Annotated in this window: 124 protein-coding genes, 2 tRNA genes, 1 pseudogene and 1 riboswitch; of the genes and pseudogenes, 60 read left to right on the top strand and 67 right to left on the bottom strand. The window is 42.5% G+C overall.

Annotation, left to right across the window (positions count from 1 at the left end):
* Positions 1-441: 441 nt before the first annotated feature.
* Positions 442-1803, bottom strand: a complete 1362-nt coding sequence (gene tftA, locus VB836_RS03810; RefSeq protein ID WP_323218077.1) for a hormogonium tapered terminus morphoprotein TftA — start codon at positions 1801-1803, stop codon at positions 442-444.
* A gap of 39 nt (positions 1804-1842) precedes the next feature.
* Between tftA and VB836_RS03805 the strand changes: the two genes are divergently transcribed.
* Both VB836_RS03805 and VB836_RS03800 read left to right on the top strand, forming a co-directional pair.
* A complete protein-coding gene (locus VB836_RS03805) occupies positions 1843-2229 on the top strand; it encodes a VOC family protein (protein WP_323218075.1) in 387 nt (128 codons plus the stop codon).
* Positions 2230-2328: 99 nt separating this feature from the next.
* The gene (locus VB836_RS03800; protein ID WP_323218074.1) at positions 2329-3408 is read left to right on the top strand and encodes an RNA-guided endonuclease InsQ/TnpB family protein; all 1080 of its coding nucleotides are present in this window, start codon (positions 2329-2331) and stop codon (positions 3406-3408) included.
* A gap of 70 nt (positions 3409-3478) precedes the next feature.
* Here the strand turns inward: VB836_RS03800 and VB836_RS03795 are convergent, their stop codons facing one another.
* Positions 3479-3781, bottom strand: a complete 303-nt coding sequence (locus VB836_RS03795; RefSeq protein ID WP_323218073.1) for a hypothetical protein — start codon at positions 3779-3781, stop codon at positions 3479-3481.
* Positions 3782-3987: 206 nt separating this feature from the next.
* On the opposite strand from VB836_RS03795, the gene VB836_RS03790 reads away from it, so the two are divergent.
* The 3 genes from VB836_RS03790 (at position 3988) to VB836_RS03780 (ending at position 7434) form a co-directional block, all read left to right on the top strand.
* Positions 3988-5073, top strand: a complete 1086-nt coding sequence (locus VB836_RS03790; protein WP_046276607.1) for a PIN/TRAM domain-containing protein — start codon at positions 3988-3990, stop codon at positions 5071-5073.
* Positions 5074-5326: 253 nt separating this feature from the next.
* A complete protein-coding gene (locus tag VB836_RS03785; RefSeq protein ID WP_323218071.1) occupies positions 5327-6733 on the top strand; it encodes an HD domain-containing phosphohydrolase in 1407 nt (468 codons plus the stop codon).
* 98 nt (positions 6734-6831) lie between these two features.
* The gene (locus VB836_RS03780; protein WP_323218069.1) at positions 6832-7434 is read left to right on the top strand and encodes a pentapeptide repeat-containing protein; all 603 of its coding nucleotides are present in this window, start codon (positions 6832-6834) and stop codon (positions 7432-7434) included.
* 15 nt (positions 7435-7449) lie between these two features.
* On the opposite strand, the gene VB836_RS03775 is transcribed toward VB836_RS03780, so the two are convergent.
* Positions 7450-7572 carry a hypothetical protein gene (locus VB836_RS03775; protein ID WP_323218068.1) on the bottom strand — a complete coding sequence of 41 codons (123 nt, stop codon included), beginning with the start codon at positions 7570-7572 and terminating at the stop codon, positions 7450-7452.
* Between the two features lie 61 nt (positions 7573-7633).
* Between VB836_RS03775 and VB836_RS03770 the strand changes: the two genes are divergently transcribed.
* Entirely contained in the window at positions 7634-7972 is a 339-nt protein-coding gene (locus VB836_RS03770; protein WP_323218067.1) for a polyphosphate kinase 2 family protein, read from the top strand.
* 164 nt (positions 7973-8136) lie between these two features.
* Positions 8137-10890, top strand: coding sequence for a DNA methyltransferase (locus tag VB836_RS03765; RefSeq protein WP_323218065.1), 2754 nt, complete (start codon positions 8137-8139; stop codon positions 10888-10890).
* A 264-nt stretch (positions 10891-11154) separates the two neighbouring features.
* On the opposite strand, the gene VB836_RS03760 is transcribed toward VB836_RS03765, so the two are convergent.
* Positions 11155-11295: a hypothetical protein gene (locus VB836_RS03760; RefSeq protein WP_323218064.1), complete on the bottom strand. Its 141-nt coding sequence runs from the start codon at positions 11293-11295 to the stop codon at positions 11155-11157.
* A complete protein-coding gene (locus tag VB836_RS03755) occupies positions 11267-11542 on the bottom strand; it encodes a P-loop NTPase family protein (protein ID WP_323218063.1) in 276 nt (91 codons plus the stop codon). Before VB836_RS03755 ends, VB836_RS03760 begins: the two co-directional genes overlap by 29 nt.
* A 608-nt stretch (positions 11543-12150) precedes the next feature.
* Between VB836_RS03755 and VB836_RS03750 the strand changes: the two genes are divergently transcribed.
* From VB836_RS03750 to VB836_RS03740, 3 genes are all read left to right on the top strand, one after another.
* Positions 12151-14073 (top strand): S8 family serine peptidase, encoded by a 1923-nt coding sequence (locus VB836_RS03750; protein ID WP_323218062.1) that lies wholly within the window; start codon positions 12151-12153, stop codon positions 14071-14073.
* 139 nt (positions 14074-14212) lie between these two features.
* Positions 14213-15919: an alpha/beta hydrolase gene (locus VB836_RS03745; RefSeq protein WP_323218061.1), complete on the top strand. Its 1707-nt coding sequence runs from the start codon at positions 14213-14215 to the stop codon at positions 15917-15919.
* Positions 15920-16157: 238 nt separating this feature from the next.
* Positions 16158-16916, top strand: coding sequence for an LmeA family phospholipid-binding protein (locus tag VB836_RS03740; protein ID WP_046281918.1), 759 nt, complete (start codon positions 16158-16160; stop codon positions 16914-16916).
* Positions 16917-16944: 28 nt separating this feature from the next.
* Here the strand turns inward: VB836_RS03740 and VB836_RS03735 are convergent, their stop codons facing one another.
* Genes VB836_RS03735 through arsS form a run of 3 tightly spaced genes read right to left on the bottom strand, consistent with a single transcriptional unit; the run spans position 16945 to position 19416 of the window.
* Positions 16945-17637 carry a TVP38/TMEM64 family protein gene (locus VB836_RS03735; protein ID WP_323218060.1) on the bottom strand — a complete coding sequence of 231 codons (693 nt, stop codon included), beginning with the start codon at positions 17635-17637 and terminating at the stop codon, positions 16945-16947.
* 6 nt (positions 17638-17643) lie between these two features.
* Positions 17644-18405: a TVP38/TMEM64 family protein gene (locus VB836_RS03730; RefSeq protein WP_323218059.1), complete on the bottom strand. Its 762-nt coding sequence runs from the start codon at positions 18403-18405 to the stop codon at positions 17644-17646.
* 24 nt (positions 18406-18429) lie between these two features.
* Entirely contained in the window at positions 18430-19416 is a 987-nt protein-coding gene (gene arsS / locus VB836_RS03725) for an arsenosugar biosynthesis radical SAM (seleno)protein ArsS (protein ID WP_323218058.1), read from the bottom strand.
* A gap of 376 nt (positions 19417-19792) precedes the next feature.
* Between arsS and VB836_RS03720 the strand changes: the two genes are divergently transcribed.
* A complete protein-coding gene (locus tag VB836_RS03720; protein ID WP_323218057.1) occupies positions 19793-21139 on the top strand; it encodes an ion transporter in 1347 nt (448 codons plus the stop codon).
* Between the two features lie 13 nt (positions 21140-21152).
* Here VB836_RS03720 and VB836_RS03715 read toward each other — a convergent pair whose 3' ends face one another.
* The gene (locus VB836_RS03715) at positions 21153-21437 is read right to left on the bottom strand and encodes a hypothetical protein (RefSeq protein WP_323218056.1); all 285 of its coding nucleotides are present in this window, start codon (positions 21435-21437) and stop codon (positions 21153-21155) included.
* 90 nt (positions 21438-21527) lie between these two features.
* Positions 21528-22808, bottom strand: a complete 1281-nt coding sequence (locus VB836_RS03710; protein WP_323218054.1) for an RNA-guided endonuclease InsQ/TnpB family protein — start codon at positions 22806-22808, stop codon at positions 21528-21530.
* A 31-nt stretch (positions 22809-22839) separates the two neighbouring features.
* On the opposite strand from VB836_RS03710, the pseudogene tnpA reads away from it, so the two are divergent.
* A pseudogene (gene tnpA, locus VB836_RS03705) lies at positions 22840-23260 on the top strand (IS200/IS605 family transposase).
* A gap of 193 nt (positions 23261-23453) precedes the next feature.
* Here tnpA and VB836_RS03700 read toward each other — a convergent pair.
* Positions 23454-24914 carry a slr1306 family protein gene (locus VB836_RS03700; protein WP_323218052.1) on the bottom strand — a complete coding sequence of 487 codons (1461 nt, stop codon included), beginning with the start codon at positions 24912-24914 and terminating at the stop codon, positions 23454-23456.
* Between the two features lie 109 nt (positions 24915-25023).
* Between VB836_RS03700 and VB836_RS03695 the strand changes: the two genes are divergently transcribed.
* Both VB836_RS03695 and VB836_RS03690 read left to right on the top strand, forming a co-directional pair.
* Complete coding sequence (locus VB836_RS03695) at positions 25024-26109, top strand: metallophosphoesterase family protein (RefSeq protein ID WP_323218050.1); 1086 nt, start codon at positions 25024-25026, stop codon at positions 26107-26109.
* 297 nt (positions 26110-26406) lie between these two features.
* Positions 26407-27306: an all3515 family Zur-repressed PEP-CTERM protein gene (locus VB836_RS03690; protein ID WP_323218049.1), complete on the top strand. Its 900-nt coding sequence runs from the start codon at positions 26407-26409 to the stop codon at positions 27304-27306.
* Between the two features lie 187 nt (positions 27307-27493).
* Here the strand turns inward: VB836_RS03690 and VB836_RS03685 are convergent, their stop codons facing one another.
* On the bottom strand, positions 27494-28093 hold the full coding sequence (locus VB836_RS03685) for a hypothetical protein (protein ID WP_049557796.1): 600 nt from the start codon (positions 28091-28093) through the stop codon (positions 27494-27496).
* 238 nt (positions 28094-28331) lie between these two features.
* Positions 28332-29576: an FIST signal transduction protein gene (locus VB836_RS03680; RefSeq protein ID WP_323218086.1), complete on the bottom strand. Its 1245-nt coding sequence runs from the start codon at positions 29574-29576 to the stop codon at positions 28332-28334.
* Positions 29577-29979: 403 nt separating this feature from the next.
* Here VB836_RS03680 and VB836_RS03675 point away from each other — a divergent pair, with 403 nt between their 5' ends.
* Both VB836_RS03675 and VB836_RS03670 read left to right on the top strand, forming a co-directional pair.
* Complete coding sequence (locus VB836_RS03675; RefSeq protein WP_046281928.1) at positions 29980-30204, top strand: Calvin cycle protein CP12; 225 nt, start codon at positions 29980-29982, stop codon at positions 30202-30204.
* A 122-nt stretch (positions 30205-30326) separates the two neighbouring features.
* On the top strand, positions 30327-30947 hold the full coding sequence (locus VB836_RS03670) for a DUF3177 family protein (RefSeq protein WP_323218048.1): 621 nt from the start codon (positions 30327-30329) through the stop codon (positions 30945-30947).
* A gap of 186 nt (positions 30948-31133) precedes the next feature.
* Here VB836_RS03670 and VB836_RS03665 read toward each other — a convergent pair whose 3' ends face one another.
* Positions 31134-32033, bottom strand: a complete 900-nt coding sequence (locus VB836_RS03665; RefSeq protein ID WP_046281930.1) for a type II secretion system F family protein — start codon at positions 32031-32033, stop codon at positions 31134-31136.
* A gap of 76 nt (positions 32034-32109) precedes the next feature.
* Positions 32110-33810 (bottom strand): tetratricopeptide repeat protein, encoded by a 1701-nt coding sequence (locus VB836_RS03660; protein ID WP_323218047.1) that lies wholly within the window; start codon positions 33808-33810, stop codon positions 32110-32112.
* 687 nt (positions 33811-34497) lie between these two features.
* Between VB836_RS03660 and VB836_RS03655 the strand changes: the two genes are divergently transcribed.
* The 3 genes from VB836_RS03655 to VB836_RS03645 all read left to right on the top strand — a co-directional run bounded on the left by VB836_RS03655 (position 34498) and on the right by VB836_RS03645 (position 35703).
* Complete coding sequence (locus VB836_RS03655) at positions 34498-34884, top strand: Mo-dependent nitrogenase C-terminal domain-containing protein (RefSeq protein ID WP_046281932.1); 387 nt, start codon at positions 34498-34500, stop codon at positions 34882-34884.
* A 397-nt stretch (positions 34885-35281) separates the two neighbouring features.
* Positions 35282-35386, top strand: coding sequence for a helix-turn-helix domain-containing protein (locus tag VB836_RS03650; protein ID WP_323218046.1), 105 nt, complete (start codon positions 35282-35284; stop codon positions 35384-35386).
* A 41-nt stretch (positions 35387-35427) separates the two neighbouring features.
* A complete protein-coding gene (locus VB836_RS03645; RefSeq protein ID WP_323218045.1) occupies positions 35428-35703 on the top strand; it encodes a transposase in 276 nt (91 codons plus the stop codon).
* A 591-nt stretch (positions 35704-36294) separates the two neighbouring features.
* Here VB836_RS03645 and VB836_RS03640 read toward each other — a convergent pair.
* The 9 genes from VB836_RS03640 to VB836_RS03600 form a co-directional block, all read right to left on the bottom strand.
* A complete protein-coding gene (locus tag VB836_RS03640; RefSeq protein ID WP_046281933.1) occupies positions 36295-36639 on the bottom strand; it encodes a hypothetical protein in 345 nt (114 codons plus the stop codon).
* Between the two features lie 516 nt (positions 36640-37155).
* On the bottom strand, positions 37156-38775 hold the full coding sequence (gene guaA, locus VB836_RS03635) for a glutamine-hydrolyzing GMP synthase (RefSeq protein WP_046281934.1): 1620 nt from the start codon (positions 38773-38775) through the stop codon (positions 37156-37158).
* A 252-nt stretch (positions 38776-39027) separates the two neighbouring features.
* Positions 39028-40224: a cobalt-precorrin-5B (C(1))-methyltransferase CbiD gene (gene cbiD, locus VB836_RS03630; RefSeq protein WP_323218044.1), complete on the bottom strand. Its 1197-nt coding sequence runs from the start codon at positions 40222-40224 to the stop codon at positions 39028-39030.
* A gap of 118 nt (positions 40225-40342) precedes the next feature.
* The gene (surE, locus tag VB836_RS03625; protein WP_323218043.1) at positions 40343-44233 is read right to left on the bottom strand and encodes a 5'/3'-nucleotidase SurE; all 3891 of its coding nucleotides are present in this window, start codon (positions 44231-44233) and stop codon (positions 40343-40345) included.
* 265 nt (positions 44234-44498) lie between these two features.
* Positions 44499-48521, bottom strand: a complete 4023-nt coding sequence (locus tag VB836_RS03620) for a glycerophosphodiester phosphodiesterase family protein (RefSeq protein WP_323218042.1) — start codon at positions 48519-48521, stop codon at positions 44499-44501.
* Positions 48522-49198: 677 nt separating this feature from the next.
* Positions 49199-51505 carry an alkaline phosphatase gene (locus VB836_RS03615; RefSeq protein ID WP_323218041.1) on the bottom strand — a complete coding sequence of 769 codons (2307 nt, stop codon included), beginning with the start codon at positions 51503-51505 and terminating at the stop codon, positions 49199-49201.
* Between the two features lie 542 nt (positions 51506-52047).
* A complete protein-coding gene (locus VB836_RS03610; protein ID WP_323218040.1) occupies positions 52048-54858 on the bottom strand; it encodes a phytase in 2811 nt (936 codons plus the stop codon).
* 408 nt (positions 54859-55266) lie between these two features.
* Entirely contained in the window at positions 55267-58575 is a 3309-nt protein-coding gene (locus VB836_RS03605) for a choice-of-anchor I family protein (protein ID WP_323218039.1), read from the bottom strand.
* A gap of 858 nt (positions 58576-59433) precedes the next feature.
* On the bottom strand, positions 59434-60732 hold the full coding sequence (locus VB836_RS03600; protein ID WP_323218038.1) for a D-alanyl-D-alanine carboxypeptidase: 1299 nt from the start codon (positions 60730-60732) through the stop codon (positions 59434-59436).
* Between the two features lie 198 nt (positions 60733-60930).
* Between VB836_RS03600 and plsX the strand changes: the two genes are divergently transcribed.
* The 3 genes from plsX (at position 60931) to fabD (ending at position 64209) form a co-directional block, all read left to right on the top strand.
* Complete coding sequence (gene plsX, locus VB836_RS03595; protein WP_323218037.1) at positions 60931-61968, top strand: phosphate acyltransferase PlsX; 1038 nt, start codon at positions 60931-60933, stop codon at positions 61966-61968.
* 309 nt (positions 61969-62277) lie between these two features.
* Positions 62278-63270: a beta-ketoacyl-ACP synthase III gene (locus tag VB836_RS03590; protein ID WP_323218036.1), complete on the top strand. Its 993-nt coding sequence runs from the start codon at positions 62278-62280 to the stop codon at positions 63268-63270.
* 57 nt (positions 63271-63327) lie between these two features.
* Positions 63328-64209, top strand: a complete 882-nt coding sequence (gene fabD, locus VB836_RS03585; RefSeq protein ID WP_323218035.1) for an ACP S-malonyltransferase — start codon at positions 63328-63330, stop codon at positions 64207-64209.
* A 782-nt stretch (positions 64210-64991) separates the two neighbouring features.
* Here fabD and VB836_RS03580 read toward each other — a convergent pair.
* Positions 64992-66236, bottom strand: a complete 1245-nt coding sequence (locus VB836_RS03580; protein ID WP_323218034.1) for an RNA-guided endonuclease InsQ/TnpB family protein — start codon at positions 66234-66236, stop codon at positions 64992-64994.
* A gap of 90 nt (positions 66237-66326) precedes the next feature.
* Here VB836_RS03580 and VB836_RS03575 point away from each other — a divergent pair, with 90 nt between their 5' ends.
* From VB836_RS03575 to VB836_RS03545, 7 genes are all read left to right on the top strand, one after another.
* Positions 66327-67037, top strand: a complete 711-nt coding sequence (locus VB836_RS03575) for a PspA/IM30 family protein (protein ID WP_323218033.1) — start codon at positions 66327-66329, stop codon at positions 67035-67037.
* Positions 67038-67071: 34 nt separating this feature from the next.
* Complete coding sequence (locus tag VB836_RS03570; RefSeq protein WP_323218032.1) at positions 67072-67977, top strand: phosphate ABC transporter substrate-binding protein; 906 nt, start codon at positions 67072-67074, stop codon at positions 67975-67977.
* Between the two features lie 140 nt (positions 67978-68117).
* Positions 68118-69020, top strand: a complete 903-nt coding sequence (locus VB836_RS03565; protein WP_323218030.1) for an amino acid ABC transporter substrate-binding protein — start codon at positions 68118-68120, stop codon at positions 69018-69020.
* A 138-nt stretch (positions 69021-69158) separates the two neighbouring features.
* Positions 69159-72071 carry a glycerol-3-phosphate acyltransferase gene (locus tag VB836_RS03560; protein WP_323218029.1) on the top strand — a complete coding sequence of 971 codons (2913 nt, stop codon included), beginning with the start codon at positions 69159-69161 and terminating at the stop codon, positions 72069-72071.
* Between the two features lie 105 nt (positions 72072-72176).
* Positions 72177-72998 carry an SGNH/GDSL hydrolase family protein gene (locus VB836_RS03555; RefSeq protein ID WP_323218028.1) on the top strand — a complete coding sequence of 274 codons (822 nt, stop codon included), beginning with the start codon at positions 72177-72179 and terminating at the stop codon, positions 72996-72998.
* Between the two features lie 127 nt (positions 72999-73125).
* A complete protein-coding gene (locus VB836_RS03550) occupies positions 73126-74139 on the top strand; it encodes a succinate dehydrogenase/fumarate reductase iron-sulfur subunit (RefSeq protein WP_323218026.1) in 1014 nt (337 codons plus the stop codon).
* Entirely contained in the window at positions 74136-74327 is a 192-nt protein-coding gene (locus VB836_RS03545) for a chlorophyll a/b-binding protein (RefSeq protein ID WP_046278464.1), read from the top strand. The genes VB836_RS03550 and VB836_RS03545 overlap by 4 nt, the downstream gene beginning before the upstream one ends.
* A gap of 66 nt (positions 74328-74393) precedes the next feature.
* On the opposite strand, the gene VB836_RS03540 is transcribed toward VB836_RS03545, so the two are convergent.
* From VB836_RS03540 to psbX, 6 genes are all read right to left on the bottom strand, one after another.
* On the bottom strand, positions 74394-75062 hold the full coding sequence (locus VB836_RS03540; protein WP_323218025.1) for a PPC domain-containing protein: 669 nt from the start codon (positions 75060-75062) through the stop codon (positions 74394-74396).
* 106 nt (positions 75063-75168) lie between these two features.
* The gene (locus VB836_RS03535) at positions 75169-76665 is read right to left on the bottom strand and encodes a DVUA0089 family protein (RefSeq protein WP_323218024.1); all 1497 of its coding nucleotides are present in this window, start codon (positions 76663-76665) and stop codon (positions 75169-75171) included.
* 277 nt (positions 76666-76942) lie between these two features.
* Positions 76943-77473 carry a TolB family protein gene (locus VB836_RS03530; RefSeq protein ID WP_323218022.1) on the bottom strand — a complete coding sequence of 177 codons (531 nt, stop codon included), beginning with the start codon at positions 77471-77473 and terminating at the stop codon, positions 76943-76945.
* A 25-nt stretch (positions 77474-77498) separates the two neighbouring features.
* Positions 77499-77990 carry a TolB family protein gene (locus VB836_RS03525; protein WP_323218020.1) on the bottom strand — a complete coding sequence of 164 codons (492 nt, stop codon included), beginning with the start codon at positions 77988-77990 and terminating at the stop codon, positions 77499-77501.
* Positions 77991-78130: 140 nt separating this feature from the next.
* Positions 78131-78982 (bottom strand): Ycf66 family protein, encoded by an 852-nt coding sequence (locus tag VB836_RS03520; protein WP_323218019.1) that lies wholly within the window; start codon positions 78980-78982, stop codon positions 78131-78133.
* 543 nt (positions 78983-79525) lie between these two features.
* Positions 79526-79645, bottom strand: a complete 120-nt coding sequence (psbX, locus tag VB836_RS03515) for a photosystem II reaction center X protein (RefSeq protein ID WP_072075544.1) — start codon at positions 79643-79645, stop codon at positions 79526-79528.
* A gap of 162 nt (positions 79646-79807) precedes the next feature.
* Here psbX and VB836_RS03510 point away from each other — a divergent pair, with 162 nt between their 5' ends.
* Complete coding sequence (locus tag VB836_RS03510; RefSeq protein ID WP_323218018.1) at positions 79808-80092, top strand: YggT family protein; 285 nt, start codon at positions 79808-79810, stop codon at positions 80090-80092.
* A gap of 15 nt (positions 80093-80107) precedes the next feature.
* Here the strand turns inward: VB836_RS03510 and accC are convergent, their stop codons facing one another.
* Positions 80108-81463 (bottom strand): acetyl-CoA carboxylase biotin carboxylase subunit, encoded by a 1356-nt coding sequence (gene accC / locus VB836_RS03505; RefSeq protein ID WP_323218017.1) that lies wholly within the window; start codon positions 81461-81463, stop codon positions 80108-80110.
* 193 nt (positions 81464-81656) lie between these two features.
* On the opposite strand from accC, the gene VB836_RS03500 reads away from it, so the two are divergent.
* The 3 genes from VB836_RS03500 to VB836_RS03490 all read left to right on the top strand — a co-directional run bounded on the left by VB836_RS03500 (position 81657) and on the right by VB836_RS03490 (position 83389).
* Positions 81657-81737: transfer RNA gene (locus tag VB836_RS03500), tRNA-Leu, on the top strand.
* A gap of 252 nt (positions 81738-81989) precedes the next feature.
* Positions 81990-82916 carry a geranylgeranyl diphosphate synthase CrtE gene (crtE, locus tag VB836_RS03495; protein ID WP_323218016.1) on the top strand — a complete coding sequence of 309 codons (927 nt, stop codon included), beginning with the start codon at positions 81990-81992 and terminating at the stop codon, positions 82914-82916.
* A 14-nt stretch (positions 82917-82930) separates the two neighbouring features.
* A complete protein-coding gene (locus VB836_RS03490) occupies positions 82931-83389 on the top strand; it encodes a divergent PAP2 family protein (RefSeq protein ID WP_046280614.1) in 459 nt (152 codons plus the stop codon).
* A 98-nt stretch (positions 83390-83487) separates the two neighbouring features.
* On the opposite strand, the gene VB836_RS03485 is transcribed toward VB836_RS03490, so the two are convergent.
* From VB836_RS03485 to VB836_RS03435, 11 genes are all read right to left on the bottom strand, one after another.
* Positions 83488-84246, bottom strand: a complete 759-nt coding sequence (locus VB836_RS03485; RefSeq protein ID WP_323218015.1) for a hypothetical protein — start codon at positions 84244-84246, stop codon at positions 83488-83490.
* A 48-nt stretch (positions 84247-84294) separates the two neighbouring features.
* The gene (locus VB836_RS03480) at positions 84295-84621 is read right to left on the bottom strand and encodes an MgPME-cyclase complex family protein (protein WP_046280612.1); all 327 of its coding nucleotides are present in this window, start codon (positions 84619-84621) and stop codon (positions 84295-84297) included.
* A gap of 63 nt (positions 84622-84684) precedes the next feature.
* The gene (locus VB836_RS03475; RefSeq protein WP_323218014.1) at positions 84685-85401 is read right to left on the bottom strand and encodes a pyridoxine 5'-phosphate synthase; all 717 of its coding nucleotides are present in this window, start codon (positions 85399-85401) and stop codon (positions 84685-84687) included.
* 132 nt (positions 85402-85533) lie between these two features.
* Entirely contained in the window at positions 85534-87615 is a 2082-nt protein-coding gene (locus VB836_RS03470) for a cation:proton antiporter (RefSeq protein ID WP_323218013.1), read from the bottom strand.
* Between the two features lie 75 nt (positions 87616-87690).
* Entirely contained in the window at positions 87691-89052 is a 1362-nt protein-coding gene (locus VB836_RS03465) for an ArsB/NhaD family transporter (RefSeq protein ID WP_323218011.1), read from the bottom strand.
* A 308-nt stretch (positions 89053-89360) separates the two neighbouring features.
* A riboswitch (cyclic di-AMP (ydaO/yuaA leader) is annotated at positions 89361-89496 on the bottom strand.
* A 172-nt stretch (positions 89497-89668) separates the two neighbouring features.
* On the bottom strand, positions 89669-90034 hold the full coding sequence (locus tag VB836_RS30300) for a hypothetical protein (RefSeq protein WP_407659556.1): 366 nt from the start codon (positions 90032-90034) through the stop codon (positions 89669-89671).
* 185 nt (positions 90035-90219) lie between these two features.
* A complete protein-coding gene (locus tag VB836_RS03455; protein WP_323218010.1) occupies positions 90220-92016 on the bottom strand; it encodes an SLC13 family permease in 1797 nt (598 codons plus the stop codon).
* 29 nt (positions 92017-92045) lie between these two features.
* The gene (locus tag VB836_RS03450) at positions 92046-92492 is read right to left on the bottom strand and encodes a hypothetical protein (protein WP_046280609.1); all 447 of its coding nucleotides are present in this window, start codon (positions 92490-92492) and stop codon (positions 92046-92048) included.
* A 145-nt stretch (positions 92493-92637) separates the two neighbouring features.
* Positions 92638-93108, bottom strand: a complete 471-nt coding sequence (locus VB836_RS03445; protein WP_323218009.1) for a hypothetical protein — start codon at positions 93106-93108, stop codon at positions 92638-92640.
* 566 nt (positions 93109-93674) lie between these two features.
* Positions 93675-96515 carry a cation-translocating P-type ATPase gene (locus tag VB836_RS03440; protein WP_323218008.1) on the bottom strand — a complete coding sequence of 947 codons (2841 nt, stop codon included), beginning with the start codon at positions 96513-96515 and terminating at the stop codon, positions 93675-93677.
* Positions 96516-96666: 151 nt separating this feature from the next.
* Complete coding sequence (locus tag VB836_RS03435; protein WP_323218006.1) at positions 96667-97668, bottom strand: DUF389 domain-containing protein; 1002 nt, start codon at positions 97666-97668, stop codon at positions 96667-96669.
* Between the two features lie 455 nt (positions 97669-98123).
* On the opposite strand from VB836_RS03435, the gene VB836_RS03430 reads away from it, so the two are divergent.
* Positions 98124-98819 carry a manganese catalase family protein gene (locus VB836_RS03430; RefSeq protein ID WP_323218004.1) on the top strand — a complete coding sequence of 232 codons (696 nt, stop codon included), beginning with the start codon at positions 98124-98126 and terminating at the stop codon, positions 98817-98819.
* Positions 98820-98860: 41 nt separating this feature from the next.
* On the opposite strand, the gene VB836_RS03425 is transcribed toward VB836_RS03430, so the two are convergent.
* Positions 98861-99706 carry a cyanophycinase gene (locus VB836_RS03425; RefSeq protein WP_323218003.1) on the bottom strand — a complete coding sequence of 282 codons (846 nt, stop codon included), beginning with the start codon at positions 99704-99706 and terminating at the stop codon, positions 98861-98863.
* A gap of 361 nt (positions 99707-100067) precedes the next feature.
* Between VB836_RS03425 and VB836_RS03420 the strand changes: the two genes are divergently transcribed.
* Positions 100068-101504, top strand: coding sequence for an MATE family efflux transporter (locus VB836_RS03420; protein ID WP_323218002.1), 1437 nt, complete (start codon positions 100068-100070; stop codon positions 101502-101504).
* Between the two features lie 201 nt (positions 101505-101705).
* Here VB836_RS03420 and VB836_RS03415 read toward each other — a convergent pair whose 3' ends face one another.
* Entirely contained in the window at positions 101706-103148 is a 1443-nt protein-coding gene (locus VB836_RS03415) for a CHASE3 domain-containing protein (protein ID WP_323218001.1), read from the bottom strand.
* A 329-nt stretch (positions 103149-103477) separates the two neighbouring features.
* Between VB836_RS03415 and VB836_RS03410 the strand changes: the two genes are divergently transcribed.
* Complete coding sequence (locus VB836_RS03410) at positions 103478-103798, top strand: hypothetical protein (RefSeq protein WP_323218000.1); 321 nt, start codon at positions 103478-103480, stop codon at positions 103796-103798.
* 115 nt (positions 103799-103913) lie between these two features.
* Positions 103914-105620: an NAD+ synthase gene (locus VB836_RS03405; protein ID WP_323218082.1), complete on the top strand. Its 1707-nt coding sequence runs from the start codon at positions 103914-103916 to the stop codon at positions 105618-105620.
* Between the two features lie 2 nt (positions 105621-105622).
* On the opposite strand, the gene VB836_RS03400 is transcribed toward VB836_RS03405, so the two are convergent.
* From VB836_RS03400 to rppA, 4 genes are all read right to left on the bottom strand, one after another.
* Positions 105623-106069 carry an SRPBCC family protein gene (locus tag VB836_RS03400; RefSeq protein ID WP_046280484.1) on the bottom strand — a complete coding sequence of 149 codons (447 nt, stop codon included), beginning with the start codon at positions 106067-106069 and terminating at the stop codon, positions 105623-105625.
* Between the two features lie 83 nt (positions 106070-106152).
* Positions 106153-107622, bottom strand: coding sequence for a 9,9'-di-cis-zeta-carotene desaturase (gene zds, locus VB836_RS03395; protein WP_046280483.1), 1470 nt, complete (start codon positions 107620-107622; stop codon positions 106153-106155).
* Positions 107623-107926: 304 nt separating this feature from the next.
* Entirely contained in the window at positions 107927-109207 is a 1281-nt protein-coding gene (locus VB836_RS03390) for a sensor histidine kinase (protein WP_323217999.1), read from the bottom strand.
* The gene (rppA, locus tag VB836_RS03385; RefSeq protein WP_323217997.1) at positions 109200-109877 is read right to left on the bottom strand and encodes a two-component system response regulator RppA; all 678 of its coding nucleotides are present in this window, start codon (positions 109875-109877) and stop codon (positions 109200-109202) included. The genes VB836_RS03390 and rppA overlap by 8 nt, the downstream gene beginning before the upstream one ends.
* Before the next feature lie 184 nt (positions 109878-110061).
* On the opposite strand from rppA, the gene VB836_RS03380 reads away from it, so the two are divergent.
* The 3 genes from VB836_RS03380 to wecB all read left to right on the top strand — a co-directional run bounded on the left by VB836_RS03380 (position 110062) and on the right by wecB (position 113528).
* On the top strand, positions 110062-110457 hold the full coding sequence (locus VB836_RS03380) for a hypothetical protein (protein WP_046278871.1): 396 nt from the start codon (positions 110062-110064) through the stop codon (positions 110455-110457).
* A gap of 139 nt (positions 110458-110596) precedes the next feature.
* Entirely contained in the window at positions 110597-111808 is a 1212-nt protein-coding gene (locus VB836_RS03375; protein WP_323217996.1) for a hypothetical protein, read from the top strand.
* A gap of 598 nt (positions 111809-112406) precedes the next feature.
* Positions 112407-113528 (top strand): non-hydrolyzing UDP-N-acetylglucosamine 2-epimerase, encoded by a 1122-nt coding sequence (wecB, locus tag VB836_RS03370; RefSeq protein ID WP_323217994.1) that lies wholly within the window; start codon positions 112407-112409, stop codon positions 113526-113528.
* A 162-nt stretch (positions 113529-113690) separates the two neighbouring features.
* Here wecB and VB836_RS03365 read toward each other — a convergent pair whose 3' ends face one another.
* The 5 genes from VB836_RS03365 to pflB form a co-directional block, all read right to left on the bottom strand.
* A complete protein-coding gene (locus tag VB836_RS03365; RefSeq protein WP_323217993.1) occupies positions 113691-113966 on the bottom strand; it encodes a MoaD/ThiS family protein in 276 nt (91 codons plus the stop codon).
* Positions 113967-114062: 96 nt separating this feature from the next.
* The gene (gene thrC, locus VB836_RS03360; RefSeq protein WP_046277999.1) at positions 114063-115364 is read right to left on the bottom strand and encodes a threonine synthase; all 1302 of its coding nucleotides are present in this window, start codon (positions 115362-115364) and stop codon (positions 114063-114065) included.
* A gap of 280 nt (positions 115365-115644) precedes the next feature.
* Positions 115645-118305, bottom strand: a complete 2661-nt coding sequence (gene adhE / locus VB836_RS03355) for a bifunctional acetaldehyde-CoA/alcohol dehydrogenase (RefSeq protein ID WP_323217992.1) — start codon at positions 118303-118305, stop codon at positions 115645-115647.
* Positions 118306-119070: 765 nt separating this feature from the next.
* Positions 119071-119835: a pyruvate formate-lyase-activating protein gene (gene pflA, locus VB836_RS03350; protein ID WP_323217991.1), complete on the bottom strand. Its 765-nt coding sequence runs from the start codon at positions 119833-119835 to the stop codon at positions 119071-119073.
* Between the two features lie 116 nt (positions 119836-119951).
* Positions 119952-122180, bottom strand: a complete 2229-nt coding sequence (pflB, locus tag VB836_RS03345; protein ID WP_323217990.1) for a formate C-acetyltransferase — start codon at positions 122178-122180, stop codon at positions 119952-119954.
* Between the two features lie 382 nt (positions 122181-122562).
* Between pflB and VB836_RS03340 the strand changes: the two genes are divergently transcribed.
* The 4 genes from VB836_RS03340 (at position 122563) to VB836_RS03325 (ending at position 132610) form a co-directional block, all read left to right on the top strand.
* Positions 122563-125301 carry a bifunctional acetate--CoA ligase family protein/GNAT family N-acetyltransferase gene (locus VB836_RS03340; RefSeq protein ID WP_323217989.1) on the top strand — a complete coding sequence of 913 codons (2739 nt, stop codon included), beginning with the start codon at positions 122563-122565 and terminating at the stop codon, positions 125299-125301.
* 381 nt (positions 125302-125682) lie between these two features.
* Positions 125683-126888, top strand: a complete 1206-nt coding sequence (locus VB836_RS03335) for a sensor histidine kinase (RefSeq protein ID WP_323217988.1) — start codon at positions 125683-125685, stop codon at positions 126886-126888.
* 11 nt (positions 126889-126899) lie between these two features.
* Positions 126900-130619 carry a response regulator gene (locus tag VB836_RS03330; protein WP_323217987.1) on the top strand — a complete coding sequence of 1240 codons (3720 nt, stop codon included), beginning with the start codon at positions 126900-126902 and terminating at the stop codon, positions 130617-130619.
* The gene (locus tag VB836_RS03325; RefSeq protein WP_323217986.1) at positions 130619-132610 is read left to right on the top strand and encodes an adenylate/guanylate cyclase domain-containing protein; all 1992 of its coding nucleotides are present in this window, start codon (positions 130619-130621) and stop codon (positions 132608-132610) included. Before VB836_RS03330 ends, VB836_RS03325 begins: the two co-directional genes overlap by 1 nt.
* Here the strand turns inward: VB836_RS03325 and VB836_RS03320 are convergent.
* Positions 132607-132897, bottom strand: a complete 291-nt coding sequence (locus VB836_RS03320; protein WP_046278007.1) for a hypothetical protein — start codon at positions 132895-132897, stop codon at positions 132607-132609. The two genes, VB836_RS03325 and VB836_RS03320, sit on opposite strands and share 4 nt — an antisense overlap.
* Before the next feature lie 300 nt (positions 132898-133197).
* On the opposite strand from VB836_RS03320, the gene VB836_RS03315 reads away from it, so the two are divergent.
* From VB836_RS03315 to VB836_RS03295, 5 genes are all read left to right on the top strand, one after another.
* Positions 133198-133533, top strand: coding sequence for a hypothetical protein (locus VB836_RS03315; protein ID WP_200906345.1), 336 nt, complete (start codon positions 133198-133200; stop codon positions 133531-133533).
* A gap of 188 nt (positions 133534-133721) precedes the next feature.
* A complete protein-coding gene (locus VB836_RS03310) occupies positions 133722-136112 on the top strand; it encodes an ATP-binding cassette domain-containing protein (protein WP_323217985.1) in 2391 nt (796 codons plus the stop codon).
* A gap of 223 nt (positions 136113-136335) precedes the next feature.
* The gene (locus VB836_RS03305) at positions 136336-136794 is read left to right on the top strand and encodes an EVE domain-containing protein (protein WP_323218081.1); all 459 of its coding nucleotides are present in this window, start codon (positions 136336-136338) and stop codon (positions 136792-136794) included.
* A 185-nt stretch (positions 136795-136979) separates the two neighbouring features.
* Entirely contained in the window at positions 136980-137192 is a 213-nt protein-coding gene (locus VB836_RS03300; RefSeq protein ID WP_323218080.1) for a ribbon-helix-helix domain-containing protein, read from the top strand.
* Between the two features lie 209 nt (positions 137193-137401).
* Complete coding sequence (locus VB836_RS03295; RefSeq protein WP_323217984.1) at positions 137402-139978, top strand: endonuclease MutS2; 2577 nt, start codon at positions 137402-137404, stop codon at positions 139976-139978.
* 30 nt (positions 139979-140008) lie between these two features.
* Here VB836_RS03295 and VB836_RS03290 read toward each other — a convergent pair whose 3' ends face one another.
* From VB836_RS03290 to VB836_RS03260, 7 genes are all read right to left on the bottom strand, one after another.
* Positions 140009-140296 (bottom strand): hypothetical protein, encoded by a 288-nt coding sequence (locus VB836_RS03290; RefSeq protein WP_323217983.1) that lies wholly within the window; start codon positions 140294-140296, stop codon positions 140009-140011.
* Positions 140297-140543: 247 nt separating this feature from the next.
* Positions 140544-143438: a hybrid sensor histidine kinase/response regulator gene (locus tag VB836_RS03285; protein ID WP_323217982.1), complete on the bottom strand. Its 2895-nt coding sequence runs from the start codon at positions 143436-143438 to the stop codon at positions 140544-140546.
* Between the two features lie 83 nt (positions 143439-143521).
* Positions 143522-147472 carry a GAF domain-containing protein gene (locus VB836_RS03280; protein ID WP_323217981.1) on the bottom strand — a complete coding sequence of 1317 codons (3951 nt, stop codon included), beginning with the start codon at positions 147470-147472 and terminating at the stop codon, positions 143522-143524.
* A gap of 82 nt (positions 147473-147554) precedes the next feature.
* A complete protein-coding gene (locus tag VB836_RS03275; RefSeq protein ID WP_323217980.1) occupies positions 147555-148085 on the bottom strand; it encodes a chemotaxis protein CheW in 531 nt (176 codons plus the stop codon).
* A 329-nt stretch (positions 148086-148414) separates the two neighbouring features.
* Entirely contained in the window at positions 148415-149662 is a 1248-nt protein-coding gene (locus VB836_RS03270) for a response regulator (RefSeq protein WP_323217979.1), read from the bottom strand.
* A 394-nt stretch (positions 149663-150056) separates the two neighbouring features.
* Positions 150057-150443, bottom strand: coding sequence for a response regulator transcription factor (locus VB836_RS03265; protein WP_323217978.1), 387 nt, complete (start codon positions 150441-150443; stop codon positions 150057-150059).
* Between the two features lie 80 nt (positions 150444-150523).
* Positions 150524-151690: a response regulator gene (locus VB836_RS03260; protein WP_046279615.1), complete on the bottom strand. Its 1167-nt coding sequence runs from the start codon at positions 151688-151690 to the stop codon at positions 150524-150526.
* A gap of 1065 nt (positions 151691-152755) precedes the next feature.
* On the opposite strand from VB836_RS03260, the gene VB836_RS03255 reads away from it, so the two are divergent.
* The 7 genes from VB836_RS03255 to fba all read left to right on the top strand — a co-directional run bounded on the left by VB836_RS03255 (position 152756) and on the right by fba (position 161484).
* Positions 152756-154561 carry a putative bifunctional diguanylate cyclase/phosphodiesterase gene (locus VB836_RS03255; RefSeq protein WP_323217977.1) on the top strand — a complete coding sequence of 602 codons (1806 nt, stop codon included), beginning with the start codon at positions 152756-152758 and terminating at the stop codon, positions 154559-154561.
* Between the two features lie 63 nt (positions 154562-154624).
* Complete coding sequence (locus VB836_RS03250; RefSeq protein ID WP_323217976.1) at positions 154625-155926, top strand: hybrid sensor histidine kinase/response regulator; 1302 nt, start codon at positions 154625-154627, stop codon at positions 155924-155926.
* Between the two features lie 70 nt (positions 155927-155996).
* Positions 155997-156878 (top strand): YihY/virulence factor BrkB family protein, encoded by an 882-nt coding sequence (locus VB836_RS03245; RefSeq protein ID WP_323217975.1) that lies wholly within the window; start codon positions 155997-155999, stop codon positions 156876-156878.
* A gap of 105 nt (positions 156879-156983) precedes the next feature.
* The gene (locus tag VB836_RS03240) at positions 156984-157460 is read left to right on the top strand and encodes a DUF4079 domain-containing protein (protein ID WP_323217974.1); all 477 of its coding nucleotides are present in this window, start codon (positions 156984-156986) and stop codon (positions 157458-157460) included.
* A gap of 25 nt (positions 157461-157485) precedes the next feature.
* A complete protein-coding gene (locus VB836_RS03235; protein ID WP_323217973.1) occupies positions 157486-159993 on the top strand; it encodes a ComEC/Rec2 family competence protein in 2508 nt (835 codons plus the stop codon).
* Positions 159994-160041: 48 nt separating this feature from the next.
* Positions 160042-160132 (top strand) — tRNA-Ser (locus VB836_RS03230).
* Between the two features lie 272 nt (positions 160133-160404).
* Positions 160405-161484, top strand: a complete 1080-nt coding sequence (gene fba / locus VB836_RS03225) for a class II fructose-bisphosphate aldolase (RefSeq protein WP_323217972.1) — start codon at positions 160405-160407, stop codon at positions 161482-161484.
* 78 nt (positions 161485-161562) lie between these two features.
* Here fba and VB836_RS03220 read toward each other — a convergent pair whose 3' ends face one another.
* Complete coding sequence (locus VB836_RS03220; protein ID WP_323217971.1) at positions 161563-163332, bottom strand: right-handed parallel beta-helix repeat-containing protein; 1770 nt, start codon at positions 163330-163332, stop codon at positions 161563-161565.
* Between the two features lie 269 nt (positions 163333-163601).
* Between VB836_RS03220 and VB836_RS03215 the strand changes: the two genes are divergently transcribed.
* Both VB836_RS03215 and VB836_RS03210 read left to right on the top strand, forming a co-directional pair.
* Complete coding sequence (locus VB836_RS03215; RefSeq protein ID WP_323217970.1) at positions 163602-164030, top strand: hypothetical protein; 429 nt, start codon at positions 163602-163604, stop codon at positions 164028-164030.
* Positions 164031-164837: 807 nt separating this feature from the next.
* Positions 164838-167243: a carbohydrate-binding protein gene (locus tag VB836_RS03210; RefSeq protein ID WP_323217969.1), complete on the top strand. Its 2406-nt coding sequence runs from the start codon at positions 164838-164840 to the stop codon at positions 167241-167243.
* 95 nt (positions 167244-167338) lie between these two features.
* Here VB836_RS03210 and VB836_RS03205 read toward each other — a convergent pair whose 3' ends face one another.
* The 3 genes from VB836_RS03205 to VB836_RS03195 form a co-directional block, all read right to left on the bottom strand.
* Positions 167339-168559, bottom strand: a complete 1221-nt coding sequence (locus VB836_RS03205) for an RNA-guided endonuclease InsQ/TnpB family protein (protein ID WP_323218078.1) — start codon at positions 168557-168559, stop codon at positions 167339-167341.
* Positions 168560-168720: 161 nt separating this feature from the next.
* Entirely contained in the window at positions 168721-169803 is a 1083-nt protein-coding gene (gene psbA / locus VB836_RS03200; protein ID WP_323217968.1) for a photosystem II q(b) protein, read from the bottom strand.
* Between the two features lie 294 nt (positions 169804-170097).
* Positions 170098-170445, bottom strand: coding sequence for a histidine triad nucleotide-binding protein (locus tag VB836_RS03195; RefSeq protein ID WP_046279299.1), 348 nt, complete (start codon positions 170443-170445; stop codon positions 170098-170100).
* A gap of 124 nt (positions 170446-170569) precedes the next feature.
* On the opposite strand from VB836_RS03195, the gene VB836_RS03190 reads away from it, so the two are divergent.
* Complete coding sequence (locus VB836_RS03190) at positions 170570-172099, top strand: YifB family Mg chelatase-like AAA ATPase (RefSeq protein WP_323217967.1); 1530 nt, start codon at positions 170570-170572, stop codon at positions 172097-172099.
* 179 nt (positions 172100-172278) lie between these two features.
* Positions 172279-173583, top strand: coding sequence for a hypothetical protein (locus VB836_RS03185; protein ID WP_323217966.1), 1305 nt, complete (start codon positions 172279-172281; stop codon positions 173581-173583).
* A gap of 146 nt (positions 173584-173729) precedes the next feature.
* Here VB836_RS03185 and VB836_RS03180 read toward each other — a convergent pair whose 3' ends face one another.
* Positions 173730-173858 carry a hypothetical protein gene (locus tag VB836_RS03180; protein WP_323217965.1) on the bottom strand — a complete coding sequence of 43 codons (129 nt, stop codon included), beginning with the start codon at positions 173856-173858 and terminating at the stop codon, positions 173730-173732.
* Positions 173859-174010: the final 152 nt, after the last annotated feature.

Genomic DNA, 174010 nt, shown 5'->3' with positions numbered 1-174010 from the left:
GGAGAGGATTTTTTTCCGATGAAAAATAGCTTTTTGTTAATAAAAATTCCCCCCATCTCCCCACCTCCCTACCTCCCCACCTCCCCACAAATCAAGTTTTCGGGTTAGAACGAAACGGCCCTGCCCTTAAAAAGGGGGGTGGGGGGGTGAGGCGAGGGGGAATTAATTCTTAATCTAAAATTACTCCCATCTCCTCGTAGGAGAGGGGCTGGGGGAGAGGTTTTCTAATTTACTTGAAAAGGCGAGGGGGAATTAATTCTTAATCTAAAATTACTCCCCTTTTCTCGTAGGAGAGGGGCTGGGGGAGAGGTTTTCTCATCTCTTCGTAGGAGAGGGGCTGATGGTTTGACGTAACGTTTGATTCACTTCGATTTCCTGGGGAATACAATAGGTGTTTTTAGATATTATTTTCTCATTGTTAATGGTTAAAAGTACCCTTCGCTACAACACACCAGAGACTTCATAAAGGCGTTGCATCAGGGCTAAAATCCGATTTCCATATTGCAAATCCTCTGACCAACGTCCACTTAATTGCAGTACAGAAGGAGCAATTCCTCGGGTAACAAAATTAAATCTCGGGTCGATAACTTCTTGTACCAAAGGTTCGGTACTGGCATAAGCTTTTAAGTGTTGAATATGCGCCCTGACGCCCAATCTTGGCGTCGCAAAACAAGCCGTTTCTGCCGCCCCCGCAAGCGTTCCCAGTCCAGCAAAATTATTTTGAGCCGCTTTCACCTCACCGCCAAATCGCAAAAATTCCGTTTCTAAACACATCTGACAAAAGGCAATATCATAATTAACCCCTTCGATATTGGCTTCTTCTTGATACAAATGAACCAACTCAGGAAATGGATACAGAGCTAGAGGATTTGACGCTTTCAAAAAATAAATTAATTGCACTTCTGTGGCGATTCCATTACCCATAATTAGGTCAATTTTCTCAGCATACACACGGGAAAAAGACCGTAAAACAACTGTCCGATTCGGATTATCCCAAGTCACAGAAATTCCCAAACCTCTCAAGTCAATCGTTCGCAAATAAACAATATTTCGATATCGCACCCGACGCGCCCGAGCCAGTTGAGCTAAATTAATTCCCAGGCGATCCACTAAATCAATAGGAATATAAGAATTTCCCTGAATTAAAATTCCCCCTTCTCCATAAGATTGACCGTTAATTTTAATCCCAATCGAACCATAAACTGTAACATTTGACGGAACGGGAGGAGCCGGAGTAATCTGTTCTTTTTGAATCCAGATGAGTATTCCCTCAGCAATTCCTTTAGCAATATCTCGCCGTCGGGATTGAATTAAAGCTCGATCTTGAGGATTAGTTAAAAAACCAATTTCAATGTATAAAGAAGGAATAGTAATCCACCGACAAAAAATTAAACGCCCTAACCCCGTTTCAGTATCCGGTTTCGTTCCGCGACTGGGAAATTGAGGAACTCGCCGCAATAACGCCATCAAAAGCTGTTGTGCATCCTTTTGACGTTCGACATTGTGAGCAATATAAAAAACCGTGACACCTCGTATACTGGGATTAGATGAGCCACCTGTCTGCAACTCTAACGCCACATCACCCGAACGAGAATAAGAGTTAATCCAGTCAATCGTCTCGGCTTGAGACAAATCATCAGGAACCACGTACACTTGAAAATTAAGCGCTCGCAGTTCAGCCCCCACCAAGTCACGAATTGAAATCATTTCTTGGGCTTCAGTGGTTCCCCCCGCAACGACGCCCGGATCTCGAACACCGTTTTCAAACCCACCATGACCTGCGGATAAAAAGATTCGTCCCATCTTTACAATTTAAGCGTTAGATTTAGCGATTTTGCCATTATGGTTGTACACTGCTTTAATGCCTTTGTCACGCTAGCAGCGACAGATATCCAGGTTTTGGTTGAGTTTTATAGTCAATTATTAGGCATTCAACCTCAGTCTTCTATTCCAGAGATTTATACAGAATTTCAGCTTCCCGGTTTGAAACTCGGGATTTTTCAACCCAAATCTACCCAGGTGAGTGAGTTTATACATCAGGCGAATACAGGAATCAGCCTGTGTTTGGAAGTGATGAATTTAGAAGAGGCGATCGCTATGTTGTCTCACCTGGGATATCCACCACCGGGAGACATTTTAACCGCTTCTCATGGTCGGGAAATATACGCTTATGATCCGATGGGGAATCGTTTAATTTTACATCAGTCTTTTGGCAATCAAAATCGTTGAGCCACAGAAAGCATCAGATCGATCAAGGTGTAGAGCAGTAACTTAGTTGACGATTTATGGTACAACACGGTACTATCTGTAAGATCACATAATAGATCTATGCAACGAGCCTATCATACCAAGTTAAAACTGAACAACAAACAGAAGACTTTAATGGCTCAACACGCTGGATTTTCTAGGTGGGTTTGGAATTGGGCTTTAAATCTCTGGAATGAAGCTTATAAAGAAGGGCTGAAGCCTTCTGCCAACAAGCTGAAAAAGTTCTATACAAATCATGTAAAACCTCACTATCCCTGGATGAAAACTTTGTCTTCTCGAGTTTATCAATTTGCCTTCATGCACTTGGGAGAAGCATTTAGTCGATTTTTTCAGGGCATCGCCGAACATCCTAAGTTCAAGAAAAAAGGTAAAAATGATAGCTTTACTTTAGATAATTGTGGCAAGGTAATGAGGTTTTCGGGTACAAGGCTAAAGCTCCCCTTCATTGGATGGGTATTCACTTATGAACCCCTACCTGAAATCAACACAAAGCGAGTCACAATTAGTCGAGTAGCTGATTCTTGGTATATTTCAGTAGCTTATGAGTTTGAACCAGAACAGACTGTTAAATCAAGAGTTTATCTGGGTGTTGATGTTGGGGTTAAGATCTTAGCTACCTGTTCAGACGGTACGGTTTTTGCAAACCCTAGAGCATACAAAAAGGCTAAGAAAAAATTAGCGCGACTTCAAAGAGAACTCTCGAGAAAACAGAAGGGTTCTAACAACAGGAATAAAGCTAGACTGAAACTCGCAAAAGCATATCAAAGAGTCACAAACATCCGAAAAGATGCAATTCACAAGTTAACCTCATGGCTATGCAAAAACCACGCCGTCATCGGGTTAGAAGACTTGAATGTTTCTGGGATGTTAAAGAATCATAAGTTAGCGGGTGCTATTACTGATTCTGCTCTTTATGAAATTCGCCGCCAAGTTGAGTATAAATCCTCGTGGTACGGCTCAGTTGTAGTTTTTGCTGATAGATTCTATCCGTCAACTAAAACCTGTTCAAGTTGCGGTCACGTTCAAGAAATGCCACTCAAAGAACGGGTTTTCAACTGTCAGGCTTGCGGTGAAGTCAAAGAGCGTGACTATAATGCGAGTCTCAACTTAGAACGTCTCGCCGAAGGCTATTCGGTTTGAGCCTGTGAACCGTGAGAAGTGCCGACACCTCACGCAATCCCAGTTACTGGAAGGAAGCAGGAACGGAACTTTAATACGGGTTGTACCGTGTTATGTCAGTTTTCGATAGCAGGCTGATTAATATTAACACGACGGCGATCACTTGCGTAACGTGAAAACGAGTTTGGGGAGCTATAGCGACTCGCACTAACATCGAGGTAGAAGAACCGACGACATAACTCAGACACAGCACTAAATAAGGCAAATCTCCCGTTAGACTCCAAAATCCCAGCAAAATGATCGCCAGCATTAACATCACCACCTCTACAAATTGAGGCGGATTGTATTGAGTAGACAGTACAAGGGTTTGCCACCAAAATCGCCAAAGTCTCATCGCCAGTCCGCTACGCAAGCTCGTTAAGAATATGATACAAAACTGTGAAGCTTTACTGTTTAGGGTGTAGGGTGTTCGGTGTTGAGTGTTGGGTTTACCCCACACAATCAGGAAAACAGTCCGATTCAATAGAACGATATAATAGAACGAAAACTTACACAAAATTCCCATAGGGGAATCCCTATCCATTTTATTAGCTTACAGTAATGCTAGATGCAATCATTATCATTCTATTCATACTAGCGGGCGCAGGAATGGGCTTCTATGGTATTGAACTGCTTCCTTACAATGTATTGGAGCAAGTCACCAATATCGAGGGACTGCGCTCAGTCACGGCTGCATTCACCGCCCTGATCGGAGGAGTGCTAGGCTTAGTGGTTCAAACCACCTACCGCCGACTCGAAGAGCAAGTCCGACAGATGCCTCTTGACGTACTGCTGACTCGTGCCATTGGCTTAGTCGTGGGGCTGTTGGTGGCTAACCTACTGCTAGCACCCTTATTTCTGTTTCCAATTCCGAGAGAATTTGGTTTTATCAAGCCGTTAGTGGCGGTGTTATTCAGTGTGATGTTAGGGTTTACCGGAGTGAACCTGGCAGATACACATGGACGTGCCTTTTTGCGACTGATCAATCCCAACAGTTTAGAGAGTATGTTGCTGGCTGAAGGAACACTCAAACCAGCTTCCAGCAAAATTCTCGATACAAGTTGTATTATTGACGGTCGAGTAGAAAAGTTATTAGAAACAGGTTTTCTGGAAGGACAAATCTTAGTCCCTGGCTTCATTTTGCAAGAGTTACAACTGGTTGCAGATGCAGCCAACGACCAAAAACGAGCGCGTGGACGCCGAGGATTAGAGATTTTAAATCAAATTCGAGACAACTATCCCGATCGCATTCAAATTCATCCGGCGGACTATGAAGATGTACAAACCGTTGATGCTAAGTTAGTGCGATTAGCTCTAGAAATCAATGCCACATTGCTGACTAACGATTACAACCTCTCTCAAGTGGCAACCGTGCAGCAAATCCCGGTATTAAACATTAACGATTTGACTCAAGCGGTACGCCCTAACTACTTACCCGGAGATAGCATCGACTTAAAAATTCGTAAAGAAGGCAAGGAACCCTCTCAAGGAATTGGCTATCTAGAGGATGGAACGATGGTTGTCGTAGAAGCGGGTAGTGACTATGTTGGCGATCAAGTCAGAGTCATCGTTACCAGTTCTTTACAAACTTCTGCGGGACGGATGATTTTTGCTCGGCCCGAACAATCTGTTATGGCCCAGGGTTGACCGATAGAACCCTATTATGAGCAGAACTCAACGACAAACGACTCAATACACGGCGATCTCGTCTGATCGTCGTTTTTTTTTATGAGATCAAAAATCGCCCAAGCCAGCTTAATATTGTTTTTTGAGCTACACTGTTGCTGAATCAACTCAGCCCAGTCTGAACTTGATCAGATTGCAAATTTTCCAAACCCGATCTTCCAAGGGATCAATTCTCGCTAAGATTTAAAGAAAAGTCGGGATCGCCTGTCGAATAATGAATCCAGAATCCACCTTAAACCAGCTCAAAACGACATTGCCCAACGGTCAACTACCTTCAAGCTTTGGAGTTTACTATAAAAACACCTTAGTGGCACTGTGCCATGCTTTAGAAGACCATATTTTACAAACTTCCAGTCCTGAACCGAACCAACAACCCCTTGTTTTAGTCACCTTTCAAGAGGGAAAGTGGTATCTACAAGAAGCTGAACGCTACTTTGATATTGGTCAATGTTGCCGTCATGTAGCGATCGCCGCTTTACCCGATAGCGGATTTATCAATCATCGTACAGGTCAACTCGACAATGTATCGCTGATTAACTTAGATCCTACCGATGACTTGGTTTGGGAATGGAATCTGATTATTTTAGCTCCGGGCTACACGGCTATGGTTCTGTGTTATGAACTTTCAGACGAAGAATATCTCCCGCACGGGATACCGACGACTGACACCGAACGCAAATTTTACGGATTATGGACGTTTGACAGCAACTCAGTTCGTCAGGCGGCGGAAATTTTAATTCAACGCATCCATCCCTATAACCCAGATTTAGCCAACCGACTCCAACAGCAGCACCAAGAAATTATCGCGACTCCGAGTACAAGCGTTTCTGACTTGAGCGGTGTTGTTTCCCGTATCGTTACTTATCTACAAACCTCTCAACAAGAACTGATCGCCGTCAATCGACAAACCCGAGAACTCCGAGAACTCGAAGATAAAGCCAAACGAGTCAGCCGTAATATTAATGCCAATAAATTACAAGCTTTCCTCAGAATGGTACAACGAGTTGATCAACGAGACAAAGATAACCCCTGTGCTTCCTTACAAGTGTCGGCTTTGTGCGAAACTTTAGGTCAACTCTTAGATTTACCCACTCTTAAGTTACGACGTCTACGCCTAGCGGGATTACTGTATCGCATTGGTTTAGCTTCCGCACCCCCAGAGGTATTTACCCAAACGCCAGAAGAAATGGATGATTCAACCCGTGCTTTTTGGCAAGAACGGGGGGTGATTGGAGCTAGACTGTTAGAAGCGATGCCTGAACTTGCGATCGTTAAAGATATTGTCGCTCATCATTTGGAACATTGGGATGGTAGCGGGAAACCCGATGGTCAGAAAGGTGAAGAAATTAATATCAAAGCGCGAATTTTAGGATTAGTGTCTTATTTTCAAGAATTAACTCAACCTCGGGGAAATCGTCCGGCGTTGAGTTTGTCAGAAGCATTGGAAAAATGTCAACAACTGAGCGGGACTCGCTTTGATCCTGAGTTAGTCGAGTCGCTAACGACAGTGGTTCGGCTGTCAGAAATTGGCTTGATGCAGTTACCTCAACTCCCCACCCAACTCCCGAATGTTTGGTTAGAGGACAACTCACCCTCACATCAGATTAGATCAAATAGTTGAGGTTTGATCTATAAACAAGTTCAGGACTAACCGGAATTTAGAAATTCTCAACTTCTGCGACTTCTGAACTCCTGATTGAACGTTGATTTGAAAAAATTATGAATCTTGATTTAACGGCTATTAGACGGGGAAAACTCAAAGAACTGACTTATGCGTACCTAGCGGGTGCGGACTTATCAGGCGCAGACTTAAGCGATGCAGATTTGTCTCAAGCTAACTTAACGGGTGCGAGTTTAAGCGGTGCCAATTTACAAGGAGCAAACCTTCGGGCTAATTTACGCGGAGCAGACTTAACGGGCGCTAATCTAGTCGGGGCTGATTTGCGAAATGCTGATTTACGGGGTGCAATTTTATTAGATGCCGATGTCCGAGAAGCCAGTTTTGCCGGAGCATTTTTAACCGGGGCCAGTTGTGGGGCGTTGGATCTAACGGGGGTCGATTTGCGAGGGGCTGATTTACGCGGTGTTAGCCTATCTCAAGCTATTTTACAACAAGCAGACCTGAGAAATACCAATCTCTCGGGAGCCGATTTATCACAAGCTGATTTAGAAGAAGCGAACCTGAGTGGTGCAGTTTTACGGGGAACTAACCTAGAACGAGCCAACTTACTTTGTGCCATTGTCGAACAAACTCAATGGTTAGGAACCAATCTCAACGGTGCTTGTTTGGAGGGAACACCCCTAGCCCTGAAACAGAATTAGAGGTGTTTTTAATTGTTATTGAACGGGGCGATAACAAGCAAACTCCATCGTAAATGAAGCCATTCCCGAAGTTAGCGATCGCAGTTGGTTGGAATAACCAAACATTCTGACTAACGGCACTTCGGCTTGAATAATCAAATCACCGAATAAATCGCCCTGAAGCAGTTCGGCATCAACTCAACCCTCAGCTTGGGGAAGATTGTTATTCAATAATGTATCCAAAGAGGAGCAGAAAGAACGTTTTTTAGAACGGATTAATCGCCCTGAAAAGAATTGGAAGTTCTCTGAAAATGATGCGAAAGAGCGCAGATTTTGGGATGACTATATGAGTGTCTATGAGGATATGTTCAATCACACCAGTACAAAATATGCTCCTTGGTACATTATCCCCGCCGATCACAAATGGTTTACTCGTCTAGTTGTGGCGGGCATCATTTACACTCAGTTAAAGGAACTGAATCTCAAATATCCTAAGCTCAGTAAAGAGCAATATCAGGAACTTTTAAATGCGAAGGAAATTCTGGAGAGTCAGAAATAAGGATGAGAATTGGTTGATTTTAGCGATCGCCATATTCCTGTTTTTTCCTCTCCTCAAGTTCTAACCGATTCGTTTCAAGATAAGGCTATCTCAATTATAAGTAATTTTAGGAACTGAATGATAGTATAAAGGTTGCCTAACATTATGTCTTAACATTTGCCGATATGCCTCTAAGTTGGAATGAGATTAAGCAAAGGGCGATCGCCTTTTCTCAGGAATGGGAAAGTGAAACTTCAGAGAGGTCAGAGTCGCAATCATTCTGGAATGACTTTTTTAATGTGTTTGGCATTTCACGGCGGCGGGTGGGGAGTTTTGAGCTACCAATTAAAAAGGCAGACAATAAGCAAGGGTTTATTGATTTGCTGTGGAAGGGGACGATTTTGGTGGAGCATAAGTCTAGGGGTAAGGACTTAGATAAGGCTACACAACAAGCAAAAGATTATTTTCCAAATTTAAAGGAGCATGAATTACCGAAATATATTTTGGTTTCGGATTTTCAGAAATTCAGGCTTTATGATTTAGATACGAACGAAACCAAAGAGTTTGAGCTAAAGGATTTTGTAAATCATGTGCATCTATTCGGCTTTATGGCGGGATATGAAAAACGGGTTTATAAGGATGAAGATCCTGTCAATATTGTGGCGGCGGAATTGATGGGAAAACTGCATGATCGCCTCAAAGAAATTGGCTATATAGGGCATGATCTAGAAGTGTATCTGGTGCGGCTATTGTTCTGTATGTTTGCTGATGATACGGGCATTTTTAATAAGGGGATTTTCTGGGAATATATCGATTTGCATACGAAGGAAGATGGCAGTGATTTGGCGATGCACATTGCTTCAATTTTCCATGTTTTGAATACGCCGAATGAGCGACGCTTAAGGAATTTAGATGAGAATTTGGTGCAGTTTCCCTATGTGAATGGGAAGTTATTTGAGGAGACTGTACAACCTGCGGCGTTTGATAAACAGATGCGTGAAATATTGTTAAAGGCTTGTGCATTTGATTGGGGTAAGATTTCTCCTGCAATTTTTGGGTCGATGTTTCAGGCAGTAATGAATGAGACGGAACGGCGAAATTTAGGGGCGCATTATACTTCTGAGAAGAATATCCAAAAGTTGATTAAGCCGCTTTTCTTAGATGATTTGTATGCTGATTTTGAGAAGGCTAAGGGTACTAAGGGCAAATTAAAAGAGTTACACAAAAAGATTGCAACTTTATATTTCCTTGATCCTGCTTGTGGTTGTGGTAATTTCTTGATTATTACCTATCGGGAATTGCGAGATTTAGAGATTTTGATTTTGTTGGAGTTGAATAAAAATGGGCAATTAGTGACGGATATTAGCTCGATTATTCAAGTCGATGTGGATCAGTTTGCAGGGATTGAATATAATGAGTTTGCGGTGCGGGTGGCTGAGGTGGCGATGTGGTTGATTGATCATCAGATGAATGTGAAGGTGAGTAATGAGTTTGGGCAGTATTTTGTGCGTTTGCCTTTGAAGAAATCCGCGAAGATTGTGCATGGTAATTCGTTGCGAATTGATTGGGGGGCTTTTGTTGCAAAAGAGAAGTTAAATTTTATTTTGGGTAATCCTCCATTTGTCGGTTCTAAAAAGATGAATGAAACACAAAGGAATGATCTTCTTGGTGTATTTAACAATGTCAAAGGTGCTGGGATTATGGATTATGTCTCAGCTTGGTATGTCAAAGCAGTAGAATTCATTCAAAATTCAAATATACAAGTAGCTTTTGTTAGCACAAACTCAATTTCTCAAGGGGAACAGGTTGGAGTTTTATGGGATATTCTTTTTAATCAGTACAAAATAAAAATTCATTTTGCTCATAGAACTTTTAGATGGACAAATGAGGCTAGAGGTAAAAAAGCGGCGGTTTATTGCGTAATTATTGGATTTGCAAACTTTGATATTTTAGAGAAACGTATTTTTGAGTATGAGGATATCAAGGGCGAGCCTCTGGAAATACAGGTAAAAAATATTAACCCTTACTTAGTCAATGGAACAGACACGACAATTCAAAGAAGACGAAAGCCATTATCTAATATCCCATCAATAGGTATTGGCAATAAACCAATTGACGGTGGCAACTATCTATTTACAACGCCAGAAAAAGAAGAATTTATCAAGATAGAACCAAAATCTGCCAAATGGTTTAGAAAATGGGTAGGATCTGATGAATTTATTAATAATCGTGAGAGATGGTGCTTATGGCTTGGAGATTGCCCACCTAATGAATTAAAACAGATGCCAGAAGCCTTAAAGAGGGTTGAAGCAGTTAAAAAAGTAAGATTGAAAAGTAAAAGTATTCCTACTCAGAAACTAGCACAAACTCCAACTCGTTTTCATGTAGAAAATATGCCTTCAACAGACTATTTACTTGTACCAAGTGTCTCATCTGAAAACCGAAAATATATCCCTCTTGGGTTTATGCCGCAAGAAGTTATTACAAGTAATCTATGTTTAATTATTTCTGAAGCCACGCTTTACCATTTTGGCATTCTCACATCTGAAATGCACATGACATGGGTTAGGTATGTCTGTGGACGATTAAAAAGCGATTATCGCTATTCCAAAGACATTGTTTACAACAACTATCCATTCCCGGAAACTGCAACTGACAAACAAAAGCAAAAAGTCGAAACCGCCGCGCAAGCAGTATTAGACACAAGGGCAAAATATTCCGATAGTAGCCTCGCCGAACTTTACGATCCTCTCACCATGCCGCCCGACTTGGTAAAAGCCCATCAAGCCCTAGACAAAGCTGTAGACCTTTGCTATCGTCCCCAGCCCTTCGTTAGCGAACTAAATCGCATTGAGTATTTATTTAGCCTCTATGAAGCACTAAGTGCGCCATTACTCAAAGTCGAGAAAAAAAAGCGAAGTAAGAAAAAAGATAGTTAATAAATTGGATGATGTTCAGAAATAGGAACAACAATCCTTTAGCTGAGACTAACTCATGCTTCTTTCTGATGTCTCTTTCTGCTGGATCAGCATCATTTTTAGTGCTTAACGGAGAGTAACGCACAAACAATTAGCATTCAGTAACGTTTGGGTGCGTTACATTGTATTAACAAACTCTACAACATCGGCGACTTAGGGGAGTAATGTATTGCGATCGCTATTATTGTGAGTCGTGATTTTTAGGCGATCGCCTCAATTATCCATCTATAGCGCTTCGCGGTATGCGATCGCAATATCAATATCCTCCTGTTTGTTGGCGTGCATTCGTTTGAGCGTTCCCGAATCAATGCGAATATAGGTTAATTGACCGATGGGTTCAACCGTCAATTTGAACGCCAAAGCCATATCGGGATCGTCGGGGTTCGCCGCCACAGAAACCGCCGAAGCCGGTTTTCACCTCAACTCCCCCAATGGCTTCGCGATCGACGGGAGAAGGAAGATAGTCCGCGATCGCATCTAAAAGAGTCTGAACGCCATTGAGCTTTGATACTACAAAAATACTACTAATTTGAGATCCCGATTCCAGACTGTCCCCGAAAATGGCCTTTTTGGGGTCTGGTGGCGGGTGAATTGGGGTAAGTGTTTTTTTCAATCAAATCTGCGTAGAAATACTGAGTCTCAACAGCAGTATTCATAGGCTTTTGCTTTACAGTGCTGATCAATTGTTCAACTTGTCCGAGAAATTACTGAGTAATTGCAGCTTAAGGATGTAGCAGTTCACTGGAGAACCTATCAGTAATTCCACTGAAATTTAATTAAGCCATGAGTCAACCCTGAAATAATCAGGGTTTTTTCGTAGATATTATTTTTATTTTTATTCCGTTAAAATACGGAGATTTTGTGTGAAAACTTGTAAAAAATATATCCATATATCCCTCAGTATTTTAACTTTTGGGCTATTTTTTGTACTTTGAGTTTGTCTAAAAGTTCAGTGATATAACCGATGACATAGCCCCAGGCTAACTGCAATAATTTAATTATCAAAGGTAAAAAACAATACTCAAACAAAACCACCCCTTATTTTCAATAAACTTTCAGATCTCCGGACAATCATCAGAACAAAAGTAGAAATAAAAAATCAATTTTGTTTCTTCCGTATCAAGACCTTTAAGGCTAAAAATAAAAATCTAGTTTTCTCAATTTCAACCAATAAAATCCTCAAAATTATCAGAGATTTACGAACCCCAGGAGGTCATCATTATGTTAGCTGCTCAACCCATTACCCGCTCTAATTCAGTAATCAGTCAAGGCGATGTTGCTTTAAATACCGACGAGATTCGTAATACTTTTAACCTCGATGGGAGTGGAATTAAAATAGGGGTAATCTCCGATAGCTACAACTTCTTACAAGACGGAGTAACCGCAGCAGATGATATTAGAAGTGGCGACCTTCCGGGTATGGGAAATCCTGATGGTTATACAACCCCTGTACAAGTTTTAAAAGAAGGGTCTAAAGGTGAAGACGAAGGCCGAGCGATGCTGCAAATCGTTCACGATATCGCGCCTGCATCTGAACTGATGTTTTATGGGGTGTCCAATGAAGTTGAAATGGCACAGGCTATTGATGCCTTAGTCGCAGCCGGAGCTGATATTATTGTTGATGATATGGGCTTTACCAATCAGCCTTTTTTCCAAGATGGAATTGCAGCACAAGCGGTTAATCGAGTTGTAGAACAAGGTGTTGTTTATTTCTCAGCCGCCGGAAACGATGGTCAACGCTCCTATGAGTCCGAATTCAGTAACTCCGGTAACAGCTTCACCCTTGATGGAGTCACTTACAAAGCCCATGATTTCAATGCGGGAGCGGGTGTTGATGTGTTTAACCAGTTTAGTCTGGATGCGGGAGAAAAACTCGGGCCATTAACACTACAATGGGATGAACCCTTCGCCTCTGTCGGTAACGGTAGAGGTGCAACCAGCGATTTAGATATCTTTATCGTCAAAAAAGACTCTCTTAACCTGAGTGCAAATGATGTCGTTGCTTCCAGTACGGATAACAACCTGGGTGCAGACCCCCTCGAAACCATTTCTTTCACCAACAATACCGATAGCAACCAGTTCTATATTTTGATGGGTAAACGGGTAGATTCCACCGAACCGAATCTCATCAAATACATCAACTTTTCCAACGGCGCAGATAACTTCGAGTACGGCCATAATAGTTCTACCGTTTTCGGACATCCCAACGCAGAAGGCGCGATTGCCATTGGGGCGACAAGCTACAACGACACGCCAGAATTTGGCACCAGTATTCCCAAAGCTAAGTCTACCTCTTCTGTCGGTGGAACTCCAATCTTCATCGCAGCAGATGGAACTCCTTTAGACAGTCCTCTGGTTCGCCAAAAACCGAACTTACTGGCTACAGATGGCGTGAATACTACCTTTTTCGGTTCAGACAATTCCTCGGATAGCGATGCGTTCCCCAACTTTAGCGGAACTTCCGCCGCCGCCCCTCACGCTGCTGGAGTTGCTGCTTTGATGCTACAAGCCGCCGGAGGTAAAGATTCTTTAACCCCTGCTGAAGTTCGTAGTATTCTCGAAGAAACAGCCCTGGATGCGGATTTTCCCGGAGTAGATTTCAAAAGCGGTTCTGGTTTAATTCAAGCTTCCGAAGCCGTAGAATTAATTGCGCCTCAGTCTGCGGGAGTCGCGGAAAACGATACTGCCATCACTCGGGTATCTCGCGATGGGAACAATGATTTTCTTGGTACGCTAGAAAATGATATTCTCACAGGCAGCGCCACTTCCGATGTTCTGCTCGGCGCTCAAGGTGATGACCAACTGTTAGGAGAAGCGGGAGATGATGCCCTCTACGGGGGTCAAGGAAATGATATCCTACTCGGACGACAAGGAAACGATCTCTTAAGTGGAAATTTAGGCGATGATGTTCTGATAGGAGGAGAAGGAAATGATCGCTTTGATTTAAGCTTACAAGCAGGTGTCGATGTGATTAAAGACTTTACACCTGGAGAGGATATCATCGGTTTGACGGATGGCTTGACCTTCGCAGATTTAACCCTTGGTTTTGAAAATGGTTCAACGAAAATCGTAGCGCATAACCAAACCCTAGCGATGCTTGATGGGTTGCATTCTCTAACTCACCAAAATTTTGTCTCTATCTAACTGCTCGTGATCATACGGATCTATAATTTCAATCTTGAAAAGGAAATATCTAATCTATTTTTGGGGTGCAGGGAACTGCGCCCTAAATATTGTTTTTCAAGGATAGAATTAATTGTTAGACAAAAGTCGTCTTTAACTTATGATGCAGAAATATTTTAAAAAATCCACTGGGAAGTGGTGTGGATATTCTTGGAGTGTTACTTTGTTTCTGGGTTTGTTTTCAAGCGTCGTTACGGCTTTTCCCTTGAAAGCAGCCGAGAGAATTGATTTTGTCTTTTCAACGGCTCGTGTGTCGGTTCCGGTGAGTTCTTTAGAAACATTTGCTCAAACGGGAGAAATTGATCAGAATCTCAGAACTTATTTTAATTTAGCCAGTGCAACACCCGAAGAAAAAGCCGAGTTTCAGAACGCTTTACTCAGACGAGTAGATGTTAATTCTATCCAGTTATCTCGCGTTTTAGATACAGCGATGGGTGAAGATATTCTCACTCGTCTTGGGCGGTATATTACCCTTCAAGGTGGAGAACATGAACAATCTGCTTTAAAGACAGCCCTGATTAAATCTGCATCTGAGCCGCAAGGATTAACATTATTGAATTTTCTTGATCATCTACCCGCCAATCTACAGATTAATCTTGATCAAATTTTACGGTTAAGAAATACAGTCCAACAAGTCATTGATGCAACTCGTATTTTGAATCAAGAAGTGGCGCGTTTATCGACTGAAGCCCTAACTTTAAATCCCATTGATTTTTCGTCTTTACTTGATCTGCGGAAACCCGGTATCTATGGTGTCAAGGAACCTCAACGGCTGTTTCTTAATGATACTCAACGCAACCGTAAATTTTATGTTGATCTTTATCAACCCCAAATTTGGCGCTCAGGTAAAACGCCTGTTGTTATTATCTCTCATGGCTTGGCTTCTCGACCGGAAGATTTTGCTAAACGGGCTAGACATTTGGCTTCTTATGGTTATGTGGTTGCGGTTCCTCAACATCCGGGTAGCGATTTCCGCCACGCCGAAGACTTATTAGCGGGTCGCCGTCAGGAAGTTTTTGAGTTACAAGAATTTATTGATCGACCTCTAGATATCAGTTATGTTTTGGATGAGTTAGAGCGACTTAATACCAAGGATTTTGAAGGACGACTTCAACTCGATAAAGTTGGAGTTCATGGTCACTCTTTTGGCGGTTATACGGCTTTAGCAGTTGGGGGTGCAACAATAGATTTACAGAATTTGCAGCAAGAATGTCAGAGGGAATTTGGCTTTTTGAATCTCTCTTTATTATTGCAATGTCGCGCTCTTGCTTTACCGAATTTACCGACTCAATTTCGGGATACGAGAGTTCAAGCTGTGATTGGTGCTAATCCGGTGAATCGCAGTATTTTTGGTCAAAAAGGTTTGGCTGCTGTAGAGATTCCTGTTTTATTGGGGTCGGGTCTTTATGATCCAGCGACTCCTGCTATTTTTGAACAGGCTGGTTCTTTTATTTGGTTAAAATCTCCTGAAAAATATTTGGTGATTATTGAAGGACAAGCTCACGTTGATTTTTCACAACTGGATGCGGGAATAACGGATGCGATTAATTCTTTTGAACGGTTAATGCTTCCGACTCCCGAGTTAATTGATAGCTATGCCAATAGTGGAATTGTTGCCTTTTTTGAGGTTTATATTGCTGATAATCCCGATTTTAAAGTTTATCTATCTTCAGCTTATTTTGACTATCTCAGTGGAGAGGAGCCATTTAGAAGCTATTTAATTGATGGTTCTGCGGCTGAATCTTTAGAACAAAAATTGCTCCCTTTAAAACAACAATGGCTCCAACACAGATCCACACAGGAGTGATCCCAGGGCTTAAGCCCACAGGAGCAGGTTTCGGGCAATGGCCTTTTTTTGAACCAGGAGACAGATTTTGTAAATTAGTGTAAAATACTCTAAAGCTCTGTAAAGTCCTTGCTGGTCTACAATAGAGGTAAATCCAGAGTTGCTTAAATTTAGGCTTAATCATTCCTATCAAGACAACTTATGTAACATTTCTTAATATTGCCGCTATAATGATTCGTGTGAGTAAGCGAGCAAAGGAATGGTACAAGCTTTGTTTGGAAGCACTCCTTTTCAGACCCAAGGTGGCGATCGCGTCGTCAGCAAAGTTGTTGGTGCGGCGATCGCAGCCCTATTCAAACGTTCTGAAAAAATTGAAGCCAACGTCCGGGCTGAACCCGTAGCCAAGTTGTTACAGGGTAGTGTAGATGGCTTTGACTTCATCGGCCAAGGAATGCTGATGTACAACGGGCTTCGTATTGCCGTAATGGAACTCTACCTGCAAGCCGTATCAATTGACTTTGGTGCAATCTTTGCAGGTCAGGTGAAGTTGCGACAACCTACTCAGGCGACGATGCGAGTTGTATTGACCGAGGAAGATTTAACGTCTTCGTTCAATACTCCCTTTATCATCGAAAAATTGCAACGACTGCAATATCAGGGCCAACCGTTGAAGTTTAGCAACACGCAGATGCGAATCACTCCAGACAAAAAGTTTAATCTGCAATCTCAGGTTCGATTGGGTGATTCTGATCAGCCGATTATGGTGGACTTTACCAGCCTTGTCGAGGTTCAAGATCGTCGTCAGATCCGATTTGTCGATGTGTCTTATCAAGGCAATGAAGAGGCGGTAAGTCTAGGTCAGGCATTAATTGATCACGTGAATAACTTGCTAGACTTAGACAAATTTGCTCTGGATGGTACGTCATTGCGGATTGATCGATTCCGAATTCAAAATCAATCTCTAATCTTTTATGGAGCGGCTCAAATTAACCAATTTCCGCAGATGAAAAAACGTTAGAGGTTAACAGAATTGAAAGGTGTCGCTATTACTCGGTTTCCTCGTGGTACTGTAATCTTTGACGGGTTACACGAGGCAATAAACACAATCCTACCGCTATTGCCAAAGCGAGGAATATCGAGAGGCGATTGCTTCCTTCAATTGCCTGTTTTCCGCTAATCCCTAACCAAGTGTAGGTAAACGTTCCTGGAATAATTCCCAAGAATGTTCCTAAAACATAGGGTTTCCATTGAATTACAGTCAGTCCAAATAAAAAATTGGCAAGATTAAAAGGGAAAATGGGAGCTAACCGCACAAATAGCACAAACTTCAAGGGATTTTTCAGGCTAGCTCGATGGAATTTTCTCAATGCACGATGATGGCTAAACGTTTTTTGCGCCCAATTTTGTAACAAGTATCGAGTCACCCCAAATGCTGCAATCGCTCCCATTGTTGCAGCAATCACTGACCAAAACGTTCCCCAAACTAGACCCCAAAAGATTCCCCCAGCCATTGTTAACGGAATCGCAGGAATTCCGACGATAGTTAAGAGGATATAGAGCAGAATATATCCCAAAACTGCCCAATTTCCTAATTTTTCTATCGAATTTGTCAACGAAACGGGATCAAGACTCTCAAATTTCCAAGGGCTAAAATAAGCAATCCACAAGAGGCTAGTTAGGCTGAGAGTTAACCAAAACCGTTGACTTTTGATCCGTTTTTTTAATGTGAGGAGGGGCATTGTTTGTTAGCTTTGCTCTTCTGAAATTTTTTCATTCAATGCTTGGCGAGCAATTTTCGTAACGTAAACCGTAACGGCAACTGTCGCCATTAAACCCACTCCATAAAGAATCCATTCTCCTGTAGTTTTAGAGCGTCCTTCTACTCCTAAAGTTGCTAATTCTCCCGCTAAAGAACCGATATAAACATACATCAGGGTTCCGGGAATCATGCCTATCCAAGAAGCAATTACATAGTCACGTAGAGAAACTTTTGTTAACCCAAAAGAATAATTGAGTAAGTTAAAAGGGAAAATCGGGGAGAGTCGAGTTAACCCCACGATTTTCCAACCTTCTCGGGCGACTGCTTCATCAATGGCTTTAAATTTATCATTTTCGGCGATTTTTTCAGCAACCCAACCGCGTGCTAAATATCGACCCACTAAAAAGGCACAAGTTGCACCGACGACTGAACCAATAGAGACACAAATTGAGCCTGTAATCACCCCAAATATTGCACCTGCTCCCAAAGTTAAAATCGAACCAGGAAGAAATAATACAGTTGCCAGAATATAGACGAAAATCAGTGCAACTGGCCCCCAATACCCGAGATTAGCAATCCAGTCTAGAGTCTGTTTGAGATAATCTTGGATTAATGAGAAAGAATCAGAGAGATTGAAGAAGTTTTCCGCCAAAATAATCAAGATTGTCACTCCAATACCTAACCCTATTAATTTTAAAGGTTTGGAGATTTTTTGGGGTCTTTTTAGAGGGTTTTCTGAATCATTCATCTGAGAAGTTTTAACTCCATAATATTAAACTAAGGCACCGCCACAGCTTGAACCACATCCTGCGGTACACCCATAACAAAAGGGTGCGGTTTTGATCTCTCGAATCACATCTAAGCTGTCAAACTCTAGTAGTTTTTTGACGGTTAGGAGTTCATCGGTTGAGGTACGAGCCGGAATATTTTCCATTTGATTGAAGTCACAATCATAAATATTTCCCTGGTAGTCAATAGAAAGTTGATTTCTACACATTAAATGTTCAACGGTATTTGAGTTGTAATGTTCTTTTAAAAAAGCGAGATAAGGTTGATGAATATTTTGATGTTTGAGATATTCTTTCGTGCGGCCAATCGGTAAATTAGTAATGGTAAAGAGTTGATTAAAATCGAGATCAAAGTGTTGTTTGAGATAGCGTTTATAAGCTGCTTCGAGTTGATGCTGTTCTGGAGGTAAAGAAAAAGATTGGGTTTGAGGCAAGGCGGGATTATACACTAAATCTAGCACCAGATTTTGTTGTCTACCATACCCGAGCTGATTCAAGCATTGAATGGCGGCAATTGAATCTTGGTAAACTCCCTTACCTCTCATTTTGTCTACGTTATCTTCCAAATAGCAGGGCAAAGATGCTATAATCCTGAGCTGATACTGAGCGCAATACTCGGGAAGATCTTGAAATCCATCAACAAAATAAATTGTTAGATTAGAGCGAACAATGACTTCTTTTTCCTGAGATCGTGCGGCTTCCACTAAAGGTTTAAAGCCGTAATTCATCTCAGGCGCTCCCCCAGTCAAATCAACGGTTTGAATCTGAGGAAAACGATGAATCAGTTCGATCAATTGATCGCAGATTTCTGGAGAGAGTTCTTCTGTTCGTTTGGGGCTAGCTTCGACATGACAGTGACGACAAGCAAGATTACATCGCTTACCCAAGTTAATTTGTAAAACCGAAATCGGTTGTTTGAGGAGGGGAGAACCTAATTTATGATGAAATGGTGTAGAAGTTGTTTGTAGCATAATTTAATCCGGTTTGGAGTAACACATTATGAATGATGGTAGCAGTAGACTTGGATAAACTTCAATCTAAACACTCTAATATTGAGTGCTTTTGAGCTGTGGATCGAGTATGTTGGTATTTCCAGTTGTTTTTGATCCTATTTGAGTGAATTCTGTTCCTATTCAAAACCAGTCAACTTAATTTACCCTGAGAAAAATCTGAGGATTCGATAATATATCGTGAGGTAAGATGCAAATATTTCCAGACGAACTAGATTGTTAGTTTTTGGTTTTCTCCCTATCCCTGCCGTTACTAGCTTTAGATCTCTTCCTAAGCTATTGGTTTTAAGACTTGAAGACTCTCTCCTTTGAGTGCCATCTGTTGTTAACCTCAAATATGCAAACTATCCATCCTGAATCAAAAGTCATTATCGCCTGGGAATCTATAATTGTTTTAGTTAGCCTCTACAATTATCTTTCGATTCCATTTAGAATTGCCTTTAAAACTGAAGCTGATGGCATCTGGTTAATCTTGGATTTATTAAGTGACACTGTATTAATTGCTGATATATTTCTGCGATTTAAGATTGGATATATCGATCAGGGAGAGTTCATTACAGACAGACAAAAGATTCGTAAAAATTACCGTTCAACCGATCTTAAAATTAATTTAATTGCCAGCTTACCCATCGATTTTATTGTCAGAATTTTTATTTCGCCTGTTCCGGGCTATGTCATCGGAATTATTAGATTTCCTCGACTTTTACGGGGATTTCAATGTTTGGGAATTTTTAGACGATGGGAAAACAATGTGAATGTTAATCCAGTGGTTATCCGCATGATTAACTTAGTTGTTACTATTTTTCTCATCGATCATTGGGTTGCTTGCTTGTGGTTTTTTATTGGAGAGGTTGCTCAGATTTCGGGTGAATCTTGGTTAACCAATGCTTCTTTAGAATCCGCTCGTACCAGTACCCAATATCTCAATTCACTCTATTGGTCAATTACCACTTTAACCACAGTTGGCTATGGAGATATTACCCCAACGAACGACCTAGAAATTGTATTTACTTTAGTGATTATGTTTTTGGGAGTGTCAATGTATGCGTTTATTATTGGTAATGTTGCCTCTCTCATTGCAAATTTAGACGCAAATCAAGGGCGATTTCGGGAAAAACTCGATCAAATTCAAGCGTATATGCGTGAGCGCCGAATCCCCGCTATATTGCAGCAACAGGTGAGAGATTATTATCAATATATGTGGGAATATAGCCATGATGCTTCGATGGAATTAGACTTTTTAGATGAACTCCCTCACTCGATCAAAACTCGAATTTATCTTCATCTCCATCAAGAACTCTTAGAAAAAGTTCCTCTGTTTCAAGACGCAGATAAAGGTTTTATAGAAGACTTGGTAATTAAATTAAAACCTCGAATCTTACCCCCAAATGATTATATCATCCGAGAAGAACAACTAGGCCATGAAATGTATTTTATCAAGCGAGGAGAAGTCATTGCTTTTTCTGAAAAAACAGGTCGAGTTTATCGCACGATGACAGCAGGGATGTTCTTTGGTGAAATTGCGCTTTTGTACTCCAGTCGCCGAACCGCTTCAGTGAAAACTCAAACCTATTGCGAACTTTTTGTTTTATACAAAGAAGACTTTGATCAAGTATTAGAAAACTATCCTCGATTTTGGGAAAAAATCAAAGAAATTGCTGAACAACGCTTTCAAACGAAGTAATGAATTTTCAGTTTTATTTAACTTGTTCAAGGGAAGGCTGAGGCGGTTGTCCGGTAATATCAAATCGATTGAGAATATAAATAATTCCAGTTGCAACAATCGCCCCAATTAACAAACCAATAACCACCAAAAAAATGAATGATCGGCGAATCACTTTAATCGTTTCTGGATGGGGTTCTTGAACTTCTACATCTTCGATAGGTGGTAAATTTGGATGATGATTATTCAGTGTATTTAAATGCTCACCTGAACCCTGACCATTATCGGGATTGGGATTTGGATTTGAAAATAAATTCATTGTAACTTCCTGTTTGAGATTTCAGTTGAAAAGGTTGAGATAAAATAGATCATCAAACAATCGATTAATTTAATGTGACGGCTCGACACCCTAAGCTAACGCTATAGGGGTCGCTTCTCTTGGATATTTCCTAGAGCGTTTTATAGTGAGTTTCGCGCCCAGACCCACTTTTTTAATCAAGATGGCACTGTTTAAATCCCGGTCAAGTTCGGTCAAACAATAAGGACAACTATGCCATCTTTCCGATAATCCTTTGGGTACAATGTTGAGGCAGGTTGAACAGAATTGAGATGTATTTCTAGGGTTGACTTTGACAACTTTCACTCCAGCATTTTCGGCTTTGAATGAGAGTATTTCGATAAATTGACCTAGACCCGCATCCGCAAAACTTTTATTCAATCCAGATTTAGCGGCTTGACCATTGGGCAAATATTTCCCAGTTTCATCCTGTTTAGGTTTGCATCGCTTTGTCATATTGTGAATCTTTAAGTCTTCAATAAAGATCACATCAGACTTAGCGGTTAATTGATTAGCCTGTTCAAAATGAAACTGCTTTCTCTGCCTTTGAATTCGTTGGTGAAGCTTTGCAACCTTCCGGTACAGGAGTTTTCTAGCTCTACTTCCCTTTTTTCTTGTAGATGCTTTCTGTTGTAACTTTTCTAATTTATCTTCAGCTTTTCGGAAGTATTGAGGTATAGAAATTACTTCTCCAGTCGATAAACTCCCAAACTTTTCTAAACCTAAATCAATTCCGATACTATTGTCTTCGGTCGCTTCGATATGATCAGGGTTGAAGTCAGGAACAGTATGATCAACTAACGAAAGCGTTACATAAAAACCATCTGCTTTTTTCGTAACCAGAGCCGTTTTTATTGTAAAACCTTCCGGTATAGGTCTGTGATCAATGAGTTTAATCTTACCCAGTTTAGGAAGTTGAATGTACCCATTTTGAATACAGTCAGTTTTAACTCTGGGATAGGAAAAAGTACGGTATCGACCCTTACCTTTAAAGCGAGGTTTGCCGCTTCTATTCCCGTTGCAATCACCTTTAATATATCGGTCAAATGCCAACTTAACTCGCTTCACCATCTCCTGTAATACATCAGCATGAATATCTTTGTATTCAGGAAATAGTTGCTTAAGTCTAACTAAGTCTCGCTTTTGCCCGTAATACTCCGGCTGTTCTCGAAGCGACCGAAGATGAGAAACCAGTACCGAGCAAGCATTAACTGGGCATCTGTTCCGCTCCCACCAATCAAATCTATCCCCTAAGAGGTAGTTGTAATGGCGACGTAACAGATCAAGCCAGTGATTGATTCTGGCTTTCTGCTCAGTTGTTAGTCTTAGTCGGTACTGGTAAGCTAATCTCATGCTAGAATTGTAGCACATATCGTTTAGTGTTGTGACTGCAAAATCGCGACATACAACCGGACGTGCTGTTTCAAGCGATGCTTGCTCACTTAGTGCTTACCACTAAGTACAGAAGAAAGGTTTTAACTCAGTCCATGCTTGAACGACTTAAACAGCACATACACAATCTCTGTTCAAAGTGGAATGTCTTAGTCGTTGAATTAGAAGGCGAAGACAATCACATTCACTTGCTTTTTTCATACTACCCGCAGCTAGATTTATGCAAGTTTATCAACAACTTGAAAACTGTTACGAGTCGATTAATTCGTAAAGAATTTGAGCATGAATTAAACAAGACTTACCGAGGAAAACCTGTATTTTGGAATGGGTCTTATTTTATCGCTTCATGTGGCGGAGTTACTGTCGATGTGTTGAGAAAATACATCGAAGGACAAGAGGTTCCGGTGCATTGATCGAGATCCCGTCTGCCATTCCTCGTCACGGCAAATCGAAGATTATGCCGGACGGCTCCTGGCAGTTGAGCTGAAATCTAAAAAAGCAAGAAGGCAGGTTTAGATCAGTTGTTTGTGAGAAACATAGATTTTTGCGGAACCCGCCCTTCCAGTTTACAGTTGTGCAGTGATCAGTGCCTTCTGAATTCCCCTTCTAAGAAACAGAAGATGGACTAACTTGTTTTTGTTGAATTAGAGGAGAAAGACGGTTGAGGGCTTGTTTCACAAAAGATTGTAAAAGTGACAGTTGTTGATTTTGCTGAAATACGGTTTTCAAGGTTTGATTGAGGGCGTTAAGATTGAGAGAAAACTGACCCGTCTCCTGACTTTCTTCTAAGCTTTGGAAATATTCAACTAAACTCAAACCCGCAATCTGAGTTAAATAAGCAGCGCTCACACCTTGAACGACTCCACCCGCTACAAACGTCACCGTATTACTTTTGAGAAGCGACGTTAACGTTTGCGTGGTGAGTTCTACCAAGCCTAATTTTAACATCTGAGTGCCGATAGTTTTTGCCACTTCTTGGGCTTGTTCAAGGGAAAACTTCTGCTGATAAATTGCCCCTAAATCGATCACCAATTGAGCATTAATTGCCGCAGTTGCTAACACATCTAATACCGGAACCGGGTTCGCAAACGCTGTCGCTGCGGCGATCCATTGGTATTGTTCAATAATCGGTAAAGCCCGCTCGCGTCTGACTTGATTTAAGCCAGTTTTGACTTGGGCTTGCAAGGCTTTTGCTTGTCGGTATGTTGTCGCCCAAACTAAAGATTGCTGCTCTTGTTGTAAAATATTACTCAGGCGTTGAGTCAAAGGTAAAATTTCCGCTTGTTGGGCTTCCATCCACTCTTGAACTGAACCATCTGCTTGATGTTGACGCACTTTTACAGGACTCGGAGAAGCCGCGATCGCAATTACATCTTCGGGCTGTAATAGCCCCTGCATCGTCTCTCGCAGACGTTGTAAAATCACAGGTTGTTCTTCAACAGAAGATTGATCTTGCTTGTTCCAAACAAGTACAACCCGTTGACTTTGCAGCAACAATTGAGAAATACTTTGATATTCAGGATCAGTTACATCCCCATTGGTGAGGAAAATCACCAGATCTGCATTCGTTAATAGGTTTTGCTGTCCTTCGGGAATTTCAACCAGGGTTAACGGTTGGTTGTATTGGGGGATACCCTGTTGAGCAACCACCTGCATTAATGCTGTTTTTCCGGCGGCTTTTCCCCCCATCACCCCAATGGACAATTTTTGACGTTCCAGTTGAGCCGTTAGTTCACTCACCTGCTGCTGGAATTGAGTAATACTAGCGGTAAAATTCTCACGAGAGCGGTTTTCTTGGGCTTCTGTGGCTAATTTTTCGATCATCGTTCCCGTTTGGGCGATCGCCTGATCGACAGTTTGGCGATCAACAATTTTCGGAGTCAGGGCGGGGGTTGTTGTGGAAAACTGTTTCTGTAGCCACCAGAGTCCCGCTCCCATCGCCATTGTCCCGACTAACGCCGTTTCGCCCAACTCAGCGGCTGAGTGAGCCATACTGTTCGCTAACCAGAGTAAAAAAGAGAGTCCTATTCCACCGACTAAAATCGGGCGTTGCAATTTAACCGTCATAATAAAAAGTTGTGATAACGAATTGGAATAACTGCCTCTACCAGCTTAAATCAAAACTGGGGCTATGCTTGATGTTGTACAGGGATCAACGTAATACGCTGATAAAACTATGAGCTTAAATTTTCGATTTGCCATTGCTAGCGATCTCCATATTGCCCTATCTCATACGATTTGGGATCATCCCCATCGGTTTCATCTTGTCGAAGCCAGCATTCCGGCTTTAGAAGGGGTTCTCGAACATTTAGCAGAATGTGAGATCGACTTTTTGCTGTTACCGGGTGATTTAACCCAAGATGGAGAAATCGATAATCACGTTTGGCTGAGTGAGCGTTTAGCTAAACTTCCCTATCCGGTTTATGTCGTTCCGGGAAACCATGATGTACCCCTATCAGTCGGGAATGAACAGGTAACAGGTTTGAGTGATTTTTCCCGCTATTATCATCAGTTTGGCTATGACAATATTAACCAGTTGTACTATACCCATGAAATTTTACCGGGAGTGCGGTTAATTGGGTTAAATTCTAACATTTTTGATGAAACTGGGAAACAAATCGGTTGTCTTGATCAACCTCAGTTAGACTGGTTGCAAAAGGTGTTAGCCACGACAACCGATGAGTTAGTTCTGGTGATGTTACATCATAATGTGATCGAACATCTTCCCGGTCAAGCGACAAATCCTTTAGGCCGTCGGTATATGCTGCAAAATGCACCGCAATTGTTAGAAATACTCGCTGAAGCTAATGTACAGCTTTTGTTTACGGGTCATTTGCACGTTCAAGATATTGCTCAATGGCAAAATATCTATGAGATTACGACCGGTTCTTTGGTGAGTTATCCTCATCCTTATCGCATCTTAAACTGGCGAACAGAACCAAACGGAAAACAAGTGTTACACATTGAATCTCATCGTATCACTTCTGTCGGCGGATGGCCGGATTTACCCGAACAATCACGGGAGCGGATTGCCGATCACTCCTTTCCGTTTATGACCAAATTACTAACTAGCCCTCCTTTAAGTTTACCACAGGAACAAGCGGTTCTGTTGGCGCCGGATTTGCGTTATTTTTGGGCCGATGTTGCGGAAGGAGATGCTGAGTTACATTTTCCTAAATTCCCGACTCCAGTTCGTCGTTATTTTGAGGCGTTTAGTCGGGAACGGGCGATTGATAATAATACGTCGTTACGGCTCAGTTAAACTCGTTTAAAATGAGTTAATTCGTCTGATGTTTTGGGTTTAGTTTAAACGGTTTAAAAGGCTTGATTAACTTCTCAGAGATTCAATTGATTATTTTTCATCAAACTTTCAATATTTTAACTCAGACGGCATCAGCCGTTTTTTTCTTTTATAAAGTCTTTAGGTTTAAGAATTTGTTCAGATTTTCTGACTGATTTTTTGATGTCAAGATTTGTAAAAGTTTGACAATCTGTCTTTTTACAAAAACGGGTTGACTCTGTTAAATTGGGTCGTCATTCATTATCAGGGAAACAGTTAATGTTTATCGGGAAATATAACTGGACTACTCGCCTAATTTTAGGGTCTTCTGTAGCGGTTTTTACCGTTATTACTTCCGGTCAAGTCACCCAAGCACAAATGTCGGGTGGACACGCCGATCATCATCACTTAATGGTGGGAGTCGATGGCTTAGAAACTTTGGATAGAGATCCATTTATTGGCTTACCCAACCCCAATTATAACCGTCTTTCGATCCTATTTCCCCATCAACATGAACCCGTAGAAATCAGTCATTTTCATGCCATTGGGGTTTATAGTTATACCAGTCCTGAAGATCTAACTATTCTTCCCACCAGTACCAATAATAACCTACCTGAAGCAAGGTTTGATCTACCTCCTATTCCTCTTTTCCCCGGAACAGGGGTTTTTTCTGGTCAATATATTTCCATGAAAACCGATGAACATATGTATTCCGATCTCAAAACCCGACCTATTGCTCATCTTACAGACGATCTTGGTGATCCTTATGTTAATGCTATCTATAATACAGGAAATGGTCGCTGGCAAGGTTTACTCGGAGAGGAAACAACCATTGCTTTAGAATTAATTGAGATTACACCGGGTTTAAGGATTTCCAACTCAAAAGGTGAAGATTTGTTTGATGGTGTAGGGTATAATTATATCATTGGAACCGGAGATTATTTTTCATTTACACCGACGTTTTCTGTTGCCGAAGATGCGCCTAGTGATATTTATTCAGCAAAGTTTCGTCTATTAGACGTTACCAGTGATAGCAATCATACTGCCTTTTTACCCTCTGGAACTTTTACGCTCAATTTCAAACCTGTTCCTGAACCTTCAACCTTATTGGGTTTTGCGGGATTGGGTTTAATGATGTTAGCGAGTAAATTCACAACTAAACCCAATAAATTAGACTAAAGTTGAATCTTTTTTGAGTTGTAGCTTTTGCAGCTTGTCTTCTCTAAAGAAGAGAATATTGACTGTTTTTGAAGGCTAGCTGTAAATCTTAATTCCCCCGAACAACATGGGGGATTATTTCTGAAAAATGAGTCATTGACAAATGTGTTAATTTTGTTCATTGTTTTAGGGACTAGTTGGGAATGAGTTAAACCTCAAAATAATCTGATAGTTTTTGACTATGTTGTAACAAAGGATCTAAAGTATTGAACTGAAACCAAAACCACAGTTCTCTTTGACGAGATAATTCAATACTACCCATTAGAGCTGACGAGTAATTTTTAGACCAACTTGATAACAAGAGTTGTCCAATATTTCCGACTTTATATTTAGGAATCATATAAGTAATTCCATATTCACTCAAAGTGCTGATCACACCCATCACCCCATTAAAAAAAATATGACCAACCTCACTTAAAATTCCTTTTTCAAGTTCATCTTGATCAAGTTTACGTCGCTCTTCTGTTTCAATCATATCAATCAATAATTTAGCAGTATCCACCGGAAAAACCAGTTGAGTCATGCCGTTATAATCTCCCGAAAAAACCAGTTCCATTGCACTCATTTCAGTCAACCCGAGATGAGACTTCAGTTGAGACAATAATTCTTGTGGAGGGATAATCTCTAGTCTTTTTAATTCTAACTGAATTGGAGACTTGGCAATCGTTTCTAACATCATTTCTGTTCGTTCCAAACCGACTTTAAAAATTGGATTGAGGCGATCTAGAGATTGGGCGTTTTGGTTCATAAAATTTTCAGTAAGTTGAATAAGAGTAGCGTTTGAGTTGGGCGAGTCAGTTGATTAAACAGGTTAACCGTGTGATTTTTGAGCAAGGCTAAGAGGTAGAATTTGCCTCACTTGCGACGGAAATCACCAGAAATTCTCTAGGAAATTCATCAACAAATGAGGCGATGGAAGTCATGGCTTTAATAGCATCAACAATCAATGGGAAACGGAAGCCAAGAATAGAAAGAACCCAAAAGATTTAAGGTTGACGAACAATTCCAAACACAGAAGTATAACCATGCAAGAAAGTTTCATCTCCCACCGGGCCGATTTCTCCATTACAGAATAAACCACTCAGAGGAATATTCAGATAGCGTTGAAATAGACTACAATCGAAGTTCGGTGAGCCATAAAGCCCTTCTCCCCGTCCTAAACAAGAAAACATCAAAGCACCTGCATTTGCAGCAAGCTGAGATGAATTTGGATGTTGTTGTTGATAACGGGTGAGCAACATTTGCAAATCTTCTTTCGAGGTTTGAGCATCGCGAAGGTGAAATTGAATTCGTTGTCCAGGCCTAACGCGATCGCCAATCGCAATTGCTCCGACACGGGGATCAACACCTAACAAATTCCGAATCAGAAAATCTCCCGGTTCTAATCTTTGTTTAAATTCATCTCGAACAACCCCAATAAACAGTGAATTTTGAGCCAATTGTCGATCCGCTTCGCTTAAATCCTGGACCAATTTCTGCAAGGCTTCTAGGGGTGAGATCGGTTCACCGGAGGCGACGAAGGATAAATCATCAACATTGGACTCTTGCTCGAGTTCGAGAATAATATTCCGTTCCCCTTTTGAGACTCGATAGGGCTGACCAATCGGGCGACACCCTTGAGCAACGATAGTTTCTAAGACAATATTGCCACACAAGGCTACACCAACCGCCTGGGCTTGATAATGTTCAGAACCGTGAAAAACAGCCGTAATATTGGTTAAACGACCACTTGCCAACCCACCCACTTTGACTGAACCCGGATAAGCATAGTCGAGTCCCTGGAGTAAGTCGTTAATGCGGTTGTAAAAGGGGTCAACCAGCAAGATAAACTGAGGCTTGTCACTGGGATTGACTCCAATCAAATCAATCCAGTTTTGGGGAGGACTATCGAGATCGGGTAGTCCTTCAGAAGACAGATGAAAGGGGTGAACGTTCACACCGGGTAAATGAGCCAAACAGAGGCTTAAGGCAGGTTCCCCTTCAATTTCTTCGGCTTGGCTATGGGGATTCATACCGACAATACCGCCGCCACAACAGCCGATAATGGCCGGGATCTTCAGTCGTTCTTGTAGGAGGGGCATCAATCGAGAATATTCACTGGCAAAGGCAGAGGAGATAAACACTAAGCCCAAGTCAGGGGAAGCTTGTAATGATTGTTGAGCCTGTTCGACGACCTCCTCAATTGCGGCTTCTAAAGAAGGGCGTTTTGATAGGGCGTTGACCCATTGCATTTGTCCTGTTGTTGGTTCTACCATCTTGACTCTCCCATATCGATCTGTTGCTCACGATTGCCTCATCTTATCTAGAAATTAAGCCTCGTCCTGATCGCGCTCTCGTTCTCGTTCTGCCCAGGGTGGTTACTTTTCTGTTGTAGAGTGACCTTTACTCCATATAGAAATATAGACGATCCGTAGGTTGGGCTGCATCTGTCGTTGATCTCAATCAGCAAACCTTAAAAAATCAAGAGGAATACCGAATAGACACTTGGGCTTGAGTTATCACTGAGCAATAGTCGTTAGAATTATTAAGTGTATTCAGCAAGGTAGTCTAGTGCAATAGCCGAACTTGATAGCGTCAGAGTTTTCAGTTAGGCTTAACCCTTGTACAGAAAAATGTAATCGAGGCTAACAAACAATGAACAATAATATTGACGAATTGATTGAACAGGAGCGCGAACAAGCTCGTGCTGCTTGCGATATTCAAGGTGCGACTTCGGCAGAATGTGCAGCCGCTTGGGATGTTGTCGAGGAGCTACAAGCAGAAGCGGCTCATCAGAAACAGAAGAAACCCAAGTCTTCTTTTGAAGTCTACTGTGATGATAATCCAGATGCTGCTGAATGTCGCGTTTATGAAGATTAGACGCTGCTAAGGCTGACATTCCTTGAGTAGAATACAGGCTGTAGCACAAGCGAGCAACTGGAACTTGACGAGTGTCGAGCCAGTTGCTTACCTTTTGAGTTGATTAATATAAGTGTTAGGAAATGTTTAATATTTTACTATTGGCTGATATTCCGGTGTGGGAATCCTTAGTTTGGATGGATTATCGATTAGCGGTTCTGTTGACAGTCATTGCTCCTTTGATTTTGCTGATTTGGGCTTTTATTCAAAAGATAGATGCCATCCTGCGTTTGATGATTATCTATTGGCGTGTGTCGAGTTTACTGGGAATTACGGTTTACTTAATGATTGCCGCTTTGCCTGTGAGCTTTATCAGCTCGATTATAGCGCGAATTTTGATTCCAGTGAGTCTGTGGTTCTGGGTTGATCTCAACGAAGAACTAGAGGATATGCAATCTTCTGTTCTCAAGTTAACCTTTAAGTCCTGGCGTTGGGCGGTATCGGTTTACAATATTTTGGGTGTTTTAGCGTTTATTCCCTTTTTACGGTGTGCGTTTTTAGATACAAAAGGGTTAATTGCCGATCAAGCTTGTCGGGTTTGGTTAGATCCACCTTGGATGTACAAAGAAATTTTTCATCCGAATTTGACACCCGGATTTTTAGGATTTCTCGGACTGATGGGTTTGGTGGCGTATCTAATTTGTTTTGGCTATTTTGTTGTCGTTAAACTGGGAAGACAAGGACGTTCGGCCACAGGACATTAAACAGTTTACAGTGACCAGTAACCAGTGACCAGTGAACAGTAACCAGTGAACAGTAACCAGTGAACAGTGAACAGATAATATTGAGAACTGTGTAACTGTAAACTGTAAAAGCTGGTCACTGATAACTGATAACTGTAAACTGTAAAAGCTGGTCACTGGTCACTGTTCACTGTCTCTCCATCCTGACTAATTGGGGAGTAAAATCAATAAAGATGTCAGTGCTTCCATTACTAACAATGCAACTAAACCGCCAGCCGCTAATAAACTAATGGGAATTAAAATGGCTTGCAATAAATGCAGCGTTTGCTCAAGTTGTCGATTGTAATAATCTGCTAATTTCTGCAATGCCACATTCAGATGACCTGTTTCCTCTCCGGTGCGAATAATTTGAATGGCGATCGTAGGTAAACGCCCTTCTAGAGTTTGGCTAAAGCTATAACCTGCTGGAATTTGACCCAAGGCGATGGTGAGTGATCCTGACATTTTTGAAGACTTGGGAATGCGATCGCGAACCAGTTCAATCGCTGTTAAAACCGGAATACCACAATTGAGAGGAAGTTCAAGTTCTGCTAACTCAAGCATTGAATGGGCGGTAAAAATTCGACGAATTAAAGGGAAGCGGGGTGCCATTTTCGGGGCGACAAAGCCCAAACCCGCCAGAAGCAGCGCCACTAAAACCCAAACCAAAATCGGACTTTCGGAAGTATAAAGTAGAGTAATAATTAACCCTAAAACACTCACTAAAGTGGTAATCGCCGCTATTTTCACCGAACGGTAGAGACAGGAACGGTAATGTTGCTGTTGAGCCATTTGAGATAGACGGTAGAACATTTCTGGTAATGCACCGCTATAGTCAGCAATTTGAATCAGGCTAATTGTCCAGCGATCAAAGTAGCGAGGCGCATGAGCCAGGGCTGAAGCCAGATCTTCTCCCAAAGCAACGGCTGCACTGACTTTATTGAGATAACGAGCCAATCGAGCATCACTTTGTTGAACCAATAAGTCGATGATCTCTTGGATGCTGAAGCCACAGTTAAGCAAAGTCGCGAACTTTGAGAAGAATTGAGCCTTCTGTTGCGGGGTCATGCGTTCAAAATACTAACCCCATATTGTTGCACAGAGGGGCATCACCAGAAGATGATCGCCCATTCTTCTCAATCTCCTAAGCACCGTTACCCGCTTTGAGTTTAACCATCAACCCATTTCGTCTGGCGATCGCTTCGGGATGATTGGGTTGAAGTTCCAAAGCCACTCCGTAAGAAGCAAAGGCTTCCGAGTAGCGCTGTAAGGCTTCAAAGGTTTGTCCCCGTCTGATCCAAGCTTCACAAAAGTCAGGCTGACGTTGGATAATCCGATCATAGGTGGTAATCGCTTGTTGATATTGGTGGGTTGCTTCTAACACTCTCCCCAGCATCAAGTGTACAGAATAGTTATCCGGCCAAATTTGAATCGCTTGGCTGTAGGCTTCAAAGGCGTTAGTATACTGCTCGACTTTCTCGCTGGTTTGTCCGAGTTTGACCCAGGCTTCAAAATTATCGGGTCGCAGTTGAACGACTTTTCGATAAGCAACAATCGCTTCTGAATATCGTTCTAGCTTTTCTAAGGCTTCACCCCGTTGTAATCCTGCTTTGGTGGCTAATGTCTGATTAGCAGAGGTGAAGATCAATACTTTATCGTAAGCGATCACCGCTTCTTCGTACCGATCTAACTGTTCTAAGGCTTCACCGCGACAGTTCCAGGCTTCGAGAAAATCGGGTTCAATCTGCACGGCGTTATCATAGGCAATAATCGCCTCTTGATATTGTCCCAACTCACACAACGCCATCCCTCGTCCCAGCCAAGCTTCTGGAAACTGGGTATTGATTTGAGTGGCTTTATCAAAAGCAGCGATCGCCGAATGATATTGTCCGAGATCGAGGAGAATTTGACCCCGACTGATCCAAACCGCCGGAGAGTTGGGATTCATTTGTAACGCTTGATCTATACTACTCAAAGCAGCTTCCGGCCAGTGAAACTTCAACGCCATCCCTTTATAAAACCAGGCTTCATAATCTTGGGGTTGTAACTCAATCACTTTTTCGTAGGAGGCGACAGCTTCCGCGTATTTATGTTGTTTTTGCAAGGCGATCCCGCGATTAAACCAGGCTTGATAACTGTTGGATCTCAGCTTTAAGGCGCGATCATAAGAACCAACGGCTTCGGAATACTTGTATTGGTTCATCAGCATTTCGCCGCGATTAAACCAAGCCTCAAAGTTATCGGGTTGTAACTGTACGGCGCGATCATAGGAAGCTACAGCATCGGCGTAACGTTCTTCATTCATCAACGCATTGCCCTGATGGTACCAAATCGCGGACATATCTGGTTTGATCTCAATGGCTCTTTTATAAGAGGCTGCTGCGGCTGGAAATTTAAAAGTTGCTTCTAGGGACAGTCCTCGTTCGTACCAGGCTTCAAAGTTTTCCGGTTCGATTTTAATTGCTTTGTCAAAGGAGGCGATCGCTTCAGAATGGCGTTCTAATTTTGATAAGGTGATCCCGCGAAATGTCCATCCCCAATAATCTTTGGGTTTGATTTTGATGGCATGATCATAGGAAGCCAATGCTTCTTTGTAGCGTTGCATCTTTCTCAGAGCGTTTCCGCGTCTCAGCCAACCTGCATACCAGTCTGACTTGTATTGAATGGCTTGGTCATAGTGGAAAAATGCCGCTTCAAAGCGTTCGAGGGCGTATAAGCGATTTCCCCGCCTAAATTCGGGATATGCTCTAAAGATGGCGAATAGTCCGAACTGAGATTTGGCTGGGGGTTTTGGGCGAGATGTTGATTCTAAAGGGAAGGCTAGGGAGGTTGATTCTTCTGGCATTTGCCACCTGCTGACTTCTGAGTGCTGACTTTTGATTTTTCTATTTTAATTGCCTAGAGAACAAGGATTCACAATATCAGCAAACAGTGAACAGTGAACAGTGAACAGTGACCAGTGACCAGTGACCAGCGCAAACTTGGGACCCGGCGGAATAGTCGGTAGCGCAAAGTCCGATCTTGGCGGTTTCCGTCAAGAAGCGCAAACTCCGTTGCGCGGGTTCCCCGCGTTGTAGGAAGTTTGCAAGAGAGGAACTTTGCAATCTTAGCAAAGTTTGTAAGAGAGTGAACAGTAACCAGTGACCGCCGCAAGGAACGCGCTGTCCCCTGTAACCTATTTTGGGTTTGACGATCAAGATAATTTATGTTATTTTAGATACAGAAAAAACAAAATAATTTTTGTCAACCCCTAAAAGATATAAATAGTTTATCTAATATATAGATTTTATTTATAGTTTTGATTCAAATAACGACATAAATCTCTCCTAATAGGGCAAGATGGTTCATGGGAGTTGTCATGCTGTTGCTTCACCACCTAAGTTTTTCCTCTGATGGACTTCAGCATCTCCAAGATTTAGCGGGTTCACTCCTCACCCAATCTCACATTGCTATTCGGATCTGATCGATAAAGTGCTGTAGACCCTAATAGCAGGAGTCACTTGCATTTTGTCGGCATAGGATGAGTTAACTAATGAATATCGCATATTATACAATGCCCCATCTAGCTCTAGCTAGTCGGGTGAAATCTCACGGACAAAATGCCTCTGAAGGCATCTCAAACAGCTTAAAGCGGTTCCTGAGTTCAAAGCCTCAATTAGCCCCTCTCAAACCCCTCCGACAGTGGCTAGAGAATATTGAGATTAAAGATCCTAAACTCGCCAAGCTTTTATGTCAACTGATTCCGTCTCAATGCCCTTTTGAGCGTAAAATTCAGTTCAGAGGTCGAGTTCTGGTTCATATTCCCCCCTTATGCAAACTCAACCCCGTTTATGAGGAAGTTGTTGGCTTACGGTTTCGAGCGTTGTGTTACCTAGCTGATGAATGTGGGGAAGATATTACACCCTACTGTACCAACTGAAAGCGAGGAATGAGAACCAGTTACCAGTGGTAGGAGCGGGTTCTCTCAAAAATCTATCTTAAATGTCACGTGAGGACTCCCGCTATAGCCGACAGGGCCGTTTCATTCTAAAATTTTGCGATCGCTAAACCTTTGATGGGGGGCAAGTTTTAGGCTCTATTTAAACAGAAAATATCAAAACTGTTGAAATAATCCTCCTTTTCTTTACAGAGAAAGGCTTTTAAGATTTGGCGATCGCATTTTTGAACCGAGAATGAAACAGCCCTGCGCTATAGCCGAAGGTTTAGCGGTGAGATGAATCGTGACCAACAAAAAACGTCCGCACCGAAATCCTTACATAAGCAGCAATTTTGTGTAGAGTTTGCTAAAATTAGCTCCGGCGACTTACACAAAGCCAATGCTTACTCTGACCTACGAGTACAAATTAGAACCAAGCCAACAGCAGACAGAGATGATTGAACAGACTCTCGATGTTTGCCGTTGTGTGATGGCGCAGGAATGATCTTTGTAGAAGATATTAACTTCCGGTCTTGGCAAAGGGGAATGCTGTCTAAACCCGCGGCTGATGCCGGATTTGGACAATTCATTGAAATCCTGCAATGGGTATGTTGGAAGCGGGATGTCTACTTTGCGAAGGTGAATAAGGATGGAACTTCCCAACAATGTTCTCAATGTGGAGCGCACACTGGGAAAAAGACTTTGGATGTTAGGGTTCATCATTGTCCTGAATGCGGATACATTGGGTCGAGAGATGTATTGACATACTCCCCATTTCTAAAGAAAGGGGATTCTCCAAGCCTCACGGCTTTGGATTACTGATTCATTGACAACCCTTACAGCAAGCTAGTTTCCTAACCTACTCCAGAGGGGTGAGTCTCCCCAGTCGTTCATCTCATTTCAGAGATAGTTTCGGTATGCCCTACCGTACTTGAGAAAAAAATGCTTGATTCTCTGTACTTGGTGCTTTAAGGTTTTATATGGCCAAAGCATTCCTGGCAAGAACCCCATACCTTAAGTTTTCAAGGTTCATTGCATCGATTAGATGCTGGGTTTTTCAACTGGTTGAATACCCTGCCAGTAGAGTTATTATAGCATTAGAAAGAGCCTTATATCCCCATACCTAAAAGGCAGAGGCGTGTGCGGCAATTTTTGGTAAGTGCTGAAGTTGTCAGAAATCGAGGTGTTGCTGGGCTTGCCGAAGCACTGTCTGCGGTCGGGCAGATCGTGGACATTAAAGAAAATGCCTGTGGAGACGGGCTGACGGGGGCGAAGGAAACTTTGTCTAGTCAAGTGTCTAGAAAGCAGGAAATCTTGACTGTGAAGTTAGGAATCTCCAGTCATAGCGCGTAGCGTTTGACGGGGGAGGATGTCAAGTCTCTAAACAAATAGCCTAAATCAACCACCCGTTTTTTAAAGCCACTGGCTTGAAAAAATACTCCCTACCGCCAAACGCACTCGTTTGATATCTTCTTTCAACAACGGCGGCCATTCGATGCCCCGACTACGACCTTCTTCAAACAGGAGGTGGCTTTCTAGAGCCAACTGATACAAAGCAGAAACCAATTCTCGTTCTAGGGTAGAACTGTCTTTAGCCCCATCAAAGACTATTTTCAACGCTAACAAAATAGACGTGAGTTGACCGGGTATTGGTGGCAAGCCCTGCTTGAGGCGGAGCAGAAAAGCATCGGGGTTTTTTTGGGTTTCTAGGGCTTTTCCTTGAGTAATCAGGAAGTTACGGGCTGTTTTATAATCCATAGAATTTTCAATGCTTGATCACGAATTAGTCAGTCATTTAGTCATTGATTCTCCTGACTCGACTTAAGTTTTCCACAAAACTTTTCCACTTTTCCACAAACTTTTTGAGATTTTCCACAAAGTATAACCTGTTCTTAAGCTCTCTCTGAATTTTTCTTAACGTTTTGCGGAAAGCGGATATTAGTCTAAAAATTAGAGGGAAAAGGCAACAGACAATCATCCAAAAGGGAAAAAACAGTTCATTGTTAACGGGTGACTGAAAGGCTGTTGCCTAGAGGGGGCAGGTTTTTACAGTTTACAGTTATCAGTTATACAGTGACCAGCTTTTACAGTTTACAGTTATCAGTTATCTGTTACCAGCTTTTACAGTTTACAGTTACACAGTTCTCAATATTATCTGTTCACTGGTTACTGGTCACTGTTCACTGTTCACTGTTCACTGGTCACTGGTCACTGGTCACTGTTCACTGTTCACTGTAAAAACCCGCCCCTACAGCGTCTATTTCGTCTGGGTTTTTATTCCCATTCGATGGTTCCAGGCGGCTTAGAGGTAATATCATAAACGACCCGGTTAACCCCTTCTACCTCATTTACCATGCGGTTTGAGATGATTTCTAATAAATCATAGGGAACCCGTGACCAGTCGGCTGTCATCCCATCTTCACTGGAGACAAACCGTAGAACCACTGGATGAGCGTAGGTGCGTTGATCTCCCATGACGCCAACACTGCGAACCGGAAGTAACACAGCAAAAGCTTGCCAAAAATCGTGGTAAATTCCTTGCTTATTGATTTCATCTCGAACGACAAAATCAGCATCTCGCAAAATTCGCAGACGTTCAGGCGTGACTTCACCGATAATCCGAATGGCCAATCCGGGGCCAGGGAAAGGATGACGGCGCACAATTTCTTCGGGTAAACCAATGGAACGTCCGACTTTGCGAACTTCATCTTTAAACAGTTTCCGCAGGGGTTCAATCAGTTTAAAGCGTAAATCTTTGGGTAAACCGCCAACGTTATGATGACTCTTGATCTTAACGGCGACTCGTTCCCCGGTTTGCGGATCAACATTTGTATCGGCGGACTCGATCACATCGGGATAAAGGGTTCCTTGAGCAAGATAATCAAATGGCCCGAGTCGGCTTGATTCTTCTTCAAAGACTTCGATAAATTCGTGACCGATAATTTTACGTTTTTCTTCGGGGTCTGTCACGCCTTGAAGTTTGGTGAGAAACCGTTCGCGGGCGTTAACGTATTGTACGGGAATGTGGAACTGTTCTTCAAAGAGTTTAACCAGGCGTTCGGGTTCGTATTTCCGCATGAACCCTTGATCAATAAACATACAGGTGAGATTATCACCAATAGCACGGTGCATCAAAAACGCTAAAGTTGAGGAGTCAACCCCACCAGAAAGCGCTAGTAATACCCGTTTATCGCCGACTTTGGCGCGAACTTCCCGAATGGCTTCTTCGACAAAGGCTTCGGTTGTCCAAGTGGGTTGACAGTGGCAAATGTGATAGACGAAATTCCGAATGAGGGCTAAACCGCCAACGGAGTGAACAACTTCGGGATGAAACTGGACTCCGTAGAGTTTCCGTTCGTGTTCTGCGATCGCCGCACAGGGTGTATTCTCTGTATGGGCGAGAATTTCAAAGCTAGTGGGTAACTGAGTACAGGAGTCGGCGTGACTCATCCACATGGTTGAGCCATTTTCGACGTTGGTGAGTAAATCAGTAGGATCGTCAATAAACAGAGAGGCTTTCCCGTATTCGGCGCGTTGAGCGCGTTCGACTTGGCCGCCAAGCTGTTGTACCATCAATTGCATCCCATAACAGACGCCCAAAATGGGAATACCCAGGTTCCAGATCTCGGGATCGCAATGGGGCGCACCTTGATCGTAGACCGAATTAGGGCCGCCAGATAGTATAATACCTTGGGGGTTTAAGGTAGCGAGTTGTTCGGCGGTGGTGCGATAGGAGATGACTTCGGAATAGACTTCTGTTTCTCGAATGCGGCGAGCAATTAGCTCTGAATATTGAGAACCGAAATCAAGGATTACGATCATTTGTCGGTTTACTTCCCCAACAGTAGGGTTGTTCGATTGGGGTTGAGTTAGTGTCTCGGTCTGGGGAGCCATATCGACGTTGAGAGTGGTGAATAAATAAGAACTTGGATAACTATAACCAGACCCTCTCTATGTCCGCCTATTTCAGCAAATAGAGAGGGTGCTTTCTGTTACCTACTGAGCGAGGAACAGATCAAAACCGTTGTCTGGGAAGTCCCAGAAGCTAAGTTACGAGTTGCTGTTTCATCGGGGTTTGGAGAACCGAACCCCAGAATCTTTTCGGCTGTGATTCCAGCTTAAGCAAAAACTCGGTTTTCCGACTGATTAGAGCGAGTGATTATTTTGACTAGAATAGCAAATTTTCGCTAAAAGTGTATCGCCTGCTGCACTTTTTATGACTATTTTGCGCTTGCGATCAAAGAGTACGGAACCCACCATCACCTGACGCTGTATGCGATCGCGGATATATGCTTCTGATTTTTGGTCTATGGTCGATGCGATCGATCCATAAACTTGCTCTACCCAGCTAAAATTTTGTAAGGCGGAACTCTGATCAAGGCTTTGCAGGAAGTTTAATGCCGCTTCGGCGGTTTCACAGTGGAAAATAGTCTGTAATTTTTCGGTTGGTAAGCCTAAGTTAGCACAGTGAGCGGTTAAGATTTCTAGGCGTCCATCGGCGAGATGATGATGGGTGTGAAAGATTCCCCCAGCTAACTTGATTAATTTTCCATGATAGCCAAATAATAGAATAGATTCGATTCCAGCGAGTCCGGCTGCGGCTAACATTGGCCCTAACCAATTAGCGGTTTTAATGGTTTGTTCGGGTGGAACTCCGAGTTGTTGGGCGAGATCTAAACCATTTTCTCCAATACAAAAAACGAGGGATTTATACTGAGTAGCAAGTTGTTCTAACTCCTGGCAATAGGCTTCTAATTGTCCCGGTGAACTGAGGGGCTGGGAGATGCCTGTTGTGCCTAATAGGGATAAGCCTTCTACAATTCCAAAGGCTTCGTTTGAGGTTCGTTTTGCCAGTTGACGACCAACGGGTAAGATGATGGTAATTTGTATTCTGTCTGTGGGTTTGAGTTGTCGTTCTAAGTTTTCTTTAAATAACCGTTTAGCATAGCTATAAATTGCGGCATTCCCACTGTTTTTATCATAACCAATTCCTTCACCTCCGATTAAAGTAATTTGTTCGTCGGTTGGTGAGATAATATTAGAGGATTCTGAGGGAGTTTTAACAGCATTTTCGATAAATTCAACCATCGCCCAAATCGGAGTATTGCGGGTTAAATCTAAATTATCTCCCGGATCAGAACGAGTGATGGCTAAGGCGGTATTAGGTTTGAGAGTTGCAACTTGTTCAATCGGAATTTCAACCGTTTGGGGCGGTTCAATTAAATCAAGTTCAACAGTATTTAGAGATTGATTGCTTTCATGTATATGTTTTAATGCGGCAAGAGCGGCAGCACAAGCAAACACAGGTAAAGTATATCCAGATCGCGGTTGAGAAGAGGTCATTAATTCAAGTTTGGTGTTCATTCATATTGTATATTTTAACAGTTTAAAGGAGAGATAAAAATATGACATCAAAAAACCCGGCCTCTTTGAGAAACCGGGGTTTTATTTATTCCGGGTATTAAACGATTGAGAATGCCGATTCAGAAAGCACCTCAACCCCCTCTAGAATGGCTAACGTTTCATCGCCAAAAGTGATTAAAGTATTGCCATTTTCGGACGTTAAACTGAGGTCAGTAAACGTTAAATTGGCTAAAGCAATGACATCAATTCCGACTTCAAAATCAACAATGGTATCAGTTCCTTCACCCACAGCTAAAACGAAGGTGTCTGTTCCTTCACCACCAGAGAAATCATCCCCTGTTAAGGTGTCATTTCCTAAACCACCGCTCATCAAATCATCGCCATCATCGCCCCAAATTAAATCATCACCATCCGAACCAAACAGTTGATCATTTCCGGATTTTCCACCAATTTGATCATTTCCTAAACCGCCAGAAATCGTATCATTTCCACCAATAGAAGCACCGGTCGAACGACTGTTTAAATCACCTCTAAGAATATCATCGCCGTCACCGCCATAAATCAAATCGTTACCGATAAGACCTGCAATAATATCATTTTCTGGAGAACCAATTAAAACATCATCCCCATCAGTCGGTTCAACACTTGAAAGGAGAGGAGAAATTAATTCTCGAACGTCTTGACTAATTGATTCCGGTGCATTCCAGTCCCCATTAAGCGGGGTAACGGTGATAAATCCTGATAGGAATTGTCCGCCTTCAGATAAGGGATCAATTTCCACATCTGAGGGTAATTCTGTCGGGAAAAATTGCAACCCTGCACCGCCTTCTGGAAGTTCGCCGAAGCGAATATCAAAAGGTGAAATATCATCGGATGCGGTGAATTTTACGCCTTGAATTTCTTCAACTCCTGCGGGGAAACGAACCGGAATATTGATATTTAAACCAATATCTTCGGGTAAAATAGTTGTATCTTCCCCTTGGGTTGCTTGCAGTTGGGCGATCAAATCTACAACGTAATCCGCCCCAATTTCATAGGCTTCGCTGGTCTTGGTTTCATCAACAAAATCAATCCCCGCACTAATTGCAATTGCAGGAACATCCCGCAATAAACCCGTTACGGCTGCACTCACCGTTCCCGAAGAAACTGCACCGCCAGGGCCGATATTTTCCCCTTCATTAATCCCTGAAATAACTAAATCAGGTTTTTCATCCAAAATGTAATCTAATCCCGCCCAAGTTGTGACTCGGGGACTGCCATCAACATACCATTGATTGGGTGCAAAATTAACAATTTCAGCAGGTTGGAAAATTTTGTCAACGTTAATTAATGTTCCGGTTCCGCTTTGTTGTTCTTTGGGTGCAACTAAGGTGACATTATGACCTGCTGCGGTTAAATTTTCATAGAGAACTGTTATTCCTTCTGCATCAAAACCGTCATCATTGGTAATCAGAATATCGAGAGGAGTTGCAGTTGCATCTTCCGGTGCATTTTCCAAGCGTTCAGACAAATTTTGACGCACCAATTCGCCAGCCGTCCAATCTCCATCAATGGGAGTAACGGTAATAAATCCCGAAAGAAACCGTTCGCCTTCTGACTGAGAATTAGTAATCTCATCAGGTGTAATTTTATCGGCAAAATCGACTTTAAACCCAACACCTCCGCCAAAATTTTCGGGAAGTTCACCGAAGCTAAAATCAATGGTTCCAACTTCATCTAACTGGGTAAAAGCCACTCCTTGAATTCCCTCAACGCCCTCGGCAAAATTTGCGGGAATATTCACATTTAATCCTGCACCTTCGGGAAGAAGATCGGGAGAAGAATTCTCAAGCTGTTTAACTAAATCAACGATAAATTCTGCCCCAATATTGTAAGCTTGATTTAATTCTGTTTCATCGGAACCCACACCCGCACTAACCGCAATGGCAGGAATTCCCCGTTGAATTGCAGCCGAAGCCGCACTGACTGTTCCCGAAGAAATCGCCACATTCGACCCAACGTTTTCTCCTTCGTTGATACCAGAAATGACTAAATCTGGTTCATTTTCAGCGAGAATATAATCTAAACCTGCCCAAGTTGTAACAGTGGGACTTGCATCAACATACCATTTATTGGGTTCAAAATTAACAACTTCTGTGGGTTGGAAAATTTGGTCAACGTTAATAAATGTTCCGGTTCCGCTTTGTTGTTCTTTCGGTGCAACTAACGTCACATTATATCCGGCTGCGGTGAGTTGATCATACAGAATATTAATCCCTTCTGCTTGATACCCATCATCATTAACGAGTAAAATATCTAAGGGTTTAGGAAGTTCAGGATTAACAACAAACTGGCTAACAATTTGAGGTTCGCGGCTGAGAATTGTCTCTGTATTGGCTAAGAGTTCATCTTCGCTGTAAGCTTCAATTCCGTAGGTTGTAACGGTTAATTGTTGGGTTTCAGGGTTAATATCAAACTGCGTCCAACCATAGGTATGTCCGACAAAATAATCCCCTTGGATTAATTCCGCATCAATTAATCCTTCTGCTTGGGGTAAATTATTATCCAAACCTAACGGATCAAACCCTAACGGGGTTAACAGTTGATTGTTTACTGCTTGCTTGACAAAATCATCTTTATCATTGATTTCATCATCCGTATCGGGTGCAATGGGAAGGGAATTGTAAAAGGCTTCTAACTCAGGATTTCCACCAACAAATAGATTGCCTAAGAATTCCCCGGTTGGTGCATCAAACGCTACTGCACCTGTGGTAATTTCAAAGACATTTGTGGGAATTTGTTCGCCAAAGGGAACTTCTTGATAGGTCACATTATTAACAAACGTTGTGTGAACGTCCGCCGCCACAAAAACAACATTATCAATGTCATTTTCGGTGATAAATTTTAAAATCTCAGTCCGTTCTTTTCCGTAGCCTTCAAACGCATCGGTATTGATACCCGGAAAAATATTTTGAATGGGTTCGGGAACCATGACAAACTTCCAGGTCATTCCCGCTTCATCTGCGGCGAGTAAATCCTGTTTTAAATCCGATAATTGTACCTCACCTAATAGTGTGATATCCTGAGTTAAAGTTTCTGCGAGAACCCGTGCGACTTCTTCAGGATTGGTAAAATCAGCAGGTGGTTCTATTGCTTCATCCCGAAAAGATCGCGTATCTAAAACCATCACCGCCGCATCATTTCCATAGGTGTTATAACGGTAAAGTTTGCGTTCTCCGTCGGTGCGTTCATCGCTACTTTGCGGGTAGAAATCATCACGCAGGGGGTTATATTCTTGAAAGGTTTGTAAGCCATTCTCGAACAGTTGGGTATCGTTAATTAAGCCTACAGTTTCAGGAAAACGTTCATCGGAACTCGCCGGCGCACCTCCCGCAAAATCATTCGTAACTTCGTGATCATCAATAGTTGCTAAAATTGGGGTAGCCGCGCGTAAATCAGCCCAAGTATTCAACCCAAAACGTTCAGAATAAACCTCATTATGTTTAGCGCGATATTCGTCTAAGGTTTCAACTTGTTCTTTGCGACTTCCATCAGGGTTCAACACGGCGGGAGAACCAATATCTGCGTAAATTGTATCCCCATGTTCAACGAAGAAATCTAAGTCTTGTTCGGCGACATTATTAATAGCGGGATAAGGTGCTAATTCGCCTCGCCAATCTCCTGAAACCCCAAAGTTTAAACCTGCATAAACTCCCGCTTCTGCTGAGGTTGGAAAATCGCCTTCTAGGGTTTCTCCAACGCTATTTGTAACGCGATAATAGTATTGAGTTCCTGGCGTTAAGTCTGTCAGTTCTACTTTAACCGGAATTGTGGAATCAGTGACGGTTGTTGTTAAAGTTCCAGCGATCGCATTAAAATTTGGATCGGTTGAATACTCAAAGGTAACATCTCCTGAAATTGCACTTCTTGTCCATAAAACCGCAGAATTCTGCGTTACATCCCCACTTGCAACGCCGTTGGGAAAAGAAGAATTATAAGTTGTAGTCATTTTTGAATTAACGTCCTTTAAACTAGAAAAAATCGCCGCAAAAGTTTTGACCTCTCCCCCTAGCCCCCTCTCCTAGAAGGCGAGGGGGAATTAGTTATTAATTGGGAGAATTAATTAAGGCGAGGGTTTGACCTCTCCCTCTAACCCCCTCTCCAATCCCCCCTGCTGCCCTTAATCCCCCCTTAAAAAGGGAGGGTTTGACCTCTCCCCCTAGCCCCCTCTCCTAGAAAGCGAGGGGGAATTAATTGTTAATGGGGAGAATTAATTAAACGGAAGTGAATGAATCTTGGGTGAAACTGCTAACGTCAACACCTCCAACCCGGGCTAAAACTTCATCGCCAAATGTGATTAAAGTATTGCCATTTTCGGAGGTTAAATTAAGGTCAGTAAACGTTAAATTGGCTAAAGCAATGACATCTATTCCCAGTTCAAAATCAACAATGGTATCGGTTCCTTCACCCACAGCTAAAATGAATGTATCGGAACCTTGACCACCAGAGAAATCATCCCCTGTTAAGGTGTCATTTCCTAGACCTCCACGAATGATATCATCGCCATCATCGCCCCAAATTAAATCATCTCCTTCATCACCAAATAGCAGATCATTTCCGCCTTTTCCGCCAATTTGATCGTTACCCAAACCGCCAGAAATGGTATCATTTCCACCAATAGAACCACCGGGAGAACGACTGTTTAAATCCCCTCGCAGAATATCATCACCGTCACCTCCGTTAATGACATCATTACCGAGAAGACCTGCAATAATATCACTATTCGCTGAACCTGCTAAAATATCGTCTCCATCAGTGGGTTCAACCGTAGTAGAAGGAACTCCTAAACGCGGATCAAGATTAAGCGGTTCATCAAGTTCGAGTTGGATGATTTCATTGTTGTCAATATCTGGCCCACGACCCACAGAAAAGGGATAGTTATTGTCGTTAGCAACCAGAATTGTTTTCTCATCAAGAACTAACACATCTTCAATGGTGACAAACGGGAAACTAAAGGTCGTTTCACCATCACCATTGAGGTCATCTGGGTCAGCAATATTCAACAGATCAACGAGTTCTTCTTTTTCAACAAAGCCGTTGTCATCGACTTGAGAAATATCTATCTTGAAGATCTTCTTGAATGCTGCGGCTTCTCCTTGATTATTATCCCGTTCAATCACGAGAAACTCAGTTTCATTAATGGGGGTAAAATCACCAATCGCATGACCCGGAACATCGGTAGGATAGAAACCCACTAAACCCGTATAAGATGAAGATTCAACATCGAATTCATAGATGCGTAAAGCGTTCTCTGGATCGCCTGTTACAGAGCCTTCTAACAGAGGATATAATGTGGTTAAATCAGGACTATACGCCATCCCTTCAAAGCCGCGAGAGGTGCTTAAATTGGGCAGTTCAATCTCTTGATCCACCACAATTCGTCCGACAACGGGGTTGTCAATAAAGAACCCATCCACACCAATTTCAGTTAGTTGACGAACTTCATCTTCTAAGGTTTGAGGAGTACCATCTGGGTTCAACGTTAAGAAGTTTTCTTCAATTCGCAAGGTGTAGGGATGAACCTGCATTCCCGCATCATGCGCCCAGTCTACTAACGGGAGAATTTCTCCAGTTAATTGAGAGGTAATTTGTGCATTTCCATCACCATTTCCATCAACAGGTTCAGCAATACTTTCGCGCAAAATGAAGCTATTTTTCCAGGGTCCCAAACCTTCCGCGTAAGCCGAACCAATGTAGTCAATTACTTCGGGATTAGCTAACTTTCCGTAGTCGGTTTCTGCGGAAAATTCTATGGGGAAATCGGCATAAACTTCGGGAGTCGCATTAACGTTTCCTTCGCCAAAGTTGTAGACAACATCGTAGGGGAAAGAGAAGCTTCCTTCGGATAAGGTAAAGTCACCTAAAAGCTGAACTAAGGGAATATCAATTCCCGCTTCCGGTAAAAATTCGGTTTGGAGTTCGAGTAGGTTTTCAATCTCAAAAGATTGAATAAAAATCCGACTCGGATCGGTAAATTCGTTCTCAACTAACGTGTCTACCAGAATTTCAGAGGTATCAATATTGATGGGAGTTCCATCTAAGAACGTTCCCTCTTTTTCAAAGAACGTTGGGTGTTTTGTTTCGGGATAAATGCCAATCGTTTTCCCGGTTTCGGCTTCAACTTGTTTTACCAAGTCGATCACTTCTGACAGCGTGGGAACTTCAAATTGATCGTTAAATTCGGTATTCTCAGGACGAACACCTGGAATGCGTTCTCGTGCTTTTAATTGCTTAATTTCGGCTAACGTAAAGTCTTCGGAGAACCAACCGCCATAGAGATCTCCATCAATTTCTTTAACCGTTAAACGATCAGCAAACTGTTCTAATTCGGCAACATTTGTTGTTTCTGAAGTAATAATGGGATTGCCATTTTCATCGAGAACAATGTTACCATTTTCATCGAGTTGAACCGTTGCTAAAGCATTCTCGTGACGGGCAATTAACACGCCGTCTTTCGTCGGAACTAAATCCGGTTCAATAAAATCTGCGCCTTGTGCGATCGCCCGTTTGTAGGCTTCTAAAGTGTGTTCGGGACGATCTCCACTCGCGCCTCGGTGGGCGATAACTAAAGGTGCTTCACCCGATAAACTATTAAATTGTAAATCAGCATTTTGCGGCGCCCGCACATTTTCCCCAACAATTTGATCGCGAACTTGATCACCTGTTAATGGGAAATCTGTAAAGAAACCATCGGCACCTAATTGAATGAATTGTTCGTATTCAACCTCGGGATTTCCGTTATAATCAGAGGCTAAAAAGACGCTTTCATTGCGTAAAGTATAGGGATGAACTAACAAACCCGCATCATGGGCTTCATCAATTAAAGAAGTGGCTTCACCGAGTACGCGATCGGCATCGGTAATTTGTCCATCTCCATCGAGATCATCGGGTTCACCATTGGCGTCATTATCAACAGTTACCGCCGGAATAATGCGCCGTTTAGAAGGTCCAATTCCATCAGCATAAGTGGCAATTTCCGCCAAACCTTCGGGGGTAATTAAATCAGAATAAGTGCGCCCGTCGCCATTTTCAATGAAGTCATAGGGCGCACCACCGCCACCAATTAACTGGACTAAGGGAATATCAACTCCCGCTTCTGGCATAATGGTATTGTGCAGGTCTTGAAGATTACCGACTTCAAAAGACTGAATAAAAATCCGGTTTGGATCGGTAAATTCGTTCTCAACTAATGTGTTGATTAACGGTTCTTCGAGGGAAAGATCAATACTGTCGAAATAAGTCGGATGTTTGGTTTCAGGATAAATGCCAATTTGCTTCCCGGTTTCGGCTTCAACTTGTTTAACTAAGTCGATCACTTCCGCCAATGTGGGAACTTTTAACCCATCATTATCAAAGTCAGTTCCGCGTAGTTCAGGAATGCGTTCTTTAGCGTTGAGGGTTTTGAGTTCTTCGAGGGTAAAATCTTCAGTAAACCAACCGCTAATTTCCTGACCATCGATGATTTTAGTGGCAAAACGATCGGCAAATTCTGGACGTTCGGAAACATCAGTTGTACCGGAAATTTCGTTTTCGTGACGCGCAACTAATACACCATCTTTAGTTGAAACTAAGTCCGGTTCGATAAAATCAGCACCCTGTTCAATGGCTAATTTATAAGCTTCTAATGTGTGTTCAGGACGCTCTCCACTGGCACCCCGATGTCCGATAACGATGGGTTCTTGTCCGTTTAAGGTGTTGAGGGTGGGAATATTGGGAGTCGCAATGGGTGCTTGTTGGAGTTCTCCATCTAAGTTAAATTCTAACAGATAGGGGCCGAATTCATCGCCTATCCAAATGCTATCTCCTTCGACAACAATGGACTCAATATCAAAGTCTGTTCCGGTTAAGAAACGGTCTTCTGTTCCTGCGTTGATAATTTCAAAGGGAACTAAATTGTTAGGGTCAGATAGTTGTACAAAACCCTGAACCTCTACACTCGCATCGCCGTTTTCTGTTCCCACAAAATTCGGATCAACTTGATAGAGACGCAGTAAATAATCGGAACTATTTGCTATATTCCCAAAACCGTTATCTGAGAGAAACCAGAAGGTATTTCCGTCGCTTCCTGGGGCAAATTGTACCCCACTAAATCCTTGAACGGGTTGCCCATCAAAAGGGCCTGTTCTGCCATTTCCAGAAACAGGTTCACCGTTGCCATTATTTCCACCCGCAGGCGGCCCTTCTGCAAAGGTATCAGCCGGAAGTGATGCAAAACCAACGAGTTTGATGTTTTCCATAATTTTGGGTAGATGAATCGCGTCGTATGAATTGAGTAAAGGCGTTAACGAAACAGATACCTACAAGGAAGAACATGAGAAACAAATATCTCTGCTTCTTCGTATAAATATCATCCGATATTTTCGACTGAGATCCGTTTTAAGGTTGTTGGTCATTGCACCCAGACTTATCAATTTTTTTTTACTTTAATCATTGAAACGGACACTTTTTACAGTCTCTTTTCTGTTGAACATGATCGCAGTAAAAAAACTAGCCTGTAATTTGATTGAGAACAAATATTTTGATCAGACTCAAAGCCTTAAGGTACCATTTGAAGTTTAAGATAGAATTATGAAACCATTAAATTGGGTTAAAGTTTTTGAAAAAAAACTGATGAATTTACTCTCCTCAAAAAAACTAAAATTAATGATTTTTATCTTGAATTTATTTGGAGAAGCATGATATAATCTAAATCTGATTTGATTTATAAAATTAAACAGCTCAAATCCCCCGCTTCTAGACGAAACCGGGAAAATTGAGTATACGAATTATGAGTTAATACAGTTAGACAAAGGATTGCACAAGTTTAAGTTTTGGATGAGTCAGAGCGAAAAATTAATGAATTAGATCATTAACTTAACTATCTGACCCATCCGACAAACTACGAACTAACAATCCTCGGCTAAACTAAAACCCATTAAATCTGAGCAAATGTTGCAGCCGAATTCTCAATCAAACCCACTGCTTCAACGCCGTTTAAAATCGCGAGCCTTTCATCTCCGACAGAAATTAAAGCGTTACTGCCCGAAGCCGTTATTGACAACTGTTCAAAAGTCAAACCTGCGGTTAAAGCCAACTTATCTATTCCTAACTCGAAGTCCGTAATGGTGTCTGTTCCTTCTCCCAAAGCCAAAACAAACGTATCAGCGCCTTGACCTCCAGAGAAATCATCGCCTGTTAGGGTATCATTCCCGAAGCCGCCATGCAAGAGGTCATCACCATCATCGCCCCAAATTTGATCATCGCCATCATCGCCGTAAAGTTTGTCATTACCGCCTTTACCGCCAATCCGGTCGTCACCTGCACCGCCATAGATCATGTCATCGCCGCCTTCTGAACCACCCGGAGAACGTTCGTTCTCGTCACCGCGTAGAACATCGTTACCGTAGCCGCCGTATATTAAATCATCTCCACCCAAACCTGCAACCGTATCATTATCACCCAGAGCGATGATCAAGTCATTGCCAGCTTCACCCACGAAGGTCTCAGCATTTTGAGAACCGTTGATGTAATTATCGGTTCCTGTGACCGCAGCAGCCATCGTCTGGAAGATGTGAGTCTGATCAACGTGATTAGGCAAACCAGGAATCTCGAAGCCATAACTGTTGTAGCCTTCACCCACCAAACTATCAAGTACCTCAGAACCCTCGCCTTGATAATAAACAGGTACGGGACGGTTCGTGTGACTACCCCAGCCATACTTAACCTCTGGGTCAGAACCCCAATATTGACCGGATTCCTCTGGAGTATGCAACTCATAGGTTAAAGCTTCAGCACCTTCAGTTGCCAACAGTTCAGGGAAATCGGGGCTTAAGGTAAGATAATGGTCGTGGTCAGCAGTGACAACCAGCAGGTTCTCTTCCCATCCCCCATTCTCCTCAATCCAATCCATGACACTCTGAACTGATTTATCAAAGTCCAGCATTGTACCGATCAAATTATCCATGTTGTCATCATGGGCAGACCAGTCAATATCTCCCGCTTCAACCATTAACCAGAAACCATCTTTGTCTTTGCCTAGAACCTCTAAAGCGGCTTCCGTTAAATCTTGTAGCGTGGGGTTTTCGTTGATTTCCCGAGCAATAAAGGATTCATCGGTTTCTCCAGGGAGAAGGGGGCGCTCGGTGTCTGGGTTGGGAACACCAGGGGTAATATTGTTAGGACTACCAGCCTGGGCTGAACTAAACAGGGAGAACATATCCAACCCGGTTGTGCTGTAGTCACCATCAGCCGAACTAACGGGTAAGTTACCATTTTGTCCTCGGGCGCCGTACAGACCCAGTAACCGTTCTCCCTGGTTGGGATCAATTTCTGCGGCAGTCTCCGCTAAAACGGCTGCGGCATCCTCTCCACGCTCTAAGAACGTGTAGCCGTAAACGTTATCTGTGGGGTTTTCACTCAGTTCTTTGTAAGTTGACTCCAAGATAAAGGTATTGTCCGAAGGTGGTTCAACTTCTCCAGGGAGAGGATCTTCTGGGGTGGAGAGGGGATGACCACCGCCTAAAAGTACAGTGGGTTTGTAAATGCGGAGTTCTTGCTGAAGGATGCTATCAAGCGTGGGGAACTCGCTGTCATATTTATTACGACGGTTGACGTTAGCCGCCGCCGCACCTGGGGTCGCGTGATCAATGGGAACAGAAGCAACTAAACCTGTAGATTTGTCTGAATCAGCAGCAATTTGCAGAATCGATTCTAAGGGTTCCTCGTAGATATCAACGCCAATCGCGCTATTGTAGCTTTTAACTCCGGTATAAATTGTAGTTGCGGTGTTGGCAGAGTCAGGATAGCTGTACTTAATATATTCAGGATCGTTACCGGGAGTCCAAGGGTTAATTCCGCCCCGCTCAGGATCATAACCGACTAAGTTACCAATGGCTGTAGTACCGGGGTTTACAGCGCCGCCACTCGCATCAATTCCTGGATTGAAATCTGGCTCAAATACGAAGTCAGGGCGAAGGGGGTTTGTTCCTGTTAGGTTGGAACCTGAACCATAAAGAGCGCTATTACTTGTGTTGAAAACTCGATTAGCCGGAACGGGTTCTTCGCTACCCGGGGCAATCGTTGTCCCGTAAGTCGTAACAAATGAGTAGCCATCGAGTTCTTGAAAGCTTAAACCTTCTCCGACTCCAGAAGTGTAAGATTCTCCGGTCTTCGCAATCGCGCCAGCACGGGCCATTTCCCAACCCATACCGTCGCCGATCATAATAATAACGTTCTTAGCCATGTTAGAAATATTCTCCTCTCTATTAACTCGAACAACAAGATTTTTTGTAGAAAACTTGTGGTTCTCTATTAGGATTTCACGCCAAGATTAAGTAAAGTTTATTGATTGTTTAAACTTGTTTTTTTGATATGAAAGCATCAAAAACTAATGTGTTTAAGTCAATTAAACACAGTTAAAAGCCTATCAATAAAAATTGATATTTTAAATTCCAGAAGATTTAGTTTTTAGCTTTGATCTATTTCCTCATCGATTCAAAACAGAAAGAAAGCACTTGCGCCCTGATTTTATCCTGTTATTCAAGAATCTCTAGACGCAAATGCTGAAGCTAGATAAGCGTTTTAGAAGTTTGTAGGATGCGTCATATCATGTCCGGTTGAACAGTTATAAATAAACGACAGAGGAGTCAGGAGTCAGGAGTCAGGAGTCAGGAGGAAATCAAGAAGAAGAAAGAGAGGAGTCAGGAGTCAGGAGTCAGGAGTCAGGAGGAAATCAAGAAAATGAAATAATTAACTGAACTGTCTGACCACTCCTATAAACAAAGGCTAAACCAAACTAAAATCAGCAGAAGTTAAACTTTCAACGTCTACTTTTTGCAGAATAGCTAACGTTTCATCGCCGAAATTAATCAAGGTATTTTGTGCTTGAGTTTCTAACGATAACTGGTCAAAACTTAAGCCTTGAGTTAAACCAATGACATCAATACCAACTTCAAAATCAGTAATAGTATCGGTTCCTTCTCCAACGGCTAAAACAAAGGTATCAGAACCCGCACCACCCGAGAAGTTATCCCCCGTTAGGGTATCATTCCCGAAGCCTCCACGCAAGAGGTCATCGCCATCATCCCCCCAGATGTTATCATTATCGGCGCCGCCAAACAGTTGGTCGTTACCGCCTTTACCACCAATGCGGTCATTTCCCAAACCGCCAAAAATGGTATCATTTCCGCCATCGGAACCGCCGGTCGAACGAGTATTTGCGTCACCCCGCAGGACATCATCCCCAAAACTTCCGTAAATTTGGTCATCTCCCAGTCCACCCGCAACGGTATCATTTCCGTCACCCGCGTTAAAGAGGTCATTTTCTGCGGTTCCTAACAGAGTTTCTGCTTCTAAAGTTCCGCCAATTAAACTAGAGTTGGGGTGGCGGGGGTCGAAACTATTGGTATCAATAATTAAAGGTTCGGGGAACGCATTCGCCACACTTTCCCAGGGAACAAACTTAAAGTTGGTACTATTATTTTCTAGTTCTTCTTCATCTTGAACAACTGATTGGGGGTCGTTGGCGCCATCGTGAACGACAAATAATCCATTGGGAAAAGCCTCACCCAACGCAACATTTGTTAAATCAAAACCATCGGTTTCATTAATTTGATCGATGTCACCATTTCCCGCAATAATAAACTGACCGAGGAATTCGTTATTTCCCGAACGTTCAAACAAACCGTAACTGGAATCGCCCTGACTCGAAGCAATTAAATAACCATTCCCGTTGTCGCCGTAGTAGAGAATTAAGCCTTCTAAATCGGGTACGAGAATGTCATCTTCGACGCTATAAATTACCTCAAAATTATCCCCTGCATCGGGTTCGGCTTGGAACTTGAGAATTCCAACTTCATTTTCCATCGCCAGATAAACAAAACCCAATTCTTGATCGACAACAATCGCCTCGGATTGAGAGTCGCTTGGGTCGCCTGTGGGTGTGGGTAATTCAATTGTTCGGACGAGATTAGCATCGACTTTACCCGAACCGTTATCAACTAATTCTAACTGGGCAAATTGATTGCTGTCAGCTTGTGTTACAAAGGCGTAAGATTTGTCAGAAACAGGACTTTTATAAGTTGCTAAACCATAGGCGGTTTGTTCACCATCATCAACCCCAAAAATGGTTTCGAGAATATTATCCGCAGTTACATCAATTAACTGTAAAGTTTCGGGATCAATTTTCCAGATGGCTAGGGTATCGTTTTCGCGATCGCTGGCGACGGCTAAATCAACGGTTTCTTCGCCGAGTTCAAAATCATAAATCAGGTCAACATTGTTATAGCGAATTTCGCCAAAAGGTGCGGGTAAAATTTCTTCAACTATTTCCCCGTTTAAATCTAAGGTCGCCAAACCGCCATCTTTTAAGGTGACAATAACTAGGCTTTGTTCGGGATTTTCGGGATTAATCCAAATCGCCGGATCGTCAGAATCTCCGGTTAAAGCAGCTTCTGAATTGCCTTCTTCATCGACAGTGTAAGGCGTTTCTAGAACAGGTTGGGCGGCGGGTAAACTGTCAAAATCTACGGCTAAACCGATAAACTGGGTAACTTGAGTATCGTTAAAATTGTTATCGCTAACCACAATTAAACTTTGGCGTCCGTCGGGAAGTTTGGGGCCGAATGCCATGCCTTCAATGTTATCGGGAGTTATGCCAAAATCGGCTTCAAAATCAATCAGTAATTCTTTGGTAACTGCGGGGTCAATTTCAAGGGGAACTCCAACTTCATCCCAAAATAAATCCTCAACACTGCTAACATCTAACGCCCCTTGAGTTTTGACTTCGTACAAGCGAATATTGTTGCCTTTTCCAACTGCAAAAGATCGTTCAAGGGCGAGAAGCGAACCGTTATTATCAATGGCAAGTAGTTCAACTAAACCATTATCTGCAAAAGCATCGGCTGGTTCAGGAATTTCTGGAATTGCATCAACTTCATAGACAAATTCTTGAACGGGTTGACCTGTTTCGAGGTCATATTTAATAATCCGAGACAAACTTTCGGTGTCAATATCTGCGGCTGGACTATCTTGAAATAAAGCGTTTTCTGTGGCAGTGTAAAGGTAGCGATTGTTTGGGGAAAGGGTTAAACTTTCAAAGGCTAAGTTGTTTCTAATTCCGCTTGTTTGGTCAGAGGTGGGGAGAAATTTTTCGGGGACGGGGAGTGTATCTAAAAGTTCGCCGTCGAGGGAAAATTCGTTAACAAACGGGTTAATGAGTCGGTTGGCGTCGCCTTCGGAAGAAATAAATAAGCTGTTGTTTTCGGTGAGGGTAATTCCTTCAGGGTCTAAACTAAATTCGGGGAAGGGTTCGCCGTTTTCATTGAGTAGGGTTGTAACGTCTTGAAAGCTGATATCGCCTTCGTCTAAACTGCCATCATTTAAGTTGATTTCCAGCGTATAAAATCGGGCGGGATTCCTTTGGGAACGGTCATCAGAAATACTGTAATATACTTGACTTTCTGCGTCGTAAACAATACCCGAAAGTCCGCCAACTTCTGTATCTTCAAAAGTTAACCCAGTGGGAAAGGTAACTTCGCCCAAAAATTCGACAGAGGAAACCGTGTTGCGGCTTAATGTTGTTTGGTTGGATAGCATAAAGAAACCCTAGTAGATAGTTTGTAGTTCGTTTTGTTGTTGGTAGAATTTGACCTCTCCCCCAACCCCTCTCTATCCCCCCTTGATCCCCCCTTTGAAAGGCAGGGCTGTTTCATTCTAAAATTTTGCGATCGCTAAACCTTTGATGGGGGGCAAGTTTTAGGCTCTATTTAAACAGAAAATATCAAAACTGTTGAAATAATCCTCCTTTTCTTTACAGAGAAAGGCTTCTAAGATTTGCCGATCGCATTTTTGAACCGAGAATGAAACGGCCCTGCCTTTGAAAGGGGGGTAAGGAGAGGGGAGTAATAAGGGTAAGTTGGTGGGAGTTAAAGCTTTTTCCATCCCCCCCTTTCTAAGGGGGGCTAGGGGGGATGAACGAAGGTTGGTGAGGGTTAGAAATGTTAGTTAAACCAAACTAAAATCAGCAGAAGTTAAACTTTCAACGTCTACTTTTTGCAGAATAGCTAACGTTTCATCGCCGAAATTAATCAAGGTATTTTGTCCTTTAGTTTCTAAGGATAACTGTTCAAAACTTAAGCCTTGAGTTAAACCAATCACATCAATACCGACTTCAAAATCAGTAATCGTATCGGTTCCTTCTCCAATGGCTAAAATAAAGGTATCGGCGCCTTGACCACCCGAGAAATTATCGCCCGTTAACAAATCATTTCCTAAACCACCTCGTAGCAAATCATCACCATCATCACCGAAAATTTCATCATCGCCATCATCCCCAAATAAGGCGTCATTTCCAGCTTTTCCTCCAATTCGGTCATCGCCCAAACCGCCATTAATGGTGTCATTTCCGCCAATATTTCCGCCGGTCGAACGACGGTTTAAATCCCCTCGCAGGACATCATCACCTGAGCCACCATTAATAATGTCATCACCCAACAAACCCGCAATTAAATCATTTCCAGCTTCACCAAAAATTAGGTCATTATTATCAGTTCCGAGTAAAGTTTCATTGTCGGAACTTCCCATAATTGCATCTGACCCAAAATCATAAACGGTGGTACTTCCGCTAACTTCATTCGCCACCACTAAAAGTGGGCGTCCGGTGGGGCTATCTTCTGCGGAAATAAACGTTAATCCTTCTGGGCCTAAATCTCCTGCGGTTCCCGCTTCCGGGTCGCCGCTAAAGTCACGGTTATTGATATATTGAACAAATTCGGGAGTTGTTGGGTCGGTAATATCATAAACCATGATACCGCCAATTCGTTCTAATCCGGTGAAAGAATAAAGGCGTCCGTTGACTTCTCCGATGGCGTTTCCTTCCGGTTCTGGGCCTCGGTTATCGCTGCGGTTATCGAAGTTATTTTCGGTGTTATCTGAGTTGAAAAATTCGGGGAATTGTTCGGCTGTAATTTGTTCAAATTCACCGCCTGTATCTGAAACAATATTACCTTTGCTATCAAAAATTGTGAATGAACGTCCGCCAAACGAGATTAATTGGTCAAAATCTCCATCGCCATCAATATCCCCATCAATTCCAGAAATACTCAAACGACCTAGATTTTCATCTTGTTGCAATTCTTCCGCATTCGGAAACGCAACGGGGTCGAGAATAACATCACTCACCCGAACATTTTCTTCTCGTTCATCACCTTCATTGGCGGTAATATAATAGGTCTGACCGTCAACTTCAAAGGCTTTGATTTCATCGGGTTGATAAATTCCCAACGTCGGCCAGTTTTGAATATTTATTTCCCCATCTTCATCATTGGCATCGAGTTGATTAAACCCCGTGAAATCAACAATTCCTAAGACCGTTTGTGTGGGACTGGGATTAAACGGAACGGAACCATCAACAGCAATTTGTTCAGGTAATAAACCAAAGTCGTTATCATTGATAACCGCTAAAGAACCATTCGGTAAAAGTGCCAATCCTTCGGTTTTATCTCCGGCAACATAACCCAAAGAAGGCAAATTCAAGACTTTAGTTTTTGTAACTGCTTGTACACCCAGTTCAACTAAATCATCGGCGGTTTTCCCTTCTAAGGCATTCTCATCTGTGGCTTCAGACAGTTCAGTTCCTAATATATTTGTCGCCCCTGTTAGGTCAACTTCATACACAAACTTTTCAGCCGTTGCATCGATGCCGTCATCCCGTTCAACTACCAGAAATTTGCCATTTCCTTTGTAAACAGCATCGCCAATTTTATCGACTCCCGGAGAACCTTCTAGGAAGTAAATATATTCTCCCGTTGACTCTCCAGAAGTGGGGTCAAATTCTAAAATTCTCAGCACTTGCGAACTTCGAGAATTGGCATCGTTACCAACATCGGGATTATCAATCGGACTTTGAATCCAAGCATAAAGTTTACCCTTGTCGGTATCTAATGCCATCCCTTCAAAACCGCGATTTGTGCGACGTTGGGCATAAACAGGGGGTAAACTTTCAGTTCCAAATGTTCCTTCTTCAACCCCATCTGCTTCTGCGGTTCCTTCAGGAATAAACCGATCAATTAATTCCCCATTTTGATCGAAATGATAAATCGCTGGACGGTATTCATCAGACATCCAAAACGTGCCGTCTGGGGCGACAACTATCGATTCCATATCGGCCCCAAAGGGATCATTTTCTAAGGGGTTCCCGAGCAAATCAACGGGTTCTTCGTCAGTATATGCGGTGTTACGTTCTCCCGCTTGAATATTAGGAAGTCCGGTTAAAGGAACTTGTTCGCCATCGACTTCCCGCGTCAAGAAAATTTGTTCGTTGAGGTTGATTTCCCCTGTAGATTGATCTAAACTAAAACGAACTAAACGGGGTTGATAGTCGGGTAATGCAAAGGGACGTTCCGGTGAACCATCGCCATCAACATCGGTGGGTTCTCCGTTAGGACCGCGATCAGGAGTTGCGATAAAATGTAGGGTGTCACCTTCTTGTTTCTCAAAAAATAAACCCGACATTCCCCCTAATAAAATCTCTTGTCCGGCGGGTGTGGTTCCCAGGACTTCTTCACTTAAATTCCATCGATATTGAGTAACTTCGGGTAAGCCTTGACTCCAATCTTTTAAACCCAAAGGTTGCAATTCTGTAACAGTCGCAGTATTAAGATCAACAACTGCAACGGTGTTGTTTTCTTGCAGGGTAATAAAAGCGGTTTGGCTATCAGGAGAAACTGCAATTGCTTCCGGTTCCAAATCTTCCGATGCCGTTTTTCCGGCTAAAATACGAACACCCCGACCGCGCAATTCTTCTTCTTTGCCATTAAAAGCAGTAAAATCTGCGGTAGAAAGCGTTAAATTTTCGACACCATTGGAAATATCAATTACACTAATTGTTCCTTCGGCGTCGCCCTCTTCGCTAAGTTCCCCTTCGTTAGCCGTAATGACTTTTGTACCATCAGGAGTAAAGGCGATAGAGTCAGGTAAAACCCCAACTTCAACAGCGTTTAAAAAGCTTCCTTCGGTGTCAAAAAAAACAGCTTGACCCGGTTCAATATCACTCTCAGATCGAACGGATACCGCAACAATACCATTGTTAACCGCTACACCCGTCGGACTGCTACCAAAATTTGAAATATCGAGTTCACCAATTTTATTGGGGTTTGTTGGGTTAGAAAGATCGAGAATATCGATAACGTTGCTGGCATTATTAACCACAAACAAACGGTTTGTATCAGAGTCAAAGGCGGTAATTGTTGCCCCACCTTCATCAAAAGTATTAGTTTCGTAAGTTCCTAAAACAGTGAGTTGATTTGTAGTCATAGGTTAAGATATTTGATAATATTCAGGAGTTCAGGAGGAAAGAAGTTCAGAAGTTCAGAAATGATTGATTTAGGAGCGTGTTTACAACTTCTTGGTGTTCTTTGTGTCTTTGTGGTTAAATAAGGCTTGATTCTTGTAAAGATACCAGCGCGAACTGCTATAAATTTTCACGAGCAGGACAAGTATATTAAGGTCATTTATGCCGTCCTCAATCTCCGTATAACCCGCCCTACACAGTTCACTATTTACTGTAAATAATGCACCTGCAATACATCACAAGCCAATGAAATACTTTCTGATAGACAATCAAATCTTACTCCAAGTTATAGCTTCCAAAGCCGATCTAGTTTTGGCAAACCTGACTGTGCTAGAAATTAGGAGTATATAGCGCTACGCGCTAGGCAAAAGGCAAAAGGCAAAAGGCAAAAGGCAAAAGGCAAAAGGCAAAAGGCAAGACCCCACTGCCTCACCGCACTGCCTCAACTTTTCGCTTTTGCCAATGTCAAATACCGTGTCGGCGTAGTGCTATAGAAATAAATAGAAAGCATTCTTTGAAACCACACGAAGACTTTAAAGGTTCAAGGTTAAGATGGGGTTATGTTTGCGGATCAAGCTCAATTTTTTTACAGAAGCTTTACATGAGTTTTACAGAATAGGGGTATTCTTAAAAGGCCAATTGAGTTAAATTGGAGAATTATCAAAAGTCCGGGGCGAGGAGCCGAAGGTCAGCGATTAAACCTGAAGAAAAGTTTAAGAACTTCTATAAAAACCCGGCTGCTCAAAGAAACCGGGGTTTTTTTACTAATAATATTTGCTGCGGTCAACTCAACAGCAACCTAGAAAATCCTAGAGATAAAGTCAAAGAATTTCGTTGCGACTCATATCTCCGAGGAAAGGTTTTCGGCCATCAATATGAGGAGAAATAGCGGGTGGTAACGTTGCAGGCGTTCCCCACTGACTAACTAATTGTTGCAGTAACCAATCTTGCTGATCCCGTAAATCATCTAATCCCGTTCCTCGGTTAATAATCGCAAACCAAACCACACCTCTATCCCTTGTCGGTATAGCCCCAGCCAAAGCACTAACATCAAATAAACTGCCTGTTTTCACCGCAGAATGACGAGGAACATTGCGAAATTCCAGCGTTCCAATATCACGTCCAGAAACCGGAAATAGATCAGCAACGTTTAAATTTGTACCGTCTAATTTTTGTTGTAGTGCCATAAACATCGCCACAGCAGCTCTTGCCGAAATTTGATTTTCATGGCCTAATCCTGACCCATTAATTAGTTTAATTTCATCAACAGAAACCCCCGCAGCCATTGCCGCTCTTTCTCGAACAACCGCCGCTCCCCCCACACTTTGAGCCAACATTTCCGACATCAAATTATTGCTGTAAATATTCATTTGTTTGATGATTTCCGCCAGGGGTAAGGATTTATGCCGAACTAGGGGACTGGCTTGTACCGTTGTATACTGAGGTTGAACCGTACCTGCGATCGCCACAATCGGTCTAGGGGTTCCGGGAGGCATTCGTGAGTCATATTGAGCGGCAGCTTCGGCCGGCCAAAGTCGAGAATCTAAAGCCTGTTTGAGAAATTCACCCGCTTTCATGGGGTTAGACTCATAATTCATCGAGAAATTGCCGGAAATAATTAAATTTCCCGTGACTTGAGTAATCCCCATTTGGTTGAGGGTATTTCCCAAAGCAAAACCTTCTTCCCAAACAAAAAACGGATCACCACTCCCGACAACCACTAAATCACCCTGAACCACGCCATTTTCCACAGGGCCAGTCGCCGCAATCAAGGTTTCAAATTGATAATCAGGTGTCCACTGTTGTAAAGCCGCTAAAGAAGTCGCCACTTTTGTAATCGAAGCCGCCGGAAGCGGTGTTGTGCCGACATTACTGGCCATTGAAATCGGGCCTGCTTGAATCCAAACCCCTTGAACTTGATCTGATAATCCTCGTTCGGCCAGTCGGTTGAGATACTGCTCCACCAGACTGGCGGCAATCGGGTCAGGTTGATCGAGTAAGATTAACTTAGAGAGTCCACCTTCCCAAACTTGCCGAGTGGCAGCATTTAACTCAATTTTGTTGACACCTGCCATCTCTAGCCACACCGATAGGACTCCCGAGCTAAACACATCTAACATTCTTAACTCCTTTATTTCTGTTCTTCAGTGGCAGTCAACAGGTTACAGGTTATAGGTTACAGCTTATAGCTGATAACTGGTACGGGTAATTGATTAATTACCTCTACAACACTGGTGAGTGATCACTGAAAAAATCGTTCACTGATAAAGAGATATAACTCTTTGGTAAGATCTTTAAGGTTTCTCTAACACTGGTCAATGGGTTCAACTCGCGCACGGATTGCAATTGACGCTATGGGTGGGGATTTTGCTCCCGCAGAAATTGTTGCAGGAGCATTAATGGCACAAGAGAAATTGGGTGTTGAGGTTTTGCTGGTTGGAGATCCACCGCAACTCGAAGCTTGTCTGAAGCATCACCCCTCTGTCTCTCCTCCACCGGAAATCGTACCCTCCGAAGGAACGATTGAAATGCACGAAGAGCCATTGAGCGCTCTCAAACGTAAGCCCAAGGCTTCCATTAATGTAGCAATGAATTTGCTCAAAGAAAAAAGAGCGGATGCAGTTGTCTCTGCTGGCCACTCCGGGGCGGCGATGGCGGCCGCTTTGCTACGAGTCGGTCGGCTACCGGGAATTGATCGGCCGGCAATTGGGGCTGTGATGCCCACTTTAAATCCGACTTCTCCGGTTCTCGTTCTCGATGTTGGGGCGAATGTCGATTGTCGTCCCAAATTTTTAGAGCAATTTGCCGTGATGGGAACGATTTATAGCAAGTACGTCTTAGGGGTTGATGAACCTCGGGTGGGCTTGCTGAATATCGGTGAGGAAGCCTGTAAAGGCAACGATCTCGCCGTTCGTACCTATGAAATGCTCCAAGAAAACACGCAAATTACTTTTGCTGGAAATGCAGAAGGCCGTGATGTCTTATCCGGTCAATATGATGTGATCGTTTGTGATGGCTTCGTCGGTAATGTTCTGCTGAAATTTGCCGAAGGGGTCGGTGAGATTGTATTACATCTACTCAAAGAGGAGCTATCAACCGGGTTACGCTCTCAAATCGGAGCTGCAATGTTGAAACCCAGTTTAAAACGATTCAAACAACGGGTTGATCACGTCGAACATGGGGGTGGATTGCTTTTAGGAGTAGCCGGAATTTGCATCATCAGTCACGGTTCATCCAAAGCGCCGACAATTTGCAATGCGGTTCGTTCCGCTAAGGATGCGATTAACAATCGTGTTCTAGAACGGATTCAATCTCAGTACCAAAAAGATCATCAAAAGGCAGTAAGCGGTCAGTAGTTGGCATGGGAGCATTGAGGGGAGTTTGACTGAACTTCCCGCTCATTTTATGCTCAATGAGTCCTCGATTAATCATCAGCCTCTCTAGAATTTGCGTGCCGAACATTGATAAGATGCGATCATTGACAGCAGAACAGACTTCTTGACCGTCTGTGACTTGGTTTAAGTGAACCAGATGGAAAATGTATGAAAAACAATAGCCCGAGGTAAAGCTGAATTGATAAACCCATTTACCCATTAATATTTATTGTTCGAGCAATCGGGACTCTCATCGGGTTCTAACTTCTGATTACTTCTAAGCAAGCAGACATGACGAATACAGGTATTGCGATTATAGGCAGTGGCTCGGCTACACCGCCTGTTTCTTTGGATAATCACGGACTCTCAAAAATTGTTGAGACTTCCGACGAATGGATTGCTTCTCGTACTGGAATTCGCTCTCGACGGTTGGCCGATCCTCAAACCAGTTTGTGTTCCATTGCAACAATAGCCTCAAAACAGGCTCTCGCGATGGCACAAATTGACCCTTCTGAGATTGACTTGATTCTCTTGGCGACTTCGACACCGGATGACTTATTTGGTACGGCGAGTCAAATTCAAGGACAACTCGCAGCCACTCAAGCGGTGGCTTTTGATTTAACGGCGGCTTGTTCGGGTTTTGTTTTTGGTTTAGTCACCGCCGCTCAGTTCATTCGGACAGGTGTTTACAAAACGGTTCTCCTGGTTGGCGGCGATATTCTCTCCCGTTGGGTCGATTGGTCTGATCGTAGCACTTGTGTTTTATTCGGTGATGGCGCTGGGGCGGTGGTTTTGCAAGCCTCTGAATCTGATCACCTTTTGGGCTTTGAATTACGCAGTGATGGTACTCAGAATAAATGTCTGAACTTGGCGTTTCAAGGGCAACCTCAACCGTTAATCGACGGAGTAACGGTCACTCAAGGCACTTATCAACCTGTGACGATGAATGGTCAAGAAGTTTATCGCTTTGCCGTGAAAAAGGTGCCGGAAGTGATCGAAAAAGCTCTATTTCGAGCCAACTTAACGGTTGATCAGATTGACTGGTTGATTCTCCATCAAGCCAATCAACGAATTATGGATGCTGTGGCGCAACGCCTGAATATTCCCTCGGAAAAAGTGATTAGCAATCTCGCCAATTATGGCAATACTTCGGCCGCTTCTATTCCCATTGCGCTTGATGAAGCAGTGCGTTCCGCTAAAATTCAACCGGGTGATGTGATTGCGACTTCTGGGTTTGGGGCTGGATTGTCTTGGGGGGCTGCTATTTTCCAATGGAGATTTTAAAGTTGCTGATTTTCTGGTTATACTACTTTTCTCGCTAAAAATTGAATCACATAACAAATGACAAAAATAGCATGGGTTTTTCCGGGTCAGGGTTCTCAAGTCGTTGGCATGGGTGCAGATTTATTTGATTTACCGGAAGCACAACCCCAGTTAGAAATTGCTCAAAATATACTCGGTTGGTCTGTTCGAGATTTATGTCAATCTGATGAAGATAAACTTTCTTGTACACTTTACACTCAACCTTGTTTGTATGTCCTGGAAAGTATCCTCGCCGAACAGATGAAAAAACAAGCACTTTCTCCTGATATTGTAGCAGGTCACAGTTTGGGTGAATATGTGGCGTTGTCGGTCGCGGAAGTGTTTGATTTTGCCACAGGATTAACTTTGGTTAAACGTCGCTCAGAATTGATGAATGCAGCCGCAGGTGGGCAAATGGCGGCGTTTATGGGCTTTGATAGCCAACAACTTGAACAGCAACTCCAACACACTGAAAATGTAGTTCTGGCTAATGATAACAGTTCGGCGCAAGTCGTGATTTCAGGAACACCGGAAGCGGTTGATCAGATTATTGCTAATGTCAAAGCTAAACGAGTGGTTAAACTCAATGTTTCGGGTGCTTTTCACTCTCCGATGATGGCAGATGCGGCGAGTGAATTTCAAGAAATTTTGGCGACGGTTAATTTTTCGGATGCTAAATTTCCAGTATTATCTAATGTTGATCCGACTCCGACAACCGACTCAGAACTGTTGAAAGATCGCCTCGTTCAACAAATGACGGGTTCTGTTCGGTGGCGGGAAACTTGTTTACAGTTTTCAAAACAGGGAATTGAACAGGTGATTGAAATAGGCCCTGGTAAAGTTTTAACGGGTTTAGTGAAGCGGACTTGTGCAGATATTACCTTAGAAAATATTAGCGCTATTGCTCAAATTTTGAAATAAATCTGACTCTTTCTCGTTTGGGTCATTTTTCCTTCTCAATTCTCTCAGTCCAAAGGTTAGAATTGAGGAGGCTTGTTTGTTTGGGGCGGTTCATCCCTGAAAATTTAGGGTACAAACCCCAGCACCCCTAAAAAACAACAGGATAATAACAGTCAGTTTGGATGATAAACTATGAATAATAAATGGAGTAAAATAAGTTTATTTTTTCTGATTGCTAGCTTCATTTTACCCGTTATCACCGCCTCTTTTTTACTGGGATTATCACAAACTCTAGGTTGTGCTTTAGTCGGAGAACAATCTTCTCAGTGTTTGGTTTTAGGGTTAAATATTGGCATTTTAATTAAAAATTTAATTCGACTGACTTGGCATTTTCCGTTAATGATGTCACCGCAGGGAATAGTTCCCGCTTTTATTGCGATTGCGATTATTGTTATTTTAATTCATCTCATCTTTCGCGGACGTCAACAATTTTTTTGGTCTTTATTTTGTATTTGGTATATTCCCATTTCTCCCAGTGTACTGGGTATTATTTTAGTGAGTTTTTTAGCCCGCCAGGGAAATTGTCTGCTGAATGAAGGCAATGCTAATCCCTGTTATATTTTAGGGGTAAATATGGGAGAAGCTTTTTATGGTGCGAGTGTCGTTCCTTGGTTAATCTTGATACTGCTGCCGATTTGTCTGTTTATTTCGCTCTTTTATATGATTATTTATGCTTTAATATTAGCATTGACCTCCGACCGCACGCCAACGTTTTACTTTTGGCGCGGGATTCCCAAACATCACTATTTGGGTTTCTGCTTCTTTCTCTTCAAAGAAGAGCTTTTCGCACCTGGCTTAACAGATTTACTCTGTTCGGCTCTTACGGTCGCTCCACAGACTGACACGGCAAGCCCTGCCGCCAAAATGTTTATACTAGCGTTGATATCTCGATCATGGTGAGAGTTGCATTTAGAACAATTCCACTCCCGGATATTCAACGGCATTCCTCTTGGTGCGCGTTCCCTAGCGTCGTGAGACGACGCGGGGTCGCACCGCTTTTCTGCGATGTATCCACAATTAGAACAACGCTTTGAACTGGGAAACCATCGATCTATTTTGATCAATTCTCGTCCATACCACGAGGCTTTATAGTCAAGTTGTCGGACAAGTTCTCCCCAGTTCGCATCACTAATTGCTCTAGCTAGCTTATGGTTTTTGACCATGTTCTTTACCGCTAAATCCTCAACTACTATCGTTTGATTTTTACTCATTAGTTGAGTTGTTAGCTTGTGAGTTTGGTCGCGCCTGCAATCAGCAATTTTGGCTTGAATTCGAGCAACCTTAATTCTTGCTTTCTCTCTGTTCAGAGAACCTTTAGTTTTTCGGCTTAAAGATTTTTGAGCGCGTCTGAGTTTTTTGTATAGCTTGTCAAAATGCTTGGGATTGGAAACTTTAACGCCATCGGACGTGGTAAGGAGGCTGGTAATTCCCAGATCAATTCCCACTTTTTTATCGATGGGCTTGAGTTTGTGGTCTACTGCATCGTCAATTCTCAAAGAAACAAACCATCTTCCACTCGGGTCTAATTTGACCGTTATTGTTGAGGGTGTACAACCAGTAGGAAGTTGACGACTCCATCGAATTGGCAAGGGTTCAAAGCACTTGGCAATATAAACCCGACCCTCTTTAAACTTAAAGGCTGACTTTGTGAATTCGGCACTACCACCGTTGCGTTTTTTCTTGAAGTTTGGGTATTTTGCCCGACCCGCAAAGAAGTTACTGAAAGCGGTTTGCAAGTGCCTTAAACTCTGTTGAAGGGGAACACAACTGACCTCATTTAAGAAGTCTAATTCCTCCTCTTTCTTCCAGTTTGTCAACATCGAAGAAGTTTGAGAATAGCCAACTCGTTTTTTCTGCTCATACCACGCCTCGGTGCGTGCAGCTAGTGCTTTATTGTACACCAATCTTACGCATCCTAGTGTTCTCCTCAACAGGTTTTCCTGTTCAAGAGTAGGGTAAAAACGGTAGCGATAGGCTTTCTCAGTCATGCCTCATACTTTAACATATGTCTTGTGAAGACGTTAAACTTATTGAATAAAGCCGTCAATCACGGACGGGGTTTCAGACCCAAAATTTCGATGAAAAAGTTTATCTATTGGTTAATGGGAGAAAAAGGTGGACAAGCCACTATGGGCGTTTGGAACTGGTTATGGGGAATTGCCCCAGAGTCCCCGCAACCCCAAGTTTCCTTAGAAGCTGCGGAACAGTCCTTACAGTTAATGCAAGAGTCAGTTAAAAAACTCGAAGAAGCGGTTTCAACTCAGACCTCTGCTTATCAACGTGCCAAACAAAAATATCAGGCGAAAGTCAAAGAAATTGAAAAATTAGAACAAGAAGCATTACTGGCCGAACAGAATCGAAATGAACACCAGGCCCGTTTAGCACTGTCTAAAGCCATTCAAATTGAGAAAATTTTACCCCAACTCGCCGAACAAGTCAAACGCGCCGAAAACTATGTTAATCTCTCTCAAGAACGGTTGTATCAAGAGCGAATGAAACTCGAAGCTTATCAAACTGATTTGGCAAACCTCAAAGATATGCAAGAGATTAATCAAGCCTTAGAATTAGTGGCAAAAGTCAATAACGAATTAAATATCAATTCAGCGCGATCGCAATTTGAGGAAATCAAAAATAACATTGAACAGCGTAATCTCGAACAGCAAGCACTCGCAGAACTCACTATGAACGCTGAGGAAAAGCTTGGTGCAGATATCGAACGTCTGGCGACAGAAGAGGAAATTTCACGTCGTTTGGAAACTTTCAGAAAATCTCATCAACCGTTTGATTAGATCATGAATAACATTAATCAAGGAGACATTGGTTATGGCAAAATCTAGTGGCCCGCCTCCCATTGTATATATTTTAATTTTTTTAATTCTACTCGGTACGGGGTATTGGTTTTTCCTCAAGAAACCTGCCGATGATCCGGGTAATATCAATTCAAATACTCAACTCACAGATCCCCCTCCCCCCCCGGATGCAGAAATTTTTCCTTCCCCTGCATCAGTTCCTCCTAATACTCAGGTGAGAATTGACGGTTCCACCAGTATGGTGATGATTAACCAAAACCTCAAACAAGGGTTTGAACGTCAATTTCCTGGTGTTCAGGTGGAAACAGCCGCCAATGGGACGAATAATGGCATTCAAGCGGTTCTGAATGGAGAAGTCGATATTGCAGGGGTATCGCGATCGCTGACTCCTCAAGAAGAAAAACAGGGTTTAAAAGCTTTACCGATCGCTTCTGATCAAATTGCCATTGTTGTCGGTGTGAATAACCCCTACCAAGGCGGACTTACAGATAGTCAAGTTTACGGTATTTTCACCGGACAAATCACCAACTGGTCAGAAGTTGGAGGGCCAAATGCAACCATTCAAGTGATTAACCGTCCTGCGGTTAGCGGGACTCATCAAGCATTTCAGGAGATGATTTTACAGGGTCGGACTTTTGGCACTACACCCAATATTACCACTTTACCCCGAGATGAAACGACGGGAATGCTGCGACAATTGGGCGAAGATGGCATTGGATACGCGACATTTACTCAAGTTGTTAATCAACAAACGGTAAGAACGGTTCCTGTTGAGGGTGTACAACCGGGATCTGTTAGTTATCCTTATCAACGACAGTTGTATTATGTTTATAAACAACCTGCGACTCCGGCTGTACAAGCGATTTTAGGCTATGCGACTTCGCCGGAAGGACAACAGGTGATTTTTCGGGAAAATTAGCCTTGATAGTGTTAGTCTAGCGTCAGTCGGGCGGGTTTAGGAATCTTATTTGTGAGTAACAGATATCAATGACCTCACCCGCCCCTACTGAAAAAACTGTTTACGGTAAACTGACTGTTGTATTGTGAATTTTAAACGAGATGAACACTAAAATTACAATTTCTTTATTTAGCCTTCTGTTGACTGTTGGTTTTCAGGTTCCCAGCCTGGCTGAAACGGTGTTAGAAAAAGTGAACCGGACTGGTGTTTTAACGGTGGGTGTGCGTGAAGATGCGATTCCGTTTAGCTATTCTAACGACAGTAATAACTTTGAGGGTTATTCTGTGGAGTTAATGCAGCTCATTCATCGTCGCCTGGAACAAGAATTAAATAAGCCGATTAAACTAGAGTTTAAACCTGTGACTCTGCAAAATCGCTTTAGTTCGGTAGAAAGTGGTAATATTGATTTGGTGTGTGGAGCGGATAGTATTACAGCTAAACGAGAACAGACGGTTGAATTTTCCATCCCGTTTTTTACAACCGGAATACAGTTGTTAGTTCAACAAGAAGATGCGGAACGTCTAGATCCGACTCAAACCACAGAGGAAGTGTTGGAAGGGTTGACACCAGATGAAGTTTCTATCGCTTTTATTCAAGGAACAACAACAGAGATTGACCTAAAACCGATGTATCCTGAAGCCAGTTGGCAAATCATCGGAAGCCGAACAGAAGGTTTACGACGTCTGAGAAATAATGAGATTGATGCGATCGCCAGTGATGGTATTTTGTTGATTGGAGAAATCTTAAAGCAAGGGGAAGATCTTAAAATGTATCGTTTGATTCCCCAACAACCTCTGAGCTTTGAAAATTACGGTTGTATTTTTCCCCAGAATAACTTAGATTGGAGTAATATTATCAACTCTACGATTACCAGTTCAGAAAATACCGATCTTTGGAATCAATGGTTTAATGCGGAGACGGGACGTTTTCCCTATGAACGTTTTTCGGATACGGCGAATCGTTCTAGTCTAGAGCCGACACAGCTAAGACGAGCGCTTTGGTAAAATCTAGAAAGAGAAAAATGCCAGAAGAAATGAAGTTGCGTTTAGCTACGAATCACACAGACTACAGTTATAGCGGGTCAATATTATAATCTCACCAGAAAACATGAGAATATCATCCTATCTATAAACTCAAATCAGATGTTCCTTTGGAAACTTGTCTTTTTGATTCTCGGCAGTTTTAGTTTGGGCGCTCTCCCTCTGACTCACTTCAGCGTTAGAATACTGACAGGTCTCGACTTAACCGAAGTCGGCACAGGGAATGTGAGTGTGGCGGCAGCCTTCACCCACGCCGGAAAAAAAGCAGGAATTACCGCCGTTTTGGCAGAAATAGCCAAGGGAATTTTACCTGTACTGCTGGCAAAATTCTGGTTTCCTGAGATTCCTGCTTTAGAATTAGTTGGGTTAATTGCCGTCGTCTGGGGTCGATATCTGATCGCCCGAGGCGGAGGTGTGACAAACGCAACCTGGGGAATTCTCGTTTACTCTCCAATTGTGGCATTGAGTTCAGGAATAACAGGGGTGCTGATTTGGCAAATCGGACGTTTAGCTTCTGACTCGACTTCAGCTAGACTCCGGGGCGTGCGTTGGGGCTGTCTGAGTGGGCCGTTTTGGGTGGGATTGTGGCGATTTTCGGGATACCAGTTCGCTGAGTTTTTTCTAGAAGTGTTGACGGCTATTAGCTTGTCTGTCACTTTAGTTCTAATTAATTTGCGTCAAGGAGATGATTTAGATTTGTATCAACCACAGCGTTTATTCTCTCTATCAGAACCTTTGGATGACCAAGTTTATGGTGAAAAAGCGGCTCGATTGAGTCAACTGAAACGGGCCGGATTTAAAGTGCCTTTGGGTTGGGTTTTACCCGCTTTCAAAGCGAAAGCACAAGCCTCACAACAGCTTTCTAATTTTAGTCTTCCGATTCCGGGTTCTCAACTTCCTTTAATTGTTCGTTCTTCAGCCATTGGAGAAGATAGCGATAACAGTTCAGCCGCCGGACAATATGACACGATAGGGCCAGTTACAACCGAAGCTGAATTAATCAATGCCATTGATAGATGTTGTCAGTCTTATTGGAGTTCAGAAGCCATTTCCTATCGTCGTCAACGGCGACTTCACGATGAGGGAATTGCCATTTTAATTCAACCTTATATTAGTAGCAAAGTCGCCGGGGTGATGTTTAGCCGTCATCCCCTCGATGGTTCATCAAAAGTGATCATTGAAGCTTTGCCAGGAGGGGGAGAAGCTGTGGTCGGCGGCAAATTTACACCCCTTCATTTAGAAATTAATTTTAGTACGTTAGATCCAAAAAAAGAAATCTTAAATCTTGTCAAAAATACCTCTCTCCTTCCTGGTAGTATTATAGCAGAATTGGTGGGATTAGCACAAGAGATTGAAACCTTTTATCACGGTTTACCGCAAGATATTGAATGGAGTTGGGATGGTGAACATATTTGGATTTTACAAAGTCGTCCGATTACTAATCTTAGGCCTATTTGGACGCGAACCATTGCGGCAGAAGTGATTCCGGGGGCAATTCCTCCTTTAACTTGGTCAATTAATCGTCCTTTAACTTGTGGCGTTTGGGGCGAAATCTTTAAGTTGGTTTTGGGTAAAAAAGCGGCAGAATTAGATTTTAATGAAACAGCAACGTTGTTAGGATCTCATGCTTATTTTAATGCGACACTCCTCGGAACAATATTCCGAATGATGGGATTACCAGAACAGGGGTTAGAGTTCTTATTAAGAGGTCAAAAAATGGGAAAACCTCCCCTCAGTAAACTTTTACCCTCTTTACCCGGATTGTGGCGTTTGGTTCGGCGAGAGTCGCGAATTGTGAAATCATTTAATCGAGATTATCATCAACAGTTTTTACCTGAACTCAAGCAACTAGAAACGGATTTTTATGGCGATTTTGCCTTAAGTTCTCAGTCTCTCAGCCAACTCCTTGATCGTTCAGAACGAATTCAAAACTTGCTCAAACGAGTAACTTACTATAATATTTTAGCCCCGATTGGGTTAGCAATTAGAATCAAAATATTTAAAGTTTCAGATGAATGGTTGCCCACCGAAAACAACCCCGAAGTTATGGCGATGTATTCGCTACAACAGTTAGCCCATAAATTTAGAGAAGAAACAACAATTGAGGAAATACTTTCCTTATCCGAGTTGGAAAAACAGTTCAATACAATGTCAAGCTTGCAGCAAGAATTTACCGCTTGGTTAGATACTTACGGTTATTTGAGTGAGGTGGGTACTGATATTGCCGTCTCGACTTGGAAAGAACAGCCAGAAATGTTTCGTAAAACTTTTTTATCAATGGTTCAAAATCCATCGGTAAAAGCTGAAAAATTTAATCTTAAAATCCTCAATCCCTGGCAAAGTTTGCGACTTTCTCAATGTCGGGAACGGGCGATTATAAAAGGTAAAATTGCCGAAGTTTATGGCAAACTTTTAGCACATTTACGATGGACGTTTTTAGCCATTGCGAACCAAGGGATTGCTGCTAATTTATTAGAAAATCAAAGTGATATTTTCTTTTTAGAGTTTGTTGAAATCCAGAATTGGATTCGTCATGGAAAGTCTGATTTTATCAAAGAGAAAATTAAAAATAGACGAGAACAGTTTGAACGGGATAAAAATTGCCAAGTTCCGGCTTTGGTTTATGGCAATAAGCTTCCGAAAACGACAACTTCTACAAATATTGAACAACAAAATTTATCAATTCTGACTGGAATTCCCGCGAGTGTGGGTTGTGTAGAAGGAAGGATTCGAGTCTGTCGTAGTATTGGAGATAGTCTCACAAACGGTCGAGAAAAATCGATTTTAGTTGTTCCTTATACAGATGCAGGTTGGGCGCCTTTGCTAATAAATGCTCAAGCGATTATTTCGGAAGTGGGTGGACAACTTTCTCATGGTGCAATTATCGCTCGGGAGTATGGAATTCCAGCCGTGATGAATATTCCGAATGCGATTTCTCGGTTTAAAAATGGTCAACGTGTACGAGTGGATGGTTATCAGGGAACCGTGGAAATTTTAAGCGAGGATGGAGTTTGAAAAGACAAGAGTAAGCAAGCACAATAAATGTTATCAATGACTGATTTTAACTTAGAATGATCAAAGATAAATTTAGACTAGAGGAGTGTAAGAAAAACGCCTGTTATGAATCAAAAAAATGTTAAAATGACTTCGTTTGATTTTAAAATATTACCCCATAAAAATTTTATTCGGGCAATTTCTGGATTATTTACAGTGGGATTAATTCTCAGTATCCCCTCAACTCCTATTGCGGTTGAACTCACTCCCGCACAACAAGTAACTCCCCTAGAAGGAAAACAAAAAATTATTTTATTGGGAGATAGTATTACCCAAGCAGGCGGAAATTATGGCGGCTATGTATGGCTGATGCAACAATATCTGAATACCCTCTATCCTCAATCAAAAATTCAACTGATTCAAGCGGGAGTTTCCGGTCAAACTTCAGGAGATTTACAGGTAAGATTTCAACAAGATGTTTTAGAAAAACAGCCGGATTTGGTGACGATTAATGTTGGTGTCAATGATATTATTAAAAGTCTCAAAAATTCAAGTACAGAACAGCAAAATACGCAAAATATAGAAGTTTATCGTCAGAATTTAACGGCAATGGTGCAAGCAGCACAATCGCGAAATATATCCGTTTTGTTATTGTCACCCACTATTATTACTGAAGATTTAAACAGTCGAGAAAATATCCGCTTGCGTGAATATATAGCGGTGATGCGAGAGGTTTCTGCTCAAAATCGATGCAAATTTCTTGACCTAAATCTTCCCTTTAGAGATGTTATTTTAACCTATCAACGTTATGGGGGACAAGCCCAAAATATCTTAACTCGAGATGGGATTCATCCAAATTTAGCAGGTCATCAGATTTTGGCTTATACCATCTTACGCAGTTGGGGAATTCCTGAACAACAAATTCAAAAATTACAAGTGATCGAGTAATTCACTTTGATGATATTCTGTCGAGCATTTTCTAAAGAAATCCTAGATTTTTAATCAGAATTATCACGGCAATTGCCAATCCCTCAGACAGTCCTTATACTGAAAAATAAAGCCTCACTCAAAAAACATGGAAGTTCAGTTTAAAATTATTCGCCAAACTCAAGACAATAGCCCTCGTATTCAAACTTACAAGCTGGAAGTCGATCCCGGAAATACAATTCTTGACTGTCTCAACCGCATTAAATGGGAAATAGACGGAACATTAGCCTTTCGCAAAAATTGCCGCAATACCATTTGTGGAAGTTGTGGAATGCGAATTAATGGCCGTTCAGCATTAGCTTGTAAAGAAAATATTGGTAGCGAATTGGCTCGTTTAGAAAAAATTGCCGCTTCCAGTTCCGTTGAGAATGCTGCGAACAAAATTCCTGAAATTACCATTGCTCCGATGGGAAATATGCCCGTGATCAAAGATCTTGTGGTGGATATGAAAGGATTTTGGGGAAATCTAGAAAAAGTTGAACCCTATGTTAGCACCCAGAGTCGAGCCATTCCCGAACGAGAATTTTTGCAGACTCCCGAAGAACGAGCCAAACTCAATCAAATGGGGAATTGTATTCTCTGTGGGGCTTGTTATTCTGAATGTAATGCCTTAGAAGTCAATCCCCAATTTGCAGGCCCCCACGCCCTCGCAAAAGCCCAACGGATGCTTGCCGATAACCGTGACGATCGCACTCTGGAGCGCATAGAACAGTACAATCAAGGAACAGAAGGCGTTTGGGGCTGTACTCGCTGCTACAACTGCAATACCGTCTGTCCGATGGAAGTCGCCCCACTAGATCAAATTACCAAAATTAAACACGAAATTCTCGAACGGAAAAATGCAAACGATAGCACCCCCATTCGTCATCGTAAAGTGTTAGTGGATTTGGTGAAACAAGGGGGTTGGGTAGATGAACGCAAGTTTGGTATTTTAGTGATTGGCAACTATCTGCGTGATGTTAAAGCATTGCTCGGTTTAGGACCGTTAGGGTTACGAATGCTCAGTCGAGGTAAGTTTCCCTTGAGCTTTGAACCGTCTGAAGGGACAAAAACCGTGCGATCGCTAATTGAATCTGTTCAACGCTTGGAGCAGCAAAAATGAGTTCTTCCACCCCTCCGACTACAGACTCGAATCCTCCCCCAAACTCAACTCCCTGGGAACCCGCTTTTGGTTGGACTCGCTATGCCGAGCAGATTAATGGTCGCTTTGCTATGCTGGGTTTTGTGATTCTTTTGGGACTGGAGTTTTTCACTGGCCAAGATTTATTCACCTGGTTAGGTTTGCGTTAAGATGCAAGGAAGCAGGAATGAGACGATTGATTACCACTCAATTTCTCATTCCTCATTTTCGATGTTCTACTTGATTGTCAGGTTATACTTGCCCCGTCCTTTATCATCGTAGGAATTAACAATCACCCGATAAGTTCCATCACTGGGCAAAGTTACTGTGATTTGAGAATTGGAATTGCTCTGACTAATATCATCATGTTCTTCGAGCAACTTATTATCCGGTGTGAAGATGGCTAAATAAGTATCAAATTCACTACTATCTAGCGAAATCGTCACTTCTTGTCCCTGTTTCCCCTCGAAGCTGTACTCATCATACAAACTGCTATCAGAGGCTAATACAGAGTCACCCTCTCCCAGCTCGCCTTGCTCGTTTAAAATGAAATTAGATGATTCTGGAGCCTCAGTCGGAGCTGGGGTTGGTGTTGGTGAGGGCGTTGGTGAGGGCGTTGGTGAGGGCGTTGGTGAGGGCGTTGGTGAGGGCGTTGGTGAGGGCTTTGGTGAGGGCGTTTCAGGAGCCGGTTCAGGAGCCGGTTCAGGAGCCGGTTCAGGAGCCGGTTCAGGTGAGGGTGTTTCCTGAGCCAAGATATTATCAACCTGAACCCCTTTGATCTCATCAGAATTTGCGTCTGTTGATCCGGCCAGACGAGACTGAACGCTTAAATCAGGACTGAGAGCATGAGCGGGAAAAACGGTCAGTAAACTAGCAATCACTGCCCAAAATTGAATTTGATGCATAAATAACCTCTATGGGACGGAAAATGGAAAGTCAGCCCAACTCAGTTGACGAGTTTGGACATTCACTCAGATCGGAGTGCCGTCTTGATCTCGAACAAGTAGATGTTTATCGAACGGTTAGCAGGTACTGACCTTGACCTGTACTATCATAGGCGTTGACGACGACTCGATAGCGACCTGTCATCGGTAAAGTGAGGGTCAAGACCGCATTTTTCTCGGACTGGTTGGCATCGTCATTTTCTCCCACAAGTTGACCGTTCGGGCTAAACAAAGCTACATAGGGATCAAAATCTGAACTTTCGAGTCGAATGGTCACAGCCTGACCTGCCTCTGCTTCAAAGCTATACTCGTCATACCGACTGCCATCGGAAGGAAGGACGGTATCCGTCCCATCTAAGGTTCCCTGTTCCTCTAAAATTAACCGATTTGAGCGATCAGAGGGATTGACGTTTTCTGCCGCAATTCGTAGTTTTAATTTATAGTCCCCCGACTCTCCCGCTTCATAGGAATTTGCTAACAAAATATATTCGCCAGTGGCAGGTAGAGTAACAATAATTTTGGCATTCTTACCGCCACCACTATCATCATCTTGTGCCAATTCACTACCATCGGAATTTAGCAAAATTAAGTAAGAATCTAAATCCTGGCTGCTCATTTCGATCGCAATTTGCTGACCTGCTTTTCCCTCAAAAGAATACATATCATAGTAGCTTTTATCAATCGGCAAAATACTATTATTCTGATCGAGGCGACCTCTAACTTCGGGGCCATTCAGGATAATTTTTTTAGCCGATTGACCCGAAAATGCCAACGGTCTTTGAGATTGAGCCTCTCGAGGCGCACGTCCTTCTTTGACCGCCTGCAAAAATGAGGGGATTTTATCAACCGAAATGGCAAAACCAATCCCAATATTACCGCCACTACTACCCCGTGTAAAAATTGCCGTATTGACGCCAATTAATTCGCCTTTGCTATTGAGTAACGGCCCGCCTGAATTTCCCGGATTAATCGCCGCATCGGTTTGAATAAGATTGCGTTCTCCATCAATTCGACTAACAATTCCAATCGTAAATGTTCCTTGAAACTGACCAAAGGGATTGCCAATGGCAAAGGCGCGTTGACCCACTTTTACCGAAGCCGGACTGGCAATCGGAATCGTCGGTAAATTCTGAGCATTGCGAATTTTCAGAACCGCTAAATCTAGCCCATCTTCTCCATAGGCGATGACATCAGCTATCATTTCTCGACCATCAGCTAAGGTAACTTTGACCTCTCCACCGTGAGAAACCACATGAGCATTGGTTAAAACCGTACCATCTGGACTGATAATCGTACCACTACCATTGGCTTTTTCCGTGTCTATCGAAACAACAGCCGGACTCGCTTGTTCATAAACCCGAATATTCGTTTCTTCATCCTCACCTTGAGCCAGTAGTCGGTTAGACTTATAATTTACAGAGTTGGAGTTGAAATTGAGTTCATCGGCCGAGGAGCCTAAGTTGATTAGGGTTTTAGAGGAACTGCCATGAGCGACATTTACACTCAATGTTGTTCCCACAGCGAAGATGCCAGATGTTGCTAAACTCAAAAATTTTAGATTCATTGATCACTCCCGCTGAATTGACCACCGATATTAAGTTAGGGGGTGGGTTGGAAAACGGGGCGGGTCTACCGCTTTCCTCTGGACAAAATCAGAAGCTCTATCAGTTTGTGAACTGCATTCCCTCTTAAAATCCTAACTTCTGCCTCATTGAGTGCGTCAGTCTCCGGTGAGTTAAATAGATTAAGATTAAATAGACTAATTATAAATCCTCTTCGATTGGCTTACCCATCAGGAAATGTTGCAGAAAACTTTCGGGGTTGCCTTGCTTGTAGATCAGCTAGCGAGGAACTAAAGGTAAATTTAAAGGTTGCCCATAGCGATTATAGACGAGGATATCCCACTGACCGTTCACACTGGATTCAAAAGCCACAATTCCCCCCTCTCCGCTAATTGTGGGATGTCGCACTTGAGCCTGAAGGTTTTGAGTCAAATTCCGCAGTTGACGGGTTTCCCGATTATACAAATAGACGTCTGACTGTTTTCCTCGGGTTCCCAGAAAAGCAATATATTGACCATCTGCGGAAATGGCTGGATCTGAGGCGATCGCATCCAAGCTATTTAACCCCGGTAAATCAATTAACGTCTGATCTTGCCAATCATACAAATAAATATCCTGTCGTCCCCGTCTATCTGAGGCGAACACAATGTAGCGATCCGTAATTTGGGGGTCAAACTCAGCCGCCGGACTATTCAGACTCATTCCGCTTGTCTCAACGGGATATGTGACTAAGTGAGGAGAACCGATACAACCTGTTAGCAAGAATCCAGCTAGCAGTACAATAACAACACAATGCAGGCAACGTTTCACAGACTCGGCTTACCGTCGATTTGATTTAAAACAGGTCAAGTTCTATCTTAGAACCTCGGTCAAGCACTTCGAGATCCCATTGACCCCGACGCCCACTTTCAAAGATAATGTAACGACCATCCGGGCTAATTCGAGGATGACGAACCCAACCCCGATAACCTTGTGAAACAATCTGCACAAGATTGGTTTTGCGATCATACAGTTCAATTTCTGGCCGACCTGAATCACTAGCCATATAAACCAGATAACGGGCTGTATTGCTAATACTCGGATGTTCAGCGATCGCCGAACCGTGATTTAAACCCGGTAAATCGACCAACGCTTGTCGTTGTAAGTCATACAAGACGATCTGACGTTGACCATTGCGGTTGGAGACATAAGCCAAAAACTGACCATTGCCACTCAAAGCAGGTTGTTGATCACTGGCTGGACTGTTGAGGGCGATCGCCACTTCTGCTGGCATCACCAGAGTTAATCCTATGACCATTAGCAGGGCAATGACAGCCCCGATTTTCATCAGTTTATTCAATGTGACATACCCAAAGCAGAACATTGAATCTATCAGCCAGAGGAGAGGGAAACCCAAAGATGAATACTCAGCTTTCTTCCCCTCCCCGGTTCAATCTAGCAGTACCCAATTGACTGTAACAAGCCAGGTTAACTGTCAAAATCGTCGTCTGAGTAGTCAACGGGTCTATAGTCTACATAATCTGTCGAACTTGTATCTGTATTTGGGCGATCGCTACTGCGACTTCTAGATCGGGAGTCTTCTGAAGGACGAGTTTTTCTCGGTCTCGATGAGGAGCGGGTCGGGTTGACATCATCCCATCGGTTCTCATCTTGCTCTGAGGAACTGTCTATTGAAGAATTTGCAGGACGGCGACTGCGACTGCGTTCGGGTTTTTCTGGTGTTGGATCAATCGAAGCTTCCCACTGATCAGAATAGGAGCGAGAGGGACTATCCGGACGGGGACGGCGCTTACGAGTTGTCGGTCGTTCGTTCGGCGGGGTGGGTGCGTCCATGCTGGTTCGGCGACTGGGAGCGCGACGACGAGTTCCCTCATCCTCGTAGGCTTCAGATCGGCTCAAACGACTACTATCGCGGCTACCGCGAATTTGACGCGCCATCGGTTGATATTCTTCGGTGGGTTCGAGTTCATCAAGTTCAGCATCGACTCGATAAACATCACTGACATAGCGATCTTCATCTACAATCGGCGATGAACGCTCTTTCGCCTTCGATGTTGCTAGACCCCGCAGACGAATACTTTCAACGGCGAAGAATATGGCACTTCCCGTCAACAGAAATTGACCAAATGCCAAGATGGGATCAAGTCTCCATCCCTGAAACAGCAAAATCCCGCCACAGAGTAAGCCTACTGCCGCAAAGAAAATATCATGATCACGGGCTAGCTTGGGACGCCATGACCGGAGAAAATACAGTGCTGCTCCCGCAACTGCCAGCATTATTCCTAGCAGACTGCTCCAGTTCAATCCTAAATTAACCATAGCGTGATTTCTCCTATGCCAGTCTTATCAAGCGTGAGTTGTCTGTCTATTCTCTACTTTAGCCTGAGTCTACAGTCTGGCTGTGTTCTTGAGCTAGCCCTTAACGTTTTATTGATAGAGCGTAAAACCCCGTCCCAAGAGTGGGCGGGGATGTAAGCGAGCCAGAGTCTCTGGTACAATACGAATACCTATCACCAGACTAGACATTTCTTGACTGCAACTTGGTATGTTGGAGAACAGGAAAAAGTGGTTTGTCCGTGACGATAGAAGTGGTCAAAGACCAGCCCCGATGAGTGTGAGGGATGCCCCAGGAGTGGGAAGAACAAAAACTTCTTCTCTCTACTGCTAGTCAGACGGAGAGACTTTCTTACGGTCAATTACCCCTATGCGACAGATCCGAAGTGGTCTAGTTGCAAGCCACATTCCCTTGTGGGTGGGGCATTTGACATATCTCTAGAAATATTTCAGTCAGCCGTTGTTCGGGTCAGGGGTTGAAAGTTGACTCAGACTCCTTACCCGAACTTTGAGCCATCCCTGATGGGATTAAGAACGGATGATCTTATCTTTCTGACTGAGAACGAACAGAGCAACAATTGCCGGAATGACAACGATCAAAGTGCCTGCTAGTAAGCTGTAAAGGAAGTTTGCTAACGAAGGGGTCATAGTAACCTGATCCTTAAAATTTACAAAGATTGCTTTAACTTTATCATTTTAACAATAGGTTAGACCGTTGAGTCATTGACTTCCACTCTGTCTTTGGGTAGCTCATAACCCGCTAAAATGAGGATCAGTTGCAGTTACAAAACTTCAAGTTTCGAGAAGAACATGACCACCGTTACCGCAGTCAGTTGGATTTTAGGCATTGTCCTAGCCGTGATGACCTTTTTCTTTATTTTCCGTATTGTCCTCACTTGGTATCCCCAAGTGGATCAGAGTCGCTTCCCGTTTAACGTGATTGTCTGGCCGACTGAACCGTTTCTGGCTGTCACCCGCAAAATTGTTCCCCCTTTAGGGGGAGTCGATATTACACCGATTATCTGGGTAGGAATTTTCAGTCTTTTACGGGAAATCCTACTCGGTCAACAAGGTCTGTTGAGAATGATCACGTAAGTCTGGAATATCCTGTTATTGCTGTTGACGACTCATCCACTGTTCAACAAAATTGGTGTAAACTTCACCTTGTATGAATTCTGGAGTTTCCAAAATCTTTTGATGAAAGCCAATCGTTGTGGGAATTCCAGTAATCGCAAACTCTCGTAAAGCCCGTTTCATCCGAGCGATCGCACTAGATCGATCAGGCCCCCAAACAATCAATTTCCCAATCAAAGAATCATAGTAAGGCGGGATTTCATAGTCGGTGTAGACATGAGAATCAATTCGCACGCCATTTCCGCCGGGGGGAAGATAAGCGCTAATTCGTCCCGGACAAGGCCTAAAATTGTGATCGGGATCTTCTGCATTAATCCGACATTCAATGGCATGACCCCGGAGTTGCACCTGTTTTTGAGTGAATTCTAGTTTTTCCCCTTGAGCAATGCGAATTTGTTCGGCGATTAAATCTAAGCCTGTTACCATCTCTGTAACGGGATGTTCAACTTGGATGCGGGTGTTCATCTCCATAAAATAGAAATTCCCCGCCTTATCGAGCAAAAATTCAACCGTTCCCGCTCCAGTATAGTGAATGGACTGAGCCGCAGTCACGGCTGCTTTTCCCATTTTTTCGCGCAGATCTGAACTTAACGCCGGACTCGGGGATTCTTCCAGGAGTTTTTGATGACGTCGTTGAATCGAACAGTCCCGTTCTCCTAAGTGAATCACATTGCCGTGACTATCGGCCAAGATTTGAAACTCAATGTGACGGGGAAGTTCGATAAATTTTTCCAGATAGACACCGGGATTTCCAAAGGCGGCTTCTGCTTCTCCTTGGGCGGCGGCAAATAGTTTCGGGAGTTCAGCCGGATCACGAACTAGACGCATTCCTCGCCCTCCTCCGCCTGCGGTTGCTTTGATGATAACCGGATAGCCGATTTGTGAGGCTATTTTCGCGGCTTCTTTTTCGCTCGTGACTAGGCCATCACTGCCGGGAATAGTGGGAACCCCTACTTTTTGCATGGTTTCCTTGGCGGTTGATTTGTCGCCCATTGAACGGATCGCCTCGGGAGTCGGGCCAATAAAGGCGATATCGTGATCGGCGCAAATTTCCGCAAAACGGGCATTTTCCGCGAGGAAGCCGTAGCCTGGATGAATGGCGGTGGCGTTGCGGGTGAGGGCGGCTGAGATTATATTGGGAATGTTTAGATAGCTTTTAGCGCTACTCGGTTCACCAATGCAAACGGCTTCGTCCGCCAACTGAACATGAAGGGCGTGGTGATCAATGGTAGAATGAACGGCGACTGTGGCAATACCCAGTTCCTCACAAGTGCGGAGGATGCGTAGGGCAATTTCCCCCCGGTTGGCAATTAGGATCTTTGAAAACCGCATCTTCTGTGCTGCTCGGTCAATAATCAGTTTAGGATAAACTGTTTTGGTCAACAGGGAAAGAGATAAAACGCAACAATGTTGTTACAGGCGATCGCTGACTTTTGGAAACTCTGTTGATATTGCTGAAAGTTTATGATATGATAGAAGACGCGCTGTGAAACGTTCAGTTTGACTGAGATTTCATTGAGCCTAAGCGGATGTGGCGGAATTGGTATACGCGCACGTTTGAGGGGCGTGTGGCTTTGCCTTGCGAGTTCGAGTCTCGCCATCCGCATACCAAAAATCACAAGCAAAGTCGTAAGAGGTTGACTGAAAGCATAACTTTTATGTAGTAGAAGGGTTATGTTTTCAATCCCAAGTCGATGCAGCAACCCTCAATCTTTGGGTAGTTCACTAAAACCGTAGATGCCAACTTTGGTATCCCCTAAACTTTTCTGAGTCGGATTGAGAGATAATCGACTTTGGGTGTCACAAGACCCGTACAATGGGATTGACGAAATATGACTCAGTACGGACAAACAGCGTTATGGTATTGACTGGAGAAAACCCATCACCCCCGACAAGCTCGACGTTTGACCTATCGACTTATTTGGCGGAACGCAAGGCTGAGGTCGAAATAGCACTTGATGACTCAGTTCAAGTCACCTATCCCGAGAAAATTTATGAGGCGATGCGGTATTCACTGCTAGCGGGAGGAAAGCGTCTGCGTCCGATCTTGTGTCTGGCGACTTGTGAGTTGTTAGGGGGAACGGCGGAGATGGCGATGCCAACGGCTTGCGCCCTAGAGATGATCCACACCATGTCCTTGATCCATGATGACCTGCCTGCGATGGATAATGATGATTATCGTCGGGGACAACTCACTAACCACAAGGTTTATGGTGAAGATATTGCGATTTTAGCCGGGGATGGGTTGTTAAGCTATGCGTTTGAATTTGTAGCAACTCAAACCACAAATGTACCCCCTCAACAGGTTTTACAGGTGATAGGCCGTTTAGGTCAAGCGGTGGGTGCTACCGGACTGGTGGGCGGTCAAGTGGTAGATTTAGAATCAGAAGGTAAAACAGACATTACAGAAGAACGCCTAACATTCATTCATACCCATAAAACCGGAGCTTTGTTAGAAGCTTGTGTCGTTTGCGGCGCTATTTTAGCCGGAGCATCAGTAGAGAACTTAGAACGGCTATCAAGCTATGCTCAGAAAATCGGTTTGGCGTTTCAGATCGTTGATGATATTCTCGATATTACTGCAACTCAAGAAGAACTAGGAAAAACAGCCGGAAAAGATCTCAAAGCTCAAAAAGCGACTTATCCTAGTCTTTGGGGACTCGAAGAATCAAAACGTCGAGCGACTGAACTGATCCAACAGGCTCAAGCGGAACTCGCTCCGTTTGGAGAAGCGGCGACTCCCTTAATTGCGATCGCTCAATTTATTACCAGTCGCAGTCATTAGAGGTGTCTAACTCCATGCAAGACTTTGGCAATATTCTGGATAACCAAGTCCTGATGGTCTCCCTTTTTGCTTGTCTGTTTGCTCAAATGGCGAAGTTGACGATTGAGTTAATCAGACATGGAAAAATCAATTTTCGGGCGTTAGTCACAACAGGCGGGATGCCGAGTTCTCACTCTGCTTTTGTCTCCGCATTAGCTACAGGTGTCGGACAAACAATTGGCTGGGAAAGTCCTGAATTTGCGATCTCCGTTGTCTTTGCTTTTATTGTTATGTACGATGCGACGGGAGTTCGTCAAGCGGCGGGTCAACAAGCTCGTATTTTGAATCAGATTATTGATGAGTTATTTCAGGAGCATCCCCAGTTTAACGAAGATCGCCTCAAGGAGTTACTTGGTCATACCCCTTTTCAGGTGATTGTGGGTTTGGCTTTGGGAGTGGTTATTTCTTGGATCGCAAAATTGGCTTATCCGTAAATGGGCGCAGGGAAACAGTGAACAGTTTTTGCAGTAATCAGTAATCCGTTTTTTTTCCTGTTCCCTGTAACCTGTCCCCTATTCTTTATCTTCTGAGACTAGGGGTTAACGTTCGGGCTGATCAGCGTTACCCGGCGACTATCAACCATCAGAGATAAGAAACCGCGATTACTTAAGGTTTGTAACGTAGAGGTGGCGGTTTCGAGGTTATTTGTCTGTGTGACAAGTAAATAGGGACGCTGACCATAAGAAGCTAAACCGACTGCTGTTCCAGTGATTTCTTCGATTTCTGCGGCTAAATCGGGTTGATTAAGGTAGTCTACTAACACCGCATACCCTGAACCGAGCCTCCGGGGATTAAAGCGAGCTTGTTCGCTAGAAGGTTGAGGTTGAGGCTGAGGTTGAGGCTGAGGTTGAGAACGAGGTTGAGAACGAGGTCGAGCTTGAGAACGGGGTTCTGTTTGCAACTCAGATGCAGGTGAACGGTTCACGACAGGGCGAGACGGAGGACGTTGTGAAACGGTTTCGGGTTTGACGACATAGGTTTGCAAACCGGAACTCTCTTTAAGATAAGCCGCCCAATCTTCTGCAATCAGTTGATCTTTAAAACCACCGACTCGCGTAACCAGATCCTCAACATAGCGACAAACTTCACTTTTGATATCACTGGGTAACGTCTTACGGGCTAAGTCCTGTTCAGCAGTGGTTTCGCTCACAATCAATACAAGATACTCTCCAGAAGCTGGCGGTTCACAAGAGGCAGCAGCACTCGCAACGTTTGGACTCACGCTATAACTGGTGAGCAGAACTGCGATCGCCGTGAACCTAAACCATTTCTTGACACCAATTTGAACCATAGCTCAGATCTCAACTGACTGTGAGCAGACCTATTTTAGCAGTCTTGATTACGCAACAGCCAAAGACGCTAACGGATCAGCAATACTGGATGAGGGGGCTTGAAAATTCCCTGTCGCGACGAATTCTAAACGGAGTTTCAACCAAATAATAAACTGCTCATTGGTGGAAATGACAGCCACCGCAGGTTGAGGACATTTTGCTTTAACGTCCGCCAGTTCCGGCGCTTCGAGAAAAGCAGGTTGGGGAACTAACCAGAAGTCAATTTCTTTTTCCTGTTCTTGGTAGTAGCGAGTTCGTTCTTTGAGAACTTCTTCAAAGGGTTCTTCTTCGAGAAGAAAGTGTTGACTGGCTAAAAGATAGTAGTAAGTTTTCATGGTTCGTTGTGAATCAATAATTCGTTGTTTGTTCTGAAAAAAAGGTGAGTGATCACGAACAGTTTACAGAGCGATCAGGGCTTGTTTCATTTCCCGAACGGCTCGATCTAAGCCCACCAGAACCGCTCGACTGATAATGCTATGACCAATATTGAGTTCTTCCATTCCCTCAATACAAGCGACGGGGTAAACGTTCCAGTAGGTCAAACCATGACCCGCATTCACCCGCAGTCCCGCATTTTGAGCCAGTTGACTCCCTTCGATCAATAGCTTGAGTTCTTGGTATTGCTGATCCCCTTTGGCGTCAGCATAACAACCTGTGTGTAACTCCACAAAAACAGCTTTTGTGCGGGCTGAAGCTTCAATTTGAGCAGGGTTTGCATCAATAAACAAACTGACGGGAATTCCTGCATCTTGCAGTTTACCAACAACTGCACTCATTCGCTCCTGTTGACCAACGATATCGAGTCCGCCTTCGGTGGTGACTTCTTCTCGTCGTTCTGGAACTAGAGTAATATAGTCCGGTCGAATGTCCAATGCGATCGCCACCATTTCATCGGTAGGTGCCATTTCTAGATTAAGATGAGTCCGCACCGTTTCTCGCAACAGCCGCACATCTCGTTCTTGAATATGACGGCGATCTTCGCGTAAATGTACGGTAATCCCATCTGCACCTGCCAATTCTGCAATCACTGCCCCCGCCACCGGATCGGGTTCGATGGTTCGACGAGCTTGACGCAGTGTGGCGATATGGTCAATATTGACTCCCAAAGTCGGCAACTTAGCCTGTCCTCGTGTTGAATGTTCCCGTTTTATCAGTTTACAGTCACCCGTCACCCGTGACCAGTTTTTTCAGTTATTAATGTTGTTTTCAGTGACATAGATTTTGATCTCACCCGCCCCTACAGCCTGCTATACTTGGGGTTCACCGAACATCACCACTGAACAGCGTAGGTTTTGCATGACTTCATGGGTGACGCTACTGACAGCTAAACCGCCTGCTGTGCGGCGACGTTGCGATCGCAATACCACGAGATCAAATCCTTTGGCTTGTTCTAAAATAGTTCCAACGACATCATTAGTCGCCCTAACAACAATGTTGGAGTTGATCGAAGAGCCTTCTACACTGAGGATTTCTGTTAATTGTGTTTCCATGATGGCAATTTGCTGAGGAGAAGTTTGAGCCGGACAAATATGTAATAGAGTGACAGCCGCTTTGTTGGTAGAGGCTAAAAGTTGAGCAAAACGAATGGTTCTAATCGTTCGTGGTGCTATAGTTTTAACTAAGACTAAAATCTGACGAATTTCTACAGGTTCTTGTAATAATCGCATCACCGCTACTGGACAATGAGACGACCAAAATACGCTATCAATCACCGTTCCAAACAGTCGCGCTCGTAAACTGGTATTTTCGCTCCAACCCATGACGATTAAACTCGCATCTTTTTCGCAAGCGGTGCGAGTAATTCCTGTAGCAACATCGCCATCAATTCTGAGAACGGGTTCGGTTTTTACGTTGAACTCTTGACCGACTTCTTCGGAGCGTTTTAATAATAATCGACTCTGTTTTAATGCTTTTTGAAATTCGGGTTCATCCATGTGAACTTGGGCGTGAGTTGCGATCGCTAAAGGAACAATTGATCCCTCTTCGTGACGAGCAACTAAAGCCGCCATTTCCATCAAATAGCGTTGAGTATCGGGGTTATATATCGGAACAACAACGGTAAAAGGTAGAGTTTTTTCGGCTTCTTGGCTATTTTCCCCGTCCTTGATCGTGGGGTTAATATTAAAGGATGATTTGGCTGCTTTCAGGGGAAGCAAGCGAGGTGCATATTTTTGGGTCAGTAACGGGCCTAAAATCGAGGTCGCTAACATTAAGACAATCACACTATTAAAGACTTCTTCACTCAGTAAACCGACATTAAAACCGACTAAAGCTGCTGCTAGAGTTGTTGCGACTTGAGGGATGGAAAGTGACCAAATTAACAGGGTTTCGTCTCGGCTGTAACCGTAGAGTAATTTAACAGCCCAGGCTGCAATGAATTTACTAATTATTAACCCTAAAACAATAGCGAGAGGTAAGGTAAAATTTGTGGTTAAGGTAGAGAGAAAAACCGGAACATTCAGAAAAAGCCCCATCGCAATGAAGAAAAAGGGAATAAACAATACACTGCCTACAAATTCCACTTTGTCTTTAACGAGGCTATTTCCCACCGCATCGTTAACGGCTAAACCTGCTAAAAATGCCCCAACAATTTGATCGATCTGAATAATTTGAGCGCCAACAGAAGCGAGAAATACTGATAATAAAACAAATAAGAACTGATTGCCTTCTTCACTGCCATTTCTTTTAAAATAGGCTTTTCCAGCCCAATCAAAGCCAAATAAAACGACAGCCGAATAAATCGCTAGGCTTCCGAGTTGCCAACTCAAACTATAGAGTGAAAATTCTCCGGCTTGAACGGACACACAAATTGCCAAGACTAATAAAGCGCTAATACTGGTAAAAATCGTAGCACCAACACTAATAATAATTGGTTCTGTATCAATCAGTCCTAAGCGTTGAACAATGGGATAAGCCAACAGCGTATGAGAAGCCAGTAAGGAACCAATTAAAATAGCCGCATTCCAACCAAAGCCGAACCAAAGCCCAATAGCAATTCCCGCCAGCATGGGAAAAATAAAGGTAGAAATTCCAAAGCCTATCGCCCGATCTTTTTTGCTTTTAAACTGGGCGAGATCAATTTCTAAACCCGCTACAAACATCAGGTAAATTTTCCCGATGTCTGACAGCAGTTTCATGGTTTCAGATTGAGAATCTAATACGCCTAAACCATGTTCACCTAAAACTACACCTGCTAATAATAATCCCACGAGTCCAGGAAGACGGAGACGTTCAAACCAGGGCGGTAACGTCAGAGAAACGAGTAGTAATATGGTAAAGATGACAATGGGGCTGTCTGGTAGCCAATTGAGTAGTTGCATGGTTGGCATTCACGAGTCAAAACCAATACCAACGATAACCCATTTCAAAGAAATCAACAACTGAAGTCAATTTCAAAAAAAGGATTATGACTGTTTGAGAAACATAACTCCAACATATATTGCGGCTGCTACCAGTTGAACTCCCATGACTGGTAATCCGTATTTGAGGAATCTTTGAAATGAAATTGTGCGTCCATGTTGTTCAGAAATCCCTGCTGCCACAATGTTAGCAGAAGCCCCTAATAAAGTGCCGTTGCCGCCCAAAGTCGCACCATACATCATCGCATAAAATAAAGGTAAGACTTCAACCGGAAACTGTCCTTGAAAATCTACGGCTAATACTTCAGGCCCGGCTAAACCGACATTCACTAAATATTGTTTGAGAAGGGGAACCATCGCCACGACGAGGGGAATATTCGGAACAACACTCGAAAGAATACCGACAAAAAACAGTAAAAGGATTGAACCAAAAGCAATATTTGTACCCACGACAACGGCTAAAACGCCAGACAAATTATTAATGACCCCGGTTTTTTGGAGTCCTCCCACTAACACAAAGACAGCCATAAAGAAGAGTAAGGTACTCCAGTCAATATCCCGGAGAATATGGTTGATCGAATCAATATGACTATGATGGGATAATAGCAGGGCTAAAGCTGCCCCTAATAACGCTACAGCCCCCGGTGAAACAGGAATCGGTAAGGATTCTCCGATGATAAAAAAGGTGATCACAAAAGCTGCAATTAGACCTCCTATAGCTAAGGTTCGGGGATGATTAATTTTAGGGAGAGAAAGTTTATCAATATTTTTTAATTTGGCTCTCCAGATTTTTGGGAATAAAATAGGCAGTAACAGAATTACACTTAAAACCGCTACCGCACCGCCTAAGCTGAGGCGAAATAAGTAATCTGTAAAACTCATGTTAATCGCATCTCCGACGATATAGGTTGCCGGATCACCGACTAAGGTTAATAATCCTGCACTATTGGCGATAAAAACCATTAAAATCAACAATGGCACAAAGTCAATTCCGATTTGTGTCGCCATTGGTGGAATGAGAGGTGCGAGTAACATGACCGTTGTCGCGTTGGGAAGAACGGCACAAATCGGGGCGGTAATTGCTACAATTCCCAGAAGTAATCGCTTTCCTTCTCCTTTAGAAATCATCACCATTTTTGTCGCTAGATAGGCAAAAACATTAGTCGGTTCAAAGGCACGAACTAACACCATAACCCCAAAGAATAAAGCAATAGTTGCATGACTTTGACTAATATAATCGACGGCTTCTGTCAAGGTCATTACATGAAGAAAAACCAAAATTAAGGCACCTAAAAGTGCAGCAATGGTTAAGTGTAGAAAATCTGTCGTAATGAAAAACATTACGGCGATAAATGTTGTAGCTGCAATGAAAGGCTGAAAATTACCCATAGATAGAAAATGATCCATAGCAGTAAACCTGATAATTAGTGGTGTTGGAGGGTTCAACTTGGCTGTGACGATTTAGGTAAGTCTAAAAAAATACCTAACATTCGATGGATAGCCTAAAACTTGCAGTTAGGTTTGAGGAAAATTAAACCTAACTAACTGACTAGAATTATTAAGTTTGAGTAGGGTTGGAAAAAAGTTAAATCCAACCCCTAAAAAATTTATTTTTCACAATGCCTCAATCAAACAAACAGGTACACAGAAGCGAGCAGTACCAATGGTTGCAACTGAGAGAATCAAGACATTGTAATAGTATACGTGTCGATTCTTCAGTCTCCCCTCAATGCCTACGGAGTTAGCTGACGGGCTAGGATTGAGAGATATCCTTCTTGACTCATCGGGAGTCAAAGATAAGCCCCAAAAAGTGGTTCCTCCGCTCCCCATTGTTCTAAGCAGGAATGCTGAGAAGATAATGAGAGATTAGGCTGACTTGCTCTTGATGAACGTAGCGTAACATATTTTTTTTCAGAAGGGAAGATCTGTATAGAATTAATTAAGATTAGTTAATCAAATCCCCAGCTTCATCAAGAAACGGGGGACTTGTATTACTGATTAAACAAGATTACAGGGATTGAGTTTACCACCATTTGCGATTCCCTTCTTCATCAACACGGGCTTGACGAATGACATCAGAAATCTCTTCAGCATCTCGGACATGGTGTAATGCTTCTTTATTCCCATCTTCATCTTCTACGATAAAATAAGTGGGAACAACAACATGATCTCCAGTCACATCGGGCGCATCAACAGCCACTTGTTTAGCCTTTTCTTCGACAGACATCGACTCATCAATGCGATCGCCAGGGTTTGCTGTTAAGCGATTTCCCTTTTCTTTTAATTCTGCTTTTTGTTGACGTTTTTGTTGAGGATCAACTTCCTCGGGGTTCATCGGTTGTTGAATATCGGAATTTTTTTGATCTTCGTTTCTGGTATCACTAGGCATTACTTTAATCTCCTTTTATCAGGATCTTCAAAAATTGACTTTTTTTTACTGTAGTCAATTTATGCCTAGACTTTCATCTTGCTTTAGGAGTAATCTTTCAAAATTCCTAAAAATTATCCTCCTTCTTCAGAGAGAAAGAAGCGATAAAATATCTCTTCTCTCTCTATTAAAATCTACCTATTACTTCAGGGTTCTAAACCATACAGCCAGACAATTAATAGGGGTGTAACAATTGCCATCAATAAATTCAGAGGTCCACCGACGCGCAAAAAGTCAACAAACTTGTATCCTCCAGGCCCATAAACCATTGTATTAGTTTGATAGCCAATGGGTGTCATAAAGCTATTAGAAGCAGCAAATGTCACCGCAAACATAAAAGCCAAAGGGTTGAGATTTAACGTTTCTGCAACTTGTACAGCAATGGGAATCATTAAAACAACTGAAGCATTATTAGAGAGAATTTCGGTTAATACAGAGGTTGCAGCAAAGAAAAAGGTTAAAATCCAATAGCCAGAAAGATTACCGCCTAATCCAGCAATGAAATTCCCTAGTAATTCTGTAGCGCCAGATTTATCCATTGCTGTTCCTAAAGGAATCAAACCTGCTAACAGAAAAATCACATCCCAACGTACCGCCCCGTAAATTTCCCCGGGTTTCAGACAACCTGTAACAATCATTAAAATTACGCCTGTTAAACCAGTGATTAAAATTGGCAGCCAGTCAAAGGCTGCAACCCCAATCACAGCCAGGGTAATTAATACCGCAATCAGGGCTTTATCGGTGCGAAGGGTTTCGACATCTTGTTGTTCTAAAACCAGGAGTTCTCGGGTTGTTTGTAAACCAATAAAACTCTGTTTCGGCCCTTGAACCAATAACAAATCACCAAATCGTAAGGGAATTCGACCTAAACGACCTCGCAATAATTCAGCCCCTCTACGAATGGCTAAAACCGTCGCATTATAGCGTTGTCGAAAGCGTAATTCTTTCAGTGTTGTGCCAATTAAACGGGAATTTGAGAGAATTAATACTTCCCCAATTTTCTCTTCTTCAGTGGTTAAAATTGATTCAATTTCTTGGGTTTGAAACTGTACATCGGGTAACAGACTTAACCCTCGTTCTTCGCGGATTTTGAGTAAATCATCTTTCCCACTACGAACGATCAAAATATCTCCAACCCCTAAAACTTTATCCCCCAAGGGTTGAGAAAAACGCATACCATTTTGAACAATTTCTAGAACATCCAAATCAAACTTACGTTGAATTTCACTGCCACTGAGAGTTTGTCCAACTAGACTGGAACGGGGTTTGATAATTAATTCACTGAGGTAGTCTTTAATGTCATAATCTTCACCAATAAATTCAGTCGCAAGCGGTTTGCGATTCGGTAAAAGTTTAGGGGCGATGAAGGCTAGATAAACTAAACCGATCAGAAAGGTAAGAATTCCCAGTTTGGTAAATTGAAAGATACTAAATTCACCATATCCTAGTTTTTTAGAAACCCCACTGGCTAAAATATTGGTGGAAGTTCCAATTAAGGTAATCATCCCGCCTAAAATGGTGACAAAAGAAAGCGGCATTAACAGCTTAGAAACTGATATTCGTTGTTTTTTGCACCAATCTTCGATAATCGGTAAAAAAATCGCGACAACAGCAGTATTATTGATCAAACCACTAATCGGGCCAACAATAACTCCCATCGCAATAATTTGCTGAGTGAGGTTATTTCCGCCCCATTTGGTTAACCCATCTCGGGCAATTTGTACGACTCCAGTGCGAGTAATTCCAGCACTGAGAATAAACATTGCCATGACGGTAATTGTTGCCGAGTTGCCAAATCCTGCAATGCCTTCTTCGGGTGTTACTAACCCGAATATCATTAAAACAACAGCGACACAAATTGCTGTAGTATCGACTGGAAGCAATTCAAAAATAAAACAAGTTAATGCAATGACTAAGATCCCGAGGGTTAAAACGATTTCCATACAATTTGCAATCAATCTCGATAAAATGACTAGGGAAAAAGTAGACCAAGAGCAATCGTTAAACTCGCAATTATTATTCCTTTTTGGCGACCAAAACTAATAAATAGTCTTCTTTGAGTCAACCAAAACATCACGCTTCCGCTCGTTCCCCCTACGAGCAGAGTAATCAAAGCAATGGAGAGAATTTTGAGCCAAGTTACAGGCAGAATAATGGCAGCAAAAGCCAAAGTTAAAACACTCAGTATCGTTAAAAAACTGCACCCAATTAAAATTGTTTCTAGGGAATAAAAACCCATGCTAATTCCCGCAGCCATCATTCCCAGTCCGATCATTATCGGTGTTGTTGGGAGTTGAATGACATCAAGATACCAACTAATTCCCTGGGAGATGGAAAATAATAAGATAACTTCTACCCATTCTGCTATTTTGATTGTGTGATCAACTTCAAGAGCAGATTCGGATTTTACTTTACTCATTCTATTCGATAGATATCGGATTGTCTATAGAGAATCCCCCGCCAAAAGCAGGGGACTCTGAAGAGATATGTTTCGATGTCAGAAGTTTATTGAGACTGGGGAAATTTCCCCAGGGGATGTTATCTGATTGAAATTCTACTTAGAATTACTGTGCAGGCTGTTCTACAGTGGGTTCAATCTCTTCAGTAGCTTCAATCTCTTCAGTAGCTTCAATCTCTTCAGTCGATAAGGACTCTTGGCTGGTGCTAGACTCCACTTCAGTCATATCGGTAGAACTCTCTTCAATGACAGTATTTTCTTCTTCAATAACACTGGGTTGAGAAGCGTCTGAATTTTCAACTTCAGGAGAAACAACCGGAGTGGCTGAATAGCCTGCATCGGATGAATTTTCAACCGCTTGAGTTTCAGGAGTATCAACAGAAGACTGAGGAGAAGTGGTTGCTTCAGGAGAAGGAGAAGCGGGTGCTTCCGGTGCGGGAGAAGTTTCGGGTGCGGGAGAGGTTTCGGTTGCGGGAGGAGTTTCGGTTTCAGGAGTAGTAGAAGTTTGTTGACAAGCGGTGAGGGTGCCGAAAGAAACAGTGGCGAGGATAGCCAATACCAAGGAAACTCGTTTCATTTTTTCTCCTTTAAGAGTCATTAATCTAGCAGTTTAACAGTTGAGTTCTGTCCCTTTGGACAAATTAAGCTCGCCCTAGAATAAGGCTTGTTTGAAGGAATGTCAACCTATCGTGAGGAGTAAGTTGAACATTTTAAAAACCATGAGAAAATAGAGCCGATGTTAAAGCCCTAGCATCGTCATAATTCAAAGGTTAATTCTATCACGGTTAATCACCTTTGTTGTCTGGTATTTATTCCCGAATTGATTAACACCCTAACCTGAGAGTTGTAAAGACCGACTTGCGATTAACTTGGTTTAAAATCACAGACGTTTCGTTACTCAAGCTGACATTTTCTGAGTAAACGATGAGTGAAGACGATGCCAAGTTATTGCGTTTACGTGTCGTGCTGTACCGAACCGATTACAGAAGTTTGGCTTCTGTGATTTAGTCTATCATCTGCGCTGTCATCGTCTCCTAAAAAGGGATATTGATCTAGGCATTTAACCTTAGAACGAGATTATACATCAGTTAAAAATTTTGGTCAATTTTTTTGACTCACTTTCGGGGAACCTGGGGTCAGCAGTTATTTTCGAGTTTTCCACCAACGTTTAACCAATTTTTCCATTTCTACCCAGACAAACATCAAGCTACTAAACCCAATACAAATCGCAAGTTCTGTCCCATTTAACCAATGCGTCCCAAAAAATCCCCGTAACGGTGGGACATAAATCAGTAACAACTGTAAAATGGTCGTCAGGCTAACGGCTGCCAATAGATAGGGATTGGAAAACGGATTAAGTTGTACCGTTAAACGAGTATCGGAACGCACGGCCAAAGCATGACCCATCTGAGCAAGACATAAGGTGGTAAAGACCATTGTTTTCCACCGTCCCGCATCACCGCTAGTTTGCGCTTCTCCATGCGCCCAGACCATTAAGACAATCGTTAAAATCGAGAAAACGATGCCAATTCGCACCATATAAGCCCCCAACCCTCGGGCAAAAATACTCTCACGGGGACTGTAGGGGGGACGCTTCATCACGCCCGCTTCAGCCGGTTCAAGGGCTAAGGCTAAAGCGGGTAAACCATCTGTGACGAGGTTCATCCACAAAATTTGCAAGGGAGTCAACGGAACTTCTCCCAAACCCAGTAACGGAGCGGCAGCAATCGTTAACACTTCCCCAATGTTACTGCCCAAAATATACTTCACAAAGCGCCGAATATTGCTATAAACCACCCGCCCTTCTTCGGTTGCCGCTACAATCGTCGCAAAGTTATCATCCAGCAAAATCATATCACTGGCTTCTTTGCTGACATCGGTTCCCGTGATGCCCATCGCAATGCCAATATCAGCCTGTTTGAGGGCGGGTGCATCATTAACGCCATCGCCTGTCATCGCCACAAATTCCCCACGTTTTTGTAAGGCTTGGACAATTCGCAGTTTGTGTTCAGGGGCTACCCTCGCATAAACACTCACCTGTTTGACTTGTTGTTCGAGTTCGGCTTGGCTGAGTTGCTGTAACTGTTGACCTGTCAAAACGGTTTCACCAGACTGAGAAATGCCCAATTGTTGAGCCACAGAAGTCGCGGTTAACTGATGATCTCCTGTAATCATCACCGGACGAATTCCGGCTTCTCGACAGCGTTTAACGGCTTCTCTGACTTCCGGGCGAGGTGCGTCGAGCATTCCGACCAAACCCAGCCAAATTAATTCTTGTTCGCTGCTGTCTTCATCGGGACTGGCGGGTAAATCGTTTAAAGGTTTGTAAGCAAAGCCAATGACTCGCAGTCCTTCGGCGGCTAATTGGTCATTTTGTTCTAAGATTTGCTGACGGTGTTCAGGTTCAAGGGGAATGCTTTGGTCTGCGGTTTGAACGTGATCGCAACGTTCTAGAATCAGTTCGGGTGAGCCTTTCGTAAACATTTGAAAGTGAGCGTTTTTCTTTCGGATAGCTGCATCTGCATCTTGACAAATGACGCTCATGCGTTTGCGTTCGGAAGAAAAGGGAATTTCCGCTCGACGAGGCATTTGTGCATCCCAAGTGGATTTTGAGATGCCGGCTTTTCCTGCGAGGGCGAGTAAGGCGCCTTCTGTGGGATCGCCTAAAATCGTCCAAATATCGTTGTGGTGTTTGAGTTGAGCATCATTACACAACACACTCGCCACGCATAACGGTTGAAGTTCTTGCTGGTGTTGGGGGGTTAATCGGGGTTTGTCTTCTGGGTTCAATTCCTCATCGCGGGAAATCCGATGCAGAGGTTGGAACTCACCCCAGGGCGCATAACCTTCACCTGTTACGAGAAACGCATGATTGAGGGTTCTCACCCACTGCACAACCATTTTATTTTGGGTGAGGGTTCCGGTTTTATCGGAACAAATGGTGGTGACTGAACCCAAGGTTTCCACGGCGGGAAGTTTGCGAATTAACGCATTGCGGCGTACCATGCGTTGAGTTCCAATGGCCAGGGTGACGGTGACAACGGCGGGTAAACCTTCGGGAACAACGGCTACCGCCATACTCAGGGACACTTCGAGTAAATGTTCAAAATATTCAAACCCAGCACGAATCATCCCACCGATGACGACAATTGCCACTAAAAGTAGTGAACCTGTAACCAGCACGTTTCCCAGTTGCGACATTCGCTGTTGTAGGGGGGTGGGTTCGGTTTCGACAGACTGAAGCATAGCAGCAATTTGCCCCAGTTGGGTCTTCATTGCGGTGTCTGTCACTAGAACTTTTCCCCGTCCACCGACGACTTCGGTACCTTGGAAAACCATGTTAATCTGATCGCCCAGGCTGGCATCTGCGGCTAATTCTGTCTCTGCGCGTTTGCTGACGGCTTCGGCTTCTCCGGTGAGGGTGGCTTCTCGCACTTGCAGGTTTTGGGCTTCTAGGAGGCGACCATCGGCCGCGACTTGGACTCCGGCTTCGAGAAACATGATGTCGCCCGGAACTAACTGTTGAGAGTCGATTTCTATTATTTCGCCGTCTCGCAGGACTCGCACTTTAGGGGAGGACAGGTTTTTGAGGGCGGCTAGGGCTTTTTCGGCGCGACTTTCTTGAAAATAACCCAGTAAACCGTTGAGAATGACGATTGCAAAAATGGCGATCGCATCTTTGGGAAAGTTGTCATTTCTCAGATCAAGGACGGCGGAAACCACGGCTACGGCGATCAGCATCACCAGCATGATGTTGGTGAACTGATCCCATAATATTTCTAAAGGTTGGCGTCCAGAGGTGGTTTGAATTTCATTGAGACCATATTGCTGTTGTTTTTGCCTAACTTGCTGCGGGTTTAAGCCCTCTGTGGGGTTAATGTTCATCAACTGCAAGGCCGACTCAATGGACTGAGTATGCCAAGTCATTGGGGAGTTGAGTGAGGAGCGATCGCCAGATGGAGAGGAAGATTGAGTCGATGCCATGAGGAGTTAAAAGCTACCAAATCACTATAGGAAGTTTACAAACCTGCCCGTACCCAAGTCCGAATCAAGGGATAAATGTCTTTGCTTATTCTTGATTTTAGCGAAGAACTTAATCTTAGAGTTAAAACATCATTTTTTTTTAAGTAAAAACCTATTGTTGCTGAGTAGATTCTACCAGTCGAGCCGGGGTAACATCAAATATGACTTTTAAAGATAATGTTAATTCTTGCTTAAGAAGTTCTTCAACCAGGGCGACTTCTTCGGGAGTTATGGCATCGATTGATCGAGCCGTGACCAAAACAGTTGGGGGTTTTCTACGCCAGCTAATAGTGACACGCTCCACTTCAACATCGGGTCGATCTACGAGGGAACGAGTCACTAATATTTCTCGGATTGAGTTATTAATTTGGGCATGATTCACCAGTTGAAAAAAACGAATTCCTAGCGGAATGACTAGCATCATTATTAGGAATAAAGAAACACCCCAAGACAGGGTTCTGGCTAACTCGCTACTTCTGGCGTATCCGGCTACAACATAGACGACTAAACAAGCGAGATTAATCCCGATTAAGTTCGTGATATACAACAAACTCGCTCCTAAAGCAGCATCCCATGTTCCCTGAGAAATTGCAATTCCAACTACACAAATCGGCGGCATTAATGCCACTGCAATTGCGGTTCCGGGAAGGGCATCTCCCACTTTGGGACGAATTTTTGCATAGCCGCTAACCCCTCCGGCGACAATCGCAATCAACAGATCTATTAAGGTCGGTTGTGTTCGGGATAAAATTTCTGAACCAAATTCAGGAATCCGAATAATTAGACCAGCAAAACCAGAAAATAAGAGGGAAATTAGAGTTCCAACAATAATCGATTTACCACTCAAACGGAGTAGTTTTAAATCTCCCTCTAAAGTGGCAAAAGACATTCCTCTTAAGGGTAACATTAGCGGTGCGATAATCATCGCACCAATGATAACTGCTGCACTATTAATGAGTAAACCTAGTGTGGCAATCAAGCAAGAACTAATGGTTAAAACCAAATAGTTTTGAGTTAATTTTGCATCAGTTAATAGAGATTCTCTTAGTTTCAGAAATGGGACAGATTCTAAGGAAAAATCTACATCTTTAATCAGTTTATGATTTTTTCGCATCAAAGATTATTTAGCACTAGGTTTTCCAATTCATACCCCAAAAATCCTATTTATTCTAAACGGTATTTTATAGATTGACAAGACTGACGGAGGTTGGATCTCTAGTTCAAAGGAGAAGCCGAAAAAACAATACAGGGTTATAGAGACGGTTATTAAAACTTGTCTATTTTTCATCTATCTAAAGATATAAATTTAACAGTTAAACCCTGAAAGAGATTTTCCTAAACCCTAAAAACTCTCTAGATTTTAATCGGCTCAATCAAATGAGTAAATTATCATATTTATGGCAAGCGGAATAGTTCGATAGATTTGAAATTTAATCAGAGTCTCTCTTTAGATCAAGGTCATTTGATCGGGAAGTTTCTAAGATACGGAAAGAGCAAAAATAAAAACTTAATTTTTGCATTCCCGAACTAATTTTCTGTTAGAGATTACCAAAGCAGGAGCAACACTGAATGTTTTTTCATAAAAAAGAAGTAATTGCCAAAGATGTCAAGATTGATGAGCCGAACCCTCGTTATGCTCAACTTCTTTTAGAACAATTTGGCGGCGCGACAGGTGAACTTTCGGCAGCATTACAATATTGGGTACAGTCTTTTCATACCGATCATCCTGGAATTCGGGATATGTTGCAAGATATCGCCATTGAGGAATTTAGCCATCTAGAAATGGTTGGCCGACTGATTGAAAATCATACTCGAAATGTTGATCAAACTGAAGCTTTTCAGAGTACATTATTTGCAGTACGCGGTAAAGGGCCTCATTTTCTAGACTCTCAAGGACAAGCTTGGACAGCCGCTTATTTAAACGAAGGGGGCGATGTTGTCCGAGATTTAAGAGCGGATATTGCAGCCGAAGCAGGTGCGCGTCAAACCTATGAAGCGTTAATTCTAGTTGCACCCGATCAGCAAACGAAAGAAACTTTAGTTCATTTATTGACTCGAGAGATTTCCCATACGAAAATGTTTATGAAAGCATTAGATTCGCTGGGTAAACTCACCGAACCCTTCTTCGGAAATGTTCAACCCGATGAAACGGTTGATATTTACTATAACTTATCAACCAACGGAGAAGATCATCGCGGTCCCTGGAATTCTGATGAGAATTTCCGCTACATTGCTGATCCGATGCCACAAAAAACTCAACGATAATAGACAAGGAGTAGGGGCGCTGCGGTTGGCGCCCTTATGGTTTAACTCACCGTCGCCATTTCGGGAGTGTTAACAGGTTCGTTTCCGGTTACAGTTTGTCGGTTGTGAAGATCAAACTTGTATCCTTCCGGTAGAATATGAAGCTTAACGCCAGACAAAGCCAAACCTTCATCTCTTAACAGTTGTCCGATGTTATTATGGGTGATTTCACTTAAATCTACAATGGTACAACTGCCATCCCCAACCACATAAAATTGATGATCTCGCACCACAATAGCGGTATTTTCATCAATCCCTATGCCAATTAAATCAGGATGACGCGCCACCGCAGTTAATAAGCGTCCTAAACGTCCGCGTTGAGCAAAATGTTGGTCAATAACGGCTTCGGGAAAAAAGCTCATTCCTTGTTCCATTTCTACAATTTCAATACGAGGATGAGTCTGTCCTTCTCCTTCTAAAATCATGTTCGTAGACATCATACTTGCACCCGCACTGGTACCCCCAACGACTAAGCCTTCGGTGTATCTTTTTAATAAGGCTTGATGCAAAGCGCTATCTTTGAGAATCTCGGTAATTCGCGCTTGATCACCGCCTGTAAAAAAGACTCCTGTCGCATTGTTAATCGCTTCTAATACTGTCGAAGTTTCTGCATCTTCTCGTTGAATGGTATCAATAATCCGAATATTTTTGATTCCCAAGCGTTCAAAAACTCGAATGTAGTCCTCACCCACTTCTCGGGGTAATTCAGTGGCTACCGTCATCACGACAATTTTGGCTTCCATTCCACCTGCACAACGCACAAATTCTCGTAAAATTTTGCATTCGCCGTCTCGATCTTCAGCTCCGCCAATAATTACCAATTGTCCCTGATGTTGATTCGATGTCATACAAAACTCCTATTCGGCCCAGATGAGGCATAATCTATAATTGAAACACGAATGATGCCCTTGAATTCACTTTCTTAAGATAGAAATTAAAGCCGTCGTTTGACCGAAAGATAGATAACAGTTAAGGGCTTTAAATCGAACAGGTCTGCTCAAAAATAGATCTATTTTAATGTCAATGCTAAGGCGATAACTGGCTTTTAAAATATACACAAACTTCTACTTTTGTCATCTATCTTAGGAAAAAAATTTAGAGATTCTCAGGGGTGTTCACTGAGTATGAATGCCAAATAACTGCGATCGCAGTTATATTAACTGATGACGGCGCATTTCTAAGCCTCTCCCACTCTCTCAAATCAGATTCATGTCCCCATCAACCCCCACTCGCAAATACAACTTAACAGAAGGTTCTGTCGGACTCAAACTCATCGCCCTCACTTTACCAATGGTTTGGGGCGTTTTTTCGGTCATTGCGTTTGACCTGGCTGATACTTATTTCGTGGGTAAACTGGGAACCCCCCAACTCGCGGCGATGAGTTTTGCTTTTCCTGTTTTCATGGTCATGGGAAGCTTGGCGATCGGACTGGGAACCGGGGCGGCTTCGGTGATTTCTCGCGCCATTGGTGAAGGCGATCGCGATCGAGTTCAACGATTAACTACAAATAGTCTAACATTATCTCTGTTTATTGTTGGTATTGTTATTCTGATTGGACTGGCAACAATTGACCCTTTATTTAAACTTTTAGGGGCGAGTCCTGAAGTCATTCCCTACATTCGGGAATATATGAAAATTTGGTATCCCGGCATGATTTTTCTCGTGGTTCCAATGGTGGGAAATAGTGCGCTTCGTGCAGCCGGAGATACCACCATTCCCAGTCTAATTATGACCTTTGCCGCCTTGATGAACGTTGGTTTAGATCCTTTGTTTATTTTTGGTTGGGGGTTCATTCCTGCGATGGGTTTAAAAGGGGCAGCGATCGCGACAGTCATTGGTCGTTCTCTGACGTTCATTACGTCTTTAACGGTTCTTCATTTTCGAGAACGGATGATTCTCTGGAGTTTAAGCTGTCTGAGAAATTTTTGGGACTGTTGGAAAGAGATTTTATATGTGGGTTTACCTGCGGCTTCGACCAATATGATCACACCGATTTCGATTGGGATTATCACCAGTTTATTAGCCAGTTATAGTCCTGAAACCGTTGCAGGATTTGGGATTTCTTCTCGGATTGAATCATTTGCGATGATTGTGTTTATGGCACTTTCTAGCACGATAGGGCCGTTTGTCGGTCAAAATTGGGGTGCAAAACTCTATGGACGAGTCCATCGTTCTTTACATTTATCCTATTTATTTTGTATCGGTTTCGGGGTTTTTGTTGCGGTGATTCTTTTCGCCACTTCATCACAAGTTATCAGAATATTTGACACGAACCCGGAAGTTGTTAATACTGCTACTCGTTATCTAACGATTGTACCCATCAGTTATGGAACTCTAGGGATTTTCTTAGCGGCTTGTGCTGCATTTAACGCCCTCGGAAAACCGTTTCCGGCTGTGGTATTAACCCTCTCTCGAATGGTGGTATTATATGTACCGTTAGCCTATTTAGGCAATTGGTTATTTGGCTTGAATGGGATTTTCGCGGCGGCTTGTGTGTCTAATTTAATTGTTGGTTTAACCGCAATTATTTGGACTCGTCGATCTTGCAGTTTGAAGGCTGTTCATCCCTTAGAACATCCGGTGATTTTACCCTCAACCCAACCCCCGATTCATCTTCCAGATGTTCAAGATAAAACGCCTCGATAAAAATTAAGTAGCTAGGGATAATTATTGCTCAATAAAAAACCCTCGTTGTTGGGATGAGCGCCCCCAAGCACAACGACCAACTGGTTATATCATACCCGACTAATCAATAATAATTCGTAGGGGCGGGTTCAGTCAAGATCTTTACTACTACTCCGAGATTGATCTAAACCCGCCCCACTTGTCTATTGATGAGTGAGTGACTTAAACAATCATTTTGAGTTGCTCGGCGACCTGCTTTAAATTTTGAGTTCCGATTCGAGCTTGAGTAATACCTAGTACAGTTTCTTTTGCACCTTGATTAATATTATCCATCGCTTCTACGACTTGTTTAATTGCTATAGCTTGCTGTTGAACATTCAGAGAAATTTGTTTATTGTACGTTACCATAGTATTAATAGTATCACGAATACCATTGAAAGCTTGAGTTGTTTTGTGGATCATTTTCATACCCATATCTACTGTTTTTTGCCCTTCATTTGCTACAATTTTAGTAGATCGAATATAATTTTGAATCTCATCCACTAATATATTAATTTGTTCAGTTGATTTTTTACTTTTATCAGCTAATTTTTGAATTTCTGAAGCAACAACAGAAAAGCCTCTGCCTTGTTCTCCAGCTCTCACTGCTTCTACGGCAGCATTCAGTGCTAACATATTTGTTTGACTGGCAAAATCGCTAACAATCAAAGAAATATTACCAATTTGATTAGTTTGTTGACTCAATTTAATAATTTTATCCGCAATTTCCTCGACTTTTTGCTTTAATTGGTTCATACTTTTTAACGTTTCTTTAACGGCATAATTTCCTTGGTCTGCTGCTTGGAATGCAAGCTGTGCTTTGTGTGATGCAGCATTTGCTTGTTCGGCAGATTGACGTGATGATGCCTCCAATTCATCCATTGTTGTCGTAGTTGTGTTGACAGAAGCAGCTTGTCCTGAAGCAGTGCGTTCTTGTTGTTCAATCGTTATAGCAATTTCATTAGCAGAAATCGTAATTGTATTTGCAATTTCATTAATGGGTTTAATTGCTAATTTATCAATAAAAAATAATATGATAATGCCGACTATAAAAACTGTTAAAACTCCAATCCATGATAAAACAATAATCAATTTATAATCAAGTTGAGTGCGTTTTTTTCCTTGATCTAGAAGTTGATTTTCAACTACAATCATCTCCTCTATTTTAATCTGAATTTTATCCATAATTTGTTTGCCTTCACCTGATAGCACTATATCCACAACTGTTTGATTATTTCCAGCTTTCTTTAAACTAATCGTTTGTTGCAGTTCTTTGAGTTTGTCGTTAGCTAATTCTTCAACTGTAGCAAGTCTTTCAAGTTGTTCAGGATTATCTGAAATTGTATCATTTAACCGAGCAAAATTATCACCTAAAGTCTGTATAGTCTTGTTATAGGGTTCGAGAAAGTTATCCTGTCCTGTAATAATAAAACCTCGTTGTCCGGTTTCAGCATCCACTAAACTTTTTTCTAGACTTCTTAACATAGATTGCACTTTATAGGTATGAGAAACCCAGTCTGAAGACTCTTTTAAATTTGTGGAATTATTAAGCGTAATTAAGCTAACAATACTAACTATAACAATCAGAATTCCAAAACCTAAAGGTAAAATGCGTTTGATATTCATCGTTTTTTTCGATTTTTAGTTCCCTCTTACCTTATTTTAAATTTTAAGTAGATCTTTGACAACTTGATTTAATAGAACTACTAAAAAATTAATCCTTCTTCAACTCTTAGACAGTTTGGAAGAATAGGTTTTAGTCAATACTCAATATCAATATCAGCCCGTAGAAATAGCTCTATCGGCTCTTTTGGATGAGACTTCTTTGAATAAAAAGGAGCAAATTTAGCAAGTTAAGAAGATAAGTTTATGTCGGAAGAAGGATTAAGATTAGGTTTAATTTCTCTAACATTTATAACAATAGAAGCACAAAGTTTAAATTCAAGGAGACTATTATGAATAAGCTTTTAAGTGGTATTACAGTTAGTTTTCTAGCGTTGGGTCTAACCTCCCCAGCATTCGCACAGGATAGACCCTCTCCTCAACAACCGACTACACCCAGTAGCGCTCAGACTACTAAAAACGATTTTGTTTGTAACTATCAATATAAGATAGGAGATGAGACGAAAGAAGCGAGTGTCAGTGGAACAACTCGTTTAGCAGCTAAAGAGCAACGTTCTCAGCAAATCGAGCGTTTAGAAGATGAAGCGGATCAGCGAGGTGAGAATTTTGAAGTCACATATCAACTTTGTCGTGATCCGTTTGGTCCTAATTAATCGGTAGTCGTGAAGAGTCGCAATTCATCGAAGGTGCTTTGCCCTACGGGTAAAGCGTCAGCCTTCTTGCAACATCAAGGTAAACTTGAGTTAAAATCTACCTCAGAGATGAATGATGAAAATTGCGATCGCACAACTCAATCCCACTGTCGGCGATATTACCGGAAATGCTCAACGTATTCTCGATGTCGCCGAACAGGCTACAGAAGCAGGTTGTCAACTGCTATTAACCACAGAATTGGCTTTGCTAGGTTATCCGCCTAGAGATCTGTTGATTCGCCCCAGTTTTATCGAGGCTGCGATCGCTCAACTACACATTTTAGCTGAAAAATTACCGCCTGAACTTGCAGTTTTAGTCGGAACTGTCCAACCGAATCCTGAGTTTAAAAAACAGGGTAAGCCCTTATTTAATAGTGCCGCGTTAATTCACAATCGTGAAATTCAGAAGTTTTTTCAGAAGCGGTTACTCCCGACTTATGATGTATTTGATGAGGATCGCTATTTTCAAGCCGGAAAACAAAGTGAGTATTTTACTTTATCTAATTCTACCACATCTTTAAAAATTGGGGTAACAATTTGCGAAGATTTATGGAACGATGAGGAATTTTGGGGAAGACAAAACTATGCTTGTAATCCCATGAAAGCTTTAGCGGAACAAAATGTTGATTTAGTGGTGAATTTATCGGCTTCTCCCTACCAAACCCGTAAACAAAAACTCCGTCAAGCGATGCTGGGACATAGTGCAGAACGTTATCAAACTCCGATTATTTATGCCAATCAAGTTGGGGGAAATGATGATTTAATTTTTGATGGGTTTAGTTTTGCTTTTAATAAAAACGGTGAATTAGTTCAGTGTTTAGCGGGATTTCAAACTGATTTTGCTATTGTTGAGTTTGATTTTGAAAAACAAGATTTAATGGCAGCAACAACGGTTAAATCTCTAGAAAAGTCTTCAAATGATCATCCGGGAAGTGAAGATGAAGAAATTTTGTTAGCGTTGGTTTTGGGTGTGCGGGATTATGTGCGGAAATGTGGTTTTTCTAAGGTTGTTTTGGGGTTAAGTGGGGGAATTGATTCGGCGTTAGTTGCGGCTATTGCAGCAGAAGCGGTGGGAGAAGAGAATGTTTTAGGGGTATTAATGCCTTCTCCTTACAGTTCCGATCATTCAGTCAATGATGCGTTAAAATTGGCTGAAAATATTGGGATTAAAACCGAACTTTTACCGATTTCTGAGGGAATGAAAGCCTTTGATAACACCCTTGAACCCTTGTTTACAGGGACAGAATTTGGCATTGCCGAAGAAAATATTCAATCTCGAATTCGGGGAACCTTATTAATGGCAATTTCTAATAAATTTGGTCATTTGTTACTCTCAACTGGAAATAAATCAGAAATGGCGGTGGGATATTGTACCCTTTATGGTGATATGAATGGGGGATTAGCGGTGATTGCAGATGTTCCTAAAACGCGAGTTTATTCAATTTGTCATTGGTTAAATAAACATCATCAAAAAGAAATTATCCCCAATAATATTTTAACAAAGCCTGCCAGCGCTGAACTCAAACCCGGTCAAGTTGATCAAGATTCACTCCCCCCTTATGAGATTTTAGATGATATTTTATATCGCTTAGTTGAAAAACATGAATCGGTTCAACAAATTATTGAGGCCGGACATGATTCTGAGATTGTTCAAAAGGTGGTAAAATTAGTCATGCGGGCAGAATTTAAACGCCGTCAAGCCCCTCCCGGATTAAAAATTAGCGATCGCGCTTTTGGGACAGGTTGGCGGATGCCAATTGCGAAAGCAACAAGTGGAATTTAAGCTTAAGATTTTGCATGAACGGCTAGGGCGTAATCTCGAAACCGTTCTAAATCTGCTTGAATGGTTGATTCTACCAGTCGTCCTAAAAAGAGATTATCCATCAGTTTACCTAAAATCCCAGGAATGGCATAGGAAAACGTCAGTTTAACAATACTACTCCCATGACGATCATAAAATCGAATGGCGCCTTGATTCGGTAAACCATCAACAGATTCCCATTGAATAATTTGATGGGGAACCTGTTTCAAAATCCGAGACAGCCAAGTAAACTCAAACCGACCTGCTGCTAATTTCCAACGGGATAATTCGGGATTATCTTCTAAGATTTTAACCGAATCAATCCATTTCATCCATCGGGGCATTTGTTCCAAATCTGACCAAAGACTCCAAGCTAATTCTATCGGAATTGGAACTTCAACTTGAACGCTATGTTCTAACCAGTCTGACATCGGATTTTAGAGTTGATAGAGTATATTTTTAGAGGGAAATTTAAAGCATTTAACTCTCAAAAATTCCCTCTATATTGTCAGTTTTAACCTGTTGTTACCGCCGAGGGTTTCATCAAGTTAGCTGTATTATTTAAAAGGGCTTTTGCGGCTTGATGACCCGAAAGTGTCGCGCCTTCCATGCTATCAATATAATCCTGTTGGGTATAACTTCCAGCTAGGAAAAAGTTAGCTACAGGGGTTTTTTGTGCAGGACGATAGGGGTCCATTCCCGGCGCTTCTCGATAGAGAGATTGAGCTAATTTAACCACACTATACCAGGTCATCTTGAGTTCTCTTGAAGACGGGAATAAATCCTGTACTTGTTTGAGAACGTGTTGGGCAATTTCTTCGTTACTTTGTTTGATAAACGGATCTCCAGGGGTTAATACTAATTGTAGCAGTGAACCCTCGCCTTGACGATAATAATCTCCCGGACTGGTTAAGGCTAAATCCGCAAAACAGGAGAAATCAGCATCACAAGTATACAACAAGTTATCAATGCCAACGGCTCGTTCTAACTGTTTGCGTTGTTGCGGATCATTGAGTTCTGTTACCCAACCATCAAAGCGTAATTGTACCGTTGCCACAGGCACCGTATCGAGTTTATAAATATTATCAAATTCCGACCATTTCCGCCAATCTTGGGGTAATATTTTCTGAACTCCGGGAACATCACAAGCACAAACATAAGCATCGGCTGTGATGGTTTCTTCGGTGTCTCCAGAAGCTACAACCATAGCTGTTATGTATGTTTTGCCGTCTATTTGTTCGTATTGAATCTCTTTAACCCGGCGTCGGGTGTAGATTTTCGCGCCTCGTTCTTCGAGATAATTAATAATCGGTTTATGGAGATATTCATGGGGGGAACCTTCCAACATTCGCAACACAGAAGCCTCAGTTTTTGCAGCAAAAAATTGGAAAATTGTTAGCATACACCGAGCGGAAATATTTTCCGTATCGATAAAACCCAGTGCATAGGCGATCGGGTTCCACATCCGCTTTAAACTGCCTTCTGAACCGCCATGACTGCGGAACCATTCGGCGAAACTAATTCGATCTAAATCTCGAATGGTTTTCATCGCTCCTTCAAAGTCTACCAGTCCGCGAACGAGAGGACTTGTACCTAAAGCGATCGCATTTTTCAACTTATCATAGGAAGAGAGTTGAGAGGTGGTAAAAAAGGCTTTGAGTCCGTTAAACGGGGCGCCTGTAATGAAGCGAAAATCTAAACTTCCTGTTTTTCCGCCTCGGTTAATAAAGGTGTGAGAATGTTCTTTTAAACGCAGATGTTCAAACGCTCCCACCTTTTTCATTAAATCAAACAGATGGTAATAACAACCAAAAAAGACGTGTAAACCCATCTCAATATGATTACCATCGGGATCAACCCAACTGCCGACTTTTCCGCCAACAAAAGGACGAGATTCAAAAATTTCAACTTGGTGTCCAGCCTCGACGAGATCGACGGCTGTTGCCATACCCGCTAAACCTGCTCCAGCGATCGCAACCCGCATTTTGCCTATTTATAACCTATTGTCTTCACAGATTGTAACAAAAAACGGCAATCTAAACACTGTAGGGGCGGGTTCTGTCGATATGTCTGTTTCTCATCAATAACCTCTGTAAACCCGCCCCGTTGTATGGGCAATAGCCACCAGAAGTTTTGTTGGGGCGGGTTCTGTCGATATGTCTGTCTGGTGACAAATAACCTCTGTAAACCCGCCCCCTTCCTCGATCAGCCTCAAAAACCCGGTTTCGTAGGAGTTACCGGGTTTTTCTGTGGGTAAACCCACCCCGTTGTATAGGCGCGAACTAGCCTCAAAAACCCGGTTTCTTTGAGAAACCGGGTTTTTCTCTGGGAAGTTCGAGGGTAAAGGTAGAACCCACTCCAAGGGTACTATTGACTTGTATAGAACCTTGATGGGCTTCGACAATTTGTTTAACGATCGCTAACCCCAAGCCAAAGCCCCCTGTTTTGCGGGTTCGGGCTTGATCGACTCGATAAAAGCGATCGAAAATGTGGGGTAGATCTTGGGGCGGAATACCCATTCCGGTGTCTGTTACCGAAATCATTACCCAACGGGATTCATAGATTAATTTTAGGCTGATTGTTCCTCCCGAATTTGTATATTTAAAAGCATTATTGAGGAGATTTTCAATCGCTTGACGGAGTAACTCGGGTTCGGCGCGAATAAAAATAGGCTGTTGGGGAAAATCAGTATAAAAGGAGATGTCTTTGTCTGGGGATAAGGATTTATAAACTTGTGCTAAATCGGTCAATAATTGAGTTAAATCTAGAGTTTGGAAGAGTTGCGGATTGAGTTTGCCTTCGTGACGGGCTAACAGCAATAAATGACCGATCAAAACTGTCATTGATTTCGTTAATGTGACAATTTTTTCCAGGCGTTGACGCGGAATTTCATCACAGCTAGGGGCGAGTAACCCCACTTGAGCGTTACTCAAAATAGCGGCTAAAGGGGCGCGTAATTCGTGGGAAGCATCGGCAGTAAATCGACTTTGGGCTTCGTAAGATTGACGAATGGGTTGCATTGCCATTCCCCCCAGTAACCACCCGGTTAAACCAATAATTCCCCAAGTTATAGGCACGCCCACTGTTAAAAATAAACGCAGTTTTTGGGTTGTATCTTGAAAGGGTTTTAGGGAGGTAGCGACTTGCAAATAGCCGATTAAAATTTCATTCTCAACAACAGGAATGGTTAATTGTCTGACTTGAATATTAGCGGATTTAAGCGTTTTAAATCCGAGTTTTATTCTATTTTTTTCGGTGGGAGATTGACCTATAAACTGCACAATTTTTCTTTCTTGATTGTACCACCGAACATAGATTAATTCACTCCCCAAGCCGGAATTACTCCGGAGCATGAGCAGGTTTTCAAATGCGATTTTTGATTGACCTTTGCGAGTGTTCAACTCAACGGTTGACGCCAGCGCACTGGTTCGATCATATAAGGCATTATCGAGCGCCCACAATTGATCTCGAGCTTCGATATAATAAATTAATTGGGCAAATACGATTAATATTCCTCCCATTGACCAAGTAAACCAACGGGCTAAATTTCGACGACTTTGACTAAACATTGGGTTGACTCATTCGGTATCCTAAACCGTAGACTGTTTCGATCCAGTTGGCTGCATCCACTTGTCCTAAACGTTGTCTTAAACGTCTAACTAAGGTACTCACTGCATTACTTTCTGGTGGGTTATCCCATTCCCACAAAGATTGTTCAATTTGATCTCGGCTTAACACTTGGTTAGGATGACGCAGAAAATATTCTAACAGTTGGGACTCCCGCACTGAAAGTTGAACTTCTTTGTCTCCTCGTTGTATGATTAAGCGCGTTAAATCTAGTTCTAAATCACCCATTTTTAAAGTATCTCCAAGCCAATGGGGAGAACGTCTTCCTAAAGCCCGAATACGCGCCAACAGTTCGAGTAAATCTATCGGTTTCACGAGGTAATCATCCGCCCCGCTATCTAATCCGATTACTTTGTCAGCAGTCGTATCTTTTGCAGTTAGTAGCAAAACTGGTGATGTTTTTCCCCGACTTCGATACTGGCGACAAAGTTCTACTCCTGAAATCACAGGTAACATCCAATCCAAAATCAATAAATCATAATCGGTTTCACTCATTAACCATTGGGCGGTGTCTCCCGTTTCAACTCCATCAACAATATGTCCGGCTTGGGAAAGGGCGGTGCGGATGGGTTCTAATTGTTCAATGTCGTCTTCAACTAATAAAATTCTCATCAGTTGTTGATCTCATAAATTTCATTTACCGAAAAATTTATCCAGAAAAGATATCAATTTATCTTGTTCTTTCTTTATAGAAACACCTCTTGAGGATTGCCAGAGTTTTTGTCAAAACCCGACCTAAAAATTGCCAAATTAGTCCATAATCATTTAAAATAGCATAAAAGTTTCAGAGCTGCTTATGAAATTTAAAAATTGGCAAATCATTGATTCTTGGGGTTTAGAGTTTGGGTTGCCTTTACCCTTAATTGGTTTATTGTTTTGGATCGCAACGGGTTGGACAACAGAAGTTGTGTTGGGTGAAGCCCCCCAAATTGAACGGGTGTCTGTAGAAGGGGGAAGATTACCTGAAGTTGAACTGCTGCTGAAAGTCCAACTGATTTCTATTGAAGCAAAGATTTACGAAAAACGAGGTTATACCAAAGTCGATATTGATACCGATAGTTCCACCTTAAAAGAGTTAGAATTTGAATTTCCGGTGACAGATGTGGCTGATGTCGAAGCCGAGATGTCCCGGATGCTTAATTTATCTCCCGCACAGCTTCGGACTTTGGTTCGTTATCAAATTTACGACTAATTTTTGTGAAAATATTGGTACAGGTCATTCATAAATTACCCCTACACGGGTGACTGAAGTCACATCAACCCCCTGTCATCTTCTTGTCATTTTTAATTTTTAAAGTAACATCATCGAGTTCAGAAAGGCAGGACAAGAGATGATTGAACCCAATCCCTTAGCAGGTTTATTTCCCGGAGCAACTGTTACCGGAGTTGTGGGCGGTTTTGTAGACAATGGAGACGATTTTACTTTAAATTGGTCGGGGGGTACTACCATTGTCGATCCTACGCCTTTAGATGCCGATCAATTGGGTTTAATGATCGGTGAAACGGTTAACGTTTTTGTGGGGGAATTTGACGGTTTAGAAATCGATAGCCCCTCCATTACTCGCCCCGATGGTTCTGTCGTTTTGGGCGGAAATAAACCCGTACTTCCCCCAGAAATTCCCGCCGATCCTTTGATTGGAAATCCTCCCGATCCTCCTGTCGGTATTCCTCCAATGGTGGGTACAACTGTTACCGGAACGGTAATTAATTTAGTTGATAATGATGCGTTTCTGCTAGATATTAATGGCAGTCCGTTATTAGTGGATGCCGACTTACCCGACTCACAATTTTTACCCTTAGTTCCGGGTGAAGTGGTGAATGTTTCCGGTATACTCGATGATGAAGATTTCGATACCTTTTCAGTAACTCGGGTTGATGGTTCGCCTGTAATTCCGACTGGGGTTGTTCCTCCGGTTGTTCCTCCGGTTGTTCCTCCCATTGTTCCCGGTTCAACTGTTACCGGAACGGTGATTAATTTAGTTGATAATGATGAATTTCTGCTCGATATTAACGGCAGTCCGTTATTAGTGGATGCCGATTTACCCGACTCACAATTTTTACAATTAGTTCCGGGTGAAGTTGTCAATGTTTCGGGTATACTCGATGATGAAGATTTAGATGCGTTTTCAATTACTCGGGTAGACGGTTCACCTGTAATTCCGACTGGGGTTGTTCCTCCGGTTGTTCCTCCCATTGTTCCCGGTTCAACTGTTACCGGAACGGTGATTAATTTAGTTGATAATGATGAATTTCTGCTTGATATTAACGGCAGTCCGTTATTAGTTGATGCCGATTTACCCGACTCACAATTTTTACAATTAGTTCCGGGTGAAGTTGTCAATGTTTCCGGTATACTGGATGATGAAGATTTCGATGCGTTTTCGATTACTCGGACAGATGGTTCGCCGGTCATTCCGACTGGGGTAGCTCGACCCGGTGTAAATTACGATTGGGATGATGATGATCGTTGGGATGACGACTCGGATGATGATGATCGTTGGGATGACGACTGGGATGATGATGATCGTTGGGATGACGACTAAAACTTTTAACTTGATTTGATGGATTAGCAAAAAACCCGGTTTTTCGGTTATCATAACCTTGAGAAAACCGGGTTAATCTGTTGATCAATCTGGAATCAAAAACCACTCTACATTTGTTATTAATCCCCCCTCTCGATTAATAAGAGGTCAAAAACTCCTAAAACGAGACAGCTCCCAAAGCAAATGGCTCTGGAAGCTGTCTTATAACTGACCCGTCGATTATTAAGTGTTTGACGGGATTTATCGGCTAGCCTTTTTATCAACTGCGACTAGCGGGATTTATCTGGGTTTTTATCTGTATTTGTAAGATAACGAAAGATTGTGAGGATTTTGTGAGGCGGGGATGTAACGGATAGATTAACTTGGGGGGTTTTAGCTTAATGGCTTTGGAAACGGATATTGTAAGGGATAACGGTTGTAACGGATGGGTTTGAGGCGGGAGGATAAGGATATAATCGTTAACGTCTGGATTGAGGGGTTTGATTTGGTGACTCTGTTTGAATTATAAATAAGTCTTCTGGGTATAAAACTGTATCAACTCTAACATCTGTCTCGATTTTCTGATTGCTGAGTTTGCTCTGTATCTCTATTTAGTGCAATGATCAATTCTCGTATTCGAGTGGCTGTTGTCCTTGGGACTCGTCCTGAAGCGATTAAACTGGCTCCCGTCATCCAACAGTTACAACTGGCTTCTGAGTTTGAGACTCAGGTTATTTTAACAGGTCAGCATCGAGAAATGGTTAAACAAGTCATGGAACTGTTTAACCTCAATGCTGATTATAATTTGGAAATTATGCAGACTTCGCAAACGTTGACGGATATTACTTGGCGGAGTTTGCAGGGGTTAGAAGGTTTATTTCAACAGCTTCGTCCTGATATTATTATCGTTCAGGGAGACACGACAACGGCGTTTGCTGCGGCGTTAGCAGCATTTTATCAGAAAATCCCTGTAGGTCATGTTGAAGCGGGGTTACGCACGAATGATATTTTTAATCCTTATCCTGAAGAAGCCAACCGACGTTTAATTTCTCAACTGACTCAGTTTCATTTTGCACCCACAACGCAAGCGGTAGAAAATTTAATAAATTCGGGGGTTTTGGGAGAAGTTCATCATACCGGAAATACGGTGATTGATGCGTTATTATCGGTGGTGAAACGTCAACCTGAGTTAAACGTTGCTCATTTGAACAAGAGTCAATATCGGCTGATTTTAGCAACGGTTCATCGTCGGGAAAATTGGGGAACTCCTCTGACTCAAATTGCTGAAAGTTTTCTGAATATTTTAGATAAATTTACCGATACGGCGTTACTTTTACCGTTGCATCGAAATCCAACTGTACGAGAACCGTTGCAAAAAATATTAGGAAATCATCCGAGAATCTTTTTAACTGAACCGCTTGATTATTGTGAATTAGTTGCGGCAATTGATCGCTGTTATTTTGTTTTAACCGATTCTGGAGGATTACAAGAAGAAGCTCCCAGTTTAGGAAAACCTGTCTTGGTTTTACGAAAAACGACGGAACGACCTGAAGCCATTACTGCGGGAACTGCCAAACTTGTCGGAACAGAAACCACAGAAATTGTAGAAGCGGCAACCGAATTATTAACCAATTTAGAAGCTTATAAAAAAATGGCAACAGCCATTAATCCGTTTGGAGATGGTCATGCTGCCGAATACATCGTTCAAATTTTGAGAAAACGGATGATAGAACTTCGGTAGGGGCGGGTTCATTACAGTTTACAGTTTACAGTTATCAGTGACCAGTGAAGACAGTTTACAGTTTACAGTTTACAGTTGTCCTAACCCCTGTAACAATTCCCCTATTACCTGTAACCTGATAACTGGTCACTGGTCACTGGTCACTGGTCACTGTAAGATGAGTTAACCGCCCGCAACCGCCGGAACAATACTCACTTCATCCCCATCTTTGAGTTCCGTTTTTGTTCCTTCGAGAAAGCGGATATCTTCGCTATTCACGTAAAAATTGAGGAAGCGGCGAGGTTCACCTTTTTCATCACAAAGACTACTTTTAATCCCCGGACAATGGGCTTCTAAAGAATCAATCAATTCAAGAATATTGCTGCCTTCACATTCAAGCTTTGCTTGGTTGTCGGTGAATTTTTGCAAAGGAGTTGGAATTAATACTTTAACCGTCATGTCGATTTTGAAAGGTAACGTTTGAGTAGATTTACAGTCAGGAACTCTGCAAGTTTTAGGGACAGGTTCATTCACCCATCCCTAACTTTTTTTAGATTACACTAAAACTTCTTGCCATTCTAAACGGCCTAAAGTGTGGGCGCGTTCTAAGGCTTGTTCAAAGCTTTCTAATTTAGCGTCAATGGTTAGCGGTTCGCCGACATAACCTTGAACGGCTTCTTGAGTCTTTAAGCCATTGCCCGTGATGTAAACAACAGTGGTTTCATCGGGATCAATTTTACCAGCTTCGACTAATTTTTTCAAGACGGCGATTGTGGTTCCGCCTGCGGTTTCGGTGAAAATGCCTTCAGTTTCCGCTAACAGTTTGATGCCTTCAATCACTTCTGCATCATTGACAGACTCAATATGACCGTTGGTTTTCCGGGCGACTTCTAGGGCATAAACGCCATCTGCCGGGTTGCCAATGGCAATTGATTTAGCAATGGTATTCGGCTTAACGGGGGTGATAAAATCACGGTCTTCGGTGAAGGCTTGGGCAACAGGTGAACAGCCTTCTGCTTGGGCGCCACTAAAGCGAACGGCTTTATCTTCAACTAAGCCGACTTTGATAAATTCTTGGAATCCTTTATAGATTTTAGTATACAAAGAACCCGAGGCAATTGGCGCGACAATATGATCAGGAAGTTTCCAGCCTAATTGTTCGGCGACTTCATAACCGAGGGTTTTTGAACCTTCTGAATAATAGGGACGTAGGTTAATATTAACAAATCCCCAACCGTGAGTATTTGCCACTTCTGAACAGAGGCGGTTTACTTGGTCATAATTGCCTCGAACTGCCATCAAAATCGGGTTATAAATTAAAGTCCCGAGGATTTTTCCGGCTTCTAAGTCAGAAGGAATAAATACACAACAGTCGAGTCCCGCTTTAGCAGCGATGGCGGCGGTGGAGTTGGCTAAATTTCCGGTACTGGCACAGGATACTGTTGAGAAGCCCAATTCTCTAGCGCGGCTGAGGGCGACGGAAACCACTCTATCTTTGAAGCTGAGAGTGGGCATATTGACAGCATCGTTCTTAATATAGAGGTTTTTCAGACCGAGGCGACGGGCTAACCGTTCCGACTTCACTAGGGGCGTCATTCCGGTACCGACATCAATCACATTATCAGTGGCGACAGGAAGGAAGCTGCGATAACGCCAGATGGATTTCGGGCCAGCTTCAATGGTTGCGCGAGTCACGGTTTGGCGGAGTAAGTCGTAGTTGTATTGAACTTCTAACGGGCCAAAGCAGACTTCACAAACGTGTTTGGCTTCGAGGGCGTATTCAGCGCCGCACTCTTTACACTTGAGTTTCTCGAAAGTTGCACCTGTAGTCTGAGTGTGAGTTGTTAGTGCCGTCATGGATTGAACCTCTAGTTGAACGATGTCTTTTGAATTCCTGATTTCAAAACAATATCACAGTGAATTTACGAGGTCAACCATACCCGAGTTTTTTTGTCGGGATTGATTTAGGGCTTGAAAATCAATATCCCCCCTCCCTGGGGTTGGGAAGGGGGAGTCCTATTAACAGTGATCAGTGACCAGTGAACAGTGACCAGTGTTTTCAGTGACCAGTAAACAGTGAATTGATAACTGGTAGGGGTAATTCATCAATGACCCCTACAATAGAAGAATCTAACGGTTAGGTTGTCGCCACAACTTGCGGTTCTTCTGGAATCACTATTTTACCATTTTGTTGGGCTTCGACTAACGGATGACCATAATAAGCATCGAGATACAATTGCTTCAGGTCTTTAATTAGAGGATAACGGGGATTTGCACCTGTACATTGATCATCAAAAGCGCGATCGGCTAATTCGTCAATTTTCGCTAAAAATTCCGCTTCACTTTCTTTGATCACATCTTTAATCGCGTGAGGAATTCCCACTTGTTGTTTCAAGTCTTCTATCGCTAAAATCAAGCGATCAACCTTCTCCATTTCCGTTTCACCGCCCAAATTCAAATAGTCCGCAATCCGAGAATAACGCCATTTTGCATTGGGATATTTGTACTGAGAAAAAGTCGCCTGTTTAAACGGGGCATCGGTGGCATTGTAGCGAATAACATGACAAATCATCAACGCATTAGCCAACCCGTGCGGCACATGGAACATCGCTCCTAATTGGTGTGCCATTGAGTGACAAATGCCTAAGAAACCATTAGCAAATGCCATCCCCGCCATTGTAGACGCATAGTGCATTTTTTCGCGGGCTTTGGGATCTTCTGCCCCATTGTGATAGGAACTCGGCAAATATTTAAAGATTAACCGAATGGCTTCTAAAGCTAAACCATTGGTGTATTCAGAAGCCAACACCGAGACATAAGATTCTAGGGCGTGAGTTAAAGCATCGACCCCCCCAAATGCGGTTAATCCCTTGGGCATATTTAACACCAATTCCGGGTCAATAATTGCCATATTTGGAGTTAAAGCATAGTCCGCCAAAGGATATTTAATATCATTTCGACGGTCTGTTACAACGGCAAATGGCGTCACTTCTGAACCCGTTCCCGATGTTGTAGGAATGGCAACCATGATCGCTTTTTCCCCTAAAGGCGGCAAGTCATAAACCCGTTTACGGATATCCATAAACCGCATTGCCAAGCCATCAAATTCGATTTCAGGATGTTCATACATCAACCACATAATTTTCGCCGCATCCATCGGAGAACCGCCACCAATGGCAATAATTACATCGGGTTGAAACGTATTCATCAACACTAATCCCCGTTCCACTGTATCGAGAGAGGGATCAGGTTCAACATCATAAAAGACATCGTATTTGAGTCCGATTTCTTCCAAAACCTCCTCTAATATCGCCGTTACTCCTAACTCATAAAGGGGTTTGTCGGTAACAATAAATGCCCGTTTTTTTCCGGCTAACTCGCGAATAGCTGTGGTTAACGCCCCGTATTTGAAGTAAATTTTAGGAGGAATACGGAACCATAACATATTTTCCCGACGTTCGGCGACGGTTTTGATGTTTAAAAGGTGATGAGGTTCGACGTTTTCACTGACTGAATTACCGCCCCAACTGCCACAACCTAAGGTTAAAGAAGGGTCAAGACGGAAGTTGTAAATATCTCCAATTGCCCCTTGAGAAGACGGCGTATTAATCAAAACTCGGGCGGTTTCAACGGCATCTTCAAAGCGTTTAATATGGTCAATATTGGAGGGCGCTGTGTAGAGGGCGGCTGTATGTCCGCGTCCTCCAAACTGCACTAATTTTTCCGATTTTTCCACCGCATCTTCAAAGTCTTTCGCCCGATACATGGCTAATACAGGCGAGAGTTTTTCATAGGCGAAGGGTTCATTAGTATCAATATTTTCAACTTCACCAATAATCACTCGGGTATTTTCAGGGAGGGTAATGTCAGCCAGTGCGGCAATTTTATCAACAGGTTGACCAACAATTTCCGCATTTAAACGCCCATTGATGATGATTTTCTCCCCTAAACGTTCCCGTTCTTCTGCGGTTAAGAAATAGGCACCTCTGGCTTGAAATTCGGCTTTAACGGCATCATAAACCTGATCATCAACAACAACTGATTGTTCACTGGCACAAATCATGCCATTGTCAAAGGTTTTACTGAGAATAATTGAAGAAACTGCCATTTTAATATGAGCAGAAGAATCAATTAAAGCAGGGGTATTTCCCGCACCAACTCCCAAAGAAGGATTACCGGAAGAATAAGCCGCTTTCACCATTCCCGGCCCGCCTGTCGCTAAAATCAGCTTAATATCAGGATGCTGCATTAAGGCTTGAGACAGGGGAACGGTGGGTTGATCAATCCAACCAATAATATCATTGGGCGCCCCGGCTGCGATCGCTGCTTCTAAGACAATTCGGGCAGCTTCATTGGTACAATTTCGGGCGCGAGGGTGAGGTGAAAAGATAATTGCGTTGCGAGTTTTCAGGGCAATTAAGGCTTTAAAAATTGCCGTAGAAGTTGGGTTAGTGGTGGGGACAATTCCGGCGAGAATTCCCACAGGTTCAGCAATGCGTTGAAAACCGAAAGATTTGTCTTCTTCAATTACACCGCAGGTTTTTTCGCCTTTGTATTTGTTGTAGATAATTTCTGAGGCAAAATGGTTTTTAATCACTTTGTCTTCAACGATCCCCATTCCCGTTTCTTCGACTGCCATTTTTGCGAGCGGAATTCGGGCTGCATTCGCTGCTAAGGCTGCTTTTTTGAAGATATAGTCTACCTGTTCTTGCGTGTAGGAAGCATATTTTTGTTGGGCTGCTTTTACCCGTGTGATTAGGTTTTCTAGTTCTTCGATGTTGGTCACTGAATTAACCATATCTTTCCCTTAGATAAAATTTCGGTTGAAGAGTTGATGAACGCCAGATTCAAAATCTGGGACTGTTTACAAGCTTTAGGTTTTGGATTGTTTACTTATTGGCCTACGGAAAAAAACAACTGAGCTGTTTCGCTCTTTAGTGTAACGCATTACCGACCGGGTAGAGTCATCTTTGTTTTCTCTACTTGCCTCTATGTTTTATCTTATTTCATCTCGGACAATTTGTTCAAAGATGGGCAAAATTCTTAACATTCTTTTTAAGATTTCATTTTGACTTGCATCCGATATTTTTTTCCGGTAGGATATAAAGTTTCGCTGTATTCATATTTTTTGGGAAAGTTAGCGAAAAAAGTGCTAAAATTAGAAGTTATACTTTTCAAGTACAGAATATTTATTTTTGTTGAGTCGCTTTCATCTGTTTTGTTAAATTCTTAAAAATAGAAAGAATAAAAAACCACGCTCGACACAAAGAACACCAAGAATAAACCTTCGTGTCTTTGTGGTGAAAAAATTTACTCCCTCATTAAGAATAAAAAACCACGCTCGACACAAAGAACACCAAGAATAAACCTTCCTGTCTTTGTGGTGAAAAAATTTACTCCCTCATTAAGAATAAAAAACCACGCTCGACACAAAGAACACCAAGAATAAACCTTCCTGTCTTTGTGGTGAAAAAATTTCCTCATTAAGAATAAAAAACCACGCTCGACACAAAGAACACCAAGAATAAACCTTCGTGTCTTCGTGTCTTTGTGGTGAAAAAATTTACTCAACCTTCACCCCAAACCGCTTAAAAATTTCCATCACCTGTTGAACTTGTTCAACCGTCGCCGCAGGAGTATCTTTCAATTTGTACTCATAACCCATTTCCTCCCATTTATACTCGCCCATTTTATGAAAGGGTAAAACTTCTACCTTCTCCACATTCGATAATGTTGAGACAAATTGGGCGAGTTCAGTAATTTCTTCGAGATTGTCTGTTAAATGGGGAACCAAAACAAATCTCACCCAAGTCGGTTTTTTAATCTCGTTTAAATAATGGGTAAATCTCAAAACAGGTTCGAGGGAAACGGCCGTTACTTCCTGATAGGTTTCAGGATAAAACGCCTTTAAATCCAACAATACTAAATCCACAAATTCTAATACTTTTTTCGCATCTTCAAACTTGGGAAAACCCGATGTATCCAACGCTGTATGAATCCCCGCTTGCTTACAAAGCCGAAAAACTTCGCCAATAAACTCCGGTTGTAACAACGGTTCACCGCCCGAAATAGTCACCCCACCCCCGGAAGCCTTCATATAAGACCGATATTTTTTAATCTGTTCAAAAATCTCTTTTGGGGTGACAACTTTTCCCGCTTGTAAATTGCGAGTATCGGGATTATGACAATATTGACACCGTAATAAACAGCCTTGAGTAAAGATAACAAACCGAATCCCTGGCCCGTCAACGGTTCCACAGGTTTCGATTGAATGAATATATCCAATAATTTCCGTTTTAGGATGCAAATTTAAACCTTCTAAATTCATTTTAATTGATGATTTTTTTAAGGGTAAACTCACCACAAAGGCACAAAGTCACCAAGATTTTATCTCTTTGTGTCTCTGTGTCTTGGTGGTTTTCCTTCTAACAAACCCGCAAAATTCTACATCTGTTTATGGAACGTGCGGTTAATTACATCTAACTGTTGTTCGCGATTTAACTTAATAAAATTCACCGCATATCCCGAGACTCGAATCGTTAACTGTGGATAATTTTCGGGATGTTCCATCGCATCAAGCAACGTCTCTAAATTGAGGACATTCACATTAATATGATGACCGCCATTGCTAAAATATCCCCCCAACAAACCCGCCAAATTATTCACTTTATTTTCCTCGGTTTTCCCTAACGCTTCCGGTACAATAGAGAAGGTGTAGGAAATGCCATCTTGCGCCTGTTCATAGGGTAATTTTGCCACCGATTCTAACACCGCAACCGCCCCATTACTATCGCGTCCGTGCATCGGATTGGCGCCCGGTGCAAAGGGTTCTCCGGCTTGACGACCATCGGGGGTACTTCCGGTCTTTTTACCATAGACAACATTAGAAGTAATCGTCAAAATGGACTGGGTTAAAACGGCGTTGCGATAGGTGGGATGTTTCCGCAATTTATCCATAAATAATTTAACCACATTCACCGCAATTTGATCGACTTGTTCATCATTATTGCCAAATTTAGGATAGTCTCCTTCAACTTGATAATCAATGGCTAAACCCTTGTCATCCCGAATCACTTTCACTTGAGAATATTTAATCGCCGATAACGCATCTGCAACGACGGATAACCCCGCAATTCCGCAAGCCATTGTCCGATAAATTTCTGCATCATGCAACGCCATTTCTAAGCGTTCGTAGCAGTATTTATCGTGCATATAATGGATGACATTTAACGTATTGACATACAGTTTTGCCAACCATTCTAACATCTGATCAAACTTAGCGATCACCTGATCATAATCGAGGTATTCGGAAGTAATTGGCGCGTAAGTCGGCCCGATTTGTTCGCCTGTTTTTTCATCTTTCCCGCCATTAATAGAATACAGTAATACTTTGGCTAAGTTCGCCCGTGCGCCAAAAAACTGCATTTGTTTGCCAATTCGCATCGCCGAAACACAGCAAGCAATGCCGTAATCATCCCCGTAGTCAGGGCGCATCAAATCATCACTTTCATACTGAATCGAACTGGTCTCAATGGATATTTTTGCACAGAATTTCTTGAAGTTTTCAGGCAAATATTCCGACCATAAAACGGTTAAATTCGGTTCAGGTGCAGGGCCGAGATTATACAAGGTATGCAGGAACCGAAAACTGTTTTTTGTTACTAAAGGTCGTCCATCTAACCCCATCCCGCCAATGGCTTCTGTCACCCAGGTGGGATCACCGGAAAACAGTTGATTATAGGCTGGGGCGCGAAGAAAACGCACCATTCGCAACTTCATTACCAAGTGATCAATTAACTCTTGGACGGCACTTTCTGTGATTAATCCTTGCTGTAAATCTCGTTCGATATAAATATCTAAAAACGTGGAAATTCGCCCCAAAGACATCGCGGCGCCATCTTGTTCTTTAACAGCACCTAAATAACCAAAATACGTCCATTGCACCGCTTCTTGGGCATTGGTCGCAGGTTGGCTAATATCATACCCATAACTCGCCGCCATTTGTTGTAATTCTTTCAGGGCTTTTATTTGTTCAGAAATTTCTTCTCGTTGACGGATGACATCATCTAAAATCACATCAACTTCGAGTAATTGTTTCTGATGTTGTTTATCGGCAATTAACCGTTCAATGCCGTATAATGCAACTCGTCGATAATCGCCAATAATCCGACCTCGCCCGTAAGAATCGGGTAAACCTGTTATAATACCAGAGTGACGCGCCGATCGCATTTCGGGAGTATAAGCATCAAAAACCCCATCATTATGAGTCTTACGATACTGGGTAAAAATTTCATTCGTTGTGGTATCAAGCTGATACCCATAAGCCTCTACCGCACTGCGAACGACTCGAATTCCCCCACAGGGCATTATTCCCCGTTTTAGGGGTTTATCGGTTTGCAATCCGACAATTTTTTCTAAGTCTTGAACAATATAACCGGGAGCATGAGAGGTAATACTAGAAGGGGTTTTTGTTTCTAATTCTAATATCCCTTGTTCCCGTTCTTGTGCCATTAAAACTTTAACTTTTTCCCAGAGAAATTTAGTATTTTCAGTGGGTTGAGCTAAAAAATCATCATTGCCCTCATAAGGCGTATAATTTTTTTGAATAAAATCTCGTACATTCACCTCAGTTGTCCATTGACCCAGCACAAAACCTTTCCATTGCTCGTACATAAAAATAAGCCTCCAAAATGCAAGCGGGTTCATTGCAGCTCTCACGCTTGATACTTTTATCTTAACGAGAATTTTGAATAGACTCCTGCGATTTTTACATTTCTTTACGATCAAAAAAACTTTAAAATTTCATCAATACTAGAGATTGCTAGCCTTCCCCCAATTCTTAACCTAAAGATTACCTTTTTCTACCGAGGGAGAGATGACAAATCTCATTAAAAGTGTAATAATAAAGTTAATCTCAATTTTAGTAGCAATCTCAACTGGGATTGGACTTAGATTTTTGGCAACAACTTCAACTCGAATTAAAAACAGTAATCAAGTATACAAACTTCACCCCAACTCTATTTTAAATTAGTGAATTAAAGGGAAGCAGTTGTCCATGTCAGCAACAAGCCCCACCCCCGACATTTTCCGCTCGGAACACCAACCCCTTAACGCTATTTTTGCCCCCCGTAGCGTTGCTGTTATTGGTGCGACCGAAACCCCCCACAGCGTTGGACGAACCCTGCTTTGGAACCTGATCAGCAGTCCCTTTGGCGGTACCGTCTTCCCTGTGAACCCCAAACAGCCCAGCATTCTGGGGATCAAAGCCTATGGGAGTCTTGCAGAAGTTCCTGACCCTGTTGATCTGGCTGTTATCGCTACACCTGCTGACACCGTGCCGAACCTGATTCAAGATTGTGTCCATAGCGGGGTAAAAGGTGCTATTATTCTCTCACCGGGCTTTCGAGAAATCGGCCCTTCTGGGATCGCCCTTGAACAGCAGATTCTAGACATCGCCCGTCGGGGAAACCTCCGCATTATTGGCCCCAACTGCTTAGGCGTGATCAACCCCCGGACTGGACTCAACGCCACCTTTGCGAGTGCGATCGCCAAACCTGGAAACGTGGGTTTTATTAGTCAAAGCGGGGCTTTGTGTAGCTCAATTTTAGATTGGAGTTTTCAAGAAAACGTCGGGTTTAGTGCGTTTATCTCCATCGGTTCGATGCTGGATGTAGGTTGGGGAGATTTAATTTATTATCTGGGCGATGATCCCCACACCCAAAGCATCGTCATCTACATGGAGTCTATTGGCGACGCCCGATCCTTCCTCTCAGCGGCCCGTGAAGTCGCCCTCACCAAACCCATTATCGTGATCAAAGCCGGACGCACTGCCCAAGCTGCCCAAGCTGCGGCTTCCCATACGGGGGCGTTAACGGGAAGTGATGAGGTTCTCGATGCGGCATTTCGTCGCTGTGGGGTGTTGCGGGTTTATAACCTGACTCATTTATTCTCAATGGCGGAAGTTCTCGCCAAACAACCTCGCCCCAAGGGTTCACGGCTGACCATTCTCACCAACGCAGGCGGGCCGGGAGTGTTAACCACCGATACCCTAATTTTAGAAGGCGGCACCCTTGCCCAACTTTCTGGGGAAACCCTCGAAACCCTCAATCAAATTTTACCCCCTCAGTGGAGTCAGAGCAACCCCATCGATATTTTAGGCGATGCTGACCCCGAACGCTACGCCAAAGCCCTAGAAATTGCCGCTAAAGACCCCAATAGTGATGGGTTGCTGGTGATCCTCACCCCGCAAGCGACAACAAACCCCACACAAACCGCAGAAAAACTGAAAGCCTTTGTGTCTCAACATCAGCCTAAAAAACCAATATTGGCGAGTTGGATGGGTGGGGCAGAAGTGAAGGCTGGGGCGGAAATTCTCAACCAAGCGGGTATTGCGACATTTCCCTATCCCGATATTGCCGTGAGAATGTTCAATTATATGGGGCAGTATCATTATAATTTGCAGGGTTTATATGAGACACCCAGTTTACCTGCTACCCTTGTCACCGATGAAAGTTTAGTTTGCGATCGCGCTCAATATATTATAGAATCTGTTCGTCAACAAGGGCGGACGTTGTTAACAGAATTTGAGTCCAAGCAACTCTTAGCGACTTACAATATTCCTGTCGTTGAAACTCATATTGCGACCACCGTTGAAGCAGCAATACAAGCAGCAGAAACGATTGGTTATCCAGTGGTTTTGAAGCTGCATTCTCAAACGATTACCCATAAAACCGATGGGGGAGGCGTTCAACTCAACCTACAAAATCGTGAGGCTGTTAATACGGCTTATCATACCATTAAAACGAACAGTTGTAAAGCGTTTGGGGCTGAACATTTTCTAGGCGTAACCGTTCAACCGATGGTTAAATTAGACGGCTATGAACTGATTTTAGGCAGTAGTTTAGATCCGCAATTTGGGCCTGTGTTACTATTTGGAACCGGGGGTCAATTGGTGGAAGTGTTTAAAGATAGAAGCCTCGCTTTGCCGCCGCTTAATACCACCCTCGCCCGTCGGATGATGGAACAAACCAAAATCTATAAAGCCTTGTTGGGGGTGAGAGGACGGACGGCAGTTGATATCGAGGCGTTAGAGAAAATATTAGTCCAGTTTTCTCATTTAGTCGTTGAACATCCAAGAATCAAAGAAATTGAAATTAACCCGTTATTCGCCTCAGAAAAAGGGTTCATCGCTTTAGATGCGCGAGTAGTTTTACATCACCCCAAAACCCCCGAAGAACAGCTTCCTAAACCAGCCATTCGTCCCTATCCTCATCAATATATTACCCACTGGATATCTAAAACAGGTCTTGATATTATTATCCGTCCAATACGTCCCGAAGATGAACCAATGGCGGTAAAATTCCATGAAAGTTTATCCGAAGAAAGTGTTTATTTGCGGTATGCACATCTGTTAAAATTGAGTCGCCGTATTGCTCACGATCGCCTGTCTCGATTGTGCTTTATCGACTATAATTGTGAAATGGCATTAGTGGCGATTTATACTGACCCGAAAACCGCAGAAGATCAAATTGTAGGAGTCGGGCGGTTGAGTCAAGTACATGGTGTTAATGAAGCAGAATTTTCCCTACTGATTTGCGATCGCTTTCAACATCAAGGCTTAGGAAGTGAGTTATTAAGACAACTATTATTGATCGGGCGTCAGGAAAAAATTGATCACATTACTGCTGAAATTTTAGCTGATAATTTCCCCATGCAAAAAATTTGTGAACGGCTGGGGTTTACCCTGCATCGGGTGATGGGTGAACCGATGTTTCGGGCTGAAATTCAACTGTAAAGACTGATTTGTTCTTACACCTCTAATTTGACTATCCGGTACTGCAATGTACCTTTTTTTGCGAATTCACGTTACCATTATTGCAGATCTAGCGATTGTATAGCAGAACTCAGGAGACACCGAGACTGGAGACAGAATTGAAACCTTTATCATAAAAGGATTTGACAGAAAAACAGTGTCCTAATCAACTCTTTCTCTGCTATATGAGGTACAGATCGTCTAAATCTATAGAGAATGATTGAGTATACCTGATCAGAGTGAAAACGACTCTGTAGCATCAAAAAGCGATACAATTCTCTAAAAAATCTGAACTCAGGGTGTATTTTATATCAATTATAATATCAATTTAAAACCTCAAAAAAGTCATAAATTTAGGATGGAATGAACTCGATAAAAGCCTCAATTTTAATTGTTGACGATACCGAAGACAACTTATTAGTGTTAACCGAGATTCTGTCTAGAGAAGGTTACAATGTTCAGTCTGCAAGCAATGGTCAATCTGCTTTAGACGCAGCATTTAAACAACCCCCCGATCTGATTTTACTCGATGTTATGATGCCCGATATGAACGGTTACGAAGTTTTAAATTATCTCAAGAGTGAGCAGCGAACTCAAGAGATTCCGATTATTTTTATTAGTGCTTTAAATGAAGTTAATGAGCAAGTGAAAGGCTTGTCAATGGGAGCCGTAGACTATCTAACAAAACCGATTCATATTCAAGAACTTTTAGTGAGAGTGAAAACTCATTTGAGTGTTTATGAACTTCAGCGAGAAGTGCAACAGAAAAATATAGATTTGACTCAAGCTTTACAGCATCTACAAGCGACTCAAACTCAGCTAATCGAATCCGAAAAAATGGCTGCCTTGGGGAGATTAGTTGCAGGTTTATCTCACGAAATTAGTACCCCAGTCGGGATTGGAATTACCCTAGCTTCTACCTTAATGAATGAAGCCAAAGAGTTGGAATCCAATCTCCAAGAAAATAGAGTTAAAAAAATAATTTTAGATCGTCATATTGAGCGAGTCAAGCGGATGAGTACGCTGCTGTTAGAAAATTTACAACGAGCGGGAAATTTAATTCAAAGTTTTCAATGTGTTTCGGTTGATCAAAGCTATTTTGAACAGCAAGAATTTTACTTAAAAAGTTATATTGAAAATGTTCTACTTAGCCTCAGTCCTCACCTGGAAAAAACAGGACATCGTTTGCGGGTTCAGGGAGAGGAAGATCTAAAAATTAATAGCTATCCGGGAGCGATCGCCCAAATTGTCACCAATTTAGTAATGAATTCCATTCTACATGGCTATCAACCTGGGGAAATTGGGCAGTTAGACTTTGACATCGCTCGTCAAGATGATAGACTAATTATTAGTTATGCAGATGATGGGTGTGGTATTCCAGAAGAATATATCGGCAAAATCTTTGAACCTTTTTTTACAACCGCTCGAAGTTATGGGGGAACAGGTCTAGGATTACATATCATCTACAATTTAGTCACTCAAAAACTTAAAGGAAAAATTTCCTGTGAAAGTCAAGTTGGCGCAGGTACAAAATTTATTTTCAATTTACCGATCAAACCCCAGGAATAACGCCCCCGAGTATGCAAAATAAAATTCATCCCGAACAACAGTCAACATCCGAAGAAGAACTAATGATTTTTATCGAAGATGAAGAAGAAATAGATTCATCTTACGCCGAGGAAAGTAACACCTGGAAAGTCATCATTGTAGATGACGATAAATCCATCCATGAAGTCACTCAATTAGCCTTAGAACGATTTAGATTTGAAGGGAAATCACTGACAATACTTTCCGCTTATTCTGGGGTTGAAGCCCAACAATTAATCCTTCAACATCCTGACACCGCAATTTTATTTGTTGATGTGGTGATGGAAACCGATGAAGCGGGTTTAGATTTGGTTAGATATGTTCGAGAAACCCTCAACAATAAACTCACTCGGATTATCCTACGCACAGGTCATCCGGGACAATCTCCAGAAGCGGAAATCATCCTGAACTATGATATTAACGATTATAAAACCAAGTTAGAACTCACCCAAGAAAAATTAATCACCACAGCGACACTTTCCCTGAGAAATTATCAGAACTTACAGCAAACGATCCAACAAGAAAAAAAGCCAAGACCCGGCAATATTCTAATTGTTGATGATGATGCAAGCCATCTAAAGCTATTATTTAAAATCCTCGAAAAAAATGGATATAAAGTCAGAGCCACTCAAAGCGGACAACAGGCCATCCTCTCAGCCAATATGAGTCAACCGGACTTAATCATACTTGATGCGTTGATGCCCGGTTTAGATGGATACACCGTCTGCAAAAACTTAAAAGCTAATCCAAAAACTTGTAACATTCCCATTCTATTTATTAGTGCATTAGAAGGAACGATTGATAAAGTTAAAGCCTTTGCAAGCGGAGCCGTAGACTTTATTAGCAAGCCCTTGGAAATCGAAGAAGTGCTAGCGCGAGTCGAAATCCATCTGACGAACCAAAAGTTAAAAGAACAACTCAAAGCTCAAAATCAAAGACTTAAACAAGAAATAGAAATTCGCGCCACCACCGAAGCCCATTTACGACTCCTGCAACGAGCGGTAGCCGCTTCTTCCAACGGTATTGTGATTAGTGATGCTCAACTAGAAGATCATCCTTTAATCTACGTTAACTCTGGTTTTGAACGGATAACAGGTTATCGCGTTGATGAAATTATCGGGGAAAATTGCCGTTTTTTACAAGGAGAAGAACCCGATCAACCCGGGTTAACCGAACTGCGCTCTGCGATCGCTGAAGGTCGAGATGCTAACGTCATTTTACGCAACTACCGCAAAGATGGTACCTTATTTTGGAATAAACTAGCGATTTCTCCGGTATACGATAAACAGGGAAATTTAACCCACTTTATCGGTGTACAAGAAGATATTAGCGAGCGTCGATGCGCCGAAGAAGCCCTCAAAAAAAGCGAAGAAGAACTACGTCGCAGTGAAACTCTCCTCAAAGAAACGCAACGCATCGCTAAAGTCGGTGGGTGGTCATGGGATTTAATTGATAATAAATATTGGTGGTCAGAGCAAATGTACCAACTTACAGGACTCCATCCGAATGATTCGATTGATAATGTAGAGCAAATTCAACAAAAAATTCATCCCGAAGATCGACAACGAGTTCGACAAGCCACCCTGAAAGCCATTCAACAAGGAGAAACTGCTGAAATCGAGTTTAGAACAGTCGATCAAAACGGCATCATTCATCATCTGATTTCTCGGACTCAAGTGAAGCGAAATGATCAAGGAAAAATCATCCGTTTCTATGGCACCTTACAAGACATTAGCGACTACAAACAACGAGAAGAAGCCCTACGGTTATTTTCGGAAGAAATCGCCTGTAAAACGGGTGAAGAATTCTTTCGGACTTGTGTTCGTTATTTAGCAAAAGTGCTGCAAGTTGAATATGCTGTGATTGCAGAAGCGACAGACGAAACCAAACAAAAACTGCGAATGCTGGCTTTTTGGGGCGGGGAGAGTCTTAGAGAAAATCAAGAATATTATGTCGCCGGAACCCCCTGCGAACTCGTCATTCATAAAGCTTGGTGTTACCATCCGGCTAACGTACAGCAGGATTTCCCAGAGATTATACTCTTAGCCGAGTTAGGCGTAGAAAGTTATTGGGGAATTCCCTTAAGTAATTCTCAGGGAGAGGCAATTGGTTTAATTTATATCATGGGTCGCTCACCGCTTCAAATCAGCCTTGATCACGAGATGATTATGAAAATATTTGCGACTCGAACCGAAGTCGAACTCGAACGCCAACAGTTTGAAATCACCCTCAGACAAGCCAAAGAAGCAGCAGAAGCCGCCACAAGCGCCAAAACCACTTTTCTTGCCAATATGAGCCATGAATTACGGACTCCCCTGAATGCTATTTTGGGCTTTTCACAACTCCTGAGTCGCAGTTCACGCCTGTCTGCTGAGGAACAGGAAAACTTAGAAGTGATTCGCAGTAGTGGTCAACATTTGCTGACTCTGATTAACCAAGTGTTAGATTTATCTAAAATTGAAGCCGGACGCATGAAACTGCAAAAGCGAACCTTCGATCTCTTTGATCTGCTCGACAGTTTGCAGAGAATGTTTGCCCAAAAAGCAAGCGATAAAAATCTCGAGTTACAGTTTGATTGTCACCCCAATATTCCTCAATTTATTTGTACTGATGAGACCAAGTTACGCCAAGTTTTAATTAATCTTTTGAATAACGCCATTAAGTTTACTCAAACGGGTCAAGTCATGTTGAGGGTTCAACCTGATGGGGGAAATATGAGCAGGTTTTGTTTTGAGGTAGAAGATACCGGAGTGGGTATTGCTCCCCAAGAATGCAACAACCTGTTTCAAGCCTTTGTGCAAACTTCATCGGGTCAACAAGCTCAAGAAGGAACAGGCTTAGGGTTAAAAATCTCTCAACAATTTGTTCACTTAATGGGGGGAGAAATTACAGTCAATAGCCATGTCGGACAAGGAACAACTTTGAGGTTTATCATTCCTGTTGATATCTCAGAAATAGAAATGATTGACCCTTCTCCGGCTAATATCCGAGTCATCGCCCTCGAACCCAACCAACCTTCCTATCGAATTTTAATCGTTGATGATCGCTTTGATAACCGCCAATTGTTGATGGAATTGCTAACTCCTGTCGGTTTTGAAGTGCGAGGCGCAAATAACGGTCAAGAAGCCGTTAAACTCTGGTCAAGTTGGCAGCCTCACCTGATTTTTATGGACTTAAGAATGCCCGTTCTTGATGGTTATGAAGCCACTCGTCAAATTCGTTATTTAGAAGCAGTCAGAAGAGCCAATGATCCAGCCCAAGATAGTAGACTCTCTGAAAACATTGAAAACACCAAAATTATCGCTATTACGGCCGGAATTCTCGATACCGAAAAATCAATCGCTCTCTCAGTGGGTTGTGATGATTTTCTTCGCAAACCCTTTTTAGAACGAGATATTTTTGATCGCATTGCTCAACACTTAGGTGTACATTATATCTGTCAGGAGTCAACCCTTGCTTGCGTGGATCGAGGTGTCTGTTCTTTAACACTGACATCCGAGGATCTGGCACAATTACCTGTAGAGTGGTTAGCCCAATTTCACCAAGCTATCATTGAAGGACGAAGCCAGCTCATGCAAAGTCTGATCAAGCAAATCCATTCCCAATATCCATCGCTTGCTGATGCTCTACTCTATTTAGTGGAGCGCTATCAATACGAGCAATTACTGGCTTTAACTGAACCTAAAACCGATCGATCTGCTGACCTACGCTAATGAACTCCCTGTCCAATTCTGAGCCTCATAAAAGTATCTTAGTGGTTGATGATACCCCAATTAATCTGACGCTGTTGACGCGGATGCTCTCAGAACAGGGGTATGAAGTCCGAGTCGCACCGAGTGGGCTGCTGGCATTACTATCAATTGAAATGAGTCCACCCGATTTGATTTTGCTCGACATTATGATGCCAGAAATGGACGGCTATCACGTTTGTCGGCAACTCAAAACCCAGGCAGAAACTCGCGAAATCCCGATTATTTTTTTGAGTGCCTTGGATGATTCATCTGATAAAGTTAAGGCATTTGAAATGGGGGGAGTCGATTACATTACAAAACCCTTTCAACTGACGGAAGTTTTGGCTCGCATCGAAAATCAGTTGCGGTTGCGATCGCTGCAAATTCAGTTATCTGAACAAAATACCAAACTGCAAAAAGAAATTCATCTCCGACAAATTATTGAAGAGCAATTTCGCGAAAGTGAAGAACGTTGGCAACTCGCCCTTCAGGGGAATCAAGATGGCATTTGGGAGTGGAAAGTTGAAACGGATGAGATGTTTCTTTCCTCTTGGTTTAAAGATGTTTTGGGGTATGAAGATCATCATATCAAGTTTAGTCAAGGTTGGAAAGATTCGATTCATCCCGATGACTGGGAACTGGTTGAAAGCATCTTGTATAATTATTTGCAGCAAACCATTCCGCTTTATTCGGTTGAACATCGCCTGCGTTGTGTCGATGGTGCTTATAAATGGGTATTGACTCGTGGACAAGCCCAATGGGATATTTCGGGAAATCCCCTGCGAATGATTGGTTCAGTGCGTGATATTAGCGAACAGAAACAAAGAGAACTGGAAATTCGACTGTTGTTAAAAGTGACTCAAGCCATTAATGAAGCCTTGGATGTAGACTCGGCTTTAAATCTCGTTTTAGCAACCGTTTGTCAAACCATTGATTGGGAATACGGCGAGGTTTGGATACCCAATGCTGAAGGAACTTTATTAGAATGTAATCAAACTTGGCATATTAATGAGAACCAATCGACTCAATTTAGAGTATTGCGCTCAGATTTAACCTTTGCACGGGATGAAGGTTTACCAGGGCGAGTTTGGGCGACGGGGAAAGCTGAAGTTCATTTTTATTCAGAAGTCTTGCCAAAAATTGGTTTACAATCGGGTTTTGGGGTGCCGATTTTAGTGGAAGAACAGATGCTAGCGGTGTTAGTTTTTTTCACTCAAACTAAAAGCAAACCTCAAGAAAGAACCCTGGAACTGGTGAAAGCGGTAGCCACTCAACTCGGGTCTTTAATTCAACGGAAACAAGCCCAACAAGAATTAAAATCTCAAAAAGAACAAACGGAAAAACTACTCTTAAATATTCTCCCCCAACCGATTGCTGAACGTTTACAAAAAAAACAAGGAATTATCGCCGATTACTTTGAAGATGTCAGTGTTTTATTTGCCGATTTAGTGGGTTTTACCGATTTTTCCTCCCAGGCGACTCCCGCTCAACTGATCAAAGTTCTAAATAGTATTTTTAGTCATTTTGATCGACTTTCTCAACACTATGGTTTAGAAAAAATTAAAACCATTGGAGATGCTTATATGGTGGTCGGAGGTTTACCGCTTTATCATCGGAATCATCTACAAGCGATCGCGAAAATGGCTCTGGATATGCAAGCAAATCTCGCTCAATTTAATCAGCAAACTGGAAATAATTTTCTCCTGAGAATTGGCATTCATGCTGGGCCTGTTGTGGCAGGGGTGATTGGGTTGAGCAAGTTTAGCTATGATTTATGGGGAAATACGGTTAATGTGGCTTCTCGCATGGAAACGAATGGGGTTTCGGGTAAAATTCAAGTGACACAGGAAGTTTATGATCGCTTAAAAGATGAATTTGTGTTCAAACTCAGGGGTTCAATTCCCATCAAAGGAAAAGGAGAAATGATCACCTATTTTCTCATGGATCAATCTTCAAATTTAAACTCGGATTAATCACTATCGCTGCTATTTCCCCAAGGATCACGACAAAACATATAAATCACCTGAAAACTCAATCCGGCTTCTTTGGCTTTTTCTTCCTGACGTTTTAGATAATTCCTCCGTCTCGCTTTCGCGATCGCACTTGTAGTCCCCTGGCTGGTATCATTAATCCAAGACCCCTCTCCAATTTGGTATTTGTACTCGCAGACGATATCATAAGCAGAATCGGCTTGTGCTGGTTTGGGGAGCAGGAATGAACCCAGCAGAGAAATCACAATCAGCGATAAGATAGTTTTCATTATCCGTTCTCAAAACTGAAATCAGCTTGATTTTGTAGCTTACAATGTTGACTTCCTAGTATATAATCAACGATCAGAGAAAACTGTTCGCTCAGGACTAAATTAAAATCCCATCAAAAAAAGTTTTCCTGTGCCACTGTGTCAACTGTCTACCCGGACTTCGAGTGATTAGCCTCTTTGCTGGCGTTAGAGAAGATTATTCCTGGCGATAAGATGTCACGCTTTGCGGAGTGTCACATCTGTAAACCCACTCACCCCATAGCATTTTGTAGAGTAAGGTCATTGAGTCACAGAAAGTTCATGGAATATAATTTCAATCTTACCCAAACTTTAATTCAAGATCGCTCTACCTTCGAGAATAATTTAGAAGAATGTCTCAAAACCGCTTGGTTACATTTAGTCGCAGAAACCGTTGAGACTTATACCGGAGATGATTGGCTGTCTTTGTCTCCTGATATCGATGAAGGCGAACTCTACAGAGATTGGTTTATCTGGTATGATGGCGAAGTCACCGAAGAATGGGAAGCCTACGACTATCTCACCGATAAGCGATATGCTCACGCCGATTTAGCGACTGTTAAAGCTTTAATTGATCAAGTTGAAGATATCAGACGAGATTCAACCCTAGCCGCTTAGAGAGAGTGGTTGTTCTGTTCATTGAGGATCGTGATGATAGAATTACTAAGGGGTGGCAGGTGTCGCCCCTAACCTGTATCAACAGAGGTTCAACCCTAAGTTAAAGTCAAAAATTTCATAACAATTCATTAGAAAGCAGTAGGTTCGTCTGCTATGCTAAATCCTTAACTCAGTGTTAAAATACAGCGATGACTGGCCGAAGCGGGAAGCAAACTGCCTTGAATACCTCCCCCTATTTAGAGTTAAATAATCAAGGGGAAATTATCCATTTTGAACTGACTCAAGATCGCCATCTCCTCGGACGTGATACGCAATACGCCGATCTAGTCGTTCCCCCTCACTGGCAAGTGATCTCCGGTTGTCATGCTGTTTTTCGTCGGGTGGGAGAGTCTCACTGGATCTATGACGGAGACGGACAGGAAGCAAGTACCAATGGATTATTTATTAACCATACTCGCATCACTCCCCTAGAAGGTTATTTGCTGCATAATGGCATTGAAATCAAGATCGGTCAAAATCCTCAAAATTTGATTCGACTCCGTTATTTTAACCCCAATTCCTTAGCGGTACAATCTCAATTTACGAGCGAATACATTTCTTTAGAAAATCGTTCCGTTTTATTAGGTCGAGATCCTGATGCGACGTTGAATTTAGATTCTCCTGTTGTCTCTCGTCGTCACGCCACCATTGAACCAGACGGTCGCGGCGATTATCTGATTAAAGACTATAGCAAACATGGGGTATTTGTCAATAGTCAACGGGTTAAACAATCGGTAAAATTAGGCGATCGCGATACGATTAGAATTGGGCCGTTTACCCTAATTCGACAGGGAGATACTCTAGAATTATGCGATACCGGAACTCAAATTCGTTTAGATGCCCAGCGACTTTTACGCATCGTTAAAGACCGATCAAATAAAGCGAGAGTCTTGCTGAATGATCTCTCTTTTGCCATTGAACCGGGTCAATTTGTGGCGTTAGTTGGGGGAAGTGGGGCGGGAAAATCGACCCTAATGCGAACCCTTTTAGGCATTAGTCCAACAACAAAAGGTAGAGTTTATATTAATGGGGAAAGTTTACGCAAAAATTTCTCCCTGTATCGAACTCAAATTGGTTATGTTCCCCAAGATGATATTATTCATCAAAATCTCACCGTTACCGAAGTCTTAGAATATGCGGCAAAATTACGACTTCCGCCCGATGTAGAGGTGAAGGAAATTGTCCAGAAAACCCTCTATGAAATTGAAATGTTAGATCGGCGTCAGGTGTTCGTTAGTCAACTGAGTGGCGGTCAACGAAAACGGGTGAGTATTGGGGTTGAACTGTTAACCAATCCTCTGCTTTTCTTCTTAGATGAACCGACATCAGGACTTGACCCCGGTTTAGATAAAAAGATGATGTTATTGTTGCGAAAGCTGGCAAATCAAGGACGAACGGTTATTTTAGTCACCCACGCGACAGCGAATATTAAACTTTGCGATCGCATTATCTTTTTAGGACGTGGAGGACGCTTGTGTTATTTTGGGCCACCGCTACAAGCCTTTGAGTTTTTCCAAATTGAGAGTGATGATTTTGCGGATATCTATAATTTACTCGAAGATGAAACAAATGCTCAAAGTTGGGCGGCTCAATTTCAGCGTTCAAATGAGTATAAACAATACGTTGCGAATCATCTTAGTATTGGGGAACCGCCCCCGACAAAAATTGCTCCTCAACCCCCTAAACAGGCTTCTATTGCTGAACAGTTGACGATTTTAACTCAACGTTATTTTCAACTGACTAAACGTGATCCGGTCAATTTATTGCTGAACTTGTTAACGGCACCTGTGGGGATTATTTTAATCCGATTAGCCATCCGAGATCAAGATCCATTTGTCAGCGAACCGAGTCTAAAAATTGCCTCTTTAGCCCGACAGGTTTTGTTTGTATTTACATCAGCCGCTTTGTGGGTGGGGTTATCGAGTTCTCTGCAAGAAGTTGTTAAAGAAACGGCGATTTATCTCCGAGAAAGGTTGGTGAATTTGGGTTTAGTTTCCTATCTGGGTTCTAAATTTATTGTGTTGTCGGGTTTGGCAATTTTGCAAACGTTTTTAATGAGTATTGTGATTTTAGTTTGCTTCCAACATCCCGCTTCTGAGTTAATATCCTGGCCGTTGGGAGTCAGCATCACGAGTTTTTTAACCCTAATAAGTTGTATGAGTTTGGGGTTAATGGTATCAGCAATGGTGAAAAATAGTTCTCAAGCCAATAGTGCTTTACCGTTGATTTTACTCCCACAAATTATCTTTTCTGGGGTTTTATTTAAGATGGAAGGCTTAGGGCGAATTGTGTCTTGGTTAATGTTAAGTCGTTGGTCTATTGGGGCTTATGCTTCCTTGGTGAATGTCAATGCGTTAATTCCTGAACCTGTAGCGTTACCGGATGGGACAACGGTACCTCAACCCGTTGAACCTTCACTGGTTTATGACCCCACCTGGCAAAATTTGGGCTTAAACTGGGGGATGTTAATTTTACATCTGGTGGTTTATCTGGGCTTGACTTGGTTTGTCCAAAAGCGGAAAGATATTTTGTCCAACTAAAATTATTTAAAATTGACAATTGGGATAGAGATATTTTACGATGATTAGAATTCGAGGTTAAAATTTCGATTCGGCTACTATTATAAGTTCAACCTATGAAACCGTAAATTTTATTTAATCGAGTTTCAAGAGAGAAGAAAACCTCTAACTGATTCTTCTCAATGAAATTGATAACTGTAAGTCAAACACCCGAATTCTTTTTCAGATTACAACCCATTGAATGATGAATTATTGGTTAATTAAATCTGAACCCAATGTTTATAGCATTGAACAGATGCAGCAGGAAAAAACCTGTATTTGGGATGGTATTCGCAATTATCAAGCTCGGAATTTTTTACGGAAAATGGCTCGGGGAGATTTAGCTTTTTTTTATCATTCTAACACAAAACATCCTGGAATTACAGGATTAGTACAGGTGATTGAAAGCGAGATTATTGATCCGACTCAGTTTGATGTCAATAGTGAATATTATGATCCGAAATCTACCCCAGTCAATCCCCGTTGGCAAACGGTTAGAGTGGAATTTGTTAAAAAATTTCCGAGTATTATTACCCTCGCTCAACTCAAACAAGAGTTTACACCCGATGATTTATTATTAGTGAGACGAGGAAATCGTTTGTCGGTAATGCCTGTAGCCGATGAGATTGCTGATCAAATTATGGGGATTACCAGTGTAAAATAAATGACGAGATTCTACTAAAAGTATTCGGTGAAGCTAGAAGTCATGGTTGATGTTGAATCGTTTTTCTGTATTATATAATCTGTGGAGGTGATTGGTGAGCGCATTTTGTTCTTATAATTGAGATATACTCATCAGTACAAAATACGGTTATGAGTCTATCGTTGACCTCATAAGTAGAACAAGCCATTGAAGAACAAGTGAGAAGCGGTCGTTATCAGTCAGCTTCGGAAGTTGTCCAAGAAGCATTGAGACTAATGAAAGAACGTGATCGCACTTTGGATGAGCAACGCCTGGAAGAACTCCGTCAAAAGATTGCGGTTGGAACCGAACAAATTGCTAAAGGACAAGTGACAGATGGTGAAGTTGTAATGGAACATTTCTTGCAAAAAATAGTGTAAAACTATAGCTCAATTTCCAAATATGGGGAAAAAGTATGACCGACTTTCTGACTCGGTTCGGGGTTTCATTGTAAATGACTACATTGTTTTTTACGTCGAGCGATCGCTTTTTTGAACTTGGGTAAAAACCCGAACCTCGACAGATGAAAGAATCGGCAAAAATATATTAGAATGTAGTACAGGACATTACATAGGGACAGTTAGCGGCGTTGATTCAAGCAGAAACCTTAGAACTACTGGAATGGCAGCGTTTGTGTCATCACCTCGCCACCTTTGCGACAACGAAGCTAGGGGCGGTAGTGACACGTAATTTGCAGATTCCCCAAACTCCCTCGGAAACATTGGAGTTGTTGGCGCAAACGAAAGAAGCCTATGAACTGGAATTGCGGTTAGCCAGTGGACTCTCACTCCAGGGAATTCAAGATATTGGCGATGCCCTCGAACGAGTTGAACGTCAGGGAATTCTTTCTGGGGAAGAACTTCTAAATATTGCAAGCACTTTAGCCGGGGCGCGACAGCTTAGACGCCAAGTTGATGCTCACCAAGAAGAGGTTCCGGTGTTGGCGGAATTGGTGTCTGAGTTGCGAACTTACCCGGAATTAGAACAAGAAATTCATCGATGTATTGATGATCGTGGGGACGTTACTGATCGCGCTAATCCAAAATTAACTGAAATTCGCAGCCAACTCAAAAGTACACGCGATCGCATTTATCAAATCCTACAAAGTATTTTACAACGCCAAGCCGGAGCGATTCAAGAACAGTTGATTACGCAAAGGGGCGATCGCTTTGTGATTCCGGTAAAAGCCCCCCAAAAAGCTCAAGTTCCCGGTATTGTTCACGATACTTCAGCCAAAGGAGGAACGCTTTATATTGAACCGAAATCAACCATTGAACTGAATAATCAACTGCGACAATTACAACGACGCGAACAAGCGGAAGAAGAAGTGGTTCGGCGGGTTTTGAGTGAACAAGTTGCGGAAGTTCAACCGGATTTAGAACGATTATTAGTGATTGTGACAACGATTGATTTAGCCGTCGCCAGAGCGCGTTATAGTTTGTGGTTAGAAGCGAATCCGCCCACGTTTACCAATCTCAAAGTTGAAGATGAAACGGTTAAATTTGTTCTGCCTTCAGAAACCGAAAACAAACAATTTCAAAACCCGGTAACATTGCGACAATTACGCCATCCGTTGTTAGTTTGGCAGCAGCAACATGAACAAGGAACAGCCGTTGTTCCGATTGATGTAACGATTAAACCGACGATTCGGGTGGTGGCAATTACGGGGCCGAATACAGGCGGAAAAACGGTAACGTTAAAAACCATTGGCATGGCGGCGATCATGGCAAAAGTGGGGTTATTTATTCCCGCCCGAGAACCTGTAGAATTGCCTTGGTTTGATTTGGTTTTAGCTGATATTGGAGATGAACAATCGATTGAACAAAGTCTTTCGACGTTTTCCGGTCATATTCGTCGGATTAGTCGGATTTTAGAAGGAATTGCTCCGGTAGAAATGCAAGGCTTGGTGTCTGAAAATCAAGATGAATTTGAAGCTGTTAAAATCCGAGAAGAAGCTGAAAATATAGATGAATTTGAACCCATAAAACCCAACAATCCGATCTCTAATTCTCTAATTTTACTCGATGAAATTGGGGCGGGAACCGACCCCACCGAAGGCAGTGCGTTAGCAACATCACTGTTACAATATCTCGCGGATTCCGCTTTATTAACGATAGCAACAACGCACTTTGGGGAATTAAAAGCGTTAAAATATCAAGATGAACGTTTTGAGAATGCGAGCGTCGAATTTGATGAGAAAACGCTACAACCGACTTACCGTTTATTGTGGGGAATTCCTGGACGTTCTAATGCGTTAACCATTGCCAAACGGTTGGGGTTAAAATTAGAGATTTTGGAAACGGCTGCAAATTATTTAGGTGGTGCTTCTCAAGATGTTAATGATGTGATTGCAGGTTTAGAAGCCCAACGAAAACAGCAGGAAACCAAAGCTGAGGCTGCGAGTAAATTACTCAAAGAAACCGAACGTTTGCATCAAGAACTTTCTCGAAAAGCAGCCGCTTTAAAAGAACGAGAACTGGAGTTAAAACAAGCTCAAGAAAAGGCGATTCAAGACGCATTAGTTCAGGCAAAAAGTGAAATTGCTCAAGTGATTCGCCGTTTACAACAAGGTCAACCCAAAGCCCAAGACGCTCAAAAAGCAACAGAAGCTTTAGATCAAATTGCCCAACAACGTCTTCCTTCTCGCCAACAAAAACCCCCAGAAAAACCGAAATTTCAGCCAAAAGTTGGCGATCGCATTCGGATTCCAAGTATTGGTCAAACCGCAGAAGTTCTCAATGAACCCGATGAAAATGGTCAGCTTACCGTTCGTTTTGGTATAATGAAAATGAGCGTCAGTTTAGCGGAAATTGAATCTCTTGATGGTCAAAAACCCGAGATTCCAACAAAAAGTAAAAGTTCAGACAGTCACAAAAGTTCGACCTCAGAACAGGCGGCTACACTTCCTCAAAAAGCAATGGTTCGGACTTCTAAAAATACACTGGACTTACGAGGGAAACGAGTCTCAGAAGCCGAAATTGAGATTGATCAAATGTTAGGTCACATGGTTGATTTTGGAGCGATTTGGATTATTCATGGAAAAGGCACAGGACAACTCAGAAGAGGGGTTCAGGAGTTTTTGACAAACAATCCTTTAATTGATCGCTTTGAATTGGCAACTGAAGCAGAGGGCGGTGCAGGGGTGACTGTAGCTTATCTGAAATGATCATATTTTCCCTGCTACTTTGAGCAGGGTTTATAAGACAAATAGGGTAATCGTCAAGATCAACAGGAGAAAGCCCAAAAAACCTCCGTCTGTGTCATCTTTTGTCACCTTAGCTTGAGTGTATCCTGCGCCCGTATAGCTGGTATAAACCTCGTTGCGTGAATAATTGGGAGTTTTGAAGTAGCCTGTGTTTTTATCACGGTCTTGAGATCTAGAAAAGTCACGTTTAAAGTCGCAGTTGAGACACCGAAAAACATCAGGATGTTGCTGAACAATTGTCCCTTTGCCACACTTAGGGCATTCTACTCTTTCTTGCATGGGTCTGTTCTCCTGGTTTGACAATTTGTTTGGTTTAATAATGATGAGTTTGAATCGAAAGATTCATCCAACAGGGGATAGATAGTTTCGGCATTCAAATCATCTGTACTTTTCCAACAGTTGTTATAGCTTGACTATAGCGATCGCCAACCCAGGGTGTCGTCTGACTAAAGGATGAAAAACTCAACCCAAACTCAAAAAAAGGCAGACTTTGCCATTGGAGAGAAAAGAGCAATCTTATTGATCGCTATAAAACTTCCGAGAGAAGCTGATCTTGTAGCATCTTAATTAATTCCTGCTTGATCATGGGTTTTATGAAATAATCATTTGACCCCAACTGTTTAGCGAGTTGACGATAGCGATCGCTTTGACGTGAAGTTAGCATCACCACAGGGAGTTTTTCTCGGGAAAACTGACGACGACAATGACTGAGGAATTCTAAGCCATTCATCTCAGGCATTTCTAAGTCACAAATCACCAACTGCACTTCCGGGTGTTGTTGGATTTTAGCCAGTCCTTCTTTCCCGTGTTGGGCGGGAATTACCGTATATCCTTCTTGCTGCAACGTCGCACACAAAGATTGACGAGTGGTGAGCGAATCATCAATCACTAAAACTGTTGCTTGTTCTTGAGATAGGGGCTTCATATCATTAGGAATTAGCATCACTTGCTCGGCGCTTGCTTGCTGTTGTAACCATTTTTCTAACAACACTGGACTATCAACAACCGGAACCAAACGACCATCGCCTAATATTGTACAACCATAGAAGTAGGGCGGTGCTTTTAAGGCTTTACCGAAGGGTTTGATTGTCAGGTTTTGTTCCATTAAAATTTGATCAATTTTTAACCCAATAGTTTCTAATCCTTCTGATAGCAACAAAACCATCACTTTTCCCGAAAACTGTGGGGTTCGGTTGGGTTCCCAAGCTGAAAGGTTTGATGGTTCATCGGTTTTAGTCGTTATGGGATAGCGATAATCTAACAACATGGACTGAACTAAAGGAACTTTTTGTCCTAACCAGTTATACATTTGTCCGTCTTCGTGAGATTCGATTTCTTCCTGAGAAGCAGACACAATTGCACCCACAGTATCCATCGCAATTGCAAATAAATTTCCGCCGATCCGAAAGACTAAAAGTTTAGTAATGGTGAGTGACCAAGGTAAACGCAGAGTAAATTTAGTCCCTTCATTCAGTTCGGATTGAATGGTAATATTACCTTTGAGGGCTTCTACTTGATGACGAACGGCTTCGAGTCCAACTCCTCGCCCCGATAAGTCACTGACTTGATCTTTTGTTGAAAAGTCGGGCAAAAATAGCAAATCATAAAGCTGATTTTTGGTGAGATATTGGGCATCTTTTTGAGAAACAATTTTCTTTTCAACTGCTTTTTGACGGATTCTTTCGAGATTAATTCCTCGACCATTATCTTGAACTTCTAGATAAATATAGTTGCCTTGATTATAGGCTTTGATCTCTATTTTTCCCTCCGAGGGCTTGCCTTTTTTTTGGCGAATTTCTGGCGGTTCAATTCCATGATCGAAGGCGTTTCTAATCAGATGTACGAGCGGATCGTAGAGTTTTTCTAAGACGGCTTTATCGACTAATGTCTTCTGACCACTGATGTTGAGTTGAACCTTTTTTTGTTTGCGAATTGATAAATCTCGCACCATGCGAGGAAATCGATTAAATAAGGATTCTACAGAAATCATTCTAGTTTCTGTGAGATTCTTTTGAACTTGTTGTAGCGTTTGCTGGCGTTTTTTAACAATCTGATGACTTTGAAGGTTGAGGAGTTTCATTTCATATAAAACTCGTTCAGCTTTCTCCATTTCATCTAAGGTTTTTTGCAAATCTTTTTGTAATAAGCCTGCTTCTTCCCATTCTTCTAGGTTAAAATTATTTTGAGAGGTATTAAACTCGGTTACTTCTTGTAATCTACTTAAATATTTATGAAATTGATTCCAACTTTTACTTAAAATTTCTAACGAAGATTTAACCTTCTGAGTCTGTAATAAAAAGCTATTATCTTGAGTCGCTAATTCACCGACTAAATTATTAATCTGTTCTAAACGATTCAGATCAACTCTAACGCCTAATGTCAGTTGATTATTTTCGACTGAGTGAGTAGAAACAGCAGCAGAAGACGCCGAGTTTTCCGATTGATCAACAACCGATTCTGTTATTGCTAAGGATTGAGTTTTTTCAGAGGTTGTATGAGATAAATTTTGCAACTTTTCCGATTGATCAACAACCGATTTTGTTTTCGATAAAGACTGCTTTTCTAGGGTCTCTTGTTGAATTTTTTCAGGAGATGGAGAGGAAGATTCCCTCGGGGGTTTTGAGTGATTTTTAGTCTGATTTTGGGTTTGCGGTTTTGTGAGTTTTAATAAAATTTCACTCGGTTTTCCCCCTTGATCGCGATCGCCAGATAACACTGCTTTTTGAGCCTTCCAAAAGTCAGCCAATGCCACTTGACCCACTTTTATACTCAATTTTGGATTCACTTGAATCGCTTTAATTGTCGCTTCTGCAATCATCGTAAATCCAGGCAAACTCAACATTTTTCCGAGGGTTGCAAAGACTTCCGCTTGGTTTTTCAACTCTTCAGAGAGATTATACTTTTGAGGATGAATTAACACCTGTTCCCAACGTCGCAACCCAGACGGCACCTCTTCATTAAATAGAAACACCGTCATATCCGTTTCCATCGCCACTTCGGGAAGTTCTGCGGCTTCATCTAAAGGATGTCCGAGTTTGATTTCCAGTTGTTTAAAAATCGACTGAGAACGCTTTTCCGCCGCCTCTTGCTGACATTTTCCCTTTTCAATTTGTTCGAGAATTGGCGATCGCAAACAGTCAAAAGCTTGTAGCAATAACTCCTCTAATTCTAAATCAAAAACCGTATCCTCTGCATACAACGCTCGAATCGCATTTTCTAAATTATGAGCAATATCTTGAACACCCATCAACCCCACACAAGCCGCCCCGCCTTTGATCGAATGCGCCGCCCGCATCAGGGCGTGAAGTTTGGGCATTTCATGTTCTTGCGTTAGCGTCATTAACCCTTGTTCTAAAATGTGCAGAAGTTCCAAAGATTCTTGCACAAAAAACTCATAGGCTTGGTCGTTAGTATCAATCATGGTTTGAGGGGAAATACAATGATAATGTGTGATAATTCTTTAGGCAGGTGGGTTAACTCAACCCACCCGAAAATCCGCCCGAGCTATTCATTAACGGTAAACTGAGCAACACCTTTTTGGAGTTCACCCGCCACACCCAAAAGTTGCGTAAAAGAATCTGCAACCGTCAGAGATTGTTCAGAGGTAGATCGGGCAATGGCTGCGACTTCCTGCATTGTACCCGACAACTGACCCGAAGTTTCCGCCTGAGCCGTTGCGGAACCCGCAATTTGTTCAACTAACTCGCGAATTGAACGACTCACCTCAACTAAATCTGTTAACGTTAGACGAGTATCTTTGACTAAATTCGTCCCCAATAATACCCGTTTCATCCCCACTTGCATCGCCCGAATCACTTCATTAGTTTCCGCTTGAATTTCCTCAACAATTTGTTCAATTTCTGCCGATGCACTCGCAGATTGTTCGGCTAAAGTTCGCACTTCGGTTGCAACGGTTGCAAATCCTTGATCATCTTGACTAGCGCGTGTTGCTTCAACTGAGGCATTCAACGCCAAAACATTGGTTTGGTTGGCAAATTCGCCAATTAAACTAACAACTCGAGAAATTTTCTTAGAGGCTTCACCCAAATTTTTCACCTTACGGGCGGTGGCGTGAACGGTTTTTTGAATCACCATAATTCCCTCCACCGTGCGGTTCATCGCTTGATCAGAAGTTTGCAGAATTTGACTGGCTTGTTGCACTTTCATTTCTGCGGATTGGGCGTTTTGGGCGACGGCTTGAATGGAATTTGCCATGACTTGAATTTGAGTCAACGCATCTGCTATTGTTTCTGCTTGTCGCAAAGCTTCATTGGATAATTGTTTGATATCTTTTTCGCTTCCTTGTGCCGTTTGCGCCACCACAGTCGCGGCAGATTGTACTTGTAATACTAACCGTTGTAAGTTCTCAATCGTGGCATTAAAAAAGTCTGCCACTGTTCCCATCACCCCTTCACTGACTCGCGCCCGTACCGTCAAATCTCCATTAAATGACTCTTCAATATCCCCTAAAAAGTCTTCGATTTGGTGTTGCAACATTTCGTTTTGTTTCTGCTGTTCATAGGAGGCTTTTTCGGCAGATTGACGGGCTTGTTGGATCTCTTCTAGCAGTTGGGCTTGTTCTAGGGCATAACCGACTTGCAGCGCCACTTGTTTAAAGACTTCCACTTCCGATGCGGTCCATTGGCGCTTACTAAAACATTGATGCGCCCCCAACAAACCATAGAGTTTTTGCTCGACTAAAATCGGCACCACCACATTAGCTTTGACTTGCCATTTTTGCAGTTGTTCTTTGTGACAAGGACTCAATTCAGCGATCGCAATATCTTCAGTGACTTGTATTCTACCTTTGCGGTAGGGTTCAACATATTCAGCCGGAAAACAAGGAACATCTGTTTCCATTTCGATGATTTTTAACCAACCGGGTTTAACAGACTCATAAGCAATTTCTCCATGCCACTTTTCATCAAACCGATACACTACAACTCGATCCGCTTGCATCAAAGATAACGATTCTTCAACACTTGTGCGAAAAATTTGATCCAGATTGAGAGATTGACGAATTCGAGAACTAATCTCACTCAATTTCCGAGCTTGTTGCGTCGCCGCCCGTTGTTGTTCGAGCAAAAAGGCTTGATCTAAAGCATAACCGACTTGAATGGCAATCTGTCGAATGAAGTCAATTTCAGTCGATTTCCACTTGCGCGCACCCGAACATTGATGAGCAATGAGTAACCCGTGTAATTTTTGGTTACTGACAATTGGTGCGACTAAATTTGCCTTCACACCAAAGGGTTCAAGCTGCCCAATATGACATTCCGTTAACCCGGCTTCATAGATATTTTCGGTGGCTTGTACCCGCCCTTTGAGATAGGGTTTAACGTAGTTTTGAGCAAAGCAAGGATCGTTAATTTTTGCCCCTAATGCTTCAGGAAAACCCACAGAAACCGATTCTGCCACCACAGTCCCCACCCAATTGGCATCAAACTGATAAACAACCACGCGATCGCTTTTTAACGCTTCTTGAGTATCTTCAACGGTGGTATTAAAAATATCTTTGGGGTTGAGAGATTCCCGAATATGGGAACTAATTTGATTGAGGCGACGCGCTTGTTCTGCGGCTTCTTGTTGTTGTTGCAGCAACAGCACCTGATCGAGTGCTAAACTCAGTTGAGTAGCGAGTTGTTTAACGAAGTTAATATCGGATTCTCCCCATTTTCTCGGCCCCGAACATTGATGGACAATGAGTAGTCCGTGTAAACGAGTTTCTGCAATAATTGGGGCGACAATATTGGCTTTAACGCCGAAGGGTTCCAAGAGTTTAATATAGCAATCTGTTAACCCAGATTCATAGATATTTGACATTGAACTAATCCGCCCTCGTAAATAGGGCTTGACATACTCCCCTGCAAAGCAAGGATCAGCGATTTTTTGACCCATTGTACCCGGCCAACGTTTGTCTACAGATTCCGCAACAACGGTACCGATCCAATCTTCATCAAATTGATAAATAATTGCCCGATCTGCTTTTAATGCACCCCGAGCTTCTTCAACAATCGTATCGAAAACTTCTTCTCTGTTGGGTGTATTCCGAAGTCGGGCGGTAATCTCGTTCAGGAGTTTTGCTTTCTGGGCGGCGGCAAGTTGTTCTTGCAGGAGATAGGCTTGATCGAGGGCGTAGCCCACCTGTACTGCAACGTTTCGCATTAAGTCAATTTCTAATTCTGTCCAGACTCTCGGCCCGGAACATTGGTGAGTGATCAATAGCCCCATGAGTTTATTATTGACGAGCAGGGGAGCGACTAAATTCGCTTGAACGGCGAAACGTTCCAGTTGACCGAGATAGCATTCGGTTAAACCTGCTTTATGGATGTTTTCGGTGGCTTTGACTCGTCCTCGTAGGTAGGGCTGCACATAACGTTCAGCAAAACAGGGATCGGCGATTTTGGCACCAAGAGCGATCGGCCATTTATTATCAACGGATTCGGCGATCACGGTTCCTTTCCAGTTGGCATCAAATTCATAGACAACGACCCGATCGCTTTTTAGCGCCTCTCGGGTTTCTTCGACGGCGGCGGTGAGAATATCTTCAACGTTGAGAGATTTCCGCAGTCCGGCGTTAATTTGGTTGAGGCGTTGGGCCATGCGGGTGGCTTCTCGTTGTTTTTGCAACAACAAGGCTTGGTCAATGGCGTAACCCAGTTGAATCGCCAGTTGTCGCATAAATTCGACTTCCGGTTCCATCCACAGGCGAGGTTCGCTACATTGATGGGCGATCAGTAAGCCATAGAGATGACCTGTGGGGTTTTCGGTGGTTTTGGCGAGAATCGGGGCGACGAGGTTGGCTTGGACGGCGAAAGGTTCGAGTTGGCGGAGATGACAGTCGGTGAGTCCGGCTTCGTAAATGTTGGCGGTGGCTTTGACTCGGCCTTTTTGGTAAAATTCCACGTAGCGCTCGGCAAAACAGGGATCGGCAATTTGCGCCCCCAGGGCGATCGGCCAGTCTACGTCTACGGATTCGGCGATCACGGTGCCTTTCCAGTTTTCATCAAACTGATAGACGATAACGCGATCGCTTTGCAGGGCGGTGCGGGCGTCTTCAACAACGGTTTTGAAGATGTCTTCTATGTTGAGAGATTCCCGCATTCGCGAGGTGATTTGGTTAATCAGTTGGGCTCGTTCGGCGGCGGCCCCTTCTTTTTCGATGAGCGCTTGCAGTTGGTTAACCCGTCGATCAATATTGGAACGTAATACGCTTAATTCTTTAGCCAGGATTGTGGTTTTGGCTTTCAGTCCCAAAGATTGGGCGGCGGCGGAATTCATCGGCTGCACTTCGGCTTCAACTTCCACAACTGATTCTGAGGGGATTAAGTTGGAGTTTTCGGTTTGTTTTTCGGCAGAAAGTGCGGAACTTTGAGGCAGAGAAGCGGGGCGCAGATTGGGATTTGAATTGCGATTTTCGCTTGAGTTGGAAGGGCGATAAGGAGTTTTAGTCATTAGTCTGGTGGGAGTCTTAAGGGTGGATAATTTTGGAGAAAAAATGATTAATTTTTTAAAACTAACTTGTCGGATTTATCGGTTAATCCTGCACTAAATATTGAATCAGGGCTTCAATATTAATAATCGGCAAGATGCTACCATCAGGATGGGTCCAACTGCCTTGAATACAGAGGTGTGGAATAGCGGCTGCTGATTCCTCTATATTCAGGGAATTTGCAAGGCGTTTGAGTTGATTTAAACTCAGATCAGCAGGTTGAATGCTGCTCGGTTCACAGCTTACTAATTGTCCGATTTGAGCGACCAATAAACCTAGATTACCTTGTTGACTTCTGATTTTGAGAATACTACAATTCGACTGAATATTAGCAGATTTGATCAGGGGTTCCAAGCCGAGTAGATAAGCCAGATCAACTAACCACAGGACTTCCCCCTGCCAAGGACAGACTCCAATCACCGCCTCTGGCATCTGCGGAATCGCGATAATTGTGGCTGGATCGAGTCGAACAATTTCTGCTAATTGTTGAGCCGACAGTAAGGCTTGCAGATTAGGGTTGAGCGAAAAACTCAAAAACTGTTGAGCCGGAGTTGCAGTAGCAGATTGCCCCTTCATTTTTAGTGGGTTGTGATGGAATTAAGTCTCCCATTTGAGAGTTTTGACTCTACGATGGGTTAACTTGCCTTATTTTAACTTAAGTTTTCGGCAAACTGGCTTAAACTTAAAAAAACGTTTCAGAGTTTTGAAAAATTTTTTCAGTCCGTTTTTGAGGCGTTTAAGTTGATAAATTCCCCGCTTAAAATCCTATTTTTTATAAAAGTTATGCACCCATTTTACCGATGCTGAATGAGGCTGGGCATTTTTTTGAGTAGATGTTAATTTTTACGGGAAAAGAATAACTGCTCCTACAATAATTTCTATTTTCTAGGATTTCGGCATCGCCATTAATTGCTAATCGGTTTAGCAGAATGATCGGAGGAAGTCGAAACCTCTTTTTTTGCTCCTTCAGTCAGACTGTAAGTTCTCAGTCGGGGAAATTTTTCAGCTAAGTGTTTGCGAACCACCTGCAACGTATCACGAGGATTCGGCGGTTTACTCAAAAAATCTGAAGCACCTGCGAGTTTAGCGTAGTTTCTATCAACCACCGTATCCCGACTGGTGAGAATCACAACAGGGGTATTCTGAAAAATGGGAGCATTGCGTAAAAACTTACAGACAATATATCCGTTCGCATTGGGCATGACTAAATCTAAAAAGATTAAATCGGGCTTATGTTCGGCAATTTGAGCCAGTCCTTTCACCGGATTTTGGATACTCAAAATTTGACATCCCATTGGTTCGAGAATTTGCTTGAGACTTTGAGCCGCTACCGGGCTATCATCAATACAGGCGATTAACGGTTGCTTGCGAGTCGTCGAAGATGATTTATCAGTATAATCCGTTGAATTTTTTGTGGTTTTTGTGAGGTTTTCTTCGGCTTTTGCTGGCAAATCCGGCAACATTCTAAACTGCAATAATCCTTTCTGAAGTAAAGGAACTAAAGCCCGAGTAACACTGACTAAAGGCTTTTCGATTTGCTGGGAAATATCCCACAACGTCAAGTCTCCATTCAGATATTTGACTAAACCCGAGAGGGCTTTCGGATTAACGGGTTTGGTCAAAACTGGAGCCAGATTGGGGTCAAGGTTGTTTAAGTTTGCCGTTTGCCATTGGCTTTGTATTTGGGCAACTTGAGGTAGAATACTTTTGACTTCCTCATAGGAAAGACTAAGGTGCTTTGAAAAACCAGATTCTAGGGAAGTATGAGCTTCCCAATGAAAGTTTAAGTCGATAGGGCGAGTCATAGAAAATAACACTTCACTCAGGACTCGTCGCATCACGCCTTTAGCTTGAGAAAGGTTAAGTTCCTGACGACGAATTCCCTGATATAACAGCTTATATTCCCACAACAAATGCTCAATGGGTGGTGAGGAGGGTACTGTTATTTTTGGGCAGTATTTTTCGATGGCTCTTGACCACCGTCTGACTCGATGAACATTGGTTGCAGCATAGAGTAATTGGCCTTGGCTGAAGTAAAGTTTTCCTTCTTCGGTATGGCTGCTGAGAGTTAGGATACCACTATTGTGATGTTGACTCAACTGCTGTAATTTTTGATCAAGCTGTTTAAGATGTATGTATTCGGTTGTTGTCATGGTGGGTTCGCAGTGGGTAGACGCCAAGTAGACAGGCTAGAGAAATCCGATAGATGAAGCTGAGACACCAGAGCGACTTTCGTTGAGAAGATCAATGGACTTCTTCTCCTGAAGTTGGTCTTTTCACGGGATCATCAATACTAAGTAAAACACTTAAAAATCCGATAAACAAGGGGTCTCTATCCTGATCTTAGATCTATTTTTTAAGAATTATATTAATTTTTATTGTATTATAATAAACAAGCAAATTTTTAAAATTCTAATCAAGTAGAGAAGTGAGCATTTAAGACTCACTTCCTAACTGATTTTTTCCCGGAATTTAATTTCAAAATAGATTTTACATTCAGAACAAAGAAGCTGGTTTGATCGAGTAAAGTTGAGCGTCGGGGTGATTCTAAGCGAGTCCCGCTTGTCCAGAAGGGATTGTAAAACTTCTGACTGTACTGATCAATTCTTCGCGATTAATTGGCTTAGTTACATAGGCAGATGCCCCTTGTTTTAATCCCCAGTTTTTATCAATGTTAGCGGATTTACTCGAACAAATAATAATAGGAATATGAGCAGTTTTATTCTGATTTTTTAGCTCCCGACACAACCCAAATCCACTTTGACCCGGCAAAACGACATCGGTAACAATCGCATCAAAAATTTTATGTTCTAGCAAGGCTTTAGCGGCTTCTGCCGTTGTCACATTGTGAACATCAAAACCGGATTGACGTAAGCAACCAATCATCACGTCTGCTTCAGTCGAATTGTCTTCTATTACTAATATACTTGTCATTGCACAACCTCATCAATAATTTAAACTTTTGACTCAAACTTCACTCAAAATTTACAATGTATTCTATCCTGTATTATTGCTCAAGTTAAAACCTTTGAAGATCTCGGAAGGTATTTTTGGACGATTTCCAGAGTCTCCTGAGCCTTCGGAGGTTTGACTAAAAAATCGGAAGCACCCACAAGTTTAGCACGACTGCGATCAATAACATTATCCCGACTGGTGAGAATGATCACAGGTGTATGCTCAAATAGAGGTGCATTTCTCAAAAATTGACAAACGGTGTAACCATTAGCATGAGGCATGATTAAATCTAAAAAGATTAAATCCGGTTTTTGTTCGGCAATTTGAGCTAAGGCTTTAACAGGATCTAGAATTCCCACCACTTTATAGCCAGCAGGTTCGAGGATTTTTCGTAAACTTTGAGCGATCACAGGACTATCATCAATACAGGTGATCAGAAAGGGTTGCTTACGGCTTTGAGATGAAGCATCTGAAGGGGGTAAAGTCTTAGTCGGGGTTGGACTTATAGGGGCTGAGACATCAGGAATTCGCCGCAGTTGAAGAATACCTTTTTTAATCAAAGGAACTAAGGCTTTCGTGATGGCGGTGACGGGTTTTTCCGTCCTGACAGCAATATCCCATAAGGTAAACTTGCCATTGAGATATTTAGCCATGCCGGAAAGGGCTTCAGGATTCAGTTTCTTTTTAGACACCGGAGATAAATCAGGACTAATACTGCTTAAACCGGCGGCTTGCCACTGCTGTTGCATTTGATCGGCTTTGGCAAAAATCGGCTTGACTTCAGGAAAAGACAGCGTTAAACCGAGAGAAAGTTGGGTATTTTCTTCTTGATAGGATTTCCATTGGCAACTGAGATCACTGTAACGAGCCAGAGAAAAGAGTATCTCTAAGCTGACTTGACGAATCACAACTTTAGCCTGAGTTAAACTGATTTGCTCTCGGGCTACTCCTTCATAAAGCATCTGATATTCCCAGGGTTTATTCTGCTCAAATGAAATCAGTGCCGATGAAGGTTTCCAACCGGAGCAATACTTCACCACTGCCCTTTGCCAGCGTCGCACCCGATGAAACTCACCTGTAACATAGAGTAACCGACCATAAAACAGGTGAAATTGTCCTTCTTTTTCATGGGTTGAGAAGCATAAGTCCCCTGTTGCCATTTGCTGACATCGGCGATCTAATTCTTGTGCTAATCGTTGGTAGGGAGTAGATTCGTCAGTTAACATCCTATCCTCATTTTATCAGAATGTTTTTAGCTTGGGAGACTTAGTAATCCGCCAGAAACTCAGTTGCTCCTCTATTATTTATTATCACACACATACGCGACAACATACCAGTTTGCTCAACGGTTGATCTGGATGACTCGCTGGATGATTTGATGCAGGTTTTCCGTCAAATCCACTCGGTTAGAGCGCTTAGGTATCCTCTTAATATACAAATTCCGTAATTTTACGGAGGTTAGTTTTTAGTGAGGGGAGAGCATCGCCAATTATCTACGCATTTTCCGTAAATTTATAAGAAATATTTCTTCTTCAATAACGGTTTTCCTTTGACCAGAGCAGCAAGAGAACTTCTGTTCGCTATATTTGCGAGTTTGTTTCTACTTAGGGTATAATCTGATCGGCTAGCTTTATCTTGTCATGCAAGATTACCAAAAATTGCCGCACACGCCCCTACCTTCAGGTATGGGGATATAAGGCTCTTTCTAATGCTATAATAACTCTACTGGCAGGGTATTCAACCAGTTGAAAAACCCAGCATCTAATCGATGCAATTAACCTTGAAAACTTAAGGTATGGGGTTCTTGCAAGAAATGCTTTGGCCATATAAAACCTTAAAGCACCAAGTACAGAGAACAAAGCATTTTTTTCTCAAGTACGGTAGGGCATACCGAAACTATCTCTGAAATGGGATGAACGACTGGGGAGACTCACCCCTCTGGAGTAGGTTAGGAAACTAGCTTGCTGTAAGGGTTGTCAATGAATCAGTAATCCAAAGCCGTGAGGCTTGGAGAATCCCCTTTCTTTAGAAATGGGGAGTATGTCAAACTCGCTGACTCTGACCCCCGCCTCTCGAAGTTCTGCTCATTGGTCACCAGCTCTGATGGAGAAGACTATTAATCTGGCTGGATGAATACCAGGGATCGATTGACTTTAATCAATATTATAAAAACGTTGATAATTTTAACCTAAAAAGTTCATCAAATTAGACTTGATCGCTCCGTACTCTTTAAAATTAATGGATAGGCTGAAGTCGGTTCAGACTGTCAACAGAGTTACTAAAAACCTCCAATGAATCCAAGTCAACTTAATCTCCCTAAAGCTGATATTCTGATTGTTGATGATACACCCATGAATTTACGTCTGCTCTCAACCATGTTGAGTGAGCAGGGATATGAAGTTCGTCAAGCCATTAGTGGTCAAATGGCATTGACAGCCGTTCAAACTTCTCAACCGAGTTTAATATTACTCGATATAATGATGCCTGATATCGATGGATATCAAATTTGTGCTTGTCTAAAAAATAATCCCCAAACGGCTGACATCCCAATTATTTTTTTAAGTGCGTTAGATGATGTTTTAGATAAAGTCAAAGCCTTTCAAGTGGGGGGTGCAGACTATATTACTAAACCCTTTGAATTTGAAGAAATCTTAGCAAGAGTTCAAAATCAACTCGCTTTAAAAAATGCCAAAGAAAAACTGAGTAGCCTGAAGACGCAACTGGAAAAACGAGTCGAACAGCGAACCCAACAGCTTGAAGTCGCCAATGCTAAACTTCTGGAAATGGCACTGCATGATCCCTTGACAGGATTACCCAATCGTCGGTTTTTTATGAGGAAGTTAGAGCAAGCCCTCAACCAAGCCAAGCAAAATTTAGACCATCAATTTGCCGTTTTATTTTTAGATTGCGATCGCTTCAAAATTGTTAATGATTCCCTGGGTCATTTAGTGGGAGATGAACTCCTGATTGCTCTGAGTCGTCGTTTAGAAAGCTTGTTAAATCCAGAAGATATTTTAGCAAGATTAGGAGGTGATGAATTTACCATCCTTCTCAACCCTATAGAAGACTCAAACCGAGTGATTCAAATTGCCGATCAGATTCTTGAGGCTCTTTCTCAGGCATTTCAGCTCAACCGACATGAAGTTTTTATTAATACTAGCATCGGCATTGCACTGGGGGATTCAAACTATGAAGATCCCGAACATTTATTAAGAGATGCAGATACGGCTGTCTATCGAGCTAAAGCGTTAGGTCGAGGTCGATATCACATTTTTGACTCCACAATGCACGTCGCTGCCATTAATGTTTTAGAGCTAGAAACCGAACTCCATCAAGCGATTAAGCAGCAAGAATTAGTCGTTTATTATCAACCTATCGTCGTTTTAAATACAGGTAAAATTATCGGCTTTGAGGCTTTAGTGCGTTGGCAGCATCCCAGCCGAGGCTTAATTTTTCCCCAGTCGTTTATTCCCATTGCTGAAGAAATTGGATTAATTATTCCGATTGGAAACTGGGTTTTGCGTCAATCTTGTGAACAACTCCGAATCTGGCAACATCAAAATCTTGTTGATGATTCATTCTTTATTAGCGTCAATCTTTCCACTCGACAGCTTACCCAACTCGATCTGATTCCATCTGTTGATCAAATTCTCGCGGAAACTCAAATTCATCCTCAATGTTTAAAACTGGAAATTACTGAAAGTGCATTAATGGAGAATCCCACCATTGCCATTGAAATTCTCCAACAACTCAGACAACGAGGAATTCAGTTAGGAATTGATGATTTTGGTACGGGCTATTCCTCTCTGAGTTACTTGCATTATTTTCCTTTAGATACGCTGAAAATCGATCAATCCTTTGTTAAACATCTCGATGAGACATCAGAAAATAAAGGACTTGTCCCTGTGATTATTAATATCGCTCAAATTTTAGAGATGAACATTATTGCCGAAGGGATCGAAACTAAAGCTCAGTTAAAACAATTGATTGGCTTAAATTGTGTCTTAGGTCAGGGGTATCTATTTTCTCATCCCGTCGATGAGAAGGAAGCGATTAATCTGGTTTTATCCAATGAATGGAATCAACTTTTTTCCTAGATAATAGCTGTTTAATCCAGCCTGCTGAATGTCGGAAATCACAATTTATAATAAATCAATGTTATGAATTCACTTGAAACAAGTTTGAAGAAAACTGATATTCTCGTCGTTGATGATACCCCGGCAAACTTACGTTTGCTTTCCAATATGATGACTGAATATGGCTATAATGTCCGACAAGCGATCAGTGGAAAAATGGCACTCACTGCCGTCAAAGCCGTCAAGCCCGATCTGATTTTGCTCGATATTAATATGCCGGAAATGAATGGTTATCAAGTCTGTGAACAGCTCAAAAGCAACGAAGAAACTCGCCGAATACCCATTATTTTTTTAAGCGCTTTAGATGATGCTTTGGATAAAGTAAAAGCTTTTCAGGTGGGTGGAGTCGATTATGTGACGAAGCCCTTTCAATTTGAAGAAATTATTGTCAGAATTCAAAATCAACTGACGATTCAAAGTTTACAAAATCAACTTCAACATCAAAATAATCAACTCAAAACAACCTTAAGTGAATTACAAGTCACCCAAGCCCGACTGGTTCAACAAGAAAAAATGGTGGGCTTAATGCAATTAGTCGCCGGAATTGCCCATGAAATTAATAATCCCATTAGCTTTATCTCAGGAAATCTCGATCCAGCGAATGAATATATTCAAGATTTACTCAAGTTAATTCAACTTTACCGAAACGAATATCCTCAACCGCCTCAAGTGATTCAGAAAATGACAGAAGAAATTGATCTAGATTTTATCATTTCTGACTTACCAAAAATCATCGGTTCTATGAAAAATGGTGTACATCGAATTAGTACCATTATTCTAGCGTTACGCATTTTTTCTCATTTAGATGAATCTGATATTAAATCGGTTAATCTTCACGAGGGGATTGATAGCACGATTATTCTCTTGCAACATCGATTTAAACTTCCCAATGGTGATTGTGTTCTTAAAATCATTAAAAATTATGGTAAAATTCCTAAAATAACCTGTTATCCTAGTCAATTAAATCAGGTCTTTTTAAATCTATTAAGTAACGCCATTGATGCGATAGAATCCAAATTGGATAAAAATCCAGAAACTTTCAAGAATCCAAGGATTTGGATTGCCACTCGATTAAAAGATCAAGAAACCGTACAAATCATTATCAAAGATAATGGAATGGGAATTTTACCCGAAGTTAAATCTCGTCTATTTGATCCTTTTTTTACGACAAAGCCTGTGGGAAAAGGAAGTGGGCTAGGTTTATTAACCAGTTATCAAATTGTGGTCGAAAAACATCGGGGAAAACTCGATTTTTATTCAGCTTTTGGAGAGGGGGCTGAGTTTATTGTGGAAATTCCAGTCCAACAAGCTAAAATAACCTCATAAGCACTCCGGTAGATCAAAAACCGACTTGCTGCTAGACTCATGGATGAGATTTTTATTTTTCTAAAAAGTCGTGAATCTAAACACCGTTTTAAGTCTGCTCAGAGAAACCTTTAACGAATGGCAACAGGATAAAGTTCCCATCCTCGCGGCTGCCCTTTCCTATTATATGATCTTTTCAATTGCACCCCTATTAATCTTAGTGATTGCGGTTTTGGGCTTTATCGTTGGAGAACAAATTGCCCAAGAAGAAGTCTTTACTAAATTAGAATCTTTGGTGGGTGCAGAAAATGCAGTTTCAATTCAAACTGTGCTGAAAAATCAATTTAGCCCTAGCTCAAATATTAGAGCTACCCTGGTTGCGATCGCAACTATCCTGTTTGGTGCCACCACCGTTTTCGCTCAACTCAAACAAGCCTTAAATATGATTTGGGGAGTACAACCCAAGCCCGGACGAGGACTTAAAGACTTTATTAAAACTCGAATTTTATCAATTTTCATGGTATTGGGGATCGGTTTAATATTGTTACTCTCAGTGATAATCAGTTCAGTCTTATCGGGAACCAGCGAAATCCTGGAAAAATATTTATTTATCCCCAGTTTCATCTGGTCTCTCGTCGATCTTGCCATTTCTTTTGGCTTAATCACTCTACTTTTTGCTCAAATTTATCGCGTTTTACCTGATGTCAAAATTGCCTGGAAAGATGTCGGAGTCGGCGCCGCCATGACAGCCGTTTTATTTATCATTGGAAAATCATTCATCAGTGTTTATCTCGGTCACAGTAGCATCGCATCCGCTTACGGTGCAGCAGGATCATTTGTCGTTTTGTTAATGTGGATATTTTATTCAACTCAAATTTTCCTGTTCGGTGCAGAATTTACTCAAGTCTGGTCTCGGCGCTATGGTTCGCAAATTCGACCCAACAAAAATGCCACCTCAACACTGAGGGAATAGGCACCAAGGACAGAGGAAAAATCCCCTGGCAAAGATCCAACGGTTGCAGCTAAACGGTATGATTACAAAAGTTAAAATCAATCAATTTTAAGGGCGGGTATTAAGATGAATCTGAGTGAACTATTGGAACCCATTGCAAGCCAGTTCCGAAGTTTAGGGATTCCCGAACCCATCACCCATTGGGGACATCCCGTGATGATGGGAATTGTTGTCCTAGCGATGGGGAGTACCGTTGCCTACACGGGATGGCAAGGGCGACTGGCATCCGATAAAGAAGTTGCACTCAAAAGCCGCTCAAGCCATCGTCAAATCGCACCTTGGATGTTTCTATTCATGGCGTTGGGCTACACAGGCGGACTGCTTTCGCTAGTCATGCAAAAACAGCCGATTCTCGAAAGTCCACATTTTTGGACTGGTACTGCATTACTCGGCGTCCTCGCCATTAACGGTTTGATTGCCTTCAGTGGCTTCGCCGGAAACAAAGATGCACTACGGATCACCCATGCCTACCTCGGCACTTTAGCCATCTCAATCATGCTGATTCATGGCATACTAGGGCTAAAGTTGGGCTTGTCCATCTAAACTAAGGTCTGCCTGCCAAGCAGTAATGAATCAAACGGCAGTTACTATTTTTGGTCTCGCTTATATTCTGGGGTTGCTCTGTAGTGCTGTGGTCTGGGGAAGATCAGCCGTGTTAGTGCTTGCCTTAATTTTGGCGATCGCGACAATGTTGCGAGAATTCGTGAAACGCAAACAGCGTCAGGCACAAATCAAACGACGGCACAGCCAACAGCAGGAAGCCAAAATAACTGCTTATCCGACGGTAGGGGAAAAAGGGCAATTGATAGCGACCGACTCCCCTGCCTCGGTTTCTGGGTCAAATGCACCCCCGTACAATCCCCCAATCCCAGAAACCGTTTGGTTATTCGCGGGATTAATCGCCATTGCCGCCAGCCTCTATCTGCAAGTTCGCGCCCCCCAACCCGCTCCCAATGACATCAGTCGGTTAGTTACGGATAATGATGCTCCCGAAATGATCATCACCGTTCGTGGAAAAGTCACCACTCCTCCCAATCTCACCCGTTCTGGACGAGCGCAATTTTGGCTCAAAACCGCTCAAGTCAACGAAATTATGGGCAACGACAAGCCGATTGAAGTGAGTCGGGAAGTAAGCGGTAAACTCTATGTCACCGTACCGATCCTACAAGCAACAGGTCTATATCCAGGAGCCGCGATCGCCGTTACGGGAAGTCTCTACAAACCCCAACCCCCCACAAATCCTGGAGCCTTTGATTTTCCCGCCTACTTAGCTCGTCAGGGCGGATTTGCCGGACTTAGAGGCCGTTACCTCACCCTGATTAAACCCTCTGGAGGTCAAAGTTGGGGATGGTGGGCGATTCGACAGCGTATTGTTCGGGTTCAAGTCCAAGGATTAGGCGTTCCTCAAGGCCCCGTTGTCAGTGCGATGGTGTTAGGACGACGAGCCGTTGATCTCCCCTACGATGTTCGCGATCAGTTTGTACAGGTGGGACTCGCTCATATTTTAGCCGCCTCGGGATTTCACGTTTCCCTCGTGTTGGGGGTGGTACTCGCCTTAACCCGAGCCGCTTCACCCCGCCAACGCTTGGGGATTGGAGTCCTGGCTTTACTCGGCTATGTGGGCTTAACCGGGGCGTCACCCTCGGTATTACGAGCCGCATTGATGGGATTAGCCGCATTAATTGGATTTGCCACCAACCGCCAGGTCAAGCCCCTGAGTGTCTTAGTCGCAGTCGCTGTTGTCTTACTCCTGTGGAATCCTTTATGGATTTGGGACTTGGGATTTCAGTTTAGCTTTTTAGCTACTCTGGGATTATTAGTCAGTGTCCCGCCGATGATGAAACGGTTAGATTGGATGCCCCCAACGATAGCGTCTTTGTTCGCTGTTCCCGTTGCTGCATCGATTTGGACGCTCCCTCTACAACTCTACGTTTTTAATATTGTTTCTCCCTACAGCATTCTCGTCAATGTGATTACGGTTCCTTTTGTGGCACTGATTACGTTGGGGGGATTATTTACGGCAATTGTTGCCCTCTTTTGGCCGACAGGCGGAACGGCGCTCGCCTCATTGTTGAATTATCCTGTTGAGGGGTTGCTTACTCTGGTGCAGTTTTTCAGCCAACAGCCGGGAAACTCGATGGCTGTCGGTTCCCTCTCTCAAATTCAATTAATTGCCCTCTACGCCATCAACATTCTCGTTTGGGTGATTGGAAGTCAACGAGAAGCTAGAAGCCTCAACCGTCAAAATTTAACCCGATCTGGGCTGTTTTCTTTCCTATTCAATCCCGTTACTTTCGCCGCGATCGCCGCGATTGCGATTGCGATTGTTCCCGTTTGGTATAACAAATCCTCTCAATTTCAAGCGACGATTCTTGCTACTTCTGGAGAACCCGTTTTGGTGATTCAAGATCGGGGAAATACAACTTTAGTGAATAGTGGAAGTCAAGATACAGCCCGCTACACCGTGTTACCGTTCTTGCAAAAGCAAGGGGTTAATCACATTGATTATTCAGTCTCGACTCATTCTCGTTTAAGTTTAAGTATTGGCTGGCCAGTGATTTTAGAAAAACTACCGATTAAAATCTTTTATGATAATCCTGCGCCTAAAAAAGCTTATTATGTGAGTTCTTTAGAGATTCAGAAAGCAATTGAATCTCGTCAGGGTGTTTATTTACCTCTCCCTCTCGAAGAATTGCTAGAATTGGGTTCAACTCAAGTCGAATTGATTGATGCTGAGACTCCGGTTGTCGAATTTTTTATTGGTGATCTCAAATGGATGTTGTTAGGTGAAGTGAATATTGATAACCAAATTAAACTCTTACAAGCCGAAACCATTAGCCCCACTCAAGTCTTATGGTGGCCGGGAAATGCCCTTGACCCGAAAATACTCAGGGTACTCCAACCTCAAATTGCGATCGCCTCATCGAATACGATTGACTCCGAAACTCTTGAACTTCTCACCCAGCGACAAACTCAAGTGTTTTGGACGAGTCGCGATGGCGCACTGCAATGGACACCCACGAAAGGATTTGAAAGCAGTTTGAACTCTGATCAGACAGATGGTTCTTTCCTGTGATATGATAGTCTGTTAGGGATTAAATATTAGCCCGTTTTCAGTGAAATTGGAGAGGTGGCAGAGCTTGGTTGAATGCGACAGACTCGAAATCTGTTAGGGGTCTTATGGCTCCTCGTGGGTTCGAATCCCACCCTCTCCGTTAAGTTTATCTTCTTATCTCATCTACGTTCCAGCGATTGGTCTGACTCGGAGATGCCTGTGGTGATAGGGGTTGCACAGAGGGCGGATGTCCTCGGAAACAGTTTTTGAGGAAAAAACACCCAAATTTTAGGGATCACAAACTTCCTATGTCATCTCGGCACCCAAATTCTGATACAATTCACAATAACTTAAGATTTTGTCTTAAGATGATCTCAAGATGACGATCTAAGAAAAAACTCACCGACAACACAGTTTAGGAGGAGACTATATATGGCGCTAGTACCCATGCGGTTGCTGCTCGATCACGCGGCCGAAAACAATTATGGCATCCCTGCATACAATGTCAACAACATGGAGCAGATCATTGCGATCATGCAGGCTGCTCACGAAACTGATAGCCCCGTGATTCTGCAAGCTTCTCGCGGCGCTCGCCAATATGCGGGTGAAAATTTCCTGCGCCACTTGATTTTAGCGGCGATCGAAACCTATCCCCACATTCCCATTGCCATGCACCAAGATCATGGTAACTCTCCTGCAACTTGCTACTCTGCCATGCGTAATGGCTTCACGAGCGTGATGATGGATGGATCTCTTGAAGCAGACGCGAAGACTCCCGCCAGCTTTGAGTACAACGTTAACGTTACGGCTGAAGTTGTTAAAGTCGCTCACTCCATTGGTGTTAGTGTTGAAGGAGAACTCGGTTGCTTAGGTTCTCTGGAAACTGGAATGGGTGAAGCAGAAGATGGTCATGGTGCTGAAGGAAAGCTTTCCCATGATCAATTGTTGACTGATCCTGATGAAGCAGTTGAGTTCGTTGAAAAGACTCAAGTTGATGCTTTAGCGGTTGCCATTGGTACCAGTCACGGTGCTTATAAATTCACTCGCAAGCCGACTGGCGAAGTTTTGGCGATCAGCCGCATTGAAGAAATTCACCGCCGCTTACCCAATACTCACTTAGTAATGCACGGTTCTTCTTCTGTTCCTGAAGATCTGATCGCAATTATTAACCAATATGGCGGTAAGATCCCTGAAACCTACGGTGTACCCGTTGAAGAAATCCAAAAAGGAATCAAGAGCGGTGTTCGTAAGGTTAATATTGACACCGATAACCGTTTAGCCATTACTGCTGCTTTCCGTGAAGCTGCTGCTAAAGATCCGGCTAACTTTGACCCCCGCCATTTCCTGAAGCCTTCTATTACCAAGATGAAAGCGGTTTGTGCTGATCGTTATCAGCAATTCTGGGCGGCTGGAAATGCTAGCAAGATCAAGGCTATCACTCTCGATGACTTTGCTGCGAAATATGCTAAAGGTGAACTCAGTGCTACTTCTAAGTCTGCTGTAGCAGTATAGAATTTTAATTCGTTAACTCAGCTTCATCAATTAAGCTGATTAATCATAAAGCCTGGTTTCTGCGTGAAACTGGGCTTTTTATTGGCAAGGTTTAACGTCAAAACCCTGATTATTCTTCACTTCTACAGAACAAGTATGCTCGATTTTCCCTCCATTCCCCATATTACCTTGAATAATATTTCCACTCCCGCCTGCGCTGGCTTTCGCCACAATATTACCGCCAACTTGATTATTAACAACTTTCACATCTTTCATCGCGTAGGGGCTATTATTGGTATCTGCGAGAACTAAAATATCTGCGTTGTTACTTAATTGATTATTTTCAAGGGTGACATTTTGCATTTCTTGAACTTTGTAAAATCCAATATAAGCATTCCCTTGATTATTGCGAATGATCGCCCCATTGACTTTAGTTCCGCCACAACATTCTTGAATTAAAATACCCTCGCCATCGACGCTTAAATAGCCCGTATCTCCGACAATATGACGATAGACTTCATAATTATTTCCTTCAACTAAAACATCCCATCCCGACCAATCAATTGCCCGATTTTCCAAAGTAACAGCACCCGTTGCTTCTCGCATTCCGGTCGGATCTAGCCACCATTGTTTATTCGCTTGGTCTTTGATTTGATTATCTTGAATGATTAAACCTTGACCTGAAGCATGAATAGCGACTCTCATTGTATGATACACCCAATTATCTCGAATTACAACCCCAGGGCGAAATAATCCCGGTTCGGTTTTTGGGGTTGCGGCTAATTTAAATCCTTCACCATTTTTGCCAAAACGATTGACAACAATGCCATAATGATTCCCATAGTGAAAGATTGCTTTTTTGCCGTCTGAATAGGTTAAAGTCGATTTTTTATCGCGGGTTTTCAGTTGATATCCGGGCTGTTCAAAATTATCCGTAATTTGATCATTAATCCGATTATTAGCGACTAAAATATTCTCAGAAGCCGTAAGTTCAAGATTGGCTGCAAAGCGATAACTGTATCTTTGCCAAGGTTCTTGAAAGGAAAGATCAGGAACTTTTGGATCGGGTTGGGCGACGTTATTACTGCGAACTCCAAACACCACAATATTTTTATTTTTCTGGGCGTTCATATCTGCTAAAATCGAAATAGCAGCGCGATTAATCTCTAAATTGACGAAGCCAATATTACTATCTTGTAGAGGATTATTTGTTGAAATTTTTTTAAAAGCTGTTTCGTTCTGTGTGCCATTTCCTGAGAGTTTTGGTTCGTATTTAGGAAAAACTAACTTGGAGGGCGGAGAATAATTAGCAGATTTAGCATCTTTGACAGAAGGGGTTTCACCGCGTAAAATCACGCCGTCTTTGAGTTCAATATTATCGGTAAAGCTATAAGTTCCAGCAGGGAAATAAACAACTCCACCTCCGTTTGATGCGGCTGCATCTCGGGCTTTATTGAATTGTTCGATTAAATTAGAACCGGAAAAGTTATTAATATTATAAACACAATCCCAACGAAGTTGATTCGTCCAAGGATAAGCGTCTTTTCCATAAAAAGATGCAATGATATTATCTACAGGTTCTCCATTGGAAGGATTACAACCCGATGAACGATTAACCTGAGAAAATAACGTTTGTTTATTTTGAGTTTGTTGATTTTGAGAGATTGACTCAGAAGCTTCGGGAGAGACAACCGTTTCTAGTGAATTTTGAGTCGAGGTAGAATTGACAGTAGACTCTTCAGGCGTTTTAACGGTAAAAATCCCGATAAAAGCATAACTGGAAACTGCCAAGCCGATCATAGCAACAGTTACCAGAAAAACTATCCAGAACTTTTTCCATCGGCGGTGAATTGTTTTTCGTGTGTTCATCGAGATCGAGATGTTGTTGATTCGCCTAACTTTATTTTAGCTCCAATGCAGCTAGATTTGTAAGAATAATTGTCCAACTTTTCTCTAAATCCTGGCCCCTTTGAACACATGAAGAATTAGTCGGGGTAAAAACCAGTCAAACCCAGGATTTTTGTAACATTTTTTTACAGTGAACAGGATATATTTGTTAGATTACCTCGGGTATGATTTACAATTTCTTGTAGTTGGAGTAACATTGAGTTTAGCTTTAAACTCTAAGGGTTATCAAAATGGGCAACTTTTTCAGTAAGTTTGGTTTTGTTAAAACGGGCAGTCAGCAAGTTGTTGGAAGCCTTCAAGACGGAACAGCAGTGATTAGTGCAGCAGCACAAGAAAAAGTGAATAATTTACTAGCTGATTATAAAGAAGTGATTGTTTTACTAAAACAGATTGGAATTAAAGTCAATAATTTTCAGATTACAACGGGTATTGGTGTGCCGCAGGTTACGACTAATCTCAGTGGTTCTATTGGCACTGTAAAATCAGAGGAAATCAAAAAATTGATTGAATCAAAAGCAAATAATAAGCTTTTGGGTTTGATGTTAAATCCTTTGTTAACCGTTAAAGAGTTTCAAGAAAAAAGCGTTTCAGAACTCGATCAAGTGACGATTCATGTTGTTTTAGGATTACCGCCAAAAGTCACTATAAATTTATCCTAAATTGACGGTATTTTGTCTTGAATTCAAGGCTAAAATGCGATCGCTATTCAGCTTGTGACAGTTAACGAACTGTCACGCAGTTTTTTTTTTCTTCCGGAACTCAATAAATGACTTTGTAGATGGGGTTGAGTGTTGGAAGGTCAGATTCTCAAGGTAAAGGTGATACTGTAACTTTGAGAAATCTGAAAAAACCTTTCAACACAAGGGGAAGTGAGTTTTTCACTCATTTTTGTTAGGGGGGGTTGCTGAAAATTTCGTAGAAGCAATCACTGAGGTTATTTTCAACATGAACACCAAAAACCCATCTTTGGTATTTTCCTATTTCAACTCTTTATTAACGTTTATTCATCGAGTCAATCAGTTTCAGGTTTTGACAGCGATGGGAGAATACTTTGTAGTTTTTTGAATACATAAATAATCATTTTTAGAAAAAATCTAGATTTTTTTGTAAGTATTCACTGAAATACTGATACTAATCTGCGTGAAATTCTCATAAATTTCATGCTATTGTTGTTGTCAATAAATAGGCTTGTGACACCTCAAGAACTGACACAAAAAACGATTGCTAAAACTAGAGATTTTGGTTTAAGATAAGCTTGTTCTCATCAATCACTTATTTAGAGCTAAAATAAAAATATGCTCGATTGATGAATCAAATTTTTGTGAGGACGTGGAACGGTACTTCTCCGAGAATACAGGGTTGTTGTCTTAACATTTCTGCTGAAAAATCAAGGCTTTAGCTTTGAAAGACCACCAGCAGGAAGCTTCTACCAAGACTGTTGCAAATCCACATACAGAGAAGCTAAAATGGAGAATAACACTGTTCAAATCGGCACCAATCTGAACGGAATTAATGATTGGTCTACTCAATATCCATTGATCGATTATTTCAAAAGTTCACGAGATTGGATTACGCATGGCTCAAACACTTGGAGTACCAATGAAACCAATCAACTCGAACTCGATGAAAACGGTTGGGTCAAATCACTTGATGGCGGTGAATTTACCAGTGTCGGAACGATGCTTCCCAACGATGAAAAAGGGGGTCGATTTGTTGTCCTTTACGACGGTGAAGGGAAGATTGACTATTTACTCGGAGCAAAAAAAGATCAAGCCGCATCCCAACCGGGACAAGATGTTTTCTACGCGCAGCCAGGAGGAAAATTAAACCTCAGAATTACTGAAACCGATCCGAATAATACTGGAGACTACATTCGCAACATTCGTGTGATTCCAGAAGAATACATCGACACTTACCAATCCCAAACTTTTAACCCTGACTTTATCGAAAGCTTAGAGGGTTATAAAGTCCTACGATTCATGGATTGGATAGACACAAATAGCTCCCAACAAAAACAATGGAGTGAACGTCCTGAAGTCGATGATGCCGACTATTTTGGTGGAGGTGTTCCGGTTGAAATCCTCGTCGAATTAGCAAACGAAACCGGAATTGATCCTTGGTTTACCATACCCCATGAAGCCACTGATGAATATGTTCAGAACTTCGCCGAATACGTTAAAGACAACCTCGATCCCAATCTCAATGTCTATGTTGAGTATTCTAATGAAGTCTGGAACTTTATGTTTACTCAGGCGAATTATGTTCTAGATCAAGGAAAACAGGAATTCTCAAATTTGAATGTCACTGATAACGAAAAAGCCCGTTATTGGTTCGGAAAACGCACCTCTGAAGTGAGTCAAATTTGGGATGATGTCTTCGGAAATGACAAAGATCGTGTCGTTGGAGTTTTAGGCGCTCAAGCGGCGAATTCCTGGACCGCAGCGAAGTCTTTAGAATACATCGACTCTACTGGATTATCCTATGAACAAGCCGGAATTGATGCGATCGCAATTGCGCCCTATTTTGGGAACTATCTGGGAAATTCCCAATATAAAGCCGAAGTTGAAAGCTGGACAAAAGATCCTGATGGCGGTTTAAATAAACTGTTTCAAGAACTCACTGAAGGCGGAGTTCTCAGCAACGGACCAGAAGGAGGCGCTTTACAACGATCATTTGATTGGATGCAAAAATATGTTAACCTTGCCGAGCAAAAAGATTTAGATCTGGTTGCTTATGAAGGTGGACAGCATCTTGTCGGTACAAAGGGTGTTGAAAACAATCAGGCGATTACGGATTTATTTATTGCAGCAAACCGTGATTCTCGCTTGGGAGAATTGTACACTGAATATTTTGAGAAATGGTCTGAACTCGGTGGCGGTTTGTTTGCACACTTCAGTGATGTTGGGACTCCTACTAAATGGGGAAGTTGGGGAGTTCGAGAAAGTATCTATCAGGAAAGTTCGCCCAAATTTGATGCGATTAAGGAATTTTTAGCAGCGAGTTCCAGCCCGGATAATCCTAACCCAGATGATTCTAACCCGGATGATCCAGTTGTTGATGATCCTGATCTTGATGATGATTCAACTCCCGATGAGGATGATCCAACTTCCGAACCGGATGACTCTGGTACAGAAGTTCCCGATGATTCTACTTCTGAGTCTATCGTGATCGAAGCTGAAGACCTTGAACTGACAGGTTATACCGTCGAATCAATTAATGGTTCTGGCGCTTCTGGGGGTCAACACATTTCTCTCAAAGGTTCTCGGGACAAAATAGGAACGGCTTTAGGAAGCTTTGAAGGGGAAGCGGGAACTTATCGGGTGGAAGTCAGTTACTTCGATGAAAGTGATGGTGTTTCCGCCGCTACGGTTACTGTTGCGGGAGAAAGCCACAGTTTCGAGTTGGACGAAGATTTAGGTGAGTATGGATCAACACCTGACTCATTAACGAGCCGTGTGACTCACGAAGCGGTACAATTACAGCCCGGTGATTCTTTTGAAATTTCGGCTCAAGGTCGTCAGGGCGAATATGCTCGCTTTGATACGATTAAGTTTACTCCCCTAGAATCAGCTTCTGCTGCCAGCGATTTGTTAACAGGTGAACCTCTCGAAGCAACTTCAGAGAGTTCTGTTGAGTCTGATGCTTCTGAGCAACTGATTGTTGATCCCAATTCAGACAGTTTGTTAGTGACAGATTTTGTAGATGGTCAAGATATCATCCAATTAGCTGAGAATCTGACCTTTGAACAGTTGGAGTTTGTGCAGTCTGGTGAAAATACGTTGATTCAAATCGCCGAAACCGATCAACTCTTAGCCACGCTTGAAGGGGTATCTGCAAGTTCTCTCGATAGTCAGGACTTTGCAATCCTTTAAAACCAATAAAAACCCGGTTTTTGGGCAAAAATCCGATCACACTTTGCAAAGTTATTTGACATCCTCTCCGCCGTAAACGACGGAGATTCCAAACATCACTGTTTGGGTTTCCTCTTTCTATGAGTTGACTTACTCAACTGGGTTTCCCCACTTAAGCAGAGATCAGTCTCTCGGGAGGCGTTGATTTCCATCTGCCCGACGGTATTTGATAGCTGTTTGAGTGCAGATTTTAGAATGTTTTTGGCGGCGTTTTCATCCCGGTCTGCTACATACCCACAGTGAGGACATTTGTGAGTCCGGGTGCTGAGAGTTTTGACAACCTTTTCACCGCAATTTGAGCAATTTTGAGAAGTATATGCGGGTTCAACAGCAATCACTGTCACCCCATAAATTCTCCCAAAATACTCTAACCATTCTCTAAATCTGTACCAAGCAGCATCATTAATTGATTTAGCTAGATGATGATTTTTAACTAAATTGCGTATCCGTAGGTTTTCAATCGCTACCAAGTCGTTAGACTGTATGACGTGTTGGGCCTGTTTACAAACCCAATCGTTACGCCTGCGTGAAACCTTAAGATATTTTCTACCTAAACGATTTCTGGCTTTTGAGCGGTTTTGACTTCCCTTTTTTTTTCGAGATAATCGACGTTGCAGCTTTTTAATTCGTCGCTCATCTTGTCTTAAAAAGCGGGGATTCTCTACCTGTATCCCGGTGGAATCGGTGTAGAAATGGTTTAAACCGACATCCAAACCTGTTTGTTTGTTACTGAGTTCTTTGTTTTCCTCCCTTTTATGATCGAGCAAAAATTGGGCATAATATCCATCGTGTCTTCTAATCACCCTAACCCGTTTAATTTGTTGGAGTTGATAGAAGTGGAGATTTCGACTTCCCCAAAGCTTAAATGTACCCGCTTGAAACTTGTCTGAGAAAGTTAAATAGCGTCTATCTTCTGAAAGCACCCAACCCGATGTTTTGTACTCAACTGATGCTCTGACTTGGTACTTTTTAAATTGGGGAAAGCCTTTCCTCCCCGGTATTTTTTGCCGACAATTTTGATAAAATCGTTCAATTGATGCCCATGCTCTCTCTGCGTGCGCTTGTCGAGCCATAGAATTGAGTTTGTTTACCCAGGGAAAACTAGGGTTGTCTGACAGCAGTTTGCAGTAGGCATAAGCATCGTTACGACTTTTAACTTGACCATTTATCCATGCTTTAATGATGCTGTTACGAACGAAACGACCAGTACGGATAGCTTCGTCTAACTTTCTGTACTGGTATTGCGTTCCTTGTAGCTTCATTTCATAGACAATCATGTTTATCATTGTCGCTCCACGATAAGTTATTGTAGCATACAATAATCCGTCGTGAACGACGGGGCTTTAAACCTGCTTCTCTTGGTAAAGTTGTGCAATAATAAAAACGCCCTCCTCATGGAGAGCGTTCGTTAACTAGCTATTCGGATCGAACACTGGCATTAGCCATTGATGGAAGGAGCCACGAGTGCAACCGGCTCAGACTCACCAGAAGCTAAGTCTAATGGGAAATTATGAGCATTGCGCTCGTGCATAACTTCCATACCCAAGTTTGCACGGTTGATTACATCAGCCCAGGTATTGATCACACGACCACTAGAGTCGAGGACAGACTGGTTGAAGTTGAAACCGTTGAGGTTAAACGCCATCGTGGAAACGCCTAACGCGGTAAACCAGATTCCGATAACCGGCCATGCACCTAAGAAGAAGTGCAGTGCGCGAGAGTTGTTAAAAGAAGCATATTGGAAGATAAGCCTCCCAAAGTAACCGTGAGCGGCTACAATGTTATAGGTTTCTTCTTCTTGACCGAACTTGTAACCGTAGTTTTGAGATTCAACTTCAGTGGTTTCACGAACCAAAGAAGAAGTTACCAAGCTTCCGTGCATCGCACTAAACAAAGCTCCACCAAACACACCTGCAACACCTAACATATGGAAGGGGTGCATGAGGATATTGTGTTCAGCCTGGAACACGATCATAAAGTTGAAGGTTCCAGCGATACCCAAAGGCATACCATCAGAGAAGCTACCTTGACCAATTGGATAGATCAAGAATACCGCAGTGGCAGCAGACAGAGGAGCTGAGTAGGCTACACAGATCCAAGGACGCATTCCTAAACGGTAGGATAACTCCCACTGACGGCCCATGTAGCAGCAGATGCCGATGAAGAAGTGGAAAATCACCAACTGGTAAGGGCCACCGTTGTACAGCCACTCATCGAGAGATGCAGCTTCCCAAATCGGGTAGAAGTGTAAACCAATCGCGTTAGAAGACGGAACAACAGCACCAGAGATGATATTATTTCCGTACAACAAAGAACCCGCTACAGGTTCGCGAATCCCGTCAATGTCAACCGGAGGTGCAGCTACAAATGCGATGATGAAGCAAATGGTCGCAGTCAGCAAGGTCGGAATCATCAGAACCCCAAACCAACCGATATAGATGCGGTTGTCGGTGGAAGTGATCCAGTTGCAGAACCGTTCCCACGGGTTGGCGCCTTCGCGCTGTTGTAGTGTTGTGGTCATGCTTGAATAATTGCTAAATTCTGTTTTCAAGGTACGCTCGGTAGCAAGTTAGCTACCTTGAACCTGATTGTATCAGGTCAGCATACATATGAGAGTTTTGTAAAGCATTTTTTATAAAAGTTTGTTTATGTTTACATAAGCAGGGCTTATTAAAAGCATAGCGCTTTGTGTGGGGAATAGGGAACAGGCAAGATCTCCCAAACTCCCGACTCCCAACTCCGGGGCGGGTTTATATAAGTTGTCTGTCAGACATGATGGATCTATTCGGAACCCGCCCCTACACCTGACTTCTTTCTAACCGGGGGGCCATTGCATGGGACGACCGCCCAAAATATGAATATGCAGGTGATAAACCGTCTGACCTCCATCTTCCCCATTATTAATCACCACTCGAAAACCGTTGTCAAGTCCTGCTTCATCGGCAATTTGTTTAACTTTTAACAACAAATGTCCCATCAGGGCATGGTCTTCTGGAGTCGCATCGGCTAACTTAGGAATAGGCTTCTTTGGAATCAGAACAATATGGACAGGTGCTTGGGGGGCAATGTCCTTAAAGGCTAAAACCAACTCATCCTCGTAAACAATATCAGCCGGAATTTCACGACGGATGATTTTACTAAATACCGTTTCTTGATTAGTCATTGGTCTGATTTCGTCTAAATTTAACTCTAGCATCCGATGGACAACGAAAAGCTGCAATTTTTGTAGCTTCAGTTGTTCTGTCAATTACAGGAGATCATTTGAAATATTATCCATCAAAATCATCATGTTAGCTAGAGTTTGGAGTGCTTCCGTTGTCGGAATTGATGCCGTGAAAGTTGGAGTCGAAGTTGATATCTCGGGAGGACTCCCGAAAATCGTGGTTTTAGGTTTACCCGATACTGCTGTCCAAGAATCTCGTGAACGAGTTAAAGCGACATTAAAAAACGCCGGATATGCCTTTCCAATGCGGAGTATTGTGATTAATCTAACTCCGGCTGATTTACGCAAAGAAGGGCCGAGTTTTGATTTACCGATTAGTCTTGGGATTTTAGCCGCTTCTGAACAAATTAATCCCAATTTATTAGGGGATTTTTTATTTTTAGGTGAAGTTTCACTAGACGGAAGTTTGCGGGCGGTAGCGGGCGTTTTACCAATTGCGGCGGCGGCTTCTCAAATGGGAATTGCGGGGTTAGTTGTCCCGGAAGATAACGCCCAAGAAGCCGCAATTGTGGAAGATATGGCGGTTTATGGGTTCAAAACAATTTTTGAAGTGGCTGACTTTTTAGAACGTCCAGATGCTTATAAACCTGTGAAGTTAGACCTCTCCAAAGTGTTATCTCAAAGGCAAAAAATTGATTTAGATTTAAAAGATGTTAAAGGACAAACTCATGCTAGACGAGCCTTAGAAATTGCCGCAACAGGCGGACATAATCTGATTTTTGTTGGGCCTCCCGGAAGTGGAAAAACGATGTTGGCGCGACGTTTACCCGGAATTTTACCGGCTTTAACCTTTGAAGAAGCTTTAGAAGTAACTCGGATTCATTCTGTTGCGGGATTGTTAAAAAATTGCGGCAGTTTAGTTTGCGATCGCCCCTTTCGCAGTCCTCATCATTCGGCATCAGGGCCATCTTTAGTCGGAGGGGGAAGTTTTCCGAAACCCGGTGAGATTTCACTGGCTTCTAATGGTTTACTTTTCCTCGATGAATTAACCGAATTTAAGCGTAACGTATTAGAGTATTTACGTCAACCTTTAGAAGATGGATTTGTTACCGTAACTCGCACTCGTCAATCCGTTGTTTTTCCCGCTAAATTCACTTTAATTGCCAGTACAAATCCCTGTCCCTGTGGGTATTACGGCGACCCCATTCAACCTTGCACTTGTTCGCCTCGACAACGAGAACAATACTGGGCAAGACTATCTGGGCCATTGATGGATCGGATTGATTTACAAGTGGCTGTTAACCGTTTAAAAGCCGAAGAAATTACTCAAAAATCGACCGGAGAAAGTTCAGAAACCATCAGAGAACGAGTTAAGAAAGGACGAGATATTGCTCAAGTTCGGTTTCAAGATGAAGCGAATATCCAGTGTAATGCTCAAATGCAAAGTCGCCATATTCAAAAATGGTGTCAACTCGACGACACTTGTCTTCAGCTTTTAGAAGGCTGTATTCGGAAATTAGGGCTGTCAGCCCGAGGCAGCGATCGCATTTTAAAAGTGGCCCGTACTATTGCTGATTTAGCGGGATCGGATGGAATTCAGGCCAATCATTTAGCCGAAGCCATTCAATATCGTACCTTGGATCGAATGCAATAGATATCAGGTCAAAAAAAATACAGACTCACTCGTAAATTTACGGAGATTTGCGAGTTGATCAATACATCCAAAGTTTTCCAAGTTCAGTAATTTAACGCTTCTCTATTTTGGCTAAAAAATTTAAGATAGTGCCAGGAGTCTTCAATCTATTCCAGTTGATTGATAACTGAGCCAGAACGATGAAAAATAAAATTGATGCAATTCTCGACGGACTCATTCCCTCTGTGACTGAAATTTTAGAACCGGGTGCAGCTTTGATGAAAAAAAGTAATCCTCAAATGAGCCAAAATCCGCAAGCTTTTGGTTTTGCGTTTGAACATTTGCAAGCCATTGGCTATAATATTAACGCGGGACTAAAAGGATCGGAATCTCCTGATGATCAACTTCCCCGCGATGGAATGACAAAATTGAGTCCAGATCTTTATATTCAGAAAGTCGGACAAGTCATTGCTGAAATTCAAGCCCAAGCGAGTTCAGCACAATATCTTGAAAAACAAGTTAAATCTCAGCGTTATTCGGGAGAAATTCCCAGCAATTCCGAAAACGCTCATCTAGTAGGAGCAACCCTTCTCATTGATATTGATGGGGTTCAAAGCTTTCCAATTAGCCAAAATTTTGCTCAATGGGTTGCTGAAAATCCTTACTTAGCAGCAAACGTAATGAGTGTAGCCGCAACCGTAAAAGAAGTGAACGGTGCAGGTTTAGAAGGTGCCGCTATTAACGCAACGCTCAATATTTTGTTTCAGTCTATTAAAAAAATAGGGGCTTATTGTCGAGAGGAAAAAGAACTCGCTAAAGCCGAAATTTTTAATATTCTAGAAGTAACTTTAGCAGGTTTAAAAACAGGTTTTATTCGATCTGTAGCGATTAAAGTGATCCAAAAACTGATGGATGGAAGTGCTTTTGCTGCATTAGGATTTACGGTCGGAATTGAAGTAATTCCGACTTTAATTAAAGTTTTAAAAGATGAAATAACCCTGGAAGAAGCCATCACAGAAGTCGGGCCAAGAATGTTGACTTCTGCTGTTATTACAACCGTTGTGATCTTATTTCCAACTGTCGGAACCGCCTTACTCAGCGCTTCAGTCATCAAAGCCATTTGGGAAGAAATTTCTCCAGAATGGAAACGTTATCTAGTCAAAACGCGGACTGATATTGGTTCAGCGATCGCCACCGGAAATGCAGTCATTGCCATTTCAGGAGTGGGGATTATTGAACAACAAGTTTGGAACAATCTCACTCAAGAACAACGTCAAGCTGTGATTAAAAAAATGAAACATTCAACTCCAGATCAAGTCAAAATTGCTTATAACATGACCCTAGAAAAAGCAACAGAGGGGTTTGATGTCGCATCCGGTTGGTTAGGGGAGAGAACATCAGAACTCGCTCAATCCGTTGAAAGTGCAACACCCATGAAAATTAAAACTGCATTGAAAGAAATCTTAGACTGTCATCAGAAAAGAGTTGTCTATAAAGTTGCTTGAAATGCAGAAGAAGTCAGGAGTTTTGGGGGCGAAAAGTTACCTGTAAGTCCCATGAGGAAAAGGTTTCGGTTGGCAGTCCTCTGAAAAGATAAACCAGGCGATGGCGCGGTAGCACACAATTGGCTTGCCAATCGCAAAAAAGTACGTCAATAGACCTGCAAATTAGCCCGATCTAAGGTCGGCTTGCTCAAAACCTTACCCCAAGCTGTTTTTACCCCGAGTTGTCGCCCCTCCAGACTGAACCCAGAACCATCAAAGGCGTTCGTGATGGTCATAATCTCGCGCTCGACTGCCGTTAGTTTTACCAAGAGAAGCAGGTTTAAAGCCCCGTCGTTCACGACGGATTATTTTATGCTAACATAAGTTTATCGTGGCTTGATGCCGATAATCTATGCTTGTGTATGAAATGAAGCTGCAAGGAACGCAA

Origin of the sequence: Limnoraphis robusta BA-68 BA1 (assembly GCF_034932365.1) — a bacterium.
Taxonomy (GTDB): domain Bacteria; phylum Cyanobacteriota; class Cyanobacteriia; order Cyanobacteriales; family Microcoleaceae; genus Capilliphycus; species Capilliphycus robustus.
Note: the sequence above shows the minus strand (reverse complement) of the source record. Positions and strands in the feature narration are given on the sequence as shown.

Excerpts from the sequence above, each read along its gene's own strand:
- VB836_RS03615 (WP_323218041.1), bottom strand. The coding sequence starts at position 51,505 with ATGGCTAAGAACGTTATTATTATGATCGGCGACGGTATGGGTTGGGAA.
- VB836_RS03645 (WP_323218045.1), top strand. The coding sequence starts at position 35,428 with ATGCTGTCTAAACCCGCGGCTGATGCCGGATTTGGACAATTCATTGAA.
- psbA (WP_323217968.1), bottom strand. The coding sequence starts at position 169,803 with ATGACCACAACACTACAACAGCGCGAAGGCGCCAACCCGTGGGAACGG.
- tftA (WP_323218077.1), bottom strand. The coding sequence starts at position 1,803 with ATGGGACGAATCTTTTTATCCGCAGGTCATGGTGGGTTTGAAAACGGT.
- fabD (WP_323218035.1), top strand. The coding sequence starts at position 63,328 with ATGACAAAAATAGCATGGGTTTTTCCGGGTCAGGGTTCTCAAGTCGTT.
- VB836_RS03430 (WP_323218004.1), top strand. The coding sequence starts at position 98,124 with ATGTTTTTTCATAAAAAAGAAGTAATTGCCAAAGATGTCAAGATTGAT.
- VB836_RS03555 (WP_323218028.1), top strand. The coding sequence starts at position 72,177 with ATGAATCAAAAAAATGTTAAAATGACTTCGTTTGATTTTAAAATATTA.
- VB836_RS03580 (WP_323218034.1), bottom strand. The coding sequence starts at position 66,236 with ATGACTGAGAAAGCCTATCGCTACCGTTTTTACCCTACTCTTGAACAG.
- VB836_RS03565 (WP_323218030.1), top strand. The coding sequence starts at position 68,118 with ATGAACACTAAAATTACAATTTCTTTATTTAGCCTTCTGTTGACTGTT.
- VB836_RS03270 (WP_323217979.1), bottom strand. The coding sequence starts at position 149,662 with ATGACAACAACCGAATACATACATCTTAAACAGCTTGATCAAAAATTA.
- cbiD (WP_323218044.1), bottom strand. The coding sequence starts at position 40,224 with ATGACCTCTTCTCAACCGCGATCTGGATATACTTTACCTGTGTTTGCT.
- VB836_RS03740 (WP_046281918.1), top strand. The coding sequence starts at position 16,158 with ATGGTACAAGCTTTGTTTGGAAGCACTCCTTTTCAGACCCAAGGTGGC.
- VB836_RS03550 (WP_323218026.1), top strand. The coding sequence starts at position 73,126 with ATGGAAGTTCAGTTTAAAATTATTCGCCAAACTCAAGACAATAGCCCT.
- psbX (WP_072075544.1), bottom strand. The coding sequence starts at position 79,645 with ATGACCCCTTCGTTAGCAAACTTCCTTTACAGCTTACTAGCAGGCACT.
- VB836_RS03335 (WP_323217988.1), top strand. The coding sequence starts at position 125,683 with ATGAACTCGATAAAAGCCTCAATTTTAATTGTTGACGATACCGAAGAC.
- VB836_RS03365 (WP_323217993.1), bottom strand. The coding sequence starts at position 113,966 with ATGACGGTTAAAGTATTAATTCCAACTCCTTTGCAAAAATTCACCGAC.
- VB836_RS03745 (WP_323218061.1), top strand. The coding sequence starts at position 14,213 with ATGATGCAGAAATATTTTAAAAAATCCACTGGGAAGTGGTGTGGATAT.
- VB836_RS03330 (WP_323217987.1), top strand. The coding sequence starts at position 126,900 with ATGCAAAATAAAATTCATCCCGAACAACAGTCAACATCCGAAGAAGAA.
- zds (WP_046280483.1), bottom strand. The coding sequence starts at position 107,622 with ATGCGGGTTGCGATCGCTGGAGCAGGTTTAGCGGGTATGGCAACAGCC.
- VB836_RS03535 (WP_323218024.1), bottom strand. The coding sequence starts at position 76,665 with ATGAATCTAAAATTTTTGAGTTTAGCAACATCTGGCATCTTCGCTGTG.
- VB836_RS03320 (WP_046278007.1), bottom strand. The coding sequence starts at position 132,897 with ATGAAAACTATCTTATCGCTGATTGTGATTTCTCTGCTGGGTTCATTC.
- arsS (WP_323218058.1), bottom strand. The coding sequence starts at position 19,416 with ATGCTACAAACAACTTCTACACCATTTCATCATAAATTAGGTTCTCCC.
- VB836_RS03685 (WP_049557796.1), bottom strand. The coding sequence starts at position 28,093 with ATGAACCAAAACGCCCAATCTCTAGATCGCCTCAATCCAATTTTTAAA.
- VB836_RS03605 (WP_323218039.1), bottom strand. The coding sequence starts at position 58,575 with ATGACTACAAATCAACTCACTGTTTTAGGAACTTACGAAACTAATACT.
- VB836_RS03315 (WP_200906345.1), top strand. The coding sequence starts at position 133,198 with ATGGAATATAATTTCAATCTTACCCAAACTTTAATTCAAGATCGCTCT.
- fba (WP_323217972.1), top strand. The coding sequence starts at position 160,405 with ATGGCGCTAGTACCCATGCGGTTGCTGCTCGATCACGCGGCCGAAAAC.
- VB836_RS03380 (WP_046278871.1), top strand. The coding sequence starts at position 110,062 with ATGAAATTTAAAAATTGGCAAATCATTGATTCTTGGGGTTTAGAGTTT.
- VB836_RS03260 (WP_046279615.1), bottom strand. The coding sequence starts at position 151,690 with ATGTTAACTGACGAATCTACTCCCTACCAACGATTAGCACAAGAATTA.
- VB836_RS03675 (WP_046281928.1), top strand. The coding sequence starts at position 29,980 with ATGAACAATAATATTGACGAATTGATTGAACAGGAGCGCGAACAAGCT.
- VB836_RS03285 (WP_323217982.1), bottom strand. The coding sequence starts at position 143,438 with ATGATTGATACTAACGACCAAGCCTATGAGTTTTTTGTGCAAGAATCT.
- crtE (WP_323218016.1), top strand. The coding sequence starts at position 81,990 with ATGGTATTGACTGGAGAAAACCCATCACCCCCGACAAGCTCGACGTTT.
- thrC (WP_046277999.1), bottom strand. The coding sequence starts at position 115,364 with ATGACGGCACTAACAACTCACACTCAGACTACAGGTGCAACTTTCGAG.
- VB836_RS03470 (WP_323218013.1), bottom strand. The coding sequence starts at position 87,615 with ATGCCAACCATGCAACTACTCAATTGGCTACCAGACAGCCCCATTGTC.
- VB836_RS03690 (WP_323218049.1), top strand. The coding sequence starts at position 26,407 with ATGTTTATCGGGAAATATAACTGGACTACTCGCCTAATTTTAGGGTCT.
- VB836_RS03715 (WP_323218056.1), bottom strand. The coding sequence starts at position 21,437 with ATGAATTTATTTTCAAATCCAAATCCCAATCCCGATAATGGTCAGGGT.
- VB836_RS03765 (WP_323218065.1), top strand. The coding sequence starts at position 8,137 with ATGCCTCTAAGTTGGAATGAGATTAAGCAAAGGGCGATCGCCTTTTCT.
- VB836_RS03545 (WP_046278464.1), top strand. The coding sequence starts at position 74,136 with ATGAGTTCTTCCACCCCTCCGACTACAGACTCGAATCCTCCCCCAAAC.
- VB836_RS03785 (WP_323218071.1), top strand. The coding sequence starts at position 5,327 with ATGAATCCAGAATCCACCTTAAACCAGCTCAAAACGACATTGCCCAAC.
- VB836_RS03215 (WP_323217970.1), top strand. The coding sequence starts at position 163,602 with ATGGGCAACTTTTTCAGTAAGTTTGGTTTTGTTAAAACGGGCAGTCAG.
- wecB (WP_323217994.1), top strand. The coding sequence starts at position 112,407 with ATGATCAATTCTCGTATTCGAGTGGCTGTTGTCCTTGGGACTCGTCCT.
- accC (WP_323218017.1), bottom strand. The coding sequence starts at position 81,463 with ATGCGGTTTTCAAAGATCCTAATTGCCAACCGGGGGGAAATTGCCCTA.
- VB836_RS03235 (WP_323217973.1), top strand. The coding sequence starts at position 157,486 with ATGAATCAAACGGCAGTTACTATTTTTGGTCTCGCTTATATTCTGGGG.
- VB836_RS03525 (WP_323218020.1), bottom strand. The coding sequence starts at position 77,990 with ATGAAAATCGGGGCTGTCATTGCCCTGCTAATGGTCATAGGATTAACT.
- VB836_RS03275 (WP_323217980.1), bottom strand. The coding sequence starts at position 148,085 with ATGAAGGGGCAATCTGCTACTGCAACTCCGGCTCAACAGTTTTTGAGT.
- adhE (WP_323217992.1), bottom strand. The coding sequence starts at position 118,305 with ATGGTTAATTCAGTGACCAACATCGAAGAACTAGAAAACCTAATCACA.
- VB836_RS03780 (WP_323218069.1), top strand. The coding sequence starts at position 6,832 with ATGAATCTTGATTTAACGGCTATTAGACGGGGAAAACTCAAAGAACTG.
- VB836_RS03680 (WP_323218086.1), bottom strand. The coding sequence starts at position 29,576 with ATGCAATGGGTCAACGCCCTATCAAAACGCCCTTCTTTAGAAGCCGCA.
- VB836_RS03790 (WP_046276607.1), top strand. The coding sequence starts at position 3,988 with ATGCTAGATGCAATCATTATCATTCTATTCATACTAGCGGGCGCAGGA.
- VB836_RS03405 (WP_323218082.1), top strand. The coding sequence starts at position 103,914 with ATGAAAATTGCGATCGCACAACTCAATCCCACTGTCGGCGATATTACC.
- VB836_RS03185 (WP_323217966.1), top strand. The coding sequence starts at position 172,279 with ATGAAAAATAAAATTGATGCAATTCTCGACGGACTCATTCCCTCTGTG.
- VB836_RS03570 (WP_323218032.1), top strand. The coding sequence starts at position 67,072 with ATGGCAAAATCTAGTGGCCCGCCTCCCATTGTATATATTTTAATTTTT.
- VB836_RS03700 (WP_323218052.1), bottom strand. The coding sequence starts at position 24,914 with ATGACGGTTAAATTGCAACGCCCGATTTTAGTCGGTGGAATAGGACTC.
- surE (WP_323218043.1), bottom strand. The coding sequence starts at position 44,233 with ATGACTACAACTTATAATTCTTCTTTTCCCAACGGCGTTGCAAGTGGG.
- VB836_RS03600 (WP_323218038.1), bottom strand. The coding sequence starts at position 60,732 with ATGTTAGATGTGTTTAGCTCGGGAGTCCTATCGGTGTGGCTAGAGATG.
- VB836_RS03805 (WP_323218075.1), top strand. The coding sequence starts at position 1,843 with ATGGTTGTACACTGCTTTAATGCCTTTGTCACGCTAGCAGCGACAGAT.
- pflA (WP_323217991.1), bottom strand. The coding sequence starts at position 119,835 with ATGAATTTAGAAGGTTTAAATTTGCATCCTAAAACGGAAATTATTGGA.
- VB836_RS03240 (WP_323217974.1), top strand. The coding sequence starts at position 156,984 with ATGAATCTGAGTGAACTATTGGAACCCATTGCAAGCCAGTTCCGAAGT.
- VB836_RS03665 (WP_046281930.1), bottom strand. The coding sequence starts at position 32,033 with ATGACCCCGCAACAGAAGGCTCAATTCTTCTCAAAGTTCGCGACTTTG.
- VB836_RS03325 (WP_323217986.1), top strand. The coding sequence starts at position 130,619 with ATGAACTCCCTGTCCAATTCTGAGCCTCATAAAAGTATCTTAGTGGTT.
- VB836_RS03760 (WP_323218064.1), bottom strand. The coding sequence starts at position 11,295 with ATGGCTTTGGCGTTCAAATTGACGGTTGAACCCATCGGTCAATTAACC.
- VB836_RS03590 (WP_323218036.1), top strand. The coding sequence starts at position 62,278 with ATGACGAATACAGGTATTGCGATTATAGGCAGTGGCTCGGCTACACCG.
- VB836_RS03445 (WP_323218009.1), bottom strand. The coding sequence starts at position 93,108 with ATGAAACGAGTTTCCTTGGTATTGGCTATCCTCGCCACTGTTTCTTTC.
- VB836_RS03390 (WP_323217999.1), bottom strand. The coding sequence starts at position 109,207 with ATGTTTAGTCAAAGTCGTCGAAATTTAGCCCGTTGGTTTACTTGGTCA.
- VB836_RS03195 (WP_046279299.1), bottom strand. The coding sequence starts at position 170,445 with ATGACTAATCAAGAAACGGTATTTAGTAAAATCATCCGTCGTGAAATT.
- VB836_RS03455 (WP_323218010.1), bottom strand. The coding sequence starts at position 92,016 with ATGGAAATCGTTTTAACCCTCGGGATCTTAGTCATTGCATTAACTTGT.
- VB836_RS03510 (WP_323218018.1), top strand. The coding sequence starts at position 79,808 with ATGACCACCGTTACCGCAGTCAGTTGGATTTTAGGCATTGTCCTAGCC.
- VB836_RS03485 (WP_323218015.1), bottom strand. The coding sequence starts at position 84,246 with ATGGTTCAAATTGGTGTCAAGAAATGGTTTAGGTTCACGGCGATCGCA.
- VB836_RS03575 (WP_323218033.1), top strand. The coding sequence starts at position 66,327 with ATGAAAAAGTTTATCTATTGGTTAATGGGAGAAAAAGGTGGACAAGCC.
- VB836_RS03620 (WP_323218042.1), bottom strand. The coding sequence starts at position 48,521 with ATGGAAAACATCAAACTCGTTGGTTTTGCATCACTTCCGGCTGATACC.
- VB836_RS03220 (WP_323217971.1), bottom strand. The coding sequence starts at position 163,332 with ATGAACACACGAAAAACAATTCACCGCCGATGGAAAAAGTTCTGGATA.
- VB836_RS03710 (WP_323218054.1), bottom strand. The coding sequence starts at position 22,808 with ATGAGATTAGCTTACCAGTACCGACTAAGACTAACAACTGAGCAGAAA.
- VB836_RS03660 (WP_323218047.1), bottom strand. The coding sequence starts at position 33,810 with ATGCCAGAAGAATCAACCTCCCTAGCCTTCCCTTTAGAATCAACATCT.
- VB836_RS03465 (WP_323218011.1), bottom strand. The coding sequence starts at position 89,052 with ATGGATCATTTTCTATCTATGGGTAATTTTCAGCCTTTCATTGCAGCT.
- VB836_RS03435 (WP_323218006.1), bottom strand. The coding sequence starts at position 97,668 with ATGCGAAAAAATCATAAACTGATTAAAGATGTAGATTTTTCCTTAGAA.
- VB836_RS03540 (WP_323218025.1), bottom strand. The coding sequence starts at position 75,062 with ATGCATCAAATTCAATTTTGGGCAGTGATTGCTAGTTTACTGACCGTT.
- rppA (WP_323217997.1), bottom strand. The coding sequence starts at position 109,877 with ATGAGAATTTTATTAGTTGAAGACGACATTGAACAATTAGAACCCATC.
- VB836_RS03655 (WP_046281932.1), top strand. The coding sequence starts at position 34,498 with ATGAATATCGCATATTATACAATGCCCCATCTAGCTCTAGCTAGTCGG.
- VB836_RS03410 (WP_323218000.1), top strand. The coding sequence starts at position 103,478 with ATGAATAAGCTTTTAAGTGGTATTACAGTTAGTTTTCTAGCGTTGGGT.
- plsX (WP_323218037.1), top strand. The coding sequence starts at position 60,931 with ATGGGTTCAACTCGCGCACGGATTGCAATTGACGCTATGGGTGGGGAT.
- VB836_RS03310 (WP_323217985.1), top strand. The coding sequence starts at position 133,722 with ATGACTGGCCGAAGCGGGAAGCAAACTGCCTTGAATACCTCCCCCTAT.
- guaA (WP_046281934.1), bottom strand. The coding sequence starts at position 38,775 with ATGGCTCCCCAGACCGAGACACTAACTCAACCCCAATCGAACAACCCT.
- VB836_RS03290 (WP_323217983.1), bottom strand. The coding sequence starts at position 140,296 with ATGCAAGAAAGAGTAGAATGCCCTAAGTGTGGCAAAGGGACAATTGTT.
- pflB (WP_323217990.1), bottom strand. The coding sequence starts at position 122,180 with ATGTACGAGCAATGGAAAGGTTTTGTGCTGGGTCAATGGACAACTGAG.
- VB836_RS03450 (WP_046280609.1), bottom strand. The coding sequence starts at position 92,492 with ATGAGTAAAGTAAAATCCGAATCTGCTCTTGAAGTTGATCACACAATC.
- VB836_RS03610 (WP_323218040.1), bottom strand. The coding sequence starts at position 54,858 with ATGCTATCCAACCAAACAACATTAAGCCGCAACACGGTTTCCTCTGTC.
- VB836_RS03415 (WP_323218001.1), bottom strand. The coding sequence starts at position 103,148 with ATGAATATCAAACGCATTTTACCTTTAGGTTTTGGAATTCTGATTGTT.
- VB836_RS03400 (WP_046280484.1), bottom strand. The coding sequence starts at position 106,069 with ATGTCAGACTGGTTAGAACATAGCGTTCAAGTTGAAGTTCCAATTCCG.
- VB836_RS03250 (WP_323217976.1), top strand. The coding sequence starts at position 154,625 with ATGAATTCACTTGAAACAAGTTTGAAGAAAACTGATATTCTCGTCGTT.
- VB836_RS03305 (WP_323218081.1), top strand. The coding sequence starts at position 136,336 with ATGAATTATTGGTTAATTAAATCTGAACCCAATGTTTATAGCATTGAA.
- VB836_RS03720 (WP_323218057.1), top strand. The coding sequence starts at position 19,793 with ATGCAAACTATCCATCCTGAATCAAAAGTCATTATCGCCTGGGAATCT.
- VB836_RS03800 (WP_323218074.1), top strand. The coding sequence starts at position 2,329 with ATGCAACGAGCCTATCATACCAAGTTAAAACTGAACAACAAACAGAAG.
- VB836_RS03425 (WP_323218003.1), bottom strand. The coding sequence starts at position 99,706 with ATGACATCGAATCAACATCAGGGACAATTGGTAATTATTGGCGGAGCT.
- VB836_RS03180 (WP_323217965.1), bottom strand. The coding sequence starts at position 173,858 with ATGACCATCACGAACGCCTTTGATGGTTCTGGGTTCAGTCTGGAGGGG.
- VB836_RS03480 (WP_046280612.1), bottom strand. The coding sequence starts at position 84,621 with ATGAAAACTTACTACTATCTTTTAGCCAGTCAACACTTTCTTCTCGAA.
- VB836_RS03210 (WP_323217969.1), top strand. The coding sequence starts at position 164,838 with ATGGAGAATAACACTGTTCAAATCGGCACCAATCTGAACGGAATTAAT.
- VB836_RS03440 (WP_323218008.1), bottom strand. The coding sequence starts at position 96,515 with ATGGCATCGACTCAATCTTCCTCTCCATCTGGCGATCGCTCCTCACTC.
- VB836_RS03650 (WP_323218046.1), top strand. The coding sequence starts at position 35,282 with ATGCTTACTCTGACCTACGAGTACAAATTAGAACCAAGCCAACAGCAG.
- VB836_RS03750 (WP_323218062.1), top strand. The coding sequence starts at position 12,151 with ATGTTAGCTGCTCAACCCATTACCCGCTCTAATTCAGTAATCAGTCAA.
- VB836_RS03560 (WP_323218029.1), top strand. The coding sequence starts at position 69,159 with ATGTTCCTTTGGAAACTTGTCTTTTTGATTCTCGGCAGTTTTAGTTTG.
- VB836_RS03190 (WP_323217967.1), top strand. The coding sequence starts at position 170,570 with ATGTTAGCTAGAGTTTGGAGTGCTTCCGTTGTCGGAATTGATGCCGTG.
- VB836_RS03795 (WP_323218073.1), bottom strand. The coding sequence starts at position 3,781 with ATGAGACTTTGGCGATTTTGGTGGCAAACCCTTGTACTGTCTACTCAA.
- VB836_RS03255 (WP_323217977.1), top strand. The coding sequence starts at position 152,756 with ATGAATCCAAGTCAACTTAATCTCCCTAAAGCTGATATTCTGATTGTT.
- VB836_RS03640 (WP_046281933.1), bottom strand. The coding sequence starts at position 36,639 with ATGGATTATAAAACAGCCCGTAACTTCCTGATTACTCAAGGAAAAGCC.
- VB836_RS03695 (WP_323218050.1), top strand. The coding sequence starts at position 25,024 with ATGAGCTTAAATTTTCGATTTGCCATTGCTAGCGATCTCCATATTGCC.
- VB836_RS03670 (WP_323218048.1), top strand. The coding sequence starts at position 30,327 with ATGTTTAATATTTTACTATTGGCTGATATTCCGGTGTGGGAATCCTTA.
- VB836_RS03340 (WP_323217989.1), top strand. The coding sequence starts at position 122,563 with ATGTCAGCAACAAGCCCCACCCCCGACATTTTCCGCTCGGAACACCAA.
- VB836_RS03735 (WP_323218060.1), bottom strand. The coding sequence starts at position 17,637 with ATGCCCCTCCTCACATTAAAAAAACGGATCAAAAGTCAACGGTTTTGG.
- VB836_RS30300 (WP_407659556.1), bottom strand. The coding sequence starts at position 90,034 with ATGCCTAGTGATACCAGAAACGAAGATCAAAAAAATTCCGATATTCAA.
- VB836_RS03375 (WP_323217996.1), top strand. The coding sequence starts at position 110,597 with ATGATTGAACCCAATCCCTTAGCAGGTTTATTTCCCGGAGCAACTGTT.
- VB836_RS03730 (WP_323218059.1), bottom strand. The coding sequence starts at position 18,405 with ATGAATGATTCAGAAAACCCTCTAAAAAGACCCCAAAAAATCTCCAAA.
- VB836_RS03520 (WP_323218019.1), bottom strand. The coding sequence starts at position 78,982 with ATGGTTAATTTAGGATTGAACTGGAGCAGTCTGCTAGGAATAATGCTG.
- VB836_RS03280 (WP_323217981.1), bottom strand. The coding sequence starts at position 147,472 with ATGACTAAAACTCCTTATCGCCCTTCCAACTCAAGCGAAAATCGCAAT.
- VB836_RS03420 (WP_323218002.1), top strand. The coding sequence starts at position 100,068 with ATGTCCCCATCAACCCCCACTCGCAAATACAACTTAACAGAAGGTTCT.
- VB836_RS03265 (WP_323217978.1), bottom strand. The coding sequence starts at position 150,443 with ATGACAAGTATATTAGTAATAGAAGACAATTCGACTGAAGCAGACGTG.
- VB836_RS03490 (WP_046280614.1), top strand. The coding sequence starts at position 82,931 with ATGCAAGACTTTGGCAATATTCTGGATAACCAAGTCCTGATGGTCTCC.
- VB836_RS03205 (WP_323218078.1), bottom strand. The coding sequence starts at position 168,559 with ATGATTGTCTATGAAATGAAGCTACAAGGAACGCAATACCAGTACAGA.